The organism is Mycolicibacter sinensis (genome assembly GCF_001667375.1).
In the GTDB taxonomy this organism is placed as follows: domain Bacteria; phylum Actinomycetota; class Actinomycetes; order Mycobacteriales; family Mycobacteriaceae; genus Mycobacterium; species Mycobacterium sinense_A.
Genome location: NZ_LZIN01000075.1, coordinates 114,655 through 324,717, shown reverse-complemented (window position 1 = coordinate 324,717; position 210,063 = coordinate 114,655). Strand labels below are relative to the sequence as shown.

The window sequence follows — 210,063 nt, the reverse complement described above, 5'->3', positions numbered from 1 at the left end:
CCCCCCGGGGCGGGCACGCCGATACGCCTCAGGTGGAAGTCGATGTCGAGTTCGTCGTCCTCCACGAACCACGGCCGGTCCAGCCCCAGCCGGGCACCGCTGACCCGCCAGCGCAGCTGGGGCAGTTGCGGTAGCCGCTCGATCAGTAGTTGACGGACCAGCTCAAAGCTGTAGTTCGGTGCCTTGCTGGGATCCAGGATCGCCAGACCACCGATGTGCATGTGCCAGCCGGCCGTTTCGGCCGACCAGAACGCCGCGTCGACGCCCGAAAGTCGCTGCATCGCCCGAGACTAACCCCACAACGCTGGTCATCGGACCCGGATCGCCGGGAATCTAACCGTCGGCCGTCACGTGCTTGGCGTGCACCTCGTCGGCCGGGCGGGCTTCGGTCTGCTCCTTGGCCCAGCGGTAGTCGGGCTTGCCGGCCGGGGAGCGCTTGACCTCGTCGACGAACCACAGGCTGCGGGGCACCTTGTAGCCGGCGATCTCGGTGCGCGCGCAGGTGTTGATCTCCTCCAGGGTCGGCCGGGCATCCCCACGCGCCTGCACCACCGCGGCGACGTGCTGGCCGTAGCGGGCGTCGGGCACCCCGACCACCAGGGCGTCGAACACGTCCGGGTGTGTCTTGAGGGCGGCCTCGACCTCCTCGGGGTAGATCTTCTCGCCGCCGGAGTTGATCGACACCGAGCCGCGGCCGAGCATGGTTACGGTGCTGTCGGCCTCCACCTGTGCGAAGTCGCCCGGGATGGCGTAGCGCACCCCGTTGATGGTTTTGAAAGTCTCGGCGGTCTTCTTCTCGTCCTTGTAGTAACCGACCGGGATGTGGCCGCGCTTGGCGATGATGCCGCGCACCCCGGAGCCCGGCTGGACCTCGTTGCCGTCCTCGTCGAGCACCACGGTGGTCTTGTCGATGGTGACCCGCGGCCCGCCGGTGTGCGCCTCGCCCTTAGCGACGACGCTGGTGCCGCCGAAACCGGTCTCACTCGACCCGATCGAGTCGGTGATGATCCGGTTGGGCAGCAGCTCCAGCAGCTTCTCCTTGATGCTCGGGCTGAACAGCGCCGCGGTGGAGGCCAACAGGAACAGCGAGGACAGATCGTATTCTTCACCGGCGGCCTGCGCGGCCAGCAGCGCGTCCAGCAGCGGACGCGCCATCGCATCACCGGTGAAGAACAACAGGTTCACCTTGTGCTCGTGGATGGTGCGCCACACCGCGTCGGCGTCGAACTCCGGTGCCAGCACCACGGTTTGGCCGCTGAACAGCGACATCCAGGTCGCCGACTGGGTGGCGCCGTGGATCATCGGCGGGATCGGGTGACGGACCATCGGCGGGTTGGCCGCGGCCTGCTTGGCTAGGTCGTATTCGTCGGCGACCGGCTCACCGGTGGCGAAGTCGGTGCCGCCGAACAGCACCCGGTAGATGTCCTCGTGCCGCCACATCACGCCCTTGGGGAACCCGGTGGTGCCGCCGGTGTAGAGCAGGTAGATGTCGTCGGCGCTGCGCGGCCCGAAGTCCCGCTCGGGCGAACTCTGCGCCAGCGCCTGTTCGAACTCCACCCCGCCGTAACGCTGGAAGTCCCCGTCGCTGCCGTCCTCGACCACCAGGATGGTCTTGACCGCCGGCGTGTCGGGCAGCACGTTGGCGACCCGGTCGGCGTACTGGCGTTCGTGCACCAGCGCAACCATGTCGGAGTTGTCGAACAGATACCGCAGCTCGCCCTCGACGTAGCGGAAGTTGACGTTGACCAGGATGGCGCCGGCCTTGACGATGCCCAGCATCGCGACGACGATCTCGTTGCGGTTGCGGCAGTACAGGCCGACCTTGTCGTCCTTCTTGACGCCCTGGTCGATCAGGTAGTGGGCCAGCCGGTTGGCCTTCTCCTCCAGCTGCGCGTAGGTCAGCTGTTCGTCGCCACAGATCAGAGCCACCCGATCCGGCACGGCGTCGATGGCGTGTTCGGCGAGATCCGCGATGTTGAGAGCCATGCCACACAAACTAGAACGTGTTACATTTCGTTTTCAAGTCGAGGCCACCACCCGGAAAGGCGGACGCCGGTGAGCGAGTCGTCACAAGAGCCCCACGCCCTGGTTGAACAGCGCGGATACACGCTGATCGTCACGCTGAACCGGCCGGAGTCCCGCAACGCGCTGAGTGGCGAAATGCTGGCGATCATGGTCGAGGCGTGGGACCGGGTGGACAACGACGACGAGATCCGCTCGTGCATCCTGACCGGCGCCGGCGGCTACTTCTGTTCGGGAATGGACCTCAAGTCGGCCAACAAGAAGGCGCCCGGCGACTCCTTCAAGGACGGAAGCTACGACCCGTCGCGCATCGACGGCCTGCTCAAGGGCCGGCGGCTGACCAAGCCGCTGATCGCCGCGGTGGAGGGCCCGGCGATCGCCGGCGGCACCGAGATCCTGCAGGGCACCGACATCCGCATCGCCGGACAGAGCGCCAAGTTCGGCATCTCCGAGGCCAAGTGGAGCCTGTATCCGATGGGCGGCTCCGCGGTGCGGCTGGTCCGCCAGATTCCCTACACGATGGCGTGCGATCTGCTGTTCACCGGCCGGCACATCACCGCCGCCGAGGCCCTGGAGATGGGCCTGATCGGGCATGTGGTGCCGGACGGGGAGGCGCTGACCAAGGCGCTGGAGATCGCTGAGCAGATCAACAACAACGGTCCGCTGGCGGTGCAGGCGATGCTGCGCACCATTCACGAGACCGAGGGCATGCACGAGAACGACGCCTTCAAGCTCGACACCCAGATCGGGATCAAGGTGTTCTTGAGCGAGGACGCCAAGGAAGGGCCGCGCGCGTTCGCCGAGAAGCGCAAGCCGGAGTTCAAGAACCGCTGATGAAGATCGCGGTCACCGGCGGCACCGGCTACCTCGGCGCCCACACCGTCAAGACGCTGCTGGAAGCCGGGCATTCGGTGCGTCTGCTGGTCGCGCCGGGCTGCGGCTCCGAGCCCGTCATTCCGCGGTTGCGCGAGCTGGGCGCGCTGGAGGTGCTCGACGGCGACATCCGCGACGCCGACGTCGTCGGGCGGCTGTTGGACGGCTGCGACTCGGTGCTGCACGCCGCCGGGGTGGTCGGCACCAACGACCGCCTGGAAAAGCTGATGTGGGACATCAACGCTTACGCCACCGAAGCGATCCTGACCCGCGCGGTGGCCGCCGGCCTGGATCCGGTGGTGTCGGTCAGCAGCTACAGCGCGCTGTTTCCGCCGCCCGACGGTGTCATCGGCCCCGACTCGCCCACCGTGCCTGGGCGCAGCGCCTACGCCCGCACCAAGGCCTACGGCGAGCGGGTGGCCCGCCGGCTGCAAGACGAGGGTGCACCGGTGGTGGTCACCTACCCGTCCAGCGTGGTCGGACCAGCGTACTGGACCGCTCCCGGTGTCACCGAGCGGGGCTGGGCGCCGATCGTGCGCTATCGGGTGGCGCCGGTGGTGCGCGGCGGGATGGCGATGGTCGACGTCCGCGACATCGGTCTGGTGCACGAGGCGCTGATGCGGCCGGGCCGCGGCCCGCACCGCTACCTGTGCGGCGGGATCATGGTCGGCTTCGACGAGATGATCGCCGCGGTGGAGGTCGGTTTGGGCGCGTCGGTGCGTCGAATCCGGGTCGCGCCCAGTGTGTTCAAGAGCATCGGGCGGGTGTCAGATATGGCCAGCAAGCTGCTGCCGCTGCCCGAGTCGCTGAGTTACGAGGCGGCCTGGCTGTTGACCTCGGCCACCCCGACCGACGATTCGGCGACGTTGGCCGATTTGGGCCTGGCGTGGCGTTCGCCGGTGGACGCAATTGTGGAGTCGCTGCGGGCTCTCCTCCCCTCCTCGCCGAACGTGTAGCCACTGCGAAAATCCGGCCGGATTTTCGCAACCAGTACACGTTCGGCGCTTGTGTCAGTGCTCGTTGGCAGGCTTCCGCCATGGCGACACCGTTCCTGGGCAGCGAGGCCATCCGAAGCGGCCGGTTGACGCCGTACGCCTTGCGGAGCCGATTCGTCGCGATCCATCCGGACGTTTATGTTCCAGCCGGTACTCGACCCACCGCGGTATTGCGAGCCCAAGCCGCATGGCTGTGGTCGCGGCGACGCGGCGTCGTCGCGGGCCAGTCGGCCGCCGCGCTGCACGGCGCGAAATGGGTCGATGACCACGCACCGGCGGAGCTGCTCTACGACTGTCGCCGGCCACCCAAGCACATCCACTCCTGGTCGGACCGCGTCGGCGAAGACGAGGTGCAGGTGATCGGCGGCATACCGGCGACATCGCCGGCTCGCACCGCATTGGACCTGGCCTGCCGCTATCCCCAGGTCAAGGCCGTCGCGGCCATCGATGCCCTCGGGCAGGCCACCGACCTCAAGATCACCGACGTCGAGTTGCTGGCCGAACGCTACCGGGGACGCCGCGGGATCTGTGATGCCCGAATCGCGCTGCCGCTCGTCGACACCGGTTCTGACTCACCACGGGAATCCCGGCTGCGACTGTTTCTCATTCGATCCGGCTACCCGCCCCCGCAGACACAGATCCCGGTTTACGACGAATGGAACCAGCTTGTCGCGGTCCTAGACATGGGCTGGGAGGAGATCATGGTCGGCCTCGACTATGAAGGCGAACATCACCGCACCAATCCACGGCGCTTCAACCAAGACATCCGACGCCACGAGACGGTGACGGGGCTCGGCTGGATCGACCTGCGGATCACCCTTGAAGACACCGAAGGCGGCATCCTCGGCCGGGTCGCGGACGCCTGGGCGCGACGAGCGTGTACTCCCAGCGATTTTCGGGCGCGCTTTTCGCGCTGAGTACACGCTCGGCTACGCGAGCACCGGCTTGCTCGGCGTGAACACCACCGGCATAGATACCGGGCCGCTGACAAAGTTCGCCGGACGCAGCGGCACCTCGGCTCCCTCGGCCAGGCGCAGATCCGGCAGCCGCTGCAGCACCCGCTCGGTCATCAGCGAAAGCTCCAGCCTGGCCAGCTGGTTACCCATGCAGAAGTGGGTGCCGAAACCGAACGCGAGATGGCTGTTGGGGTTTCGCTGAATGTCGAACCGATCCGGCTCGTCGAACACCGCCTCGTCGAAGTTCGCCGATTCGAACAGCAGCATGATCTTCTCGCCCTGCTGCAGCTGGGTGCCGTAGAACTCGGTGTCGGCGGTCAACGTGCGGCACATGTTCTTCACCGGCGAGGTCCAGCGCAGCATCTCCTCGATGGCCCCAGGCAGCAGGCTCGAATCGGCACGCAGCATCTCCCACTGATCACGGTGGCGCAGCAGCTGTTCGGTTCCGCCGGACAGTGTGTGCCGGGTGGTCTCGTCGCCGCCGATCAGAATCAGCAGGGTCTCGAAGATGATCTCGTCATCGGACATCACCGCGCCGTCCACCTCGGCGTTGACCAGGACGGAGAACAGGTCGTCGGTGGGTTCGGTCCGGCGTTTGACGATGATGTCGCGGGTGAATTCGGTCCAGCCTGCGAACGCCTCCATGACGGCCTGGAACGTCGCCGATGCCGGATCAAGGTGTGAGCTCTGCCCCGCCACCAGGTCGTCGGACCACTTCAACAGCTTCGAGCGATCTTCGGGCAGGACGCCGAGCATGTCGCCGATCACCGCCATCGGGAGCGGCGCTGCGATATCGCGGACGAAGTCGCACTCACCCCGCTCGCAGACCGCGTCGATCAACCTGTCACAGAGTTCCCCGATGGACGGCAGCTGGGCATGCACCCGCTTGCGGGTGAAGCCGGCGTTGACCAATTTGCGGCGCACCAGGTGTTCCGGGTCGTCCATGTCGATCATGTAGGGCATGCCCGGCTGGTCGGGCCGGATGCCGCCGGTGCTGGAGAACAGCTCGGGGTTGCGCTCGGCGTCGATCACCGCGGCGTAGCTGGCCGCGGCGGCCTGCCCGTTGCGGTCCCGGAACACCGGCTCGTGCGCGCGCATCCACTTGTAGGCGGCGCGCGCTCCGCCGTCGGAGTAGAAGGTGCCGTCGGTCAGATCGACGTCAGGCTTGATCGTCGGCTTCACATCGGCCATTACCTCGGTCATCAGCGTCCTCCGGATTACAGTGGGCGTCATGGCTCTTTCGCAGCACACCATCGCTGGCACTGTGCTTACCATGCCCGTCCGCATCCGTCAGGCAGATGTGCATAGCGCGATGTTCTCGGTTCCGGCGGACGCCGCACAGGCGATGATCGACTACAGCGGCCTGCAGGTCTTCCAGCACCGGCCGGGGCGGGCCGTGGTCAACCTGATGCTGGCCCGCTACATCGACGGCGATCTCGGTAAGTACCACGAATTCGGCACCGCGGTGATGATCAACCCGCCGGGTTCGTCAGCCAGCGGTTGGCGTGCGCTGGGTTCTGCCGGCGCGTTCATCCACCACCTACCGGTGGATCAGGCATTCACCCTGGAGGCCGGACGGACCATCTGGGGTTTCCCGAAGATCATGGCGGACTTCACCGTTCGCGACGGAAAGCAGCTGGGTTTCGACGTCGCCGCCGACGGCCAACACATCGCCACCATGGAATTCGGGCGCGGTCTTCCGGTGCCGGGACTTTTCACCGCCCGGCCACGCACTCTGCGCGCCTACAGTCACCTCGACGGTGTCACTCGCGAGATTCCTTGGGAGATACGGATTTCCGGCGTTCGCGGGGCGTTGGGCGGTACGACGCTGCGGCTAGGCAGCCACCCGTACGCGCGCGAGCTGGCCGCGCTGGGCCTGCCGAAGCGGCCGATGATGTCGTCGACGGTCGGGCGGGTTGAGATGACGTTCGGGGATGCCGACGTGATCAACCGCTAGCGGAGTCTGTCGCCGGTGATCGGCGGCGGGGGCGGCGGCTCGGCAACGTCGAAGCCCTGTGCGGCAAGCCATTTGGGGGCGTCGTCGCTGCTGCCGGCGAAGTCGAGAAGCTGTTGGATAACCCTGACGATTTTCGCTACTGCGGCACGACTGGCCCCGGCGGCGTCGCTGTTGACTCGGTCTTTTATGGCATTGAGCTGGCTGAGCTTGTCGTCATCCGGTAAGGCGGAGGACGCTGCTTCGTTGCAGGCTTGATCCCCGGCTTCGCAGATTTCGGTTAGCCGTGTGCGTAGGTGGGTGACCGCGGCGGCGGCTGTCGTCCACGCATTCTTCTTGTCCGCGGCGCTCATGCGCGCCAATGTTTCTGACTCCAGCAATAGGTTCAGGCCGGCCATTGCCACGCCGCAGGGCGAACCGTCCGGGGCATTCATGCGACATGCCTCGCGACGGTGACCGCTTGATGCCAGGCCAGGTGATAGCGGGCGAGTTCTTCGCTTCCCTCGATCAGGGCGTCGATGGCCGCCAACAGCATCCAGTCAGCGACGTCCCGGGGCAGGTGGTGAGGGTAGGCCGACAGCACCTTGGTTGCGGTGTCGGTGACGACGTTGCGGAATCGTTCAATTTCGTTGTCGGCGACACCGGATCTGCGGGCCATCGCCCGCGCAACGGTCTGCACGATGCGCGGCAACCGGGTACTGGCTCCGGCGACGTCGATTAGGGTCGGCCCCAGTTCGTCGACCTGCTGGCCATAACGGGCGCGCTCCCCGGCGCCAGGAAGCGGATCGCCGGGGCCGGCTTCAGCTACATAGGTGTTGGGCTGATGTGTTGCGGTGGCGATGACCGCGCCAAGCAGATCAATAACGCTCAAGTCGTGACGGCGTTGGGCAGGAGCGAGCAGGGTGACTCCCGGCGGCAATAGAACCCCGGGCGGGACCCAGCCGCTGGCCAGATCGGTCACCAGCACGGTGGTGGTCTCGTCGTCGTGCAGCCCGGCAGCCCAGGCGAGGTTTGGTGCTTGACGCGCTACCGCATCGACCTTGCGCTGTAGGTCTTCCTGCTCGGCCATGCGTTTTGCGGCGGTGCCGGCTCCGGCCCCGACTGTTCCTCCGGCACCCATGCTGCCCGCTAGCGACGCACCCGACTGGCCGCCGGTCCCTGAGGCCGGCTTGCCGGGCGCGGGACGATCGGCCGAGGACGCAAGGGTGGTCCCGCCGGACGTCGGGGTCGTGGGACCGCCGGGGGAGGGCGATGACGTAGGCGCCGCCGGTCCGGCTGGAACTGCTGGCACAGCCGGGCTAGCGGCTGCCGCCGGGCGCAGATCTGCGCCGTAGCCGGGCAGCGGGCCCGACGGCGTTGCTGTTGGGCCGGGGCTGATCGGCGCTGATGGTACCGAGGTCGGCCCAGCTGTCACGGGAGCGGCTGCGGGTGCCGCTGCCGTCGCTCCCGTGGTCGAAGCCGCCGGGGCAACCTCCGGACCGGAGCCCGTCAGATTTCCCAGATTGCCGAGCATCCCGCCCGCCATGGGTGTCACCGATGGTGAGGGCGGCACCTGCGGACCTGACGACTGACCGAATCCACCGGTCCCGGTGCCCCCTTGTGCCCATGGTGGTGGACCGCCCGGCGCTCCCGGACCAGCCGGTCCGCCGGGTGTACCCGATGCGAATGCTTGGCTCAGACCGCCGCCCTGGAGGCCCTGCGGTGTAGCCCCGGGCCCACCACCACCGCCGCCGAGCGGCATCGAGGAGGTCAGGGGTGATGTACCGCCAAAGCCACCACCCGAACCGCCGCCACCGGATGCGCCCCAGCCGCCGCCCCCCGTGAACCCAGGGACACCGCCCGGCGACCCGCCCATATTTCCGCCGTTGCCGCCGCCGCCTGGCCCACCACCTGTCGCCCCACCACTGGTACCGCCGCCACTTGAACCACCACCCGTGGCGCCACCACTGATACCACTGCCACTCGAGCCGCCGCCCGCGCTAACGCCATTCAAACTGCCGCCTGTGGCGCCACCGCTGGTACTGGAACCGCCACCAGCCGTACTGGCGCCTGCGGTACCACTGCCACCACCGACCGTGTTGCCGCCGCTTGAACCGGTGCCGCCACCTGAGTTGTTTGCGCCTGCATTACCGGTGCCTATTCCACCGGTCCCGCCGCTCGTGATGGGGCCTGTAGTAACGCCCGTGTTGTCACCACCCGCTGCGCCACCGTCACCGCCGGCCCCGCCCCTCGTTGTTGTACCGATACCGCTGCTCGTGTTGCCGGCGCCCGCTGCGCCACCGTCGCCGCCGGTTCCGCCAGTGGTTGGAGATCCGCTGGCGCCACCCGCGCCTCCGTCAGCGCCGTTTCCGTTCGTTCCGGCGGTCACCGGGGTGCCGGTTTCGTTGCCGTACTGGCCGCCAGCACCACCGTCATGGCTTTGTGCCCTGGCCACCTCGTCTGGCGTTAACGGCTGTCGCGGCGGCGGGACATCGAGATCAGCGCCGTTGCCTTTCAGCCAATCGCGGGCGTCGGCGTCGACACCCGTTTCATCAAACATCTGCTGGGTGGCGTCAACTATTGAGGTGATCGTGGTCGCTGCAGCGTCGCGAGCCTGCGAGTTCGCTTTCCAGATCACGCCGTTAATCTCGCCGACTTTCATTAGCTCGTCTTCATTTTTTTTGAGAATTGTGTCGATTTCGTCGTTGCCTGCCTTCGCGATACTAGTTAGCCTGGCGCGCAGATCGTCTACGGCTTTGGCAACGCTCTTGTTCGCTTCACTCTTAGTACGGCAATGATTGGCTACATCGAGGAGGCGCTTTCTGCCGAGCCGCAGGCGCGTTAGCATGTCCTCAGCAGTGTGGCCGCTGTTCCGTTGGCCTAGCAACGTAATAAGATTGTTGATACCTCCAGCTTCACGCTGTTTAGCCTCCATATGACCAGACCAAAACCCGACGGCGGCGGCTGGACGGGTCGGCGGCGCAGGCCACCACAAACCGATCAGCATCCGTGTGAACGGCCCGGAGTCAGGAAGGTCAGTCACCGCACAATCCCTGCATGACGCTTCCCTTGGCGTTCGTGCCATCAACCGCCGCCTGGAAGCGCGGATCATCTCCGCCGCGACTGCCGAGCGCTGTTTCGTTCCGAAATGCAGCGGCCAGCGCCTGTGCAGCATCGCGATATTTAGCATCCAGTGCCGGGATTCCTGCCGCAATCTCAAGGATCGCCGCGCCGTTGGTCTCAGCAATCCGCGCCAGTGCCGCATTGTCGGTCGCGTGGCTCTCGACCCGTACAGCATAGACAGCCAACTCGTACTGCTCGCAAAGCTGCTTCTTCGCTTCAGCCTTCTGCGCGGAAGTATAGGTCGGAGTTGACCCGGGCCCGGACCGGGTCAGTGCCACGATCAATGCCGCCGCAGCAATGACTACGGCCACCGCGGCCAGTGTCGCGGTCAGCCAGTTGCGGGATCGGACTGGTGCGGGCGGTGCGGGCCAGGGTTGTGTCATGGTCACGTCACGGATCGTATCTCCGGGTGCCGATTCTTCGCTTACATCGTTGCTTCGCAGGGGAGGCCAAAGACGTCGATGTGCTGCACGCGCATCGGTGTCGCCAGCTCCCACCTGCCGCTCAGCAGCGGGCCGTCGTGCCAGACCTACGCACCAGATCACAGCGATCAAGCGTGTACACCAGTTTCCGGCGATTCCGCTGCGCTTTGCTCGCATGACCGAGGCCCCATCGCAGGTCAGCCCGGAAAGGCTGGCGGCGTCAGCGTCTCGATGTCAGGCGTTGGCCGCCGGATTTGCGGTCGCGCCACCGGCCGGGGTCGCCTCGAATTGGCAGTCCAGCGCGGCCGCGGTCAACAGAGCCGATAGGCGTGCTGGTAAGGCAATCACGGGTTCAGCGGCGCGAATGCGGGCCACCGCCACCAAGCTCACCGCCGCAGCCGCCGGTTACGAAGCGCACGAGACCGAAGCGGTTCACCGGTTTTCGCAGCTACCGCCGCGGGGGCCGGTGCTGGCCTGATGGCCGATCTGGCGGTGGCGGTGCCGAGCCTGTCGCAGGCGGAATTGGCCAGCCTCGAATGTCTGTGCCGCACAAGACGCTCCCTGCCCGACACCAACCTACAACCCCCCACCGACAAGTCAGCCTCTCTTACTTTTCATACAGAAATGAGCCGCCTGTCTGCCGAGCATCCACGTGCTCGGCAGCCAGAACCAGTGCCGCAAGCTCGCAGTCATGTGCCACCGTTTCGCTAGATGGGCTCGCCGGTGGTCGAGTACACCGTCCGTGCTTGCGAAGCTATCGACACCGACGCCCATCTCTGGGCCACGCCACGCGCAGTGCCAACGAAACAGTGCCCGCCCGCCCGGCGATGTCTCCTATCTGCTCGTCGCGCGGTCCCCGCCGCCGCTGCTTTATGATCCGTTCGAAGTCGTAATTGAGGTGGTGATCGGTGGCGTCGGCGGGGTCGCGGGTCGGTTCATGGTTCGGGCCGTACCGGCTGACCCAGCTGTTGGGCAGCGGCGGGTTCGGCGAGGTCTATGCCGCCCACGACGCCGACAAAGACCGCATGGTCGCCCTCAAACTCATGACCGCCGCCTACTCCGCCGACCCGATCTTTCGCCAACGCCTGTTCCGCGAAGCCAGCACCGCCGGACGCCTCAACGAACCCCATGTCGTACCCATCCACTCCTACGGCGAAATCGACGGCCAGCTCTACATCGACATGCGCCTAGTCGATGGCACCGACCTCCAAAAACTCCTCGCCCACACCGGCCCCCTGGACCCGAACCGGGCCGTGTGGATCATCCGCCAAATCGCCGCAGCACTCGACGCCGCCCACGCCGCCACCCTGGTGCACCGCGACGTCAAACCCGCCAACATCCTGCTCACCGGCGAAGACTTCGCCTACCTCGCCGACTTCGGCCTGGCCAACGCCGCCACCGACACCAAACTCACCAACACCGGCACCACCATCGGGACCATGGCCTACCTGGCCCCCGAACGCTTCACCCACTTGGCCACACCCGACCACCGCGCCGACATCTACGCCCTTACCTGCGTGCTCTACGAATGCCTCACCGGCACACCGCCCTACCAAGCCACCGACCTACCCGGGCTCATGGGCGCACACCTGAACGCCCCCATCCCCCAACCCAGCCACCACCGCGGCGTCCCTGCGGCCTTCGACGACGTCATCGCCCTCGGCATGGCCAAGGAACCCATCAACCGCTACCCCACCGCCGGCGCACTGGCCACCGCCGCCCGCTACGCGCTGACCACACCCAACCTCAACCCCTACCAGGCCAACACCCACACCGCACCAACCCACAGCAACCCCCACCAGGCCAACACCCAAGCCGCACCATCCGACGGCGCCATCCAAACCCATTGGTCCACACCAACACCAACACCAACTCGCCGCCCCAGCCGACGCGCCCTCATCACCACCGCCCTCACCGCCATCACCGCCATCATTGCCGTCACTGGAATCGTCACACTCACCCACCGACCGACCCACCCCAAAAACGCGACACACTCCCAAAACCAGCAATCCGGCCCCCACCAGATGGCGGCAGCACAACAAACACAGCTGCCATTCGAGTTCCTCACCCTGCTCGGCTTGACGGCGGACGAGGACGGCAACGTCTACGCCGTCGGCAGCCCGTGGAACACCATCACGGTGATGAAACTGGCGGCCGGATCCGCCACACCAACCGAACTGCCGTTTCAAGGCCTTGCCAGCGCGTCAGATATCACGGTCGATAGGTCGGGCGCCGTTTATGTCACCGATTTCAGAAACAAACGAGTCCGGAAGCTCTCCGCGGGGTCGAGCTCTCCGATCGACCTGCCATTCCCGGATCTGGTGAGCCCGCAGGGTGTGGCGGTAGACGCAGCGGGCAACGTATACGTCAGCGACCAGATCGAGTATGGCGACAACAGCATCTGGAGACTCGCTGCCGGATCGGATTCTCCCACCCGGCTGTCCTACTCCGTGCGCTACGGTTCCGCGCACTTGACGACGGATTCAGCGGGCAACCTTTACATCTGTGAGACAGGCCGGGTCACGAAATTGGCGCCGGAATCCGGCAAGGAGACCAGACTGCCGTTCGCCGATCTCAAGCGACCGGAAAGCGTCGCCATCGACAGTGCCAACAACATCTACGTCGCCGACTCGGGCGATAACACGGTAGTGAAGCTTCCCGCCGGCTCCACCAAATCGGTTGAAGTACCGTTCACCGGCCTCAAGTCCCCATCGATAGTTATGGTGGATGCGGCCGACAACATCTACGTCGCCGACGCTGGCCAGGTTCGCAACAGGGATGGCTACGAGGGCAGCGGCCGCGTCCTGAAACTGGCCGCGCAGTAAACCGTTGCGAGTGGAGTGATCTACGCCCCCCAGTTGAACTGCTCCAATGTCAGGTTCCACACGTAGCTGGAAGCAGCGCAATGCCGTTCCAGTGCCGGTTCTTCGCTTACATCATCGTTTCCGCGATGCGGTCATAGATTCGGACCACCGGTCGCCGTACTGCAGTTGGCCCGGCCACCCGCGGGACCGGCGACAAACACGCTCGGAGGCCACCGCGCAGGCTGAATTGACGCCGAAGACCCACCCTGTCAGGGTTATTGGCGACTGATCCGAGAGGGGTTCGAGGTGTTCGTCGACCCGGCGATGCTGCGTTCAGGAGCAGCGGATACGCGCGGAGCAAGCGAACACGCCCACGCCGGAGCGACCCGGCTGAACCGAACCGCCGTGACGGCAGGCATTTTCGGAGGCTTCGGCGCCGCGGACGTCTTCCACGGCGCGCTCTCCGCAGCCCACACCGAGCACATCACCACCCTCACCGGCCACCGGCAGACCCTGACCGACGTCGGCGATAAGGCCGACCGTGCCGCGCGCGAGTTCACCGCCATGGATCAGCACAACGCGGCCCAGCTTCGTGCGGTGCGGTGCAACTCCAGTACATAAACCTGGCGCTGCCGATCGAAACCGCCGGCGGTGACCCGTGGCAGGTCAACAACACCCTGCAAAGCGGCAACCCGGCCGTCATCGACGAGCTGGCGAGAGCCTTTCACGACGCAGGCGCATGCACCGCCGAATCCAGTGCCGCGTTCGCCCAAGCCCGCCAACGATTCCAGGCCGCTTGGAACCGGGAGAACGGCGAACACCCGATCAACGACTCGCGCGAAGTGCAGCGCGCCACCACCACCTTGCATCTGCAACAAACCCAACTCAGCGCGATCGGCACCGACCTGGAAACCATCGCCGCCGCACTGGCGCAGGCCCAGAAGTCCGCGGCCGCGAAGATCAAGGCGCTAGAGATCCAGCTTCAAGACATCGACAACCGCATCGGGATGTACCGGCAGGCGGACCTGGACATCTCCGAGTTAGAGCAGGTGGCAATCGATGACACTGCCGGCATCCTGCATCAGATCGAAAAGCTGCGCGACGACTACGCTGCAACCCTGCAAGCTTCGACGACCAAGCTGCTGTCCGATGGCTACGACCGGCCACCGCTGCACGGCCCCCTGAGCCCCGCCCCGACTGCGCCGGACGACCGATCCGCATTCGAGGATCTCATACGCGCCAACAACCAAGCAGTACTCGATGCGATGGCCCGGGTGCGAGCCGCACAAAAGGCGCTCGATGACGCCGCGGCGAAAGCCTATGCGCACGGCGCCGGCAGCGATGATGCCCAGGCCGCGATGACCCGGCTGCCGGCGTTGAAGAAAAATCTTGCCGATGCCCTCGATGACTTGGGCAAGATCCCCGACTACTCGGGCATCGATCCTGCCTCAGTGCACCTAGGTCCCGGCGGCGCAGTGTCGTTCGCCTACACGCTCGAGGGCCAGAAGATGGTGGTGACCGGCACCCTCAAGAATGGCACCGGCGAGATCTACGACCAGGGCGCCGGCGGCGGTAGTAGCGCCTACTTCACCTATCAGGACGGCAAGCTCGTCGCCTCCCGATTCCTCGACCCGGGCCGCGTCACCCCAGATGACGCGCTGCTGCAGAACGTCATCTTCACCGCGGTGGGCGCCGGACCCGCGGTCACCGCCGGCAAGGCCGGTGTCGAAGCCGGCTGGCAGGGCATGCGGGCTCTGTTCGCCCGCGAAGCCCTCGCGACCAGTGGCGGTAGCGCTGCCGGCCTGACCGCCGACAACGTGCTGCCGCGGGCAATCACCCAAGCCGAGATACGGGCTCAAACTGCCGCCGACGATCTCGGCATCCACCATCCTGGCGTGCACACCCCGGTCACCACCAGTGGCGATCACATCCCACCGTTAACGACCGCCGACCACGGCCCACCGGTGCTTGCCCACGAGCACGTCCCGCACAGCGGCCCACACGTGCCGGCACCAGCAGCCGAGGTACATCCACTACCTGCAGATTCGCCCTTATTCGACGGCCACCACCCCATCGAACCGGGACCACAATTCACCGACCCCGCCGGCCATCTGATCTACCCTAACGACAGCCTGGCCAGCAAGCCCTACGCAATACCAGGCAGCGTCATTCCCGACGCCGACTTGGCCGCGGGAACCGAACTCGGACGATTCGGGCATCCCGGTGGCGCCTACCTCGCCCCCGAAGGCACCCCGTTCGCCCAGCTGTCGCTACCGCCCAGCAGTGCCACTAAGCCCTATTACACATATGTCGTAAATGATCCGACAGCTCTTCCGCCCGGCTGGCATATCGAACAGTCCCGAGCAGCCCCGTGGTTCCACCAGCCCGGCGGGGGCATCCAATATCGGGTGATGGCACCGCCAGGGCAAGAAGCCTCGGTGGATGCATTGATTGAGTCAGGCTACCTGAAGGAGGTTCGGAGATGACAGACAAATTCGCTCGACTGTCTCGCGCGTGGACCGAGTGGGCTAATTTGGCGCGCTTGAGGGACGCTTCTGTATCGCTGGACAGCGCCAAAGCAGAGGCGACCTTCATAGCTGACGATGAATCATTCCATCTTCGTAGAGAAGGTGAATGGTGGGTGGTCGATAAAACAGATGATCGCGGCAAGCACTACACGGCTATCGCAAGATTTTCTGACTTCGAACTTCTAGAGAAGTACCTGGTCTGGCGGTGGAGTTCTACTGCACGTAGCGCATTCGCCCTAGAAAGCTTGGGCCCGCCCCTGTACAAGATGGGGTTCAGCCGTGACGTCACGGTAGCGCCAACCGAAGACGAATGGGAAACAGAGATCAAATCGCCTGCTGGGAGCGCTATTCTAGGGCAGCCGTACAGCACGATCTTCAGTCATTTGATGTCGAAATCCGTTGAGGAGATCGAAGAGATGGTCAGAGAAGGATTTCCGCGATAAATGCGACGTTGCCGGCCAGCAGCGTAGAAGGGCCCCCTAGATCTTCGCTCCCCGCCCCTCCCAGTACGGGTCCCGCAATTTCCGCTTGTACAGCTTGCCGTTGGGGTCGCGCGGCATCTCGACGATGTAGTCAATTGACTTGGGCAACTTGAACTTCGCCAGCCGCGCGCTCGCGTACTCCATGAGCTCGGCGGTCAGCGCGTCATCACCGACCACCCCCTCGGCGGGCTGCACGACGGCCTTGATCGACTCGCCCCAGTCCTCATCGGGCACCCCGAACACCGCGACGTCTAGCACCTTCGGGTGCATGATCAGCTCGTTCTCGATCTCGGCCGGGTAGACGTTGACCCCGCCGGAGATGATCATGTTGGTCTTGCGGTCCTGCAGGAACAGGTAGCCCTCTTCGTCGAGGTAGCCGACGTCGCCGACGGTGAACAGGTCACCGGCACGGTTCTCCTCGGTCTTCTTCTTGTCATTGTGGTAGGCGAAGCTGGATCCGCCCATCTGCATGTAGACGGTGCCGACCTCACCGGCCGGCAGTTCGTTGCCGTCGTCGTCGAGAACCTTGACCACCGAATACGGCCAGGCCTTGCCGACCGAACCGGGGTGGGCCAGCCACTCCTCGCCGCTGATCTTGGTGCCGCCGCCCTCGGTGGCAGCGTAGTACTCGGTGATCACCGGGCCCCACCAGTCCAGCATCTGCCGCTTGACCTCGGGCGGACACGGCGCCGCGCCGTGGATGACATTGCGCAGCGACGACACGTCGTAGCGCGCCCGCACCTCGGCCGGCAACGCCAGCAGCCGACGGAACTGGGTGGGCACCATGTGACTGTGGGTCACCCGATGCTCGGCGATCAGCGAAAGCATCTCCTCGGGGTCCCACTTGTCCATCAGCACCACCTTGTGGCCCAGCTGAATGGAGATGGCCGAAAAGTTCAGCACCGCAGTGTGATACAGCGGGGAGCCACAGATGTGCACGTGGTTGTCGAACGGCGCCAGGTCATACAGCGCGAAGAAGCCCGCGGAGGCCACCGGCACCGCGTCGGGGTCGGCTCCGGTCAGCGGACGCTTGACGCCCTTGGGCTTGCCGGTGGTGCCCGAGGTGTAGAGCATGGCCGCACCCATGGTGCGCACGTCGGGCCGGCCCTCTTCCCCCGCGCCCAGCTCCGAGAGCGCTGTGAAGCCGTCGATGTTGCCCACGGCGAAGCGGCGGTCGGCGGCCAGGCCGGCCTCGTCGGCGGCGATCTTCGACGCTTCGGCGAATCGCTCATGGGCGACAAGGGCTTTGGCGCCGCTGTCCGAGAGGATGTAACCGATCTCCGGGCCGGTCAGGTGCCAGTTGATCGCCACGATGTACAGCCCGGTCTGCATGGCGGCGAAGTACACCGCCAGTGTGTCGACGATGTTGGGCAGCACCATCACCAGCACGTCGCCGGGCTCTAAGCCCAGCGCCTGCAGGCCGCGGCCGTAGCGGTCGGCGCGCGCGGCCAGCTCACCGTAGGTCAGCTCACCGCCCAGGACGTCAACCACCGCGGCGGCGTCGGGGGTATCACGGGCGATGTTCCACAGGCCGGCTTCGCTCATCCGGCCAATCTAGAACGTGTTCTAGTCGACGTGCAAGGCGAGGTGCCGTTACGCGAATGTGCCGGCGCGGATCGCACGCAGCATGTGGTTGGTGGCCACGACGTGCAACCGGGTACCGATTACCAGCGCACGGTACGCGCGACCATGGAGCCCGGGAAACGCCGCGTAGCTGCGGGCCCGCACCAAAGTCCCGTCGCCGGGCGCGTCGGTGAGTTCGAAGACCAGCCGGTAGCGCGAGAACCGGTGTCGCCCAACCAGAATGATTCGCCGCGGCTCAACGCCCTCGGCGATCGCAAAGCCGGCGCGCGGTTCCGGGCCGAGCAGCACCAGCAGCGGATTGCGTTCGCCGTTGCGGAGCAACGACGTCGTGTACCGCTGCAGCGCGGCCCAGACCAGCTCTCGCGGAGCGTCGACGCGCACCACGTGCTCGTCGATATACGGCAGTTCGTCGACCACGCGAACCGGCCTCAGATCAGCGATGCCAGCTGTTGAACCTGGGCGGTGTCGCGCGCGGTGACCACCATCATCGTCACGCCGGCGGCTTCCCACACCTTGATCTGCTTACGGACGTAGTCGATGTCGCCGACGATCACGGCGTCGTCGACCAGCTCGTCGGGGATGATCTTGGCCGCTTGTTCTTTGCCGTCCTTTTGTCCACTGCGGAACAGCTTTGTCACGTCGTCGACGACCTCCGAATAGCCCATCCGGCGGTAGACCTCGGCGTGGAAGTTGGTGTCCTCCGACCCCATCCCGCCCATGTAGAGCGCCAGGTACGGCTTGATCCCGGCGAACGCCGCGGCGCGGTCCTCGGTGATGACCACCTGAGCGGTCGCGCAGATCTCGAAGTCCTCGCGGGTACGCCGCGCCCCGGGACGGGCGAAGCCCTCGTCGAGCCACTCGTTGTACATGCCGGCCAGCCGCGGGGCATAGAAGATCGGCAGCCAGCCGTCGGCGATCTCGGCGGCCAGCGCGATGTTCTTCGGGCCTTCCGCGCCCAGCATCACCGGGATGTCGGCGCGCCGCGGGTGGGTGATCGGCTTCAACGCCTTGCCCAGCCCGGTGGTGCCCTCGCCCGAAAGCGGCAGCGGGTAATGCGGGCCGGCGCTGGTCACCGGGGCCTCGCGGGCCCAGACCTGGCGCAGGATGTCGATGTATTCGCGGGTGCGGGCCAGCGGCTTGCCGAAGCGCTGGCCGTACCAACCCTCCACCACCTGCGGGCCGGAGACGCCGAGCCCGAGGATGTGCCGGCCGCCGGAGAGGTGATCCAGCGTCAACGCAGCCATCGCACACGCCGTCGGGGTGCGCGCCGACAGCTGCACCACCGAGGTGCCCAGCCGCACGCGGGAAGTCGACGAACCCCACCACGCTAGCGGCGTGTAGGCGTCCGAGCCCCAGGCCTCGGCGGTGAAAACAGCGTCGAAGCCGGCTTCCTCGGCCGCGCCCACGAGTTCGGCGTGGTTGGTCGGCGGCTGTGCGCCCCAATAGCCCAGCTGCAGTCCCAGCTTCATCCTTGGCTCCTTGCTCGCATGCTTGCCACCATTGTTAGAACCTGTTCTACTCGATGCCGTGACTGCCAGCCAAAGCCACCGCGCGCAGATCGATGAGCACGAGCCACCCCTTTCCGCGCCGCTGAAGTTGTCCTTCGACTACACACGTTCAGTCGGCCCCACCCTCGGCGCGTTCTTCACCGCTCTGCGTGAGCGCCGCATCGTCGGCGTCCGAGGTTCCGACGGTCGGGTGTACGTGCCGCCTGCCGAATACGACCCGGTCAGCTACGAACAGCTCACGGAGATCGTACCGGTGGCCAGTGTCGGCACCGTGATGTCGTGGACCTGGCAGTCGACGCCGCTGGAGGGCCAGCCGCTGCACACTGCGTTCGCCTGGGCGCTGATCAAGCTCGACGGCGCCGATGTGCCGTTGTTGCACGCGGTGGCGGCGGAAAGCCCCAAAGCGATCGGCACCGGCACCCGGGTGCACGTGCACTGGGCCGACGAGACCGTCGGAGCGATCACCGACATCGCCTACTTCGAGATCGGTGACGACGCCGAGCCGGTAACGCCGACCACCGACAACCGGGATCCGGTGACCATGGTCGTGATCCCGTCCAGCCTGGAAATCCAGCACACCGCCTCACTGCCGGAGAGCGCATACCTGCGCGCCCTGCAGGAAGGCAAGCTGCTCGGGGCGCGCACCGGCACCGAGGGCAAGCTGTACTTCCCGCCAAAAGAAGCCGATCCGGCCACCGGCCTGCCGTTGGACAACTTCGTCGAGCTGCCCGACACGGGCACGGTGACGACGTTCGCCATCATCAACATCCCGTTCGCCGGGCAACGCATCAAGCCGCCGTATGTGGCCGCCTATGTGCTGCTCGACGGTGCCGACATTCCGTTCCTGCACCTGGTATCTGACATCGACGCCCACGAGGTGCGGATGGGGATGCGGGTCGAGGCGGTGTGGAAGCCCCGCGAGGAGTGGGGCCTGGGCATCGACAACATCGAATACTTCCGGCCCACCGGCGAACCGGACGCCGACTACGACACCTACAAGCACCACCTGTGAGGGGCAGCATGACGCAACGCGATGTCGCGGTGGTGGGGTTCGCCCACGCCCCGCACGTTCGCCGCACCGACGGCACGACCAACGGCGTCGAGATGTTGATGCCGTGCTTCGCTCAGCTGTACGCCGAGCTGGGTATCGCTCAGACCGACATCGGCTTCTGGTGTTCCGGTTCGTCGGATTACCTTGCCGGACGAGCTTTCTCGTTCATCTCAGCGATCGACTCGATCGGCGCGGTTCCGCCGATCAACGAGTCGCATGTGGAGATGGACGGCGCCTGGGCACTGTATGAGGCCTACATCAAGGTGTTGACCGGCGAGGTCGACACCGCGCTAGCCTACGGCTTCGGCAAGTCCTCGGCCGGGCAGCTGCGCCGGATCCTCGCCTTGCAGACCGACCCCTACACCGTCGCTCCGCTGTGGCCCGACTCGGTCTCGATCGCCGGGCTGCAAGCCCGCCTCGGCCTCGACGGCGGCCAGTGGACCGCCGAGCAGATGGCCCGGGTGGCGCTGGATTCGTTCGCGGTCGCCGACCGGGTGGACTCGGTGGAGTCATCCACCAGTCTCGATGAACTGTTGGATCGCCCGTTCTTCGCCGAACCCCTGCGCCGGCACGACATCGCGCCGATCACCGACGGCGCCGCCGCGATCGTGCTGGCCTCCGGCGACAAGGCCCGAGAGCTGTGCGAAAACCCGGCCTGGATCACCGGTTTCGAGCACCGCATCGAGTCGCCGGTGCTGGGCAGCCGGGATCTGACCCGTTCGCCGTCGACCACCGTCTCGGCGCGCGCGGCCAGCGGCGACGACATGCCCGCGGTGGACGTCGCCGAGATCCATGCCCCGTTCACCCACCAGCACTTGATCCTGACCGAGGCGATGCGGCTGCCGTCGAGGACGAAGGTGAACCCGTCCGGCGGCGCCCTGGCGGCCAATCCGATGTTCGTCGCCGGTTTGGAGCGCATCGGCTTTGCCGCGCAGCACATCTTCAACGGTTCGGCAGGCCGGGTACTGGCCCACGCCACCAGCGGGCCTGCGCTGCAACAGAATCTGGTCACAGTGATGGAAGGACGCAACTGATGGCCCAACTCGCTGCGGTGCTGGGCACCGGGCAGACCAAGTATGTCGCCAAGCGCCAGGACGTGTCGATGAACGGTCTGGTGCGCGAGGCCATCGACCGCGCCCTGGCCGATTCCGGCTCGACGTTCGACGACATCGACGCGGTGGTGGTCGGCAAGGCACCGGACTTCTTCGAAGGCGTCATGATGCCCGAGTTGTTCATGGCCGACGCCGTAGGCGCCACCGGCAAGCCGCTGATCCGGGTGCACACCGCCGGTTCGGTGGGCGGCTCGACCGCGATCGTGGCGGCCAGCCTGGTCAAGTCCGGCAAGTACCGGCGGGTGCTGGCGATGGCCTGGGAGAAGCAGTCGGAGTCCAACGCCATGTGGGCGCTGAGCATTCCGGTGCCGTTCACCAAGCCGGTCGGCGCGGGCGCCGGCGGTTACTTCGCCCCGCATGTGCGCGCCTACATCCGTCGTTCCGGCGCGCCGACCGACATCGGCGCCATCGTCGCGGTCAAGGACCGGCTCAACGGCGCCCGCAACCCGCTCGCGCACCTGCACCAGCCCGACATCACCGTGGAGAAGGTGATGGCGTCTCAGATGCTGTGGGACCCAATCCGTTTCGACGAGACCTGCCCGTCGTCCGACGGTGCCTGCGCGATCGTGATCGGCGACGAAACCGCCGCACAAGCCCGAGTCGACGCGGGCCAGCCGGTGGCCTGGATTCACGCCACCGCGCTACGCACCGAACCGCTGGCCTACTCCGGCCGCGACCAGGTCAATCCGCAGGCGGGCCGCGACGCTGCGGCCGCGTTGTGGCGCGATGCCGGGATCACCAGCCCGATCGACGAGATCGACGCCGCGGAGATCTACGTTCCGTTCTCCTGGTTCGAGCCGATGTGGCTGGAGAACCTGGGATTTGCTGCGATCGGCGAGGGCTGGAAGCTCACCCAGGCCGGTGAGACCGCGATCGGCGGGAGGCTGCCGGTGAACCCGTCCGGCGGGGTGCTGTCCTCCAACCCGATCGGCGCGTCGGGAATGATCCGGTTCGCTGAGTCGGCGATCCAAGTGATGGGCAAGGCCGGTGACCACCAGGTTCCGAACGCCCGAAAAGCCTTGGGGCACGCCTACGGCGGCGGTTCGCAGTACTACTCGATGTGGGTCGTCAGCGCCGACAAGCCCGCCAAGTGAGAGGACTACCCACATGAACTCAGAGCACCCCGCCCACCTGGCCGGTAAGCGCTCCCGTGACGCGGTAGTCGCTCGCGACAAGGAAGCCTGGCTGGCGAACTTCGCCGACGACGCGATCGTGCAAGACCCGATCGGGCCGTCGCACTTCGATCCCGAGGGCAAAGGTCACCGCGGTCGTGACGAGATCTCGGCTTTCTGGGACAAGGCGATCGCCAGCACCGACAAGATCGAATTCAACTTCTCCGACACCTTCCAGTGCGGTGACGAGGAAGCCAACACCGGAAACATCACCATCACCATGGGCGGTCATCAGATCGTCACCGAGGGTGTGTTCACCTATCGGGCCAACGAGGCCGGTCAGCTCGTCGCGCTGCGCGCGTACTGGGAACTGGACCGGGCCGCCAAGACCGCCCGAAAAATCTAGAAATTCGGCTTTTCCGTAACAATCTGTCTTATTGACAGATGTGCGAGGCCCGGCTAGGTTCGCAGAACAGCCTGAATTAATGCTGTAGCACCTGCGGGGGTGGGGTTATGCGCCGTTATGGGGTCATCGTTTTCCTTGGAGCCGTCGCGGCGGCCCTTGCGGCCAGTTCCGCCGCGGCCGCCGACGCGATCGACGCCAGCTGGCCCTATGGCACCGGTGCCAGCATGGAGGCTCCCGGCTTCTATGACGTCCTGGGGTGGACCGACGGCGGGCGAGACCAATTCGGGCCCATCAGCAGCACGCATGGCGACTACACCGTCGCGCACTCCGTCGACGGACCCGACTGGTACACGGCCCACATCACCAATTTCGTCGTCCCCAGCTTCTACAGCAACGAGCACATCGAGGTCCTCAGCCTGCTCGACGATTCAGCCGGCTACCCCAGCGCGGGAACGGTTTTCGACACGACCAAGATGTTCGATTTCAACTTTCCCATCGGGGGCATGATGCACTTGTTCACCACCACCGTCATCGATGATCCGGAGCTGGGGTACGCCAGCCAATTCAGTATCACGCCCTTTTTCACCAACACGTTCCTGATCACCGACGGCGGCATGAAGGACTTCGTTACGACCTTGGGGGGGTCCTACACCCTGTTCGAGATCCCCTTCACCGACGCTTCCGGCGGGGCCGACGCATCCGATGACACGTTCACCCCACTGCTGGCCGAGTTCGCGGCTAGCGGGACTTAGCTCGACTCCACCGGCTCGAGCCCGTCGCGGTAGCGCTGCGCGAGGTCCTGGTAGTACTTCGGGTTCGCGTTGATCCACATCTCGGCGCCGGTCCCGGCGATCGGGCCCTTGACGACGGCGGGCGCACCGGCCACCAGGACTCCGTCGGGGATCTTGGTACCGGCCAGCACCGTGGCACCGGCCGCGATCAGACTGCGGCTGCCGATGACCGCACCGTCGAGCACGGTGGCGTGGTTGCCGATCAGTGCCTCGGCACCCACGTGCGCGCCGTGGATCAGGCACATGTGCGCCACCGTCGCACCGGGCCCGATGTCCACCGGCACACCCGGCGGCACATGCAGCACCGATCCGTCCTGCACGTTGGCGCCTTCGCGCACCACGATGGGGGCGTCGTCACCGCGCAGCACGGCGCCGAACCACACCGAGGCGCCGGCCTCGATGGTGACGTCGCCGATCAGCGTGGCGGTCGGGGCGACGAAGGCGGTGGGATCGATCCGCGGGGAACGGCCGTTGAAAGAGAAGAGCTGCATTGTCCAGATATACCCCAGGGCCGAAAGACCCCGAACCAGCAGGCTTTATTGCGCAACCGGGTGGAAAAACTGTAACGTGTTCTAGTTAGAAGCAACTGGTTGGAGGCAACAGGTGAGCACTGACAACGCCGACGTCGGCGTCCGCGAGATTGACACGGGGACACTGCCGGACCGCTACGCCCGGGGCTGGCACTGCCTGGGGCCGGTGAAGGAGTTCCAGGACGGCAAGCCGCATGCGATCCACGCGTTCGGCGCCAAGCTGGTGGTGTTCGGCGACTCCCACGGTGACCTGCACGTACTCGATGCCTACTGCCGGCACATGGGCGGCGACCTGAGCCGCGGCACTATCAAGGGCGACGAGGTCGCCTGCCCGTTCCACGACTGGCGCTGGGGCGGCGACGGCCGCTGCAAACTGGTTCCTTACTCCAAGCGGACCCCGCGGATGGCGCGCACCCGCTCTTTCCCGACCGACGTCCGCGGTGGGCTGCTGTTCATGTGGCACGACCCCGAGGGCAACCAGCCGCCGGACGAGGTGCGTATCCCCGAGATCCCGGAGTGGTCCAGCGGGGAGTGGACCGACTGGCGCTGGAATTCCATGCTGATTGACTCCAACTGCCGCGACATCATCGACAACGTCACCGACTTCGCGCACTTCTTCTACATCCACTATGGGCTGCCCACGTCCTTCAAGAACGTCTTCGAGGGCCACATCGCCTCGCAGTATTTGCACAATGTCGGACGCCCAGACGTCCCCGGTCTGGGCACCTCATACGGGGAATCAGAACTTGATTCGGAGGCGTCGTACTTCGGGCCGTCGTTCATGATCAACTGGCTGCACAACAGCTATGGCGGTTTCAAGGCCGAGTCGATCCTGATCAACTGCCACTACCCGGTGAGCCATGACCAGTTCCGGCTGATGTGGGGCGTCATCGTGCAGAAGCCCAAGGGTCTGGACGACGCGACCACCGAAAAGATCGCCGACGCCATGACGGAAGGCGTCAGCAAGGGCTTCCTGCAGGACGTCGAGATCTGGACGCACAAGAGCCGGATCGAGAACCCGCTGCTGGTCGAGGAGGACGGTGCGGTCTACCAGCTGCGCCGCTGGTACTCGCAGTTCTACGTCGACGTCGCCGACGTCGCCCCGGAGATGACGGATCGCTTCGAGATCGAGATCGACGCGACGGTCGCCAACGAGAAGTGGAACGCCGAGGTCGAAGCGAACCTGCGGGAGAAGGCCGAAGCAGACGAATCCGCCGAAACCGTTAAAGCCGAGTAGTCGAACGTCATGTCCCCGGAGGTTCCCGAGGTCCCCGGCGTCGACGACCTGGCTCGGTCGATGCTGGTGCTCTACGGCCCGCACGACGACCACGATGACGAGCCGGGCGCCGACGACTCCGGTCCCGACACCCGCTACGCGCGCCAACCACTTTTCCCGGTAGACCCCGCCCGGTACGAAGCGATACGTGCTGCGACCGAACGCGATTCCGAACGCTACCTGCGTTCGGGTCTGATGCCGGTTGAGTGCCGGCACTGCCGGGCCACCGTCGAGGTGAAGAAGCTGGGGCCCGGATACACCTCCGTGCAGTGGAATTCGGCATCGCTGAAGCAGTGCGCCTATTTCACCGCCGAGCGTGAAGCCGGCCACGACAGCAGCCGTAATCGCGGCTGTCCGAACCTGGCCAAGAGCATTCGGCACGCGGTCGCCGAAGGGCATCTGGAGGAGAGGTCCAGCGCCCCGCCGCCCGGCGACGGCCTCGACTAGGCTCCGCCAACCCTGGCGCGAGCGTGCGCAAACCCGGTGAATTCATCGGCGTGTCGGCCGGGGACCCGCACGCTCGCGGAGAAGGGCCACCCCAGCGCTCACAGGCCGGCGAAGCGCTCCTGCACCTGCTCGGTGGTCAGGCCGTAATCCTCCAGCGCGTAATGGTGTTTGGGCGCACGCGGTCCGGTCTTGCTGGCGGCGTAGTCGTCGGCCATCGCCTGACGTGCCTCATCCGACAACGGCAGGCCGAAGTGCTCGTAGATACCCGCCGCGGCGGCCACCGGATCGGCGACGAAGTCGTGGTAGTCGAGATCGCAGAACTGGGCCTGATCGTATTGGGCGCGCTGGGCGTTGAACAGTTCCAGCCCACGGGCCCACGTCTCCAACTCGTCGGCACCGATCTGCGCGCCGACAAAGGTGTTCGACTGGCCTTCGGTGGTGTGCTGGGCCAGCGAGCACATCGACGCCATGATCGTCTCGGCCGGGCGGTGGCACTGCACGATGAGCGCATCCGGGTAGACCGCCATGATCGCGTCCAGGGCGAACAGGTGACTGGGATTCTTGAGCACCCACCGCTTGCCCGGGTCGTTGAGCCCGATCAGTTGCAGGTTGCGGCGATGCCGCTGATACGACGGCACCCAATCCTGCTCGGAGAGCCAGCGCGAATAGCTCGGCAGGTGGGCCAGGGTTTCATAGGACACCGAGTGCAGCGACTGGCGCAGCAACTGCCAGCACTCCTCCAAGCCGTCGGCGGTCATGAAGTGCAGCCCGGTGTAGTCCGGGTTCTCTTCATGGTGCCGGGCGAACTGGGCCTGCATCTGCGCGAAGACCGGGTTGGCCTCCCAGGTCTCGCGGGGCGGGCGCGGCTGCGGGAACTCGGCCAGCCACATCTCCAGACCCTGATGGGCCGGGTCGGCGCCCAGCAGCCGGTGCAGCGCGGTGGTGCCGGTGCGGGGCAGTCCGGTAACGAAGATCGGCCGCTCGATGACGACGTCGGCATACTCGGGATGCTGCTTCCAGCCGGCCTGCGACAGCAGCCGGGCCACCAGCGCGCCGCGCAGGAAGAACCGGTTCATCTTGCTGCCCAGCTCGGTGAGATCGGCTTCGTTGCGGTAGGAGTCCAGCAGCACGCCGAGCGCTTCACGGTAGTTGTCGTCGTCCGGCCCGAAGTCGTCGAGGCCGACCATCTTGGTGGCCGAGGCGTGCAGGTCCTCGACGGTGCCGACATCGGTGCGCGCTATCATCAGTTGTGGTACTCCCCGCAGTTGACGTCGAGGACCTGGCCGCTGATGCCGCTGGCCAGGTCGCTGGCCAGAAACAGTACCGCCGAGGCCACCTCGTCCTCGGTGGGCAGGCGCTTCAGATCGGAGTTCGCCGCGGTGGCAGCGTAGATCTGTTCGACGGTGGTGCCGTACTTGCCGGCCTGGTGGGTGAAGTAACTCTGCAGTGTCTCGCCCCAGATGTAGCCGGGCGCAACGGAGTTGACCCTGATGCCCTGCTCTCCGAGTTCGGAGGCCAACGACTGCGACATCGCCAGCAGCGCGGCCTTGGCCATCTTGTAGGCCCCGTACTTGGGCTGCGAGTGCCGGATCACCATCGAGTTCAGGTTGACGATTGAGCCGTTGGCCTCGGCCAGGGCGGGCGTGAAGGCCTGGGTCAGGCGCAGCGCGCCGAGCCCGCTGAGTTCGATGGCATCCCGAATGTGCTGAAAGCTGGTCTGCGCCAGCGGCTTCATCGATGGCACGCGGAAGGCGTTGTTGATCAACACGTCGATGTGGTCGTACTCGGCGGTGGCGGCCTTCACCAGGTTGGCGACCTGATCATCGTCGGTGATGTCGGCCGGCACGGCTAGTGCACGCCGCCCGGTGGCGGTGACCTCTTTCGCCACCTCCTCGAGGCGATCCGCACTACGCGCGGCCAGCACCAGATCGGCGCCCTCGGCCGCGAATCGGTGCGCCAGGGTGCTACCGAGCCCCGGCCCGACCCCGCTGATCACCACGACTTTGCTCCTCAGCATTCCGGTCATCTTCACCCCAGCATTCTGTTAGCGATTTGCTGCTGCCGCTGCGCAATACGCGCGCGCCAAGCGTCTTGTGTGATCACGTTGTCGTCGCAGTAGGGCAGCGCCGACGACACCGAGTCGACATCGACGAGCTCGACAGTCGGCCCGTCTGCCTCGGTCAGCTGTCGCGACACCCGCTGCCACCGGAACTGCAGGAAACCGCGGCGGTGCCCACACGTCTCGACCCAGTTGGTGATCCCTGGATCGGTGTCGGAGACCACGATCCGGATCTTGCCGTCCGGATCCGCTTGCGCCTGCGTGCCGTTCAGCGACGTCTGGTGGTTGATGTAGTCCAGCGAGATGTACCAGAGGCTACCCAGCTGGAAGCCCAGGTACGGTGCGTCGGTCACCGGCAGTGTGATCACCAGTGCCTCGCCGGGCCGCAACTCGTAGTGCCCGGCCGACGAGTACTGGGTAGCCAGCCCGCCGGGGGTGAGCCGCGGCGCCACCATGGTGTTGACCGGAAGGTTGAGATAGAACCACTGCGGAAACGCCAACCAGGTCTTTATCCGGTTGATCAGTTGCTTTCCTGCCGCCGCATAGCGCTTCTCGATGAGTCTGCTGGTCAGCGGCGGAGGTGCGGTGCCCGCAGTGTCGGTCCGGGCGATCGAGAGCGTGCCACGCTGGGCGTCCCAGTCGTTGTAAACCTCGCGGATCACCAGTTGCGCCGGCGACTTCGGCTGGAAGCGCCAGGTGAAGCTGCCGTCGGCGGCGACATCAAGCTCGCGGTCATCGAACGCCGCCTCGCTGGCCGGCACGTTGTCGTCGGTGTATTCGCCGCCGAGCAGCTGGAAGCTCAGGTCAGTCGTGGTCCCGCGCCGGCCGCTGACCACATACTCGTTGCCGGGGCGCACCACAGTGCCGAAGTACAACGTGTCGGGGTTGTCCAGGCCCATTTTGGTGAACGGTCCAGTGCCCGACAGCAAGAACGGGTGATCGCGTTCGGAGTTGAACGCGGCGTGCACGCATGCCTCGATACCGCCGGCCAGGTACTGCAGGCCCTCCAGCAGGTCGGCTTCGGTCTCGATGTGCGGAGCGGCGGCAACCAGCTTCTCCGCCTCGGCGATCGCGGCCGAAAGGGGTTCGGAGTACATCGCTGCAGCACCTCGCAGATCATCTATTGGTTCACTATTGGACCGACTTGGTAGATATCTCGAACCGAGGTTAGACCGTCGGGGTAGCATGCTGCAATGCCGGCGCCCCGACAATCCCCGCCGACCGAGCGGGTGGTGAGTGTGCTGGACTTTTTGGCCCACCACCCGGACCAGCGCTTCGGCCTGTCCGAGCTGGCCCGCCGGACCGGCCTGTCCAAGCCGACCTGCCTGGGTATCGCGACCACCCTGACCGATGCGGGTTACCTGATCCGCGACGGCGCGGACAAGGCCTACCGGCTCGGGCCGAGGTTGATCTCCCTGGGCCGCGCCGCCCAGCAGTCGCTGCGAGTCGGCCCGGAGGCACGCGAGGAACTGCGCCGGCTCTCGCACGACTTCAACACCTCCGCGGCGCTGAGCGCGGTGGTCGAGGACCGGATCACGGTGCTGGAGTTGGTCGCGGCGCCGAACGCGCATCTGGGGGTGCAGGCCGGTCAGAGCTATCCGTTCGCCCCGCCGGTCGGATTGATGTTCGTGCTCTGGGACGACGCCGCCCTACAAGACTGGCTGGCCCGGCAACCCACCATCCCGCTGCGCTCCGAGAGCGAACGCCTCGAGCGCGTCGTCTCCGCCTGCCGCGCCGACGGTTACCTGGTGGAGCGGCTTACCCCGGGCGGGCAACGGCTCTACGCCCTGATGGCGGGCCTGTCCAGCGATCTGCCCGACGAGCTGCGGGCCCTACTGGGCGAGCTGGTGTCCGCGATCGGTGAGCGGGTGTACCTGCGCGACGAAAGCCGATCAGGGGGCACTCGTGAGCGCCATGACATCAGCGTGATCTCAGCGCCGGTCTACGACCATCACCAACGCCAGGCGATGGTGGTGTCGCTGCATGCTCAGCGGCCCCTGACCGACACCGAGATCACCAAGTGGGCCCGCGGCCTGCGCCGAACCGCCGACGCGCTCACCGCACAACTCGGCGGGGTCAAGCCGACGCTGAGTTCGGCGCCATGACTCTGCCCGTCGCCGACCAGTGGGAGCTGTCCGGGCTCGTGCACCGCTACGCCGGCTATGTCGATGCTCGCCGCTTCGACGAGGTGGCCGAATTGTTCACCCCTGACGCCGAACTGATCCTGCCGCAGCCGCCGGACCACCTGGAGCCGTGCGTGCGCCACAACGGCCACGCCGGCGTGCGGGCCGCGATGTCCGCGCTGGCCGGGGTGACCCGAACCCAGCACGGCATCGTCGGCGAGTTCTACACCGGCGCCGGCGATGTGGCGACCGGTGCCATCACCGGGGTGGCGCACCACTGGATCGCCCATGACGGCCAGTTCACCGATCACGTCTGGTATCTGCGCTACAGCGACGTCTACCGCCGCGGCGCCCAGGGCTGGCGGATCGCGGTGCGCACGCTGTCGATCGACGCGATCGAGTCCCGGCCGGCCCGAAAGGTGCGAACGTGATGGCACCCCAGATCTCGCTGCAGCTCAAGACTTTCACCGATGACCCCGGCCATGACTGGGGCGCCACCCTGGCGCTGGGCGCCGCGATGGACGCCGCCGGGGTGGACCGGGTCGTCGTCTCCGACCATGTGGTGTTCGGCGAGAACCCGGACGCCTACGCCGACCCCCGGCTGGGCGGGATCGCCGGCGGACGCCAGCCGACCGGTCCCGACGGCCAATGGCTGGACCCGCTGATCGTGCTGACCGCGCTGGCGGCGACCACCACCCGGATCCGGCTCGGCACCGCGGTCCTGCTGGCGGCGCTGCGCCGACCGGCGGTGTTGGCCAAGCAGTTGGCTACCCTGGATGTGCTGTCGGGCGGACGACTCGACCTCGGTGTGGGCGTCGGCTGGCAGCGTGAGGAGTACGAAGCCGTTGGGTTGCCGTTCGAGCGCCGCGGCCGACTGCTGGATCACACCCTGGAGGTGTGCCAGACACTCTGGACCGAGCAGCGCAGCAGCTACCACTCACCGGAGCTGTCCTTCGAGAACATCCATCAGATGCCTAAACCGACTCGGGCAGAGGGTGTTCCGATCTGGGTCAGCGGCACCGTCAACGACGCCGTAGCACGCCGGCTGACCCGGTTCGGCACCGGTTGGATTCCGTGGGGTCCCGCGATCCAGGATCCGGCCGGCGGCATTACCGAGATGAAGGACCGCATCGCCGGCCTCGGTGGCGACCCGAGCGGCTTGCAGGTGCTGGGCCACGCGAAGACCGTCAAACGTCCCGACGGTTTCCTCGATGCCGCGGCCACCGTGGCATCGGCGCCGGCACTGGTGGCCGCCGGCGTCACCGATGTGCGGGTCACCTGCTCGCTGCCGCGCGACGCCGACCGCGCCACCGAGGTGCTCAGCGAACTCGTCGAGGCGTTCCGCGCCGCAACCTAGGAGACATTGATGGAAAAGGTCGTGATCGTCGCCCGGACAGCCGATTTCAGCGAGGAATGGTGCCGCAAACTGCGCGGGCCGGTCGCCGCGGAGCTGCTGGATCTGGGACTTCCGGGAGTGGCGGTCAACGTGCGCGACGAACCGGTGCGCGATGCCATGATGACCCTGACGACACTGGACCCGCCGGCCGCCGCAGTCGTCAGCCTGTGGACCGAGCAGTATTACGGCACACAGGCCCGGGCCGCCATCGCGCTGATCGAGGCCGAATCAGACTCGGCGGCAGCGTATCTGGTGACCGAATCGACACCGATGGCACCGCCGGATCCCGATGACGGCGCGCGCACTCCGGGATTGGCCAACGTGGCACTGCTGCGCCGGCCCGCCGAGTTGGACCACGCCACCTGGCTGCACCGCTGGCACATCGACCACACCCAGGTGGCGATCGACACTCAGGCGACCTTCGGCTACACCCAGAACGTCGTGGTCCGCGCGCTCACCGAGGAGGCGCCGGCGATCGACGGCATCGTCGAGGAACTGTTCCCCGACGGCGCGGTGTCAGACCCCTACGTGTTCTACGGCGCGGCCGACGAGGCCGACCTCACCGACCGGGTTGGGCGCATGATCGCCAGCGTCAGCGCGTTCGGCGCGCACCAGAACATCGATACGGTGCCCACCAGCCGCTACCTGTTGCGGTCGCCGTTCACACGCACTGCTGCGACAAGGTGATCAGCGCGTCGCGCACGTGCGGGTGCCGTTCGAGATAGGACAGCACCGGGTTCGGAGCGCCCGGGTCTTCCTGCCGTCCCTTCTCGTCCAGCTCAGCCCGGACGTCCGGGTGCCGGTTCAGGTACGAGTCGATCGAGTTGCCGAACGTCTGGTCGCACTGTTGCGGCGCGGCGTTCGCTACCGGGGCCAGGATCAGCGCCGCACCCGCGAGGGCCACGGCGGTGGCTCGAATGATTGCGCTCATCACTCGACGGTACCCGCGTTGTCAGTTCACGCTGGCCAGCGCGAACGGCAGCACCTCCGGCGCACCGGCGGCGCGCAGCACCCGGGCCGCCATCGTCAGCGTCCACCCGCTGTCGGCGACGTCGTCGACCAGCAGCACCGGGCCGATACCCGCCGGCAGTTCGGCGGGCGGCTGCCAACAGCCGTGCAGGGCCGCGACCCGGTAGGCCGAGTTCGCCGCGGTGCTCGCCCGCCGCCCCGGTGCATAACGCAACGTGTCCAGGCGGGTCAGTCGGCCCAGCTCGGCCAACCGGTCCACCAGCGACTCGATCAGCTTCGGATGGGTGGCCGAATCCAGCCCGAGCACCGCCGTCGGCCTGCTCTTCCACTCCCAGCTCGCCAGCACCGCCACCGCCGCGCGAACCACCTCCTCGGGGACCTCCCGATCCGGCTCGTCCAGCAGCCGCCGCAGCCGGACACCCCAGCCCAGGTCGGTGAGGCGGCCGATCACCCGGCCCGGCGCCGGCCCGTCGGTGATCCGGCCGGACAGGTCGACCCCGAGTTTCGCCAGCCCGGACGGCCACTGGCGGCGCGGGGTCAGCTCCACGCCGGGACGCATCAGCCGCTCCCGGGTGGCCGCGGCGGCGGCCGCATCCACCTCCGCGTCGAACCGCGGCCCGGCGCAGTTGTCGCACCGCCCGCAGCGTTCCCCGGGGCGCAGTTGCGGGTCGTTGAGCTGGGCGCGCAGGAACGTCATCCGGCATTCGGCGGTGCTCTGATAATCGAGCATCGCCTGCTGTTCGGCCCGGCGCAGCTCGGCGAGGTTGCGGTAACGCTGCTCGTCGTAGTTCCACGGCTGCCCGGTACCCAGCCAGCCGCCCTTGACCCGGCGCACCGCTCCGTCGACGTCGAGGACCTTGAGCACCATCTCCAGTCGCGACCGATTCAAGTCGACCAGCGGTTCCAGCGCGGGTGTCGACTGGGGCCGTTCGCCGGAAAGCTCGCCGATCACCTTGCGTACCAACGCTTCCGGCGGGAACGCCAGCGACGCGAAGTAACGCCAGATGTCCTGATCCTCCGTGCCGGGCAGCAGGATGACCTCCGCGCTGGCCGTGGAGCGCCCCGCCCGTCCCACCTGCTGGTAGTAGGCGATCGGCGAGGACGGCGCACCCAGGTGGATGACGAACCCGAGGTCCGGCTTGTCGAAGCCCATCCCCAGCGCCGAGGTGGCGATCAGCGCTTTGACGCGGTTGGCCAGCAGGTCGGCCTCGAACTGCTCCCGGTCGGCCGCTTCGGTCGAACCGGTGTAGGCGGCCACCGCGAACCCCTGGGCACGCAGGTCGGCGGCGACATCGTGGGCCTGGGCCACCGTGAGCGTGTAGACGATCCCGGAACCTGGCAGTGCTTCCAGGTGCGCACCGATCCAGGCGGCCCGCTGCGCCGGACCACCGGCGTGCACCACCGACAGCCGCAGCGACTCGCGATCCAGGCCGCCCCGCAGCACCAGCGTGTCGCCACCACCCACCCCGAGTTGGCCGGCGACATCGTCGACCACCCGATCGTTGGCGGTCGCGGTGGTCGCCAACACCGGGATGTCGGCGCCCAGCTCGGCGATCAGGGTGCGGATGCGCCGGTAGTCCGGCCGGAAATCGTGACCCCAATCCGAGACGCAGTGCGCCTCGTCGACCACCACCAGCCCGGCCCGGGCCGCCAGCGCCGGCAGCACCTCATCGCGAAAGTCCGGGTTGTTGAGCCGCTCCGGGCTCACCAGCAGCACGTCGAGATCACCGGCGACCACCCTGGCCTGCACCTCGGCCCATTCGGTCACGTTGGCGGAGTTGATGGTGGCCGCATGCACCCCGGCCCGTTCCGCGGCGGCGACCTGGTTGCGCATCAACGCCAACAGGGGCGACACGATGACCGTCGGCCCCTGGCCACTCCGGCGCAGCAGCTTCGCCGCGATGAAGTACACCGCCGACTTGCCCCAGCCGGTGCGCTGCACGACCAGCGCACGACGACGCCCGACCACCAGCGCTTCGATCGCTGCCCACTGGTCGTCGCGCAGGCGCGCCTCGGGACCGGCCAGCTGCTCCAGGATCGCCTGGGCGTCGTCGCGTTGGGTAGTCACGGCCTCATCGTGCCCGAGGGAGCCGACAGCTACTCGGCGGCAGCGCGCTCCCGCTGGATTTCCAGGGCGATGTCGATGAGTTGGTCTTCCTGGCCGCCGATCAGCTTGCGCTGGCCGGCCCGGTGCAGCAGCTCATGGGCGGGCACGCCGTAGCGCTCACCCTGGCGTACCGCGTGCTTGAGGAAGCTGGAGTACACCCCGGAGTAGCCCATGATCAGCGCGTTGCGGTCCAGCACGCACTCAGCCGGCATAGCCGGGCGCACCACGTCCTCGGCGGCATCGGCGATGTCGAAGAAGTCGATGCCGGTCTTGATCCCGACCTTGTCGAACACCCCGATCAGCGCCTCCACCGGGGCGTTGCCCGCACCGGCGCCGAACCGACGCACCGAGCCGTCGATCTGCTTGGCCCCGGCACGCACCGCCTCCAACGAGTTGGCCACCCCCAACCCGAGATTCTCATGCCCGTGAAAGCCCACCTGGGCGTCCTCGCCCAGCTCGGCGACCAACGCGGCCACCCGATCACGCACCCCTTCGAGCACCAGCGCTCCGGCCGAATCCACCACGTACACGCATTGGCAGCCCGCATCGGCCATGATCCGGGCCTGGGCGGCCAGCTTCTCAGGGGACACGGTGTGGGCCATCATCAAAAACCCAACGGTCTCCAAGCCCAGTTCCCGGGCCAGCCCGAAGTGCTGGATCGACACGTCGGCCTCGGTGCAGTGCGTGGCGATCCGGCAGATCTGACCGCCGTTGCCCTGCGCGGTCTTCATGTCTTCCTTGGTGGCCACCCCGGGCAGCATCAAAAACGCGATCTTGGCGTCCTTGGCAGTAGCCGCCGCGAGCTTGATCAACTCCTGGTCCGGGGTCTTGGAAAACCCATAATTGAAACTCGACCCACCCAGCCCGTCGCCGTGGGTCACCTCGATCACCGGCACCCCGGCGGCATCGATCGCGGCGACGATCGCCGCGACCTCCTCAGGCGTGAACTGGTGACGCTTGTGATGGCTGCCGTCACGCAGGCTGGTGTCGGTGATCCGAACGTCCCAAATACCGGTCATTTCACGCCTCCAGCCTTTGCCGCCACCATCTCGCGGGCGATCTCCTCGCCCACCTTGGTCGCCGCCGCAGTCATGATGTCCAGGTTGCCCGCATACGGCGGCAGGTAATCACCGGCGCCCTCAACCTCGACGAACGTCGTCACCACCGCACGCCCACCCGAATTCAGCGACGGCTCGTCGAACTGCGGCTCGTTGAGCAACCGGTAACCCGGCACGTAGGTCTGCACCTGCTCGACCACGCTGAGGATCGACTTGGTGATCGCATCGCGGTCGACGTCCTCGGGAATCTGGCAGAAAATGGTGTCGCGCATGATCATCGGCGGATCAGCCGGATTCAAAATGATGATCGCCTTGCCCTTCTGCGCGCCACCGATGGTCTCCACCCCACGCGAAGTGGTCTTGGTGAACTCGTCGATATTGGCCCGCGTGCCCGGCCCCGCCGACACACTGGCCACACTGGCCACGATCTCCGCATACGGCACCACCCCGCCCTGCTCGGCCACGGCCCGGGTCACCGCGTACACGATCGGAATGGTGGCCTGCCCACCGCACGTGATCATGTTGACGTTCGGGGCATCCACATGCTCGTGCAGATTGGCCGGCGGGATCACCGCCGGGCCCACCGCGGCCGGAGTCAAGTCGATCGCCCGGATACCAGCCGCCTCGTACTTGGGCGCATACGCCTTGTGCACATAAGCGCTGGTGGCCTCGAAAACGAAATCCGGCAGCTCATCCTGGGCCAACAGCCAATCCGCCCCCTCGGCCGAGGTCTCCAGACCGAGCTTGCGCGCGCGGGCCAAACCCTCCGACTCCGGATCGATACCGATCATCCAGCGCGGCTCCAACCACTCCGAGCGCAGCAATTTGTACAGCAGGTCGGTGCTGATATTGCCCGACCCCACGATCGCGACTGACGCTTTGTCGGCCATGAGCGCTCCTCTATTCGAAAACCAGCCGGACCGAACCCAGTCCGGAGAAATCGGCGACGCAGTCGTCGCCGGCGTGCACGTCGATGGCCCGGGTGGCGGTACCGGGCAATACGATGTCGCCGGCCTGCAGCCGCACCCCGAAACTCTCCACCTTGCGGGCCAACCACGCCACCGCAGTGACCGGATTGCCCAACACCGCGTCACTGCGGCCCTCGGCAACCACCTCGCCGTTCTTGGTCAACGAGGCATCGATCCGCTTGATATCGATGTCGGCCGGCTTGACCCGCTGTTTGCCGAGGACGAACCCGGCCGAGGAGGCGTTGTCGGCGATGGTGTCGCAGAGCTTGATCTTCCAGTCGGTGATCCGGCTGTCGATCAACTCGATCGCCGGGGCGAACGCCTCGGTGGCGGCCAGGACGTGCTCCTCGGTGCAGTCCGCACCTGGCAGGTCCTCGGCGAGGATGAACGCCACCTCGACCTCGACCCGCGGGTACAGGTAGTTCGCCGCTTTGATCGGCTCGTCCTCGAACACCTGCATCTCGTTGAGCAGGTGCCCGTAGTCCGGCTCGTCGACGCCCATCATCTGCTGCATCGCCTCGCTGGACAGGCCGACCTTGTGTCCGACCACCCGGGCGCCCTCGGCGATCCGCTGGCGAATGTTGATCAGCTGGATCTCGTAAGCGTCGACCACATCGATGTCGGGATACGCCGCCGTCAGCGGGGAGATCGGGACCCGGCTGCGCTCCGCTTGCGCCAACTCGGCGGCGAGTTCGGCGCGGATCTGGGCGCTGAGCATCTTCGAAGAGTCCCCTCGGGTGTTGGGATGCGGGCATAACCGAGCCGCTGACCGAATTCTATAACGTGTTCTAACTTTCGGCTCGGGCGGTCCCGGGCGGGCCGGAGGCGACGAAGGGCCGGCGGCATGGCCGCCGCCGGCCCTTCGCCGAAGCGTGAACTAGGACTTGCCGGTGTAGTCGACCTGCCAGTGCTTGATCCCGTTGAGCCAGCCCGAGCGTAGCCGCTGCGGGCTTTCCAGCGGCTTGAGGTCGGGGATGTGGTCGGCGATGGCGTTGAAGATCAGACCGATCGTCATCCGGGCCAGGTGGGTGCCGATGCAGTAGTGCGCACCGGTGCCGCCGAAGCCGACGTGCGGGTTGGGGTCGCGCAGGATGTTGAACTGCTGCGGGTTGTCGAACACCTCGGGGTCGAAGTTGGCCGCGCGGTAGAACATCACCACCCGCTGGCCCTCCTTGATCAAGGTGCCGTTGAGCTCGTGGTCCCGGGTGGCGGTGCGCTGGAACGACGTCACCGGGGTGGCCCAGCGCACGACCTCGTCGGCGGTGGTCTCCGGGCGTTCCTTTTTGAACAGCTCCCACTGGTCGGGGTTCTCGGTGAAGGCCATCATGCCCTGGGTGATGGAATTACGGGTGGTCTCGCTGCCCGCCACCGCCAGCAGGATGATGAAGTAACCCAGCTCGTCGTCGTTGAGCTTCTCGCCGTCGATGTCGGCCTCGATCAGCGTGGTGACGATGTCCTTGCCGGGGTTCTGCCGCTTCATCTCGGCCAGCTGCAGGCCATAGGTGATGATCTCCAGCGCTGATGCCGCCGGGTCGTAGTGAGCGTATTCCGGGTCGTCGTACGAGGTCATCTGGTTGGTCCAGTTGAACAGCTTGCCGCGGTCCTCCTGCGGCACGCCCATCAGGCCGGCGATCGCCTGCAGCGGCAGCTCGGAGGCCACCTCCACCACGAAGTCACCGGATCCCTTGGCCAGCGCCTCCTTGGCGATGCCCTGCGCCCGCTGCTCCAGCTCGTCGTGCAGGGGCAGGATGTGGCGCGGGGTGAAGCCGCGCGAGATGATCCGGCGCTGGCGGGTGTGCCGCGGCGCGTCCTGGTTGAGCATGATGATCCGCTGCGCCTCGATCGCGTCGCGGGTGATGTCGTCGTTGAACCGCGGAATGGCGGTGTTGATCTCACTGGAGAACACGTCGTCGAGGCGGGAGACCTCTTTGACGTCCTCGTGGCGGGTGATCGCCCAGTAGCCGCCGTCGTTGAAGCCGCCGACACCGTCCGGCTGCTCGATCCACTTGATCGGCTCGCTCGTGCGCAGCGCCGCCAGTTCCTCATCCGGAATCCGCTCGGCGTAGATCTCCGGGTCGGTCGGGTCGAAACCCGCGGGAACATTGAAGGCGGAAGGGACAGTGGGGCTGGCCACGGCGAAGACTCCTAACTCAGGGCATGTGCAGCACGATGCATGCTCGTGCCAGTAAAACATGCCTTCGCTGCAGAAGAAAGGCGAGAACGCGTCCGCGCGCGGCGCAAAATTGAAACACGTTCTACCACGCCCGCAACTCCGCCTGACCTGGTCGGTCCCGGCGCCCTACCCGCAGGGTAGGAAGTAGTCGTCCGGGCGAGCGGGGTAACCATACCGCCAGCCAACTGGCGCCCGGGTGGGGCAATTCTATAACGTGTTCTACATGGCTGAGCAGGAGTACGACGTCGTCGTGGTCGGAAGCGGTGGCGCCGGGATGGTCGCCGCCCTCACCGCCGCCCACCGGGGACTGTCCACCATCGTCATCGAGAAAGCCGCCCACTACGGCGGTTCGACCGCCCGCTCCGGCGGCGGCGTGTGGATCCCCAACAACGAGGTACTCGCACGCGCGGGCGTAAAGGACACCCCCGAGGCCGCCCGCACCTACCTGCGCACGATCGTTGGCGACGTCGTTCCGGCCGAGAAGATCGACACCTACCTGCAGCGCGGTCCGGAGATGTTGTCGTTCGTGCTGAAGAACTCGCCGCTGAAGATGTGCTGGGTCCCCGGTTACGCCGACTACTACCCCGAGCAGCCGGGCGGCAAGCCCACCGGCCGCTCGATCGAGCCGAAGCCGTTCAACGCCAAGAAGCTCGGCGCGGACGCGGCCGGCCTGGAACCGGCCTACGGCAAGGTGCCGCTGAACGTCGTCGTCATGCAGCAGGACTACGTCCGACTCAACCAGCTCAAGCGCCACCCGCGCGGTGTGCTGCGCAGCCTGAAGGTCGGCGCCCGCACCATGTGGGCCCAGGCCACCGGCAAGAACCTGGTCGGGATGGGCCGCGCGCTGATCGCTCCGCTTCGGATCGCGCTGCGCAATGCCGGTGTGCCGGTCGAGCTGAACACCGCGCTGACCGACCTCTACGTCTCCGACGGCGTGGTCCGCGGCGTCTACGTCCGCGACAGCAATGCCTCGGAGGCCGTCGAGCCCCGGCTGATCCGGGCGCGGCGCGGGGTCATTCTGGCCAGCGGCGGATTCGAGCACAACGAGCAGATGCGGGTGAAGTACCAGCGCGCTCCAATCACCACCGAGTGGACGGTCGGCGCGAAGGCCAACACCGGCGAGGGCATCCTGGCCGGCGAAAAACTCGGTGCCGCACTGGACGTCATGGAGGACTCCTGGTGGGGCCCGACGGTGCCGCTGCCCGGAGCACCGTGGTTCGCGCTCTCGGAGCGCAACTCGCCCGGGTCGATCATCGTGAACATGGCCGGCAAGCGGTTTATGAACGAGTCGATGCCCTACGTGGAGGCCGTCCACCATATGTACGGCGGCGAATACGGGCAGGGTCCCGGCCCCGGCGAGAACATCCCGGCCTGGCTCGTGTTCGACCAGCGCTACCGCAACAACTTCATCTTTGCGGGCCTGCAGCCGGGCCAACGGATTCCGAAGAAGTGGCTGGAGTCCGGCGTGATCGTCTCGGCGGACACCCTGGAAGAACTGGCGACCAAGATGGGCGTGCCGGCAGCGGGGCTCAATGCGACCGTCGAGCGGTTCAACGAGTTCGCCCGCACCGGCGTCGACGAGGACTTCCACCGCGGTGAGAGCGCCTACGACCGCTACTACGGCGACCCGACCAATAAGCCGAACCCGAACCTGGGCCCGATCGCGCAGGGGCCGTTCTACGCGGCCAAAATGGTGCCCGGGGACCTGGGCACCAAGGGCGGGATCCGCACCGACGTGCGCGGTCGGGCGCTGCGCGACGACGACAGCGTCATCGAGGGCCTCTACGCCGCAGGCAATGTGAGCGCCCCGGTCATGGGCCACACCTACCCCGGGCCCGGCGGCACCATCGGACCCGCGATGACGTTCGGTTACCTGGCCGCTCTGGACATCGCCGACTCACCAGCCGAAAGGGCCTAGGACATGCCGATCGATCTCGATGTCGCACGGGGTGCGGAGTTCGGCCGGGTCGAGTTCTCCTGGACTGCGACCAATGTGCAGCTCTACAACCTGGCGCTGGGCGCCGGATCGGATCCGATGGATCCGCGTGAGCTGAGCTACGTCGTCGACGGCACCCCGCAGGTGTTGCCGACGTTCGGCTGCGTCGCGGCGTCGTTCAACGATGTCGACCCGCCCAAGGTCAGCTGGCCCGGCGTCGAGATCGACCTGGCCAAGATTCTGCATGCCTCCGAGAAGGTGATCGTTCCCGCGCCGCTACCGCCGTCCGGCAGCGCGCAGGCCGTCAGCCGGATCGTTGACGTCTGGGACAAGGGCAAGGCCGCCGTCGTCGTGCTCGAGACCACGGTCACCAGCACCGACGGCACGCCGCTGTGGACGCAGCAGCGGTCCATCTTCGCCCGCGGCGAGGGCGGCTTCGGCGGTGAGCGCGGCCCGGCCTCGGCTACCGAACGTCCCGACCGCGCACCGGATTTCGAAGTCGACATCGCGGTGGCACCGCAACAGGCACTGCTCTACCGGCTCTGCGGCGACCGCAATCCGCTGCATTCGGACCCTGGATTTGCGGCGGCTGCTGGATTCCCGCGGCCGATCCTGCACGGGCTGTGCACCTATGGCATGACCTGCAAGGCGGCCGTGGACACGGCATTGGACGGCGATGCGGGCGCGGTGCGTTCCTTCGGCGCGCGGTTCGCCGGCGTGGTCTTTCCCGGCGAGACGCTGCGGGCTCACCTGTGGAAAGAGGACGGCCGGTTGCTGGGCAACGTGGTGGCGCCCTCGCGTGACAACGCCGCGGTGCTGAGCGACGTGGAGCTGGTGACGGCCTAGCGACGCCGTTCGGCGGCGCCCTTCGTCGCCGGGCGTTATTGAAAACGATTGTCATCTCCGCTAACGTCTGTCGGGACCGCGTAACGCAACACGAAAAAGTTGCGTCGCGAACAGACAAGCGAGGACGACCCTTTGACGGCTGCGGTATGGATGGCGTCGCCACCGGAGGTGCACTCGGCGGCGCTGACCAGCGGCCCCGGACCCGGACCGCTGTTGGCGGCGGCCGGCGCATGGTCATCGCTGAGCCTGGAGTACACCGCGACCGCAGACGAGCTGCGCGCCTTGCTGGGGGCCACTCAGACGACGGCGTGGCAGGGGCCGAGTGCTGAACAGTATGTCGCCGCGCATGCTCCTTACCTGGGGTGGCTGTCGAAGGCCAGCGCCGACAGCGCCGCCCTGGCGGCGCAGCACGAGACGGTGGCCACCGCCTACGTCAGTGCGCTGGCGGCCATGCCCACGATGCCCGAGCTGGCCGCCAACCACACCACGCACGGCGTCCTGACCGCCACCAATTTCTTTGGCATCAACACGATTCCGATCGCACTCAATGAAGCCGACTACCTGCGGATGTGGATCCAGGCCGCGACCACAATGGCCACCTACGAAGCGGTCTCCGGGGCGGCGCTGGCCTCGGCTCCACAGCCCACTGCGGCACCACCGATCGTGCTCCATGACGAGTCCGACCACGGCGATCATGACCACGACCACGACGGCATCCACGACGGCGAGCTGGACCCGTCCGACCCGGAGTGGTGGCAAGATTTCTTTGGGGAGCTGGACGAATACGGCAACACCATCATCACGGACTTGCTGACCAATCCGGCGGCGCTGCTCAACGATCTCCCGTTGATAATGGCCGATCTGACCTTCCATGCCAGCCAAATCGCGTCGACACTGAGCCAGTTCGCTCCCGCGCTGCTGCAGCCGGCGCTGGGCCTGGTGTTCGCCAACCTGGGATGGGCGGCCGGCCTGGCCGGGCTAGCCGGAATTCAGCCGGCCCCGGCCGCCCCCGTCGCTGTGGATCCGATCTCCGAGGCACCTCCGGCGTTGCCGGCTGCAGGTGCCTCGTCGAGCACCCCGTCGGTTCCCGCCTCGACCACGGCGACGGTGCCGTCGTCCGCGTCGGTGCCGACGACCAGCGCGGCGCCCGCCGCGCCACCGCCTCCGGCTCCCCCGGCCGGCGCAAGCCCGGGATTCTTCCCGCCCTATGTGATCGGGCCTCCGGGTGCGGCCGACCGAATCCATGCCAAGGGCCGCGCCCAGGCCGTCAAGAAGGCGCCGAATCCGGATGCCGCCAGTGCGGCGGCTGCCGCGGCCGCGCAATATCGAGGTCGGGTCCGGACTCGCCGGCGCCGGCGTGCCCACGATGAGGCGAACGAGTTCGCCGACCTGGTGGCCACCAGCGCCTCGACCACCGGGGCCGGTGCCCTGGGTCTCGCCGGGGCGCAGGCCAAGGCGGATAGGGCTGCGGTGGGGCTGACGACCTTGGCCGCTGAAGGCTTCGGCGGCGGCCCGACGGTCCCGCTGCTACCCGAGAGCTGGAGCGGGGCCAGCGACGACCGTGCAGATCGGCCGAGCGTGAAGTTGGCTTCACGTTCGACCCCCCAGCGTGAAACTAACTTCACGCTCGGCGGGCACGGGCGGCACGCACGCGACGGATGACGTCGTCTTCCCGGTCGCCCGCCAGCACTCGGACGACGATCCATCCGCAGCGCTGAAGTCGCTCATGGCGCTTGGCGTCCTTGCGCCAGCGAATGGGATCCGTCCGATGCGAGTCCCCGTCGTACTCGGCGGCGACTTTCAGCTCCGGCCATCCCATATCCAGGAATGCGAACGGCTTCCAACCGCCGTCGTACACCGCGATCTGGGTCTGCGGCCGAGGCACCCCGGCCCGGATCAGGGTGACCCGCAGCCAGCTTTCCTTCGGCGACTCTGCGCCGGCGTCGACCAGGTCCAGCGACTCCCGTGCACGCACGATGCCGCGTCGTCCATCGCAACGATCCATAATCCGTTGGACATCAACATCTTTGAAGCGACTGGCGCGAGCCAGCGCGTCCAATCCCGCGACCGCTTCGACGGGCCGATACCAGCAGGCCAAATCCACGGCGGTGCGCGCCGGTGTGGTGACCGGAACTCCACCGATGACCTGGATCTCATCGGGCCGCAGCTCGTCGCCGCGGATCACCAGCCCGGGCAGACGGTGCCGGTTGTCGTGGATGAGTTCGGCGGGCCTGTCGGCGTCTACCCACTCACTGCCGTGCAGAGCCGACGCGGAGAAGCCGGCGACCACACCTTGCCGCTTTGACCAGAGCCACGCCGCTCTGGCCCGGTCTACCGCGCTGATCTCAACGTCCGTGTGCAGATAAACGTCACGAAACACCCGGACGTGGCCGGTGACCAGTTGTCCTGGTGTCACCAGTCCGGAGCCGATCGACTCGCTGCCGAGGAACGGATCTGCCATGACGGCAGCGTCGCACCCGGGCCGCCGGTCGTCATTTCACCTGCAGGAGTTATCCACACCCTGCCGAACGTGAAGGTAGCTTCACGCTCAACCCCCGAGTGTGAAGCCAACTTCACGTTCGGCGAGAAAGGGGGGGTCAGCCCAGGATCAGACCCGACGTCGGCACCCCGGTACCGGCGGTGACCAACACGTGCTCGACACCGTCGACCTGGTTGACCGAGGTGCCGCGCAGCTGGCGCACCCCTTCGGCGATGCCGTTCATCCCGTGAATGTAGGCCTCGCCGAGCTGCCCGCCGTGGGTGTTGATCGGCAGCCGGCCGCCCAGCTCGATCGCGCCACCCGCGATGAAGTCCTTGGCCTCGCCCTTACCGCAGAACCCCAACTCCTCCAGCTGGATCAGCGTGTAGGGGGTGAAGTGGTCATAGAGCACCGCGGTCTGAATGTCGGCCGGCGTCAGGCCGGATTGCGCCCACAGTTGCTTGCCCACCAGACCCATTTCGGGCAGCCCGAGCTCGTCCCGGTAGTAGGAGTACATGGTGAACTGGTCGGCCCCGGCGCCTTGAGCGGCCGCCTCGATGATCGCCGGACGGTGCTTGAGGTCGCGAGCCCGCTCCGGCGTGGTCACGACGATCGCCACCCCGCCGTCGCTCTCCTGACAGCAGTCCAGCAGCCGCAGCGGTTCGGCGATCCACCGCGAATTCTGGTGATCCTCGATGGTGATCGGCTTGCCGTAGAAGAACGCCTTGGGGTTGGTCGCCGCGTGCTTGCGATCAGCCACCGACACCACGCCGAAATCCGCACTGGTGGCGCCGTATTCGTGCATGTAGCGCTGAGCGATCATCGCCACCGACGCCGCCGGGGTGCTCAGGCCGTGCGGGTAGGACCAGCTGTACTCCACACCGCGGGAATCGGCGTTGACCGTCAAACCCGTCATCACCTGGCCGAACCGGAACTCCGAGCGCTCGTTGAAGGCCCGGTAGGCCACCACGACTTCGGCGACCCCGGTCGCCACCGCCATCGCCGCCTGCTGCACGGTCGCCGCGGCGGCGCCACCGCCGTAGCCGATCTGGGAGAAGAACTTCAACTCCCCGATCCCGGTGGCACGTGCGACGGCGGTCTCCAGGTTGGAGTCCATCGTGAAAGTGACCAGGCCGTCGACGTCGGAGGGCGTCAGCCCCGCGTCGTCGAGGGCGTCGAGAACCGCCTCGGCGGCCAGGCGCAGTTCGCTGCGCCCGGATTCCTTGGAGAAGTCGGTCGCCCCGATGCCGGCGATGGCAGCCTTACCGGACAACATCACGCCTCCCCGATGCTCAGTGTGGCCGTGGCGATGACATGGTCACCAAGGCTGTTGTTACCCACGACTTTCACCGTGATGAGGCCGTTTTCCACTGCGGTGACCTCACCGCTGAAGGTGACGGTGTCGTAGGCGTACCACGGCACGCCCAGCCGCAACCCGATCGAACGGATCACCGCATTGGATCCGGCCCAGTCGGTGAGGTAGCGCTGCACCAGGCCGGTGTCGGTGAGAATGTTGACGAAGATGTCCTTGGATCCCTTGGCCTGCGCCTTGTCCCGGTCGTGGTGCACGTCCTGGTAGTCGCGGGTGGCGATCGCCGTGGAGACGATGAACGTCGGGTCGCCGTAGATCTTCAGCTCGGGCAGCTTGGTGCCCACTTCCACGGTCGGAGCACTCATGCCCCGCCTCCTTCCACAGGCTCCCAGGCGTACAGGCTCCACGCCGGGCCGGCGTCGCTGGCAGGAAAGTCGAGAAACGTTGCGCGGACCGGCATCCCGATCTTCACCGCAGCGGCGTCGACGCCGCGCAGTTCACCGAGCATCCGCACGCCCTCTTCGAGCTCGACGAGCGCGATCACGAACGGCAAGCTGCGGCCGGGGACCTTGGGGGCATGGTGCACCACGTGGCTGAACACCGTTCCCTTGCCGCTGGAAACGACGTAGTCGGTGGTCTCGGACTTGTCCTTCCAGACCGCGGGCACCGGCGGATGCTGCAGGCTGCCGTCGGGGCGGCGCTGGATACGCAGCTCGTGGGCGGCCACCCCATCCCAGAAGTATTTGGAGTCCCTCGACCAGGAGGGGCGCATCATCTTGTCCGGGTCGAGATCCTCGGGCACCGCGGCTGAGGAGCGCGAGCTTTCCCTTTCGGCGGGCAGGAACTTGAGGATGCGCCAGTTCATGTCGGCGACATTTTCTTCCCCCACCCACCAACGAATCTTCTGGGTGATGAAGTAGCCCTCACCGAGGCCGGTGGACTTCGGGCCGACGATATCGGTCACCTCGGCGGTGACACTGACCTCTTCGCCGGGCCGCAGGTAGCGGTGGTAGGTCTGCTCACAGTTGGTGGCCACCACCCCGACGTAGCCTGCACCGTCGAACAATTCCATGACCTTGCCGAGCGGGTCGTCTGCGGGGCGTTCCCCACCCAGGCCCATCATCGTCCACACCTGGATCATCGCCGGCGGAGCGACGACACCCGGGTGACCGGCCGCACGCGCGGCGGCCTCGTCGGTGTAGATCGGGTTGGCATCACCGATCGCATCGACCCAGTGCCGGATCATCGGCTGGTTCACCGGATCCCGGCCGGTCCGCGGCTTGCTGCGGCCCGACGCCAGTATCTGCTCGATGCCGGAGGAAAGGTCGCTCATCTGTCTCCTCGACTCTTCGCGCAAGCGCTCATCGTGGCACCCGCGGAACCTTCAGACCCGAGGCGGCGATCATCTCGCGCATCACCTCGTTGACCCCACCGCCGAACGTGATGACCAGGTTGCGCTTGGTCTGCACATCCAGCCAGCGCAGCAGCGCCGCGGTGGCCGGGTCGGCCGGATTGCCGTAGCAGCCCACGATCTCCTCGGCCAACCGCCCGGCGTACTGAATCCGCTCGGTGCCAAAGACTTTGGTGGCCGCGGCGTCGGCTACGTCGATGATTTCGCCGGCCGCGGCGACCTGCCAGTTGAGCAGCTCGTTGATCCGGAACATGGCGTGGATCTCGCCGAGGCCGCGCTTGACCGCGTCATGGCTGATGGGGTTCACCCCGTCGCCGCCGGGCGTGGTGGCCCAGGCGTACACCTTGTCGTAGATGGCGCCGAACCGGCCGGCCGGACCCAGCATCACCCGCTCGTTGTTGAGCTGGGTGGTGATCAGCTTCCAGCCGCCGTTCTCCTCGCCCACCAGCATGTCGACGGGCACCCGAACGTCGTTGTAGTAGGTCGCGTTGGTGTGATGCGCACCGTCGGACAGGATCATCGGAGTCCAGGAGTACCCCGGGTCCTTGGTGTCGACGATCAGGATCGAAATCCCCTTGTGCTTCACCGCGGTCGGGTCGGTGCGCACCGCCAGCCAGATGTAGTCGGCATCGTGCGCGCCGGTGGTGAACACCTTCTGACCGTTCACGATGTAGTGGTCACCGTCTCGAACCGCGGTGGTGCGCAACGATGCCAGGTCGGTGCCCGCTTCAGGCTCGGTGTAGCCGATCGCGAAATGCACTTCGCCGGCCAGGATGTCCGGCAGGAATTTCTTCTTCTGCGCCTCGTTGCCGTACACCTGCAGGGTCGGTCCCACCGTCTGCAGCGTCACGGCGGGCAGCGGAATGTCTGCGCGCTGCGCCTCGTTGACGAAGATCTGCTGCTCGATCGGGCCGAAGCCCAGGCCGCCGAACTCCTTGGGCCAGCCCACGCCGAGTTTGCCGTCGCGGCCCATCCGGCGGATCACGGCACGGTAGGCCTCGTTGTGCCGGTCGGTGGCCATCGCCTTTTCCTCATCGGGCGTGATCAGGTTGGCGAAGTATTCCCGCAATTCGGCTTGCAGCTTGCGCTGCTCGGGGGTCAGATCGACGAACATGGCGCCCGCTGCTGCCGGCTGCTGACCCTCTCCCGGCTCCGCCGCGCTCGCGACCTCCACCCGGTCGAGACGGTGCGACCGTCCGCCCAGCAGGCGGTTCAGGTCCTTGATCGTGGAGTAGTAGCGGTCCATCGGGTAGTCGACATCCATACCCATCCCGCCGTGCAGGTGGTGGCAGAGTTGCATCACCGGGGGCGCCTGCGAGGTGATCCAGTATCCGAGCACCCCGAGGTCGTCGCTGGCGTCGAGGCCGTTGGCCAGCCGCCACACCACCGACGTCGCTGCCAGGGTGATGGTGCGCGAGACGATGTAGATCTCCGAGAGTTGCGCGGCGACCGTCTGGAACGTCGACAGCGGCCGGCCGAATTGCTCACGGCTGCCGACGTAGTCGGCGGTCAGCCGCAGCGCACCGGCCACCAGCCCCGAGGTATAGGCGCCGATCATGGCCAACGCCAAGTGGTTCATCTGGTGCACCGACGCCCCGTCCAGCACGGCGTCGGCCTCGGCGCCGTCGAAGACGACGACGTACTCGTCGCTGTGGTTGGCGGTCGGGGTCTTGGTCAGCTGTACTCCGGGCGCCTTCGGTGAGATCACCGCGACACCGGAATCAGCGGTGACCAGCATCCACTCGGCTTGCTCGGCGAAGGGCACACCGATCTTGGTGCCGGACAACCGGTTACCGGCCAGCGTGACTCCGGGCTGCTCCGGCAGCGCGGCGGTCGGCTCGTCGAGCGCTGCGGTCAGCACCGCCCCCTTGGCCACCCCGGCCAGGTAGCGGTCCTGCTGAGCCTCGGTGGCCAGCTCCAGTAGCGGCACCAGACCGAACCCGAGGGCGGCCAGTGCGGGGCTGATGGTCCCGTGCCGACCGATCTCGGTGAGCGCCGTGGCCACCTCCGACAGGCCGACACCGTCACCGCCGAGCCGCTCGGGCACCGCGAGGGCTGTCACGCCGCCGGCGACCAGCGCCTCCCAGCTGTTGTCCCGGTCGAGCACCGACGTGACGACGTCGGCGACTGCCTGCTGTTCCGGATCTGGACTGAAGTCCACCGAATCTCCTTAAAACTAGTGGCCCACCGGGCATTTGCCGGTGTAGTCCATCTGCCAATGCTTGATGCCGTTGAGCCATCCGGATCGCAGCCGTTCCGGGGAGGCCAGCGGCGCGAGGTCGGGCACGTGGTCGGCGACCGCGTTGAAGATCAGGTCGATCGTCAACCGGGCCAGGTGGGTGCCGATGCAGTAGTGCGCACCGGTGCCGCCGAACCCGACGTGCGGGTTCGGATCGCGCAGGATGTTGAAGCTGAACGGTTCGTCGAAGGCGTCCTCGTCGAAGTTGGCCGAGCGGTAGAACATCACCACCCGCTGGCCCTTTTTGATCTGGGCTCCGGACAATTCGTAGTCCTCCAGTGCGGTGCGCTGGAAGCAGATCACCGGGGAGGCCCACCGCACGATCTCGTCGGCGGTGGTCGCCGGGCGCTCCTTCTTGAACAACTCCCACTGTTCGGGGTGCTCGGAGAACGCAATCATGCCGTGGGTGATCGAGTTGCGAGTGGTCTCGTTGCCGGCCACCGCCAGCATCACCACGAAGAACCCGAACTCGTCGTCGGAGAGCTTCTCGCCGTCGATGTCGGCGTTGATCAGGGTGGTGACGATGTCTTCGCCGGGGTTCTCCGCCTTGTCGGCGGCCAGTTGCATGGCGTACTGGATCAACGCGAGCGAGGTGGCCTGCGGGTCGATGTCGGCGTATTCCGGGTCCTCGCTGCCGGTCATCTCGTTGGACCATTGGAACAACTTGTCCCGGTCCTCCTGCGGCACCCCGAGCAGTCCGGCGATCGCCTGCAGCGGCAATTCGCAGGAGACCTGCTCGACGAAGTCACCGCTGCCCGCCGCGGCGGCGTCCTTGACGATCGCCTGCGCCCGCTCGTGGAGTTCGTCGCGCAACCGTCCGATGGCCCGCGGGGTGAAGCCCCGCGAGATGATCCGGCGCAGCCGGGTGTGGTGCGGCGCGTCCATGTTCAGCATCACGAACCGCTGAACCTCGATGTTCTCGCGCTGCATGTCGTCGGGAAACCGTGGGATCACACAGTTTTCGTAGCTAGAGAAGACATCGCTGCGCAGCGACACCTCTTTGACGTCCTCCAGCTTGGTGACCGCCCAGTAACCGCCGTCGTGGAATCCGCCGCCCTTGCCCGGGGCTTGCTCGATCCAACACACGGGCGCCGTTTTGCGCAGCTGCGCGAACTCCTGCTCGGGGATGCCCTCGACGATGACGTCGGGGTTGAGGAAGTCGAATCCGGGGGGAAGGGTGGACATGACAGTTCTAGCCTCCATGTTCGTTCGTGGTTCAGGCGGACTTGCCGGTGTAGTCGACCTGCCAGTGCTTGATCCCGTTGAGCCAGCCCGAGCGCAGTCGTTCCGGGGCGCCCAGCGGCTTGAGGTCGGGGATGTGGTCGGCGATGGCGTTGAACATCAGGTTCACCGACATCCGGGCCAAGTGGGTGCCGATGCAGTAGTGCGCACCGGTGCCGCCGAAGCCGACGTGCGGGTTGGGGTCGCGCAGGATGTTGAACTGCTGCGGGTTGTCGAATACCTCGGGGTCGAAGTTGGCCGCGCGGTAGAACATCACCACCCGCTGGCCTTGCTTGATCTTCACCCCGGACAGCTCGTAGTCACGAGTTGCGGTGCGCTGGAACGACGTCACCGGCGTGGCCCAGCGCACCACCTCATCGGCAGTGGTCTCCGGGCGCTGGGACTTGAAAAGCTCCCACTGCTCCGGGAATTCGGTGAACGCCATCATGCCCTGGGTGATCGAGTTACGCGTCGTCTCGCTACCGGCGACCGCCAACAGAATGATGAAGAATCCCAGCTCGTCATCGTTGAGCTTCTCGCCGTCGATGTCGGCCTCGATCAGTGTGGTGACGATGTCATGACCGGGGTTTTGCCGCTTCATCTCGGCCAGCTGCAACCCGTAGGAGATGATCTCCATCGACGAGGTCTTCGGGTCGTAGTGGGCGTACTCGGGGTCGTCGTAGGACGTCATCTGGTTGGTCCAGTTGAACAGCTTGCCGCGATCCTCCTGGGGCACGCCCATCAGGCCGGCGATCGCCTGCAGCGGCAGCTCGGAGGCCACCTCGACCACGAAGTCACCGGTGCCCTTGGCCAGGGCCTCCTTGGCGATGCCCTGGGCGCGCTGCTGCAGCTCGTCGTGCAGCGGCAGGATGTGGCGCGGGGTGAAACCACGCGAGACGATCCGGCGCAGCCGGGTGTGCCGCGGGGCGTCCTGGTTGAGCATTAACAGCCGGCCGACGTCGATATTCTCCCGCTCGATGTCGTCGTTGTAGCGCGGGATGGCGCCGTTGATCTCGCTGGAGAAGACGTCGTCGAGCCGGGACACCTCTTTGACGTCGTGGTGGCTGGTGATCGCCCAGTAACCGCCGTCTTTGAATCCACCGCTCTTGTCGTCCGGCTGCTCGATCCAGGAGATCGGGGCGGCGGCCCGCATTTCGGCGAACTCCGCATCCGGGAGCCGTTCGGCGTAGATCTCCGGGTCGGTGAAGTCGAACCCCGGGGGCAGTTTGGTACTCGACATCGACGACTCCTAAATGCAACGCGTTCTAGTAGCAGTAAAACATGGCCTCACCATAGACCAAAGGCCTCTTCACATCGTCGCTTGTCAGACTAATGAAACGTGTTCTAGCCTGGCCGCATGGGTAATCCTGTCATCGTCGAAGCCACTCGTAGCCCCATCGGTAAACGTAACGGCTGGCTGTCCGGCCTGCACGCCACCGAACTGCTCGGGGCGGTGCAGAAGGCGCTGGTCACCAAAGCCGGGATCGAGCCGGGCAGCGTCGAGCAGGTCATCGGCGGCTGCGTCACCCAGTTTGGTGAGCAGGGCAACAACGTGACCCGGCAGTCCTGGCTGGTCGCCGGGCTGCCCGAGCAGGTCGGCGCCACCACGGTGGACTGCCAGTGCGGCAGCGCGCAGCAGGCCAACCATCTGATCGCCGGACTCATCGCCGCCGGCGCCATCGACGTCGGCATCGCCTGCGGCATCGAGGCGATGAGCCGGGTGGGCCTGGGCGAGAACGGCGGCGGTGCTCGCGCCGCATCTTGGGACATCGACCTGCCCAACCAGTTCGAGGCCGCCGAGCGGATCGCCAAGCGCCGGGGTATCACCCGGGCCGACGTCGACGCATTCGGGCTGCGCTCGCAGCAACGGGCCAAGCAGGCCTGGGCCGAGGGCCGGTTCGACCGAGAGATCTCCCCGATCCAGGCACCGGTGATCGACGAGAACAAGCAGCCCACGGCCGAGCTGAACATGGTCAGCCGCGATCAGGGCTTACGCGACACCACGGCCGAGGGTCTGGCCAAGCTGAACCCGGTGATCGAGGGCGGTATCCACACTGCCGGGACCAGCTCACAGATCTCCGACGGTGCCGCCGCGGTGCTCTGGATGGACGAAGACAAAGCGAAAGCCCTCGGCTTCAAGCCGCGGGCCCGCATCGTCAGCCAGGCCCTGGTGGGCGCCGAGACCTACTACCACCTCGACGGCCCGGTGCAGTCCACCGCGAAGGTGCTGGAGAAGGCCGGGATGAAGATGGGCGACATCGACCTGGTCGAGATCAACGAGGCGTTCGCCTCGGTGGTGCTGTCCTGGGCCGCGGTGCACAACCCGGACATGGATCGCGTCAACGTCAACGGCGGCGCAATCGCGCTGGGTCACCCGGTGGGTTCCACCGGCAGCCGGCTGATCACGACCGCGCTGCACGAGCTGGAGCGCACCGACTCCTCGACCGCGTTGATCACCATGTGCGCCGGCGGCGCGCTGTCCACCGGCACCATCATCGAGCGGATCTAGTGGTTGCGGTCGCAGAAGCGGACCGCATCGCGGCGGCCCAGGCCTACATCGACGCGCTGGTCAGCCACGACGCCTCGGCGGTCCGGTTCTCCCCCGATTGTGTCCGCATCGAAGTCGGACTCAAGACCGGGTTCTCCGGAAAACACTTGCGGCGCAGCCTGAATCGGGGGCCGCAGTTCCGGTTGATCTCGGCTGCCACCCTGCCGAAGTACAGCGTCGACGGCGATGAGGTGCGGGCGGTCTTTGACATCATCACCAAGCCATCGCTGTTCGGGCGGCGGGTCTGCGCCCACGTCGACGAGGTGTTCCGGATCCCGGCCGACAGCCCGGACGGCACCGCCACCATCCACCACATCCGGGCCGGGATCAAGCCGTTCATTCAACGATAGGGTGATGCCGTGGAGACGCCAGAGAAGCCGAAGTCACTTGACTCGCCGGTCACCGGCACCATCATCAAGTGGATGTCGCGGGCCAACACGCTTGCCTACAAGGCGACCGGCGGCCGGATCGGCGGCAAGTGGCGGCTGGGCGCCAAGCATTTCGGGGAGGTTCCCGAAGTCGGCATCCTCACCACCACCGGACGCAAGACCGGTCAGCCGCGTGAGTCCCCGTTGCTGTTCCTGCGCGAAGGCGACCGGGTGATCCTGGTGGCGTCCCAGGGCGGGCGCGCCACCAACCCGATGTGGTACCTGAATCTGAAGGCCAACCCGCAGGTGTCGTTCCGGATCCGCAACGAGGTGCTGACCCTGCGGGCCCGCGACGCCAGCGAGTCGGAGCGGGCCGCCTACTGGCCGAAGCTCGACGCGATGTACCCCGACTTCGCCAACTACCGCGCCTGGACCGACCGAGAGATCCCGATCGTCATCTGCGAGCCGTGACGGCGGCGGTGCTGCTCGCCGCCTGAAACGCCGAACGTGTAACCAGTGCGAAAAAGTCGCGAAAATCTCGCGCTCAGTACACGTTCGGCGTGAACGATTACGCCCCGTAGACCGGCACCGGCGTCCGCGCCTGGGCCAGCAGGTCGGCGACGACCGGGCCCAGCTCGGCGGGGTCCCAACGGTTGCCCTTGTCGATCTCTGGCCCGTGCGCCCAGCCCTCGGCGACGCGAATCTTGCCGCCCTCGACCTCGAAGACCTTGCCGGTGACGTCCTTGGATTCCACGCTGCCCAGCCACACCACCAGCGGGCTGACGTTCTCCGGAGCCATCGCGTCGAAGGCCTGGTCCTGGGTGTTCATCATGTCGGCGAACACGGTCTCGGTCATCCGGGTCCGCGCCGACGGGGCGATGGCGTTGGCAGTGACGCCGTAGCGGCCCATCTCAGCGGCGGCGACTAGGGTCAGCGCGGCGATGCCTGCCTTGGAGGCGCTGTAGGTGGCCTGCCCGACGCTGCCCTGCAGGCCGGCGCCCGAGCTGGTGTTGATGATCCGGGCGTCGACCGTTTCGCCGGCCTTGGACTTGGCCCGCCAGTACGCGGCGGCGTGCTTCATGGTGGCGAAGTGGCCCTTGAGATGCACCGCGGTGACGGCGTCGAATTCCTCTTCGGTGGCGTTGGCGAACATCCGGTCACGGACGATGCCGGCGTTGTTCACCAGCACGTCGAGCGTGCCGTAGGTGTCGACAGCCTGCTTGATGAGAGCCTCGGCCTGGCCCCAGTCGGCGACATTCGAGCCGTTGGCAATGGCTTCGCCGCCGGCGGCCTTAATCTCATCGACCACGGCCTGGGCAGCGCTGCCCCCGCCGGCCGGCGACCCGTCCAGACCGACGCCGATGTCGTTGACCACCACCCGGGCGCCCTCGGCGGCGAACGCCAACGCGTGCGCCCGCCCGATTCCGCCGCCGGCTCCGGTGACGATGACTACGCGGCCGTCGAGAAGTCCCATGTTGTTGTCTCTCCCTTACTTGTTGGCGCTCGAAACATCGAGGTAGACCGGCGGCTCGCCCCCGCCGTGGGTTTCCAGGCTCGCGCCGCTGATGTAGGACGCGGCATCGGATGCGAGAAAGGCTGCCGCCCAGCCGATGTCGGCGGGCTTGGCGAGCCGGCCCAGCGGCACGGTGGCCGAGATGGCGGCGATCGACTCGGCGTCGCCGTAGAACAGCTCGGATTGCTCGGTCTCGACCATGCCGACCACCACCGAGTTCACCCGCACCTTGGGCGCCCACTCGACGGCCAGGGTGGCGGTCAGGTTGTCCACCCCGGCCTTGGCGGCACTGTAGGCCGCGGAGCCCGGCGACGGGCGATGCCCGCTGACGCTGGTGATGTTGACGATCGACCCGCCGCTGTCCTGGGTCTGCATGACGGCGTTGGCGTGCCGGGCGACCTGCAGCGGCGCGATCAGGTTGAGCTCGATGATCTTGCGGCTGAAGTTGGCCGAGGCCTCGGCGGTCAGCGCGTGTGGTGAGCCGCCGGCATTGTTGACCACCACATCGAGCCGCCCGTGGCGGCCGACCACAGCGTCGATCAGTCCCTTGACCGCGTCGTCGTCGCGGACGTCGCAGGCGTGGAACTCATACGGCAGGCCGTCTACCGGTCGGCGGGCGCAGGTCACCACCGTTGCGCCCTGATCGGCGAAGACGGCGCTGATACCGGCGCCGACGCCGCGGACTCCGCCGGTCACCAACACCACCTTGCCGGTCAAGCCGAGATTGATCGCATCAGACACTGTGCTAGCGTACCAAGCAAGTGCTTGCTCAGGTCAACCCAGGGGAGTCTGCATGCCGATCACGTCCACCACCGTCGAACCCGGGATCGTCGCGGTCACCGTCGACTACCCCCCGGTCAACGCCCTGCCCTCGCGGGCCTGGTTCGAGCTGGGCGAGGTCATCACCGCGGCCGGCAACGACATGTCCACCCACGCGGTGATCCTGCGGGCCGAGGGCCGCGGCTTCAACGCCGGCGTCGACATCAAGGAGATGCAGAACACCGAGGGCTTCACCGCGCTCATCGACGCCAACCGGGGCTGCTTCGCCGCGTTCAAGGCGGTGTATGAGTGCGCGGTGCCGGTGATCGCCGCGGTCAACGGGTTCTGCGTCGGGGGCGGCATCGGCCTGGTCGGCAATGCCGACGTGATTGTGGCCTCCGACGACGCCAAGTTCGGCCTGCCCGAGGTGGAACGCGGCGCCCTCGGGGCGGCCACCCACCTGTCGCGGCTGGTCCCGCAGCACATGATGCGCCGGTTGTTCTACACCGCGGCCACCGTGGACGCCGCCACCTTGCACCGATACGGCTCGGTGCACGAGGTGGTGCCGCGCGCCGAGCTCGACGAGGCCGCGCTGCGGGTGGCCCGCGACATCGCCGCCAAGGACACCCGGGTGATCCGGGCCGCCAAGGAGGCGCTGAACCTCATTGACGTGCAGAAGGTCAACTCCAGCTACCGCATGGAGCAGGGCTTCACCTTCGAGCTCAACCTCGCCGGGGTCGCCGACGAGCACCGCGACGCGTTCGCCGGTACCGAGAAGGGCGCCAAGAAATGAGCAAGGTAACCACGCTTGACGACGCCGTCGCCGAGCTGCGCGACGGGATGACCATCGGCATCGGCGGCTGGGGTTCGCGCCGTAAGCCGATGGCGTTTGTGCGCGCCATCCTGCGTACCGATGTGAAGGACCTGACCGTGGTGACCTACGGCGGCCCGGACCTGGGGCTGCTGTGCTCGGCGGGCAAGGTGCGCCGGGCCTACTACGGATTCGTCTCGCTGGACTCCCCACCGTTCTACGACCCCTGGTTCGCCAAGGCCCGCACCACCGGTGCGATCGAGGCCCGCGAGATGGACGAGGGGATGCTGCGCTGCGGGCTGCAGGCTGCCGCGCAGCGGCTGCCGTTCCTGCCGATCCGGGCCGGGCTGGGCAGCTCGGTGCTCGACTTCTGGGAAGGTGAGCTCAAGACCGTCACCAGCCCGTACCCGACAGACGGCGCCCACGAGACACTGGTGGCGATGCCGGCGCTGAACCTCGACGCCGCGTTCGTGCACATGAACCTCGGCGATGAGCGCGGCAACGCCGCCTACACCGGGATCGACCCGTACTTCGATGACCTGTTTCTGATGTCGGCGCAGCGCCGCTTCCTGTCGGTGGAGAAGATCGTGCCCACCGAAGAGCTGATCGCGACCACCTCGCCGCAGACCCAGGTGATCAACCGGATGATGGTGGACAAGGTGGTGGAAGCCCCCGGTGGTGCTCACTTCACCATCGGCGCAGCCGATTACGGCCGCGACGAGAAGTTCCAGCGGCACTACGCCGAGGCCGCCAAGTCCGACGAGACCTGGGCGGAGTTCACCGCCACCTACTTGTCCGGCAGCGAAGACGACTACCAGGCTGCGGTGAAGAAGTTCGGAGCGGAGGCCCAAGCATGACCGACTCACCCACTCGCGCCGAGATCTGCGCGATCGCCTGCGCCGAGTTGTTCCGCGACGCCGGCGAGATCATGGCCTCACCCATGGCCACCGTGCCCTCGGTCGGCGCCCGGCTCGCCCGCCTCACCTTCTCTCCCGACCTGCTGATCACCGACGGGGAGGCCCGCATCCTGGCCGACACCCCGGCCATCGGCAAGGTCGGGGCGCTGGAAGGCTGGATGCCGTTCAACCGGGTCTTCGAAACCCTGTCGTGGGGCCGGCGCCATGTGGTCATGGGCGCCAACCAGATCGACCGCTACGGCAACCAGAACTTGTCGGCGTTCGGTCCGCTGCGGCAGCCCACCCGGCAGATGTTCGGGGTCCGCGGCGCCCCCGGCAACACCATCAACCACACCACCAGCTACTGGGTGGGCGCCCACTCGTCGCGGGTGTTCTGCGAGACCGTCGACGTGGTCTCCGGCATCGGCTACGACAAAGTCGACCCGGCCAACCCGGCGTTCCGGTTCTTCAACCTGGGCGGGGTGGTGACCAACCTCGGGGTGTTCGACTTCGGCGGGCCGGACCACCAGATGCGGGCGGTCTCGCTGCACCCGGGTGTGAGCGCCGAGGAAGTCGCCGACAACACCTCGTTCGAGGTGCACGGGCTGGCCGAGGCCGCTACCACCCGGCTGCCGGAGGTCGAGGAGCTGCGACTGATCCGCGAGGCCATCGACCCGAAATCGCTGCGGGACAAAGAGGTCAGGGCGTGAACCGGCTCAAGACCCCGCTGACCACACTGGTCGGCATCGAACACCCGGTGGTGCAGACCGGGATGGGCTGGGTGGCCGGCGCCCGGCTGGTTTCGGCCACCGCCAATGCCGGCGGGCTGGGCATTCTGGCCTCGGCGACCATGACCATCGACGAGCTGGCCACCGCGATTTCCAAGGTGAAGGCAGCCACCGACAAGCCGTTCGGGGTCAACATCCGCGCCGACGCCTCCGATGCCGGCGACCGGGTAGACCTGATGATCCGCGAGGGCGTGAAGGTCGCGTCGTTCGCATTGGCGCCCAAAGCCGAGCTGATCGCCAAGCTCAAAGAGGCCGGCTCAGTGGTGATCCCGTCGGTCGGCGCGGCCAAGCATGCCAAGAAGGTGGCGTCCTGGGGCGCCGACGCGGTGATCGTGCAGGGCGGCGAGGGCGGCGGGCACACCGGCCCGGTGGCCACCACCTTGCTGCTGCCTTCGGTGCTCGACGCGGTCGCCGGCACGGGTGTGCAGGTGATCGCCGCCGGCGGCTTCTTCGACGGCCGCGGTCTGGCTGCCGCGCTGTCCTACGGAGCGACCGGCGTCGCGATGGGCACCCGGTTCCTGCTGACTTCGGATTCGACCGTGCCGGATGCGGTCAAGCAGCGCTACCTGGGCGCCGGACTGGACGGCACCGTGGTCTCGACCCGGGTCGACGGCATGCCGCACCGGGTGCTGCGCACCGAACTGGTGAACAAGCTGGAAAGCGGCTCGCGGGCACGCGGTTTCAGCGCCGCGATCCGCAACGCGGCGAAGTTCAAGAAGATGTCGCAGATGAGCTGGCCGACCATGATTCAAGATGGCCTGGCGATGCGGCACGGCAAGGAGCTCACCTGGTCGCAGGTGCTGATGGCCGCCAACACCCCGATGCTGCTCAAAGCCGGTCTGGTGGAAGGCAACACCGAAGCCGGGGTGCTGGCCTCGGGTCAGGTGGCCGGCATCCTCGAAGACCTGCCGTCCTGCGCGGAGCTGATCACCTCGATCGTCGACGAGGCGATCGAGCACCTTCAGGCCGCGAACTCGCTCATCACCTAAGCCCGAGCCGGAATCTCACGCCGCGACACGGGTGCATGGTGAGATTCCGACTCGGCGCGGGGCTTAGGCCTCGACCACCATCAGGGTGTGCCCGGTCGGGTCCCGGAACCAAAACATCGGCGGAACCGGCTCGCCCATCCGGGCCACCTGTGCGTCGACGTCGATCCCGAGTTCGCGCATCGCGGCGTGGGTGGCGTCGATGTCGTCGGTGGTCAGCGTGATGCCTGTTTCTGTCGGCACCACCGGCACGCCCGCCTGCGGCGGCGCCAGCGCGATGCCGGTCGAGCCGGTGGGCGGGTAGACCTCGATCCACCGGTAGCCGCCGCCGAATTCGTCGTCGGTGCGCTTCTCGAAACCCAGCGACTCGTAGAAGGCAACCGCTTTGTCCTGCTCGGGCGTGGCCAGGCATACCAGGTTGATGGTCTTGATGCCGGTCTTGGTGAGCGTCATCATGCTCCTTTGTGTGTTGGGTTATTCGGTGCCGTATGCCCGGGCGATCTCCGGAGAGCTCGCCCAGCGACTGAAGGTGGGATACTGCGGCCAGCCATCCGGAGAGTCCTGCCAGACTTCCTGGCGGCCGTAGGGCAGGACGTCAAGAAGGCCGAAGATGTGGCCGAGCTGTTCACAGCCGCGGTGGTTCGTGTGCCAGGTGCGGTAGACCGTGTCACCGTGGCGCAGAAAGACATTCAGCGCGAACTGACCGCCCGGCGGGGCACCGACGTCGGCGCCGAATGGACTTTCGGCGCTGCTGTACCAGTCCATCCGGTTGCCCACCCGCCGCTTGTAGGCGATCGCTTCATCGATCGGGCCCTGGGTGACGATGACGAACCGCGCGTCGTAGTCGGCTAAAAACTCCAACCGGGTGAACTGCGAGGTGAACCCGGTACAGCCCGGACACTGCCACTCCTGGCCGGGAAACCACATGTGGTGGTAGACGATCAACTGCTGTCTGCCGTCGAACACATCGACCAGCCGCACCGGCCCGTGCTCCCCGTCGAGCACATAGTCGGCCATGGCGACCATCGGCAGCCGGCGGCGCTGCGCGGCGATCGCATCCAGTTCGCGGGTGGCCGCCTTCTCCCGGACCCGAAGGGCGTCCAACTCACGCTGCCACGTCGCCTGGTCGACCACCGCAGGCAGGCCCAACTTTGTCTCCATGAAAGAACCTCCCACTGCCATGTGTACGGCGTCTACATTGAGTATGTTGACACCGTACACTTCAGCTCGAGGGGGTTGTCAAGAGGTGGCGGGAGCAAAGAGTGGTTACCACCACGGCGATCTACGCGCCGCTCTGATCGAGGCCGGTCTACACCTCACCCGGAGCGGCGGCCCCGAGGCCTTGACCATCCGGGAAGCGACCCGGCGCGCCGGTGTCTCGCCCAATGCTGCATACCGCCACTTCGCCGACCGCGAGGCCTTGCTGGGGGCGGTGGCGATCGCAATCCAGGAGCGGATGGCCGCGCGGATGCTTGAACCCGGACGTCAACGCGGTTCGGCGCAGACCCGGGCGCGCAACCAGCTGCGCGCAGTGGGTCTGGGCTACATCGAGTTCGCGCTGGACGAGCCGGGATGGTTCGCCGTGGCGTTTTTCGGCGGAGGAGAGGCGAAGCTGGGACCGCCGCATGAATCCAGTTCCGATCTGACCGCACTGGGCGACGACCGGGTTCCGCCGCCGTTTCGCGCACTGGAGGACGCCCTGGATGCGATGACCGATGCCGGTGTGCTCCCACCGAGCCGGCGCGCCGGCGCGGAGTGGCCCTGCTGGTCGGCGGCACACGGATTCGCCGAACTGGCCCTGCGCGGGCCGCTGCAGCGCAGCAGCCGCCGCGAGCTGGAGACACTTGCCAGACGCACGGTCGACGACGTCATCGCCGGGCTGGTGGGTTAGGCGGTCCGGTTCAGCCGGAGGCGGTCGGCCGGTGGATGCCGTTGCCGACGGCGAGCACGAATGAGGTCAGGTCGCGGGTGAGGTCGTCGATCGAGCGCGGGGGATCGGTCTCGTACAGAAAATCCGCCACGGTCTCGAACAACCCCCCGACGGTGGCGACCGACATCGCCCGATAATCGATGTCCTCGCCCGGCCGCGCCTTGCTGCGCCAGAACGCCTCGATGAATCCGGCGGCCCACTTGCGGTGGGCCCGCCGCTGCGCTTCCACCCGCGGCGAGATGCCGGTGGATTCGCGGAACGTCACTACCGCCACCCGCGGGTCGTCGACCAGCGCATGGGCGAACGCGGCCGCAACCCGGCGCACGATGGCCTCCTCCGCCTCGTCGGGGTCGGTGCGCCGCAGCTCCGCATCGACTTGTCCCTCGAGGCGTTCCCCCATCTCAGCCATCAGCGCCAGATAGCAGTCTTCCTTGCTGTCGAACAGTTCGTAGAACGCCTTGTTACCGACATAGGCGGTCTGGCAGATCTGCTCGATCGAGGTGTTGACATAACCGTCCTGCGCAAACAGGTCAAACGCCGCAGCCAATATCTGCTCACGGCGCTGCGCACGCCGCTGTTCGGCGTCCAGCCCGCGAATCCTGCGCCCCTGGGGGGCCGGAGTCGTCATTATTCCGCCCATGGCGAAGTAGTTTAGCTGCCTAACCGTTCAATAATAGTCACGTTCGCCGTGCCGCCGCCCTCACACATTGTCTGCAACCCGTACCGGCCGCCGGTGCGCTCGAGTTCGTGCAGCATGGTGGTGAACAGTTTGGCGCCGGTGGCGCCCAGCGGGTGGCCCAGCGCGATCGCCCCGCCGTTGGGGTTGACCTTGGCCGGGTCGATCGGGAACTCCTTCATCCAGGCCTGCACCACCGGCGCGAATGCCTCGTTGATCTCGACCACATCGATGTCGTCGATGCTCAGCCCGGTCTTCTCCAACGCGTAGCGGGTGGCCGGGATCGGGCCGGTCAACATGAACACCGGGTCGTCGCCGCGGGCGCTGATGTGATGGATCCGCGCCCGCGGGGTCAGGTTGTGGTCGGAGACGGCCTGCTCGGAAGCCAGCAGCACCGCGCTGGCCCCATCGGAGATCTGGCTGGCCAGTGCGGCGGTGAGCCGGCCACCTTCGACCAGCGGCTTCAAGCCGGCCATCTTCTCGAGGGTGGATTCCCGCGGTCCCTCGTCGACGCGGAAGGCCGCACCATCGACATCGACCGGAATGATCTCCTTGTCGAAACGGCCCTCGCGGATGGCGGTGAATGCCCGTTCGTGGCTCTGCAGCGCGAAGCGTTCCATCTCCTCGCGGGACAGGTCCCACTTCTCGGCGATCATCTCGGCGCCACGGAACTGCGAGATCTCCTGGTCCCCATAGCGTTCCAGCCATTTCTTGGACTCGTTTGTCGGCGAGGTGAAGCCGAACTGCTCGCCGACGATCATCGCCGACGAGATCGGCACCCAACTCATGTTCTGCACGCCGCCGGCCAAGATCAGGTCCGCTGTGCGGGACATGATGGCCTGCGCGCCGAACGAGATCGCCTGCTGACTGGAACCGCACTGCCGGTCGACGGTGACGCCGGGGACCCCTTCGGGGTAGCCGGCGGCCAGCCACGCCAGCCGGCCGATGTTGCCGGCCTGGCCCCCGATCGCATCGACGCAGCCCACGATCACGTCGTCGACGGCCGCAGGGTCGACGCCGACTCGGTCGACGAGTCCGCGGAACGCCAACGCGCCCAGGTCTACCGGGTGCACACCGGCCAGCGACCCGTTGCGCTTGCCGACGGCGGTGCGGCCTGCGTCGATGACGTAAGCCTGTGAGATTTCAGCCATTTCGTTTTACTCCTTCACTGATCCCCCCCAGCACGATGGCGAGGTATTGTCTGCCGACCTGTTCGGCGGTGAGCGGTCCGCCCGGTTGATACCAGCGCACCGAAACCCAGGTGGTGTCGCGGATGAAACGGTAGACCAGATCGACGTCGAGGTCGGGACGGAAGCATCCCGCCTCGATGCCCTGCTGCAGCACGTCGATCCACATCTTGCGCTGCTGACGATTGCGTTCGTCGACGTAGCCGAAGCGATCCTGCGCCGACAGTCGCTTGGCTTCGTCCTGATAGATGACGACTTGGGCGTGCCGGTGCTCGATCGCATCGAACGATGCCAGGAACAGCCCTTTGAGGCGCGCCAGCGGATCGGCCTCGGTGTCGATGATCTGCTGGTAGCGCTCGAACAGCCAATCGAGGAAGTCGCGCAGCACCTCGTCGACCATCTCCTCCTTGGAGGAGAAATGGTGATACAGACTGCCGGACAGGATCCCGGCGGCGTCGGCGATGTCGCGCACGGTGGTGGCACGCAGGCCACGCTCGGCGATCATCGCCGCAGCCAGGTTCAAAAGTTCGTCACGGCGCGTCATGGCATCAGGCGCGCTGGCTGGAAACCGAGATGATTTCCCCGGTCAGGTAGCTGGAGTAGTCGCTGGCCAGGAAAGCGATGGTGGTGGCGATCTCCCACGGCTCGGCGGCCCGGCCGAACGCCTCGCCGTCGGCAAGCCGGTCCAGCAGTTCGGCCGAGCTGGTCTTCTCCAGGAACTTGTGCCGGGCGATGGACGGTGAGACAGCGTTGATCCGCACTCCGTACTCGACCGCCTCGATCGCGCTGCACCGCGTCAGGGCCATCACGCCGGCCTTGGCCGCCGCATAGTGCGACTGGGAATGCTGTGCGCGCCAACCCAATACACTGGCGTTGTTGACGATCACCCCGCCGTGCTCGACGTCGCGGAAGTAGCGCAACGCCGCCCGGGTCGCCCGCATCACCGAGTTGAGCGTCACGTTCAGGACGCGGTCCCACTCGTCGTCGGTCATGTCGATCACCGGGGTCTGCCCGCCCAGCCCGGCGTTGTTGACCAGCACATCGAGCCGGCCCATCTTCGCCACGGCGGCTTCGAAGAGCGCGTCGACCGCGGCGGTGGAGGTGACGTCGCAGACCACCGCCTCCACCCGGCCCAGTCCAAGGCCGGCCAATTCATCGCGGGTCTCGGAAAGCCGGCGCTCGTGGTAGTCGGAGACGACGACGTCGGCGCCTTCGAGCAGCGCACGCCGGGCGGTGGTGGAGCCGATCCCGGTGCCGGCGGCCGCGGTCACCAGCACCGTCTTGCCCGCCAATAGGCCGTGCCCGGCGATCTCTTCCGGCGCCTTGGACAGATCCGCAACCGAGCTCATCCCTTTACCTCCCGGGGTAGGCCGAGAACCCGCTCGGCAATGATGTTGCGCTGAATCTCGTTCGACCCGCCGTAGATGGTGTCCGAACGGGTGAACAGGTAGAGCCGCTGCCACTCGTCGAACTCGCCGTCGGCGAGCACCATCGAGTCGCGCCCGATCACATCCATGGCGAGCTCGCCCAGGTCGCGATGCCAGTTGGCCCACAACAGCTTCGACACGTTGTCTTGACCCGGCTGCTCGACATCCATGGTGGCCAGCGCGTAGGACCGCATGGCGCGCAAACCCACCCAGGCCCGGGTCAGCCGCTCCCGGATCAGCGGGTCTTCGGCGGCGCCGTTACGCTGCGCCAACTCGGCAAGCGCGGAAAGCTCACGCGCATAACGGATCTGCTGGCCCAGTGTGGACACGCCGCGCTCGAAGGTGAGGGTGCCCATCGCGACCTTCCAGCCGTCACCGGGCTCGCCGACCACCAGGTCGACGTCGGTGACCGCGTTGTCGAAGAACACCTCGTTGAACTCCGAGGTGCCGGTCAGCTGCACGATCGGGCGGATCTCCACGCCGGGCTGGTCCAGTGGCACCAGCAGATACGACAGTCCGTTGTGCCGCTTGGAGCCCTTTTCGGTGCGGGCCACCACAAAGCACCATTGCGACAGGTGCGCCAGTGAGGTCCACACCTTCTGGCCATTGATCACCCAGCGTTCGCCGTCCAGCGCCGCGGTGGTGGCCACATTGGCCAGGTCGCTGCCGGCGCCGGGCTCCGAGTAGCCCTGGCACCACAGCTCGGTGACGTTGCGGATGCCGGGCAGGAATCGCTGCTGCTGCTCGGGCGTGCCGAAGGCGATCAACGTCGGCCCGAGCAGCTCCTCACCGAGATGGTTGACCTTGTCGGGCGCGTCGGCGCGCGCGTATTCCTCGTAGAAGGCCACCCGGTGGGCCACCGACAGGCCGCGCCCACCGTGCTCCACCGGCCAGCCCAGGCAGGTCAGCCCGGCATCGGCCAGATGACGGTTCCACGCCATCCGCTCTTCGAAGGCCTCGTGTTCGCGCCCGGGGCCGCCGAGGCCTTTGAGCTTGGCGAACTCCCCAACCAGGTTGTCGTCCAGCCATGCGCGGACCTCAGCCCGGAACTCCTCGACTGCTTGCACCCCTGTAGGCTAACCTACCAAGCACTTGCTCGGCTACGAGCCGTCGAGCCCGAGGAGCCCGCGCCGGAGTTCCGGGACGGGAAGGAGCCGCGCCGATGAGTTGCGCCGGCGACGACGCGGTGGGGGCACCCCGGCGAGGGGGACGGAGGGATAAGGAGGAGTGGTGCCCATGAACACAGCACCGCAGACGACTCCTGCGGCCCTGGACCACATCGCGCGTGCACTCCCCGACCATGACGCACTGATCGCAGACGACACCCGGTTCACCTACGCCGAACTGCGCCGGCACGTGCGGCGCGCCGCCGCCGCGCTCATCGCGCACGGCGTGGCACCCGGCAACCGGGTCGCGCTGTGGTCGCCCAACACCTGGCATTGGGTCGTCGCCTGCCTGGGTACGCACTATGCCGGTGGCGTGCTGGTGCCGCTGAACACCCGCTACACCGCCTCGGAGGCCACCGACATCCTGGCCCGCAGCGACGCCAAGGTCCTGCTCGGGATGGGCCGCTTCCTCAAAGCCGACCGGCTCGCCGAACTCGACCGCGCAGCGTTGCCGGCGCTCGAGCACGTCGTCCGGATACCGATCGACGCGCAAGACGGGACCTGGGACGAGTTCATCGCCACCGGTTCCTCGATAACCGACGATGAGATCGACGCGCGGGCGGCGGCTGTCAGCCCCGACGATCTGTCCGACATCCTGTTCACCTCGGGCACCACCGGCCGCAGCAAAGGCGTGCTCTGTGCACACCGGCAGTCACTGGCCGGTCCGGCGGCGTGGGCGGCGTGCGGGCAGATGACCGCGCAGGACCGCTACCTGTGCATCAACCCGTTCTTCCACAACTTCGGCTACAAGGCCGGGATCCTGGCCTGCCTGCAGACCGGCGCCACCTTGATACCGCAGCTGACCTTCGACCCGGCCGGTGCGCTGCGCGCCATCGAGAAGCACCAGATCACCGTGCTGCCCGGCCCACCCACGATCTACCAGACCCTGCTAGACCACCCCGACCGCGACCGCCATGACCTGAGCTCGCTGCGGTTCGCGGTCACCGGGGCCGCCACGGTTCCGGTGGTGCTGATCGAGCGGATGCAGACCGAACTCGACATCGACATCGTGCTCACCGCCTACGGGCTGACCGAGTCCGGCGGGTTCGCCACCATGTGCCGCGCCGACGACGACGCCGTCACCGTCGCCACCACCTGCGGGCGCCCGATCGCCGACTTCGAGCTGCGCATCGGCGAATCTGGGGAAGTGCTGCTGCGCAGCGCCAACATCATGCTCGGCTACCTCGACGACGCAGAGGCCACCGCCGCGGCCATCGACGGCGACGGCTGGCTGCACACCGGCGACGTCGGCACCGTGGATGCGGCCGGGAACCTGCGGATCACCGATCGGCTCAAGGACATGTACATCTCCGGCGGCTTCAACGTCTACCCGGCCGAGATCGAGCAGGTGCTGGCCCGGCTCGAGGGGGTTGCCGATGTGGCGGTGATCGGGGTGCCCGATGAACGCCTCGGCGAAGTGGGCCGGGCGTTCATCGTGCGCCGGCCCGGGGCGGAGTTGGATGAGCAAAGCGTGATCGGCTACGCCCGTGAACATCTGGCGAATTTCAAGGCGCCGCGATCGGTGACCTTCGCCGACTCCCTGCCGCGTAATCCCGGTGGCAAGGTGGTCAAACATGAGTTGAGAGAGTGGACCTGAATGGACCTGAACTTCGATGACGAGACCGAAGCATTTCGCGCCGAGGTCCGCGACTTCCTGGCCGCGAATTCCGACAAGTTCCCGACTGAGTCCTACGACACCGCCGAGGGTTTCGAGCAGCACCGTCGTTGGGACAAGGTGCTTTACGACGCCGGCCTGTCGGTGATCGCCTGGCCGAAGAAATACGGCGGGCGCGACGCCAGCCTGCTGCAGTGGGTGGTGTACGAGGAGGAGTACTTCCGCGCCGGCGCACCGGGTCGGGCCAGCGCCAACGGCACCTCGATGCTGGCGCCGACACTGTTCGCACACGGCACCGAGGAACAGCTGGACCGGATTCTGCCGAAAATGGCGTCCGGCGAAGAGATCTGGGCGCAGGCCTGGTCGGAGCCGGAGTCCGGCAGCGACCTGGCGTCGCTGCGCTCGACGGCCACCAAGGTCGAGGGCGGCTGGAAGCTCAACGGGCAGAAGATCTGGAGTTCGCGCGCCCCGTTCGGTGAGCGCGGCTTCGGGCTGTTCCGCTCCGACCCGGAAGCGCAGCGCCATCACGGGCTGACCTACTTCATGTTCGACCTCAAAGCCGACGGGATCACCGTGCGCGCCATCGAGCAGCTCGGCGGGGAGACCGGTTTCGGCGAGATCTTCCTCGACGACGTGTTCGTGCCCGACAACGACGTGATCGGCGAACCGAACCAGGGCTGGCGCGCCGCGATGAGCACCTCGAGCAACGAGCGCGGCATGAGCCTGCGCAGCCCGGCCCGCTTCCTCGTGAGCGCCGAGAAACTGGCCGCGCTCTGGCGCGAGCACGGCAGCGACCCGGCGTTTACCGCTCCTGTCGCCGACGCCTGGATCAAGGCGCAGGCCTATCGATTGCAGACGTTCGGCACCGTGACCCGACTGGCCGCCGGCGGTGAGCTGGGCGCGGAGTCGTCGGTGACCAAGGTGTTCTGGTCCGACCTGGACGTCGCGCTGCACCAGACCGGCCTGGATATCCGCGGCGCCGACGGCGAGCTGGCCGACGCCTGGACCCACGGCTACCTGTTCGCACTCGGCGGCCCCATCTACGCCGGCACCAACGAGATTCAGCGCAATATCATCGCCGAGCGGCTGCTGGGCCTGCCCCGGGAGAAGAAGTGAAATTCGATCTAGACCAAGAACAGCGCGACTTCGCGGCCAGCATCGACGCCGCCCTCGGTGCGGCCGACGTGCCCGGCGCTATGCGCGCCTGGTCGACCGGTGACACGGCGGCCGGCAAGCGGGTGTGGAATCAGCTGTCCGAACTAGGCGTCACCGCCTTGACCGTGCCCGAGGAGTTCGACGGCATCGGCGCCCACCTGGTCGATCTGGTGCTGGCCATGGAAGCGCTGGGCCGCTGGTGCGTACCGGGGCCGGTGGTGGAATCCATTGCGGTGGCACCGGTGCTGCTGGCCGGCGCCCCCGATGCCGCTGAGCGGCTGGCACCATTGGCCGCCGGTGAGCTGATCGCCACCGTGGCGCTGCCGCCGCACACCCCGCGGGCCGTGGACGCCGAGGCCGCCGACCTCGTTCTGCTGGCCGAGGACGGCAAGGTCAACCAGGCCCAGGCCGGTACCCGCCACGCCTCCGTGGACCCCAGCCGCGGCGTCTTCGACGTCACCGCGACCGGCGAGTCGTGGGATGCCGACACCGCCCGCGCGTACGAGGTCGGGGCACTGGCCACCGCGGCACAGCTGATCGGCGCCGGGCAGGCCATGCTCAACACCGCCGTCGACTACGCCAAGCAGCGCACCCAGTTCGGCCGGGTGATCGGCGGCTACCAGGCGATCAAGCACAAGCTGGCCGACGTGCACATCGCGATCGAGCTGGCCCGCCCGCTGGTGTACGGGGCCGCCCTCTCGCTGGCTGATGACTCCCCCGACGCCGTCCGCGATGTCAGCGCGGCCAAGGTGGCCGCATCCGACGCCGCTCTGCTGGCCGCGCATTCGGCGCTGCAGACCCACGGCGCGATCGGCTTCACCAGCGAGTGCGACCTGTCGCTGTGGCTGTTGCGGGTGCAGGCTCTGCGCCCGGCCTGGGGTGATGCTACCGCCCATCGGCGGCGAGTGTTGGAGGCGATCTAAGTGGCCCACAACGAAGAACGCGACCTGCTGCGTCAGACCGTCGCCGCACTGGTCGACAAGCACGCCGGCCCCGAAGCGGTCCGGACCGCGATGGAGTCCGAACGCGGCTACGACGAGACGCTGTGGCAGCTGCTGTGCGAGCAGGTCGGTGCCGCCGCCCTGGTGGTGCCCGAAGAGCTCGGTGGGGCCGGAGGCCAGTTGGGCGATGCCGCAGTCGTTCTCGAGGAGCTCGGCAAGGCGCTGGTGCCCACGCCGCTGCTGGGCACCGTCCTGGCCGAGCTGGCACTGCTGGCCTCCGAGAAGCCGGACACCGAGGCCTTGGAGCAGCTGGCGGAAGGCAGCGCGATCGGGGCGGTCGTCTTCGGTGACGAATACGCCGTCAATGGTGATGTCGCCGATATCGTCGTCGGCACCGACGGCAGCCGGCTCACCCGCTGGACCGGCTTTCGCGCCGAGCCGGCGGTCACCATGGACCCCACCCGCCGACTGGGCCGGATCACCGCCGAGCAGACTCAGGACATCGGAACCGACCCCGGCATAGCCGACTACGCCGCGATCCTGCTGGCCGCCGAGCAGATCGGCGCGGCCAGCCGGTGTCTGGACTTGACCGTGCAATACACCAAGGACCGGGTGCAGTTCGGCCGACCGATCGGCAGCTTCCAGGCGCTAAAGCACCGGATGGCCGATCTGTATGTGGCGGTCTCGGCTGCTCGCGCCGTCGTCGAGGACGCCATCGCAGAAGCCGAAACCGCACCGTCGCCGTCGTCGGCCGCACTGGCCAGAGTCGTTGCCAGCGAGGCGTTCTCCAAGGTGGCCGGCGAGGCGGTGCAGTTGCACGGCGGCATCGCGATCACCTGGGAAAGCGATATCCAGCTGTATTTCAAACGTGCGCACGGTAGCTCGCAGCTGCTCGGCCGGCCCGCCGAGCACCTGCGCCGGTTAGAGGCCGAGGTGTTCTAGAACTCCCGTACGGTGGACACGTGTGTACCCGATTGGTTTACCTGGGGCCCAACGGCAACATCATCACCGGACGCTCGATGGACTGGAAGCTGGATCTGGCGACCAATCTCTGGGCGCTTCCGCGCGGAATGCGGCGGACCGGTCAGGCCGGGCCGAACTCCGTTGAGTGGACGGCGAAGTACGGCAGCGTGGTGGCCACCGGCTACGACATCTGCACCACCGACGGCCTGAATGAGGCCGGCCTGTCGGCCAACCTGCTGTGGCTGGCCGAATCGGAATACCCCTCCTACGACCACTCCCGGCCCGGGCTGTCGATCGCAGCCTGGGCACAGTATGTGCTGGACAACTTCGCCACTGTGGCCGAGGCCGTCGCCGCCTTGAGCGCCGAACCGTTCGTCGTGGTCACCGATGGCGTCCCCGGTGAGGACCGCCTGGCGACCCTGCACCTGTCGATGTCGGATGCCGACGGAGACAGCGCGATCGTGGAATACATTGGCGGCGAACAGGTCATCCACCACAGCCGCGACTATCAGGTGATGACGAATTCGCCGATCTTCGCTTCTCAGCTCGCGGTCAACGCCTACTGGGAGCAGCTCGGCGGCACCGTCATGCTGCCCGGAACCAACCGGGCGGCGGACCGGTTCGCGCGGGCCTCGTTCTACGTCAACGCCATCCCCAAGTCCGAGGATCCGAAGATCGCGCTGGCGTCGGTGCTCAGTGTGGTGCGCAACGTATCGGTGCCGTTCGGCATCTCCACTCCCGACGAGCCCAACATCTCCTCGACCCGCTGGCGCACCGTCGCCCACCACACCCGCTCGCTGTACTGCTTCGAATCCGCCCTGACGCCCAACGTGTTCTGGGTGGACCTGAAGAAGCTCGACTTCGCGCCGGGGGCCGCGGTGCGGAAACTCGACCTCGGTTCCGATGACAGCAACGTCTTCGCCGGTGAGACCTCAGCGGACTTCGTTGTCGCCGAACCGTTCTCCTTCCTCGGCATGAACACGTGAGGTCGGTTCGCCACGCTCGGCGACTGGCCGGCGCCGCGCTGTCGGTAGGTCTGGCTACCGTGATGCCGGCCGCACCGGCGGTCGCGGAACCGGTGCCCCAGTGGTCGGGACTGGACGCGCGCGCCTATGCCGGCAGCATCCCCGCCGCAGGGAGCCTGATCACCTCGGTACCGCTTGATCCAGTATTGTCGGTGACCGGCGCCGCCAACGCATTTCGCATCCTGTATGCCACCGTCGATCAGCACGATCGGCCCGCGGTGAGCACCGCGGCGGTGTTCGTGCCGCGCGGCGCGGCACCGGCCGGAGGCTGGCCGGTGATCGCCTGGGCGCACGGCACCGTCGGTCTCGGTGACGACTGCACGCCCTCGGCGCTGCCCCGCCGTCCGACGCCACCGGCGGCCATCAGCTACGCCTCCTACATTCTGGCCGCCCTGCGTGAGGCCCGCCCCGACCTGGGAATCGATCAGGTGTTGACCCCGCGGGGACGGGAGCTGGCCGACATGGCGCAGTACCTGTGTAAACCCGCGCTGGATCACCAGTCAGCCGGCGCAGCCGTCAACGACTTGTTCAGTGCCCCGATCGACACCCTGCCGAGCATCGCCAGCGTCCTGGAGGCGTTCATGGGCACTCCGGTCGACGGCTACGACCGGCCGATCTTCTTGGGCCAGGGCATGCTGGACACCGACGTGCCGCCGCTGTCCACCCAGACCCTCTACCAGCAACTGCTCGACCATCATCAGGACGTGGAGTTGCACCTGTACCCCGATCAGGACCATTCCGGCACCGTGATCGCCTCGATGCCCGACTCCACCCGCTTTTTGCACCGCGTCATGACGGAGGAAAGCCCATGACCGATCGTGTCGCGCTGCGCGCCGGCATCCCCCCGTTCCACGTGATGGATGTGTGGCTGGCCGCCGCGCAGCGCCAGCGCAGCCACGGCGACCTGGTGAACCTGTCCGCCGGGCAGCCCAGCGTCGGGGCGCCGGCACCGGTGCGCGCTGCTGCCGCCGAGGCTCTGCAGGCCAACCAGCTCGGCTACACCGTCGCGCTGGGTATCCCGGAGCTGCGCTCGGCCATCGCCGGCTCGTATCAGGATCGCTACGGCTTGACCGTCGACCCCGACGACGTGGTGGTGACCACCGGCTCGTCGGGCGGCTTCCTGCTGGCGTTTCTGGCCTGCTTCGACGTCGGGGACCGGGTGGCGATCGCCAGCCCCGGCTACCCGTGTTACCGCAACATTCTGACCGCGCTGGGGTGCGAGGTGGTCGAGATCCCGTGCGGGCCGGAGACCCGCTTCCAGCCCACCGCGGCGGCGCTGGCCGAGATCCCCGGGCCGCTGGCCGGGGTGATCGTAGCCAGCCCGGCCAACCCGACCGGGACTGTCCTGGAGCCGCAAGAGCTGGCCGCGATCGACCGCTGGTGCGACGACGCCGGTGTGCGGCTGATCAGCGACGAGGTCTACCACGGCCTGGTCTATGACGGCGCCCCGCAGACCAGCTGCGCCTGGCAGACCTCCCGCAACGCGGTGGTGGCCAACAGCTTCTCCAAGTACTTCGCGATGACCGGCTGGCGGCTGGGCTGGCTGCTGGTGCCGCCGGCGCTGCGGCGCGCGGTGGACCGGCTGACCGGCAACTTCACCATCTGCCCGCCGGTGTTGGCCCAGTACGCGGCGGTCGCGGCGTTCACAGCGGAGGCGATCGCCGAATCCGACGGCCACCTGCGCCACTACGCCGCCAACCGGGAGCTGCTGTTGGGCGGGCTGCGAGACCTGGGCATCGAGAAGCTGGCGCCGACCGACGGGGCGTTCTACGTCTACGCCGATGTCGGTCAGTACACCGACGACTCGCTGGCGTTCTGCGCGCGATTGCTCGCCGACACCGGTGTCGCGCTGGCGCCGGGGGTCGACTTCGACACCGAGCGCGGCAACACGTTCGTCCGGTTGTCGTTCGCCGGCCCGACCGCCGATATCTCCGAAGCGTTGCATCGAATCGGCGGGTGGCTGGCGCTCCGGTAGGTTTACTCACAAGCTCGACCGACCGAAGGGACCACAGCAATGCGCACAACCACGACTTCTCGCCTGGCGATCGGCGCGGCAGCCGTCGGCATCCTCGGCGCGGTGGCCGCCTCCACGACCGGAACCACCGCGCCAGCCGACGCCGCGCCGGCGCCCTGCACCGCTGCCGGCTTGAGCACCACCGCCAGCGGCGTGCTGAGCCAGGCCGGTGGCTTCCTCAACGACCACCCGGAGGCCAACGACGTGCTGACCGCCGCGGCCACCATGCCCGCGGACCAGGCCAAGTCCTCGGTGCAGGGCTACTTCATCGGCCACCTCGACCAGCTGTCGACCCTGCAGGGCATCGCCGCACCGCTGACCGACCTGAAGAACCAGTGCGGCATCGCGGTCTCCCCGACCCAGTTGGCCATGCTGCTGGAGACCGTCAGCAAGTAGATCCGCCATGGGCCTGGCGATCAGCGACCACGAACGGGCCGCGCTGGCCCAAGCCGCCGGCTTCGGCCTGTTCGCCGCGATCACCGGACGCCGGTCCCGGCGGTTCCCGGTCGGCGGCGCCATTCCGGCCGGCGCGCTGGCGTACACCAGCCGGCGGCCGGTGCAGCCGCTCTCGGAGGTGGAACGGGCGCTGCTGCTCTCACTGATGGCCGGGGTCACCGGCTGGCACGACGGCATCGCGCACCATCCCGGATACGCCCCGGCGCTGCCCAATTATCCCGGCAGCGCCACCGGCCGGGCAATGCCGTCGGCGGCGGGCTTTCACACCAGTCAGCTGTTCTTTACCGACGACACCGGCTGCTATCTGCTGCCCACCCGCGACCAGCAACCGCGGCAGCTCGACACCATCGAGGATTGGATCAGCCACACGGCGGATTCCTATGTGCGGCTGTCGGATTCTCGCTTGGAGCTGCCCGGCGAGGAGCCCTACATGGAGGGCCACAACACCTGGATCGGCAACCATCCGGGCAGCCTGCTGGCGTTCGCCGTGGCCGATCTGGCCGAGCATCTGCTGGAGAACCTGTGGTTCTTCGCGGCCAACGGCTACCGCATCACCGATGACATCAACGGACGTGATATCCCTGGCCTGCAAGCGTTTTCGCATTTGGCGCACGCGGATGATCCGATCCCGCTGTCGTTCGTGGAGCAGTACAGCCTGACCGAGGCCAGCGCCGAGCTGTCCATCGCCGCCCACAATGGGGCGCTGGGGTTGCAGGCGATGGGCTTGGGCGGCTGGATCTTCGACGGGCTGGACCGGGTGTCGGTGCTGCGCGCCCTGGGGTTCGTCGCCGATGACGACCCGCGCTGGCCGTTGCCGAATGTGACCGGGCTACCCGGCCATTTCGAGACACTGAGCCCGCCGCATGTGGCGTCGATGGCCGAAGGCGTGGCCAAGCTGGTGGCCCGAAAGTTCGGTCCCGGCGGACCGTCTCACGCCGACACCCCCGGTCCCTGGTCGGCAAGCCCGGCGGTGCGCGGCTCGGCGCTGCCGCCGGATGGTATCGCCGAGCTGGTCACGCTGCAGGCGTCATATATCTACGACACCTTCGGCAAGCTTCCCGGCACGGTGCCGACGGTGCACGTCTTGATGTATCTGCAGGCCCAGCACCTCGACACCGACTTCTACGACGAGTTCTACGGCCCCGGTGCCTATCTGCGCACCCACGCCGGGCACCAGCAGCGCTGGCACGGCTGATCCGCCATCCCGGCTTGCAGGTCGGGTTACTGATTCTGCCGCGCAGCTTCTCGGCGAGTAACCAAGCTCGCAAACGTGAGAACCCTAATCGAGGACTGTGATCTGGCCTGTATCGCCATTTACTTCGACCAGTTGCCCATCCCGAAGCACGCGCGAGGAAATTTCGGTCCCGACGACGGCTGGGATACCGAACTCTCGAGCTACGATCGCAGCGTGCGACATCATGCCGCCAATATCGGTGACTATGGCTGCGGCAGTGGCGAAAAACGGTGTCCACCCGGTGTCGGTCACCTTGGCCACCATGACTTCACCTGACTCGAGCTCATCATCTGGTGACCGCAGCACTCGCACCCGCCCGCGCACCACGCCCGAGACTGCGGGCACGCCAGAGATGACGGATTCCACACCTTCGGAACGTGATACCGCGGTCAGGTCCATCGGCTGGCTGAACCGCAGTGGCAGGTCGAACTTGGCGAGCCGCTCGTGCTCTTCGCGGCGCCGAGAAGTAATCGTCGCGAGTTCGGTGCCGCAACCAAATAGCTCGTCGTATCTGAGGTAGAAGACATCGAGACCTGACATGAGTAGACCGCGCTCCGTCAGCCGGCTACCCCATTCCCGCAGGGCCAATCTCAACTGATGCGTCAAGCGCATCACTGCGTCACGGCAGCGTTCACGCTGCCCCATCGTCAACCAGCTGAGTTTGGTCAATTGCCTGCCGAGGAAATCGAGCCTCGGGATATCGACCGGCACGGGTCTGGCGTCGGCGGCGCCGGCAATGGCCCGCAGGAGAAGAACGGGCTCGTCGGCGTATACGGCGTTGGCCAATTCGGTCTCGCCTGGACCGCGGTGTCCGGCAGCATCAAGCAACTGCTGCACCAGCTCGGCAAAGGGCGGGTCTCGGCGCTGCAACTCGTGCCAGCTGTCAGACCGAACGCTCGAAAGCACCGCAACGACTTCCGGCCGGTATCCGGACATAGCCGCCAACTCTCGGACACCACGCAGTAGGCGTGAACTTGCCAACCCCGGTGAGCTCTGTGTGCGCTGCGCCGCGGCCCCGGAGCCATACCGGCGTTCCAGCACGGAGGTCGGCGCGCTGACCAGGAAAGTGCACAACAAGCCGACCTTCCACCCGTCGATGCAATCACGCCATAGAGTATCGATTCGGACGCGTAGCCGCTCGTCGGTCAGATCGCCGAGTGATGTCTGCACAGAACAGATTTCATCTGCGCGCGTCTCGACGTCGCGAACGGCTGTCGAGACACCCAACAGACGAGGCCCGGCGACGGCAGCAAACTTCACGTATCGAGGTACATCGCGAAGACTGAATTTCGGGCGAACGTAACCGGCCGGATACGGCCGACCGTTGATCTGGTGCTCGAAGTCCTCTGCGGTCTGACCGGGAATCGCCGAGGCCATCTCCCGGAGCACACTGACATTTTGATAGAACCGGTGACCGAACACGCCCAGTTGCCTGCGCCGCACGTTGTCGCGCAATTGCTCGTTCAACGGGAGCAGCAACGCGACTTGGTCAGCACCGGTGAACAGCGCGTCGCCGATCAGTTGCAGCGACAACGGGGTCATCGGCCCCGGAAAGGCCTCGGCGAGGTTGGCGCAGGTCCACTCCGGATATCCGGGGTCGGCTTGTCGCGTGTCCAGCTCTCCCGACGGTTCGCCTGATATCACTTCGACGGAGCGACCTTCGGTGTCACCTTGCGCGGGCAGGAACGGACGCGCTCGATCCAATTTAGTCGGTCTGCGGATCTCCTTCATGCCGAGGACGAAGTGGCTGGTCGCATGCCGCCCTTGGTCCGCGATGGCCTCGGCAGAGGAGTACCCGAGTTGGAAACGGAATTCCTCCCTCAACCGAGTTGTATCGGCAATCGGCCAGTGGAGGAACATGTCGAACAGTTCCGGAGCCGACCGCGCTACCGGCGTCAACTTGCTGATTAGGCGTACAGCTGGCACCAAACCGCCGGGCGGCGTGGGAAACCCGGGCCGACGCGCCAGTTGAGCGACCTGACTCCAGGTGAGCACATCGTCAGCCGCCAGGTTGACTGCACCGACGGCGGCACTGTCACATGCATGGGCGAAGAACCGCCCTACATCGTCCTGGTGGATCATCTGAATCTTCGCACCACCGAGAGTGGGGATCATCAACTGCCGATAAACATTGGCTGGGGCATTGTGCGCTTCACGCCCGACGACCACCGTCGGGCGCACACGGACTGCCTCGACCCCCGACTCGACGACGCATCGCTCGGCTTTCGCTTTGTGCCATTCATACACCAAGCCGTGGGCAGGAGCTAGCTCCTCGTCCTCGTGCCACGGCTGCGGGTGATCTGCATGAGCACCGTAGGCGGTTACCGACGAAGAAAAGACCAAGCGCCGACAACCAGTATCGCCCATTGCGCGCAGCACATTTCGGGTTCCACCCATGTTGACCGGCTCGGCTTGTTCATGGGTGATCGATCCGCTGAGTGCCCACGCCAGGTGCACCACGGTGTCGCAGCCGCACATAGCCCGCCGGACCGACTCTCCGTCGGCGATGTCACCCGGCACGAACCGGGCACCCCTAGGCAGAGTGTCCGGTTCGTGGCGGGCAAAGACGACGACATCGTGGCCTGCGCGTACGAGCCACTTGGTGGTCGCGGCACCGAGAGCGCCGGTGCCCCCGGTGACCAACACACGACCATTCGAACTCACTAAATCTCCTGTAGCTCAGTCGTTTACTGCGCCATCAAAAGACGGGACCTTGCTCTCCCGGATCCGATCACCGAATGTCTCCAACCAACTGAAGCCCAACCGCACCTTGCGGTCGTCACCGACGCGGCGGGTGTGCCCGGCCTGCGCTCGGTAGCCGCCCCACCGGGCTGCCGTGAATTCGGAGAGTTTGCCCCCCTCTTCCAATTCGAAGGTCCACTCCTGGCCACTGGACATCTTCCATCGAGTGCGCTGCGCCCAATCGTCGTCACCGAGGTCGATGCCTCCGGTGACGCCGCTGTCCATCACGACGGCACCGTTCTGGTCCGCCACACCAGCGAAGTTGAAGCCCTCGCGGCCCAAACACAGGTGCCCCCATTCGATGGTCCCGTCGTCGTACTCGTTGGCGTACGCTTCCCAGCCCAGTTGCAGGTCCTTGAACACGCGGAATTCTTTCCAGTCGTAGCCGGCCGGCCAGTAAGAGTGGTCCCAGAACACAAACCCCTCGACATCGTCCCCCAGCACAGTGCCATTGACCTTGTACAACTCGCTGATATATAGGATCGGTTCGCGCTCGTCTGGCGCGTAGATCTGGACACCAGGACCGACGAGCGCTCCGTCGAGCGACAACAGGTCACCTTCGCTCCACTCGAACTTGCCGGGTGTGCCCTCAAAACGGAAGGCGCCGCCCGAGTCTCCCACCTTCTCCATCATCGCCCCGTGGAGCAGGATCCGATCATCGGAATACTCTCGTTTTACCTCACCCCGAACGGTTTTCGCAGAATCAGGTTCGATGGCCACAGAGCCGCCGCGGGCGTTCATCAGCCATAGCCCAGCAGTCATCGGACCAATGAACTTGCGCTCGAAGACGTGTAGCGTTCCGTCAGCTTCGCGCCATCCCCCGTAGAAGTAGACGACCTGCTCGGCAAGGCCGAACGGGGTGTTGTACGGGTGATGCACGCTTATGTCTGGTGTGTACGACGCCGTCAAGGCGCGGTGCTGAAACGATCCGATGTCTGATGCCATATTCCTTGTTCTTCCTAGCTCTTGGCTGATGAGTGCCTGATCCGCACGGCGCTGGCCACGGTCACCTCTTGGGATACCTCGCCGCGGCGTGCGCCGAGGTCAGCTTATTACCGACACATTGTGTTGGCAATAGCTGATCCGGCTAGTATTCCGCACAGCCCACTTCAGCACCGCATACGTAGAGGGATACCGATGCCCAAGCAGGCCGACGCCGCCGATCCGTCGGACTCCCCCGAATCCGACACGCCGCCGGGCGAACCGCGACGACGGCGACGGCCCGGTGGTGGACGCCGGCGCGACCCCGGCATTGACCTCCGGGTTCTCGTGGCGGCCCGCCAGACCTATGCCGAATTCGGCTGGTCGGGATTCCATTTCGATCGGGTCGCCAAAGCTGCGCAAGTGAGCCGTGATGTCATTTACCGGCGGCACTCGGACCGCGAAGCGCTTCTGCTCGATGCGCTCGCAGATGCAGTTCTTCCTGTCGTTGACGGTCGTGGCCCCGTGCGTGAGCAACTGATGCGGTACGCGCGTGATATCTACCGCTACTTCACTTCGGCCGAAGGTATCGCCAGTCTGCGCATCCACTTGGAAGCCCAGCAGTTTCCGCAGCTATACCACGCCTATCGGGAACGCGTCGTCGACCCGAATTTTGTCGTCAACGTGGCCGCGCTCGACGCCGCTGCACACCACGGCGGACTTCGCGAAACCGCCGACCCCGTGGCGGTTTTGGAAGCCATCGGCGGAGGCGTCCTCATACACGCACTCTTTAGCCAGCATGCCGGAGCCGCGCCCGAGGCCACGGCGCCGAGTGAAGACCAACTCGAGGCGACGCTGATGAACTTCGTCAACCTCGCACTCGACACCCCACGGACTTAGCGGGACCGGAGCCGCTCAAAGTCATTCGGCGTGATGCGTCGTCTCGATATAGCTAACTAGGTTACTATTTTGACCGCGCGATTCACCACACCGGCGGGTCGAAGTACAGACACAACAACCCGGAGGCCGACCGAGGTATGACAACGTACACGGGCAAGACCATGTTCATCTCGGGCGCCAGCCGGGGCATCGGTCTGGCCATCGCCAATCGGGTTGCAGCTGAGGGCGCCGATATCGCCCTGCTAGCGAAGACCGCCGATCCGCATCCCAAGCTTCCTCCTGGTTATCAGGCATCGTCGACGACCATGGCCGGGGCTTTCTGATGGGCGCGCGGGTCGCGGTGGTCACCGGCGCAGCAAGCGGCATCGGTCGCGTTGCGGCAACCCGGCTTGCCGCCGACGGCTGGGCCGTGGCAGCGGTCGACCTGCCCGGCGCCGCACTGGAGCGGGCTGCCAGTGAGCTCGGAGCCACCGCTTTCCCGTGTGATGTCTCCGATGCCGAGCAGGTATCGATGGCCGCCGATGCGGTGCGGGCCCGAGTCGGTGCGATCGATCGATTGGTCAATGCCGCCGGAATTGCGACTGCCGGCCGCATCGATGCACTTGCACCTGAACAATTCTCCCGCACCATGGCTATCAATTACTTGGGCACGGTGCACTGGGTGCAGGCGGTGCTGCCGGACATGCAACGCCAACGCCGCGGTGAAATCGGACTGATAGCGTCGATGGCGGGCTGGATGCCGTCGCCGCAGATGGGCGCCTACACCGCCACCAAATTCGCCGTAGTCGGCCTCGCCGAGACGTTGGCCATGGAACAACGGCATTCCGGTGTCATCGTCCGCTGCGTCTGTCCAATGGCGGTGAAAACGCCAATGCTCGATGACATTCTGGGCCAGGGCCGTCATGAACGCTTACGGCGGTTGGTGCCCCTCATCACCCCGGAGAAGGTGGTCGACGCACTGGACAAGTCACTGGCCAAACGCGGCGGGAAGGTGATGGTCTTGCCCGATCTGTCCAGTGCGCTGGCGTGGCGGGCGCGCCGATGGACCCCAGGCCTGCTAACCGCCGCGCTCAGTGTTACCGAAACTGCGTAACCAGAAATTCCACGTGACCCCTGGCGCTCTCGGCATGCGACGAATCGGTCCGTCCGCTGCAATCGACGATGGCTCATAGGTCAAAGCGGCGCGGCGTAGTCGGCGGGCCGCCGGCATACTTGCTCGCGGGTTCCGGCGAAGAACCCCGGTTCCCCGACGGCCTACAACGGGATCCGTTGTGGGCGAGGAGCCATTCGGTCAAGGATCGAGACGAACGCCGGCGAGCTGATGGGGCGGTAACTCTCGCACACGGTCGTGCCACGAACTGCCGGCTGTATCGCAAAGATCCAGCGGGTAGTGACTCCGCTGAAATTTCGCCGCGGGCGGCGATCAGCTTGTAACGTCTGCTGACAGCAGCGCATCCACCGAACCGACGCCCTCCTCGCGGAAACGCTCCATGAATGTTTCCCCCCAGGAGAAGGCTACTTTCACGTCTCGACCCTCGCCGTGGCGCATAATGTGGCCGGCCTGCGCACGATAGCCGCCCCAGCGCGCAGCGGAGAACTGCGACATCTGCCCCCCGGGCTCCAACTCGAATATCCAGGTCCGGCCGTCGTGTGCCTGGTAACCGATGCGCTGAGCCCAGTCCTCGGGATCGGGGTCGATTCCGCCGGCCGTGTTGACGTCCATGACCACCGGGCCGTGCTCGTCAGCGACGGCCACGAAATTGAAGCCCTGACGTCCGATGGCCACCTGACCCCATTCGACATGCCCGTCGTCGAATTCGGTCGCGAATGCCGACCAGGACAGCTGAATGCCGTTGAAGATCTGGTATTCCTTCCAGTCCCGGCCGTGCGGCCAGTAGCCGTGGTCCAGGAACACGAAACCATCGACGGCCTCACCGAGAACCGATCCCGTGACCTTGTACAGCTCACTTGTGTAGAAGAACGGCTCCTCGTGGTCGATCGAACCGATCTGAATTCCCGGCCCCACCAAAGTGCCGTCGAGATCGAGCACGGTTCCCTCACGCCAGCGCATGGCACCGGGTGTAAGCCGATAGTCGAGGCCCTCCTCAGGCGCACCACCAGCCTTGCCGAGCAGCGACCCATGCAAATGGTGCTGGGTGTCGGAGTACTCGCGCTTTACCTCACCGCGCACAGTCTGCAGCGACTCCGGCGCCAACGTGACCTTGCCCGACCTATTGGTCATCATCCACAGGCCCGCGGTCATTGGACCGCAGAACTTGCGCTCAACGATGTGCAAGGCGCCGGACTCGTCACGCCATCCGCCGTACAGGTACATCGACTCTTCGGTGAGGCCGAGGGGCCGTGCGGTGGGCAAGTGCATGGCGAGGTTCGGCTGGTAGCAGCTGACCGAGGTGGCGAAGTTGAGGTCGCCGACTGCGGGACCGGCTGTCATGGATTACTCCTATCGATGTGTGAATGATCAGTTATCAGAAGCGGTTTGCCACCCGACGTACTTGACGGTGGTGTATTCGAGGACGCCTTCCTGCCCGACCTCGCGGCCGATACCCGACTGCTTGTAACCGCCGAACGGCGCCTCATTGGACGACGCTGTCGCATTGACGCGCACTTGGCCCGCACGAATGCGGCCGGCCAGCTGCAGTCCGAGCGCGGTGTCCGCCGTCCAGACCGCACCGACCAACCCGTAGGGGCTGTCGTTGACGATCCGAACCCCCTCGTCGGGCTCACCGCTGTACCGAATGACCACGACCACCGGCCCGAAGATCTCCTCGCGAGCGACCGCCATATCGTTGGTCACATTGGTCAGAAGTGTTGGTTCCAGATAGAATCCGCCGTCCGGGACGCCTGCGGGGCGTCCGCCGCCGAACGCGATGCTGGCACCATCGGCGACAGCCTGGCGCACGGTGGCTTCGATGCGTTCCCTGGCCGCTGCGGAGATGACCGGTCCCATCAGGACCTCGGGATCGTCGGCCGGGCCGACCCGCACCCGCTGCAGCGCCGCAACCAGGGCCGCAACCACGCTGTCGTGCAGCGGGTCGGGCACTACGATCCGTGTCAGCAGACCGCAGCCCTGCCCAGCGAGGGTGACGAACCGCAGGACCGCCGCCACCAATGATGGAATATCCGCGTCGGGCAGGGCAAGCAGCGCGGACTTGCCGCCAAGCTCCAGCAGGGTGTGCTTGAATGTCGCGCCGGCCGACTGCGCGATCGCTCGGCCCACGGCGGACGACCCGGTGAACGCCACCATGTCGACCCGCGGATCGGCGACCATCGCCTGACCTACATCGGCGCCACCGGTGATCACGTTCAGCACGCCCGCGGGTACACCGGCCTGCACCGCCAGCTCACCGAGCAGCAGCGCACAGCTCGGCGCTTCCGGGGCGGGCTTGAGCACCATGGCGTTGCCGGTCGCCAGTGCCGGTCCGACCTTCCACAGGTTCAACAAGTGCGGTGCGTTCCACGGCGTGATCGCGGCCACCACGCCCCAGGGTTCGCGCACGACCCGTTGCCCGGTCGTCGGCGGGCCGGCCAACTGCGGCAGCTCTCGACCGAGTTCGACGCCCGCCCGCGCCACCATGTCGCGGTAGTGATCCATCGGCCTGGTCACCTGACCCGGGCCGGCGATCTTGCGGCAGGTGCCGACCTCGGTTTCCACGAATCGGGTGAAGTCGGCAGTATGGGCATCGACCAGATCGGCGAGGCGCTGCAATACCCGGCAACGATCCTGGGCCGGCAACTGCGACCAGCCGCCATTGTCGAAGGCCCGGCGAGCCGCGCCTAGTGCGGCATCCAGTTCGGTGAGCCCGCCCATCGGCACGGTGCGCACCACCGCACCGGTGGATGGGTCGACGATATCCGATTGCGCCCCAACCGAATCAACCAGCTCGCCGTCGATCAGCAGGCGGCTGCCGATGATCTCGGTCGAGCTCATCGAGGCGCTCCGGCGGGAAAGGCCACCGGCATGGTCTTCACGCCGCGCATCATCAACGGCCCGTGCGGTTGATAGTCGTAGCTGTCCGCCAACGCGACTCCGGGCAGGCGCTCCAGCAGCACTTCCAGCGCAATAGCCGCTTCCAGCCGCGCGAGCGACGAGCCGATGCAGAAGTGCTCGCCGAATCCGAAGGTCTGATGGGTCCGGTTTCGCGCCGCTGGGCGATCCATGTCCCATTCATAGGGGCGCTCCAGCCCCTCGATATCGCGGTTCGCGTGTCCAACAGCGTTGCACACCAAAGTTCCCGCCGGAATAGTTGCGCCGGCCAGTTCAGTGACGACGGCGGCTTTGCGCGGCACCCAGTACAGCGGCGGGTCGAAACGCAGCGTTTCCTCGACCACATTCGGTATCAGCGTCGGTTCGGCGATCAGGCGCTGCCACCGGGATGGCTCCGACAGCAGTTGATGCAGCATTGATCCGATCAGATTGGCGGTGGTGTCGGTCCCCGCGAGAATCAGCATGCGCACCAAGGCAACCAGCTCATCGGTCGTGAGGCGGTCTTCCCCGTCATGGACTTGGATGAGTTCACTGAGCAGATCCCCGCCCGGGGATTCGCGGCGTTCGTCGATGATGCCAAGCACATAAGCCCGCAAGTCCGGGTCCGATTCTGCATAACCGCTGGAACCCGGGCCGGCAGCGGTGATCGCGTCATCGGCCCACTGCACGAACTTTGAGCGGTCCCCCTCCGGGATACCGACCAGCTCCGCGATGACCATGGCCGGCAGCAGGAACGCGAATTCCTCACACAAGTCCGCAGTTCCACGCGTGATGAAGCCGTCGACGAGTTCGTGAGCGATGGCGTAAGTGGGCAATTCGAGCTTCTTCACCGCCCGTGGCGTGAACGCCTTGACCACCAGCTTGCGCATGCGCGTGTGCTCGTCACCGTCGAGATGGACGAGGCTGGGCTGGGTTCCGGGTTCCGGCGGGCGAAGTTCGTTGAGAAAGGACTCCGAGTCCCTGAACACTGCCGACACATTCTGGGCGCCGGTGATCACCAGCGCACCGCCGGGAGCCGTCAGAACCGGACAGCGCGCCGCGGCCTCGCGCAGCGGTGTATACGGGTCCAATACCGGTGTGAAAGGGTCGAATTGGGTCGTAGTGGTGACATTCTGCTCGGACATTGCTACCTCGCCTCTCGGACTGTGGTCATGGTCGATCATGAATGGTGATAGCCGACTCCGGACACGCCTCGGCGCCTGCGATGGCCTGCGCCGCCAGATCGGCGGTAATCTCAGCTACCGGCACCACGCAGTACCCTTCGTCGTCGGGCTGGTAGACATCCGGGCCCCAGGTGTAGCACTGTCCGTGGCCCATGCAGCGCTCGGGATTGACCGTCACCTTCATGGCGACACCGCTTCGGTTGCACCCACCCGCGCGCGCAGGTCAGCCTGAGTGGCTGGCGTGAATCCCCGTTTGGTGATCAGATCCACCGCGCGATCGACCATCTCGGCATTGGTGGCGTCAGGGTACGCCCACGGGCAGTCGCCGACACCGACGCGAATTCCCAGACCGCGGTCGAGCGCGCGTTCCCACAGCTGTTCGCAACGCTGCGCCGAACTCATCGCGTAGGGCACCACCACGGTCTCGTGGTCGATGCCCTGGGGAATGCGCGAGATCAGGAAATCGATGACGTCCGGATCGGGATCATTGTTGGACACCCAGCGGTCAGAGAAGAACAATTTGATGTTCAACGGTTGACGCAGAATGCCGATTCGCGCGGCCAGGGTCACCCACCTCATGTCCGCTGCGTTGAACACCGCGATATTCGGCACCAACCCGAGGTCGGCGAAGCGATCCAGCTCGGGCGGGTAGGGCGGATTCGAGTTATTCGGATCATCGGGACCGAAACTGACGACACCGAATCGGTTTTCGTCTTCCAGCCAAAGCACACGTTTGATGTGCTGCACCGGGTCAAACGGAGCCAGCAGCAGCTTGGTCCCTGCCGGCGGTCGCTCGGCCAGAGACCAGATGTGCTCGAGACTGCCGTGGTAGCTCGGGTATGCCAGCGGGTCGACCTCGCGCGCCGCGGAGGCGAGCACCGTGCGCGAGATCTCGTCATCAACCCAGGCTTGGGTCCCGTCGTCATTGCGGGCGTGGAAGTGCACCGCGGTGGCGCCGTGCCGGATGCACTCGACGATGTTGCGTGCGGTTTCCTCGGCACCGTAGGGAATGTTGGGGTTGTCGTCCTTGCTGACCACCTCGTTGACGCCGACCTCAAGGTAGACCTTGCCGTCATCGCGAAAACTCATGACGCTCCTTCGATCTGCCGCTCGATATGGTGAATCTCGTTGTAAGTTCGCAGTTTCCATTGCCCGTCGGGGGCAATCGTGATACGGGTGACCGAGCCGTAGCGCGGTTCGACCAAGGGTGCCTGCACGTCGCCGAGCGCCTTGGCCACACATGCGGCGATCACCCCGCCGTGGCAGAAGATCGCCGCCACACCCGACGGTGTTGCTCGCGCCACGCGTGCGACCGCGGCCGCGGCCACCCGTCGGAACTCGGCGTAGATCCGAGCCATCTCAGGATCTGCCAACGAATTTCGCCACACCTCGAGTCGTGGATCGGCCTCGGCGATCATGTCCTCGATCGGGACGTAGTAGTCGGCACCGTTGTCGAACTCGGCGAGGTCGTCATGGATGTCGACGGTGATCCCGAGCTTGTCGGCCGTTGGTGCCGCCGTCTGCTGAGCACGCGTCAAGTCGCTGCTGGCGATCACACTAACCGGCAGCAACTTCATCACCTCGGCCACCGCGCGGGCTTGCGCCAGCCCGCTCTCGCTGAGCTGCGGGTCCGGCCTGGTCACACCCTCGACCCGCAGCGGCAGCCCGTGACGTACCAGCGCGACGTCGATACCTTCACCGGCCGTGCTCATCGGCGCACCAATAGTGCCGCTCCGGCGGTCGGACCTCCGCCGACCCCGACCGCAACTGTGTCGGGCCGACCGGCTTGACGATCGCCGCCGCGGTCGGCCAGCTGCACACAGGCCTCGTGCAGCAGCCCACAGCCGTGCAGCCGTCCGCCGGAGAGCTGGCCGCCGCCGGTGTTCAGCGGCAGTGGCCCGTCCAGCGCGATCCTCTTGCCGCCTTCCAGGAAGGTCCCCCCCTCACCCTTGTCGCAGAAACCCAACGCTTCCAACCACATGAGCGGCAGGAACGAGAAGCCGTCGTACAGCTGCACCTGATCAATATCGGCCGGGGTCAGATCGCTGCGCTCCCACAGGTGCGCCGCGGCGTCCCAGGCGGCCATCTCGGTCATGTCCGGCCACTGATCCCACAGCGGTCGGTGCCGCATGGCCCAGCCGATGGATTCGATGCCGATCGACGGATGCGGACCGTCGTCGGCGGTAGCGATGTGGGACACCACGAAGGCCACCGATCCGTCGCACGGGGCGTCGCAGTCATACATGCCGAACGGCGTGCTGATCATCCGTGCCCCGAAGTAGTCCTCAAGAGTAATCGGGGTGCGGTAGACCGCGTTCGGATTGCGGCCGGCGTTACTTCGGTTATTGACCGCGATGGTACCCAGATGCTCACGAGTGGTGCCGAATTCGTGCATGTGACGCTGCGCGTACAGGGCAATCCAGTTCACCGGCGAGTGCGCGTCGAACGGGGCAAGCCAGCGCCGGAAGCCCGATACCGCGGCGTTGGCGTTGCCGGACAGCGCCGCGGCGCGGCCCGCGGCGCCCTGTGCCGATGCCTCACCAACGGTGCGATAGACCAGGACGTGCCGGGCCAGCCCGGTGGCCACGGCCAGGCATGCGGAGAAGAACCCGCCCAGCTGACCGCCTTCCGGGCCGCCGTATTTCCAGTTCGTGACCAGCCCGAGGGCAGCGTGCACGTCATCCGCACCGGGGCCGGCCAAGCCGGGGGTATCGAAGCCGCCGCCGGGGAACGTTGCCAGCCCGTCGATCTCATCGCGGGTCAGACCGGCGTCGGCGATTGCCGCCAGACAGGCGTCCACGGTGAGCGCCATCTCGCTGGCCGGCAGTCGGCGCCCCACCTGTGAAGATCCGAATCCGCGTATCACCGCTTGCTGTTCGGGGCGGGTCATCGCGGAACTCCCTCCGCTGCGGTGAAGAGCGGCGCGTACAGACCGTCGCCCAGAGGCTCGAACACCACCCGCACCCGCATGCCGACGGCCACCTGGTCGACCGGCATCGCGACCATACGGCTGACGAAACGCAGGCCCGATTGCTCGTCGAGTTCGACGACGATCACCGCGTAGGGCTCGATCAGGTGCGGCAGCCAGGGCTGGTGGTTGATGGTCGCCGAGTACACGGTGCCATACCCGCTGACCGCCTCGAAGTCCACCTCACGCGAGAGGCAGTGCGAGCAAACCGGATTCGGCGGATGCTGCCAGCGCCGGCAGCTGCCGCAGCGCTGCATGCGTAGTTGACCGTCCGCCCCCGAACGCCAGAACTCCATCTCGTCGGGCGTGGGTACCGGCTGCAGCAGCGGACCGACTCCGGTGCGGTGCTGGTTCTGATCTTCCGAACTCACCTGCCGATGATCCGTCCGGTCGATTCCCAGGCCTTGATCGCCGGTGGGAAGAACTCGTTGTACGAGTGGTAGACCACCGGCGTGCGAGTCTCCCCTGCACGCCGCAGGTAGCCCTCCGATGAGCGGTAGAAGTCGTGGCCGGAAGCCTGATCGGGCAGTTCGCCGTCGTCGACCGCGGACCACTCCCAGTCGGTGCCGTCGACCTCGTAGTACATGTGTTCCGGAAAGGTATCGGACTTGTACTTGATGTCGCGTGCCGCGACATCTGATGTGCAGTGCAGCACCTCGCCATCGCCGGTTGCGATCAGCGAGAAGTTGAATCCGTCGGCGCCGTAGCAGATGTGGCCCATCTCGATCGACCCGTCGGCGTACTCGGTACCGAACGGCGTCCAGGCCAGCTCGACGCCCTTGAAGAAGTCGCTGTTGCGCCAGGTGACACCGGGCGGAAGGTAGCACTGGTCCAGCCACAGGAAGCCTTCACCGGACTTACCGAAAGCGGTACCGGAAACCCGGTGCTGTAGTGAGGTGTAGAGCAGCGGGGTCGGGCCGCTGGGCACGTACACCTGCATGCCCGGACCGATCCGGCGGCCGCTGAACTGCAGCTCCTCTCCTTCGCGATAGCGCAGTTCGGTGCCGGTGCGCACCAATTCGAAGGGCTGACCGGTGGCGTAGCCGGATTCGGCCGGCTTGCTGGCCATCCGGTAGGTGTCGTCGTCGACGGTGGTAATGACCGGTCCCCGGAAGAACTCGCGACCTTCGGGCATGGCGACCTTTCGCAGAGCGCCATCCCGAGATTCGTTGCAGGTGAAGTGGAGTGTGCCCTCTAGGCCCAAGACGGTCCGGTAGGCGAAACACAGCTTGTCTTCTGCGTCACGGAAGTTCAGATAGAACCACGTGCATGACAAGGACAGCCCGAAGTAGGTGCGCGTCGGGTCAGCGTCGGCCGCGACGGGCTCAAAGGTGCCGACCAGGGTTCGATGACCGAATTCTCCTTTTTCTGACATGTTCTCGCTCCTCTCAGCTGACTTTGGCATTGATGACGCGAACTGTTCCGGCGGTACCGTCGACCTCGACCAACTGTCCGTCCCGCAATTGCCGGGTGGCGGTCATGGTGTTGACGACGGCGGGGATACCGAACTCGCGGGCTACGATCGCGGCGTGGGACATCGCGCCACCGACGTTGGTGACGATGGCCGCGGCACAGCCGAAGAATGGCGTCCAGCCGGTGTCGGTGACGTTGGTTACCAGCACCTCACCGGGTTCGAAGTCGTCGTCGGGATGCGCCAGGATGCGCACGATGCCCCGCGCGGTGCCGGGCGACACCGCCTGACCGGTAACCATCTCGGCGTCGTCGACCAGACCGGCATCGTCGGGTGCCCACGGCTGGGTGAAGTGCACCGGATAGTCGAGTTTCGCCAGCCGCTCACGCTCCTCGCGCCGGCGAGCCACTGTCTCCTTGGAACTTGCTGGTGGGTAATAGATTTCGTCAAGAGTCAGATAATGCACGTCGTCGGCCGAATCCAGGATGTCACGATTCACCAATCGGCGACCCCATTCCCTCAGTACCAAGCGCAACTCGTAGGTGACCTTCATACAGACATCGCGCCCGTTCTCCCGGCGCTCCATCGCACTGACCGCGACCCGAGTGAGTGCCCGACTCATCGGTGATCCAGACGTGACCTCCTCGGCAAGCGTCTCGGCCCCGCGGATGCTGCCCAGTACCGATCGCAGCAAGAGTTCGGGTGCATCGGCGTAGACTTCGTTGCTCAGTTCAGTCTCGCCCGGGCCGCGGTGCCCGCAGTCGGCCACCAGCCGGTCGAATTTCGTGGCGAATCCGGGTGCATCACTGCGGAGTTTGTCGAGCACCACCTCGCGTGGACTGTCGGCGATCAATCGGCGCAGACCGTCGTCCCGCGCCACCAGATCAGCGAGTTCCCGTACACCGCGCAGCAGTGCCGCACTCCGCAGATTCTGCGTTCCGGCACGCACATTCATAGCGGAACGTTCCCCGTAGCGCCGGGCGATCAGGTTCATCGGAAGGCTGACCATGAAAGTATTCATCAAGTTGATGTCCCAGGCACGTACCACCGTGTCGGACACCAACTCCAGACGCGACAGCAACAATTCATCGCTGATCGCGGTCAGATCCGGGCGGTCTGCGACAAGACGCTGCGCCCGCCGTTCCATGTCGGCGACTTCCCTGCCGAGACCGAGGATCTGCGGCCCACCCTTCACCGCAGCCTGCACACCGGCCAGTAGGTCGGCCCGGGACATCGGCGGCGCCTGGTAGCCCTCGGGCAGCGGGGTTCCGTTCATCTGCAGCTCGAAGCTCTCCGGCGTCTGCCCCGGGATGGCGCCTGCCAGCCGTTTCATCACCGTCATGTTGTTGTACAGCCGGTGGCCGATCGTCCCGACCTGCTTGGTGCTTACTGTGGCGATCAGATCGCGGTCCATCGGGAACAGGTGGTCGAGCATGTTGGCGCCGCTGAACAGAATTCGATTCGCCAGTCCGAGCGAGAACGGCGTCATCGGGCCGGGGAAGGCTTCCGAGAGATTGGCCGCACTCCACTCCGGCAGTTCGGGATCGCCGGTGACATTGTCGAATTCGCCGGTGTATTCCGGCGGCACGATGCGCGTCACACTGCCGCCGGCACCGCTGGTGTGGCGGGGATGCACGGCCGGCACCCCCAGGCGGAGCGGCTTGCGCACCGAGCGAGTCCCTACCGTCCACGTGCTCGACGACCAGTCGGTCATGTCGGCGACCGCATCGGCCGAGCTGTAGGCACAGCGGAACCGGAATTCTTCTCGCAACTTTCGGGTATCACCCAGCGGGTAGTGCAGGAACAAGTCGATGAGATCGGGTACCGAGCTGAAGTTTTCGGCCCGCCCGATCAGGCCGGCGAGCAATTGCGCGAACCGCGTGCCGGAGTTGATCACGGGCCGTCCGACGATGCGCGCCATCTCGGTGAAGGTCAGCGCGTCATCGGCATTGAGGTTCACCGTTCCGGTGGGTCCGCCCAAGGCGGCCAGCGCACAGAAGCGACCGACGTCGTCGACGTGCACCAGTTGCATGCGGGCATCCCGACCTGGTGTGACGACCACCGGATGGCGGAAGATGTTGGCTGGTGCGCTCCATGACGAGCGGCCGACGATCACGGTCGGACGCACGTTGACGGCCTCCACACCGGAATCGAGGATCATCTGCTCGGCGCGAACTTTGTTGTTCTCGTAGTGGAAAGAGGCCGCTGGGCGGGGTGTTTCGTCCTCAGTAAAGGGTTGCGGGTGGTCCGCATGTCCGCCGTAGACGGTAATCGAGGAGGCGAACACCATACGACGGCAGTCATGGTCGGCCATGGCCCGCAGCAGGTTTGTGGTGCCGCCGATGTCAATGCCTTCGGCGATCTCGGCGCTCTGCATGGCCGACACCGTCCAGGCGAAGTGCGCGATGGCATCGCAACCGGCAACCGCCCGCGAGACGCCTTCGGCGTCTTGGATGTCGGCAGCGACGTACTCCACCCCGGCGACGGGCACCGTGGGGGCGCGGCGCGCGAGGACCACGACGTCGGCACCCATGCGCTTGAGCCATTTGACGGTGGCGGCGCCGGCCGCCCCGGTGCCGCCCGTTACCAGAATTCGCCCTGACATATCACCTTCACACTCTCAGCTCAACGACGTAACTATAACCTGGTTATATTATTTTGGTGATGGTCTCGAGCATGCACCCCTAAATCAGCCCCCGTTGGGCGCATACGGCGCGACAGGAAGCCGCGTCGGTGAAGAGCTCGCCCGCCAGCCCCGCCGAGACTGCGCCGTTCACGTTCTCGTCCAGGTCGTCGAAGTACAGCAGCTCCTCCGCGCGGGATCCCATGCGTTCGGCGGTCAGCGCATAGATCGCCGGGTCGGGCTTGCGGAGCCCAACCTGGGACGAATCCACTACGGCGGTAAAGCTTTCCACCGGCAGCACACCGCTTCGCCACCACGAAGCGGCCTCTTTGGCGTTGTTGGTGAGCACCCCGACCTTGATCCCGCGGGCGGTCAGGTCACCGATCAGCGTCACCATCTCAGGTCGCACCCGCTGACCGGCCGCCAGGCAATCGGCCAGGTGCCGGATGTCAACGGCCACCCCCAGGCGCTCGGAGACGTCCCGACAAGCGAACTTGAGGAAATCGCGAATCGTGCGCAGCCCACATTCCACCTCGGCGAACACCGGCCCCCGCAGCTGATGGACAAAGGTGTCTGACGGAATGCCGAGTTCGCGGGCATACACCCGGCATGCCTCGAACGGATCCACCGTCAGCACCCCACCCATGTCGAAGACGACCGCGGAGATCCCGCCGGCCTCAGCGGGGGGCATTGGCCTGGGCGTGTTTTATGCGCTCTACGGCGCGCATCAGGTCGTCGGACCGTTGGCGTTCCGCCGCCAGGACGGCCGCCGCCGCGGCGTCGTCAGCCGCGCCGTCCAGCACCTCTTCGGCCTGTCGGATGCGCTCCCGGCAGGCTTCTATCTCGTCAACCAGCCGGTCGGATGCCTCCGCAACCGTCAGTAGGTCCTCGTCATCCCAGTCCGATGCCCCGAGCGACGCTTCGGGCGGAATGGGCTGCGGGGATTGACGATTCATTACTTCGCGTTCTCCACCCGCGGGAAGTTGAACAGCCGACGGGCGTTGAGCTCGACAATCTTGTGCGCGTCCTCGTCGGGTACCTTGGCGAAGACCTCCTGCGCGATCTTGCGACTGTTGGGCCAGTTGGAATCCGAGTGCGGGTAATCGCACTCCCACAGGATGTTGTCCAGGCCGACCTTGTCGCGTGCCTCCAGCCCGTGCCGATCGTCGATGAAGCACGAGTAGACGTGCTTGTAGTACAGCTCCGACGGCCGGTACTCCTGATTGACGTTCTGGTAGAAGCGATGCCGTTCCCACACGTAGTCGGCGCGCTCGAGCATGTAGGGCACCCAACCGATGCCGCCTTCGGACAACGCGACCTTGAGCTTGGGGTGACGGTGAAACACCGGCGAGAACAGCAGATCGGTCAACGCGGACATCGAGTTGGTGCCGAACAGCGTGATACTGACCGCCATGGGCCCTTCGGGCGAGGGCTTCGGAGACTGGCCCGAGGTGCCGAAGTGCATGGACAGCGGTAGGTCATATTCCTCGGCGACGCTGAACAGCGGATCCCAGTGATCGGTGTGGATCGACGGTAGTCCCAGCGGGTACGGGTTCTCCGGGAATGCGATGGTCCGGGCCCCCTTGGCGAAAGTCCGATGCACCTCGGCCAACGAGAGCTGCACATCCCACAAGGGCAAGATCACCAGCGGGATGTAGCGGTGCGGCGCCGCAGCACACCACTCATCGAGGATGAAGTCGTTGAACGCCTGCACGCTGGCCAGCGCCACATCGCGGTCCTCGCCCTCCAGGAACACGGTGCCGGCGAACCGCGGGAAGGACGGGAAGCACAACGCCGCCTCCACCCCGTCGAGGTCCATGTCGGCCAGCCGCTGCACCGGGTCGTAGCAGCCCGGCAGCATCTCGTCGAACCGTGACGGGTCGATGCCGTACTCCTCGGGCTTCTTGCCCGCGACGGCGTTCAGGCCGATCTGGGGGTAGGTCTTGCCCTGGTACTCCCAGACCTGACTCGGCGGCCCACCCTTGGAACGGGGCAGCTCAACGATCCGCGGGCCAAGCTCGGCGTACTTGGCCGGTAAGCGATCCGACCAGACCCTCGGATGCTCGATGAGGTGGTCATCGACGGAGATCAACTGCATGTGATCCTGCAGCGGCATGAAGGCTCCTAATATATAACCTGGTTAGTTGTTTCTAGTCTAGTATCGCATCGGCGCGCCCGGAAGGGCCACCCGGACGATCAACCCGCACGTCGTTCGAGCACGTGCACCGCGCAGGCACTGCCCAGGCCAAGGACGTGTGCCAAGCCGACGTTGGCGCCGTCGATCTGCCGATCACCGGCCTCACCGCGCAGGTGCGTGACTACCTCGAACACCCCGGCAATACCGGTGGCGCCCAGCGGATGCCCCTTCGACAACAACCCGCCGGAGATGTTGACAGGCGTCTTACCACCGCGCCACGGTGCCCCTGAATCCAGGAAGCTCGCCGCGCCACCCGGTTCGCACAGGCCCAGATTCTCGTAATGCACCAACTCCGCAGTGGCGAAGCAGTCATGCAGCTCGACCATGTCCAGTTCGTCAGGCCCGATGCCGGCAACCTCATAGGCCTGCCGCGCCGCGTTCCGGGTGACGGTGTCCACGTCCCACGATGCCTCGGCCTGCTCAACCCACGGATCGCTGACCAACACCGAGGCGCTGACCTTGACCGCGCGATCGCGCACGCCGGGGTCCAGCTTGCTCAGAGCGGCATCGGTGGCCAGTACCACGGCCGCGGCGCCGTCACCGGTGGGCGAACACATCAGGGCGGTGTTCGGATAGGCGATCACATCGCCACCGGCGATCTGCTCGAGGCTGAACTCCTTGCGGTACTGGGCCAGGGGATTCAGCGTGGAGTTCAGGTGATTCTTCTGCGCCACCTTATAGAAGTGCTCGACCGTGGCCTCGGAGTTGCGGGCCAGGTAGGCCACGCCCGCCTCGGCGAACACCGAGGGCATCAGAGCGCTGCCGATCACACCCTCGGGCTCGACGATGACGCCATCCCGGCCGCGCCGACTGAACTCAGATCCACGCGGCTCCTCGCCGGCGGCCAGCAGACCGCGCTTGCCGAGTTGTTCACACCCGATGGCCAGCGCCAGGTCGGCCTCGCCGGCACGCAGCGCGAGCAACGCCGTGCGCAGCGCCGTCGCGCCGGTCGCACACGCGTTGGACACGTTGTAGACCGGTGCGCCGGTCTGTCCGATCTGATGCATGATCCGCTGCCCTACTCCGGTAATCCCCTCGAAGACATTACCGACGGCAACCGTCTGCATTTGATGAATGGTGGTACCACTGTCGGCGAGCGCACTGCGAGCGGCGCTCGCTCCCAGGTCGACCAGGTCAGCATCAGGGAATCGCCCGAACTTGGTCATGGCTGCACCGACGATCCACACGGTGTCTGTCATTCTTTCTGCACCTCGAATTCATACGACACCGCTTTCACCCCGCGACTGTCGGTTCCGATCGATCTGGTGCGCATCGTCGCGCGCCGGCCGACCGCCGCCACCGGATCCTGGGCGGCACCGGTCAGGTTGGTCCGCACATGGCCACCACCGTCGAGTGCCACCACGCCGCTGACGAACGGCGTCTGCACGCCTTCTGGGGCGCGATGAACCACTGTTGCCGCTGTCACCACCCCGACGTCGCCGAGGTCGACGCGCTCGCCGAGTTCGGCTCCGCCGCAGCGTGAACACGCCGAACGGCGTAGCAGGTAGACGGCCCCGCAGTCGGCGCAGCGAAATCCCGCCAGATGAGGACGCTCGCCGAGCACCAGATAGTTGACGACGGGTATCACTTGATCGGTCATGCGGTGGGCCTTTCAGGTTCGGCGCTGGACTCGAGAAGGACCGTGGCCGAACCGGATACGGCCACCCCGCCGGTACCGCGCGAAATCGTCAGATCGATCTCGGCGGTGGCGCCGTCGTCGGTGGACGTCACCGCGGTCACAGTGCCCCGACACACCAGCTCGTCACCTGGCCAGACCTGCTCGGCGAACCGCACCGCGAGCCGCCGGACACTGGTGGGGCCGAGCAGGTCCACGCAGTAGGTGGCCAGATAGCCCGCTTGCAGCATTCCGACGCTGAATACTCCGGGCATTCCCGCCGATCGAGCGAATTCGAGATCGTGATGGATCGGGTTGAAGTCACCGCTGGCACCCTGGTAGCGAACGATGTCAGTGTGCGTCTGCGGCCCGAAACGTCGTTCGGGCAGTACCGACCCGGCGCTGAACCGAGCTGGCACGCTCATGACGCGGCCCGCTCGATCACGGTGGCGCGCCCCTCTGCGGCCACACTGCCGTCGGGTCGGGTGAACCGGGTGAGCACGACGATCACCGTCATCGCACCACCGCGACTGCTGCGCTTTTCGGTCACCGATTCCACCGAGGTCTCCGCGCGCAGGCAGTCTCCGGCCTGCGGTAGCGCCCCGATGAAGGTGTACTCCTGACCGCCCTGCAGTACCCGGCTGAGGTTCAGACCCAGCAGGGTTGACAGCGGTGGGTCATGCGGTTCCCAGTGCATGCTGGTGGCCATGAACGTCGGCGGGACCGGTGGGTTCGCGGTTTGGTAGGCGGGGTCGGTCGCACCGGTGGCTGCGGCGAACTCCCGGATCTTACCCCGCTCGATGGGCATGTCGTAGCTGAAAAGGACTGTACCGATCAACTTTTCAGCGGGGTGACTGGTCGATGCGCTCATCGGGCGGGCCGACGTCCGGTGATGTCGGCACCCGGCAGCGCCTTGTCCAACAGTCCGGGCATTTCCTGATCAAGCCGGGCCACCGTCCAGCGCTCGGTGCTGTGAATCTCCGGCCCGTAGGCCCAACCGTCGACCACCGCGATGGTGCCGCCGATCGCCGCCAGCACCCGTCCGGTCACCGTTCGGGCCGCAGGGCCGGCCAGCCACAGTACCAGCGGTGAGACGCCCTCCGGTGCCATGTCAGTCGACGCCGCCAGATCGTGCATGGCCGGAACATCGTCGGTCAACCGGGTCAGCGCCGTCGGTGCAACCGCGTTGACGGTGACGCCGTAGCGAGCCAATTCCATGGCGGTGATGACGGTGAATCCGGCGATCCCGGCTTTCGCCGAACCGTAGTTGCTTTGGCCTGGCGCGCCGAACAATCCCGATGGCGACGTGGTGTTGATGACGCGAGCGTCGACGGCAGCGCCGGCCTTGGATTGGTTACGCCAGTATTCGGCAGCATGACGGGTCGGGCAGAACGCGCCTTTGAGATGCACGGCGATCACCGCGTCCCAATCGGCTTCCGACATCGAGGTCAGCATGCGGTCACGCAGGATACCGGCGTTGTTGACCAGGACGTCGAGGCTGCCGAACTTGTCGATGGCGTGGTCGATCAGCGACTTCGCGCCGTCCCAGGTGCTGATGTCGTCGGTGTTGGCCGCGGCGCGCCCGCCGGCCGCGATGATCTCGTCGACCACCTGCTGGGCCGGACCGGTCGACCCCCCGCTGCCGTCACGGCTTCCGCCGAGATCGTTGACCACGACCGCGGCACCGGCCTGGGCGAAGGCGAGTGCGTGCGCACGGCCCAGACCATTGCCGGCCCCGGTTATGACGACGACGCGGTCAGTCAGATCGGACTGCACTGTCGGACTCCTTCGTTGTTCCAGAACCGATCATTGGGTTGCTGCGGTAGACGGTTCGAACTCTTCACGGACCTGTTTGCGTAGGATCTTCATGGCCGAGTTCCGTGGGATGGCATCGGTGAGCTGGATGCGGGCGGGCACCTTATAGCCCGGCAACCGACTACGGGTCCAAGCGATCAGTTCGTCGACGGAGACCTCGCCGGCGGTCACCACCACCGCGACGGGCACCTCTCCGAGTCGATCGTCGGCGACGCCGAAGACCACGGCCTCGCGCACCCGCGGGTGGGCTTCGAGGCAGTCCTCGAGTTCGGCCGGGAATATCTTGAAACCCCCCCGATTGATGACGTCGTCGGCGCGACCGTGAATCCAGACGAAGCCATCGGCGTCGACACTGCCCAGGTCGTTGGTGCGGACCCACTGCGCGTTGCCGCCGGAAGCCTGCGCCGAGCGGACCTGCAGGATGCCATGTTCACCGGCGTCGAGCCCCTCCCCGGTGTCCGGGTTGATCACCGAGATCTCGACGCCGGGATGGGCGCGACCGACACTGCCGCGCTTGGTGTCCTTCCACTGCTGCCAGTCCTTGAGCGACCAACCGGTGATACCGCCGGTGAATTCGGTGGCCCCGTAACTGAGCAGCACCGGGCAGCCGTAGGTCTCTTCGAACCGGGTGGCCAGGTCGGTCCCGGTCGGTGCCGCGCCGGCCCACACCGCTTTGAGGCTGGCCAGCTTGGCCGGCTCCACGCCGGCATCGAGCACCATGCGCAACGCGGCGGGAGGGAGCGACACCGACCGGGCCTGGTATTCGGCGACCGCCTCGGACCACGCCAACGGCTCGAACTTGTCCTGTAACAGGGCACGGCCGCCGCCGTTGAGCGCGGTGACGATCGCCCACAGTCCGCTGATGTTCGTCGATGGGAGGGAGATGATCTGCACGCCGCCGCCGCGAACACTACCGCTGCGCGCACTGCCCGTCATGTAGTGCTCCTGCGCACCGTTGAGCGCTTGCTCGATCTCGTTGTACCGCAACGGGACCCGCTTCGGCGGGCCAGTGGTGCCGCTGGTTGGCATGAGCACGGCCACACCATCGTCGATGACCGCGCATGGCGCATTGGTCCGCGGCGTCACCACGGTCGCCGCCGACTCCGCACCGCAGGGCACGTCGACCTGCACACCCAAAGCGCCACAGGTGGACACGGCCTTGACCAACTCCGGACGCGCCCAGTCCTCGCCGTCGGCCAACACGGCCGCCGGACGTAGGGCAAGCACGTCATCGCCGACGGCCCCGTCGGGCGTTAGCGGGTTGAGCACGATGAGCGGGCGTTCGGTGGCGAACACCACCGTCAGTGCGGCTACGAGTCCCGGGCGGTTGCGCATGAAGATGCCCACCGGGTCGCCTCGACCGACGCCGCTTTCGACGAGCAGGGCATCGATCGTCTGCGCAGCAGCGGCGAATTGGCTTCGGCTCCGCCACTCGCCGCGGTAGCACAGCAACGGCTCGTCACCCGCGGCATTCATCCGCCGCTGCATTGTTTCGATCAAATCCATCCAGACACCCTCACCGAACATGGCGTGCTACCAGTCGAACAAGCAGATTAATATAACCAGGTTAGCGTAACAAGATTTTATGGATCTTGGAAACTGTCCGCGAGTCGAAGTTCGGCGGACGGGTCGCAGCCCACCGCGACCGGCGAGCGGCCAGCTGGACAATTGACCTCGCTGACACCAAGAGGGTGACTGAAAACACTGCAGCGCAATGTTTTCAGGAGCAATGCACTACCGGGAGATACCGCGATTAGCAGTCGCGGCATCGCCCGGTGAGCACAACCTGCCAAGGGTGTCAGGTGATGGCGCCGTCGATCTTCATCTGCACCAGTTCGTCCCAGTCGTAGCCCGCATCGAGCAGCAGTCGATCGGTGTCAGCCCCCAGGCCCGGTGCCGCGACCGGCTGCGGCGCGGAGCCTTCGAACTGGATCGGCGCCATCGCCACCGAGACGGAGACATCATCGACGCGTCGTACGGCCCCCACGTAGCTGTTGGCGACCACCTGTGGATCGGCGGCGACTTCACGCGGAGTCTGCACCAGCGCCCAGACACCGCGCTGCCGCCCGAGCAGCTCGGACCATTGGGTCGCGGTACGTTGCGCGAACAGGGCGTCGAGCTCGGCGATGCAGGCGGCGTTGTTCTCGGCGCGGGCGGCGGAGTCATGGAACCGCGGGTCACTGGCCAGCTCCGGGCGGCCGGCCAGTTCGACCAGCGGCGCCCAGAACCGATCGGATTCGAGCATGACCAGGGCGATGTAACGGTCGTCCTTGGTGCGGTAGGTATTGCTGATCGGGTTGTGGGCCGATTGGTGATCACCACGGGGCATCGCGTCGATGCCATAACACGATGTCGCGGCGATGTGCGGGGCGGTCGCCCATACCGCGGCACCCAGCAGGCTGACATCAACGACCTGGGATTCACCGGTGCGCTCGCGGCCCAACAGCGCAGCGGCCACCCCACCGGCGGCATACAGACCCGATTGCAGGTCACCGAAGGCGGCACCGGGCATCGGGGGCGGATAGCGGCCGCCGGCCTCGGTGCTGACATGGCCTACCCCACCGCGCGACCAATAGGACGCCAGGTCGAATCCTCCGGTTCCGGATTCGGCGCCCTTGGGCCCCAGACCGCTCCCGCGCGCATAGACCAGCCGGGGGTTGACGGTCAGCAGCTCGTCGACGTCGATCCGCAGCTTCTTGCGCACCGGCTCGAGGTAATTGGTCAAAAACACGTCAGCGGTGGCCACCAACCGCAGCAGGGCTTCACGGCCCGACTCGGTGGTGAGATCAATACCGACGCTGGATTTGTTGCGGCTGAAGGTCTCGAACATGAACGGGACGGGTTGCTGCCCGGCGGACGCCAGCGATCCACTTACCAGTCCACGCATCGGATCGCCGTGCACCGGGTGCTCGATCTTGATGACCTCGGCCCCCCAATCCGCCAGTGCGACACCGGCGGACGGGATGAATCCCCACGTGGCGAGCTCGATGACACGGATGCCATCCATTACCCCGGGCATGCGCTGTTCTCCTCGCGTAGGTAGCGTAGCCATAATAGACTAACCACGTCATATAATTTGATGGGCAAGGTTGCCGTAATTGCGAGGAGAGATCTGCGATGGGGCGGGTTAGAGGGAAGACGGCACTGATCACCGGCGCCGCGCGAGGCCAAGGTCGGCACCACGCGATCCGGCTCGCCGAGGAGGGCGCCGATGTCATCCTGATCGATGTCTGCGCCGATATCCCCGGCGTCGGTTACCCGATGGCCACACCTCAAGACCTCGACGAGACGGTACGCCTGGTCGAGAAGTTCGAACGCCGGGCCGTACCGGTGATCGTGGATGTGCGCGACCGCTATTCGATGGACCAGGCCGTGCAGACAGCCGTCCAGACACTCGGTGGACTCGACGTCGTGGTCGCCAACGCGGGCATCTGTCCGATCGGTCCCGACTACCCGGTCACGGCGTTCGCGGACGCCGTCGATGTCGACCTAGTGGGAGTGCTGAACACCATTCACGTTGCACTACCGCTGATTTCGCAGGGTGGCTCGATCATAGCCACCGGATCGGTGGCGGCTATGCTGCCCAACGCCGTCAACAACCCCGGTAACGGCCCAGGCGGTGCAGGCTACGGCCTGGCCAAACAGTTCATCAGCGACTATGTGGTGGTCCTGGCCCGCCAACTCGCCCCGCAGGGCATCCGGGTCAACGCGGTGCACCCGACGAACTGCAACACCGACATGCTGCACAGCCCGCCGATGTACAGGGCGTTCCGCAAGGACCTGGCCGAGCCGACCCGGGCCGACGCCGAAGAGGCGTTCCCGCACATGCAGTCGATGCCCATCCCCTATGTCGAGCCCGACGACATAGCCAATGCTGTGGTGTTCCTGGCCTCGGACGAATCCCGTTATGTCACCGGACTTCAGCTGCCGGTCGACGGCGGGGCACTGCTCAAGTTCTGACGGGCCGTCCGCCCGGCTGGCTCGCCGAGGGCAACCTGACGACAAGGCTAGCCCGGCTGTGCCCAGCGCGGCGAACGCTTCTCGGCGAACGCGGCCAGGCCCTCGCGGCCTTCCTCTGACGCGAAGTACCGAGCCGATAGCTTTTCCAGTTCGGCCAGTTCGGTCTGCAGCGCCGCGATCGCACCATCGCTTCGCGACAGCCGCTTGGTGGCAGCCAAGGCCTGAGGCGCAGCCAGGTTGAATGCGTCGGTGTACCGGCGTAATTCGTCATCGAGTCGCTCAGGTTCGACAACGACGTCGACCAATCCGGCCTGATGCGCCCACTGCGCTGATACCGCTAGCCCAGTCAGATACAACTGGTGGATTGCCGCGCTCATCATCCGCGGACGCATTACTGCCGAGATCACCGCGGGCACCACTCCCAGGTGAACCTCAGTGCACGCGAAACTCACCGAACTGCTGGCGATCACGACATCGCAGGCCGCGGCCAGGCCCAGGCCCCCGGCCCGGGCCACGCCAGCGAGAACCGCGATCACCGGCTTGGGCGAGCGCCAAATGTCGACAAGGATCTGCGGCACAGTCGGGGTACCGGGCGCCGGCGGACCGTCACGGACCTCTTTGAGGTCGGCACCGGAACAGAACACGGTCCCGTTGTGGCTCAATACGATGCTGCGCACATCATCCGCGTCGATCGCATCCCGCAGCGCGGCATACAACTCGGTGCGCAGTTGTGTCGAGAGCGCATTACGGTTGGCCGGCGAGTCCAGCAGCAATCGGGCAACGCCGCCGCCGACGTCGACCTTGACCAGGCTCACGCGCCGCGTCCCGCTTCGGCCTCTCCGGCTCGGGTCCGGCCGGCCAACCCGATCAGGTCTTCGTGCAGTTCGAACCACACCGTGTGATAGCTGTCCAGGATGGGCTTGGACACGTAGTTGTTGTTGCCGGCCGCGACCGCGTCCGCGGCCTTGGCCAACCGAGCCCGATAGTGAGTCAACCGCGTTGCGGCACTGCAGATTCGATCGACCAGCGGCATCACCTGCCGATGCAGTCCGAGCAGCCGTCGCAGAACCTCTGCGTCGTATGCTGCGTCGGTGTGGTCGTTGGGCTGATCGGGGCCGCGAGTCTGCCAATCAGTGATGATCGCCTTGAGTTCGGTGTTGTGCTCGGTGAAGACCTCATAGATCTCCGCCACGGCCGCCGCGTCGGCTGCTTGGCATTCGGCGACCACCAGTTCGGTACAGCGTTCACGCCCCACCGGTGTGATGCGGTAACCCATTGGCGTGTTCTTGAACAACCCGCGTTCGGTATGGTCCTCCAATTGGGCCTGGACCTGCGCCGCGTCCGCGCCAAGGCTGTCGGCGATAGCATCGGCGGTTACGCGTCCCTTGATGGCAACGAGCCGCAGGATGGTCAGTTCGTCGATCATGATCAACTCTCCTTGCTCGAAGTGATACCGGCTGAGGCCGCGATGGCTTCACGATGGGCACCGGCGGAGCCCAACAGGGTGGCGTTCACCCGTGCGCGGCGCAGATACCAGTGCGCGGAGTGCTCCCAGGTGAAGCCGGTGCCACCGTGTATGTGGATAGCGGATTCGGCCGCCGAGGTCGCCGCGCGAGTGCCGACGACGAACGCCAACTCGGCGTCATCGATGCTGCGGGTGCTCACCGCCTGTTCCAGCACGCCCGCAGCCAGCTCGACATCGAGCAGGGTTTCGGCGAGTCGGTGTTTGATCGCCTGGAAGGACCCGATGGGTGCGCCGAATTGCGTTCGAGTCCTGGCATAGTCGACCGACATCTCCAGACAGGCTCGAGCCACGCCGAGTTGCTCGGCCGCCACCGCCAGCAGGGCACGCCGGTAGCCCGCCCGCACCGCAGCCGTTGCGTCGTCGGCGACCAGGCTGGCCGGCGCCCGGTCCAACTCCACGCACACCAGGCCGCGTTGCGGGTCCAATTCGTTGGCGGGCGTGACCCGCACATCGGCGATGTCGACCACCAGCAGTCCGACGGTCTCGCCGATGGCAGCCGCGATCAAGAGCTCTTCGACTGGAACGGGCGTGGTCAACGCCCACACCGAACCCTGCAGAAGGTACTGTCCCGTAATCGATTTAGCCGCGGCCACTGCGCCCGACGCCGCCTCGACGAGCCCGGCCAGAGCAACGGCATGGCGCTTTTCGGTCGCCGATGCCAGCAGGTCGGTCGCACCGGCCTCGGTCAGCAGCGTGGTGGCCAGCACCACCGCGGGCAGAAATGACGACGCCACGGGGTTGCGGCCGAGCTCTTCGCCGACAACGACCATTTCGCGCTCGGTCATGCCGAGCCCACCGTGTGCGGCGTCAATCAGCAGACCGGCAAGGTCTAGTTGGTCGACGACATCGTGGCCGCCACCGCGGGACAGGGCTTGCCGGGCGGCCCCGCGCAGGTCGTCGAGCAGGTCTGAGCTCATGCAACTCTCCTCCAACCGGTACCGTCGAAGAAAAGTATAACCAGGTTAACCCGAACAGTTAGAACGGGTTCAGCCGATCAGATCGAGCAATTCGCGCTGTCCCTGGTTCGACAACATCTTCTCGGTCGTCTGTTCCAGGTGACGCCGCCAAAGCGTTTCGGCGTCAGCAGCTTTGCCCTCTTCCACCAGCCGTACCAGCTTGCGATGCACCCGATGGGCGAGCTCGGAATCGGTGCGCTTTTGCGCATCGTCGGTGGCGTGCTGCCACACCGCCTGGGTGTGCGCCGTGGTGATCCCGGACATGATGTGCGCGAACAGCGCCAGGGTGTTGCTGCCCGATAGTTCCACCACCAGGGTGTGGAAATCTGCGTGAACCTTGCCCCACCGGCGAGCATCGCCGATATTTTCCGACTCCAGCTCAAGAGCCTCGTGCAGCCGCTGGATCGTGTTGGGAGTGGCGTTCTCGGCGAGTAGGCGGACCGCCGGTGGCTCGATGATCGAACGTGCGCGGAACACGTCGAAAACCGTGGTACGGCCGTATTGCAACAGCCCGCCGGCCTGTCGGGCCACCGGCTCCGGGCGGGGGGCATTGACCCGGGCGCCACCCTTGCTCCCCCGCCGGATGGTCAGCAACGACTCGGACTGCAGGATGCGAATCGCCTCCCGCAGCACCGGTCGCGAGACCCCGTACAGAGCGAGCAGTTGCGCCTCGTTGGGCAGGAAGTCACCGTCGCGGAATTCTCCGAGAATAATCTTGCGGCGGATGTTGTCTGCGACTAACTGACCCGCCGTCGGGTGCCTGATGGCCTCACTATCGGGATACACGGCAATGATTGTCGCATCTAAATAGGACTCCTGGTTAGTGGATACCGCTGTCAGTGTTTCGCGACCGCTCCAGCAACATCAGCAGCACCGGCAGCGGATGCTCGCTTGCCACCGCCCGCTGCCCGGCATCAACGGCGCCGAACAACGAGGTCGGATCACGGTGATCGACCACCGGCAGGGCGTTGGCCTGCACAGCACCGACCTGCCGTACCTCGACCGAGCAGCGCTCGCGCGCCCAGCTCAACAGCGCAGCCATATTCGGATCGGCGTCCTCCGACGGACTGGTCATCGGCAACAGGCCGGCGTAGATCTGGCCCGTCGATCCGTCGACGGTGACCACGCAACCGGCGAGGTCGGCCAAGGCTCCCTTGCCGCATCCCACCACGCAGGGGGTGTGCAATTCCCGGCTGACCACCGCAGCGTGCGAGGTCGACCCGCCCTGTTCGGTGATCACAGCTTTTGCGGCGATCATCCCGCCGACGTCGTCAGGGCTGGTCGTCACGCGTGCCAGCACCACGCTTTCCCCTTCATCAGCGGCATCCTCGGCAGTGTGACTGTCTGTCACCACCCGACCCGCACCGACACCGGGACAGGCCGGTAGTCCGCTCGCCAACACCGTGGCCCCGGCCAGCGCAGACGGCTCTATGACCGGCGTAAGCAGGGTCTCCAACTGAGCGGGCGTCACCCGCGACAGCGCCTCGTCGACGTCGATCAGACCCTCGCGCTGTAGCGCCACGGCGATCGAAACCGCTGCTTGCGCAGATCTTTTCGCCGCACGAGTCTGCAGCAGATACAGCGTGCCGGATTCGACGGTGAACTCGATGTCCTGCACATCGGCCCCGTCGTTCTCCAACCAGCGGGCCGCCTCCAGCAGTTGTCGATGGATATCCGGGTGGTTTTCGGCCAGTGCGGTCAACGGCATCGGATCGAACTTGCCGCTGACCACGTCCTCACCCTGACCCCGCGGCAGCCATTCGCCGTACGGCAGGTTCTCTCCGGTCAATGGGTTGCGGCTGAACAACACACCGGTGCCGGACTGTTCATCGAGATTGCCGAACACCATGGCCTGCACGGTCACCGAAGTGCCGGCCATCTTGCCTTCCAGGTCGTGGTGACGCCGATAGGCCACCGCACGCGGAGAGTTCCAGGACTCGAAGACTGCGGTGACCGCACCACGCAGCTGTTCCCATGGATCCGCGGGCACCACACCGCCCCGCGGATCGACGACCTGGCGGTACAACTCACGGAATCGAGCATGGGTGTCGGCGGCGAACTCGATGCCACATTTGGTCGCCAGCATCTGTTCGACCGCGTCGTTGATGCCGAGATTGAGCACTGTGTCCATCATCCCGGGCATGCTGGCCGGCGCACCGCTGCGCACCGACACCAGAAGCGGCACCGGTCCTTGCCCGAATGCGTGACCGGACTGCGCTTCCAGCCAGGACAAACCGTCGCGCACCTGCGGCCACAGCCGCTCCAACAAGGCCTCGGGCGCCTCGAAGTACTGCCGGCAGGCGTCTACGGTGACAGTGAAAGCCGGTGAGGTAGGCAGCCCGGCGGCGCGGATCTTCGACAGGCCATGGGCCTTGCCGCCGACCAACCGTCGCGAATAGATACGGCTGCCGTCGAGCCGCACCACCAACTGCCCCTCATCGAGGCGATCGACGACGGATTGGCCGTCCAGAGCGGACACCTGCAAACTCACTTTCGGCTCCTCGGTGCGACGTGATATCACTATCATATAACCAGGTTAGTAATTAGGTGCCAAATGGTGCCCCCCAGACTGTACGGAGTGTGATGGAGCCCCAACCCCCCTCACTCGATGCCTTTCGCCAACAGGCCACGGCTTTCCTCAACGCCCACGCCGAGCATCGGCCCGACGGCTTTCCCGATGCCATGTATGCGCAGTTCCGCTACCTGCGGGACCCTGAGCGTTTTCGCGCTGATTGCGTTGCCTGGCAACGGCTGCTCTTCGACAATGGATTCGCCGGCCTGACCTGGTCGCGTGAGGTCGGTGGCCAGGACCTGCCGTCGGCCTACGCCCTGGCCTGGGCAGACCTGGAGGCCGAGTACGAGGTTCCGCGTGGTCTGTTCGGCGTGACACTGGAGATGGTGGGTCCGACGCTGCTGGCGGTCGGCAATGACGAGCAGAAGAAGCACTGCGCGGCCATGCTGCGCGGTGACGAGGTGTGGTGCCAACTATTCAGCGAGCCCGGCGCCGGCAGCGATCTGGCCGCGGTGGCCACCAAGGCAGTACGCACCGAGACCGGCTGGCGGATCAACGGGCAGAAGGTGTGGACATCGGAGGCGCGGCACGCGCAGTACGGCTACCTGATCGCGCGCAGCGATCCGACCCAATTGCGTCACAAGGGACTGACCGCGTTCGTGGTGGACATGTCTACCCCGGGTATCGATGTGCGCCCCCTCAAGCAGATGACCGGCGGGGCCTCCTTCTCGGAGGTCTTTTTCGATGATGTGGATCTGCCCGCCGATGCTGTGCTCGGTGAGGTCGGCGGGGGTTGGGCCGTCGCCATGGCCACCCTGGGATTCGAGCGATTCTCCAGCTTCGGCCGATCATTGGGCCGCCTGGTGCGCCAGGCCGGCGAACTGGGTTGGGATGACAGGGTGGCCCGCGATGCCTTCATCGACGCAGTGATCGATCAGCGCGCGCTGGCCGCGTTCGAGGCCGGGATGCACCACCGCCTGGTGGCGGGTCAACCACCGGGGCCCGAGGCCGCGCTCGCCAAACTCGCAACCGGCAAGGTCGCCTCGCAGATTTCCGATGCGGTGGCCAAGCGACTGGGTAACGATCTGTCCAAGCCCGATCCCTGCCTCGACGACTGGCGATTGGTAGTGCTGTCGGCCCCCGCGTTTCACATCGCCGGCGGCACCGACGAGATCGTCAAGACCATAATCGCCGAGCGCGTGCTCGGACTCCCGAAAGGCTGATGATGACCAACAACGACGCGCCGCCGATCATCGATGCGTGGGTGCAGCCTTGGCTGCCGGACACGGTGGCCAAGATGCCCGAGCGAAACATGACCCTGGCCGACCGCATGCAGCACGGCGCCCGACTGCGGACCGGGATGCCGTTGGAGACCCTCATCGAGGAGATGGATGCCAACAACGTCAGCAAGGCGCTGTGTTCGGCGGGGCCGTTGATCCCCAACGACGACGTCATCGAGGCCGTGCGGCGCTACCCGGACCGGCTGATCGGCATCGCGAACGTCAACCCATGGTCGGTGGACGGCGTCATGACTGCGGTCCGCGAACTTCGCCGACTGGTGGGCGATTACGGTTTCAAGGGGCTCAAGCTCGAGCCGTTCATCCTGGACAAGATCCCCACTGAAGCGCAGTGGTATCCGCTGTACGCGGCCTGCACCGAACTGGACATAACAGTGCAGATCCAGGTTGGTGGCACCGGCCCGTCGACCTACACCTCCGAGACCGGCCGGCCGGGCCATATCGACCGGATCGCAATCGACTTCCCGGAGTTGCGCATCGTCGCCGGCCACATCGGCTGGCCATGGACCGAAGAGATGATCGCGGTTGCCGCCAAGCACCCGAATGTCTACATCGACACCAGCGCCCACCTGCCAAAGTACTACCCAGTGGCGTTCGTGCACTTCCTGCGTACCTATGGCCGGCGTAAGTGCATCTGGGCCAGCGACTGGCCGATCTTGACTTTCGAGGCAGCGCTGGACGGTCTGGATGCGCTGGACCTGAAACCGGAGGTGCGCCGACTGTTCCTGCGCGACAACGTGGTGGAGGCGTTCGCACTACGGGAGTGACGGGCTTGCATTAACGCACATTCTTTTATATAACCAGGTTAGTAGATTCGGAGGAAGCGTGCCCGTTCTCGCCACCGAGGTGAACCCGTCGAGCGAGCCCCACCGCAGGGCACGCTCGCGCATGGCGGCACTGCTCGCCGAGGTAGACGGTCTACACGGCAAGGTTGCCGAGGGCGGCTCGGCCGCGTCGGTGCAACGCCACCGCGAACGTGGAAAACTTCCGGTACGCGAACGCCTTTCGTTGCTCGCGGACCGCCACGGCTTCATCATGGAGCTCTCACCGCTGGCCGGTTGGGGTACCACCGATCCGCTCGGCGGTGGCCTGGTCACCGCCGTCACCGAGATCCACGGGCGTGCGGTCATGGTGATCGCCAACGATCCGACCGTGCGCGGCGGTTCGCTGTCACCGACCTCGATCGCCCGCACCCTGCGCGCCATGGACATCGCCGAGACCAACCGGTTGCCGGTGGTCACCCTGGTCGAATCGGGCGGCGCCGACCTGGAAAAGCAAGCCGACATATTCGTCCCCGGCGGCGAGCAGTTCCGCCGGCTCACCGAGTTGTCGGCCGCCGGCATTCCGACGGTGTCAGTTGTTTTCGGCTCGTCTACCGCCGGCGGCGCCTACCTGCCCGGCATGAGTGACTACACCATCTTCGTCAAGGACCGCGGCTACGCCTTCCTCGGTGGTCCCCCGCTGGTCAAGATGGCGATCGATGAGGATGTCACCGAGCATGAGCTCGGTGGAGCCGACATGCACGCACGAGTGTCCGGGTTGGCAGACTACCTGGCCGCCGATGAACCCGACGCCCTCCGTCAGGCCCGATCCGTGATCTTCCGCTTTGGCCTTGCTGATCCGGTCCCCGGCGGGCCGGCACCGGTACACGACCCCGACGAACTGCTGGGCATCGTGCCCGAGGATCCCAAGACGCCGTTCGATATTCGCGAGGTGATCGGCCGGATTGTCGACGGTTCGCAGTTCGACGAGTTCAAACCGCTCTACGGACCGAACTTGGTGACTGGGTGGGCGGAGCTGAGCGGCATGCCGATCGGCGTGCTGGCCAACAACGGCATCCTGTTCTCCCCCGAATCGCAGAAGGGCGCGCAGTTCATCGAGCTGTGCAACCAGATTGGGACACCAATCCTGTTTATACAGAACATCACCGGGTTCATGGTGGGTAGCGCGGCCGAGAAAGGTGGGATCATCAAGGACGGCGCCAAGCTCATCAACGCGGTGTCCAACTCCCAGGTTCCGCACGTGACGTTGATGGTCGGGGTCAGCTATGGCGCGGGCAACTACGCCATGGCCGGTCGCGCGTACCGTCCGCGGTTGGTACTGACCTGGCCGACTCATCGCATCGCGGTGATGGGCGGACGCCAGCTCGCGGGGGTCATGTCCATCGTGCGCAAACGTTCGGCGCAGTCGCGCAACATCGAGTTCGACCACACTGCTGATGAGACGCAGCGCGCCGAGGACGAAGCCCGCATCGAGGCCGAGTCCACCGCGCTGTACGCGACCGGCCGCGTCTGGGACGACGGCATCATCGACCCGCGACACAGCCGCGCCGCACTGACCGTCGCGTTCGGCATCTCACGCGATACCCCACGTCCAGGCTCGCGCCAGCGGGCCGGCTTCGGCATCTTCCGTTTCTAACAAGGGATTTTCGTGCATCGACTGTTGATCGCCAACCGCGCCGAGGTTGCCAGCCGGGTGGCCCGTGCCGCACGTACCCGCGGTATTCAGACCGTGGGGCTGTACTCCGACCCCGACGCGACACTGCCCTACCTCGACGATGTCGATGAGGCCGTGTCACTGCCCGGTGTATCGGCGACCGACACCTACCTGAACATCGTGGCGGTACTCGACGCCGCACGCCGGACCAACTGCGACGCGATCCACCCCGGATACGGGTTCCTGGCCGAGAGCGCCGAGTTCGCCAATGCCGTCACCACCGCGGGCCTGACCTTCGTCGGCCCGTCAGCGGAATGTGTTGCGGCCATGGGCTCCAAGGTGCAGGCTAAGCAGTTGGCGCGGAAGGCTTCCGTCCCGGTGCTGCCTGATGCGGTGATCACCGACGCCACCGTCGACCTGGCAGAACTGGGCAGGCAGGTCGGTTATCCGCTGCTGGTCAAGGCGAGCGCCGGAGGCGGCGGCCGCGGTATCCGACTGGTCGAATCCGCCGATGAACTCGCCGCCGCGGTTACCTCGGCGCAGCGCGAGGCCCGGACATCGTTCGGCGACGAGACGGTCTTCTTGGAACGGTTCCTGGCCGGCCCTCGCCACATCGAGATCCAGGTCTTCGGCGACACACACGGCAACGTCGTCCATCTCGGTGACCGTGAGTGTTCGGTGCAGCGCCGCCACCAGAAGCTCCTGGAAGAATGCCCCGCGTCGCTGGTCGAGGCCGGGCTGCGCGCGGCGATGGCCGAAGCTGCCGTGCGGCTTGCCGCCGAGATCGGTTATGTCGGCGCTGGCACATGCGAGTTCCTCGTCCAGGGCGACGAGTACTTCTTCCTCGAGATGAACACCCGACTACAGGTCGAGCACACAGTGACCGAGCAGGTCACCGGGCTCGATCTGGTCGCACTGCAAATCGATGTCGCCTCCGGCGCACCGTTGCCGATCACCCAGTGCGATGTCACCTTCACCGGCCATGCCATCCAGGCGCGGGTATGCGCCGAGAATCCGCACGCCGGCTGGCTCCCCAGCACCGGCCCTATTCACCGGTACTGGCATCCGGCCGACGACGGGGTGCGCTATGAGGACGGCGTCGCCTCGGGCAGCACCATCAGCCCGCATTACGACTCGATGATCACCAAGGTCATCGCCACCGGCGGTACCCGCATCGATGCCATCAACACATTGCATGCCGCGCTGACCGGACTGCAGTTACACGGACCGGCCACCAATGTTGTCGCCCTGCGCTCGATCCTGGCCGACCCCGACTACCGCAGCGGCCAGGTGACGGTCAATTGGCTTGAACAGCGACCCGATCTGGTGGTAGCCCCACCGCTTCCACCGCACGCGTTGGCCACAGCCGTGATCGCCTCGATCGCCGGCGAATCCGACCGGTTCGCGCTGCCCGCGGCCTGGTCGAATACCGCCCGCCCACCGGTGCAATTGACCGTCACCGACGATCACGGCGCCAGCTACCAGGTGGACTACCGCCCGCCCGCGCGCGGCGGCGAAGCGTTCGGACTGTTCCGCATCGACGGCGTCCAGCACACCGTGCGGGCGCTGTCCGGTGATGGTGCGCGCCATCGTGTCGAGGTCGACGGCATTGCCCGCAATCAGTCGGTGCGCACCGATGGCGATGTCGACTGTGATGCGCAGACCCGGGTCTGGGTCAACGGAACCGACGGGCAGAGCTCGTTCACTGTGGCTCCCCGGTTCACCGAATCGAATATCGACGCCATCGCCGGCGGCCCCACTTCACCCATGCCCGGCACCGTGTTGTCGGTACATGTGACTGCCGGACAGGAAGTTTCGGCGGGTGACCGATTAGTCGTCGTGGAGGCGATGAAGATGGAACACGTGATCCGCGCCTCCGCGGATTCGGTGGTCACCGGTGTGCTGGTCGAGACGGGGCAATCGGTCACCGCCGGCCGGATCCTGGTCGAGCTCGAGGAGCGGACGTGAGTTCCGCCAAAGCCGACCGCCCGGTCCGGATCGCCAACTGTTCCGGCTTCTTCGGCGACCGCCTCGCCGCGGCCGCACAGTTGCTCAACAGCGGCGAGCCGATTGATGTGCTGACTGGCGACTGGCTCGCCGAGCTTACGATGTCGATCCTGGCCAAGAACCGCGGCCGGGGCCGCGCTGGTTACGCCGGGACCTTCATCGCCCAGATGAATCAAGTACTGGGAACCTGCCTGCAGCGCGGCATCAAGGTGGTGTCCAATGCCGGCGGTATCGACCCGCAGGGCTGCGCCGACCAGGTGCGGGCCGTCGCCGGGCGACTGGGTATGCCGATCTCGGTGGCCGTGGTCGACGGCGACGACCTGACCGATCGGATCGACGAATTACGTTCCGCCGGTGAGCTTCTACGTCACCTGGATACGCGTGATCCCTGGAGGGGCGATACCGGTGATGTGGTGGCGGCCAACGCCTATCTGGGGGGGCATGCGATCACCGCCGGACTGGCCGCGGGCGCCGACGTGGTGATCACCGGTCGGGTCGCCGACGCCGCGGTGGTCACCGGAGCGGCGGCCTGGTGGCACGGATGGTCTCCCGATGATGTCGACGCCCTGGCGGGGGCGACCGTCGCCGGTCACGCGATCGAATGCGGCACCCAGGTGACCGGCGGAAACCTGGCGTTCTTCACCGAGGTTGCCGACCTGACCGAGCCGGGCTTCCCGATCGCCGAGATCGCGCATAACGGCAGCAGTGTCATCACCAAGGCGGCGAACACCGGCGGAACCGTGTCGGTGGATTCAGTGTCGGCGCAGTTGCTTTACGAGATCGCCGGACCGCGTTATCCGGTGCCTGATGTGGTAGCGCGTTTCGACAGTGTGCGACTTCACCAGCTCGGCCGGGACCGCGTCCAGATCTCGACCGTGCGAGGCGAGCCCGCCCCCTCGCATGCAAAAGCGCTGTTGACCTTTCCCGGCGGCTATCGCAACGCCATGACCCTGGCGATCACCGGCACCGGCAGGCGAGCCAAGGCCGAGCTCGGCGAGCGTGCCGTCTGGGCACAGATCCCGGGTGGCCGAGAGCGTTTCGCCGAATCATTGGTCGAGGTCGTCGGGGCAAGCCTGGACTCAGAGGCCCCCGATGATCAGAGCTATCTGCGCATCTCGGTTGCCGATCCGGACGCGGACGCAGTCGGCCGTGAATTCTCCTCGGCGGTGGTGGCCACCGCACTGGGCAGTTATCCGGGTCTGTATCTGACCACGCCGCCGGGCGCTGCCAGTGAGTTCATGGTGGGCTGGCCCACACTGATCGACGTGGCCCGGTTGGATCCGCGTGCCCAGCTCGACGGTAAGACCCTCACGGTGGCCAAACCGGTCACCGTCGCACCGCTGATCGCCGATACGCCACGCACCCCCTGCGCCACGGACATCGCCGACACCGAGCTCGTAGAGATCACCATCGGGGACTACCTGGGAGCGCGCTCGGGCGACAAAGGCGGTAACGCCAACCTCGGACTGTGGGTGCGCGAGAAACGTCTCCTGCCGCTGCTCGACCACTTGACCGATCCGGTCCGGCTGCCCCAGATGTTCAAGGAGTTCGGGCGCCACCAGATCCGGGTGTTCCCGCTGCCGAACCTGCTCGCCGTCAACATCGTGGTGGTGGGCTTGCTGGGCAACGGGGTGGCCGCCTCCCTACGGGAGGATCCGCAGGCCAAGAGCCTCGGCGAACGCTTCCGCGCGGCCCGCACATCGGTGCCTGCCGCGCTCCTACCCGACCTGACCCATATGGAGAACTGATGCAATTCACCGACGAACACGATCTCTTTCGCGCCAGCGTTCGCGAGATGCTGGCCAAGACCGTCGAACCGCACTACGAGGAATGGGAGCTGCACGGCCAATTCCCGGCCCACGAACTCTTCCCCGAGTTCGCCAAACTGGGGTTGCTGGGCCTGGAATACGACCCGGCCTACGGCGGGGAGGGCGCCGATCACTGGTTCTCGGTGATCGCCTGCGAGGAATTCGGCCGGCTCTCCGGCAACGGCATCCCGATGGCCTACAACGTGCAGGCGAACATGGCCACGCCGTCGTTGCACGCGCACGGCAGCGACGAACTTAAGCGTGAGTTCCTGGCCCCAGCGATCGCCGGCGAACTAATCGCTTCGATCGCGGTGACCGAACCCGACGCCGGCTCCGATGTCGCGGGCATTCGCACCAAGGCCGCTCGTGACGGTGATGATTGGGTGATCACCGGCGCCAAGACCTACATCACCAACGGTGTGCAGGGCGACTGGCTGTGTCTGCTGGCGCGCACGTCCGATGAGGGCGGCTACCGCGGGATGAGTCAGATCATCGTCCCAAACGACACCCCCGGCCTCACCGTCAGCCGCTCCCTGAAGAAACTCGGTAACTGGTGCTCGGACACCGCCGAACTCACCTTCGACAAGGTCCGGGTGCCGGTACGCAACACGATCGGTGAGATCGGGCGCGGCTTCCAGCAGCAGATGGAACAATTCCAGACCGAACGCATCAGCGCTGTCTACCAAGCGGTCGGGCAGATGCAGACCGCGATCGAGCAGACCGTGGACTACCTGCAGGACCGCCCGGCGTTCGGCGGCAAGCTGATCGACAACCAATATCTGCAATACAACCTCGCGGAGCTGGCCTGCGAGGTTGACGCACTCAAGCAATACGCATACTCATGCGCCGAGCTCATCGTCGCCGGTGCGGATGTCACCCGCCGGACCAGCAGTGCAAAATTATTGGCTGGAAAGCTCATTCGCCGTGTGGCCGACACCTGCCTGCAGTACCACGGCGGCATGGGATACATGGCAGAGACCTGGACATCTCGGTTCTTCCGTGATTCGCGACTGCTGTCGATCGGCGGCGGCGCCGACGAGGTCATGCTGCGCGTACTGGCCCGCGATGTCACCAGCAAGCAGTTCTTCACCTGAAGACGAGAATTTCGACAAGAAAGTAGGCCAACGATGACTACGACCGAGACCGAACGCGTATGGCTAGAGAAGGATCATGAAAGCCACGTCGCGCGGATCACCATCTCCAACCCGGAGAAGAAGAACGCTATGGCGCCCGAAGACTGCGAGCTGATGGGTCGCCTGCTCGATGACGTCGGCGACGACGACGCCATCAAGGTCGTGATCCTCCGCGGCGAGGGTGGGGTGTTCACCACCGGTGTCGACCTCAACCGCGCCTATGGCTGGTACAGCACCCCGGGAGATGACCGTCGGCCGAGCCAGCGGCGCCGACTGACGGTCGACCGCAAGGGCCAGCGGATGTTCCACGAGTTCATTGGTTTTCCGAAGGTGACCATCGTGCAGCTCGAGTCGTACGCCCTGGGATTGGGTTTCGAGCTGGCGCTGTCGGCCGACCTGGTCGTCGCATCTCGCCAGGCCAGGATCGGTATGCCCGCGGCACGCTTCCTGGGCCCGGTGCTCGGCAACGTCGCGCTGTTCCTGCATCGGCTCGGACCCGTCGTCATGCGCGACCTCATGCTGACCGGCCGGATGGCCCCCGCCGAGGAATTCGAGTCGATGAAGCTGTTCACGCGATTTGTCGACGAATCCGATGTGGCCGCCGAGACCGAGGCGCTGGCCGCCCAGGTCGCCAAGATGCCGGCCGACGGCATCACCATCGCCAAGGAGGCTTACCGTCTGGTGGAGGCAAGCTCGGCGCTGGCCCTGGAGGAGACCACCGCCTACCTGTTCCACAGCTACGGCACCAACCTGCGGTTCGAGCCCGACGAGTTCAACTTCGTCAAGGAACGTAAGAAGAGCGGTACCAGCGAAGCATTCAAGAAGCGCGACGAGCACTTCGGATCCGGGAGCACAGCACAATGAGCCAGCAGTCGTACACCCGCACTCTGCCGGACAAGGTCTTCGTCATCGGCGGTAGCCGCGGCATCGGACGATCCACCGTAGTGCAGCTGACCGCGGCCGGCATCCGCTGCGCCATCGGATACCTCGAGAACGACGCTGCCGCCAAGGAAACACAGGCCCACGCCCGCGCCACCGGCGGTCCCGAGCCGGTACTGGTGCGCGGCGACCTGGGCACCGACGCCGCCGGCTTCGTCAGCGCCGCAATCGAGGCTCTCGGCGGCCTGGGCGGGCTGGTCACCACCGCGGTACCGATCATCGCCGGACGCACCCTGAAAGTCACCCGCGAGGAATACGACCGCGTCTTCGACGTCCAGGTGTGGGGTTTGTGGGAGGCCATCCGCACCGCGCTGCCCGAATTGGAGAAGGTCGGCGGCTCGGTCGTCGCGGTCAGCAGCCTGGGCGCCAACCACTACGCCCGGTACTACGGGGCCATCGGTCCCGCCAAGGCGGCAATGGAGAATCTGGTGCGCTACTTCGGCGCCGAGCTGGGACCCAAAGGTGTTCGTGTCAACGGTATCTCACCGTCGCTGGTTGACAACCCCGGTCACGGCGGCGAGGACATCATCGCCGGTGTGGCCGATATGCAGGCGGCGGTGGCGCAGAAGACACCGCTACGACGGTTGGGCCACCCCGACGAATTGGCCTCGGTCATCGTGTCGCTGTTGTCCAGTGACTTCCAGTTCGTCACCGGCCTGACCATCCCGGTCGACGGCGGTTACAGCCTGCTGGCCTGAACGCCGGCAGCCAGGAAAGGTACTCATCCTCATGCGCTTCCGTCTTGACCAAGCCGAATCACGGCGACGCGACTCATTGCGCTCGCACATTGATGAATTCAGCGCCGACGATATGGCGGCGATGCATGCCGAGATGACCGCCCTGGAAAGCGACCGCCAGGCGCCGACCGTGTTCCACCCATGGCTGGTCCGCCAGGACGTCATCGGGCTGGGCTGGCCGCAGCCCCACGGCCGGCCCGCCACCCAGACCGAACGTTTCGTGGCTCACGAGGAAATGGATTCGGCCGGATTGCCCACCTACGGCCTGGAACAGGCCGAGGCCGTCGGCTGGATGTTGGCTACTTTCGGGCCCGATGAACTTGCCGCCGAACATCTACCGCACATCCTGGATGCGTCGTGGAGTTATGCCGGCGGTTACAGCGAACCCGAAGCCGGCAGCGACATGCTGGCGCTGCGCACCAAGGCCGCCCGGAACGAGGACGGTGATTTCGTGGTCAGCGGGCAGAAGATGTGGACTTCCGGCGCGCACCTGGCCGACTGGATCTTCACCCTGGTACGCACCGATCCGAATGGCTCCCGGCACAAGGGGCTGTCGCTGCTGATGATCGATGCGCACGCTCCCGGGGTGACCATCCAGCCGGTGCGGGTGATGGGCGGCTGGCGGGTCAACGCCTGCTTCTTCGACGACGTGACGGTGCCGGCCGGCAACCTCATCGGCACCGAGGGCGAAGCCTGGTCAATGATGTCGCGGGCACTGGACATGGAACGCTCGATGAGCTTCGGCGGGCGCGAGGCTCGGTTGTTGCTGGCGCGTTATCTGCACCGCATCGGTGAGCGATGCATCGAACTGGACGAGGCGAAGTATCGTCAAATCGGCGAGTTCATCATGGAACTGCAGGCCGAGCGGCTACTGGGCCAGCAGGTGGTGGCCTTGGGCGATCGCGGTGAATCTGCCAGCGGTGAAGCTTCGATGAGCAAGCTGCACGGGCCGGCCGTGGCGCAGCGGGTGGCGCAGTGGCTGGTCGATGAGCTGGGGCCGGATGCCTATACCGTTGACAGCGGCGACCGGTTGGCCGAGGACGCTGAGCACTTTCTGCGAGCGGCCACCGTGCTGTCGATCATCGGCGGTACCAGCGAGATCCAACGAAACATCATCGCCCAGCGCTGGCTGGGCCTGCCAAGGGGCTAAGCCATGGATCTCGGACTGCGCGGCAAGGTAGCTCTGGTTCTCGGTGCAACCCAGGGCATGGGACGGGCCACGGCCCTGCGACTGGCCGCCGAAGGTGTGCATCTGATCGTGTGCTCGCGCGGACATACCGAGGGCGATGAGCACTACCGCTATGCCGCCAAGCCCGCTCTGGAGGCCGTGGCGGCCGATGCCCGCAGCGCCGGTGCGGCATCGGCGGCGGCCATCGCCGCCGATCTGACCGAGGCCGGTCAGGCGGAGCAACTGATCGCGGCGGTGGCTGCCAAGCACGGCCGGCTCGATATCCTGGTCAACACCGTCGGGCTGTGCGAACTCGGAGAATCGGTCACCGAGCCCGACGACTGGTGGGACCGGTCGTATCAGTCGGTGCTGATGACCTCGGTGCGCGCCTGCCGGGCCGGAGTGCCGCTGATGCTGGGCTCGGGCGGCGGAGCCATCGTGACCACCTCGGCCATGTCGATGCGCCACTTCGTCCCGCGGATCGCGCACTATTCGGCACAGAAGGCCGCCCTAGCGCATTTCACCAAAAATCTTGCCCGGGAATATGGTCCGCAGGGCATCCGGGCGAATGCAGTGTTGCCGGGCATGATCGTCAACGAGCAGATCGTCGAGAAGCGCCGCCGGTGGATGGCTGAAACGGGTGGCAGTGAAGACGACTACTTCGCCGACGCCAACGCACGCTGGCATCAGGCCACCTGGGGAACCCGACTCGGGGTGCCGGACGATATCGCCGACGCGATCGCCTTCCTGGTGTCCGATCGCGCGAGTTACGTCAACGGTGTACTGCTCAATGTCGACGGTGGGTCCGAGTACCTCTGACGGGGTGGCCGGCGCCGGTCACCCAATCTGGCTTGTATCTCTTCTAATGCCCCTCCCACTGTGGCCCGGGACCGGGTGGGAGACCGCCGGACGTGCTTGGCGCACGATGACTCTCCCGCCCCTCGAGTTCGCGCCCTCCGACCGGCTGGGGCGGCCCTAAGATGCGTGAACTCTGCATCAAACCAACATGATTGGCGATGAAGAACCTCCATGGACATAGTCGGTGCGCGGCATTCCGCTGGGCTGCGGGGTCCAATCGAGCCCCAGGTTGCGCGACGACTGGGGCCACGTCGCAGCGCATGCAACACCGCAATCAGCGTTACTCCTTATTTACTAACCTGGTTAGTATGATTACGGTGGAATTCCTGCAACCCAAGGATGTTGCCTCGATGGGTGTATCGATACTCGACGACCTGACCGCCGAACAAGCGATTCTCGACGACCTTGTCCACAGCCTCGACGAAGCGCGGTGGGTGACTCCCACGCCGGCTGAGGGCTGGAGTGTTCGCGACCAGATCGCTCACTTGGCAATGTTCGATGACGTTGCGACAACGTCACTGACGGGTGGAGGCGAGGCGCGCTTCGCCGAGATCCTCGCTGCAGTGAACTCCGGTGACACCGGATTCATCGATACTCCAGCTGGCGACCGGCCGGGCGCCGAAGTCCTGTCGGCATGGCGGCAGGCTCGCGATGGGGCGGCGGTAGCCTTCCGACGAATCGATCCCACTACGCGGGTGCCGTGGGGGCCGAACCTGATGTCGGCTGTCAGCTTGTGCACAGCACGACTCATGGAGACCTGGGCACACGGGCTCGACTGCTTCGCGGCGCTGGGTGTGCAGCCCGTCGATACGAACAGGCTTCGCCACGTCTGTCACATCACCTATCGAGCGATACCATATGCCTTGTTGCGATCCGGCGTTGCGAAGCCGGCCGCGATCGACGATCTTGTGGTCGAGGTCTCCTCACCCGAGGGAGCCATCTGGCGTTTCGGGCGGTGGGGTGCACCCAATCGGATCGATGGGACCGCATCCGAGTTCGCGCGGGTCGGTGTCAGGCGGATGCGGCTGGAGGAATCCGCCCTCCGAGCGCAGGGACCTCTTGCCGAGGTGGCCCTGCGAAACCTCAAGGCATATCTCTGACAGAGCCCCGCCTCAGCCCGTGGCCACGGCGTTGGTCCCTTGGCTGCGGCCGGCCGGCCTTAAGGCAGGCTGTTGCACGGACTCGCGCTCTTAGCATCGATCCACTGACAAATCGGGGATTGGGGGTGTTGCTATCAGGGAAGTGCCCTCTGACCTGGGATGGTTTGTGTTTCTTACGCAGCAACTATCCGAGTTCGGAAAGGCACTTCCAGTGCAAATTCCCATAGCTTTGCCGCAGGATCGGCGGTGTTCGAAGACCACGATCTCGTGTCGCGCGCTGGGCTGGTGGTGGTGCTGGTGCTGACACTGGCCGGCAGCAGCGGCCCGCCTGGACTGCTGGCGGCCAAGGTTGTCAAAGGTTCATACCGCCAAGCCGAAGATCAGCATCCGGACCGGTGCACCGGTAATCGCCGGAGCCCGGTCGCGGGCCGGGCGAGCCAACTCCGCCCGCATCATCGCCCAGGCCGTTGCCGGCGCCCATGAGGGCGGGGTCACCGGTCAGATTATGATGCGTGGCGATTCGGACTATGGGCAGACGAATCATCAGTGGATCGAGGCTAGCCCACCGAGGAACATTCCTCCTCGACGATGAACAGACGCATCGCGTCGCGGTCGATGAACTCGGCCTCGTCCCGAGCGAGTACCTGCCCCTCGTCGCTCGCTGACCACGCCACCGTCGCCTCGAGGTCCGCCATGTTGTCGAACCAGAATTCTGTCACGGCGTCATACTCTGGTTCCGGGCCGCCAGGAAACTGGCTCAGATAATTGCGTACGTATTTACGCAGCAGCGGCGAAACACTATGCGCGAGCGGCACGTGCCCGGATTCGTAGCGGTCTTTGAACTGCTCGGGCGTAAGATCAGCACGCCTGCGGACAAATAGGATGAGCTTAGCGGTCATTGGACGGCCTGCTTTCTGATCTCAGTGTTGGGGGATTCCGCCGCCTGGCGGCAGGTGCAGGGTGTTTCCTCGCATGACCGCCAACGCCACGCACTGCGGCAGCTCGACATTCAAGGGAGCTCCTTCCAGCTCGAACGCCACGGCCTGGCAACGACACGAAATGGGCTGCATGGATGGTCACCCGGTGGCGAGCTCGATATCGCACAAGTCGCTGTCGTCGGCACGGGCCAGCTCCGCCTCGACCCGCACGCCACACTCCGGACAAAAAAATTCGCGCAGGCTCATTCGAGCGGCCATCTGCGGGTACGGCGACACATAGTCAGCGCCTAGCTTGTCGCCCGGAGTGTCCCGTCGGACAAGGAGTTCCTTGTAGGAGTCCGCGCGTCCAAGATCGGCGCCGCACCGGCACGACCACGCACCCGCTGTGTGGCGTAGCGCATCACCCACCCGGCCGATGTCGGCGACGTCATCGACCGGGAAATCGCGTCGGGGCGCATACCCGAGACGGGTCTCCCGGATGCTCGCACGCTTCTTCGCCGTCGCCGCGGCGTCGGGCATCCCTGCGGAGTCAAAGACCACGCCGTACGTCGACTCCGCGGTCTCCAACAAGCAAGCCCCCTGTGCAAGGTCGTCGGCGACCCGGTCCGGGGCGCGTAGCAGCGGATCGCCATACCCCGGAGCGACCGGATTGGTCATCGTCCACACGTCGCCTTCGGTCATCGGCGGGTGGCTGCCCCCGCTGAAGGGCAGCGGGGTCTCCACACCATCGAGCTCCGAAAAATCCTGCGGGATCCGTCCTGCTGCGAGAACAGCGTCGACGCGCGCGCCGGTCTTGACGCGCATCCCTCCGAAGGATCCCGGGTTTGCGCCCCACATGCCTTGTGCTTTCGGAATCGATTCATTCTTGTAGAGCGAGAGGACGGCGGCATCGGCTCCGTGCATCATGTAGGCCACCTCCACACCGCGCCCCCCGCGGAACCGGCCGGCGCCGGCGGCGCCACCGGATACCAGACGCCGGTACAGCGCCACGACCGGACTTCCTTGCTCGTTATGTTCGACGTTGGCCCCGATGCCTTCAGGTATCCAAAAGTGCCCGCCGGCGTCGACACCGTCCTCCTGGTCACGCGCGCCGAGCGCTCCGATCATGCCGTCGGCATCGAACATCGTGAATGGGCCGTTGGCCCGCGTGACGCCCGAGCAGATCGCCCCGTAGAAGTTGGTTGTGTTGGGTCCGAGGGCCCGCTTGCGAATTTCCGTTGTGCCGCAAGACATCATCTTTGCGACCGCAACCGCCGCGGCGTTGATGTTCAACATCGCGTTGCGTGAACCGACCGGGCCCACGGCCGCGGGAAACTCGGCGCAATTGAGCAGTCCGGGTTGAAGTTCGAAGTCGACATTGGAGTACACACCCCCGTAACAACCCGACAGATCGGAGACGAGGTTCGCCGTGATCGCGGCGAGCACCGCACCCGAGAAAGCTCCGAATCCACAGTTCAGCGACCCGGCCTGCGGATCGGTGTCGCGATTGTCAATCCGCAGCCGCCCGCCCTCTTTGGTGATGCCGACCTGAATACGAAAGATGCCATCGTCGCCTGGCCGACAGGTCTCGGCGTAGACCCGATGCACCCAACGACCGTCAGGAATCTGAGCCAGCCGCTCCTCGAAACACTCTCGGGCCGCGGCCATCGTGCCTCGCATCACCGCTTTGACTGCTCCGGCACCGTACTTGTCGATCAGGGCACTGAGTTGGTCGCGGGCTCGGCCGCAGGCGGCGATGCTGGCACGCAGATCCATACCCACCATGGGGGACAAGCGGCTGGATCGGGCGAAAAGGTCGACGACATCGTCGCGAATCCGCCTGTCAGACATGACCATGGTCGGGGGCAGGCAGATGCCCTCATGGTAGATGTCGGCGGCAGACTCGTCGGTGCTCCCCAACTTGATACCGCCGAGATCGAGGTGGTGCATGGTATTCGTCACCCACCCGAACAGCCGGCCATCAACGAACACCGGCGCGGCGATACACGTGTCGGGCTGGTGCGGCGAGCCTACGTATGGGTCGTTGCAGATGAACATGTCGCCGTCGCGGATCCCGGGATTGGCTGCGCGGTGCTCCAGTGTCCACTTGGCGATCAGCGAGCTCGCCGTGGCGAAATACTGCAGGCCGGGACCCATGAAAGGCACATCACCGTCTTCGGTGAGCAACGTGGTTTGCATGTCTCGGGTGATCATCACCGCCGGCGAGATCGCTAACCGGCACAGCAGCGATGCGTGTTCGAAGTTCAGCTGAAGCAGTGAATACCGGATGACTTCATATGTGACCGGATCAAGATCTTCGGCCACCTCCTGGTGCAGCAAGAGATCTGAGGCAATGTTTAGGCGAGCTCCTGGAATATAGGGGCGGACCACCCCGTCCCAGTACGGGGCTTGTGACGCCGACTGAATCGCTTGAGCATCCGAGCTCACTTCGCCTCCAAAGGCCGTAGTAGTAGATTGCCCAACGTGTCACGGGTCAACCGCTGCCCGGACGGCACCGAAACCGAGGTGTGCGGCAGTTGCACGATCGCGGGACCGTCGACGTGGCTGTCCGCAGCCAAATCACTGCCATCCCAGAGGAAGGTCGTCACCCAAGCCATCTGGTCGGGCCAGAACACTTCCTTTGTACTGCGGTGGCTGCGGGTCGACCCGCCCGATTTCGGCTGAGGACGTGCCCCGGAAGCTACCCGTGCGCGAACGCGGAGGGCGAAGGTCTCGGTTCCGTGGAACATCGAGGCTGCACCGGAGCCATAGTGCTGAGAGTAGGCGTCGGTGAAGCGAGACGGCAGCTCCGCCGTCCAGTTCTTGGCGTCACCCTCGGGCAGTGGCAGCCGGATGCTGTACGCATATTGCCCGGCGTAACGCAGCAGGGCGAAGCGGTCAAGCAATACCTGCTCGGAGTCGAAGCCGGCCTCTACCAGCGCTTTGGATGCCGTCGCTTCCAGTTGGTACAGCAGGCGATCGAACTCTTCGTGATCGAACGGCGCGGGCAGCAGGCATTCGGTGTCGAAATAGCGGAACACATCCGTCGATGCAATCCCGTACGCGGACAGCGCTGAGGCGCCATTGCCCAATGGGACCAGAACGCCGGCGGCCTGAAGGTCGGCTGCGAACCCCCAAGCATGCACTGGGCCGGCGCCCCCGAACGCATAGATCATGAACTCGCGCGGATCCAGTCCCTGCTCGACGGTGCGCTGCCGGATCAACGTCGCGGCGTTGTGGTTGTTGATGCGCAGAATGCCGGCGGCGGTCTCCTCGGCCGAAAGACCCATCCGGGAACCCAACTCAGCTAACGCTGCGCGCGCTGCATCGATGTCCAATGACATGGTGCCGCCCAGGAAGCCGCTCGGATCCAGTAGCCCGAGCACCAGATCGGCGTCGGTCACCGTCGGCTGCGTACCGCCCCTGCCGTAGCAGACCGGACCAGGGCTACTGCCGGCTGAAGATGGGCCGACCCGCAACGATCCGGTGTAGGGATCGATCCACGCCAGAGAACCGCCACCACAGGCGATCGAGCGCACATCGAGAGCCGGCGAGCGATACGTGTACTGGTCGATCACGCGCGCTTCCGCGAGCACCGGTTCACCGCGCACAACCAATCCGACGTCGAAGCTGGTGCCGCCCATGTCGGTCGCTACCACATTGGGCTGGTCGAGAGTTGCCGCCAGACTGGCCGCGGCGGCCAAACCCCCGGTCGGACCAGAATCAAGTGTTGCGAGCGGCACATCGGCCGCCGTGGTCACCGGAACCACGCCGCCATGCGACTGCATGATGAGGAGCTCGTTGCACAGGCCACGGCTGCGCAGCTGGTTCGCCATCTTGGTCATATACGTGCGGCTCACCGGGCCGATGTAACCATTGAGTACCGCTGCGACAGTCCGCTCGAATTCGCCGAGCCGCGGCGAAACCTCTGATGACAGGCTGAGGAACAATTCCGGTCGGATCGAGCGGGCTAGCGCTGCCAGCTGCTGCTCGTGCACGGGATTCTTGAACGACCACAACAAGCTGATCGCTAAGGCATCGATCGGCTGCGTTTCAAGAAATTCAGCCAGCTGAGCGCGAGCACGTCGCAGGTCCAGCTCGACCAATACCTCACCGTGGCGGTCGACGCGTTCATCGACCTCCAGCACGGCGGTGGGTGCGACGAGCGACTCGGGCTTCTTGGTCGCTTGCACGTCGAAAACACGGTCGATCGGTAACCCCGCGACCCTGCCGGCGCCACGCATGATTCGAAGGTTGTCGCAGTGACCATGCGTAGTGATCAGGCCGACGCGGGTGCCCTTGCGCTCGACGACGAGATTGGTGCCGATGGTGGTGCCATGGCTGAACCTGTCCGTTGCCCGTAACAGGGTCTCGACGTCACGCCCAAGGTTCGCAGCCAGCAATGTCACGGCTTCCATCACGCCCTCGGCGGGGTTGGTGTCATGGGTGGAGAGGGTTTTCGCCTGTGCGAACCGTCCGTCCCCGGTCAAGGCGATGCCGTCGGTGAATGTTCCACCGATATCGACGCCGATCTTCACTGAATCTGCGTGCATCAGTCCCTCGTCTCAGGTCGCGGTGACTCAGAGCGGTCTCGCTCGCTCAGTCGGATCGACATCGTCGGATCATGGCTGGCTCGAAGCTCGGCTTTGGGAACCTTGCCCATCGCCGTCCGGGGTAGCGGATCTCCTCGAAACTCATACCACCGCGGTCGCTTATAAGGGGCGAGTCGTTCGAGACACCATGCATCGAGTTCCTCAGCCTCAACTGGGTGTTCCATCACCACAACTGCCTTGACAGCCTCGCCCCACCGCTCGTCGGGGACTCCGAAGACGGCCACTTCGCTGACCCGGGGATGATTCAACAACGCCTGCTCCACCTCGATGGTGTAGACATTCTCGCCACCTGGCTTGACCATCTCCTTGGAGCGGCCGACAAAATAGAGGTAGCCCTCCTCGTCGTAGCGCATGAGATCGCCTGTGCGAAGCCATCCGTCGCGTGTTGCCGCTGCCGTCTCCGCCGGCAGATTCCAGTAGCCGTCCATCGTGCTGGTGCCCCGCAAGGCCAACTCCCCCACTGCACCGACCTCGACCTGCGCACCGTCGCCATCCAGCAGGACCGCATCGACCAGCGGCAACGGACGTCCAACGGTGCCGGGGCGGCTGATCTCGTCGTCATGCGTGCTGCGAGTCGAGTAGCCGCCCGCTTCAGTACTGCCGTAGATACCACCGAATTCGACCGACGGAAGCATCGTGGACAAGCGCTGCAGTGTGTCGGCTTTCTCCATACCCGCACCACCGAGGACCATGCGCAGCCTGGCACCGGATTCGGCGGCTCCGGGGTGCCCCAGAGCGGTGGCCAAGCCGGTGGGAAATGCAGCCACCGTCACCCCGTGCTCACGGCAGCTCGCCCAGATGTCTTCGGCGGCCGGCGATGCCGGCAGGACGATTGTGCCGCCCACGGCGAAGGCTGTCAGAGCTTGACCAAGTCCCGAAACATGGAACAACGGGGTGGCGATGGTGACTACGTCGTGGTCGCGAAAGCCAAAACCCATTATCTGGTTCGAAACAGCCGCCAGCCAAGCAGATTGAGACAGCAGACAACCCTTGGGCCTGCCGGTGGTTCCCGAGGTGTAGAGCTGGGTCAGTATCGAGCAGGCATCGGCTCGAGGCACAGCCGTCTCGCGCACGTGGTGATCAGCAAGCTCAGTCAGCCCGGCGCCGGTCTGCCAGACGGTGCGTTCGAACAAACCGGCATCGGTCGCCAGGGCAGCCAAGGCCGGATCGACCACCGCGAATCGCGAATCAGCATCCTCGACTTGAAATCTGATCTCGGCGGCGATCAGGCGCACGTTGATCGGCACCAGGGTGGCACCAATTCTCGAGCATGCAAGCAGGACCTGAAGATACTGCGCGGAGTTGTTCGCCAGCAGCGTGATCCGATCTCCGGAGACGACGCCGGCATGCCTGAACCCGGCCGCTAACCCGTCTACTCGGCGGTCCATCTCCCGGTAGGTGACCGCCCTGACGGAGTCGCGGATGGCGATGCGATCAGGGACGCGGCGTGCTTGTTTGCCCACTAGGTCGGCAACGACCAACTCCGCGGAGACCATCGGCCCGTCCCTCCTGTCCACTGGGGACCCAGATCAACCTCTACCAATTAAGACAACTAGGTTATAGCATTGTCTCGTACTTGCGGAAAGGGCAAACCCATGGAGAGGTTCGTTGGAACGGCCCCAGAGGCCGCGTCATGAAGCCGCTTTTCGGCAGTGTCAGCCGACGAAGCACAGCACCCCCCGAGGTCATCTGGGAGTTGCTCACCGACGTCACCCGGATGGGCGAGTGGAGCCCGGAGTGTACCGGCGGCCAATGGCTCGACGGCGCGAGTCAGGCGGTTGTCGGCGCGCGGTTCCGCGGATCGAATCGGTGGGGTCCGATGGTATGGACCACGATATGTCAGATTGAAAAGGCCGATAAGCCATCTCATTTCGCATACGGGGCGCGTCATTCGAGCGGCGCGCTTACGCGGTGGAGCTACGAGCTGAGCCGTGAGGGGATCGGAACACTGCTCACTGAACGATTCCAAACCGTCGGTACACCGACCGCCGTGCTCCTCATCGACCGGCTACTTCGGCGCCCCCGCAAACTGGCCTACGGTATGACTGAGACGCTGTCGCGGCTCAGCGCAGCGGCCGAACGCAGATCCACATAAGTCGAATGACGGGGTTACCGCTCCAGACGCCGAATAGGCGCGCACGGTCAGGCGCAGCCCTGCGCATGGTTATCGGTTGCGTAGGAAGTTACCCGCTAGGTAGGCCACGTAACCGATCGCTCCGGCGATCGCGATCGTTCGCGTACGGCCGATTGCGACTCCTGCGCCCAGCGTGGTTTCAATGTAGCCGTTGATATAGATGTGCTTTCGGGAGTCGCCCCCGAATACCGACTCAATCATCCGCTCGAACAGCTGCGGGGCGACGAAGTGCGCCAAACCCGCACCAGCAAGTCCCAATCCGGCCAACTGTGCTCGCCGCGATTGCTTTTCCCCAGACACCACACGCGCGTCGGGGGTCTCCCAAAGTCTGTGTCGGTTTGGTTTCATACTGCTCCTCCGAGACATGTCGTCACGGGCCGCTTCCGGCGACTCGGCCTTGCCGGTCCGTGCATACGACGTGGCGCCGTGGCGATCAGCGGGCCACCCCGCCGGTTGAAACACCGGCGCAGATCAATCCGCTAACAACCTTCACCAAGCAAGTTATATTTTTGATACCCAGGTTATATCATTGTACGAGTTAGGGCGCGGTGCAGTGCATGTCATACGGGCGGCGGGGCGCTACTGACGCACCGACCGTCTCGGCGACTCCGTCAGCCGGTCGGCCAGGACAGCCGTGAATAGTCCGCGTCAAATCGATGAAAGGGCGATCGTGACGACAGAAGATGCGGCATCCGCCGGCGTCCACCCCACGGTCGAGGCGGCGCTGAGCGGACTGGCGATGCCGCTGCAGAGCGTAATCGAGACGCAGCGGGTGATCCGGCGCCTGCACCCGGACCCGGTGGATGATGCCGTGCTTCATCGTGTCCTCGAACTCGCGACGAAAGCCCCCAATGGGGGCAACGAGCAGAAGGCTGCCTTCGTCGTCGTCAAAGATGCCTCGGTGCGAGCGGAGTTGGCGCGACTGAACCGCAGCGGCTTTCCAATCATGTCGCTGTACTACCGTCGGCGGCTGCGCACCGACGCGGCGTGGGCCCGCACCTGGAAGGCTATCGAGTGGCAGCGCGACCATTTCCACGAAATACCTGTGGTCATCGTGGCGTGTTGGACGGGTCGAATCCCGCCTCGGCCGATCATGTTCAACTCCGCGCCGTACGCGTCGGTATATCCGGCGATGCAGAATTTGTTGCTGGCGGCACGTGCGGTAGGCCTGGGCGCAGGCTTCATCTCGCTGCCCCTGTGGCGTCTCGGCAAGTTGCGCCGTGTCCTCGGCCTGCCCCGCAGCGTCACACCGGTGGGGGTGATCCCGCTCGGCTGGCCACGCGGCAAATATGGACCGAACAACCGGCGACCGGTGGGTGAGGTGGCCCACTTCGACCACTGGGGAAATCAACCGTGGCGGAGTTAGCTTGGTTAGCTCAAATCGTCTGACGCACCGTCAACGCGCCTGACGGCGACGCGGGTGTCGTTGAAACCGGACATGTACGACAACGGGTCTTCGTGGCGGGCTGGTGTCAATAGGTTCCTGTTGACCCCAACAACATCCGGCGCCTGACCCGACACTGGGTCGAATACCCGCGAGCCCCAGCCGTGCTCGATGATTACTGTGCCCGGGCGCGGATTCGCGGATACGACCGCACGGAGGTCGATGTTCGCCGTCGGCGAGCTGATGCGGACCATGTCGCCGGTGCTGATGCCCAGCTCGACGGCATCGTCCAGGTGTATTTCGACACCGTTGCCATCAATCAGCCGGCGAATACTCGGCAAGTCATTGAGATGCGAGTTCATCGACTCCAGCCGACGACGATTGCCGAGGAAGAACGGGAACTCACCATCGTTTACGTCGACATGCGCCACCGCCTGGCGACGCGCTTCGTCCAGAAAACGCTGTGGCGCCAGGCGGATTCGCTGGCCGGGGGTTTTGAGCATGCTGCGTGCATACCCGAACTCGCGCGGCCCCAGCACGATGCCGTGCGGATTTGCCTTGACCTCGTCCCAGGTGGTGCGGTTGCCACCCTCCACCGCCTCACGCCATCGGTCTTCGAAGTCCGCCGGCTGGTCACGGACATACCCGGCGAGTCCCAGCGTCGCGCCCAATTCCTGGTAAAACGCCCACTCCTCGCGTACCGTCACCGGTGGCGGCAACGCCATCGGAGTGAACTGAACGAATGGCAGTTCGTTAAACGTGGCGAACAGAGGGTCCACCAGCTCGTCACGCTCGAGCCAGTGCGTGCCCGGGATGAGCCAGTCGGCGTGCCGGTGGCTCTCACGCTGCACCATGTCCACGCACACTAACAAGTCAAGGTCGGCCAACGCGCGGTCGAGGTTCGCGCCGTCCGGCCCGGCCACGACCGGATTGCCGTGCTCAACGAACAGGGCCCGGATCTGGCCGGGACCCGGTGTGAGGATCTCGGCCGGCAAGTCTGCCAGAGGATGACATCCTCCGATGGCTGGTCGACCAGTCAGCCGCGCTCGAGGCTCCTTCTCCGGGGCGTACTCGCTCAACTCAACCGGCGCGAAGCCGCGCTGGAAGTACCGTCCTCCCGGCCGATCCCAATTGCCCGTAATGACGCCGAGAACTTCCGTGAGCCACAGCGCGAGGGTTCCTCGGGTCGTCTGTGACGGTCCAGTACGAGCTAGGGCGATCGCCGTCTCCGCAGCGCCGAACCGTCTCCCTGCGTCTTCGATGACGGCTTGCGCCACGCCGCTACGCCGAGTCAGCACGCCCCAATCCACCTCGGCCGCAAGGGTGCGCAGGTCGTCTTCTCCCGATTCCGCGGAGCAGGCCGCCGCGTCCTCCAGCCGCTCGTCGAAGATCGTCTTCACCATGCCCAGCAGCAGCGCCCAATCCTCACCAGGCCGCACGCGCAGATGCATGGTGGCTCGGGCGGCGGTAGGCGTGCGGTAAGGATCCACGACCAGAAGATCCGCGCCTGCATCGACCCGGTCAAGAATGCGCCGCCATCCGTTGGGCACGGACGACGCCCAGTTCATCTTGCTCTCCGCAGGATTGGCGCCGACGAGCAGGAGACAATCACATGCGTCCACGTCCGGTATCAGGGGTAGCAGCGTCACACCGTACATTTCGCCGCATGTCACCGTCTTCGCGTTGGTGTCCACGGACGCCCAGTTGAACAGGTTCGAAGAACCGAGGGCCATCATGAATCGCAGCAACCCACCGAGTGCACTGGGGTGAAATCCTGCGGGGTTGCCGTAAAAGCAGCCAACGGAGTCCGCGCCACCGTCTCCGACGATGCGCGCAAGCCTGGTCGCGATGTCGTCGTATGCCTCGCCGTAGGTCGCCGGCAGGTACGTGTCACCGCAGCGGCGCATCGGGGTCGTGATGCGTCTAGGGTGGTGTACGAGTTCACCCGCGGCACGGCCTTTCACGCAGAAGTCACGCCAACTCAGCGGATGCTCCTTGTCGGGCCCAATGCGCTTGATGCGACCACCCTCGATGGTGACTGTGAGCCCGCATTTCTGTTGGCAGATCCGGCACGTAGTGTGCACCTCGGCCACCTGGCACCCCTCATCGACGTGAATGTGTGGTGTTCGATCACTCGGCCCGGGCGAGGCTAATTACCCAACCTGGTTAACTATATCTATAGTTCGAGGCGCGTCTTGTCAAGAGAACGGATCGAAACCCACCCCGCGACGCACATGCGGTGGCTAAGTAGTACTTCGCCGGGTTGGGAGTGTGCCGTGACACAGGGGCGGGTGCCGATCCGAATGGGTCAGTGCGCGTTGGAGTTTGCATACGATGCCGTATTCGCTCCCCACACGACTGGTGCGGTGCGCGGTAGCGCGGGGTCGCCAGGCGTCCACGCCCGGCGTGGGGCAATGTTGCAGGCTCGGCGACGGCGGGTTAGGCGGTGGTGTGACCGAATCCGGCGTGGACGGCCACCACCGGCGGGATGCGGTCTTAGGAGAACAACTCGTCGATCGCCCGAGTACTGGCGCGCTACGCATGGCGAAGAGTGCCCGTCCTTGACGAATCCGGTGTCATCGATCTCCCACGCATCCGGGCCTGTCAGAGCACGCGCCTTACGCAACAGGGTCTTGCGGACTGGGCCGACTGTGCCTTCCCCATAGTTATCGCCGGATAGGAAACTGAAAACTGTTGCAGTACAATGGCATAGCAAAGTACCTCAAGCGTTCTGAGTTGTTGATTCGCAGCTCTCATCAGGGTTGGCTACGCCATCTCCACCTGCTGCTGAGATAGTTTTGGCCGTCGGTGACGGTGGCACCACTGTTGAAATTTGCTGATCACCTGGAGATCCATCGGAGCACGTTACGCAAGAGGCGCAACCCCGGGGAATGTCAGAATCACGCAATCGCCCCCGATCCGTACCTCGGCTTCCGACGTACCGTCACGCCCGGGCATTGTCACACGCCGCGCGAGTCAGCCCGCCTCGATGGCCCAACGCGGCAATGCGAATCCCCGATCGATCTGCCATAGCAATCTGATCGCGTGTCGCCGAGTCGGCCATTGCCGCGGTTTCCAGGCACGTATCCGACGGGAATACCGTCTCGGGGATACGTCAACGGTGTACTGCTCAATGTCGATGGAGGTTCCGAGTACCTCTGATGCGGGGCTGGCTGTCAGATTCGTCGAGAAGTGCCCCGGGGCACATCCCAGCGCCATACACCGACTATCGCGCACTTCCTGTACTCATCTATCTGACCCGGGTAACCGTGCCGCGAGTTCCGTCCACCTCGACCAGATCCCCGTCGTGCAGATCGGACGTTGCGCTGGTGGTGCCCACCACACAGGGCACGCCGAATTCCCGCGCCACGATCGCCGCGTGCGAGTGCAGACCACCGACGTCGGTGACCACCGCAGCGACGCACCCGAACAGTGGTGTCCAACCCACGTCGGTGACCCGGACCACCAGGATGGTGTCGGGCTCGAACTCGTCGATCTCGTCGAGAGTCGCCACCACACGGACCGGCCCGCGCACGACGCCCGGCGAGGCGCCTACGCCCTGCAGGACATCGCCACATTCGGCGGCAACCGAATTCAGCGGTTCCCAGTGCCGGGTGAACATCGGCGGTAGGTGCAGTGCGGACAGGCGAGCCCGCTCAGCCCGGCGGTCGGCGATCCGTTCGGCGAACAGTCTGGGAGCCGCGATCTCCTCGGGAGTCAGATAGAACACATCGCCGATCTCCGCAAACACCCCCGCGTCGACCTGCCGGCGTCCCACCTCGCGAAGAGCGCGCCGCAACAGATGGGTGCTGCGCATGGCAACATCCTTGGAACGCTCGCGGCGGCGCACTGCGGCATTGAGCGCGCCGACTGCGCGTTTCGACGCGCCGGACAGTGCCGGCGTCGCCGCCGCACTGACGGGGGGAACGTCGAGTGCCATCCGGACCACGTCGATCAGCTGAGCCGGACGATCGCCGTACATCGAGTTGGCGAGCTCGGTTTCACCGGGTCCTCGATGGCCGGCCTCGGCGATCAACTTCCAGAACGCCCTGGCGAACATCGGATCGACATCATCGAGCCGCTTGATGAGGTCATCTGACGGTTCGTCACGCAGCAACCTCGCGGCACGTGGCTGTGCCCGCGCTAGATCGACCAGGTGACGTACGCCGGCAAGCAGCGAGGCACTGGCCAAGCCCGTTGTCCCGCCGCGCATTGCATCCAGGCCAAGATCGGGTGCAACTTTGCGGACCAGCGCCTGTGCTGCCGAGGCGACGAGGTTGGTCATCGTGCTGTACGCCCAGGAGTCGAGCGTCAGTTCACGTATCGAATCGACCAGCGTCAACAACGCATTGCCGTTCAGCACCGGCAGGTCCGCACAGACATTCATGACGCTCAGCCGCTCGTCGACGGCAGCGATTCGGCGTCCGCTGCCTGCCATGCGCATGACCGCGTTGGGAAAGCCCAATGCCGAGCGTAGAGAGGTCAGCATCGACACGCGCTCCTTGGATGCCTCCGGAACGTGAGCAATGCCAAGGATGTGCTCGTCTACCTCCCGAGCATTGGTGCCCGGCATCGCCGCCGCCATGGCGTGTACCACCGAGAGGTTGGTGTACAACCGATGCCCGACCGAGGCGATGCTCAACGTGCGTTGGGCGGCGATGACATCGGCGTCACGCATCCCGAGCACTTCGACCTGGATGGCACCCGCCAACCGCAACGCGTCGCGGCCGACCAGCAGTGACATCGGGGTGAGGGTGCCGCCGAATGCCTCCCCCACGTTCGCCGTCGTCAATGTCGGATAGCGATCATCGATGTAGTCGTCGAATTCACCGCGCAGCCCGGCCGGCGCCGGGTCGATGCGATGTTCTTGCGGCGGAAGGTGGTCGCGCGTCCACTGATGGTCAGGCACGGGAGTACGCCATGGGGTGGGAATCCTCGCGGTTCCGAGATAGGTCACCGCCCGAACGCCGGCCCGCGCGTCGGCCAACGCCGACCGCGAGTCATACACCGGCGTGTAGCCCCACTCACTGGCCATCCGCGTGGTGTCGAGCGTCGGCATATAGCGGAAACCATCGAGGTCCGCCGGACTGAGTTCGAGCAGATCCGCCCGCCACGCTGCTCCGGCCCCCGAGCGCAGCACCGAAAACGGGAGCCGGATCAATGGCTTACCGAGGACCTCCGCGATCTCGTCGATACTGATACCGGTGTCCAGGGGCCCGACATTGACGATGCCGGTGCGGTCCCCGAGCGCGGCTTGGGAGTGGAACCGTCCGACGTCGTCAGTGTGCAGAAACTGCCAAGGTCGCATCTCACCGGTCGGTGCAACCAGCAGTGGGTGGGCTAGGAACCGGAACTCGTAATTGTCCATGTCCCGACCGGCCACCACGCAGGTGCGGGTGATCACCGACGGAATGCCGGATTGTGCGATGAGCTCCTCACACTGTGCCTTATGGCGCGCGTACAGCACGTCCGGGTGCGGCCGCAGCGGGTGCCTTTCGGGAATGACATCCGGGTTGTCCGGCCAGGGGCCGTAGGCCAATGTCGAAGAAGTGAAGACCAGGTGATTGGCACCCGTGGATTCCATGGCACGCAGTACGTTTCGCATTCCACCGAGGTTGATGTCCTCCACGCCCGTCGCCGAGCGCAACGGTGCGAGCAGGAAGGCCAGGTGCACCACGCGCTCACAGCCCTGCATGGCTCCCTCAACGGCCCCGGCATCCCGGATATCGCCGCTGATGGAGACCACCCCCGGAATGTCGACGGTTCGGCGCGCCAGGGCCACCACATCGGCCCCCTGGCGCACCAGGTCACGGCAGATGACCCGACCGAAGACCCCACTGGCCCCGGTGACAAGTATTCGCATGAAAATTCCTCTGAATGCGTGGTTCGATATGGGTATCAGACCCGGGCGGGGAAGACTTCCTGCCAGGCCCAGTGCCGCTTGAGTTTCCGGGTCTCGCCAATCCGCCGGATGACGCCGGTGTGACCCGACCATCCCGGACGGGCGGCCGAGAAATCGAGCATCTTGCCGTTGGGGTCGGTGACGAATTCCCAAGGCTGGCCGTCGCCGACATCGAAGGTGATCCGGTCGACGAACTCCTCGTCGCGCCACTCGATCTTCTCCTGCACCGAAGGCGAATTCACCAGCACCGAGTTGGCCGAGGATACCGCGACAAACCGGAAGCGGTCGGCACCGATGCTCATGTGGCCCCACTCGATCGAGCCGTCCTCGTACTCATTGGCGAAAACATTCCACCCGCCCTGCAGACGCATCCAGATGGCACTGTTGTTCCAGCCGACACCGTTGGGCAGGTAGCTGTGATCGACCGCGAAGAAGCCGATGACCCGCTTACCGAGCATCGTGCCCTCCGCCAGATACGGCGTCGACGTGTAGAAGCACGCACCCGACTCACCGAGTTCTCCGCCTTCGCCCTCCGCGGTACGCCAGGGCACGTAGACTTGGAAGCCGGGGGCAGCCAGTGTTCCGCTGATTGCCAACAGAGCATCCTCCGAGCCCTGCTCCCGCCACAGGAAATCCTGATCCCCTAGTTGCACTTCGAAATTCGCGCCACGCGACGAGCCACCCGCGAATGTCTCCCGGCCGTCGACGTAGCCGCGTTCGACCTTGCACCCCTTGGCGCCCTGGGCACTGGTCGCGTGCACGCGCAGGCCGGTGTCTTCGGCCGCCATGATCGAAATGTCGCGGGTGGTATAGGTGATGGCTTTACGGATGAAAGCGAATTCCTCATTTTCTTCGGTGCGCATGATCCCGTAGAAGTAGGTGCCCTCCAGCGGCAGGCCGAAGTACGACTTGTGCAACAGGTGCTGGTCAGCTTCCGGACGGAAGAAGCCGACCAGTGGCTGGTGATCGAAATCTGCACGACGGGGGAAGTCTTGCGTCATCGGCGACGTCCTCTTACGGGACTGGGAACGCTCCGCGGCCCAGTCAGAATATTTAACTACATTGATTGCAGTTAATTGGTTGTCCTGAAGCTACACCGCAATCCAGCAAGCAGCAAGAGGGCCTCAGTCGGCCTCGAGTAGCCTTCCGTCCAAAAGGAAGTCGACAAGCCGACGAGCCTCGGTCCCGGCGTCGGTCAACCGCTCCGGGAACGACATGTGGGTATAGATGCCCTGAAGCATGGTCGCGCCGGTCAAACTGCGCAGGAACTCGGTCGACGCGACATCGGCACGCCACTCCCCTCGCGCCACTCCACGTTCGAGTACCTCGGTAGCGCTCCGCAGCCGAACGGTGTTGATCTTCTCCCATTCCCGCCGCAAGACTTGGTCGTCGCGACTGTCGAGCACGATCCGGAACGTCGCCATGCCGTGCACGCTGGAGAAGCCTTCGAGCATCTGCCGAGTCACAGAGACCAGCTGATCGCGCGCGCTGCCCTCGTCGGCCACCTCGAGACCGGCATCGAAGGACCGAACGGCGGCCAGCAGCAAGGCTTCCTTTGTGGGCCAACGCGCATACACCGCAGGTCGACTGCAGCCGGCGGTCTTGGCTACCAGATCGACGGTGAAGCCGGCCTTGCCGTGCGCGGCGTACACGCGCAAAGCGGCGTCCAGAACCCTCGCGTCCATGTCGGGATCACGCGGTCGGCCCCGACCTGCGCTTGACGTCCGACGTACCGTCACGCCGGAATTGTTCCATGCCGCTTCGAGTCAGCGCGTCTCCCGGGCCCAACGCGGGAGCGCGAATCCACGATTGAACTGCCACACGTCAGGGACTTCCGAACGGGACGCCGGGTCGGCCAATGTTCGAGCCAGGGCGCCCAATGTCGGCATCGGGTCGGCCATTGCCGCGGTCCAGGCACGAATCCGACGGGAATACAGTTGGCAATCCGCCTCAACGGTGAACCCGTAGCCGCCCAATGCTTGGTGCACCGTGCTGGCAGCCTGGCGCGAGGACGACCGCGCCTTGGCCGCCGCCATCGCAGCTGCAAACAACGGGACCGCGCCATCACAATCGGCTAGATAGGCGGCATGCCGGGTCAGCAGATCAGCAGCTTGTACCGCGGTCGCGGCCTCGGCAAGCGGATGAGCCACCCCCTGGAAGCTGCCGATCGGGACACCGAACTGGCGCCGTTGGGACACATAACCCACGCCGTAATGGATCAGCGCCTGCGCAGCCCCGACCAACTGCGCAGCTTCGAGCAGGAACCCCCAGGAGCGCACGGCATCGAGGTCCCCGTCCACCTCTGCACCGGCGATCTCACCGACCATCACCACGAGTTCTCCGCCGGCGCTGCGCCGCACGGCGTTCGACGCCTCGCCGATGGCGATCCGCGCTCCGGCGGCCACCGCGATTCGCGGTAAGCCGGCCGGAACCGTCGTCCGATCAACGCCATTGGCCACATCAACTTCGCCGAGCACCACCCGCGCCGGCGTCGACGAGACGAATGAGATCGGAGCAAGCCGGGCACCGAGGCATACCGACGCCCGGGTCAACAGGTAGGACTCGGCGGGCAACTCCCGCAACCCGAACTCCCGCAATGCCTTATCGAGTTCATCGCGACGTTCGGTCGACTCGGACCCGTCGGATTCCATCGCCCTGAGCGCATCGGGCGAGCAGTACTTGACCAGGATGCCGTCCAGTGCATCCGCGAGTTCCTCGGCCTCTTCCGGCCAACGTTCATCGAACAACGCTCACTCCGACCCGCTAAACGAACAATTAAACAACCAGGTTATAGTATTTCTGTGCAGCATGACGCCACGGCACCCTCCCCCGCCGGACTCGACGAACTCGACATCGACCTGTCCGAGACCGATGCCGGCTTCGGCGCGGAATGGTCGAGCTGGCTGGACGCCAATCTCCCGGCCATTCATGCCGATTACGCGACCGCGACGTCCGCTGCCGACAAACACGCTGTGGCCCGCAAGTGGCAGGCGCGAATGTCGGAGGGGCGCTGGGCAGCCATCCACTGGCCCCCGGAGTTCGGTGGCCGCTCGGCCACCGCGCGACAGCAACTGCTCTTCTACCTGCTTTCGGCCGAACGGCGGGTACCACCGTTGGCCGGCCGCATCGGTCTCAACCTCTGCGGCCCCACCCTGATTGCTCACGGCACTCCTGAACAGCAGCAGCGATTCCTGCCCCCGATGCTCGACGGCAGCGAAGTATGGTGTCAAGGATTCTCCGAGCCCGATGCGGGCTCGGACCTGGCCTCGCTACGCACCCGCGGCGAGGTCGATGGCGATGAACTGGTGGTCTCCGGTCAGAAGATCTGGACCTCCGGCGCCCAGGTCGCTGACTGGATGTTCGCGCTGGTGCGCACCGATCCCAACGCCCCCAAACGCGAGGGCATCAGCTTCGTTCTGGTACCGATGCGCACCGCCGGTGTCGACGTGCGACCGATCCGCCAGATCTCCGGCGATGCCGAGTTCAACGAGGTGTTCCTGGACGAGGTCCGGGTACCGCTGACCAACGTTGTCGGCCGACTGAACGACGGCTGGAACGTCACCCGCACCACGCTGGCCAACGAACGGGCGATCTTGTTCATGGGCCAGCAGATGGCGCTGACCGCCACGCTGCGCAAGGCGATTTCGATGGCCAAGACGCCCGACCCGTTCGGTGTGCGTGCCGCCGACGACCCGCATCTGCGTGACCGCCTCGCCCAGGGATGGATCGACGTCGAACTGGTGCGGCTCAACGGCATGCGCAACCTGGCCAAGGTGTTGACCGGCCGCGAGCCCGGGCCCGAAGGCTCGATGTCGAAGCTATTCGGCCAGCACGTCGAGCAGCATCTACATGAGCTCGCCCTCGACTTGGGCGGCGAATTCGCCATCCTCGACCGCGGTGCCGACGATGCGCCTAACAAGGGCAAGTGGGCGCTCGGCTGGCTACGCACCCGCGCGTCCACCATCGGCGGTGGCACCTCCGAAATACAACGCAACGTGCTGGCAGAGCGCATTCTGGGCCAGCCCCGAGACCCTTGGGCCGATGCATAGATGAAGTTTGAGTTCACCGACGAACACGAGGCCTTGCGCAGCCTGCTGGGAGATGTGTGCTCCCAGGAAAGCAACGCCCGCAGCGTCTATGATGCCGACGCCACCATCGACACCCGACTCTGGGACGCCCTGGGCACCTCCGGGCTCCTAGGAGTCGGGGCGCCGGAGGCCTACGACGGCGGCGGGGCCGGCCCGGTCGAGCAGGTAATGATCGCCGAGGAGCTAGGGCGCGTTGCCGGAGCGGTCCCCTTCAGCGAGCACACCGCAGCCACGGACATCATCGCGCGGCTGGGCTCCGAGGATCAATGCAAGCGTCTGTTGATCCCGCTCTACCGGGCCGGACAGGTCGCCGGGATCGTGCTACCCACCACGGCGAATCTGGCAGCGATCAGTGCCCGGCCCGATAGCGAAGGATGGCGGATCGATGGCCGGCTACCCCTGATCCCGAATGCCGCCGCGGCGACCGTGCTGGTGGTCCCGGCGGTCATCGACGATCAAGTGCGCTGGTTGGTAACCACTGCCGCACAGATCATCGCAGTGGCCACCGTCGACCGCACCCGACCCGCCGCTGCCGCCGAGTTCTCCGGCACCGCAGCAGAATTGCTCGCCGCCGACCGAAACCCGGATCGCCCGACCGAACTGCTGTGGACCCTCGCAGCCGCCGAAGCTGTCGGCGCGGCATCCACGGCGCTGGATACCACCGCAAGGTACACCACCGAGCGCCGGCAGTTCGGGCTGCCGATCGGCACCTTCCAGGCGGTCAAACATCGACTGGCAGATATGCTGGTGGCCGTGGAGAATTCCCGGTCTGCGGTCTACGCCGCCGCCTGGGCACTGGCCGAGGACGGACGTGCCGGCCGGACCGCGTCGCTGGCGCAGGCGGTGGCGACCGAGTCCGCTATCGACGTGGTCAGCAATGCGGTTCAGCTACACGGTGGCATCGGTGTGACCTGGGAGTGCGATCTGCATCTGTATCTGCGCCGAGCCAAGGCCCTGGAGGTGACCTACGGTTCGCCCGCACAGCACCGGGCGCGCATCGCCGACAGCCTGCTCGACGTTTGATGAGCTGATTAACGCAATACCGTTGCAAAAAACATGTATTAGACGTGTCGGCGTCAGCCGAAGATGGTGTTCAGTTCAGCGATCGTCGCCGCGGGATCCTGATGGTGAATACTGCGGATACCGAGCGTGCGAGCGGGAGCCAGGTTGGCCTCGGAATCGTCGACGAACACGCACTCTTGCGCAGGCCTACCGCACCGTTCCAGAGCAAGCGCGTAGATGCGCGGATCCGGCTTGCGGAGACCGACGACCGACGAGATAACCGTATCCGTGAACTTCGGGAGCAGCGCCCACGGATACCGATCCAGCGGCCCAAAGGAATTACTGAACAAGACGGTGGGTACACCGTTGTCGATCAGGTCTGCCACGGCGGCCAGCATCGTCTTATCGATATCGAATGACGTCTTTTGCAGTTCGCGCACCCAAGCCAGGCCGTCGACCGGGTCGTTCGCGTGCTCAGTGAGGATCGGGGTGATCACGCGGGCGAACTCGACATCGTCGAGCACTCCCAGCTCGAGTTGCGAGAAGGGGCCGGCTGGATCGCCCATTTGGCAGGCCGACAGGAATCCGTCGAGTTTGACGCCGAACAGCGCACAGACATTGGCTAAGGCGGCGGGTACCGGGGATGTAAGCACCCCGCCATAGTCGATCAACAGCGCCGGTACACCGTCACCCGAATCCGACACATCACCCCCCCATCAGGCAGCTGTAGGACCCTCGTTGAGTTCTCGCGTCAATTCTCGGCGCAGGATCTTGCCGGTCGGCGACACCGGAAGTTCGTCGCGGAACACCACACGGTCGGGGGTTCGTGACCCGCGCAGCCGGGAACGCACCCAGTCGCGCAGATCCTCGACGTCCGGCTCGCTGTTCGGTTCGGTCACCACCACGGCCACGATGATCTGTCCCCATTCGGGATCGTCGGCACCCACCACCGCGACCTGGTGGACCGACGGATGTTCTACCAGGACGTCCTCTAGTTCGGCGGGAGCAATATTCTCCCCTCCCCGGATGATGGTGTCATCGCTGCGCCCGTGGACAAACAGGTATCCATCCTCGTCGATGGTCGCGAGATCCTTAGTGGGAAACCATCCTTCTGCATCCAACACCGAGCCGATCTCGGCGTAGCGACCCGACACCTGCGAACCGCGCAGGTACAGCTCACCGGTACCCCCGGCGGTCAGTACCCGCCCTCGTTCGTCGCGAATCTGCACCTCGATACCCGGAACCGGTCGTCCCACCGATCCGAGTCGGCGCGCAGCGTCCTCGTCATCGTCGTCGAGTGCGGCCCAATGGTCCTCGGGCGTCAGGACAGCCACCGTCGAACTGGTTTCGGTCAGGCCGTAGGCGTTGACGAACCCTACATGGGGCAACAGTGCCAATGCCTTTCGCACTAGGGGTAGCGGAACCCGCGAGCCGCCATAGGCAAGTGTGCGCAGCGAACTCAGCGGCGCCGGCCTCCGCTCCAGCACCGAAACAATACGGTCGAGCATCGTCGGTACCACCGTCGCCGACGTCACCCGCTCGGCGTCGATCAGCGCAATCCACGCGGTTGGATCGAACGTTGGCAGGTAGACCAATCGCCGTCCGGCATACAGGCTCGACAAGACCGCTCCGACACCTGCGATGTGATAGGGCGGCACGCACACCAGTGCCGCGTCTTGAGCTTCCGCCGAACCGAATTCGACAGTTCCGGTGACATAGCTGAACAGGTTGTCGTGGGAAAGTTCGACCGCCTTGGGCCGGGCGGTGGTCCCCGAGGTGAAGAGGATGACCGCCATATCATCGCTGCCGGCGACCGCGTCCATCTGCTCAGCCGCCGCAGCTCGGCGCAGGAACTCGGCACTGTCAAGGACCTCTACCGCAGAATCTGCATCAACCGCATCGCGGTACTGCGGGTCGGTGACCACCAGCGGCGCGGGCAATCGGGCTAACAGGGAGTTGAGGCCGTCGGCGCCCAGTCGATAGTTCAACGGACAGAACGGAACCGCCGCACGTGCAGCTGAGAACAAGAGCGCCGGCAGCAAGGCTCCGCCGAGCCCAACATAGACCAGTGTGCGGGCAGCACTTGCGGTGATCACTCCGGCTCCACCACCGGCCAGACCACTGAGGTGGCCGACCGACCACCGATGCTGCCCGTCAACGACGGCAACCCGATCGGCATCACCCGAGGCCATTTCCAGCAGAACTGAGAGAGTCAACCGTCCAACCTTTCACGCACGCGCAGCACTCCGGCATCAGCGCGTTGATCCGTCAATTGCCTCGCAGCGTCAGTCGCTGGCCGGCAACGGTGCCGCTGTCTTCAGCGTCATCGCGGTCACGCCGACGGCTAGTGTTCCGAGACCGGCGCGAGTCACCAGTACTTCAGCACCTGACGAATCGACGTAGCGTTTTCCCATCAGGGCACCCGACGACCAGTCGGGGTGCGGTGTCAACCCATCGGCATGAGCCGACCCGATGGGCACCATGGGGTGCCCGCCGGCACGCAGTTCGTCGAGGCTGTCAGCTGGTTTGACCACGATAACCTGCGTGTCGCAGACCTGACTTTCGAGTCGTGTGCCGCCCTTGATCACGGGCATTGCCTCCTCATGCTCATGCGTCTACCGTCCCCGAGGGGCGCGACATCCTTTCAATAGTACAACCTGGTTATATTGATAGCCCATCGGATGTCCACGATTCTCGCCCGGGACGCGCACGGCCGGTGTTTCTGCAGCTGCGGGAATAGCTCCGGGGCACGCTCAATACGGTTGACGCCCACAACTATCGGTGCGCCATCCGGCGACACCGCAGGTTACTCAACGAAGGGCCTCACCGCTGCATGTGCGGTCTCGTTGTGTGTGAGGAGTTCCGTCCGGCGCGGTCTGAACCCGCGCAAAAGATCCGTACTACGAATCCCTACGGCTCGCCGGCAGTCCGTCGGTAATAGCATCGGGTAAAGACGTCAGGAGAGCTGCCGGCAGCATGCCCGACGCATAACTCCTGCTCAACACCGGGATGAAGATGAGTCAGACTACCAACGCGGTCGCGGGCCGGCCGCGAGATCCGATGCTTGAACAGCGGGTACGCGACGCCGCGGTACAGCTCTATGGTCGGGTCGGCTGGGCAGGTTTCAGCATCGATGCGGTCGCCCGGGAAGCTCGCGTCGGCAAGTCATCGATCTATCTGCGCTGGTCGGACAACACCGCCTTGCTCTTGGACACGCTCCAGGCACGAATCGAGGTGCCATACGACGTCGACACCGGTTCGGTGCGCGGTGATCTCCTGGCCATTGCCGGCAGCATCTTCGAGTTGTTGACGGGGGACGCGGGGGACGCGCTGCTGCGGCTGTCCGCGGAGGGGCGACTGGTCCCCGAACTCGCACCGCGCTGGGAAGACTTCATGACTGGCAATGTGACGGCGATGCGCAACATCACCCGTCGGGCGATTGCACGCAACGATCTGCCGGCGGGCACCCCCATGACGCTATTCCTCGACGCGCTGTTCGGCGGCCTGTTGATGCATTGCCTGGCTACGCCACCGTCGCGGATGGCCAAGCTGGCCAAGGAATCCGACAGCTACACCGAAGGCCTGGTCGACCTGGTGTTGACGGCCGTCACTCGGCGGCAATAAGCGCTGAGTATTTCTCGACGAGCTCGCGCTTGTAGAGCTTGCCGGTATCGCTACGCGGCAACTGCGCCTCGAAGGCCAACGAGCGTGGACATTTATAGTGCGCCAATCGATCCCGAAGCCAAGCGATCAGCTCATCGGCGAACTCAGTCGTGGCATCCACCGGGTCCACGGTCTGCACCGCGGCATGCACCGACTGGCCCATCTCGGCATCGGGGATCCCGAAGACCGCAGCATCTAGCACCTTTGGATGGGTGATCAGTATGTTTTCGGCTTCCTGCGGATAGATGTTGACTCCGCCGGAGATGATCATGTGGTGACGACGGTCGGTGAGAAACAGATAGCCGTCCTCGTCCACATAGCCCACGTCCCCGACCGTGGCCCAGCCGTCACGGTTGCGTGACGCCGCGGTCTTGGCCTCGTCATTGAGGTAGCTGAACGTCATGCCGTCACCGAAGTAGATCTCCCCCGCCTCGCCAGGTGGAAGTTCTCGGCCGTCGTCACCAACGATGTGCGGAACCCCGACCAGCGGCCTGCCCACCGAACCCGGGTGCGCCAGCCACTCTTCGGCAGTGATGTACGTGCTGCCCGCGCCTTCTGAGGATGCGTAGAACTCATCGAGAATCGGCCCCCACCAGTCGATCATCTGCTGTTTGATACCCACCGGACAGGGGGCCGCCGCATGTACCACGCGAAGCAGACTGGACAGGTCGTATGAACTGCGCACGTAATCAGGCAGTTTCAGCATGCGCACGAACATAGCGGGCACGAACTGACCATGCGTAACCCGGTATTGCTCAATCGCGGCAAGTGCTCCTTCGGCATCGAACGTCTCCATGACCACGGTGGTGGCACCCATCGCCTGAGCCGACATAGACCAGTAGGCGGGAGCTGTGTGGTACACCGGCGCAGGGTTTAAATACACCGAATCCCGACCGATGCCGAGCCTGTCGAACATCGGTGTCAGCAGCATCGGCGCGTCCGCCGGGGTGAGGCCGCTGAGCTGGCGGATAATCCCCTTAGGTTTCCCGGTGGTGCCCGACGAGTACTGCAGCAAGTCACCTTCACGCTCATCGGGCACCGGCGTCTCGGGATGATCGACTACGCATTCCGGATAACGTCGCCAACCTTGGATTTCAGCATCAGCGATCATGCGCAACGCGGGCATTCGAGAGCCCAAATGTGTGTCGATCCCACGGCAGAGGTCGACGGTAGCCCGCGCTCCGAACACCGCAGCGGCTCCGCTGTTCGACACGATGTAGGAAGACTCAGCGGCCGTGAGATGAGTGTTCACGACGACGTAGTACAGGCCGGTTCGGCGCGCAGCCCACATCACTGCGTGAATGTGCTCGTTGTTGTCCATCACGACCGCGATCACGTCGCCCTCGCGTAGACCTGCCTTCCGAAAATGGTGGGCCAGTCGGTTCGCACGGACCTCCAACTCGGCGAAGCTCACGGTCGTCCCGGACGGATGCAGGACGAGGGCGGACTTTTGCGAATCTCTGAACTGACGTATCTGCACCGGTTCTCCCACATCGTCGTCGTGTGCGGTGCTTACCTCACCGATTCACGTGAAAGGCGGCGTGACTGAATGGATCACGTTAATTATGATTATATAGCTTGATCTGCCACATACACCCACATTGGCAACGCCGACGCCGATACCGATTCGCGCACCAACAAACGCAAGCCCCGCACGCGCTGAGGGGCGCTGCGGGATGCCCGGCACCCCGCAGCCATCTGCTCAGATCTGCAACGGGGGAATACCGTTGCGGGGAATGGTGATCACGACATCTCCGGACTCGTCGGGAACCAGGCGACCGGTATCGGTGAAGATGATCAGGGCGTCATCGGTGATGGCGAAGTTCTGATAAAAAGCCGGGTCGAGGCCGTCCTTCGGTGAGAGCTTGTAGTGCCGGGCCAGTTGCTGACCTTCTATATCTGCCGCTGCATAGGGGTAGATCGCCTCGAGCGGTTTGGAATCGGGTGCAAACAGGTCGCGAAAGCCCACCGCGCGGTTCTTGTTGTGGGCGAAGGTGAAGGTTTTGTATCGCGAACGCGGAACGACAGAATCGACATCCAGTCGGGTGAAGATCTTCAGCACGGTGGATTCGGTGCCCTGCCACGGTTCTCCGTAGGCCTGCGCACCGGGGAACCGCTGCCCCAGGCTCGGTACCACGCGCAACGGTTGGCCCGATTTGTAGTCCTCCACACCGACGGACATCTGATACGGCAGGTTCTTCGCGCCCGGTGCCTCCGCCGCGGCGACAAATGTCTTATGCAGTTGATGGACGTAGTCGGCGAGAGCCTGCCCATCGGGGTAGTCGACCCCGAATCTCATGTCGATGCTATACGCGTCGGTGTCCGCGCTGACATGACATATGGTGCCGGCCTGGATGTTGCCCCCCAGCTGGCGGCAGGCATCGACGGCAGGGCCACCCAGTGCCGGAGGGTCGGCCGAACCGATTGCCGACACCCCGAAGATGGCAACGGCGGCGACTGCCGCAGTGACGCCGCAGGCCCGCAATGTCGCGACCATACGCATGCTCGACTGACTCCTTCTCCGAGTTTATCGCCGCGCTAGCCGCTGGCCACGATGGCGCTGGTAGCGATGAAGCTTCTGGGCGGGGTCGACGGTGAGCCCTGCCTGCCGTCGTCACTGATCGCGCTCATGCCGTACTTGGTGTACGAGCAGTCGCCGAACACCTCGAACGACAGGCCTTGCAGGACCGTGGCCTTGACGGCCTTGTCCTCGTGGCTCCCCGGCCCACCGGTCTGATCGTCGGCATAGCCGGACAACATTCGCGCCTTGAGCGTCTTGTAGTCCGCCTTACGCAGCACTGCCATCACCGTCGCGTCCTCGGTGGGCAGAAACCTCCCGGTATGCGTGACCCACCCGTGCACCTCCTTCGCCGTCTTATCGGTGATCTCAGTCAGCTTGGGATCAAGCTGCAGGGGCGGACAGCCGGCCTCGCTGCGAGCCGCATCGAGCGCCGCCTTCAGTACATCGGCAGTATCCGCGTAGGCCGTCGGTACGCTGCAGAACACCGCCACCATAGCCACCCCCATGACGCCGACGGTCACCCCGCGGGACCCCGGCGCCCGCGTGCCTCGCCTGTTGAACATTCGATGCCTCTGCCGTTACTACTTCTGACCGACCACTGAGCCGATGCCACCGACTTCACTGATCTGCCAGTCTTGGTTGCTGTCGATGGTCACGCTGTAGGTCGCGGTGGACTGCAGGCCCTCGGGCGCCTGCATGGTCTTGGTGTTCACGCCCACGAAGGTGTCGACGACGTATGCGCCGTTGTCGGTGGAGCGCACCTTGGCCACCAACGGCGTGGCTGTGGAGTGCCACTGCAGCGGGACCAACAGCTGCTCCATCGACTTGCCGGCGTCGGTGAGCTTGTCGCGCAGTTCCGGGGTCGTGTTGGCGACGAGATTCTCCTTCCACCTCTCCAGGTCCTTGAAGTCGATCCGGGCCGCCTTGACTGCGTAGTCGAGGGCTATCTGCTCGGCGCGATGATCGTTGGCGGTCTTCTGTTCCGATGCCGTCACCTTGGCCTTCTCCCCCAGATAAAGCCAGGTCAGAATGCCGATCACCGCCACCGCCGCCACGGCCAGCACCCAGGAGACGAGGGTTCGTACCGAGACCGAAATCTGGCGACCAACGCCCGTTTTCGGCTCCGGTACCGATGATCCTGCCGGTTCGGCCGTCTCGGTGTCCCCGCTGGTGGCGCTGTCGTTCTGGTCGGCAGCGCCGTTCTGGTCAGAGATGGCACCCACCTCCTCGTCTGTCGTACTGGCCCTCGTGGTCAGCATGGTCGATACCTCTTGCCTATCCTGCCGGAACCGCAACATGCAGGTCGATGGATCCGTCTTCCGGAACGGTCGCCTGCAGGTTCTTCATGATTTGTGTGCTGTCGATGTTGCGCAATGCGTTCGCGATCAACTTCAGGTTTCCCGACGTCGCGGTGCCCAAGAACTTCAGGTCAGCGCCACGGTCATCGAGGAACTTCTGAAGGCGGCCGAGCAGTGCACTGAAGGTCAGGGTGTCGGTCGGTAGCAAGAACAGCCCGGCCATCCACACGTCATTCCACGGCAGGGCGATGGCGGGCCCGATGTCCTTGATCGGCGGTGCGCTGGCGGTCAGCGCCGGTCCGACGAAGCCCGCGTTACGCAATAGGGTCTGCAGGTTTCCGAGCAGCTTTTGCCCGGTCCCCTGGAAATCCGCTGTGGTGTTACGCAGCACCAGGCTTGAGTGAGCAAGGTTGGGCAACACTACATCCGGGTCCGGTAGGCCGGCGTCGGCCTCGTCGACCACGCGGCTCAACTGTTCGGGATCGAGCTCGTTGAGCACCCGCACCACGCTGGTACCTAGCTCGGAGATCGACGGTGGTTGTCTCACATCGCGTGGCGCGATCTTTTGTCCGTCGCGTAGCACCGGGCCGCCGCTGCTGCGCGGCTCCAGCTCGATGTACGACTCACCGAGTGCCGACAAGTTATCCAACCGGACGGTGCTATCCGTCGGGATCTTGTGTGCGCCATCGACATAGAAATGGATCGTGGCGTGAGAGGTTGTGGTGTCGATGCCGGTCACCTTGCCTACCGGAACGCCGCGCAACAGCACGTTGGATTCGACCACGATGTTGTTGATCTCAGGTACGTCCATGGACAGGTTGGTCCGATGCTCGGGGGGACGGACTGTGATGCCCAACGAGCCGACGTACATGACGAAGCCCAGCACCATCACCAGGAAAATGACGAACGAGCCAAGGGCAACGCCAGTCTTCAGCCTCATTGCATCGCTCCGATCATGCGCAGCACGTCCTGGAGGTTGTTGGTCAGATCACGGCCGTCCGTGTCGACAACCGAGGTGATGTTGATGGCCGGGTATTTCTCGTTCGGCAGGATCTGGTCGTTGACCAGACGCTCCCACTTGTGCACCTCTTCCTCAAAGACCCACTTGCCTTTTTGCATCGCCGACACCGCGGCGACGGCCGAGGCCAGCGTCGGCACTAACCAGTAGCCGTTGTAGTAGATGCTGCCGATTGTGGGCATGAGTGGTGCCATGAAGTGCGTGAGCACGAAGAAATGCGCGAAACTTTTGACGCCTAATGGGGTGAACCATGTTTCGAAGTTACTGGTGTTCTCGGCCATCAGAGCTGCCGACTTGGCGAAGCCGTCCAGCCACAGGTCGACATCGTCGATGTTGTCTGCTAGGTCATCGAGGTCGGTGGCCACCCGGGCGGCCATCGCACGGATCTCAGGACGCGGCGGGGTGATCCTGTTGATCTTGATCACCGTGTCCTGTGCTCGCTGGATCGACCCGCTACCGACAAAGTTAGCCATGCTGGCCATGGTGTCTTCCAATTGCGGTGGAGACGTTGTCTGGGACAGGGGAACTCGTTCACCCGGACGGAGCTGGTGCCCCGATGACGCGGCATCGGTGTTGCGCTCCAATGCCACATAGGTGTCCCCGAGAACAGTAGCCTGCTGCAACACCGCGTGAATGTCCGACGGTACGACGACACCATCGTCGATGCGCAAGGCAACCGCCACACCGCTGGCCTCCAGCGCAATGTCGCGGACCGATCCGACCCGGGTGCCATCCATCACAACCTTGGCGCGGTCGGGCAGATTGAGCACGTTGGCGAACTCCAGAACAATCTCGTAACCGCCGGTGGCATTGGTGCCGGGCACGGGAAGCGAATCCACGCTCAGAATGTTCGTCCCAGCGCACGACGACAGCGGCAGCATCAACCCGCTGAGGACCGCGACTGTGGCTAACCGAATGCGATGCTTCATCGGCGGGAGGCCTCCAGCAGTACGTATTGCAGAAGGGCGACGTCTACCGCATAGGGCTGTCCATTGACATCGGCACAGCTGCCCGGCATCGACTGATTCATCATTCCGCAAGTCACCAAACCGTCCGGGGTGTGTACCCGGTAAATCGGTGGTCGCCAACGTAGGGTGTTGAACTGCTTGTTGTTCAGCTCGTAGGAGAACGTATTGATGAAGCGCGGCACCGGATTCAGTAAATTGACAATGCCTTTGTAATGCGGGCTCAGGTGGCGGATGGAATCCGACACGATGTCCAGGGTCAGCTGGATGTCGTCGCCGAGTTGAGTCTCGATATCGACTACCACCCCGACCATCGGATGAATCACGCTGGCCAATCCATCGACCCCACCCACAGCCTTGACCAGCTCCGGAGCAACCACCGGAGTGTCAAGCAAGATCTCCTTGGCTGGAGAGCGGTTTCGCTCCAACATCGAGGTCAGCTCGGTGACATTGCGGACGATCTGACCGATGTCGGCGATGGCCTGGTCGGGGCTGTCCAGCAGCGCCGAAGCGTTGGTCAGCAGACGGTTCAGCTTGGGCCCGTTGTCCTTGGCTGACTCGTCGAAACCGCGCAGCGCATCCTTGAGGTTGTCCGAGCCTGCGGGGCTGATGCCGTTGACGAAATTGGTCGCCGAACCGATCACCTGGGAGATGCTCAATGGGGTCATCGTTCGCTCACGGACGATGCAGTTGCCCGGCTGCAGTAGCGGACCCGACTGATAGTTGCCGACCAGTTCCAGGGAGCGGTCGGCCAGGATCGACGTCGATCGGGTAACCGCCTTGACATCGCTTGGTAGCGGACGGTTTTCGGTGATCGTGAAGTCAATCTTGACATCGGTGCTGCCTGGGGTAATGCGGTCGATGGTACCGATCTTGTACCCCATCTGGGTCACCCAGTTACCGACGTACAACCCAATGCTGTCGGACATATGCGCACAGAATTGCTGGGTCACCGCCGTTTGTTGCGCATCGGCCCGTCCGACACAAGAAGTAGCACTCAGCGCAACCGCCACTGCCGCAAAGCCGCCGAGGATCCGCAGGGGGAGGTGAGAAGCAGTCATCATCAGCACGGGCTCCCATGAACCGGAATGCAGATATCGGTGGCCAGCAGCTCGGGCCGGGTAAAGTTGTTCTGCTTGTCCAGCGCCACTTCCATCCGATCGTGGATACGCTGCAACCAGCGGACGGCCGCACCATGACGCACCTCGATGGTGCGAAAATCGCCTAGTATATTGCGGATCCGATCCAGGAAGTCGTCGCGGTGTGCGAAGTAATCATCGAGCAGCGGACTCAGGATCCAGCCGACACCGCCCAACCGGGTCAGTCCATCGCTGAATGCCTTGCCGTACAGGACCAGTGTCTGCTCCAGGATCGAGATGCGGCGCAGGTATTCCTCCATCTTGCCGCTGTATTTGGCTAGCCGATCGATGTATTCGTCGGACAGATCCAGGATTTTGGTGATCTGGCCGCGCTGCCGAGTCAATGTATCGACCACGCTGTTGCCTGCGTCCAGAATCGCACCGACGGTCTGGGTGTTGGTCCCGGTCAGTGCGGTCTGTAGTTGATCGATGGACTCCTTGATCGGACGGGTCGACACGCCTTCGGTGATCTTGGTGGAGTCGGTCAGGATCTGCATCAGGTTATAGGGCATGGTGACACGCTCTTTGGGAATCGGTTTGCTGCCCAGAGGTTTACGTCCCATCGGAATAACGGTGACGTAGTAGCCGCCGACGACGGTGAGCATCCGGACCTGGATCTGCGACTGATCACCGACGAAGGCCTTCTTGTTGACGCTGGCCCGCACCCGGATCTGATCGGTTTCGAGGGCCAAGTCTTTGACCGTGCCCACCACGACGCCGGCTACCCGCACGGTATCTCCGACGCGCAGCGAGGCGGCATCATCTGTGTAGAAGGAGAATAGGGTCTCACCCGGCGGCTTGATGTAGAGCATCGCCGTCACCACACCGATGGCGGTGATCAAAGCCAACGCCGCAATACCCCAGAACCGCTGGGCTCGTATCGAACTCACTTCTTGCATAGCACTATCCGTTGTCCATTGAGCAGAACGTCGACTGCCTCGGGAAGTTGGGGGCGTCCCTTCGAGCACGGCACCGGTCCGCCGTTCTCGGGTGGCGGAGGAATGTTCTCCCAGATCACCGGCGTCCGCTTGAATGCCTCGATGGCGTCATAGGTGTTGGTTAACGCCTGATCCAATGCCCTCGAGGGCTCCATGCCGGGCCGCAGGCCCAAGGCGGCCAACAGGCGGATAACCGTGTCGTTGAAGTCTTGACCGGCGATCTGCGACTTGCGGAATTCGTCGGCCATCGAAACCGCTTGGTTGATGGGTAGTTCGATCTCGTCGAGCATCTGTGCCAGATACTCCGAGCGCCCCTTGACGCCGTCGGCCAGGGTGTTGAGGTTGTGCACCAGCGTAGCCACGACGTCCTGCCGGTTGGCGACGAACCGGGTCAGCTTGTGGATGCTCTCCAGCATCGGCTCCAGGCCGCCGTCGTCACCCTGCAGGAAGGCGACGGTGTTGTCGGTGAAAGTGTTGATCTCTTCAGGACTCAAAGCGGCCAGCACCGGTTGCAGACCGTTGAATAAGACCGTGATGTCAAACGACGGCTGGGTCATCTCGGTCGGCACATCGGTCACCTTCGTGGCGCCGAGGAGGTCGCCTTCGGCAGGATTCTGGACGTCGACGTAACGCAAGCCGGTTAGCGCCTGGTACTTCACCGCCAGACGGGTGCCGGGCACGATGGTGAAGCGGTTGTCCAGCGTGAAGGTCAGCTCGGCGACGCTACTCCCGTCGTCGTTGCGCTGCAGGTCGATGCTGTCCACCTTGCCGACGCGGACGCCACGGACCCGTACGTCGGCGCCGTCGGCCAACCCGGATACGTCGGTAAACGCCGCGTGGTAGGTGGATGTCGGCGCTTGCACCGGTTGCCGGATGGCATTGGCGATGATGACCAGCAGCAGCACGCTGAGGACGCTGACCAGGGCAAATCGCCACAGTGCGGAGATCGGCTTCATGACGGCTGTCCAGTCCGTGCGGGGTGCTGCTCAGCTGGTAACGGCTCGCTGGGCTGGGCCTCGCTCGGAGCCGGCACCAGCAGCGGAGGGGGTTGAGCGGACCCGGGCTCCCCCGGTCCATATCCGAGCGGTGCCGCAATACCGGGGAGTCGATCCAGCACGATCCGCACCTGCAGCGAGTGCTGGTCAGGCGAGCTGCCATAGATGCGCTCGAACCGTCCGCGCAGATCCATCACCGTCTCGGCGAAGTCCTCCGGGCTGAAGATCTCCGGCACCGTATCGACCAACCCGCGGATGCTCTCGACCAGCGGGAACAGGTCATCGACGTGCGAGGACTCCAACTTGCCGATCTTGCCGAACAGGTCGGTACGGGCCTTGTCCATCAGCGGCACAACCTGCCGATCGAAGAACACGTCATTGTCCCGATTAGCCAGCCAGAATCGATCACTGGCGTCGTATCGCTGCTTCTGCTTGTCGTCCACGATCTTGTAATACTTCGACTTCTCCTTGATGCGCTGCGAAGTCTCGGGGTTGTGGCCGGTTCCGTAATAGGTATTGATCATGACGTCGGCCGAACTCGTAGCGGCATCGATGACCGAAGGCAAAGCGCTGCTGATCCCAGCTGTATTCTCCAGCAACTGAGCAGTACTGACGGTTTGCACCTTCGCCAAGGCACTACCCACAATCAGCGCGGTCTCCAACAATGGGTTGAGCCCATCGACATATCGCGTGGCCCGTTCGAATACCCGGATCAGGCGCTCGTCGAAGACCCCGTTGGTCAGCGCACCCAAGCGGTACAGCAGCGCCTGCAGGCTGAAGTTGCCCTCCGGGGTGATGTCCAGCTGCATGCCGCTGCGCAATGGCCGGCCGCCTTCGCCGGGCGTCAGGTTGATACCGGTGATGCCAAAGTAGTTCGCCGCGCGGTAGTCAATCTGCATGGTATCGGTCAGCCCGCGCGTGGGGCCCGATTGCAGAGCGGCTTCCATCCGGACTCCGCCGCCGGCGATGCTGGCGATGGACGTAACCTCGCCGACCTTGACGCCGTGCATGATGACGGGCGTCTCGGCCTGCACCCCCTGTCCGACGTACGGGGCTTCGATGACCACGGCAAGGGTCTCCGCCGCACTGCCTCCCGACGGTTTGAATGTCGCATAGACAGTGGACGCGATGACGACGCATGCGACGGCGATCAGACCGACCCGTTCGAGGATGCGGGCTTCGTGTTGCTCAGACGCGTGAAGGATCGTCATGGTCGTCTATCCCTTGAAGAGGAAGGTCGGCTTGAAACCCCACATCATGATGGTCATGATCAGGTCAAGGGTCATCACGGTCACCAGGCTTGCGCGCACCGCACGTCCCGATGCCTCACCGACTCCCACCGGCCCTCCCGACGCGAAATAGCCGTAATAGCAATGGATCATGGTCACCGCGAAGGCAAACACCGCGGCCTTTATCGTCGAGTACGTCAGATCCAGCGGAGACAGGAACTGAACGAAGTAGTGGTTGTACGTGCCGCCCGGTGCGTGATAGAGCCCCTGGATCATGAAATTCGAGATGAAGAAGCTCGTCAGCATGGCCAAGGCATAACCGGGGACCACGATCAGCATGCAGCCGATGAGCCGAGTGCCGACCACATACGGAATCGGCCGCAGACCCATCACCTCGGTGGCGTCGATCTCTTCGGCGATACGCATCGAGCCGATCTCGGCGGTCATGCGGGTGCCGCATTGCGCGGCGAAGGCGATGCCGGCGACCAGCGGACCCATCTCACGGACGTTTGCCAGCCCGCCGACGATGCCCGACAATGCGCCGAAGCCGATCATGTTCAGCGTCGACCAGGCCTCGATGGCGACCATGCTTCCGATCGCCAAACCCAGCACCACCAGCACACTGATCACACCGCCGTCGACCAGTAGTGAACCGCGCCCCCAGGCGAGGTTGACCATCCGATCCAGCGTCTCCCGGCGGTACTTGCGAACGGTTAGCGGTAGCAGATAGACGGTCTGCGCAATGAAGATCACCCACCGCCCTGCGGTCCGGAAGAACTGGCGAAACGGTGCGGTGATCCGCACCCAAACTTTGTCGCCGAAGCGCGAGGGGACACCTACTAGGGAACCCATATCAGGCCACCTGCATGGGGAAGAACATGGTCTCGATCTGGGTGATCGCCAGGTTCGCTATGAAAATGCCTACGACGTTGAGCACGACCGCGGCGTTCACCGCATCGGCCACACCGCGGGGGCCGCCTTTGGCCTCGACGCCGCGGAGGGAGGACACGATCCCGACAATCGCGGCGAACACCACCGCTTTGCCGAGCGCGAACCAGACGTCGACCATCTTGGCGAATGAACCGAAGGACATCCAGTAGGTTCCGGGCGCCACGTCGCTGACGGCCAAGGACAGAATGAAGGAGGCAGTCACTGCCGAGGCGATGATGATGCCGCAGAGCACCGGCGCAAGCACTATGAGCGCGAGGAACCGCGGGACCACCAGATGCCGGGTCGGGTTCACCCCGATGACCCTCAGGGCGTCGAGTTCTTCGCGAATCGCCCGGGCACCCAGATCGGAGGCGATCGCCGACGCCGCGGCGCCCCCCATCAGCAGACCAGCGGTGATCGGTGCGCCCTGCCGAACAATGCCGACACCACTGGCGGCGCCCACCAGGGTGTTCGCACCTACCTGATTAATTAGCCCCGAAACCTGAACGGCCACAAGCGCACCGATCGGAACAGCCATCAGAATCGCGGGCAGGGCAGTGACCTTGTAGAGCGTCCAGGCCTGAGTGATGAGCTCGCCGAGCGGTAGCCGACCGGAGACGGCGTCGGAAACGCTGAATCGGATGACGTCGAAGAACATCCTGACGGCGCGGCCGACGGTCTCTGCCGACTGGACCGGCCGCTGGGCAAATGCCCTGACCGGTTTGGTCAGGCTCCGGCGCGCCTTGCTGGCCGGCTTGATTTTGTTGGACTTGCCGACCTTGTGGATCGCAGGCGCCTGGCGCGGCGCCTGACCGAGGTCAGGGAGGTCGCGTAGATCTGTGGTCACGATGCCACCCCCCATCGGCGGCAGGCTGGGCCGCGCCGCGGCGCCGACACTGCGGGGCACGGCAGCAGGAGACCTACTGCGCTAGTCGGCCCGGCAAGTCGCAGGGCGGCAAACTCGAGATCGATCAACGTCCACCCTCACGCAGAAGACAGCAACTCCCGGTCACTATGGCCGAAGCAACCCGTCCGCAGGGCTGATTCGGCCATACGCCGCCAGAACCCGCACCACATCCCACCGTCGTTACCTCCATCGCGTGGCCACTCGGCTATCCCACAGTTGCGTGCCGCGCAAACCGCGCCGCGACGTTGTGAGCAATCACACTAACCAGGTAACCTAAATTCGTCAACGGAGCGCAGATTGGTTCCCGGCGAAGCGCACGTCGGCCGGAAGGAGCGTCATGTTCACAGACCGGGCCGGGGATTCCCGGTCGCCAACTCAGCTCACTCGATCGTCGTATCGTAATCAGGATCATACTAAATAAATTATCTAGATCCGTAAAACAAAACGCGACGCCGCGCGACCGCGCCGCCGTGGCTGAGAGGACACCGATTTGAGAACGCAGATCCCCGCTTGGCCGAGCGGCAGAAAAACCCAATCCGAAGATAGCTCAAGGGCATACCGGTATATATTGCCGTCCATGACTCGCACGCGAGCAGGCCTGATCGCCGTCATCGGCGGCGCGGTTTCGTTGCTGTTCGCCGTCTCGGCTCCCGCTGATCCGGCTACCGACTTCCTGAGCATGTTGCGCGAAAGAGGCTACGACCCAGGATGGACGACCTACGACGAAGAGATGACGCTGATCAACGCCTCGACGGCGTGCAACCTCATACACTACGACTACACGCCCGAGCAAGCCCGCGACTATCTGCGCCACCAATACCCCGATGTCGCGCCGGCTCAATTGGCCGTGCTCGTCAGCGTTGCTCAGCAGACGCTGTGCGGGCCCCAGTTCGCCCCGATCGAACCCGCTTGGTGAACGCGGTCGTCAGCCACCGAACAGCGAACGTATTCAAGGAGACTCCGATGCATGCCTACCTAGGTGCCACCGCCGCGCTGATGGCCATGGCCGGCGGGTTGTGCACCCCGGCAACCGCAGCGGCGGTCGGCAACGACTTCGCCATCAATGGGACCTTCGCCGCGGTATCCGATGGCCAATTCGCCACCACCGACTATGCATTCCACGGCGAGCAGACCGTGCGCAGCACCTGGACCATCGAGTCCGCCTGCACCAAGGACCGGGTATGCGGCGGCCAGGTGACCAGCGACGCAGGGTGGAGCGCATTGGCACGATCGGTCGATGGGCGTATCTGGAAGGTCGAGCGCGATCTGCCCGGTTGGCAGATCTGCCCGGACGGCAGCACCTCCCCCGGTCACCAGACCTTCACCTTCTATCCGTCAGATTCCAACGGCGTCACCAAGATTGGGTCCCCCTACCTGGAGGGCAGAGATAAGACGACGGGCGTCAGCGGAGCATGTGGGACATTCAAGTTCCTCACCGTTGTGATGCCGTTCCGGCTGGACAGAATAGGTTGATCCCGATGCCTAAGACAGATATAACGCAGACCTCGCGCGCCTGGATCCGTAAGAGCGCCGCCGCATTCGGCGGTCTCGGCGTGTTGGTGTCGTGTGTGCTCACATTGGCCGAGCCGGCCACCGCCAGCCCCGATGACCCACCCGTGCCACCGATGCCGGAAATTATTGTCACGTCGACCAATTGGGCTCCGACGGTGCGGCTACCTTACGACAAGATTGCCAATCACGTGACGCCGGCCGACATCACCGCCATGGGTGAGATGTGCCAGTGGTTCAACGCGCAATACCGCGACCTGGTACGCCAGATCGACCAGTTCGGCTTCAACCTGATACATGCGAGCAACGACTGGACGCACGGACAGATCCAGGCCCAGGCCGACGCAGTGGCCGCCAATATCGACCGCACCGAGGATTTCCTGGCCCCACGTGCACAGGCTCTGACCCAGACACAGGACTTCGCCGGAGACCAGTACTTCCCGGTATACCAAGGTGAGGCGTTCTACCGACTCTGGCAACATCTCTCAAATGTCGGCGTGGGCATCAAAGCCCGCAATACGGCGTGGGTCAACGGTTATGCTTCCGAACGGGTGAAGCACTGGGGAAGCAAGATCCACCGCTCCCACGCATGCGACTGATCCGGCCCGGTAGGGTCAGTCCTCGTCGACCTGCTCGAGCAGCGTGGCGTAGTCCGCCAACACATCCAGAAGTCTGTATTGCGGGGCAGTCAAACTCGGCCGATCCGACCGAATAGCCGAGGCAACCGCCACAGCATCGGCAGCATGCGATCCGCCGTCATACGGCCCCCCAGGTGTTGAACCGCTGGATGTCCTCGTAAGGCAGTCCGATCATCTCAGTGATGATGCAGACCGGGAACAACAGCGTGAACTCGCGGAACAGATCACCTGTACCCTTACGCTGAAACCGGTCGATCAGTCCGTGAACCGCGGGATGAATCGCTGTCTGCTGCCAGCGAGCCAGCGACGTCGCCGGAGACCTGGCGCATGGTGATCGACAGGACCGTGGATACCTACGGCCAGCTGAACGTGCCGGTGAATAACGCAGGCATCGAGTCGATCTCGACAGCCGAGGAGACCACCGACGAGGAGTCGGACGCCTACCCACCCTGCAGATCCATGTACGCCAACTCACCGCCGCCGGCACTCACCGAGCGGGCACGATGTTCACCACCGTCCTGCTACCGACGCGAACTGCTACCGTCGCACCGCCGTTCTCGTCACTGGTAAATGCGATGCACTGTCCATCGACCCACGCCTCATAGCGAGACTTCGGACGCAACCGGGCTAGCCGCAACGGAGCATCCGCCACCGATGCAGTGGAATTCCCCCTCAGTACCAAACGCAGATCGTCGCCATCGCTGACCGCGTACGCGACCATCACCTGCTCGAACGCGACGTGTTGCAGAATCGGCCCGGTGCGCGCGGATTCGGGCGCGGGTTGGGTGATGAGCCGTGTCCAATCACCCCGCTGAGTCAGCAACCCCTGGGCCACGAGCGCATTGGCGAACGTCGAGCCATTGGCGTATCGGCGCATACCATCCTGCGCGACAGGCTCGTTGTAGGCGTCCAGCGCCTGGTGAGCAGCATCGGCGATCTGCTGGTCACCGAATTCGCGCGCCGCAAACAAAATGACACCACGGGCGTACATGCCGGTACTCCGGTAATTGCCGGAATCCAGCATGAACGGCTTGGCTAGGTACGCCTCGAGTCCGCCGTTGTGGATATCGAGCACCTCCCGGCAGGCGATGGCCCACAGCGTGCGCGCGACCTCCGGGTAGACCGGCGCGATCCATCCAGCGGCCTGGAAGTACATGACCTCGCCGCCGAACGGGATCGAAATGCCGGTGTAGTCCGATCGGAATGGAATGAGTTCCCCGCCGGGAGTCATGAGTTCTTCACGCATCCCCCGCAGGAACGGTTCGCGCAACGCGTCCAGATAGCGGGTACCGAACGCGGCGTCATACGACGCCACGCTGTTGAGTCCGTAGATGTTGCAGGCCGAGTAGGTCCAGTTCGGCTCGCAGGCGAACACCGTCTGCGGCGATCGCCCGAAGTTCCACATCAGCGACGCGTTGAACGAATGAGCATCGTGGCGATAGGTCTTCTTCGGATCGCCCAGACCGAATTCGAGCGCGCCCGCACGTGCGAACCGGTCACTACTCGTGTTCGCGCTGTAGGTGTTCAGACAGATACCCGACCAACCGGTCAACATGATGTTCTCGAAGCCGGCCGGATCGTAATGGGTGCTCAGTCGTCCCCACAGCCGCTCCAACCGCCAGTACTTCCAGACCTTCGGCACGGTCAACTTCTCGATCAGCTGTTCCTGGGCCACAGACAGATAACCGTGGAAGTTCGGTGTGTAGTGCCGTTGCACCTGCGCCAGCGCGTATTGGACATGATTGATCTGGTAGCGCAACGCCGAGGGCTGGAACTGCTCAATGATGTCGAATCCGTTGAACTGGTTGACCGGCTGCAAGCCTAGGCTCAGCAGCCACTTCACGTGGCCCAGCTGGATTTCGTCGAGTTCGCGCGGCGCGGGGTCCTCGGGCAGCAGCCGTCGCTGCAAGGCGTCAAGGTCGGCGGGCAGATAGCTCGCACGTTCGGCACGTAGCCGTGCGCTGCGCCGTACCGCGAGAACACGCCGGACGATCGCCAAGACGACGATGACTCCGACGATCACCAACGCCACACCCATCGCACCGAGAAGCGGCGCAGGTTGTGGGTGAGCGGGCGCCAGGCCCCCGGCGACTGCCACCGCACCGAGCCAGGCGACGACGGGTGCCACCACATTGCCGGTGGCGAACCACGCTATGCAGGCGACCGCGAATACGAGCACAGAAATCGTGATTCCAAGCAACGTCCAGCTGCCGAAGACCAGGAATCCGGCTCCGGGGAATAGCAGGCCGAGGCCCGCGGCCTGCCATGCCGTCGACAAGCCGAAAAGTGTCGGCAGCACGCCGATCACGGCTATCAGCAGATAACCGGTCGCACTGCGACGCAGTCTCCGTGACGCCACCGGACCGTTGAATTTCGAGCGGCGGGGCAGGTCGGTCGAGTCGGTGCCCGATTCCCGCGTTGCGTTGTCGAGCAGAGTACTCATCGTGGGCCACCTTGTGTCGCAGGGAGGGGGGAACTGGCGGTCGGGAACAACACGGTGCGGTTGGCGCCGACCAACCCGTGGCGGTGCAGCCACTCGTTGATCCGGGTGAACAGGGCTGCGATCAGCAGACAGCACGCCATGGGCTACCGGCGTCCCTTCGCCCGTTTTGCAACGCGGCGAGTGGCGCCGCGCCGCTCCCAGGCAAGGTAGGTCTTCAGACAGCGGGTCAGGGCCCGAGGATATGGCGGAGTGATCAGTCGGGCGAAGCTGAACGGCAGCTTGCTCGTCGTCACGGTGCGCTGATGGGTGAACGTGTCGAAACCCGTCTTGCCGTGGTACGCACCCGATCCGCTATGTCCGACACCACCGAACGGGGCGGCCATCACCGCACAGTGCAGGGCGAAATCGTTGACCGATACGCCACCGCTGAAGGTGCGCTCGCGGAATTCCTCAAAGCCCCGGCCTTGCGGACCGAACCAGTAGGCCGCCAAGGGCGCGGGCCGCGCCGCGACGTAATTGCACACCTGCGACAGGTCGTCGTACGGCAGGACCGAGAGAACCGGGCCGAAGACTTCCTCATGTGCCAGGCGCATGTCGTCGGTGACACCGAGCGCGATCATCGGGGGGATGCGCCGTTGCCCACGATCCGGCGGGGTTCCGGTGTCGCGGATGGTGGCACCGAGGCGGCGGGCGTCCTCGATCAGCGCGATGACCCTGTCGAAATTCTTGTCATCGACAATGCTGACCATGCCGGCCTCGCCCTCGGTCGAGGCGGCCAGCCGGCCCTGTTCGATGGCGGCGTTCACGAATTGGTTGACGTAAGCACGCGGCACGAAAGCGTAGTCGGGGCACAGGCAGATCTGCCCACCGTTGGCAACTCGGGCGGCCATCACCCGCCGGGCCATCTCGGTGATGTCCGCATCCGCGGCGATCACGGCCGGGTTCTTACCCCCGAGCTCCAGGGTGACCGGCACCAGGTTCATTCCCGCCGTCGCAGCCACCAAGGCGCCGACGCCAGGTGATCCGGTGAAGAACAAATGATCGAAAGGCAAGGCGCTGAATGCCGCTCCGACATCGGCGCCGCCGGTGACCACGGTCAGTTCGGTTGGATCGAAGTACTCGGCGACCTTGGCGGCGAAAAGCTCGGCGGTGCGCGAGGTCACCTCGGAGAATTTGATCATCACCCGGTTGCCGGCGGCGAATGCCGACGCGGCGGGCTGCACCACCAGGCCGATGGGGAAATTCCACGGGCCGATGACCCCGACCACGCCGAGGGGCTTCTTCTCAACCACGGTGGGCATACCCATCAGTGCGCCGGAGCGAATGCGCTCGGGTCGCATCCATTTCTCGACATTGCGACGAGTCGCGCTGATATCGGGCAGGATTCCGGCCATCTCGGACAGCAGGTTGACCCCGTAGGGACGGTTTCCGAAGTCGGCGTGCAGCGCCGCGGCGAACTCGTCGGCGTTCTCGGTGAGCAGCAGGATCAGCCGGTCGATGCGATCGCGTCGGATGTCGACCGGCGGTGTTCCCGCCGTGAGGAAATCGGCGCGCTGTGCATCCAATAGTGCCCGCAATCGGGTGGCGGGGCCGGCGGCAGCCAACTCTGCCGTGTGCTGAACATCAGTGGACATGGGGCTCCATTCGAAATGCAGGTGATTTCGCCAGGCGTTTCATGAGGGGCAGCGTGACCACGGCGCAGGTGATGAGCATCAGCACGCCGCCGAGGCGTTGGTCGGTAGCGGCAGACAAGCCCAGCGGATTGACCTGGTGGGTATGGGATGCGGGCACGATGATCGCAGCCAGGCCCAGGATCGCCGCAACCTCCTGGCCGATGGTCAGGGCCGCGCGGCGCAGCGCCAGCGGAACACTGCCGGCGGTGAGCAGGATCGCCGACCAATAGCCCACGCCGATCACCACCGCCGCCGTAATCAGCCACCCGGGGACAGCGGTCAGCGCGGCGGCACGCCCGTGGATGGCGGGAAGATGCAGGACGATCAGGAGGGTCGAATTGGCGAGGACCGCGGCGATGACGCCCGCCATCCAGCCGGACGATCGCCCGGCCTGCTGATCAGTCCGTCCCCGCACCCCAGCGACGATCAGCAACGGAGCGGCCACCAAGACCACCTCCACGATCGCCATCGCGATCAGGTGAGACTGCAACGCGAGGGTCCGGACGGGTTCGGATGCCACAACGGCGATCAGACCCCCGGGGGCAGCGAAGGCAAACACTCGGTTACGGAAGATCTTCCAGCCCAGCGACAAAGCTGCGGTGAGAGCCGCGATCGTGAAAAAACTCACGCTCCAGTGGATCGGCATCGAACTGTCGTGCATACCGGGCTCGTGCTGGTGGTGATGAGCCGGCATCGAGGTCGCATTGGCGCGCAGCAGCACCGCGCCCACTGCCACCGCGACGGCCAGTTCGGCGACAGTCGCCAACCACAGGCCCGGCGACAGTCGAATGCCGCCCGGTGCGGTGGTTGAGCCCTCGACCATCGAGGTCATGGGTTCCGTACCAGGGTGGGCAGACGCTTCTGCGACACCACCCGGGCCATCAGCGCCGCCAATGTCGATCCCTTACCCACCAGTGCATGGACCTTGCCCTTGGCCAGGGCATCGTAGCCACCGCGAGCCACCTCGGCCGGCGAACCGGCCTTGTTTTTTTCGAACATGTTGTGCAGAAGGGATTTACCGCTGAAGGTGTCGATACCGCCGGCCTCGGCAAACTTGGTCTGGGTGGCCCCCGGCGTCAGACACGTCACAGTGACGCCGAATGGTCTTAATTCAGCGGCCAGCGCGTAAGTGAAGGTATTGACGTAGGACTTGGTGCCGCAGTACGACGCCATCCGTGTCGAGGGCACCATGCCGGCGGTCGACCCCACGTTGAGGATGGCGCCGCGGCGACGGGCCTTCATCTCCTGGCCGAACAACATCGAGGTCATGGTCAGCGTGACCACGTTGAGTTCCAGCATGTTCGCCACCCGAGCGGGTTCCAGGTCCACCGCATCGCCGAAACATGCGAAGCCGGCGTTGTTGATCAAGGTGTCGGGGAACCAGTCGTGTTCGTGGGACCAATGCAGCAGCGCCTCGGCGGCATCCGGCTTGGCCAGGTCCATCTGCAGCGTCTCCAACCGATCGGCGGCGAAGCCGAAGTCCTTGGACAGCTGGTCGAGTTCGGATCGCACCAGGCTGACCGCCAGCACCCGCGAGCCGTCCTGCAGGTACAGCTTGGTGAATTCCTTGCCGATGCCCGATCCGGCGCCGGTCACGATGACTTTCTTCATTCCCTGCATCCTGTTCTTGTCGATGATTCGCGGTAGATTTGCAGGCCGGTCAGGCCGCCGGCATGAGCGAGACCTCGGTGCGGTCACACAGGTCGACCTCCAGGTGGATACGCCCCTGGTTGTCGGCGATCGCTTCGTCTTCGACGGCGCCGTGCAGCAGGTAGCGGCCGAAGGGCTGCAAACGCCGAACACCGATGCCCACTCGTGCTGCACCGGCCCCGGGACGTAGCACCACCCTGAGATCGGCGCCGTCGGTGCGGGCCGACGCGACCAGGACCTCGGGGTAAACGACATCGTCGAGTATCGGTCCGGTCAGCGTCGCTACGCCAGGTCCGTCGGAGATCAGTGCGCGCTGTCCGCCAGGGGGATTGAATCGCGCCAGGGCAAGCATCGCGTTCATGTTGGTCGACAACGCGGTGTACCAACGAGCTCCACCGGATTCGATGGGCGGCGCCTGCCGGTCCAGGGACGCGGACAACTCAACGAAAAGGCCGGTGTCCCCCATCTCGGCCGCAGCCCACATAACCGGGGCGAAGGCGCCTAACGGAGTCTTGCGGTAGTTCCCGGTATCGATGGCATCCCAGCCGCGTAGCGCGATGACCGGCTCGGCGCCGCTGGTGTCGATGAACTCGCGGCGAGCAATCGTCCAACAACGTTGCGCCAGGTCGGGATCAAAGGCGTGCAACATCGAAGCGAGACCGCAGTCGGCAATAGTGGAAGTGAGCATAGGAATGGTCACGCCCAAGCGTGAGGAACGGATCGCGGTGACGCGGCCGTCGGGGGTGATGAATTCATCGTGCAGCCGGCGCCGGAATGCCTCGCCGATCGATTCGATGAACCGGGTGCCATGCAGGCGATCGGACATCATCAGGGTGCTGATCGCAGGCATGTTGCAAGCGCTGTAGATCCAGTTCGGTTCACACGGGAACAGCGTCATGCCCGAGCGCTGCATGTTGGCATGTATGGACTCGCTGACCATGTCATGGGTATAGGGCCAGGTGCGCTTGCCAAGCCGGAACGGCAGCGCACCGCTGCGGCGGTAGCGGTTGTCACCGGTATTAGATTCGTAGGCGCCCAGCATCATCCCGAGGTACCCCGACAGCATGATGTTGTCGCGTTTCATCGGATCCCAGTCCAAGCTGAGGTTGCCCCATGTCTGTTCGAAGGCCCAATAGCGCCATGCCGCCGGCAGGGTGAGTTTGTCGATCAGATTACGTTGTGCGGCTGACAGGTACCCATGGAACGACGGCGTGAAATGCAGCTGTGCCGTCGCCAGGGCGTACTGCATGAAATTGAGCTGGTAGCGCATAGCCGCAGTCTGGAATTGGTCGATCCGGTCAAAGCCCTCGAAGCGTTCCAGCGGCTGCAGCGCTCGATCGAGCAGTGAGCGGGCGACCGCGAGGTCGGTCTCCGACAATTCCTGCGCACCGACGCCTTTCGGCTGTGGATCCAGACGTACCGCCCTTGCCAGGTACTCGGCGCGGGCACGACCTCGGCCCTGCGCGGCCCGGAAGGCGCGACGCCTGGCCACAACACCAGCCCCGACCGTTCCCATGAGCACGGCAGGGATCGCCGGTAGCGCACCGTTCCAGATCCGCGTGCCCCCGGCGGCCTGTTTCCGGGCATTCATCGCGGCGGCCAGCCACACCAGTATCGGCGCGACGATGTTGCCGCTGCCAAACCAGGCGACCATGGATGCGAGGAAGCTGGCGATTGTGGCCATGAACCGCAGCGGCTTCCGGGTGTAGAGGTAGCCCGCACCGGGCGCCATTGCGCCGAGAGCCAATGCCCGCACTCCCGGGCGGTTGCTCACTGCCGCCGTCAGCGTTGCCGCGACCGCGATAGCCCCCATGAGCGATCCGCTGCGCCGCAACAATCGTCGAACGGCGGGGCCATTGGGTTGTTCCGGAACGTCGAGCGAATAGCCGATGCCGACCGCCTCTTCGGCTTCCACGGTGGAACCGCTCATCTGCTACCTCTCCGATTGAGTGCCGGGCCTGGCCGACCAGGTGGCTACCGTGACCGGCGTGGGCGCTCCCGGGTTGCGCCGGAGCCGACGGAACACGGCTCCGAAGACTGCGGCGACGAGCACACAACACGCCATCGACGACACCCATCCCGATTGTTCTTCAGTCGAATTCGTACTCATCGCGTCGCGCGACGCGGTGGGCGAGGCGTCGCGACGTAAGCCGAAGCTTAATACCGCCGTCGTCCGTCGGCAATAGTCAGATTGCGCGGAGTTTTTCCCCGGCCCGACTTAGACTCGAGCGGACGAAAGGATGTCGAGTGGCAGATGGCGGAGTCGGGCCGATGACACGGACGCAGAGCCGACCGCGCACGCGCAAGCCCGGTGCAGGCCGGCGGCGCGATCCCGCCATCGATGAGAGGATCCGACACTCGGCCCGCGCGCTCTATGCCCGAGAAGGCTGGGCCGGATTCCATTTCGAGGGTGTGGCCCGAGCCGCCGGGGTCAGCAAAGATGCCGTGTACCGGCGCTTCCCGGATGCCAAAGCCCTTTTGCTCGAGGCACTCTCGGCCCAGCCTGTCCCCCTGCTGTCCACCGACCCGCCCATCGAAAAGGCGTTGATCTCCTTCGCCTGCGATGCGTTCGCGTACTTCGCCACCGGCGATGGACTGGCGAATCTACGGGTGCATATCGACGGCGTGCAGCATCCGGACATCCTGCAGGAATATCGAAGCCGGGTGGTCCAGCCGCAGATCGAGCACGCAATCGCTGTACTTGAAGAAGCTCAGCACGACGGGCAATTGCACCCTGACGCCTCCCCCGCAGCGGTGATCGAGTCACTGGGAGGGGTGATCATGGTGCACGCCCTGGCCACGACGCCCCAACTCACCGCGGCCGGCGGTCCCGATGCGGCTACGACAGCGCTGATCACGGTGTTCGTCCAACAGATCCTGCACGGTCGGGTCACCGCACAGCCGTCGCATTGAGTGCCCCCGGCGTTGACGCTCGGCAGTTCCCAAGATCGCGATGACCTGGCAGACATCTAATCACGTTCTTTATATATATTCTTCAGATATTGGACAGGGCATCGACGGCTTTCGACGGACTTGCCATCTCCAGAGCGGCAGCCATCGCGCGAAGGAGACGCCACAATGCCGGAAACCGACACCATAGACCCGCAGGACGGGGTACTCACCAGGCGATGTGACCTGGGTACGTGGAGAGGTGGTCGACACGCAGCAGGTCAAGGGGCGCAACGAAGTTCACCTGCCGGTGTGATGCGAGAACCAGCGCGGCGAGACGAACACTCAGGGCCACTGCGGTCGTGCTGCTGCCGGCCCGCGAGGCGCCGGTCGCCCTGCCCACTCCGCCCGACATCGACGGCATGGTCGCTCACGAGCTGAATCGCTTCAGCATCGGCAAGTAATCGGATTTAACGATTCTCCACATTCGATTCATACCCGACCATCCCCAACGAACAGGATCTGCAGACATGGCGGCATCGGACAGGTCTACAACAGCGGACCAATCTTCACAATGGTCGAACTTGCCTGAACCGACGTGGTACCGGAACATCGACACTAACGTGGTCTGCGTCTTAATTAATACGGGTAAACGCTGGACCCCACGCTGGCGTCGAAGTCAGGCTACGGCGCCGCCGGTGAGCGGTACCCGCGCGCGCCTGTCTCAACCGAGCGCTGCGACGAACTCCAGGATGTGTTCAGCCGGTATTCGCCAACACGGATCCAGCATCATGTCGTGACACAGGCCGTCTAGCAGCAGCGCCAGCACCCGGTAGGCCCGAGCGGTGGTCTGCAGACTGCGCACCCCGAAGAGCGCGTCGTCGCGCGAGCCGATCACCAGCATCGGTGGAAGCTCTTGTGGCACTGAGGAAAATTCCTTGAGCAGATCGCACACCGCCCGCAGCGATTCGGGCCCCAACCGCTGAGCGTGCGCGTGCGCGTCAGCGGTACTGAGCCGACCGCTGAAGAACGGGGTGTTGTTGACCTGATCGGCCGTGCCCCCGCGCCCCGCCATGATACGCAGGGCGTTGAGCATCGCGGTGGGTCGGTTTCCCCGGATTACGTCGAGGAACCTGCGGCCGCCCAGGCCACCCGCCGTCGCCGAGGCGAACAGCACTGCGGCGCGCACCGTCTCGGCCCGCGTCGCCAGATAACGCTGGACGACGGCACCACCCATGGAGTGGCCGACTACCACCGGCTTACGACCTAATGTATCGACCACGTCTGCGACGTCCTCGACGAAGTCATCCAGCCCGATCCGGTGTAGTCGATCGCCCCCCGAACTGGCACCGTGCCCGCGCAGGCTCAGCGCGATGACGTGGTGACCGTATCGAGCGAAGAACGAGACATACCGCTGCCAGCACCATGCGTCGTGGCACACCCCGTGGACCAGAAGGATCGGTACTGCAGCATCTTTCGGCCCGCTGCGGACGATCTCCAGTTGTTTATCTGCGAAGCGCCAAATCTCGGCCTCCGGCAGCGGCTCGGCCACCTTCTAGACGACCTCGACGACCATCGCCGCACCCATACCACCGCCGGGACACATCGACAGCACGCCGATGCCGCCGCCGCGGCGCCGTTGACGCCGGAGGATTTTCCGGCAGTCACCGTGAAGCCCTCGATCTCCGGGTGCAGCACCTTCAGACCGGACAAGGTCTCCATCGAGCTGCCGCGGCGCGGACGCTCGTCCCGTAGCGGGCGCTGTCGCCGCCTTCTCACAGGCTCTCCGCGAGGGCCAGGTCCCCGAAATCGGCGGGCGCCAGCCCGGCGCGTCCGACGGTCGCCACGACGACCGGTTGGGCCAGTTCGATCGCCGGCCCATTGGCCAAGGCGCCTCGGCGTGATGTCCCGATCGCGGTGCGCGCCGCCGAGACCATCGACCCTTGCTGCTTGCCATGCCTGTCCCAGCTGATGGTCGGGTAATTGACTAGGTGGACTCGGCAGGCGCTTCAAGCACTCCGGCATCGATGAGTTCGTTGATCTCTGTATCCGACAGCCCGAGCAGCTTGCCGGCGAGTTCGCGGGTATCGGCGGCCATCGCCGGCGCGGGACGAAGCTCCGGCTCGGGGATGTGTTCGAACAACGCGGGCCCCAGGAATGCCTCCAACGGCTCGTCATAGCCCGGCTGTGCCAGTTCACCCAGCCTGCCACGCGCCGCCACTTGTGGGTCGGTGAGGAGATCCTTGACGTGCGCCGCCGCGCCCGCGGCTACCCCCGCCGCCTGAAGACGATCCTGCGCTTCGCGTGGCGTCAGCGCGGCGGTCCACTCCTGTACTGCCGCGTCGAGTGTGGCTCGATGCGCTATCCGGCCCGTGGCGCTCGCATAATTGGGATTGTCGGCCAGATCGCTGCGGCCGATAGCGTTGGCCAGGTTAGCCCAATCGTCGTCACCGTCGACGCTTACCGCGCAATAGGAATCCTCGCCCACGCAGGAATAAATCCCTGAGGGCGCGTCGAATTCGCCACCGTTTCCCTTGGCGACCAAGCTACCCGGCTGTAGCGATTCCCGGAGATACTCGGTAGCCAGCTGGCTGAAGACGGTTTCCATCTGGGCCAGGTTGATCCGCCGCCCCACACCTGTGCGTTCCCGCTCGATCAACGCCGCGATCACCGCGGCGGTGCCGACTCGGCCGGCCGCATGGTCCGGATACACCGTCTGATCGTCACCGAAGCCGTCCTCCGCGTCGGGATGCCGCCACAGCGCGGTCAGACCGACGGTGGCGCGTACCAAGGGGCCGTAACCCATCCGCTTCGACCACGAACCGGTGTGGCCAAGTGCGCTGCTCTCAACCACGATGATCCTTGGGTTGATCGCCTTGAGCTCGTCGTAACCCAGCCCCAACGATTCCAACGTGCCTGGCTTGAAGTTGGTCAACACCACGTCGGAGTCCGCAACCAACCGCCCGAACAGTTCCTTGCCCGCTTCGCTGCGCAGATTCAGCCCAAAGCTACGTTTGCCTCGGTTACCCAGCGAGAACGAGTAGCTGACTTTGGTGGGCGCGTCGGCCTGCCGCGCGCCGTCGATGAACGCCCGGTTCTCCACCTTAATGACTTCGGCGCCCTGATCTGCCAGTGCGCGACCAGTTTCCGCGCCGACCACGATGACACCCAGGTCGAGCACCCGCACGCCCGTCAGCGGCCGAGCCGGCACCTGTCGGTGCGCGGTAGGTGCGCGCTCGGCCACCTCGGCCAGGACCTCGTCCGTGTGTTCACCGAGCTCGGGGGCCCGGTGCCGGAATCCGGCGCGCACCCCGTCGAACTCCAGGTACCCGTTCGGGATCGTCGCCTGCACCCCTGGTGCGATCTCGGCGTCCACGAATGCATTTCGTTCCCGCACATGGTCGCTGGTCAGGATTTCCTCGGCGGTGTTCAGTGGGCCGACTGCGATGCCGAGTTCTGATCCGCGCGAGACGATCTCAGCACGAGTCTTGTCGGCAAAAAACTCCACTAGTGCCGGCTGGATCTTGGCTGCCCAATTCATGAACCGGCCGAGCAGGTTCTCCAGTGCCGGGTCTGACAGCTCCTCGGGCTCGCCCATCCAGGTGAACAATGCCCGCCACTGCTTGGCCGAGGCAACAAACATGCGGATATGTCCGTCCGCGCAGGGCAGGATCGGATACATCATCCGGACATCCGGGCGCCCCGGCGGCATGTTGATCATCGGCTGGCCCATGGTCGCCGTCCCGGCCATACCGAACCCAGGATCGAGATCCTGCACTACCAGGTCGAACAACGAAACATCCAGATAGTCACCACCGGCACCGCGTTGGGCTCGGAAGTAGGCGAGCAGCGCCGCGTAGGCGACGCCGACTGCTGCTGTCTGGGTGGCCAGTCGTCCGGGCGGGAGGAGCGGTTCACGCCCCGGTGCGCCCGATCGGGTCAGCAGTGACGACATCGCCACGAACACTGCTTCACTCGACTTGTAGTCGCGATACGGTCCGGTTTGCCCAAAATCACTCACTGATACGACGACAAGATTCGGGTTGCGCCGACGCATGATGTGCTGCCCAACACCGAGTTCGGTGAGCCGACCGACGCGCTGGGACTCCAGAAAGATATCGGCGCTGTCGGTGAGCGTCAGCAGTTGAGAGCGTCCGGCGTCGGTGTCCACGTCGATGGCCACCCCCCGTTTGTTTGCGTGCCCGGTGGCAAATCCCAGCCCGTGGCCGTCGTGCCGGGGCTGCGCCCGCCGGCTGTTGGCGCCTTCCGGCGGTTCGACCAGAACAACATCCGCACCGAGATCGGCAAGAAAGCGGCCGGCGAAACCAGCGGGGCCGTCTGTGAAGTCGACCACCCGAACACCGCCCAGCGGGAGTGAAACATCAGGGCGTGAGTTAGTGAGCATATTCGCGCATCCTCTCCCGAGCCCCTTAACGGGGCAGTCCTAAACCGCGCGCGATCAGGCCGCGCTGAACATCGTTGGTACCGCCGCCGACCACGTACATGATCGACTGGCGGAGACCATATTCGAAGGCTCCGCCGCCGGGAACCTCGCTTGCACCGTCACCGCTCAGCGCGGCGTTCGGACCGCAGATTGCCAGCGTGGCCTCACCGAAGTCTTCTGACAGATCACCGCCCATCACTCCCGCCATCGCGGCATCGAACATTGCCCCGATGTCAGTCGAGCTGGCCTGCACCGCCGCGTTGACCAGGGCGCGGGTGGCCTGCACGCGCACTGCGAGATCTGTGATCATGGCTCTCCTCGCCGATCCGCGCGGACCGGCGAACGATTCGGGCTCCTTGTCGATGAAGTCGAGTAAATCATCGAGCTGGCGGTGCAGCGCGGCGGCGATGTTGCCCATTGTGATCCGTTCTCCGGCGAGGGCGTCCACAATGACCGCCCATCCCCCGTCTACGTCACCAACGCGTGTCGAATCCGGGATGCGGACGTCGTCATAGAACACCGTGCACGACACCTCACCAGACAGCGCTGTGTGCTGCTGAATGGTGATGCCCGGCGTGTGGATCGAGAACAGGAACACCGTGATGCCCGCATGCCGGGGCGTGGCATCCGGATCGGTGCGCGCAGCCAGCCACACCCAGTCAGACATTTGCGCGGTGGTGGTCCACAGCTTCTGCCCGTTGATCACCCAGCTGTCGCCGTCGCGGACCGCACTGGTACGCAACGACGCCAGATCCGAACCGGCTTCTGGCTCGGAGTAGCCCAGGCAGAAGTTCATCTCACCGGCCCGGATGATTGGCAGGAACTGCTGCTTTTGTTCCTCGGTACCGTGCCGCAGGATCGACGAACCGAGGAGCATGACCGAGCCGAGTGCCTTGGTCGCGCCGACGCGGTGGTAGGTGGTCTCCTCGTTGAGCACCACCTGTTCGGCCAATGAGGCGCTGCGTCCGCCGTATTGCTCGGGCCAGCCGAATCCGAACCAGCCCTTCTCCGCCATCGCCCTAGTGACCTTCTTATCGGTATGCATTTGTGTCGGCGCGCCGTCATGAGCCCCTTGCTCAACAAGGAACTCGCGATACTCCTTGCGGAACGCCTCACCTACCGCTCCGAGATCGGCGGACGGCAGGCGGGCCCGGGTTTCCACCAGTGCATCGCCAACTGTTCCCCGCGCGAGCTCGACCGTGGAAAGCAAGGTGATGTCACTGTGTACGCGACGGAACAACCAGGGTGCGGGGTGTTCGTTGAAGTAGCCGATCGCGGCCAGCGTGTGGTGAGCGCCCAGTTGCACCTTCGGTGCTATCGCCGCGATATGGCTGACGGCAATTTCTGCCGTCAGCAGAGCGTCATCCCGACCGTGTTCGAGTGCTGATACCGCATCGGTCAGCAGCAGACTCGCTGACCTGATTTCTATGGCGCACTGCGCTGTCCGTTGTTGGACCGCACCGAAACTGCCGATAGCCTTGCCGAATTGACGCCGGGTCTTCGCGTGTTCGATCGCCATCTCGTGGGAATACTCGGCTGCTGCCAGCGCTCGTGCAGCTTTTCCGACTCGAGTCAGCACCAGTACTCGGTCAGCTTGGGTCCGGGTGATCTCGCGCTCCGCGAGGGTGCTTCCCAGCGTGATGCGGCTCCACGACGGAATGGCCAGGCCCGCCAGCGGTTCCGTACTCGCGATAGCGACCACCCGCGCCACGCCGCCGTTCTTCGGCACCACCAGCACATGGGTGGCAGCGCCACCCTCATCGACCGGCGACGCGTCGTCGCCGGTCACGACCACGCGCATGTCACCGGAACCGATCCCGATGTCTCCGAAAAGCTCTGCGGTACCGTAGCCATCCATCAGCGGGAGCGGACACGCCGCGCGGCCCAGCCGTCGGGATGCGACAACAGCCAGACCGAGAGCCTCGGCGTCCACCAGTTCGAACCAGCCCTGTTCGGCGGCGGCCGTCCAGAGTTTCCCGACGTCGCCATGCTCGGCCGCAGTGGCGTCACCCCAGGCCTTGGAGATCAGGCCCGCAACCGAATCGTCGAAAGCCGCCACTTCCGGATTGGCTTGGCTGCTCATCGGTTCTTCCATTCCGGCGGGCGCTTCATCGCGAACGCCGTCATGCCTTCAATCGCGTCCGCACTGGTCATGAGCTCATCGATGACGTCGCTGGGAACTGTCACCGCGTCCACGGTGTCCGGAATGCCCTGTGTCTGCGCCATCACTTTGAGTGATAGGCGTACCGATGTCGGCGAGCCATTGAGAATGTCGGCGGCCAATTCGCGCGCAGCCGCCAACGCCTGGCCCTCGGGAGCGATCCGGTTGACTACGCCCAGTTCACGGGCCTCCTCGGCGCCGATTCGTCGACCGGTGAGGATCAGCTCGTTAGCGACCTTCTGTGGGATTGCGCGCGGCAGCCGAACCAGACCACCGGCGCCGGCGAAGAGACCAACCTTGACCTCGCTCAGCGCGAATTTGGCAGACTCGTCAGCCACCACCAGATGACATGCCAGCGCGATCTCGAAGCCCCCGCCCATCGCGAAGCCGTTCACCGCCGCGATGACCGGCTTGTGCATATCGCGCCGGCTGGTCAGCCCACCGAAGCCGCTGAGCGGTACGTACATCGGCTTGCCGCTGGCTCCGTAGATCAGATCGTTGCCGGCGCAGAACGCCTTGGCGCCCTCACCAGTGATGATAGCCACCCACAGCTCACGATCGGCGAAAAAGGCGTCGAAGATGCTCTCCAGTTCTTCGTGGGCGGGCGGATGCAAGCAGTTGCGTACGTCCGGCCGGTTGATGCTGACTTCGAGCAGATGCCCGTCGCGATGGACCTTGACGAACTCGTACTCATGGCGCAACGCCGGGGCTTGCCTCGGGAACAGCTGTGCGGCAACCTCGTCCGATTGGGTCACCCGGTTGCCATAGCCGAAGGGGCTGACATAGATGCGCTTACCGACCGGGTTGTCGGCATTCTCCAACAGGTACATCAGATCCTCGTCGCCGGGTGCGACCTGCGCCAGGAAGCGCCCGCCACCGTCTTCCAGGCGTCCGATGACGATGCCGGTCTTCTCGCCGCCACGGCCGTAGACGATCGTGTATGTCTCGACCGTGGCCCATCCGCTGGGGTGTTCGACATGTTCCGGGCCGTCCAAGGCATCGACCTGCCGCTGCAATTGTGTGCTGTCGTCCGGCCTGAGTTCAGTGGGCTCGGTGCTGTAGATGCCGACCGAGGTCTTCGACATGGCGCCACCGTTGGCCGAAACCAATGCAAAGCTGCCCGGTCGGGACCGCACCCGGTCCACCGCCTCGGCGATGGCGTGCATCGAGTAGTTGTTGCCCGCTCCGCCGAAGAATGGCAGACCTCCGGTGAGGGTCAAGCCACGAGGGTCATCTGCCGAAAGACCCAATGTGTCGGTGATATTCGAGACGGCGATCGGGAAGCACGAGTAGAAGTCGAAGAATTGGATCTCATCGATATCCAGTCCGGCAACGTCCAGCGCGTGCCGGACGGCAGTCACCGCTGACGGTGCCGAGCCGAGATCCTGGCGGTCGAACAGGCTTCGCTCCCGCAAATCCGCCTGGCCATGCAGGAACACCCATTTGCGTTCATCGATACCGAGCTTCTGGGCCACGCCGACCGACGCCAACAACACCGCAGCGCCCTGGTTGACCTGGTCACGTGCCACGAGGAAACGCGGGTACGGTTCAGCGATCATCCGGTTGCGTTCGGTGACCGTGACCAATTCTTCGGCGTCATATTCCTCTGAAGATGCCGAAAACTGATTTTTAGCAGCTACTTTGGTAAATGGCGCGAATAACGCGCCCATCGACGCCAGGTAATTTTCTCTGCCTTGTGCGCGAGCGGCCCGCCGGGCATTCTCCAGCAGGGAGTACTGGGCAGGTGCCGTTGTCAGATCGTGGGCGGCCTGCTCCATGGTGGTGAGGCCGAACAGACCGAACCCACGATCTTCGAAAACACAGTACGGATCAGCAGGGTCGTCAGAGAAATCTGGTCTACTGTCCCCCTTGGCGAGGTGGCGGATGGTCGAGATCGCCTCGGCCCCGGCCAATAGCACCATATTTGCCCCACCTGAATGGATCTCACGCGCGAACTCCGTGGCCAGCTGTTGGGGCGACTGTCCCCCGGCCACCTCCAGGATCGCGCGTTTCGGATTGGCACCAAGCCGATTCGCCACCGAAAGGGGATATTTTGTCGACTTTCCCAAGGGGGCGGGAGCGCCGGGCGTCGAGTCTTCGAACTGCCGTGTGCAGGCGACGATGTCGATCGCGGCGGTGAGCGCCGGCCCGTCGATCCCGGTGTCAAGCAACGCAACCCGGGCGGCCTTGACTGCCAAGTCGATGGGCGACAAGCCTTCGTAATCAGCATCGTCGATGCGTTCGGCGGCTTGGCCCACCCCGATGATAATCGGGGTGCTTGGAGCTACTGGAGCTTCCGGATCTGCCATATCAGTTGTCCGCCAGAGATTTTGCGATGCTTTCAGCGGCGTCAATGTAGTCCTCGATCATTTCGCGGACCACTTCACGAGCCGGCTTGACCTTGTTCATCAGCCCGACGCCCTGCCCCACCCAATAGGTCGCCAGTTCCTGGGCGCCCTTGTTGCCGTTCTCGGCGAGCACATCGATACGGCGCAGCACGTTGTCGGACAGCACTGCCTGCAACGGCATGGGAAGCGAACCCGGCCCGTCCGCGCCCGGCTCCCAGGCATCGGTCCACGCAGACTTGAGCTGTCTCGAGTATTTTCCGGTCCGCCCCTTGGACCGGACGGTGTCACGCGAGTTCGCGGCAAGCATCTTCTGAACGGTGTAGGGCGCAGTCTCGGCCTCTTCGGTGGTCAACCACACCGATCCAGTCCATGCCCCGGCAGCGCCCAGCGCGATAGAGGCCGCGACCTGCCTGCCGGTGACGATGCCACCCGCGGCGAGGACCGGCACATCTCGGATCGCTTTGATCGCCTCTTTGACCTCAGGCACCAGGACCATGGTGGTGACCTCGCCGCAGTGCCCTCCCGCCTCGGTCCCCTGGACGACCAAGACATCGACCCCGGCTTGCACCTGCTTGATCGCGTGTTCCTTGGCGCCGACCAACGCGGCCACCGGAACAGCCTCGGCCTTCGCTCGATCGATCATGAACTGCGGCGGTACACCGAGCGCATTGGCGATCAACTTGATCGGGTGGCGGAATGACACCTCCAGTAACTTTTCGCCGATGGAGTCCGACAGGGTCTGCATCATCTGGAACGGGCGCTCGCCGATCTCATCCATGCTGACGCCATGCTCGCCCAGCAGTTCGACGACGTAGTCGCGGTGGGCGTCCGGAACCATCTCCAGCAGTTGATCAGAGGTCAGTTCCAGGCCTTTGCCTTCGAACTTCTCCGGGCACACGATGTCCACACCGTAGGGTTTGCCCCCGACGTGCTCGTCGATCCACGTGAGCTCGTGCTCCAGTTGCTCGGGGCTGTGAGACGACGCTCCCAGGACACCGAATCCCCCTGCATTGGTTACCGCGGCGACGACATCCCGGCAGTGACTGAACGCCAACACCGGGAATTCGATACCGAACATCTCGCAGATCTGGGTCTTCACTGCCGTTCCCACTTCCGTGTCTATTACCGACGCCTATCGTCCGTTATGCAGACCTTAGGGGCTGCCGGTTGATTAGGCAAGCTCTCTACTGGTTGGGGGTTAACTCTCGTTGATCGTCAACGCGGCGGCCGGGCAGAACTCCGCGCCCATGCGAACCGCACGCTCCCTACCGGGAGGCACAACCCGGTCCGAGCCGATCGAGCTGAAGCCATCCTCATCTAGGGTGAAGAAGCCCGGCGTCGTCGCGTCACACATCCCGTGACCCTCGCAGCGTCCGCTATCGACGCTAACCTTCATTGTTTCCAGCCTTTCTCGGAATTTCATGAGTTCAACGGCAGGTGGTCAGCAGCAGCGCACCGGCCAGGTAGCCGCCGCCCGCCGCCACCACCGCGACCTCGGGTGCTACAGCGACCTGCCGATCTCCACCGGCGCCACGAAGCTGTACACACGCCTCATGCAGATGCCCGAATCCGTGTAACCGTCCGGCCGACAGCCGGCCACCCCCGGTGTTGAGCGGCAACTCGCCGGAACGGGAGATTCTCGCTCCGCCACAGACGAATTCGCCGGATTCGCCCCTACCACAGAGGCCAAGCGCTTCGAGCCAGATGAGAGTAAGAATGGTGAATCCGTCGTAGAGCTGAGCTATGTTGACGTCGCTCGGTGTCAGATCTGTAGTGCGCCACAATGACTCCGCGGCGTCATGAGCCGCCATCGAGGTCAAGTCCTGGTATTGATCCCAATACGGCCTGCCGTGCAAAGCGGCAGATCAGCAGTTCCCCGATGGCACCGCCCGTCCAGAACGCGGTGTTGCCCGGATCGAGCGCCGGTAGCGGTGCTTTGGCATCGGGCATCACCGTTCTGCCTCAGCTACGGCCGTCGTTGAATGCGTCAATCCAACCGAACGACGCCACCACCGAACGCTTTTCATTGGCTCGGGTGGCGCACAGCCAGACCCAGGCGCACCAGGATCGGGAGCACCCCGGTGCCGCCAGCAATCCATTTCAGCCGCCACGCCGCATTCGTTCTTGCGCTCGGCCCGCACAATCCGGCTCTCGCCAAGAAGGCTTCTGGCCGGATGCCGTGCCATTGACGCGGCGCTCCGGGACCCAACCGGATGCTCACCGGACGGAGGGGGAAGCGGCGAGAACTCTCACGTCGATGGCATCGTAGTCTCGTGTGATCCATCGTTCGGCACGAGCGAGGTCGTCGGCGGCACATCCCGGAGGGCGGTCACCGACGCATCATTGGCTAATACAGCAAATCGATGACGTGATCCTGTTTTTGCGTCTTTGCCACGTAGCGGCGCACGCTGTTCATGTGCTCGAGCCAGGCCGACTCGGCGGCCTCACTGTCACGGGCCCGGATGAGTTCGACCACCTTCTCGTAGCCACGAAGAGCGCGGCGGTTCGCTCGGCGCACTTCGTCGCTATCCGGCCCGATCTCAACAAGCGACTTTGCGAGTTCGCGCTCGATTATCACCGACAGCATCCCAATGACCGCAGTCAACGTGTGGTTTCCCGAGAGTTCAACCAACCTGACATAGAAACGCACGCCGGCCTTGCCGAACTCCCTGGGGTCATCGATCACCGACCTGAGTGTGTCCAGTTCCGCATCGAGGCGCTTGATAACGGTCTTCGTGGCGGATTCCGCGAGCCGACGTACCGCGGGGGGTTCGATGGTCAGACGAGCGTCCCACACATCACCGATGGTTGTCCCCGACAGCATCAGGATCATTCCGAACAGGTCGGCTACCGCGTCTGGCCCGGGCAGCGTCACGCGCGCTCCGCCTGGCGGACCACGGCGGATGGTCACGAGCGAGTCGCCTTCGAGCAGACGGAACGCCTCGCGGAGCGTGGGACGCGAAACGCCGAACCTCTCAATAAGTTCCGCTTCAGTCGGGAGCCAATCCCCATCAACCAGCTCGCCACGGGCAATCATGCGGCGTATCTGCGCCGCGATCTGATCGGACATCTTCATCGGTCGAACACGCGCGTGTGTACCGGTCAGGCCGCCCAAACCCCGATCAGCCACGCAATCCTTCTCCCATTTGGAGCCGCCCAAACATCGGAGTGCATATATTACATGAAGTATCTAGCTTAACTAGGTTGGGCGAACCCGAAACGCGCCGACGCGATCGCGCGAGCGACGGATCACGCCGCACTGCTGCGCCCCACGGCGACAAGCGGCGGTGACTACAGCCAGGTGTCGTCGGTGGTGGCGGTGAGGAACGCCTCCAGGTCGTCGCGCCACTGGGCCGGCGTGGTCTTCTCCGGCTCGATGCCGGTGTAGTCGCCGCGGTAGAACAGCAGCGGCCGGGGCTTGACCTCGGGCACATCGGAAAGCGATTGCACCGCACCGAAAACCACGAAGTGGTCGCCGCCGTCGTGCACCGAGGCCACCGTGCAGTCGATGTGGGCCAGTGACCGGGCCAGGATCGGCGAGCCCAGCGGCGAGGGTTTCCAGTCCACCCCGGCGAACTTGTCCGGTTCCCGCGAGCCGAACCGGGCGCAGATGTCCTTCTGCTCTTCGGCCAGGATGTTGACGCAGAAGCGTCCGCTGGCCTCGATGGCCTGCCAGGACCGCGACATCTTCGTCGGGCAGAACAGCACCAGCGGCGGGTCCAGCGACAGCGCCGCGAACGACTGGCAGGCGAACCCCACCGGCACGTCGTCGTGGACGGTGGTGATGATGGTGATCCCCGTACAGAACTGACCGAGTACGTTGCGGAACGCGCGCGGGTCGATCGGAAGGTCGTCTTTCGTCGATTCGGAGCTCACTGCTACGACTCGATGCCCACCGTGAAGTCATGCCCCCACAGGCTGACCGCGGTGCTCTCCCGGGCCACCCAGTCGTCGTCGTCGACTTCCAGCCCTTCGCAACCGAATTCGATCTGAAATCCGCTGGGCGACTTCATGTAGAACGACAGCATCTTGTCGTTGACGTGCCGGCCCAGGGTGGCGGCCATCGGCACCTTGCGGCGGTAGGCCCGGTCCAGGCAGAGCCCGACGTCGTCGGCCTCCCCCACCTCGACCATCAGGTGCACGATGCCGGTCGGGGTGGGCATCGGCAGGAACGCCAGGCTGTGGTGGCGCGGGTTGCAGCCGAAGAACCGCAGCCACGCCGGGTCGCCGTCGGCCGGGCGGCCCACCATCTGCGGGGGCAGCCGCATCGAGTCACGCAGCCGGAAGCCCAGCACGTCGCGGTAGAAGTGCAGCGCCTCGGCGTCGTCCTTGGTCGACAGCACCACATGGCCCAGGCCCTGTTCCTCGGTGACGAACCGGTGCCCGTAGGGGCTGACCACCCGACGGTGCTGCAGAGCCACACCATGGAAGGCCTCCAGCGTGTTCCCGGAGGGGTCGTCGAAGGTGATCATCTCGACGACGCTGCGCTCAGCCAGTTCGGCTGCGGTGCCCTCTTTGTAGGGCGTGCCCTCGGCCTCCAGGCGCTGCCGGATCTCCTGCAGCCCCGCGGCGTTGGCGCACTCCCAGCCGGACGACAGCAGCCGGTCGGTGTCGCCGGGCACGACCACCAGCCGGGCGGGGAAGTCGTCCATCCGCAGGTACAGCGCACCCTCGGTGGGGCCGTCGCCCTCGACCATGCCGAGAACCTTGAGGCCGAACTCTCGCCAGGCCGCCATGTCGGTGGCCTGAATCCGCAGATATCCCAACGAACGGATACTCATCGGTGGCTCCCTCCAGATCAGACCATTGTGTCGCCGGGCGGCAACCCGAACTCGTGGTTGCCGAAGATCAGGTATGCCCGCTCCGGGTCGTTGGCCGCGTGCACCCGACCGGCGTGTGCGTCACGCCAGAACCGCTGCACCGGAGCGTCGTTGGACAGCGCGGTGGCGCCGGCCGCCTCGAACAGCCGGTCGATGGAGGCGATGGCCCGGCCGGTGGCACGTACCTGGTCGCGCCGCGCGCGGGCGCGCAGGTCGAACGGGATCTCCTGGCCGGCCGCCAGCAGGGCGTACTCGTCGGCGACGTTGCCGATCAGCTGCCGCCAACCGGCGTCGATGTCACTGGCCGCCTCTGCGATCCGCACCTTGGCGAACGGGTCGTCCTTGGCCTTCTCGCCGGCGAACGCCGCCCGCACCCGCTTGCCCTGGTGGTCGACGTGGGCCTGGTAGGCGCCGTAGGCCATGCCCATGATGGGGGCCGAGATCGTGGTGGGGTGCATGGTGCCCCACGGCATCTTGTAGACCGGCGCGGTGTTGGTCTCATAACCGCCGGCGGTCTGGTCATTCATCGCCTTGTAGGACAAGAAGCGGTGCCGCGGCACGAAGACGTCCTTGACCACGACGGTGTTGCTGCCGGTGCCGCGCAGGCCGACCACGTGCCAGACGTCGTCGATGGTGTACTCGCTGCGCGGGATCAGGAAGCTGCCGAAGTCCACCGGCTTGCCGTCCTTGATGACCGGGCCACCCAGGAACGCCCAGGTGGCGTGGTCACAGCCCGACGACCAGTTCCAGGCGCCGTTGACGATGTAACCGTCGGCGTTCTCGGTGACCACGCCGGCGCCCATCGGGGCGTAGGAGGACGACACCCGCACGTTGGTGTCCTCGCCCCACACCTCTTCCTGGGCCTGCTGGTCGAACAGCGCCAGGTGCCAGTTGTGCACGCCGATGATCGAGGCCACCCAGCCCGTGGAGCCACACGCGCTGGCGATGCGGCGAACCGCCTCGTAGAACACCGCGGGGTCGCACTGCAGGCCGCCCCACTGCTCGGGCTGCAACAGCGTGAAGAAGCCGATCTCCTCGAGCGCCTTGATGCTGGCGTCGGGAATCTTGCGCAGGTCCTCGGTTTCCTGGGCGCGTTCGCGCAACTGCGGAAGCAGGTCGTCGATGGCGGTGAGCACCGACTGCGCGTCACGCTGCTGAATGGACGTCACTAGATTGCCTCCCAGAAGTGAGCAGGTTAGCGGCCCGTTTTTTCAACCAGCCTAGAGTGAGATTAGAACACGTTCCGATTTGTGTCGAGCGGGGTGTTCCTGCGGCTGGTAGCGATCCCGGACTGATTTTCTGTAACCTGTTCTAGTTATGACCGACGATGAAGGGCGGGCCGTGGCGGAGACCATTCCGGACGAACCACTGGGTAGTCACGTCCTGGAATTGCAGATCACCGAAGTCGTCGCCGAGACCGACGACGCGTGTTCGCTGGTGTTCGGGGTGCCCGACGGGCCCGACGATCCGGAGATCCCCGCGGCCCGGCTGAAGTACTCGCCCGGGCAGTTCCTGACGCTGCGGATTCCCAGCGAGCGCACCGGCTCGGTGGCCCGGTGCTACTCGCTGTGCAGTTCCCCGTTCACCGACGACTCGCTGACCGTGACCGTCAAGCGGACCGCGGACGGCTACGCGTCGAACTGGCTGTGCGACCACGCCAAGCCCGGGATGCGGGTGCACGTGCTGGCGCCGTCGGGCACCTTCGTGCCCAAGTCGCTGGACACCGACTTCCTGCTGCTGGCCGCCGGCAGCGGCATCACCCCGATGATGGCGATCTGCAAATCGGCGCTGTCGCAGGGCAGCGGCAAGGTGACGTTGATCTACGCCAACCGCGACGAACGGTCGGTGATCTTCGGCGCCGCGCTGCGCGAGCTGGCCGTCAAGTACCCCGATCGGCTGACCGTCGTGCACTGGCTGGAGTCGCTGCAGGGCTTGCCCAGTGCCGCCGCACTGGCCCAGCTGGCCGGCCCCTACACCGACCGCCAAGCCTTCATCTGCGGCCCGGGCCCGTTCATGCAGGCGTCGCGGGACGCCCTGGAGGCGTTGAAAGTCCCCGCCGAGCAGGTTCATCTCGAGGTGTTCAAGTCGCTGGACAGTGACCCGTTCGCCGCGGTCACCATTGCCGACGCGCCCGAAGGGGACGAGGAGGCCGCCCCGCCGGCCACCGTCACCGTCGAGCTGGACGGCGAGACCCATGAGGTGGCATGGCCGCGCCATGTCAAGCTGCTGGACCTGCTGCTCGACAAGGGCCTCGACGCCCCGTTCTCCTGCCGGGAGGGTCACTGCGGCGCCTGCGCCTGCGTCCTGAAGAACGGCAAGGTCAGCATGGAGGTCAACGATGTGCTCGAGCCCCAAGACCTCGCCGAGGGGCTGATCCTGGCCTGCCAGGCCCATCCCGAGACGGATTCGGTGGAAGTAACCTACGACGAGTGATCTCGGGTCTAGGTTGGTGCGACATGAAGCGGTTGCTGATAGTGCCGGCGGCGTTGACGCTGCTGGCCGCGCTGGTCCCGCCCGCGATCTCCTCGGCGGCAAGTGACACCAAGACCAGTCTGATGCCGGTCAACGAGTTCGATCAGCTGCAGACCCACAGTTGGGTCGACTGCGCCGCCCCGCCGCTGTGTCGGTTCACCGTCGGGGTGCGGCTGCAGACTCCGGAGGGCCTGACCGGCTTCCCGCCCGACCTGTGGGCCCGTCAAAGCACCGAGATCCGCTCCTCGAAGCGGACGGCATATCTTGACGTGCACACCGACGGCGGCGAGGGCTGGTTCAAGGACCGCGGCGGCCCGGGAACCAAGGTGTTCAAGGACGGCACCGGTGCGGTGATCCAATCAATGTATTACGGCGAAGGCCCGCCGGAGAAATACCAGACCAACGGCAGCATCGACGTTTTGGAGTACTCCACCGGCCGGCCCAAGACCGACGCCAACGTGATCGTGTGCACCCACATCCAGGTGGTCTACAGCGGGGTCAACCTGCACACGCCGGCCACCTGCGCCCAGACGGTGTTCTAGCCGGGTTTACGCGGGTTCGTCCGGGGCTACCCGCCGAACGTGTACGCAGTGCGAGATTTTCGCGAAAATTCGCACTGGTTGCACGCTCGCCGAGAAACCAACGACGGGAGAAGCGAGATGTCGGCCGGCGATGACTTCAAGGTAGGGGACGCCGTTTACTTCAACTACCGGTCGGCAAGAGACCTCGAAGGCCGCGTCGTGGGTGTGGCGAAGAAGGGGAAGACTTCGGCGACCACCACCTACGAGGTGATGCCGTTCAAGAAGCACATCCACCCGGGTGAGAAGGTCCCGATTCACCGCACCGGAGCCCATCTACGGCACCGCAGCACCTGAGGTCGGTCGGGCCCTCACGCCGTCTGCAGCACCGCGACCGAGTGGCCCGGCAGCCGGGTGGTGTCGCTCTCGAACGTTGGTACTCCCCAGGCCAGTAGCAGCTCCCCGCGCACCGGCACAACTACCGCATCCTCGTTCAGGTTGCCGACGACCACGATTCGGCCGCGGCGCATGGCGACCCAACGCTGATCCTCGTCATAGTCGACCTCCAAGTGGCTCAGCCAGGGATCGGCCAGCTCGGCGTGCGTGCGCAGCCTGATCAGTGCTTTGTAGAAGTCGAGCAGGTGCGCATGGCCTTGCCCGCCGACCTCGTCCCAGTCCAGCTTGGAGCGCTGGAAGGTTTCCGGGTCCTGCGGGTCCGGGATCTCCTCGGCTTCCCAGCCGTGCTCGGCGAACTCGGCTTTGCGGCCTTCGGCGGTGGCGCGGGCCACCTGCGGGTCCTCATGCGAGGTGAAGAACTGGAACGGAGTCAGGGCGCCCCATTCTTCGCCCATGAAAAGCATTGCGGTGTACGGGGAAAGGAGTGCGAGTGCGGCTTTGACCGCGAGCTGTCCGGCGGCCAGGTTCTGCGACGGTCGGTCACCGAGTGCCCGGTTGCCGATCTGATCATGGGTGCAGGTGTAGGCCAGCAGCCGGGTAGCCGGAATCCGCGAGACGGGCAGCGGCCGACCGTGCCGCCGGCGGCGAAACGACGAATATGTGCCGGCGTGGAAAAAGCCGTGCCGCAACGTGGTTGCCAGCGTGGCGAGGCTGCCGAAGTCGGCGTAGTAGCCTTGGCGCTCCCCGGAGACCGCGGTGTGGATGGCGTGATGGATGTCGTCGTCCCATTGCGCGGTGATCCCGTAGCCGCCGTCTTCGCGACGGGAGATGGTCCGGGGGTCGTTGCGGTCGCTTTCGGCGATCAGCGCCAGCGGACGGCCCAATTGCGCAGCAAGCGATTCGGTTTCAGCGGCCAGCTCTTCGAGGATATGGATCGCGGTGGTGTCCACCAGCGCGTGCACCGCATCCAGTCGCAGCCCGTCGGCGTGGAAGACCCGCATCCAGCGCAGCGCGCAGTCGATGATGTAGCGGCGTACTTCGTCGGAGTCGCCGCCGTCGATGTTGATGGCGTCGCCCCACGGGTTGCGTGCCGCCGACAGGTACGGCCCGAAACGGGGCAGGTAATTGCCGGACGGACCGAGGTGGTTGAAAACGGCGTCGATCAGCACACCCAGGCCGCGACCGTGACAGGCGTCGACGAAGCGCGCCAAGCCATCCGGGCCGCCGTAGGGCTCATGCACCGCGTACCACAGCACACCGTCGTATCCCCAGCCGTGCGTTCCGGAGAAGGCATTGACCGGCATCAGTTCGACGAAGTCGACGCCGAGATCGACCAGGTGATCCAGTTTCTCGATGGCCGAATCGAAGGTGCCCGCCGGGGTGAATGTGCCGATATGCAGCTCGTAGATCACCGCACCTTCGACGCTTCGTCCGGCCCAGTGGTCGTCGGCCCAAGTCGGGCCGGCCTCATCCCACAACGCCGAGCGGGCGTGCACACCGTCGGGTTGGCGCGCGGACCGCGGATCCGGCAGGACCTGCGGGTCGTCGTCGATCAGATACCCGTAGCGGGCGTCAGGCGGCGCCTGCACACTCGTCTGCCACCAGCCGCCCTCGGCCTTGGTCATCGGGTGGGTCACCCCGTCGATATCGAGGGCGACGACGGCGGGGTTGGGCGCCCAGACCGCGAAGTCAGCCATCGACCCGCTCCAACAGCGCGACCGGGAGCTCGGAGAACACTTCGCCGGCCGGGGCCGGCCCGCGGTGCCGGGAGCCGGAGAGGGCGTCGGCCCACGTGCCGGGTGGCAGCGCAATGTCGGTGTCGCGCCATCGGTCCTCGCCCAGGCGCACCGTCCAACGGCTGACCGCCACCACTACGTCCACGCCCCGGCGAAACGCAACGATGTGTTCGGCGGCCGGGCCCGACGCCAGCACGGGGTAATAGCCGCCGTACAGGAAGGTGTCGGGACGCGCTCGCCGCGTTCGCAGCGCCGCGGCGACCACCCGCATTTTCGGGTGGTGCAACGCCTTGAGCGCCTCGCGGCGCACGGTGTAGTCGACTTCGCGCCGGTTGTCCGGGTCGACCAGGCTGTCGTCGTAGAGTTCGGTGCCCTGGTACACATCCGGAACGCCGGGAACGGTCAACGCCAACAGCTTCTGGCCCAGGATGTCGGTGTCGATGTGCGGACCAAGTTCGGCGACGAGCTCGGTCAGCTGCTGCGCGATGGGCCCGTCCAGCACATCGTCGAGCCAGCGGTGCAGCGCGTCCTCGAACTCGGTGTCGGGGTCGTGCCATGAGGTGAGCCGGGCCGCCTCGCGAGCGGCCTTTTCGGCGTAGGCATGCAGTCGCTCGCGCAGCGTGGTGCTCACCTGGCCGTCGACCGGCCATACCCCGAAAATGTTCTGCCACAGGAAGAGCCCGGTCGCCAGGTCCGGCGAGGGGACACCGGCCTCCCAACGGGCGACGAATTCGGCCCACAGCGACGGCACCTGCGACAGCACGCCGATGCGGGCCCGCACGTCCTCGCCGCGTTTGGTGTCGTGGGTGGACAGGGTGGTCATCGTATGCGGCCAGCGCCGCGCCCGGGTAGCGGCCCGATCATGAAACTCGGCCGCCCCCACCCCGAAACACTGTGGGTCGCCGCCGACTTCGTTGAGCGAGACCAATCGCGCGTCGCGGTAGAACAGGCAGTCTTCGATCGCCTTGGCCGTCACTGCCCCGCACAATTGTTGCAACCGGACCGCGCATTCCCCGCCGCCGGCGATCGCGGCCGCGACCAGTTGAAGCGCTTCGCCGAGTTCCGGCCGCTGCGACTGTGTTTCGGCCAGCGCCACCGACAGTCTCACCGCCAGGCCCGGGTAGTCACTGCGGTAAACACCGACCTGACCGAGCAGCGCCACGAGGGCATCAGCCAGCAGCAGATGGTCGACGCCGATGGTGCTCACCACGCAACGGCGCAACCGCGCCAGCTCGCTACCCAGTGTCGCCGACGCCGCGAACTCCTTCTGTTCGGCCACCAACGTCGGCATCGCGCGGTAATCGACGCCGGCGGTTTCGAACAGCTCGGTCAAGGCCGGCTCACCGTTGGGGTCGATGAACAGCCCGCCGATCTCCCGCAGTACGTCGTAGCCGGTGGAGCCGGCTACCGGCAGGGTCGGTTCCAGCGATTCGTCCATGGCCAGAATCTTTTCCACCACGATCCAGGCGTCCGGTCCCACCAGCGCGCGCAGCCATTGCAGGTAGCCCCCCGGATCCGAAAGGCCGTCCGGGTGATCGACCCGCACGCCGTCGACGAGTCCGGCGTCGAACCAGCGGGACAGCTCGGCGTGCCAGGCATCGAACACCGTCCGTTCCTCTTGGCGCAGGCCCGCCAGCGACGTGATCGAAAAGAAGCGCCGGTATCCGCAGGTGCCGTTGCGCCACCCGACCAGTCGATAGTGCTGGCGGTCGTGGACCTGCGCCCCGCTGCCGGCGCCGGTTCCGTCGGCGATCGGAAAAACCAGATCGCCCAATCGCAGCACCTCGCCGTCGACGGCCAGGTCGGCGACGTCGGCGTCGGACCCCAGTACCGGCAGGATAATTCGACCGTCACCGAGCTCCCAGTCGATGTCGAAAAACGCAGCATACGGCGAGGATCGGCCGTGCCTCAGCACGTCCCACCACCACGGGTTCTGCTCCGGTTTTGCCACGCCGACGTGATTGGGCACGATGTCGACGATCAGACCTATTCCGCGAGCCTGCGCTGCCGCCGAGAGCCGGGCCAGACCCTGCGGCCCGCCCAATTCGGCAGACACCGTGGTCGGATCCACGACGTCGTAACCGTGCGCCGATCCGCCCACCGGGGTCATGATCGGTGAGAGATACAGGTGCGATACACCGAGTTCGTCGAAGTAGTCCAGGAGCTGCTCGGCTTCGGCGAAGGTGAACGCGAAACCGCTTTCACCGCCATGCAGCTGCAAGCGGTAGGTGGACAGCACCGGGCGCGCCATCGCCTCAGCGCACTTTCCGCATGACCAGCAGCGAACGCCCCGCAACGGGCATCTCGTTCCCGGCCTGCACCTCGCGAGGGGCTTCCGGCTCCGTCGGCTCCGCGGTGTCCAGCTCGACGGTCCACTCTTGGCCGTAATCAGCACCGGGAACGGCGAATTCGACCGCATCTTCGTGCGCGTTGAAGCACAGCAGGAACGAGTCATCCACCACCCGCTCGCCACGGGCGTCCGGCTCGCGGATCCCGTCACCGTTGAGGAAGACCATGATGCATTTGTCGAAGCCGCTGTCCCAATCGTCTTGGCTCATCGCCTGACCGGCGGGGGTGAACCAGGCGATGTCACCGATCTCGTCACCGTGGCGCACCGGACGGCCTTCGAAGAACCGGCGACGGCGAAACACCGGGTGGTCTTTGCGAAGCTGCGTCACCCGGCGGGTGAAGGCCAGCAGGTCGGCACTCTTCTCGGCCAGCGACCAATCCATCCAGGCGAGTTCGTTGTCCTGGCAGTAGACGTTGTTGTTGCCGTGCTGCGTGCGGCCCATTTCGTCACCGTGCGCGATCATCGGTGTGCCTTGGGACAGCATCAGGGTGGCCATGATGTTGCGCATCTGCCGAGCCCGTAGTGCCAGAACGGCCGGGTCGTCGGTGGGGCCTTCGACGCCGCAGTTCCACGACCGGTTGTGGCTCTCGCCGTCGGTGTTGTCGTCGTGGTTGGCCTCGTTGTGTTTTTCGTTGTAGGACACCAGATCGTGCAGGGTGAACCCGTCGTGGGCGACGACGAAGTTGATGCTGGCGCCGGGCCGGCGTCCGGTGGCTTCGTAGAGGTCCGACGAACCGGTGAGCCGGGAGGCGAACTCCCCCAGTGTCTCCGGTTCGCCGCGCCAGTAATCACGCACGGTATCCCGGTACTTTCCGTTCCATTCGGTCCACAGGCCGGGAAAGTTGCCGACCTGGTATCCGCCTTCACCGACGTCCCACGGCTCGGCGATCAGCTTGACCTGGCTGACCACCGGGTCCTGCTGGATCAGGTCGAAGAACGCCGAAAGGCGGTCGACGTCATAGAACTCGCGAGCCAAGGTCGATGCCAGGTCGAAGCGGAACCCGTCGACGTGCATCTCGGTCACCCAGTACCGCAGTGAATCCATGATCAGCTGCAGCGCATGCGGGTGACGCGCGTTGAGGCTGTTTCCCGTTCCGGTGTAATCCATATACATGCTGCGGTCGTCGTCGACGAGCCGGTAGTAGGCGGCGTTGTCGATTCCGCGGAAGTTGATGGTGGGGCCCATGTGGTTGCCTTCGGCGGTGTGGTTGTAGACCACATCGAGGATCACCTCGATGCCGGCCTCGTGGAAGGTGCGCACCATCGTCTTGAATTCCGCGACCGCCGCGCCGGGCTGCCGGTTCGCCGCGTACTGGCTGTGCGGGGCGAAGAACCCGAAGGTGTTGTAGCCCCAGTAGTTTCGCAGACCCAGCTGCAGCAGACGGTCGTCGTGCATGAACTGGTGCACCGGCATCAGCTCGATCGCCGTGACGTTGAGTGCCTGCAGGTGGTCGACGACGGCCGGGTGCGCCAATCCCGCGTAGGTACCGCGCAACTCCTCCGGAATGCCCGGATGGGTTTGCGTCATGCCCTTCACATGGGTCTCGTAGATGATCGTTTCGTGGTAGGGGGTGTTGGGCGGCCGATCGGACGCCCAATCGAAGTAGGGGTTGATCACCACGCTGGTCATGGTGTGCCCCAGCGAGTCGACCCTCGGCAGGGTCTCGGCCTGCGGCGCCTCGCCACCGGCGGCCATGTCGTAGGAGAACAGCGGCTGACCGAAGTCGAAGTCGCCGGCGAACGCCCGGCCGTAGGGGTCGAGCAGCAGCTTGCTGGAGTCGCAGCGGTGCCCGGCCGGCGGGTCGAAAGGCCCGTGCACCCGGAAGCCGTAATGCTGTCCCGGCGCCACCGTCGGCAGGTAGGCGTGCCAGACGTAGCCATCCACCTCGTCGAGTGGGATGCAGGTCTGCTCACCGTGCTCGTCGATCAGGCACAGATCGACCCGCTCGGCGATCTCGGAGAACAGGGCGAAGTTGGTTCCCCCGCCGTCGTAGGCGGCTCCCAGCGGGGCGCTGCTGCCCGGCCAGGTGGTCTGCAACACCGGCGGGTTCTCCTGCGAATCTCCGACAGCAGCGGCCTCGTTCGCCGGATTTCGGGTAGCGCCCATATTCACCCAATCTCGTCAAGACTTTCGGTACTTCAACGCCGCGACGCGCCCAGCCCGGTGTGGCTACCCGCCTGTCGAGCGGTCAAACTATGCCCAGCTACGACAGTACGGTCAGATGTACCCGCCCGGCGGCCGCTGTTGAAAGTCCCCCGACCCGGGTATAAGCGTTGTCGTGGTCTCTGATGACCTGCGTCGTCTGGCAGCGGCCCACGGCGTAGCCACCGCCTATCGCAACGAGCGGCGCGAGCTGGTGCAGGTTGATGCCGACGTCGTCACCCGGGTGCTTCGGCTGCTCGACGTCGAGGCCGGCAGCGAAACCGACTGCCGTCATGAGTTGGCCCGACTGGACGAACGCGACCGTGCGGGGCTGTCGCCACCCACGGTGGCAGTGCGGGTGACCGGGCGTCCGCAGCCGTTGTCCGGCGCCGTTGCGCTAATCGACGAAGACGGCGTCCGCAGCGTGGTGCGCAACGAACTGCCCGCCGATCTGGCGCCGGGCTGGTATGACGTTGCGCTGCGCACCGGCCAGCAGGTCACGCTGGTGGCAGCTCCGGCCCAGGTGCCGCAGGCCCCGGCAACGTGGGGATGGATGCTGCAGTTGTACGCACTGCGGTCCGCCCGCTCGTGGGGCATCGGCGATCTGTCCGACCTGCGGGATTGGGTCACGTGGACCGCCGCCGAACACGGCGCTGGAGCGGTGCTGCTCAACCCGCTGCACGCGCCGGGGCCGACGCATCCGGTGCAGCCGTCGCCATATACGCCGTCGAGCCGGCGATTCGCCAACCCGCTGGCACTGTGCATCGGTGACCTCGACGGCTATCGGCGCGCCGACCCGGCCACCCGGGCCGAGATCGATGCGCTGCGGGTCGCTGCGGACACCGCGCGCATCGACTACGACCTGGTTTGGTCGGCTAAACGCGCAGCCCTGGAGTTGATCTGGCGTGCCGCGGGCCGCCCATCCGGGCTGGACGAGGGGCCAGACAGCGGTGCGTTGCGGGACTGGGCGACCTACTGTGCGCTGGCCGAACGCCATGGCGCTCGGTGGACGACATGGCCGGCGCCGCTGCACGACGCGGCCGGGAGCGCCGTTGCCGCGGCGCGAACCGAGCTCGCTCCGCGGGTAGCGTTTCATGCCTGGGTTCAGCAACGCTGCGCCGAACAGCTGCGCACCGTGCAGCAGGCCGCACACGACGCGGGCATGGCGGTGGGGGTGCTGCACGACCTGGCCGTCGGCGTCGACGGCGAGGGCGCCGACGCTTGGGCGCTGGCCGACGTGCTGGCCGTTGAGGCCAGTGTCGGCGCGCCCCCCGATACGTTCAGCCCTCGTGGACAGGACTGGTCTCTACCGCCCTGGCGGCCGGACCGCTTGGCGGACACCGGCTACAAGGCGGTACGCGACATGCTGCGGGCCGTCCTGGCCCACGCGGACGGTGTGCGCATCGATCACGTCGCCGGCTTGTGGCGGCTGTGGTGGATCCCGCCAGGCGAGGGCCCTGATCGCGGCACCTACGTCTACTACGACGCCGATGTCATGCTCGCGGTGCTGGCGCTGGAGGCGCATCGCGCCCACGCCGTGGTCATCGGCGAGGACCTGGGCACCGTCGAACCGGAGGTCACCCGCGCCCTGGCCGACAACGAGATGCTGGGCTGCGCGGTGTCCTGGTTCACCCGGGACGAAGCGGCGCCCAGCCAGCCCCTGCTCCCGCCGCCGGCGTGGCCTTCGCGAGCGGCTGCCAGCATTTCCACCCACGATCTGCCCACGGCAGCTGGATTCTTCCGCGGCGAACACGTACGGGCACGCGCCAAGCTGGGTCTGCTCGACGACGTGGCCGCCGCACAAGGCGCCGCCGAGCAGGAGCGAGCCGAATGGCTGGCCCTGCTGCGTTCAGAAGGTTTTCTCGAGCAGGACGACAGGGCCGTGGAAGAGCCGCAGATCATCGACGCCCTGCACCGCTTCTTGGCGGCCACGCCAAGCCGGCTGAAACTGGTCTCCCCATACGACGTGCTGGCCGAACCCCGTCAGCCCAACCTGCCGGGCACCGTCGACGAATATCCGAACTGGCGGCTGCCGCTGCGCGAGCCTCTTGAGCAGCTGCGCACCGACCCGAGAATCGCCCGCACCGCGGCGATGTTCTCGGCCGGCGAAGGCCGCAATGACGCATCCGGCAAGTAATCGTGTCCCGAATCGGGTACATGTCGAAACATGACCGCCGACGTTGACGACGAGTTTGGTCAAGACCTCCCAGACCCCACAGCCGGTAGCCACGTCGAAGACGGCGTAGTCGAACATCCCACCGCCGACGACTTCGGCGATGCCGTGGCCCCGCCGGCCGATCCCGTCTGGTTCAAGCGTGCGGTGTTCTACGAGGTGCTGGTCCGGGCGTTCTACGACTCCAACGGGGACGGCGTCGGTGACCTGCGCGGCCTGACCGAGCGCCTGGACTACCTGCAGTGGCTCGGAGTCGATTGCCTGTGGCTGCCACCGTTCTACGATTCGCCGCTGCGCGACGGCGGCTATGACATCCGGGACTTCTACAAGGTATTGCCCGAGTTCGGCACGGTCGATGATTTCGTCGAACTGATCGACGCCGCCCACCGGCGCGGCATCCGGATCATCACCGATCTGGTGATGAACCACACCTCGGACAGCCATCCGTGGTTTCAGCAGTCGCGTCACGACCCCGACGGTCCCTACGGCGACTACTACGTGTGGAGCGACACCAGCGAGCGCTACGCCGACGCCCGGATCATCTTCGTCGACACCGAGGAGTCCAACTGGACGTTCGACGCGGTGCGCAAGCAGTTCTATTGGCATCGGTTCTTCTCCCACCAGCCCGATTTGAACTATGACAATCCGGCGGTCCAGGACGCGATGCTCGACGTGCTTCGGTTCTGGTTGAACCTCGGCATCGACGGTTTTCGGCTGGATGCGGTGCCCTACCTGTTCGAGCGAGAAGGAACCAACTGCGAAAACCTGCCTGAGACACACGATTTCCTCAAACGCTGCCGCAAGGTGGTCGACGACGAGTTCCCGGGCAGGGTGCTGCTGGCCGAGGCCAACCAATGGCCGAGCGACGTGGTCGAGTATTTCGGTGATCCCGCGACCGGCGGCGACGAGTGCCACATGGCATTCCATTTCCCCTTGATGCCACGCATTTTCATGGCGGTACGCCGCGAGTCGCGCTTCCCCATCTCGGAGATCATGGCGCAGACGCCGCCGATCCCCCACCTGGCGCAGTGGGGCATCTTTTTGCGCAACCACGACGAGCTGACCCTGGAGATGGTCACCGACGACGAGCGCGATTACATGTACGCCGAGTACGCGAAAGATCCGCGTATGAAGGCGAATGTGGGGATCCGGCGCCGGCTGGCCCCGCTGCTGGACAAGGACCGCAACCAGATCGAGTTGTTCACCGCACTGTTGCTGTCGTTACCCGGTTCGCCCATCCTCTACTACGGTGACGAGATCGGTATGGGCGACATCATCTGGCTGGGTGATCGCGACGCGGTGCGCACCCCGATGCAGTGGACACCCGACCGCAACGCCGGTTTCTCCACCGCGAACCCCGGCCGCCTCTACCTGCCTCCCATTCAAGACGCGGTCTACGGCCATCAGTCGGTCAACGTCGAATCACAACGCGACACATCGACGTCGTTGCTCAACTGGACCCGCACCATGCTCGCCGTTCGGCGCCGGTACGACGCATTCGCGCTCGGCGAGTTCCGCGAATTGGGCGGATCCAACCCCTCGGTGCTGGCGTACGTGCGGGAGCTCGCCGGCGATGACGGGGCTACAGTTCTGTGCGTCAACAACCTGTCGCGGTTTCCCCAGCCGATCGAGCTGAATCTGCAGCACTGGGACGGCCACACGCCGGTGGAACTGACCGGATCCGTGGAGTTTCCCCGGATCGGAAAACTCCCGTATCTACTCACCCTGCCCGGATACGGCTTCTACTGGTTTCAACTATGCGAGCCGTGCGAGCCGAAGGAGGACATGTCATGACTGGTGGCAGCGGCGAACCAGCGGACCTGCCGTGGGCGGAGTGGCTGGCGACCCGACGCTGGTACGCGGGGCGTAACCGAGAGCTGGCCGGCGCGGACCCCGTCCTGACGGTGACGCTGGAAGACGGACTGGATCTGGTGTTAATCGACGTCGCCTACACCGAAGGCGCCCCCGAGCGCTACCAGGTGATCGTCAGCTGGGATGTCGAGCTGCCTCCGGAGTACGCGCAGATCGCGATGATCGGAACCGATCGTGGGCGCACCGCCTATGACGCGCTGTATGACGCTGCGGCCACCCGGACCTTGTTGGCGCTGATCGATTCATCTGCTCAGCGTGGCGACGTCACGTTCACACCGGAGGCCGGGGTGGCGCTGCCGGCCGGGGCGGGCGCTCGGGTATCGGAAGCCGAGCAGAGCAACACCAGCGTGATCGTCGAGGAGGAGGCGGTCCTCAAGGTGTTCCGCCGGCTGAAGGAGGGCATCAATCCCGACATCGAGTTGAACGCTGCGCTCGGTCAGGCCGCCAACCCCCACGTGCCGCGGTTGCTGGGCTCTTACCAGATCGAGTTGCCCGGCGATTCCGAGCCCTGCGCGTTGGGCATGGTCAGCGAATACGCGGTGAACTCGGCCGAGGGGTGGGCGATGGCTACCGCCAGCGTGCGCGATCTGTTCGCCGAAGCCGATCTGTACGCCTACGAAGTAGGTGGCGACTTCGCCGGCGAGTCCTACCGGCTCGGTGAGGCGGTCGCGTCGGTGCACCGCACGCTTGCCGAGAGCTTGGGAACCTCGGAAGCGGACTTTCCGGCGCAGGCGCTGCTGTCACGGTTGTCGGCGACAGCGGCGACCGTGCCGGAGATCCGTCCGCACGTCGCTGCCATCCAACAGCGCTTCGGCGAGCTGACCGGAGAGAAGATCACGGTCCAACGAGTCCACGGCGACCTGCATCTGGGGCAGGTGCTGCGTACTCCGAACGGTTGGCTGCTGATCGATTTCGAAGGTGAACCGGGCGCACCGCTGTCGGAGCGCCGCCGGCCCGATTCGCCACTGCGGGATGTCGCAGGTGTGCTGCGGTCCTACGAGTACGCCGCGTACGGCAAGTTGGCCGACCTGTCCCGTGATGGACAGGACCGGCAACTGGCCACCCGCGCCCGGGAATGGCTGGACCGCTGTCAGAGCGCCTTCTGCGACGGCTATGCCGCAGAATCGGGCGCCGACCCGCGTGAGTCGGTGGCGCTATTGGCCGCCTACGAAATCGACAAGGCGGTCTATGAGGCCGGCTATGAAGCCCGGCACCGGCCGGCCTGGCTGCCGATTCCGCTGCGGGCGCTGACCCGGTTCACCGCGGCGTGATCGCGAGCGCGGCGGAGCCGGGCGAAGCGGGTCACGCCATCAGCCCGGCGTGATCAGCCCGGCGTGATCTCCCCTCCCGCTTCGGGCTCCAGCCACAGCGCCGACAGCGGGGGGAGCACCAGCACCGCGGAGGCCGGCCGACCGTGGCGGGGCTCGTCGACGGCGTCCACCCCACCGAGGTTGCCGGCACCGCCGCCGCAGTAGTCGACGGCATCGGTGTTGAGTAGCTCGCGCCACCGGCCGACGAATGGCAGGCCGAGGTGGTAGCCGGTGTGCGCCACCCCGGAGAAGTTGAACACCGCGGCCACCACCGAGTCGTCCGCCCCGTAACGCAGGAAGCTCAGCACGTTGTTGGCGGAGTCGTTAGCATCGATCCAGGAATAGCCGGCCGGGCTGATGTCTTGGCTCCACAGTGCGGGGCGTTCGCGGTAGATGGCGTTGAGATCGCGTGTCAGGCGGAGGATTCCGGCCGAGAATCCGGCTGCCTCCCGTTCTGGGTCGAGTTGGAACCAGTCCAATCCGCGCTCCTCGGACCATTCGGCGCGCTGGCCGAACTCCTGGCCCATGAACAGCAGCTGCTTGCCGGGGTGGGCCCACTGGTAGGCCAGCAGACTGCGGACCCCGGCGGCCTTGGCGTGATCGTCGCCGGGCATGCGGCTCCACAGCGTGCCCTTGCCGTGTACCACTTCGTCGTGGCTGATGGGCAGCACGAAGTTCTCGCTGTAGGCGTAGAGCATCGAAAAGGTCATCTCGTGGTGATGGAAGGAGCGGTGCACCGGGTCGTGGCCGAGATAGGCGAGCGTGTCGTGCATCCAGCCCATGTTCCATTTCATCGAAAAACCCAGCCCGCCAAGGGCGGTCGGTCTTGACACCCCCGGCCACGAGGTTGATTCCTCGGCAATGGTCGCGATGCCGGGCGCCGACTTGTGCGCCGTCGCGTTCATCTCCTGCAGGAACTGCACCGCTTCCAGATTCTCCCGGCCGCCGTAGACGTTGGGCGTCCAGCCGCCCTCTGGCCGCGAGTAGTCCAGATAGAGCATCGACGCCACCGCATCGACGCGTAGCCCGTCGATGTGGAACTCGCTCAGCCAATACAGCGCGTTGGCGACCAGGAAGTTGCGGACCTCCGGGCGGCCGAAGTCGAACACGTAGGTGCCCCAGTCGAGTTGCTCACCCCGATGCGGATCGGCATGCTCGTACAGCGGGGTGCCGTCGAACCGGCCCAGCGCCCAGGCGTCTTTCGGGAAGTGCGCCGGTACCCAGTCCACGATGACGCCGATACCGGCGCGATGCAGCGCGTCGACCAGCGCGCGGAATTCGTCCGGCGTGCCGAACCGGGCAGTCGGGGCGTAGTAGGAGGTGACCTGGTAGCCCCATGATCCGCCGAACGGATGCTCAGCGACCGGAAGCAGTTCGATATGGGTAAAGCCCTGTTGCACAACGTAATCCGTAAGCTCAGTGGCGAGCTGTCGATAGCTCAGGCCGGGACGCCAGGACCCGAGGTGTACTTCGTAGACGCTCATCGCTTCGAATGCCGGATTTCCGGTGGCGCGCCGGCTCATCCACTCGTCGTCGCTCCAGGTATAACGGCTGGTCGTGACCCGGGAGGCGGTCTGCGGGGGCGTTTCGGCGGCGAACGCCATCGGGTCGGCCCGCTCGGTGACGACGTCGTCGGCGCCGTGAACCCGGAACTTGTATAGGCCGCCGACCGGGAAGCCGGGCCAGAACAGTTCCCACACACCGGAAGAGCCCAACACTCGCATCGGCGCACCGATACCGTCCCAGCCGGTGACGTCACTGATCAGAGCGACTCCCTTGGCGTTAGGTGCCCACACCGCGAACGACACCCCGGTGACCGTTCCGTCCGGCGTGGTGAACGTGCGGGGATGGGCGCCGAGCACCTCCCACAGCCGTTCGTGCCGGCCTTCGGCGAACAGGTGCAGGTCGATCTCACCCAGCGTCGGCAGGAAACGATAGCCGTCGGCGACGATCTGGGGCTCCGCTGCGTCCGGGTAGTCGAACTGCAGCCGATAGTCGATCAGGTCGGCGAACGGCAATGTCGCGGCGAACAGCCCGTTGCCCAGGTGTTGCATCGGCACCCGGTCGCCGCCCACCAGCACCGCGGCAGCGGCCGCGCCCGGCCGCAGCGTCCGGATCACGGTGCGTTCGCCGTCGTCGTGGGCGCCGAGGATCGCGTGCGGATCATGGTGCGCGCCGGACACCAAGCGGTCGACGTCCTCGGGCGCCACCGCCAGTCCCGGCCTGGGCGTGGGTTTGCTGCGGGTCATCGGGTTCTCACCTCCGATGTAACCGTGCCCGCGCGTCGGTGTTGATCACGGGCATATTGACGATATGGGCGACCGCTCGGCTCGGCTCGAGTCGGACGTAATTGTCCTGCCCCCACTGGTATTCCTCCCCGCTGATCTCGTCGCGTACCCAGAACCGTTCGTAAGGCTCCATCCCCAGCGCCGCCATGTCCAGCGACAACGTCGCCTCCTCAACCGAAAACGCGTTCAACGTCACCACCACCAGCACCGTGTCTCCGCTGACCGGGTCGAACTTGCTGTAGGCCAGCAGCGCGTCGTTGTCGACGTGATGAAAATGCAGGGTGCGCAGTTGCGCCAGAGCGGGGTGGCGCCGGCGAATGGCGTTGAGGCGTGCGATGAACGGCTCCAACGACCTGCCCTCTCGCACCGCGGTGGCGAAGTCGCGCGGACGCAGTTCGTACTTCTCCGAGTGCAGGTATTCTTCGCTGCCTTCGTGCAGTGCCTGGTGCTCGAACAACTCGTAGCCGGAATACATTCCCCATGAGGGGCCCATCGTGGCGGCCAGCACCGCCCGGATCGCGAACATGCCGGGGCCGTGATGCTGCAGGCTGGCATGCAGGATGTCCGGCGTGTTGACGAACAGATTCGGGCGGCGGAAGTCGGCGATCTCGGCGATCTCTTCGCCGAACTCCACCAGCTCGGACTTCGAGGTGCGCCAGGTGAAGTAGGTGTAGGACTGGGTGAAGCCGAGCTTGGCCAGGCCGAACTGGCGTACCGGCGGAGTGAACGCCTCGGACAAGAACAACACATCGGGATCGGCGGATTTGATCTGCGCGATCAGCCAGGCCCAGAAGCCCGGCGGTTTGGTGTGCGGGTTATCGACCCGAAACACCTTGACGCCGTGGTCGATCCAGTGCTGCACCACGCGAAGTACCTCGGCAGACAACCCGGCGGGATCGTTGTCGAAGTTCAACGGATAGATGTCCTGGTATTTCTTCGGCGGGTTCTCCGCGTAGGCGATCGTGCCGTCCGGTAGCTCGGTGAACCACTGCCGGTGCTCACGTGCCCAGGGGTGATCGGGCGCGCACTGCAACGCCAGATCCAGGGCGACCTCCAAACCGAGCTCGCCGGCGCGGGCGACGAAACGGTCGAAATCCTCCAGCGTCCCCAGGTCGGGATGCACCGCGTCGTGGCCGCCCTCGTCGCTGCCGATCGCCCACGGCGACCCGACGTCACCCGGTTCGGCCACAGCGCTGTTGTTCCGGCCCTTGCGGTGCACCTTCCCGATCGGGTGGATCGGCGGCAGATACACCACGTCGAATCCCATCTCGGCGATGCGCGGTAGCTCCGACGACGCGGTGGCCAGCGTGCCGTGCACCGGCTCGCCCGCGGAATCCCATCCGCCGGTGGACCGCGGAAACATCTCGTACCAGGCGCTGAACCGGGCCAGCGGCCGATCCACCCACACTTGATACTGCTGTCCCCGAGTGCAGTGGTCCCGCAGTGGGTAGCAGCTGAGCAGTTCGGACACCTGATCCGACAACGCCGGCGCCGTCCGGGTCACCGGGTCTCCCGGCTCGCGCAATGCGGCAGCAGCGGCCCGCAGGGGCTCCCGCTGCCTGCGCGGCACCCCGGCGGCGGCACGGTCGAACAGCTCGGCGCCGATCAGCAGATCGTTGGACAGCTCGGCCTCGCCCTGACCCACGTCCAGTTTCGCGACCACCGCATCACGCCAGGTGCCGATGGAATCGGTCCAGCCGTCGACCCGGAACGCCCACAACCCGACCTGGTCCGGGACGAACTGGCCATGAAAGACGTACGGCTGCGCACCGGCGCTCATCGGCAGCAGCAACGGCTTGCCCCGAGAAGACGCGGCAACGCCCTTCTGCTCGTCGGCCTGCGTGCCCGGCGGTTCAGCGAGCCTCGACGAAGGAGAGGCGAGACTGGGACCGCCGCTTGAACCCGGCGGTTCAGCGAGCCTCGACGAAGGAGAGGCGAGACTGGGACCGCCGGATGAGCCGGTCGGTCGCGGGTAACCGGGCCCGAGGTAGCGCACCACCAGTGTCGCCGCGACCACCTCGTGTCCCTCGCGCCAGACGCTGGCGGCGACCGGCACTACCTCTCCGACCACCGCCTTGGCGGGCTGCCTGCCACAGGACACACTCGGCGTAACGCCATCGACCTCGATTCGGCCCGGCACCCACTACTCCGTTCGTCGGCTGCGATTCCGACAGTGGGTACCCGCGCCGAGCGGAAGCTACCCGCGCGGCAGCCCCAGCAGCCGCTCAGCGGCCAGAGTCAGCAGGATCTGCTCGGTGCCACCGGCTATAGACAGGCAGCGGGTGTTGAGGAAGTCATGCACCTCACGTCCGGCCACGGCGCCGGCCCCTTCGGTCAGATCCATCCGGTACTCGGCCAGGTCTTGGCGATAGCGCACCCCGATCAGCTTGCGCACCGAGGACTCCGAGCCGGGGTCCTGGCCGCCGACGGCGAGCTGGGCAATGCGTTGATCCAGCAGTGCGCCCGCCTGTGCGGCGATGATCAGCCGGGCCAACCGGTCGGCGGTGGCAGTGTCGGGTTCCCGATCGGCCAGGGTTTTCAGCAGTTCTTCCATCGGGTTGCCCAACGCGGTGCCACCGGCGATCGCGACCCGCTCGTTGGCCAGCGTGGTGCGGGCCAGTCGCCAGCCATCGTTGACGCCGCCGACCACCAGCTCGTCCGCGACGAAGACGTCGTCGAGGAACACCTCGTTGAACAGGGCCTCGCCGGTGATCTCCCGCAGCGGCCGGATGTCGATGCCCTCGGCGGCCATGTCGACCAGGAAGTAGGTGATGCCTTTATGTTTGGGCGCGTCGGCATCCGTTCTGGCCAGACAGACACCCCACTGCGAATCGTGCGCCCGTGAGGTCCACACCTTCTGCCCGGTCAGCCGCCAGCCGCCGTCGACCTTGACCGCCTTGGTGCGCAGCGCCGCCAGGTCCGAACCGGCGCCGGGCTCGGAGAACAGCTGGCACCAGAACACCTCGCCGGTCAGGGTGGGCGGGATGAAACGCTCGATCTGCTCAGGCGTGCCGTGCTCGAGAATGGTCGGCGCCGCCCACCAGCCCACCACCAGGTCCGGGCGTGCGACACCCGCCGCGGCGAGTTCCTGGTCGATCACCAGCTGCTCGGCGGGACCGGCCGCCCGCCCGTACGGCGCCGGCCAGTGCGGTGCCAGCAGGCCCGAGGAGGCCAACGCGGCCTGGCGCTGCTCGTCGGGCAGCGCGGCGATCCGGGCCGCCTCGGCGGCGATCTCGGGCCGGACGTCGGCGGTCTCACCGAGGTCGACCTCCAGCCGGCGCCGCACCCCGGCCCGGGTCAGCGCGGCGGTGCGGCGCAGCCAGCGCTCCGATCCGCCCAGCGCCTGACCGATGCCGTAGGCCCGGCGCAGGTACAGGTGCGCGTCGTGCTCCCAGGTGATACCGATGCCGCCGAGCACCTGGATGCAATCCTTGGCGTTGGCCTTGGCGGCGTCGATGCAGATGGCGGCGGCTACCGCGGCCGCGATCGCGAACTGCTGCTCATCGGGGTCGGATGCGGCGCGAGCCACATCGGCGGCCGCCACCGCAGCCTGGTCGGCCCGGCACAGCATCTCCGCGCACAGGTGTTTGACGGCTTGGAAGCTGCCGATCGGCTTGCCGAACTGCTCGCGAACCTTCGCGTACTCGACGGCGGTGTCCAGGGCCCAGCGGGCGACGCCGGCGGCCTCGGCGGAGAGCACCGTGACCACCAGGCTCTGCACCCGGCTACCGGCCTCGAGCACGACCGCGGGCGCGGCGGTCAACGTCACCTTCGCCAGCGGCCGGGAGAAATCGGTGGCGGCGAGCGGCTCGACGGTCACCCCGTCCGCGCGGGCGTCCACCAGAATCCAGTCCTCACCGGCCGGCAGCACCAGCAGCCCGTCGGCGGTCGCGCCCAGCACCCGCTCGGCGGTGCCGGACACCTGCGACGTCGCGGCGTCGAGCTGCAGATCGGCGTCGATCGCGACCCCGGCGACACGTTCACCGTTCGCGAGGGCCTCGGTCAGCTGCGGCTCGGTGACCACCAAAGTGGCCAGCGCCGTGGTCGCGACCGGACCGGGAACCAGTGCCTTGGCGGCCTCGTCGACCATCGCGCACAGGTCTTCGAGCCGCCCGCCGGCGCCGCCGCACTCCTCGGATACGGCCACCCCGAACAGGCCCAGGTCGACCAGGCGGGCGAAAACCGGCCGCCAGGCATCGGTTTGGCCCAGTTCGACCGCACGGATCGCCTCGGCGGTGCCTACTGCGGCGGCCCAGTCGCGGACCAGCTCACGAGCGGCGAGCTGTTCGTCGTTGATGGTCACGGACACGCTGGGCTCCTCCGGGTGGTCTCGGTGTTGAACTTCGGCGAGTGCGGAAGTCCACCTCGCTCACTAGAACGTGTTCTAATAGTGCCAGCGTCCGAGCGTCAAGTCGAACCGTTGTGGCAGGACACATCGCGTCCCGTCGGGGTTGGGAGCGCGAGATTCAGCTACGTGATGCGTATCGTTACTGGCGAGTAGGCCGACTGAAGGAGCTGCCCCCCACATGTCGTCACCAGCCGACAGCAATCCGGCTCGCGGATCGCGGACCCAGCCGCGCGAGGTCACCAGCGTGGCTGTGCTGACCGAGTCCGACCTCGGCTCCGAGGCGCAGCGGGAACGCCGCAAGCGCATCCTGGATGCGACGCTGGCGATCGCCTCCAAAGGCGGCTACGACGCGGTGCAGATGCGTGCGGTGGCCGACCGGGCCGACGTGGCCGTGGGCACCTTGTACCGGTATTTCCCGTCGAAGGTACACCTGCTGGTCTCGGCGATGGGCCGCGAGATCGCCCGCGTCGAGACCAAGACCGATCCGGCCACCTACGCCGAAATGACCCGGCACCAGCGACTCAACCTGGTGGTCAACAAGCTCAACCGCGCCATGCAGCGCAACCCGCTGCTGACCGAGGCCATGACCCGGGCCTACGTCTTCGCCGACGCTTCGGCGGCCGGTGAGGTCGACCACGTCCAGAAGCTGATCGACTCGATGTTCGCCGGGGCGATGAGCGACGGCGAGCCGACCGAGGAGCAGTACCACATCTCCCGGGTGATCTCGGATGTGTGGTTGTCCAACCTGCTCGCCTGGCTGACCCGGCGAGCGTCGGCCACCGACTTCAGCACGCGGCTGGACCTGGCGGTCCGGCTGCTGATCGGCGACGACGACCGCCCCAAGGTCTGACCCGACTCCCCCGATGCGCCTCAAGCCCGGCCGCCCCGACCTCGGCGGGTATGCGCACCGGTTCACCGTCCCGGCCGCGGCGCCGGACGCGCCGTTGTCGGTGACGTGGCTCGGCGTGACCAGCATGCTGATCGACGACGGGTCGTCGGCGCTGATGACCGACGGCTACTTCTCGCGCCCAAGTCTGACGCGGGTGGCGCTGCGCAAGGTTGCGCCGTCGGCCGCTCGCATCGACGGCTGCCTGGCCCGGGCCGGCGCGCGCGAGCTGGCCGCGGTGATCCCGCTGCACACCCATATTGATCACGCGCTGGACTGCGCGGCGGTAGCCGAACGCACCGGCGCGGCACTGGCGGGCGGTGAATCGGCGGCCAATATCGGCCGCGGCCAAGGGCTTTCGGGCGACCACTTGATCGTCGCCGTACCCGGGACACCCATCACGCTGGGCGCCTACGACGTCACTCTTCTCGAATCGCGGCACTGCCCGCCGGACCGCTTCCCCGGTGTCATCACCACCGCGGTGGTTCCGCCGGTCAAGGCATCGGCCTACAGGTGTGGCGAGGCATGGTCGGCGCTGGTGACCCACCGGCCCTCGGGGCGGGGGCTGCTGATCGTCGGCAGCGCCGGGTTCGTCCCGGGTGCGCTGGACGGGCATCGCGCCGACGTCGCCTATCTGGGTGTGGGCCAGCTGGGTGTGCAACCGCGGCAATACCTGACCGACTACTGGTCGGAGACGGTGCGCGCCATCGGCGCGAAGACCGTCGTGTTGACCCATTGGGACGATTTCTTCCGCCCGTTGTCGAAACCATTGCGCGCCTTGCCGTATGCCGTCGACGACCTGAATGTGACGATGCGGATCTTCAGCGAGCTCGCCGACACCGACGGAGTGGGCCTGCACTTGCCGACGGTGTGGCGGCGCGAAGACCCGTGGACCTGAAGCCGGCTCTTGCGCTGGTAATGCTCGCCGTGGTGCTGGGCTTCGCGGTCGCCCGGCCGCGGGGCTGGCCGGAGGTGTTCGCGGCGGTTCCGGCCGCTGCCGTCCTGGTCGCCACTGGAGCTATCTCGGTGCACGACGCTGCCGCCGAGGCCGCCACCCTGCTGCGTGTCGTCGCGTTCCTGGGTGCGGTGCTGGTGCTGGCGCAGCTCTGCGACGACGAAGGCCTGTTCGAGGCCGCCGGCGCGGCGATGGCTCGGGCCGATGTCGGGCCGCCGCAGCATCTGCTGCGCCGGGTCTTCGTCATCGCGGCCTGCCTGACCGCGGTATTGAGCCTGGATGCGACGGTGGTGCTGCTGACCCCGGTGGTGCTGATGATGGCCCGCCGCCGTCGGGCACCGCTGCGCCCGCACGCCTACGCGACCGCGCATCTGGCCAACACTGCATCACTGCTGCTGCCGGTGTCCAACCTGACCAACCTGCTGGCGCTCCAGGCGGCCGGCCTGTCCTTCGCGAGGTTCACCGCGCTGATGGCGGCGCCGTGGCTGGCCGCGACGGCAGTGGTCTACCTGATCTTTCGGTGGTTCTTCCGCGTCGACCTGCGCGCGACCCCGGAGCACCTGCAGGCCGGCCCTCCTCCGCCGGTGCCGGTGTTCGCGCTGGCGGTGGTGGCCCTCACGCTGGCCGGCTTCGTGCTCGCAGAGACGTTCGGTGTCGCTCCGGCATGGGCGGCGGTCGCTGGCGCCACCGTGCTGGCCGTACGCGGTCTGGCGCTGCGGCGCAGCACTCCGGCCGGCATCCTGCGGGCCGCCAACGTCGGTTTTCTGGTGTTCGTGCTGGCACTGGGGGTGGTGGTGCGCGCGGTCGTCGACAACGGGCTGGGCGACCGGATGAGCGCGGTGCTGCCGACGGGTACGGGGCTGACGGCGCTGCTGGGTATCGCGGCGGTGGCCGCGGTGCTGGCCAACGTGGTCAACAATCTGCCGGCGACGCTGGTGCTGGCGCCGCTGGTGGCGCCGGCCGGCCCGGTGGCGGTGCTGGCTGTGCTGATCGGGGTCAACATCGGACCCAACCTGACCTACGCCGGCTCGCTGTCGAACCTGTTGTGGCGCCGGGTGCTGCGCCGCTATGGCGTTCCGGCCGGTGTCGGCGAGTACACCCGGCTGGGATTGTGCACAGTGCCGCCGACCCTGCTGGCGGCGGTACTGGCGCTGTGGGCCGGCGCCCGGCTGCTGGGCGTTTAGCGGGTCACCGCCACCGGATCAGCGGTGATACGCCGGCGGCAGCGGCATCCCCAGCTCGGCCATCACGGTGCGGGCGCGCTGCGGATAGTCGGTGATGAGTCCGTCCACGCCGGCGGCGATCTGCTCGCGCATCGCAGTGGCGTCGTTGACCGTCCACGGAATGACCTTGAGTCCGGCGCGGTGCGCTCGGTCGACAAATGCCCGATCCACCACCGAGTAGTGCGGAGAGACGGTGTCGGCGCCGGCTGCGGCCGCACCGGCGATCGGGTCCGGCCCGCTTTCCCACAGTGCGACAAGGGGAATGGCCGGCTCGACGGCGCGCACCAACGGCAGGGTGCGCCAGTCGAAGCTCTGTATCTCCACGGCGTCCAGCTTGCCGGCGGCCCGCACCGCCGCCAGGGTCACCTCGACGATCTGCTGCGGATCTTCTGCGTCGACTTTGGTCTCGATATTGTAGCGCACATCTGCGTGATACGAGTCGGCCAGCGCGAACACCTCCGGCAGCGTCGCGATCACGTTGCCGGGCGGCACTTCCGCCTCGGGGAACTCCGGCAGCGGCTGACCGCAGTCCAGCGTGTAAACCTGTGCCACGGTGAGCTCAGCCACCCGCTTGCCCACATACGGGTACTGCGGGTCGCCGGCAACGGCCGGGCCGGTATCGGCGCACTTGGACGGCTCGATCACCGGATCGTGCCAGACCAACGGTTGCGCATCCCGGGTCAAGACGATATCCAATTCCAGTGTGCTGACCCCTGTTTCGATCGCCTTGGCGAAGCCGTGCAGCGATCCCTCGGTGGTCTCGCCTCGCCCACCACGATGCGCCTGCAGATCGAAACTCGGCGGTTGCCCGGCGGCAAACGGCGCGGCCGGGATCGCCGGTGCGGCAAATAGCGCCGAGCAGACGCAGAGTCGCACCCAGTTGTCCAGATTGATGCGATTCGCTGTCTGCTGGCGGCGCGAACGTTCCGCGGCGCGGCGGATCACCGCCGCTGGCGGGCGATTTCGGCCAGCACCACCCCGGCGGCCACCGACGCGTTCAGCGACTCGGTGGGCCCGGCCATCGGAATCGACACGATGGCATCGCAGTTCTGCCGGACCAGCCGGGACAGGCCCTTGCCCTCGGAGCCGACGACCAGCACCATCGGGCCGGCGCCGTCTAAGTCGTCGACCACGGTGTCGCCGCCGGCATCCAGTCCGACCACCTGCAGGCCGCGATCGGCCCACGCCTTCAGGGTCTGGTTCAGGTTGGACGCGCGCGCGACCGGGACCCGCGCTGCAGCACCGGCACTGGTTCGCCAGGCCACCGCGGTGACCGACGCCGAGCGACGCTGCGGGATGACCACGCCGTGCCCGCCGAATGCCGCCACCGAGCGCACGATGGCGCCGAGGTTGCGCGGATCGGAGATGTTGTCCAACGCGACCAGCAGCGCGGGCGCGACGTCTTGGCGCGCGGCGGCGAGCAGGTCGTCGGGATGGGCGTACTGGTACGGCGGAACCTGCAAGGCGATGCCCTGATGCAGACCGTTGGTGGTCATCTTGTCCAGGTCCGAGCGGGGGACCTCCAGGATCGGCAATCCGGAATCGGCTGCCCGGGTGACTGATTCGGTCAACCGCTCGTCGGCTTCGGCGCCGAGCGCCACATACAGCGCGGTGGCCGGGATACCGGCCCGCAGGCATTCCAGCACCGGGTTGCGGCCCAGCACGGTCTCGCTCTCGTCGCTGCGCTTGGCGGTCCGGTAGGCCCGCTGCTTGGCGGCGCGCTTGGCGGCTTTGGCGGCCGGGTGGTACTCCCGCTGGTGGGCGGGCGGGGTGGCGCCGCGGCCCTCGAGCCCGCGGCGGCGCTGACCGCCGGAGCCGACGGTGGGACCCTTCTTGGTCCCGGGTTTGCGCACCGCGCCCTTGCGCTTGGAATTGCCCGCCATCTAGCCCGCCCCGTCCAGCAACAGCGACCACTGCGGGCCGTCGCCGGTATCGGTGACGTCGATGCCGGCATCCTTGAGCCTGCCGCGGATCTCGTCGGCCAGCTGCCAATCCCGCTCGGCGCGAGCGGTTTCCCGGCGTTGCAGCTCGGCGCGCACCAGCACGTCGACCGCCGCCAGCGCCGCCGAGGTCTCGTCGCGCGACTCCCAGCGTTCGTCGAGCGGGTCACAGCCGAGCACGCCCATCATCGCCCGGATCGCGCCGGCAGCCGCCAGCGCACCCTCATGGTCACCGGCGTCCAACGCGCGGTTGCCCTCCGCACGGGTGCGGTGCACTTCGGCCAGCGCGATCGGCACCGACAGGTCGTCGTCGAGTGCGGCGGCAAACCGGTCCGTCCAGCAGCCGGGAAGCACTGCGCCCACCCGACTGCGCACCCGGTGCAGGAAATCCTCGATGCCGACATAGGCGTTGACGGCGTCGCGCAGGGCCGCCTCGGAGAACTCCAGCATGGAGCGGTAGTGCGCGCTGCCCAGGTAATAGCGCAGTTCGGCAGGCCGGACCCGTTGCAGCACCGCCGACATCGACAGCACGTTGCCCAGCGACTTGCTCATCTTCTCGCCGCCGAGGGTGACCCAGCCGTTGTGCAGCCAGTAGTTGGCGAACCCGTCACCGGCGGCCCGGCTCTGGGCGATCTCGTTCTCGTGGTGCGGGAAGATGAGATCCATTCCGCCGCAGTGAATGTCGAACTCAGGGCCGAGGTAGGACCGGGCCATCGCCGAACACTCCAGATGCCAGCCCGGGCGGCCGGGCCCCCACGGCGTCGGCCAGCTGGGTTCGCCGGGCTTGGCGCCCTTCCAGAGCGTGAAGTCTCGCGGGTCGCGTTTTCCGGTGGCCAGGCCCTCGCCCTGGTGCACGTCGTCGATCTTGTGGCCGGACAACTGGCCGTAATCGGGGTAACTGAGTACGTCGAAGTAGACGTCTCCGCCGCCGGCGTAGGCGTGGCCGGAGGCGATCAACCGCTCGATCAGCTCGACCATCTGGGTGATGTGGCCGGTGGCGCGCGGCTCGGCCGAGGGCGGCAACACGCCCAGCGCCTCATAGGCGGCGGTGAATTCCCGCTCGTAGGTGGCGGCCCACTCCCACCAGGGACGGCCCGCCGCCGCGGCCTTGTTGAGGATCTTGTCGTCGATGTCGGTCACGTTGCGCACGAAGGCGACGTCATAGCCGCGCGCGGTCAGCCATCGGCGCAGCACATCGAACGCGACACCACTGCGGACGTGGCCGATGTGCGGCGGGGCCTGCACCGTTGCACCGCACAGATAGATCGACGCGTGACCGGGCCGCAGCGGAACGAAGTCACGAACGGCGCCGGTTGCCGTGTCGTGCAGCCGTAGGCCAGGGCGATCGGTCACGACGGGCCAGCTTACCGGGCCGGAAGGGCGCCACCGTCGCGCCCGCTGCCCGCGATCGCCGAACCCCTTCCTATCAGGCAATTACCAGGAACGGGCACCACTTGCCACATGTGTGGACAGGCGGTCACCGGTGGCATATATTGCGGCAGTGAGCAGACTTCTGGCGGCGGCCTCCGGAGCGTTCTTGGCTGCGGCCACAATCGCATCGGCAGGGATGGCATATGCCGATGAACCAAACGATCAGAGCGGGCAGGTGTCGACGCAGTCGGCGCCCGGCGCAAACCTGGCCGGCGCGGTACAGCCGACCGATCATGGCGCGGCCGGCCCCGCCGATGCCGGGACGCTCGGTCCAATCGGCGACAACGCGGCACACTCGCCCGCGGCAAATCCGGCCGGCAACGCTGCGGGGAACCCGGCCCACGACGGCACGGTGCGGCCGGAAGACGAGGCGGCGCACCCGGCCGACGACGGTATGGCGGCCGCTCCTGCTGCGGGCGGAATGAACAACATGGGTGCCTCCATCGGCAGCTCGATGGCGATGATGGCCCCGATGATGGCGATGTACGTGCCGATGTTGGGTGCACCGTTGCTGATGTCGGGCCTGGGCAGTCTCGGTGCCGCTCCGTCTACCGGCGTGGACGCCGCTACCGCCGCTTCGGCTGCGGCCTCGGACCTCGCCGGTTCGGCCGCGGCGACCGACGTTTTGGGTGCGGCATCCCCGGTTGCCGCCGACCTGTCTAACCTCGACTTCACCCCGGCGCTGGACCCCAACCTCCTTTCGGACGCCCTCGGCGGTGTCGGTGCCGACGCCGCCAACGGAGTTGCCGAGGCAGCCGGCAGTTCTGTCGCCGATGCCGCTGGCCAGGCCGCCATCGATGCGACCACCAACATCGCTGGCGAACTGCCGGGTATCGCCGCGGACACCAGCGGCGACCTCGCCAGCACCGGCGTGGGCGTCGGTACCGAGGTCGCCTGTGGTGTAGTCGGCCTCATCTTCGGCGCCTGCTGACCCCCGCCCGGCGAGTTACCCCGGCACCACCAGCGCGGTAGCGACTGCGGCCAGGCCCTCGCCCCGGCCGGTCAGCCCCAGCCCGTCGGTGGTCGTCGCTGACACCGACACCGGTGCATCCAGCAGATCGGACAGCAGCTGCTGCGCCTCGGCGCGGCGCGGTCCGACCTTCGGCCGGTTCCCGATAACCTGCACCGCGGCATTGCCGACCGTGAAGCCGGCCTCGCCGAGCAGACTGCATACCTGGCCGAGCATCACAGCACCGGTTACTTGTGCCCAGCGTGGATCGTCGACGCCGAAAACCGCGCCGAGGTCCCCCAACCCTGCCGCCGACAACAGCGCGTCACACAGCGCGTGTACGGCGACATCGCCATCGGAGTGGCCGGCGCAACCGTCGGCGTCGGGGAACAGCAACCCCAGCAGCCAGCAGGGCCGCCCCGGCTCGATCGGATGCACATCGGTGCCCAATCCGACGCGGGGCAGCACGCTCACCGGCGCACCACCGCCTCGGCGAGCAGCGCGTCCAGTTTGGTGGTGATCTTGAAGGCCAGCGGGTCGCCCTCCACGATCTGGACCTGGCCGCCGATGTGCTCGACCATCGAGGCGTCGTCGGTGAACTGTGTACCGGCCCCGGCCTGCTGATAGGCGCGCAACAGCAGTTCGGCGGCGAACCCCTGCGGTGTCTGGACCGCTCGCAGCCCGTCTCGCTCCGGCGTACCCAGCACCATCCCGTTGGCGTCGACCGCCTTGATGGTGTCAGAGACCGGCAGGGCGGGCACCACCGCGCGGTGCCCGGCGCGCAACGCCGCGACCACCCGGACCACCAGGTCCGGCGGGGTCAACGGACGTGCGGCGTCGTGGACCAAAACGAAATCGGGTTCTCCGGCGCTCTCCAGCGCGAGCCGGACCGAGTCGACGCGGCTCGCCCCGCCGGCGACAACGCTGGCCGCCCCGCCGAGGATCAGTTTGGCCTCATCGGTGCGATCCGGTGGGACCGCGACGACCACCTGGTCGATGACGCCGGACTCCCGCAGGCCCGCCACGGCACGCTCGACCAGCGTCTGCCCGCCAAGCAGAAAGAACGCTTTGGGGACGCCAGCGCCCAGCCGCACACCAGAACCCGCAGCCGGAACCACGGCTACTGTGCTTGCCACCGAAAACCCCGGCGGTTCAGGACGCCGCGGCGAGCACCTCGTCGAGGATGATCTCCGCCTTGGCGTCGTCGGTGTTCTCGGCCAATGCCAGCTCACCGACCAGAATCTGACGGGCCTTGGCCAACATCCGCTTCTCGCCGGCGGACAGGCCGCGCTCCTGGTCGCGGCGCCAGAGGTCACGAACGACTTCAGCTACCTTGTGCACGTCGCC

The 210,063-nt window shown here is 65.8% G+C and carries 188 protein-coding genes and 6 pseudogenes (1 of these 194 only partly in view); 75 read left to right on the top strand and 119 right to left on the bottom strand.

Annotated features, from left to right (window positions below; translation table 11 throughout):
- The coding region (locus A5771_RS16420) for a wax ester/triacylglycerol synthase family O-acyltransferase (RefSeq protein ID WP_234783075.1) at positions 1-281 on the bottom strand (281 nt) is incomplete at its 3' end.
- Positions 282-333: 52 nt separating this feature from the next.
- Entirely contained in the window at positions 334-1,986 is a 1,653-nt protein-coding gene (locus A5771_RS16415) for an acyl-CoA synthetase (protein WP_064856215.1), read from the bottom strand.
- A gap of 69 nt (positions 1,987-2,055) precedes the next feature.
- Here A5771_RS16415 and A5771_RS16410 point away from each other — a divergent pair, with 69 nt between their 5' ends.
- The 3 genes from A5771_RS16410 (at position 2,056) to A5771_RS16400 (ending at position 4,807) form a co-directional block, all read left to right on the top strand.
- The gene (locus tag A5771_RS16410) at positions 2,056-2,856 is read left to right on the top strand and encodes a crotonase/enoyl-CoA hydratase family protein (protein ID WP_064856214.1); all 801 of its coding nucleotides are present in this window, start codon (positions 2,056-2,058) and stop codon (positions 2,854-2,856) included.
- On the top strand, positions 2,856-3,851 hold the full coding sequence (locus A5771_RS16405) for an NAD-dependent epimerase/dehydratase family protein (RefSeq protein ID WP_064856213.1): 996 nt from the start codon (positions 2,856-2,858) through the stop codon (positions 3,849-3,851). Before A5771_RS16410 ends, A5771_RS16405 begins: the two co-directional genes overlap by 1 nt.
- Before the next feature lie 80 nt (positions 3,852-3,931).
- Complete coding sequence (locus A5771_RS16400; RefSeq protein WP_064856212.1) at positions 3,932-4,807, top strand: hypothetical protein; 876 nt, start codon at positions 3,932-3,934, stop codon at positions 4,805-4,807.
- Positions 4,808-4,819: 12 nt separating this feature from the next.
- On the opposite strand, the gene A5771_RS16395 is transcribed toward A5771_RS16400, so the two are convergent.
- Positions 4,820-6,049, bottom strand: a complete 1,230-nt coding sequence (locus A5771_RS16395) for a cytochrome P450 (RefSeq protein ID WP_109401163.1) — start codon at positions 6,047-6,049, stop codon at positions 4,820-4,822.
- Positions 6,050-6,077: 28 nt separating this feature from the next.
- On the opposite strand from A5771_RS16395, the gene A5771_RS16390 reads away from it, so the two are divergent.
- Positions 6,078-6,803, top strand: coding sequence for an acetoacetate decarboxylase family protein (locus tag A5771_RS16390; RefSeq protein WP_165606115.1), 726 nt, complete (start codon positions 6,078-6,080; stop codon positions 6,801-6,803).
- On the opposite strand, the gene A5771_RS16385 is transcribed toward A5771_RS16390, so the two are convergent.
- The 3 genes from A5771_RS16385 to A5771_RS16375 all read right to left on the bottom strand — a co-directional run bounded on the left by A5771_RS16385 (position 6,800) and on the right by A5771_RS16375 (position 10,285).
- The gene (locus A5771_RS16385; RefSeq protein ID WP_131808927.1) at positions 6,800-7,234 is read right to left on the bottom strand and encodes a hypothetical protein; all 435 of its coding nucleotides are present in this window, start codon (positions 7,232-7,234) and stop codon (positions 6,800-6,802) included. The two genes, A5771_RS16390 and A5771_RS16385, sit on opposite strands and share 4 nt — an antisense overlap.
- Positions 7,231-7,920, bottom strand: a complete 690-nt coding sequence (locus A5771_RS24110) for a DUF5631 domain-containing protein (protein WP_064856209.1) — start codon at positions 7,918-7,920, stop codon at positions 7,231-7,233. Before A5771_RS24110 ends, A5771_RS16385 begins: the two co-directional genes overlap by 4 nt.
- Before the next feature lie 1,894 nt (positions 7,921-9,814).
- Complete coding sequence (locus tag A5771_RS16375; protein ID WP_064856256.1) at positions 9,815-10,285, bottom strand: hypothetical protein; 471 nt, start codon at positions 10,283-10,285, stop codon at positions 9,815-9,817.
- Positions 10,286-10,499: 214 nt separating this feature from the next.
- On the opposite strand from A5771_RS16375, the gene A5771_RS23105 reads away from it, so the two are divergent.
- From A5771_RS23105 to A5771_RS23100, 5 genes are all read left to right on the top strand, one after another.
- Positions 10,500-10,802, top strand: a complete 303-nt coding sequence (locus A5771_RS23105) for a hypothetical protein (RefSeq protein WP_131808926.1) — start codon at positions 10,500-10,502, stop codon at positions 10,800-10,802.
- Between the two features lie 430 nt (positions 10,803-11,232).
- Positions 11,233-13,149 (top strand): serine/threonine-protein kinase, encoded by a 1,917-nt coding sequence (locus A5771_RS16370; protein WP_064856208.1) that lies wholly within the window; start codon positions 11,233-11,235, stop codon positions 13,147-13,149.
- 285 nt (positions 13,150-13,434) lie between these two features.
- On the top strand, positions 13,435-13,749 hold the full coding sequence (locus A5771_RS16365) for a DUF2563 family protein (RefSeq protein WP_064856207.1): 315 nt from the start codon (positions 13,435-13,437) through the stop codon (positions 13,747-13,749).
- Entirely contained in the window at positions 13,731-15,614 is a 1,884-nt protein-coding gene (locus A5771_RS16360) for a TNT domain-containing protein (protein WP_064856206.1), read from the top strand. Before A5771_RS16365 ends, A5771_RS16360 begins: the two co-directional genes overlap by 19 nt.
- A complete protein-coding gene (locus tag A5771_RS23100; RefSeq protein WP_131808925.1) occupies positions 15,611-16,099 on the top strand; it encodes a hypothetical protein in 489 nt (162 codons plus the stop codon). The genes A5771_RS16360 and A5771_RS23100 overlap by 4 nt, the downstream gene beginning before the upstream one ends.
- 36 nt (positions 16,100-16,135) lie before the next feature.
- On the opposite strand, the gene A5771_RS16355 is transcribed toward A5771_RS23100, so the two are convergent.
- Genes A5771_RS16355 through A5771_RS16345 form a run of 3 tightly spaced genes read right to left on the bottom strand, consistent with a single transcriptional unit; the run spans position 16,136 to position 19,191 of the window.
- Complete coding sequence (locus tag A5771_RS16355; RefSeq protein ID WP_064856205.1) at positions 16,136-17,683, bottom strand: acyl-CoA synthetase; 1,548 nt, start codon at positions 17,681-17,683, stop codon at positions 16,136-16,138.
- A gap of 48 nt (positions 17,684-17,731) precedes the next feature.
- Positions 17,732-18,139, bottom strand: a complete 408-nt coding sequence (locus tag A5771_RS16350) for a hypothetical protein (RefSeq protein ID WP_064856204.1) — start codon at positions 18,137-18,139, stop codon at positions 17,732-17,734.
- 11 nt (positions 18,140-18,150) lie between these two features.
- On the bottom strand, positions 18,151-19,191 hold the full coding sequence (locus tag A5771_RS16345) for an LLM class F420-dependent oxidoreductase (protein ID WP_064856203.1): 1,041 nt from the start codon (positions 19,189-19,191) through the stop codon (positions 18,151-18,153).
- Between the two features lie 58 nt (positions 19,192-19,249).
- Here A5771_RS16345 and A5771_RS16340 point away from each other — a divergent pair, with 58 nt between their 5' ends.
- The 5 genes from A5771_RS16340 (at position 19,250) to A5771_RS16320 (ending at position 23,663) form a co-directional block, all read left to right on the top strand.
- Positions 19,250-20,242 (top strand): Zn-ribbon domain-containing OB-fold protein, encoded by a 993-nt coding sequence (locus A5771_RS16340; RefSeq protein WP_064856202.1) that lies wholly within the window; start codon positions 19,250-19,252, stop codon positions 20,240-20,242.
- Between the two features lie 8 nt (positions 20,243-20,250).
- Positions 20,251-21,315, top strand: a complete 1,065-nt coding sequence (locus tag A5771_RS16335; RefSeq protein ID WP_064856201.1) for a thiolase domain-containing protein — start codon at positions 20,251-20,253, stop codon at positions 21,313-21,315.
- Positions 21,315-22,487, top strand: coding sequence for a thiolase domain-containing protein (locus tag A5771_RS16330; RefSeq protein WP_064856200.1), 1,173 nt, complete (start codon positions 21,315-21,317; stop codon positions 22,485-22,487). The genes A5771_RS16335 and A5771_RS16330 overlap by 1 nt, the downstream gene beginning before the upstream one ends.
- A gap of 13 nt (positions 22,488-22,500) precedes the next feature.
- The gene (locus tag A5771_RS16325) at positions 22,501-22,911 is read left to right on the top strand and encodes a nuclear transport factor 2 family protein (RefSeq protein WP_064856199.1); all 411 of its coding nucleotides are present in this window, start codon (positions 22,501-22,503) and stop codon (positions 22,909-22,911) included.
- A 107-nt stretch (positions 22,912-23,018) separates the two neighbouring features.
- Entirely contained in the window at positions 23,019-23,663 is a 645-nt protein-coding gene (locus A5771_RS16320; RefSeq protein WP_064856198.1) for a hypothetical protein, read from the top strand.
- Here A5771_RS16320 and A5771_RS16315 read toward each other — a convergent pair.
- Positions 23,660-24,193, bottom strand: coding sequence for a gamma carbonic anhydrase family protein (locus A5771_RS16315; RefSeq protein ID WP_064856197.1), 534 nt, complete (start codon positions 24,191-24,193; stop codon positions 23,660-23,662). The two genes, A5771_RS16320 and A5771_RS16315, sit on opposite strands and share 4 nt — an antisense overlap.
- 112 nt (positions 24,194-24,305) lie before the next feature.
- Between A5771_RS16315 and A5771_RS16310 the strand changes: the two genes are divergently transcribed.
- Positions 24,306-25,469 (top strand): Rieske 2Fe-2S domain-containing protein, encoded by a 1,164-nt coding sequence (locus A5771_RS16310; protein ID WP_064856196.1) that lies wholly within the window; start codon positions 24,306-24,308, stop codon positions 25,467-25,469.
- Between the two features lie 9 nt (positions 25,470-25,478).
- Positions 25,479-25,955 (top strand): hypothetical protein, encoded by a 477-nt coding sequence (locus tag A5771_RS16305; RefSeq protein WP_064856195.1) that lies wholly within the window; start codon positions 25,479-25,481, stop codon positions 25,953-25,955.
- Positions 25,956-26,053: 98 nt separating this feature from the next.
- Here A5771_RS16305 and A5771_RS16300 read toward each other — a convergent pair whose 3' ends face one another.
- From A5771_RS16300 to A5771_RS16290, 3 genes are read right to left on the bottom strand one after another with little or no spacing between them, the layout of a single operon-like run.
- Positions 26,054-27,199 (bottom strand): sulfotransferase family protein, encoded by a 1,146-nt coding sequence (locus tag A5771_RS16300; protein WP_064856194.1) that lies wholly within the window; start codon positions 27,197-27,199, stop codon positions 26,054-26,056.
- Positions 27,199-27,981 (bottom strand): SDR family oxidoreductase, encoded by a 783-nt coding sequence (locus A5771_RS16295; protein WP_064856255.1) that lies wholly within the window; start codon positions 27,979-27,981, stop codon positions 27,199-27,201. Before A5771_RS16295 ends, A5771_RS16300 begins: the two co-directional genes overlap by 1 nt.
- A gap of 2 nt (positions 27,982-27,983) precedes the next feature.
- A complete protein-coding gene (locus A5771_RS16290) occupies positions 27,984-29,111 on the bottom strand; it encodes a hypothetical protein (protein ID WP_064856193.1) in 1,128 nt (375 codons plus the stop codon).
- A gap of 96 nt (positions 29,112-29,207) precedes the next feature.
- Between A5771_RS16290 and A5771_RS16285 the strand changes: the two genes are divergently transcribed.
- From A5771_RS16285 to A5771_RS16270, 4 genes are read left to right on the top strand one after another with little or no spacing between them, the layout of a single operon-like run.
- Positions 29,208-30,119 carry an IclR family transcriptional regulator gene (locus A5771_RS16285; protein WP_064856192.1) on the top strand — a complete coding sequence of 304 codons (912 nt, stop codon included), beginning with the start codon at positions 29,208-29,210 and terminating at the stop codon, positions 30,117-30,119.
- Positions 30,116-30,568, top strand: a complete 453-nt coding sequence (locus A5771_RS16280; RefSeq protein WP_064856191.1) for a nuclear transport factor 2 family protein — start codon at positions 30,116-30,118, stop codon at positions 30,566-30,568. The genes A5771_RS16285 and A5771_RS16280 overlap by 4 nt, the downstream gene beginning before the upstream one ends.
- Positions 30,568-31,494: a TIGR03619 family F420-dependent LLM class oxidoreductase gene (locus A5771_RS16275; RefSeq protein ID WP_082947266.1), complete on the top strand. Its 927-nt coding sequence runs from the start codon at positions 30,568-30,570 to the stop codon at positions 31,492-31,494. Before A5771_RS16280 ends, A5771_RS16275 begins: the two co-directional genes overlap by 1 nt.
- Before the next feature lie 9 nt (positions 31,495-31,503).
- The gene (locus A5771_RS16270) at positions 31,504-32,220 is read left to right on the top strand and encodes an EthD domain-containing protein (protein WP_064856189.1); all 717 of its coding nucleotides are present in this window, start codon (positions 31,504-31,506) and stop codon (positions 32,218-32,220) included.
- Here the strand turns inward: A5771_RS16270 and A5771_RS16265 are convergent.
- From A5771_RS16265 to A5771_RS16240, 6 genes are all read right to left on the bottom strand, one after another.
- The gene (locus A5771_RS16265) at positions 32,195-32,464 is read right to left on the bottom strand and encodes a hypothetical protein (RefSeq protein ID WP_064856188.1); all 270 of its coding nucleotides are present in this window, start codon (positions 32,462-32,464) and stop codon (positions 32,195-32,197) included. The genes A5771_RS16270 and A5771_RS16265 overlap by 26 nt on opposite strands.
- Positions 32,465-32,485: 21 nt before the next feature.
- Positions 32,486-34,570, bottom strand: coding sequence for a RecQ family ATP-dependent DNA helicase (locus A5771_RS16260; RefSeq protein WP_064856187.1), 2,085 nt, complete (start codon positions 34,568-34,570; stop codon positions 32,486-32,488).
- 29 nt (positions 34,571-34,599) lie between these two features.
- On the bottom strand, positions 34,600-35,628 hold the full coding sequence (dmpG, locus tag A5771_RS16255; protein ID WP_064856186.1) for a 4-hydroxy-2-oxovalerate aldolase: 1,029 nt from the start codon (positions 35,626-35,628) through the stop codon (positions 34,600-34,602).
- Complete coding sequence (locus A5771_RS16250) at positions 35,625-36,557, bottom strand: acetaldehyde dehydrogenase (acetylating) (RefSeq protein WP_064856185.1); 933 nt, start codon at positions 36,555-36,557, stop codon at positions 35,625-35,627. Before A5771_RS16250 ends, dmpG begins: the two co-directional genes overlap by 4 nt.
- A gap of 10 nt (positions 36,558-36,567) precedes the next feature.
- Positions 36,568-37,353, bottom strand: a complete 786-nt coding sequence (locus A5771_RS16245; protein ID WP_064856184.1) for a 2-keto-4-pentenoate hydratase — start codon at positions 37,351-37,353, stop codon at positions 36,568-36,570.
- Positions 37,354-37,512: 159 nt separating this feature from the next.
- On the bottom strand, positions 37,513-38,769 hold the full coding sequence (locus A5771_RS16240) for a cytochrome P450 (RefSeq protein ID WP_064856183.1): 1,257 nt from the start codon (positions 38,767-38,769) through the stop codon (positions 37,513-37,515).
- Positions 38,770-39,031: 262 nt separating this feature from the next.
- On the opposite strand from A5771_RS16240, the gene kstD reads away from it, so the two are divergent.
- The 3 genes from kstD to A5771_RS16225 all read left to right on the top strand — a co-directional run bounded on the left by kstD (position 39,032) and on the right by A5771_RS16225 (position 43,252).
- Positions 39,032-40,726 (top strand): 3-oxosteroid 1-dehydrogenase, encoded by a 1,695-nt coding sequence (kstD, locus tag A5771_RS16235; protein ID WP_064856254.1) that lies wholly within the window; start codon positions 39,032-39,034, stop codon positions 40,724-40,726.
- A gap of 3 nt (positions 40,727-40,729) precedes the next feature.
- Positions 40,730-41,590: a MaoC/PaaZ C-terminal domain-containing protein gene (locus tag A5771_RS16230; protein ID WP_064856182.1), complete on the top strand. Its 861-nt coding sequence runs from the start codon at positions 40,730-40,732 to the stop codon at positions 41,588-41,590.
- 150 nt (positions 41,591-41,740) lie between these two features.
- Positions 41,741-43,252 (top strand): PPE domain-containing protein, encoded by a 1,512-nt coding sequence (locus A5771_RS16225; RefSeq protein WP_064856181.1) that lies wholly within the window; start codon positions 41,741-41,743, stop codon positions 43,250-43,252.
- Here A5771_RS16225 and A5771_RS16220 read toward each other — a convergent pair.
- The 8 genes and pseudogenes from A5771_RS16220 to A5771_RS16190 form a co-directional block, all read right to left on the bottom strand.
- Positions 43,212-44,051, bottom strand: a complete 840-nt coding sequence (locus tag A5771_RS16220) for a hypothetical protein (RefSeq protein WP_064856180.1) — start codon at positions 44,049-44,051, stop codon at positions 43,212-43,214. The genes A5771_RS16225 and A5771_RS16220 overlap by 41 nt on opposite strands.
- Before the next feature lie 136 nt (positions 44,052-44,187).
- Complete coding sequence (locus tag A5771_RS16215) at positions 44,188-45,345, bottom strand: lipid-transfer protein (protein ID WP_064856179.1); 1,158 nt, start codon at positions 45,343-45,345, stop codon at positions 44,188-44,190.
- Entirely contained in the window at positions 45,345-45,746 is a 402-nt protein-coding gene (locus tag A5771_RS16210; protein ID WP_064856178.1) for a MaoC family dehydratase, read from the bottom strand. The genes A5771_RS16215 and A5771_RS16210 overlap by 1 nt, the downstream gene beginning before the upstream one ends.
- A complete protein-coding gene (locus A5771_RS16205) occupies positions 45,743-46,714 on the bottom strand; it encodes a bifunctional MaoC family dehydratase N-terminal/OB-fold nucleic acid binding domain-containing protein (RefSeq protein WP_064856177.1) in 972 nt (323 codons plus the stop codon). The genes A5771_RS16210 and A5771_RS16205 overlap by 4 nt, the downstream gene beginning before the upstream one ends.
- 28 nt (positions 46,715-46,742) lie before the next feature.
- Positions 46,743-47,906, bottom strand: a complete 1,164-nt coding sequence (gene fadE29 / locus A5771_RS24105) for an acyl-CoA dehydrogenase FadE29 (RefSeq protein ID WP_234783082.1) — start codon at positions 47,904-47,906, stop codon at positions 46,743-46,745.
- A 93-nt stretch (positions 47,907-47,999) separates the two neighbouring features.
- A pseudogene (locus A5771_RS24100) lies at positions 48,000-48,899 on the bottom strand (acyl-CoA dehydrogenase family protein); the annotation flags it as partial.
- Positions 48,900-48,968: 69 nt separating this feature from the next.
- Complete coding sequence (locus A5771_RS16195) at positions 48,969-50,216, bottom strand: cytochrome P450 (RefSeq protein WP_064856175.1); 1,248 nt, start codon at positions 50,214-50,216, stop codon at positions 48,969-48,971.
- A 31-nt stretch (positions 50,217-50,247) separates the two neighbouring features.
- Complete coding sequence (locus A5771_RS16190; RefSeq protein ID WP_064856174.1) at positions 50,248-51,492, bottom strand: cytochrome P450; 1,245 nt, start codon at positions 51,490-51,492, stop codon at positions 50,248-50,250.
- Between the two features lie 117 nt (positions 51,493-51,609).
- Here A5771_RS16190 and A5771_RS16185 point away from each other — a divergent pair, with 117 nt between their 5' ends.
- Genes A5771_RS16185 through A5771_RS16175 form a run of 3 tightly spaced genes read left to right on the top strand, consistent with a single transcriptional unit; the run spans position 51,610 to position 53,639 of the window.
- Positions 51,610-52,761, top strand: a complete 1,152-nt coding sequence (locus tag A5771_RS16185) for a steroid 3-ketoacyl-CoA thiolase (protein ID WP_064856173.1) — start codon at positions 51,610-51,612, stop codon at positions 52,759-52,761.
- The gene (locus tag A5771_RS16180) at positions 52,761-53,150 is read left to right on the top strand and encodes a hypothetical protein (protein WP_064856172.1); all 390 of its coding nucleotides are present in this window, start codon (positions 52,761-52,763) and stop codon (positions 53,148-53,150) included. The genes A5771_RS16185 and A5771_RS16180 overlap by 1 nt, the downstream gene beginning before the upstream one ends.
- Before the next feature lie 9 nt (positions 53,151-53,159).
- A complete protein-coding gene (locus A5771_RS16175) occupies positions 53,160-53,639 on the top strand; it encodes a nitroreductase family deazaflavin-dependent oxidoreductase (protein WP_064856171.1) in 480 nt (159 codons plus the stop codon).
- Between the two features lie 97 nt (positions 53,640-53,736).
- On the opposite strand, the gene A5771_RS16170 is transcribed toward A5771_RS16175, so the two are convergent.
- The gene (locus tag A5771_RS16170; RefSeq protein ID WP_064856170.1) at positions 53,737-54,642 is read right to left on the bottom strand and encodes an SDR family oxidoreductase; all 906 of its coding nucleotides are present in this window, start codon (positions 54,640-54,642) and stop codon (positions 53,737-53,739) included.
- Positions 54,643-54,657: 15 nt separating this feature from the next.
- Positions 54,658-55,422, bottom strand: coding sequence for an SDR family oxidoreductase (locus A5771_RS16165; RefSeq protein ID WP_064856169.1), 765 nt, complete (start codon positions 55,420-55,422; stop codon positions 54,658-54,660).
- A gap of 52 nt (positions 55,423-55,474) precedes the next feature.
- Here A5771_RS16165 and echA20 point away from each other — a divergent pair, with 52 nt between their 5' ends.
- From echA20 to ipdC, 4 genes are read left to right on the top strand one after another with little or no spacing between them, the layout of a single operon-like run.
- Positions 55,475-56,233 carry a (7aS)-7a-methyl-1,5-dioxo-2,3,5,6,7,7a-hexahydro-1H-indene-carboxyl-CoA hydrolase gene (gene echA20, locus A5771_RS16160; protein WP_064856168.1) on the top strand — a complete coding sequence of 253 codons (759 nt, stop codon included), beginning with the start codon at positions 55,475-55,477 and terminating at the stop codon, positions 56,231-56,233.
- Positions 56,230-57,108 carry a cholesterol ring-cleaving hydrolase subunit IpdA gene (gene ipdA, locus A5771_RS16155; RefSeq protein WP_064856167.1) on the top strand — a complete coding sequence of 293 codons (879 nt, stop codon included), beginning with the start codon at positions 56,230-56,232 and terminating at the stop codon, positions 57,106-57,108. The genes echA20 and ipdA overlap by 4 nt, the downstream gene beginning before the upstream one ends.
- The gene (gene ipdB, locus A5771_RS16150; RefSeq protein ID WP_064856166.1) at positions 57,105-57,857 is read left to right on the top strand and encodes a cholesterol ring-cleaving hydrolase subunit IpdB; all 753 of its coding nucleotides are present in this window, start codon (positions 57,105-57,107) and stop codon (positions 57,855-57,857) included. Before ipdA ends, ipdB begins: the two co-directional genes overlap by 4 nt.
- Entirely contained in the window at positions 57,854-58,924 is a 1,071-nt protein-coding gene (gene ipdC / locus A5771_RS16145) for a (3aS,4S,5R,7aS)-5-hydroxy-7a-methyl-1-oxo-octahydro-1H-indene-4-carboxyl-CoA dehydrogenase (protein WP_064856165.1), read from the top strand. Before ipdB ends, ipdC begins: the two co-directional genes overlap by 4 nt.
- Positions 58,925-58,987: 63 nt before the next feature.
- On the opposite strand, the gene A5771_RS16140 is transcribed toward ipdC, so the two are convergent.
- Positions 58,988-59,377, bottom strand: a complete 390-nt coding sequence (locus tag A5771_RS16140; protein WP_064856164.1) for a VOC family protein — start codon at positions 59,375-59,377, stop codon at positions 58,988-58,990.
- A gap of 18 nt (positions 59,378-59,395) precedes the next feature.
- The gene (locus A5771_RS16135; RefSeq protein ID WP_064856253.1) at positions 59,396-60,082 is read right to left on the bottom strand and encodes a DUF899 domain-containing protein; all 687 of its coding nucleotides are present in this window, start codon (positions 60,080-60,082) and stop codon (positions 59,396-59,398) included.
- A gap of 85 nt (positions 60,083-60,167) precedes the next feature.
- Between A5771_RS16135 and A5771_RS16130 the strand changes: the two genes are divergently transcribed.
- On the top strand, positions 60,168-60,812 hold the full coding sequence (locus A5771_RS16130; RefSeq protein WP_064856163.1) for a TetR/AcrR family transcriptional regulator: 645 nt from the start codon (positions 60,168-60,170) through the stop codon (positions 60,810-60,812).
- Between the two features lie 10 nt (positions 60,813-60,822).
- Here A5771_RS16130 and A5771_RS16125 read toward each other — a convergent pair whose 3' ends face one another.
- From A5771_RS16125 to ipdE1, 5 genes are read right to left on the bottom strand one after another with little or no spacing between them, the layout of a single operon-like run.
- Positions 60,823-61,491 carry a TetR/AcrR family transcriptional regulator gene (locus tag A5771_RS16125; RefSeq protein ID WP_064856162.1) on the bottom strand — a complete coding sequence of 223 codons (669 nt, stop codon included), beginning with the start codon at positions 61,489-61,491 and terminating at the stop codon, positions 60,823-60,825.
- A gap of 11 nt (positions 61,492-61,502) precedes the next feature.
- A complete protein-coding gene (fadA6, locus tag A5771_RS16120; protein WP_064856252.1) occupies positions 61,503-62,669 on the bottom strand; it encodes a steroid 3-ketoacyl-CoA thiolase FadA6 in 1,167 nt (388 codons plus the stop codon).
- Between the two features lies 1 nt (position 62,670).
- Positions 62,671-63,258: a TetR family transcriptional regulator KstR2 gene (gene kstR2 / locus A5771_RS16115; RefSeq protein WP_064856161.1), complete on the bottom strand. Its 588-nt coding sequence runs from the start codon at positions 63,256-63,258 to the stop codon at positions 62,671-62,673.
- A gap of 4 nt (positions 63,259-63,262) precedes the next feature.
- Positions 63,263-64,063: a (5R,7aS)-5-hydroxy-7a-methyl-1-oxo-2,3,5,6,7,7a-hexahydro-1H-indene-carboxyl-CoA reductase gene (gene ipdF / locus A5771_RS16110; RefSeq protein ID WP_064856160.1), complete on the bottom strand. Its 801-nt coding sequence runs from the start codon at positions 64,061-64,063 to the stop codon at positions 63,263-63,265.
- Complete coding sequence (gene ipdE1 / locus A5771_RS16105) at positions 64,060-65,208, bottom strand: acyl-CoA dehydrogenase IpdE1 (protein ID WP_064856159.1); 1,149 nt, start codon at positions 65,206-65,208, stop codon at positions 64,060-64,062. The genes ipdF and ipdE1 overlap by 4 nt, the downstream gene beginning before the upstream one ends.
- Positions 65,209-65,377: 169 nt before the next feature.
- Here ipdE1 and fadD3 point away from each other — a divergent pair, with 169 nt between their 5' ends.
- From fadD3 to A5771_RS16060, 9 genes are all read left to right on the top strand, one after another.
- Positions 65,378-66,904 (top strand): 3-((3aS,4S,7aS)-7a-methyl-1,5-dioxo-octahydro-1H-inden-4-yl)propanoate--CoA ligase FadD3, encoded by a 1,527-nt coding sequence (gene fadD3, locus A5771_RS16100; protein ID WP_064856158.1) that lies wholly within the window; start codon positions 65,378-65,380, stop codon positions 66,902-66,904.
- Complete coding sequence (locus A5771_RS16095; RefSeq protein ID WP_064856157.1) at positions 66,905-68,038, top strand: acyl-CoA dehydrogenase family protein; 1,134 nt, start codon at positions 66,905-66,907, stop codon at positions 68,036-68,038. It begins immediately after the preceding gene.
- Complete coding sequence (locus tag A5771_RS16090; RefSeq protein WP_064856156.1) at positions 68,035-69,000, top strand: acyl-CoA dehydrogenase family protein; 966 nt, start codon at positions 68,035-68,037, stop codon at positions 68,998-69,000. The genes A5771_RS16095 and A5771_RS16090 overlap by 4 nt, the downstream gene beginning before the upstream one ends.
- The gene (ipdE2, locus tag A5771_RS16085; RefSeq protein WP_064856155.1) at positions 69,001-69,960 is read left to right on the top strand and encodes an acyl-CoA dehydrogenase IpdE2; all 960 of its coding nucleotides are present in this window, start codon (positions 69,001-69,003) and stop codon (positions 69,958-69,960) included.
- 20 nt (positions 69,961-69,980) lie between these two features.
- Positions 69,981-70,967 (top strand): linear amide C-N hydrolase, encoded by a 987-nt coding sequence (locus A5771_RS16080; protein WP_064856154.1) that lies wholly within the window; start codon positions 69,981-69,983, stop codon positions 70,965-70,967.
- A 62-nt stretch (positions 70,968-71,029) separates the two neighbouring features.
- On the top strand, positions 71,030-71,818 hold the full coding sequence (locus A5771_RS16075; protein WP_064856153.1) for an alpha/beta hydrolase family protein: 789 nt from the start codon (positions 71,030-71,032) through the stop codon (positions 71,816-71,818).
- A complete protein-coding gene (locus A5771_RS16070) occupies positions 71,815-72,981 on the top strand; it encodes a pyridoxal phosphate-dependent aminotransferase (RefSeq protein ID WP_064856152.1) in 1,167 nt (388 codons plus the stop codon). The genes A5771_RS16075 and A5771_RS16070 overlap by 4 nt, the downstream gene beginning before the upstream one ends.
- Before the next feature lie 39 nt (positions 72,982-73,020).
- On the top strand, positions 73,021-73,416 hold the full coding sequence (locus A5771_RS16065; RefSeq protein WP_064856151.1) for a heme-binding protein: 396 nt from the start codon (positions 73,021-73,023) through the stop codon (positions 73,414-73,416).
- Between the two features lie 7 nt (positions 73,417-73,423).
- A complete protein-coding gene (locus tag A5771_RS16060) occupies positions 73,424-74,671 on the top strand; it encodes a hypothetical protein (RefSeq protein ID WP_064856150.1) in 1,248 nt (415 codons plus the stop codon).
- An 84-nt stretch (positions 74,672-74,755) separates the two neighbouring features.
- Here A5771_RS16060 and A5771_RS16055 read toward each other — a convergent pair whose 3' ends face one another.
- Together A5771_RS16055 and A5771_RS16050 are read right to left on the bottom strand one after the other, a co-directional pair.
- Complete coding sequence (locus A5771_RS16055) at positions 74,756-77,356, bottom strand: NAD-dependent epimerase/dehydratase family protein (RefSeq protein ID WP_234783081.1); 2,601 nt, start codon at positions 77,354-77,356, stop codon at positions 74,756-74,758.
- A 33-nt stretch (positions 77,357-77,389) separates the two neighbouring features.
- Entirely contained in the window at positions 77,390-78,397 is a 1,008-nt protein-coding gene (locus A5771_RS16050) for a hypothetical protein (RefSeq protein WP_064856148.1), read from the bottom strand.
- 192 nt (positions 78,398-78,589) lie between these two features.
- On the opposite strand from A5771_RS16050, the gene A5771_RS16045 reads away from it, so the two are divergent.
- From A5771_RS16045 to A5771_RS16035, 3 genes and pseudogenes are all read left to right on the top strand, one after another.
- Positions 78,590-79,273 (top strand): TetR-like C-terminal domain-containing protein, encoded by a 684-nt coding sequence (locus A5771_RS16045; protein WP_064856147.1) that lies wholly within the window; start codon positions 78,590-78,592, stop codon positions 79,271-79,273.
- Between the two features lie 137 nt (positions 79,274-79,410).
- Positions 79,411-79,551, top strand: a pseudogene (locus A5771_RS16040) (SDR family NAD(P)-dependent oxidoreductase); the annotation flags it as partial.
- 44 nt (positions 79,552-79,595) lie between these two features.
- Entirely contained in the window at positions 79,596-80,366 is a 771-nt protein-coding gene (locus A5771_RS16035) for an SDR family NAD(P)-dependent oxidoreductase (protein ID WP_013830656.1), read from the top strand.
- Between the two features lie 330 nt (positions 80,367-80,696).
- Here A5771_RS16035 and A5771_RS16030 read toward each other — a convergent pair whose 3' ends face one another.
- The 20 genes from A5771_RS16030 to A5771_RS15935 form a co-directional block, all read right to left on the bottom strand.
- Positions 80,697-81,725: a hypothetical protein gene (locus A5771_RS16030; RefSeq protein ID WP_064856146.1), complete on the bottom strand. Its 1,029-nt coding sequence runs from the start codon at positions 81,723-81,725 to the stop codon at positions 80,697-80,699.
- Between the two features lie 27 nt (positions 81,726-81,752).
- Positions 81,753-83,222 (bottom strand): aldehyde dehydrogenase family protein, encoded by a 1,470-nt coding sequence (locus tag A5771_RS16025; protein WP_064856145.1) that lies wholly within the window; start codon positions 83,220-83,222, stop codon positions 81,753-81,755.
- The gene (locus A5771_RS16020; RefSeq protein ID WP_064856144.1) at positions 83,219-84,403 is read right to left on the bottom strand and encodes a cytochrome P450; all 1,185 of its coding nucleotides are present in this window, start codon (positions 84,401-84,403) and stop codon (positions 83,219-83,221) included. The genes A5771_RS16025 and A5771_RS16020 overlap by 4 nt, the downstream gene beginning before the upstream one ends.
- A gap of 25 nt (positions 84,404-84,428) precedes the next feature.
- Positions 84,429-84,626, bottom strand: a complete 198-nt coding sequence (locus tag A5771_RS23430) for a ferredoxin (protein WP_064856143.1) — start codon at positions 84,624-84,626, stop codon at positions 84,429-84,431.
- Positions 84,623-85,531 (bottom strand): 3-keto-5-aminohexanoate cleavage protein, encoded by a 909-nt coding sequence (locus A5771_RS16010; protein WP_064856142.1) that lies wholly within the window; start codon positions 85,529-85,531, stop codon positions 84,623-84,625. Before A5771_RS16010 ends, A5771_RS23430 begins: the two co-directional genes overlap by 4 nt.
- On the bottom strand, positions 85,528-86,154 hold the full coding sequence (locus A5771_RS16005) for a histidine phosphatase family protein (protein ID WP_064856141.1): 627 nt from the start codon (positions 86,152-86,154) through the stop codon (positions 85,528-85,530). Before A5771_RS16005 ends, A5771_RS16010 begins: the two co-directional genes overlap by 4 nt.
- Positions 86,151-87,332 carry a thiolase family protein gene (locus tag A5771_RS16000; RefSeq protein WP_064856140.1) on the bottom strand — a complete coding sequence of 394 codons (1,182 nt, stop codon included), beginning with the start codon at positions 87,330-87,332 and terminating at the stop codon, positions 86,151-86,153. The genes A5771_RS16005 and A5771_RS16000 overlap by 4 nt, the downstream gene beginning before the upstream one ends.
- Positions 87,329-87,781, bottom strand: a complete 453-nt coding sequence (locus A5771_RS15995; RefSeq protein WP_207545463.1) for a Zn-ribbon domain-containing OB-fold protein — start codon at positions 87,779-87,781, stop codon at positions 87,329-87,331. The genes A5771_RS16000 and A5771_RS15995 overlap by 4 nt, the downstream gene beginning before the upstream one ends.
- On the bottom strand, positions 87,778-88,785 hold the full coding sequence (locus A5771_RS15990; protein ID WP_064856139.1) for a hypothetical protein: 1,008 nt from the start codon (positions 88,783-88,785) through the stop codon (positions 87,778-87,780). Before A5771_RS15990 ends, A5771_RS15995 begins: the two co-directional genes overlap by 4 nt.
- Positions 88,786-88,798: 13 nt before the next feature.
- Entirely contained in the window at positions 88,799-91,426 is a 2,628-nt protein-coding gene (locus A5771_RS15985; protein ID WP_064856138.1) for an NAD-dependent epimerase/dehydratase family protein, read from the bottom strand.
- Between the two features lie 79 nt (positions 91,427-91,505).
- On the bottom strand, positions 91,506-92,135 hold the full coding sequence (locus tag A5771_RS15980; RefSeq protein ID WP_013830667.1) for an HAD family hydrolase: 630 nt from the start codon (positions 92,133-92,135) through the stop codon (positions 91,506-91,508).
- Positions 92,122-92,400 (bottom strand): hypothetical protein, encoded by a 279-nt coding sequence (locus tag A5771_RS15975; protein ID WP_041318868.1) that lies wholly within the window; start codon positions 92,398-92,400, stop codon positions 92,122-92,124. The genes A5771_RS15980 and A5771_RS15975 overlap by 14 nt, the downstream gene beginning before the upstream one ends.
- Positions 92,400-93,560, bottom strand: a complete 1,161-nt coding sequence (locus tag A5771_RS15970; RefSeq protein WP_013830669.1) for an amidohydrolase family protein — start codon at positions 93,558-93,560, stop codon at positions 92,400-92,402. The genes A5771_RS15975 and A5771_RS15970 overlap by 1 nt, the downstream gene beginning before the upstream one ends.
- Before the next feature lie 80 nt (positions 93,561-93,640).
- Entirely contained in the window at positions 93,641-94,840 is a 1,200-nt protein-coding gene (locus A5771_RS15965) for a thiolase C-terminal domain-containing protein (protein WP_064856137.1), read from the bottom strand.
- Positions 94,837-95,241 carry a Zn-ribbon domain-containing OB-fold protein gene (locus A5771_RS15960; protein WP_064856136.1) on the bottom strand — a complete coding sequence of 135 codons (405 nt, stop codon included), beginning with the start codon at positions 95,239-95,241 and terminating at the stop codon, positions 94,837-94,839. The genes A5771_RS15965 and A5771_RS15960 overlap by 4 nt, the downstream gene beginning before the upstream one ends.
- Entirely contained in the window at positions 95,238-95,681 is a 444-nt protein-coding gene (locus tag A5771_RS15955) for a MaoC/PaaZ C-terminal domain-containing protein (protein WP_013830673.1), read from the bottom strand. The genes A5771_RS15960 and A5771_RS15955 overlap by 4 nt, the downstream gene beginning before the upstream one ends.
- Complete coding sequence (locus tag A5771_RS15950) at positions 95,678-96,127, bottom strand: FAS1-like dehydratase domain-containing protein (protein ID WP_064856135.1); 450 nt, start codon at positions 96,125-96,127, stop codon at positions 95,678-95,680. Before A5771_RS15950 ends, A5771_RS15955 begins: the two co-directional genes overlap by 4 nt.
- The gene (locus A5771_RS15945) at positions 96,124-97,032 is read right to left on the bottom strand and encodes an SDR family oxidoreductase (RefSeq protein WP_013830675.1); all 909 of its coding nucleotides are present in this window, start codon (positions 97,030-97,032) and stop codon (positions 96,124-96,126) included. The genes A5771_RS15950 and A5771_RS15945 overlap by 4 nt, the downstream gene beginning before the upstream one ends.
- A 30-nt stretch (positions 97,033-97,062) precedes the next feature.
- Complete coding sequence (locus tag A5771_RS15940) at positions 97,063-98,577, bottom strand: class I adenylate-forming enzyme family protein (protein WP_064856250.1); 1,515 nt, start codon at positions 98,575-98,577, stop codon at positions 97,063-97,065.
- Between the two features lie 292 nt (positions 98,578-98,869).
- The gene (locus A5771_RS15935; RefSeq protein ID WP_064856134.1) at positions 98,870-100,090 is read right to left on the bottom strand and encodes a CaiB/BaiF CoA transferase family protein; all 1,221 of its coding nucleotides are present in this window, start codon (positions 100,088-100,090) and stop codon (positions 98,870-98,872) included.
- A 98-nt stretch (positions 100,091-100,188) separates the two neighbouring features.
- Here A5771_RS15935 and A5771_RS15930 point away from each other — a divergent pair, with 98 nt between their 5' ends.
- Complete coding sequence (locus tag A5771_RS15930; RefSeq protein WP_064856133.1) at positions 100,189-101,031, top strand: mycofactocin-coupled SDR family oxidoreductase; 843 nt, start codon at positions 100,189-100,191, stop codon at positions 101,029-101,031.
- A 47-nt stretch (positions 101,032-101,078) separates the two neighbouring features.
- Here the strand turns inward: A5771_RS15930 and A5771_RS15925 are convergent, their stop codons facing one another.
- The 5 genes from A5771_RS15925 to A5771_RS15905 form a co-directional block, all read right to left on the bottom strand.
- Complete coding sequence (locus A5771_RS15925) at positions 101,079-101,846, bottom strand: enoyl-CoA hydratase-related protein (protein WP_064856132.1); 768 nt, start codon at positions 101,844-101,846, stop codon at positions 101,079-101,081.
- The gene (locus tag A5771_RS15920) at positions 101,843-102,457 is read right to left on the bottom strand and encodes a hypothetical protein (RefSeq protein ID WP_013830680.1); all 615 of its coding nucleotides are present in this window, start codon (positions 102,455-102,457) and stop codon (positions 101,843-101,845) included. Before A5771_RS15920 ends, A5771_RS15925 begins: the two co-directional genes overlap by 4 nt.
- A 2-nt stretch (positions 102,458-102,459) precedes the next feature.
- Entirely contained in the window at positions 102,460-103,473 is a 1,014-nt protein-coding gene (locus tag A5771_RS15915; RefSeq protein WP_064856131.1) for an acyl-CoA dehydrogenase family protein, read from the bottom strand.
- 69 nt (positions 103,474-103,542) lie between these two features.
- Positions 103,543-104,298, bottom strand: coding sequence for a FadR/GntR family transcriptional regulator (locus A5771_RS15910; RefSeq protein WP_082947260.1), 756 nt, complete (start codon positions 104,296-104,298; stop codon positions 103,543-103,545).
- A 34-nt stretch (positions 104,299-104,332) separates the two neighbouring features.
- A complete protein-coding gene (locus tag A5771_RS15905) occupies positions 104,333-105,937 on the bottom strand; it encodes a pyruvate, phosphate dikinase (protein WP_082947278.1) in 1,605 nt (534 codons plus the stop codon).
- 158 nt (positions 105,938-106,095) lie between these two features.
- Here A5771_RS15905 and A5771_RS15900 point away from each other — a divergent pair, with 158 nt between their 5' ends.
- The 12 genes and pseudogenes from A5771_RS15900 to A5771_RS24095 all read left to right on the top strand — a co-directional run.
- Positions 106,096-107,247, top strand: coding sequence for an acyl-CoA dehydrogenase family protein (locus tag A5771_RS15900; protein WP_064856129.1), 1,152 nt, complete (start codon positions 106,096-106,098; stop codon positions 107,245-107,247).
- The gene (locus A5771_RS15895) at positions 107,247-108,089 is read left to right on the top strand and encodes an amidohydrolase family protein (protein ID WP_064856128.1); all 843 of its coding nucleotides are present in this window, start codon (positions 107,247-107,249) and stop codon (positions 108,087-108,089) included. The genes A5771_RS15900 and A5771_RS15895 overlap by 1 nt, the downstream gene beginning before the upstream one ends.
- A 58-nt stretch (positions 108,090-108,147) precedes the next feature.
- Positions 108,148-109,740, top strand: coding sequence for an acyl-CoA carboxylase subunit beta (locus tag A5771_RS15890; RefSeq protein ID WP_234783072.1), 1,593 nt, complete (start codon positions 108,148-108,150; stop codon positions 109,738-109,740).
- A gap of 12 nt (positions 109,741-109,752) precedes the next feature.
- Positions 109,753-111,726, top strand: a complete 1,974-nt coding sequence (locus A5771_RS15885; protein WP_013830687.1) for an acetyl/propionyl/methylcrotonyl-CoA carboxylase subunit alpha — start codon at positions 109,753-109,755, stop codon at positions 111,724-111,726.
- Entirely contained in the window at positions 111,723-113,513 is a 1,791-nt protein-coding gene (locus A5771_RS15880; protein ID WP_064856127.1) for an acyclic terpene utilization AtuA family protein, read from the top strand. The genes A5771_RS15885 and A5771_RS15880 overlap by 4 nt, the downstream gene beginning before the upstream one ends.
- The gene (locus tag A5771_RS15875) at positions 113,513-114,667 is read left to right on the top strand and encodes an acyl-CoA dehydrogenase family protein (RefSeq protein WP_013830689.1); all 1,155 of its coding nucleotides are present in this window, start codon (positions 113,513-113,515) and stop codon (positions 114,665-114,667) included. The genes A5771_RS15880 and A5771_RS15875 overlap by 1 nt, the downstream gene beginning before the upstream one ends.
- A gap of 33 nt (positions 114,668-114,700) precedes the next feature.
- Entirely contained in the window at positions 114,701-115,570 is an 870-nt protein-coding gene (locus A5771_RS15870; RefSeq protein WP_013830690.1) for an enoyl-CoA hydratase/isomerase family protein, read from the top strand.
- Positions 115,567-116,343, top strand: a complete 777-nt coding sequence (locus A5771_RS15865) for an SDR family oxidoreductase (RefSeq protein ID WP_064856126.1) — start codon at positions 115,567-115,569, stop codon at positions 116,341-116,343. The genes A5771_RS15870 and A5771_RS15865 overlap by 4 nt, the downstream gene beginning before the upstream one ends.
- A gap of 31 nt (positions 116,344-116,374) precedes the next feature.
- Positions 116,375-117,532, top strand: a complete 1,158-nt coding sequence (locus A5771_RS15860; RefSeq protein WP_234783071.1) for an acyl-CoA dehydrogenase family protein — start codon at positions 116,375-116,377, stop codon at positions 117,530-117,532.
- A 3-nt stretch (positions 117,533-117,535) separates the two neighbouring features.
- A complete protein-coding gene (locus tag A5771_RS15855) occupies positions 117,536-118,369 on the top strand; it encodes an SDR family NAD(P)-dependent oxidoreductase (protein ID WP_064856125.1) in 834 nt (277 codons plus the stop codon).
- Between the two features lie 347 nt (positions 118,370-118,716).
- On the top strand, positions 118,717-119,508 hold the full coding sequence (locus A5771_RS15850; protein ID WP_165606129.1) for a maleylpyruvate isomerase family mycothiol-dependent enzyme: 792 nt from the start codon (positions 118,717-118,719) through the stop codon (positions 119,506-119,508).
- A gap of 379 nt (positions 119,509-119,887) precedes the next feature.
- Positions 119,888-120,046, top strand: a pseudogene (locus A5771_RS24095) (IS1380 family transposase); the annotation flags it as partial.
- A gap of 19 nt (positions 120,047-120,065) precedes the next feature.
- On the opposite strand, the gene A5771_RS15840 reads toward A5771_RS24095, so the two are convergent.
- The 4 genes from A5771_RS15840 to A5771_RS15825 all read right to left on the bottom strand — a co-directional run bounded on the left by A5771_RS15840 (position 120,066) and on the right by A5771_RS15825 (position 126,534).
- Positions 120,066-120,407, bottom strand: a complete 342-nt coding sequence (locus tag A5771_RS15840) for an EthD domain-containing protein (RefSeq protein ID WP_064856123.1) — start codon at positions 120,405-120,407, stop codon at positions 120,066-120,068.
- Positions 120,408-120,584: 177 nt separating this feature from the next.
- Positions 120,585-122,765, bottom strand: coding sequence for a hydantoinase B/oxoprolinase family protein (locus A5771_RS15835; protein ID WP_064856122.1), 2,181 nt, complete (start codon positions 122,763-122,765; stop codon positions 120,585-120,587).
- A gap of 104 nt (positions 122,766-122,869) precedes the next feature.
- The gene (locus A5771_RS15830) at positions 122,870-124,963 is read right to left on the bottom strand and encodes a hydantoinase/oxoprolinase family protein (RefSeq protein WP_165606131.1); all 2,094 of its coding nucleotides are present in this window, start codon (positions 124,961-124,963) and stop codon (positions 122,870-122,872) included.
- A gap of 14 nt (positions 124,964-124,977) precedes the next feature.
- On the bottom strand, positions 124,978-126,534 hold the full coding sequence (locus A5771_RS15825) for a class I adenylate-forming enzyme family protein (RefSeq protein WP_064856120.1): 1,557 nt from the start codon (positions 126,532-126,534) through the stop codon (positions 124,978-124,980).
- A gap of 137 nt (positions 126,535-126,671) precedes the next feature.
- Between A5771_RS15825 and A5771_RS24670 the strand changes: the two genes are divergently transcribed.
- Complete coding sequence (locus A5771_RS24670; protein WP_082947257.1) at positions 126,672-127,133, top strand: SRPBCC family protein; 462 nt, start codon at positions 126,672-126,674, stop codon at positions 127,131-127,133.
- A 673-nt stretch (positions 127,134-127,806) separates the two neighbouring features.
- Complete coding sequence (locus tag A5771_RS15815) at positions 127,807-128,538, top strand: nitroreductase family protein (RefSeq protein ID WP_342707873.1); 732 nt, start codon at positions 127,807-127,809, stop codon at positions 128,536-128,538.
- Positions 128,539-128,543: 5 nt separating this feature from the next.
- On the opposite strand, the gene A5771_RS15810 is transcribed toward A5771_RS15815, so the two are convergent.
- The 6 genes and pseudogenes from A5771_RS15810 to A5771_RS15790 all read right to left on the bottom strand — a co-directional run bounded on the left by A5771_RS15810 (position 128,544) and on the right by A5771_RS15790 (position 137,205).
- A complete protein-coding gene (locus A5771_RS15810; RefSeq protein ID WP_064856119.1) occupies positions 128,544-130,649 on the bottom strand; it encodes a molybdopterin-containing oxidoreductase family protein in 2,106 nt (701 codons plus the stop codon).
- 425 nt (positions 130,650-131,074) lie between these two features.
- Positions 131,075-131,206: pseudogene (locus A5771_RS24665) on the bottom strand (transposase); the annotation flags it as partial.
- 600 nt (positions 131,207-131,806) lie between these two features.
- Positions 131,807-134,419: a PEP-utilizing enzyme gene (locus A5771_RS15805; protein WP_013830696.1), complete on the bottom strand. Its 2,613-nt coding sequence runs from the start codon at positions 134,417-134,419 to the stop codon at positions 131,807-131,809.
- Positions 134,420-134,454: 35 nt separating this feature from the next.
- Complete coding sequence (locus tag A5771_RS15800) at positions 134,455-135,459, bottom strand: hypothetical protein (protein WP_013830697.1); 1,005 nt, start codon at positions 135,457-135,459, stop codon at positions 134,455-134,457.
- A gap of 123 nt (positions 135,460-135,582) precedes the next feature.
- Positions 135,583-136,143, bottom strand: coding sequence for a TetR/AcrR family transcriptional regulator (locus tag A5771_RS15795; RefSeq protein WP_049792945.1), 561 nt, complete (start codon positions 136,141-136,143; stop codon positions 135,583-135,585).
- Between the two features lie 81 nt (positions 136,144-136,224).
- Positions 136,225-137,205 carry an acyl-CoA dehydrogenase family protein gene (locus A5771_RS15790; protein WP_013830699.1) on the bottom strand — a complete coding sequence of 327 codons (981 nt, stop codon included), beginning with the start codon at positions 137,203-137,205 and terminating at the stop codon, positions 136,225-136,227.
- Positions 137,206-137,259: 54 nt separating this feature from the next.
- On the opposite strand from A5771_RS15790, the gene A5771_RS15785 reads away from it, so the two are divergent.
- Both A5771_RS15785 and A5771_RS15780 read left to right on the top strand, forming a co-directional pair.
- On the top strand, positions 137,260-138,507 hold the full coding sequence (locus A5771_RS15785) for an acyl-CoA dehydrogenase family protein (RefSeq protein WP_082947256.1): 1,248 nt from the start codon (positions 137,260-137,262) through the stop codon (positions 138,505-138,507).
- On the top strand, positions 138,508-139,569 hold the full coding sequence (locus A5771_RS15780; protein WP_064856118.1) for an acyl-CoA dehydrogenase family protein: 1,062 nt from the start codon (positions 138,508-138,510) through the stop codon (positions 139,567-139,569).
- A gap of 53 nt (positions 139,570-139,622) precedes the next feature.
- Here A5771_RS15780 and A5771_RS15775 read toward each other — a convergent pair whose 3' ends face one another.
- The 3 genes from A5771_RS15775 to A5771_RS15765 form a co-directional block, all read right to left on the bottom strand.
- Positions 139,623-140,252, bottom strand: a complete 630-nt coding sequence (locus A5771_RS15775) for an HAD family hydrolase (protein WP_064856117.1) — start codon at positions 140,250-140,252, stop codon at positions 139,623-139,625.
- A gap of 12 nt (positions 140,253-140,264) precedes the next feature.
- Positions 140,265-141,764 (bottom strand): class I adenylate-forming enzyme family protein, encoded by a 1,500-nt coding sequence (locus A5771_RS15770; protein ID WP_064856116.1) that lies wholly within the window; start codon positions 141,762-141,764, stop codon positions 140,265-140,267.
- A 69-nt stretch (positions 141,765-141,833) separates the two neighbouring features.
- Positions 141,834-142,136 carry a hypothetical protein gene (locus A5771_RS15765; protein ID WP_064856243.1) on the bottom strand — a complete coding sequence of 101 codons (303 nt, stop codon included), beginning with the start codon at positions 142,134-142,136 and terminating at the stop codon, positions 141,834-141,836.
- Between the two features lie 427 nt (positions 142,137-142,563).
- Between A5771_RS15765 and A5771_RS15760 the strand changes: the two genes are divergently transcribed.
- The gene (locus A5771_RS15760) at positions 142,564-143,172 is read left to right on the top strand and encodes a TetR/AcrR family transcriptional regulator (RefSeq protein WP_064856242.1); all 609 of its coding nucleotides are present in this window, start codon (positions 142,564-142,566) and stop codon (positions 143,170-143,172) included.
- Here the strand turns inward: A5771_RS15760 and fadD4 are convergent.
- The 12 genes from fadD4 to A5771_RS15700 all read right to left on the bottom strand — a co-directional run bounded on the left by fadD4 (position 143,156) and on the right by A5771_RS15700 (position 155,091).
- The gene (gene fadD4 / locus A5771_RS15755; protein WP_064856241.1) at positions 143,156-144,691 is read right to left on the bottom strand and encodes a fatty-acid--CoA ligase FadD4; all 1,536 of its coding nucleotides are present in this window, start codon (positions 144,689-144,691) and stop codon (positions 143,156-143,158) included. The two genes, A5771_RS15760 and fadD4, sit on opposite strands and share 17 nt — an antisense overlap.
- 222 nt (positions 144,692-144,913) lie before the next feature.
- Positions 144,914-145,714 carry an RsiV family protein gene (locus tag A5771_RS15750; protein WP_082947254.1) on the bottom strand — a complete coding sequence of 267 codons (801 nt, stop codon included), beginning with the start codon at positions 145,712-145,714 and terminating at the stop codon, positions 144,914-144,916.
- Between the two features lie 35 nt (positions 145,715-145,749).
- Entirely contained in the window at positions 145,750-146,253 is a 504-nt protein-coding gene (locus A5771_RS15745) for a hypothetical protein (protein ID WP_064856114.1), read from the bottom strand.
- A gap of 60 nt (positions 146,254-146,313) precedes the next feature.
- Complete coding sequence (locus A5771_RS15740; RefSeq protein ID WP_234783069.1) at positions 146,314-146,991, bottom strand: hypothetical protein; 678 nt, start codon at positions 146,989-146,991, stop codon at positions 146,314-146,316.
- Between the two features lie 16 nt (positions 146,992-147,007).
- Positions 147,008-147,970 carry an MlaD family protein gene (locus A5771_RS15735; RefSeq protein WP_064856113.1) on the bottom strand — a complete coding sequence of 321 codons (963 nt, stop codon included), beginning with the start codon at positions 147,968-147,970 and terminating at the stop codon, positions 147,008-147,010.
- Positions 147,967-148,929: an MlaD family protein gene (locus A5771_RS15730; protein WP_428844415.1), complete on the bottom strand. Its 963-nt coding sequence runs from the start codon at positions 148,927-148,929 to the stop codon at positions 147,967-147,969. Before A5771_RS15730 ends, A5771_RS15735 begins: the two co-directional genes overlap by 4 nt.
- A gap of 44 nt (positions 148,930-148,973) precedes the next feature.
- Positions 148,974-150,077 carry an MlaD family protein gene (locus A5771_RS15725; RefSeq protein WP_234783080.1) on the bottom strand — a complete coding sequence of 368 codons (1,104 nt, stop codon included), beginning with the start codon at positions 150,075-150,077 and terminating at the stop codon, positions 148,974-148,976.
- Positions 150,077-151,051 carry an MlaD family protein gene (locus A5771_RS15720; protein WP_064856111.1) on the bottom strand — a complete coding sequence of 325 codons (975 nt, stop codon included), beginning with the start codon at positions 151,049-151,051 and terminating at the stop codon, positions 150,077-150,079. Before A5771_RS15720 ends, A5771_RS15725 begins: the two co-directional genes overlap by 1 nt.
- Positions 151,039-152,046, bottom strand: a complete 1,008-nt coding sequence (locus A5771_RS15715) for an MlaD family protein (RefSeq protein WP_064856110.1) — start codon at positions 152,044-152,046, stop codon at positions 151,039-151,041. Before A5771_RS15715 ends, A5771_RS15720 begins: the two co-directional genes overlap by 13 nt.
- Positions 152,043-153,296 carry an MlaD family protein gene (locus A5771_RS15710; protein ID WP_064856109.1) on the bottom strand — a complete coding sequence of 418 codons (1,254 nt, stop codon included), beginning with the start codon at positions 153,294-153,296 and terminating at the stop codon, positions 152,043-152,045. The genes A5771_RS15715 and A5771_RS15710 overlap by 4 nt, the downstream gene beginning before the upstream one ends.
- A 6-nt stretch (positions 153,297-153,302) precedes the next feature.
- Positions 153,303-154,166, bottom strand: coding sequence for an MlaE family ABC transporter permease (locus A5771_RS15705; RefSeq protein ID WP_234783068.1), 864 nt, complete (start codon positions 154,164-154,166; stop codon positions 153,303-153,305).
- 1 nt (position 154,167) lies between these two features.
- Positions 154,168-155,091: an ABC transporter permease gene (locus A5771_RS15700; RefSeq protein WP_109401172.1), complete on the bottom strand. Its 924-nt coding sequence runs from the start codon at positions 155,089-155,091 to the stop codon at positions 154,168-154,170.
- A 637-nt stretch (positions 155,092-155,728) separates the two neighbouring features.
- On the opposite strand from A5771_RS15700, the gene A5771_RS15695 reads away from it, so the two are divergent.
- The 3 genes from A5771_RS15695 to A5771_RS15685 are packed head-to-tail and all read left to right on the top strand — an operon-like array spanning position 155,729 to position 157,259.
- Positions 155,729-156,067: a DUF732 domain-containing protein gene (locus tag A5771_RS15695; RefSeq protein ID WP_064856108.1), complete on the top strand. Its 339-nt coding sequence runs from the start codon at positions 155,729-155,731 to the stop codon at positions 156,065-156,067.
- Between the two features lie 47 nt (positions 156,068-156,114).
- Entirely contained in the window at positions 156,115-156,624 is a 510-nt protein-coding gene (locus A5771_RS15690) for a hypothetical protein (RefSeq protein WP_064856236.1), read from the top strand.
- A gap of 5 nt (positions 156,625-156,629) precedes the next feature.
- Positions 156,630-157,259: a hypothetical protein gene (locus A5771_RS15685; RefSeq protein ID WP_234783067.1), complete on the top strand. Its 630-nt coding sequence runs from the start codon at positions 156,630-156,632 to the stop codon at positions 157,257-157,259.
- A 526-nt stretch (positions 157,260-157,785) separates the two neighbouring features.
- Here the strand turns inward: A5771_RS15685 and A5771_RS15680 are convergent.
- The 5 genes from A5771_RS15680 to A5771_RS23425 all read right to left on the bottom strand — a co-directional run bounded on the left by A5771_RS15680 (position 157,786) and on the right by A5771_RS23425 (position 164,994).
- On the bottom strand, positions 157,786-159,741 hold the full coding sequence (locus tag A5771_RS15680) for a hypothetical protein (RefSeq protein ID WP_064856107.1): 1,956 nt from the start codon (positions 159,739-159,741) through the stop codon (positions 157,786-157,788).
- 143 nt (positions 159,742-159,884) lie between these two features.
- On the bottom strand, positions 159,885-161,375 hold the full coding sequence (locus A5771_RS15675) for an aldehyde dehydrogenase family protein (protein ID WP_064856106.1): 1,491 nt from the start codon (positions 161,373-161,375) through the stop codon (positions 159,885-159,887).
- A complete protein-coding gene (locus tag A5771_RS15670; RefSeq protein WP_064856105.1) occupies positions 161,365-162,246 on the bottom strand; it encodes a hypothetical protein in 882 nt (293 codons plus the stop codon). The genes A5771_RS15675 and A5771_RS15670 overlap by 11 nt, the downstream gene beginning before the upstream one ends.
- Complete coding sequence (locus A5771_RS15665) at positions 162,243-163,025, bottom strand: SDR family NAD(P)-dependent oxidoreductase (RefSeq protein ID WP_064856104.1); 783 nt, start codon at positions 163,023-163,025, stop codon at positions 162,243-162,245. Before A5771_RS15665 ends, A5771_RS15670 begins: the two co-directional genes overlap by 4 nt.
- Before the next feature lie 49 nt (positions 163,026-163,074).
- A complete protein-coding gene (locus A5771_RS23425) occupies positions 163,075-164,994 on the bottom strand; it encodes a hypothetical protein (RefSeq protein WP_064856103.1) in 1,920 nt (639 codons plus the stop codon).
- Between the two features lie 317 nt (positions 164,995-165,311).
- Between A5771_RS23425 and A5771_RS15655 the strand changes: the two genes are divergently transcribed.
- Positions 165,312-165,977 (top strand): TetR/AcrR family transcriptional regulator, encoded by a 666-nt coding sequence (locus tag A5771_RS15655; protein WP_131808924.1) that lies wholly within the window; start codon positions 165,312-165,314, stop codon positions 165,975-165,977.
- 700 nt (positions 165,978-166,677) lie between these two features.
- On the opposite strand, the gene A5771_RS15650 is transcribed toward A5771_RS15655, so the two are convergent.
- From A5771_RS15650 to hsaA, 14 genes and pseudogenes are all read right to left on the bottom strand, one after another.
- On the bottom strand, positions 166,678-167,505 hold the full coding sequence (locus A5771_RS15650; protein ID WP_082947250.1) for an alpha/beta hydrolase: 828 nt from the start codon (positions 167,503-167,505) through the stop codon (positions 166,678-166,680).
- A gap of 65 nt (positions 167,506-167,570) precedes the next feature.
- Positions 167,571-167,702, bottom strand: a pseudogene (locus tag A5771_RS24080) (acetyl-CoA C-acyltransferase); the annotation flags it as partial.
- A gap of 26 nt (positions 167,703-167,728) precedes the next feature.
- Positions 167,729-167,890 carry a hypothetical protein gene (locus A5771_RS24075; RefSeq protein WP_234783066.1) on the bottom strand — a complete coding sequence of 54 codons (162 nt, stop codon included), beginning with the start codon at positions 167,888-167,890 and terminating at the stop codon, positions 167,729-167,731.
- 50 nt (positions 167,891-167,940) lie between these two features.
- Positions 167,941-170,358: a CaiB/BaiF CoA transferase family protein gene (locus A5771_RS15645; RefSeq protein WP_064856101.1), complete on the bottom strand. Its 2,418-nt coding sequence runs from the start codon at positions 170,356-170,358 to the stop codon at positions 167,941-167,943.
- 25 nt (positions 170,359-170,383) lie between these two features.
- Positions 170,384-172,480 carry an acyl-CoA dehydrogenase family protein gene (locus A5771_RS15640; RefSeq protein WP_064856233.1) on the bottom strand — a complete coding sequence of 699 codons (2,097 nt, stop codon included), beginning with the start codon at positions 172,478-172,480 and terminating at the stop codon, positions 170,384-170,386.
- Positions 172,477-174,867: an acetyl-CoA acetyltransferase gene (locus A5771_RS15635; protein ID WP_064856100.1), complete on the bottom strand. Its 2,391-nt coding sequence runs from the start codon at positions 174,865-174,867 to the stop codon at positions 172,477-172,479. The genes A5771_RS15640 and A5771_RS15635 overlap by 4 nt, the downstream gene beginning before the upstream one ends.
- Position 174,868: 1 nt before the next feature.
- Complete coding sequence (locus tag A5771_RS15630) at positions 174,869-176,005, bottom strand: NAD(P)H-dependent flavin oxidoreductase (RefSeq protein ID WP_064856099.1); 1,137 nt, start codon at positions 176,003-176,005, stop codon at positions 174,869-174,871.
- Between the two features lie 99 nt (positions 176,006-176,104).
- Positions 176,105-176,302: a ferredoxin gene (locus A5771_RS15625; protein ID WP_064856232.1), complete on the bottom strand. Its 198-nt coding sequence runs from the start codon at positions 176,300-176,302 to the stop codon at positions 176,105-176,107.
- Positions 176,303-176,333: 31 nt separating this feature from the next.
- Positions 176,334-176,717 (bottom strand): annotated as a pseudogene (locus A5771_RS15620) (thiolase C-terminal domain-containing protein); the annotation flags it as partial.
- Complete coding sequence (locus tag A5771_RS23610; RefSeq protein ID WP_207545459.1) at positions 176,704-176,856, bottom strand: hypothetical protein; 153 nt, start codon at positions 176,854-176,856, stop codon at positions 176,704-176,706. The gene A5771_RS23610 and the pseudogene A5771_RS15620, both read right to left, overlap by 14 nt.
- Positions 176,857-177,253: 397 nt before the next feature.
- The gene (locus A5771_RS15615; protein ID WP_234783065.1) at positions 177,254-178,036 is read right to left on the bottom strand and encodes a FadR/GntR family transcriptional regulator; all 783 of its coding nucleotides are present in this window, start codon (positions 178,034-178,036) and stop codon (positions 177,254-177,256) included.
- A 161-nt stretch (positions 178,037-178,197) separates the two neighbouring features.
- Positions 178,198-178,749 (bottom strand): 3-hydroxy-9,10-secoandrosta-1,3,5(10)-triene-9,17-dione monooxygenase reductase subunit, encoded by a 552-nt coding sequence (gene hsaB / locus A5771_RS15610; protein WP_193374489.1) that lies wholly within the window; start codon positions 178,747-178,749, stop codon positions 178,198-178,200.
- A gap of 35 nt (positions 178,750-178,784) precedes the next feature.
- Positions 178,785-179,687 (bottom strand): iron-dependent extradiol dioxygenase HsaC, encoded by a 903-nt coding sequence (hsaC, locus tag A5771_RS15605; protein WP_064856097.1) that lies wholly within the window; start codon positions 179,685-179,687, stop codon positions 178,785-178,787.
- Between the two features lie 17 nt (positions 179,688-179,704).
- Positions 179,705-180,895: a 3-hydroxy-9,10-secoandrosta-1,3,5(10)-triene-9,17-dione monooxygenase oxygenase subunit gene (hsaA, locus tag A5771_RS15600; protein WP_064856096.1), complete on the bottom strand. Its 1,191-nt coding sequence runs from the start codon at positions 180,893-180,895 to the stop codon at positions 179,705-179,707.
- Positions 180,896-181,067: 172 nt separating this feature from the next.
- Between hsaA and A5771_RS15595 the strand changes: the two genes are divergently transcribed.
- From A5771_RS15595 to A5771_RS15585, 3 genes are all read left to right on the top strand, one after another.
- Entirely contained in the window at positions 181,068-182,159 is a 1,092-nt protein-coding gene (locus A5771_RS15595) for a ferredoxin--NADP reductase (RefSeq protein WP_109401171.1), read from the top strand.
- Between the two features lie 23 nt (positions 182,160-182,182).
- The gene (locus tag A5771_RS15590) at positions 182,183-182,740 is read left to right on the top strand and encodes a hypothetical protein (protein WP_064856094.1); all 558 of its coding nucleotides are present in this window, start codon (positions 182,183-182,185) and stop codon (positions 182,738-182,740) included.
- 117 nt (positions 182,741-182,857) lie between these two features.
- Complete coding sequence (locus A5771_RS15585) at positions 182,858-183,073, top strand: hypothetical protein (protein ID WP_064856093.1); 216 nt, start codon at positions 182,858-182,860, stop codon at positions 183,071-183,073.
- Positions 183,074-183,087: 14 nt separating this feature from the next.
- Here A5771_RS15585 and treZ read toward each other — a convergent pair whose 3' ends face one another.
- From treZ to glgX, 3 genes are read right to left on the bottom strand one after another with little or no spacing between them, the layout of a single operon-like run.
- Positions 183,088-184,809 carry a malto-oligosyltrehalose trehalohydrolase gene (treZ, locus tag A5771_RS15580; RefSeq protein WP_064856092.1) on the bottom strand — a complete coding sequence of 574 codons (1,722 nt, stop codon included), beginning with the start codon at positions 184,807-184,809 and terminating at the stop codon, positions 183,088-183,090.
- Complete coding sequence (gene treY, locus A5771_RS15575; protein WP_064856091.1) at positions 184,802-187,099, bottom strand: malto-oligosyltrehalose synthase; 2,298 nt, start codon at positions 187,097-187,099, stop codon at positions 184,802-184,804. The genes treZ and treY overlap by 8 nt, the downstream gene beginning before the upstream one ends.
- A gap of 4 nt (positions 187,100-187,103) precedes the next feature.
- Positions 187,104-189,305, bottom strand: a complete 2,202-nt coding sequence (glgX, locus tag A5771_RS15570) for a glycogen debranching protein GlgX (protein WP_064856090.1) — start codon at positions 189,303-189,305, stop codon at positions 187,104-187,106.
- 172 nt (positions 189,306-189,477) lie between these two features.
- Between glgX and malQ the strand changes: the two genes are divergently transcribed.
- Genes malQ through A5771_RS15555 form a run of 3 tightly spaced genes read left to right on the top strand, consistent with a single transcriptional unit; the run spans position 189,478 to position 194,657 of the window.
- Positions 189,478-191,478 (top strand): 4-alpha-glucanotransferase, encoded by a 2,001-nt coding sequence (malQ, locus tag A5771_RS15565; protein WP_064856089.1) that lies wholly within the window; start codon positions 189,478-189,480, stop codon positions 191,476-191,478.
- Between the two features lie 30 nt (positions 191,479-191,508).
- The gene (gene treS, locus A5771_RS15560; protein ID WP_064856088.1) at positions 191,509-193,308 is read left to right on the top strand and encodes a maltose alpha-D-glucosyltransferase; all 1,800 of its coding nucleotides are present in this window, start codon (positions 191,509-191,511) and stop codon (positions 193,306-193,308) included.
- Positions 193,305-194,657 (top strand): maltokinase N-terminal cap-like domain-containing protein, encoded by a 1,353-nt coding sequence (locus A5771_RS15555; RefSeq protein WP_064856087.1) that lies wholly within the window; start codon positions 193,305-193,307, stop codon positions 194,655-194,657. Before treS ends, A5771_RS15555 begins: the two co-directional genes overlap by 4 nt.
- 53 nt (positions 194,658-194,710) lie before the next feature.
- Here A5771_RS15555 and glgB read toward each other — a convergent pair whose 3' ends face one another.
- From glgB to A5771_RS15540, 3 genes are read right to left on the bottom strand one after another with little or no spacing between them, the layout of a single operon-like run.
- On the bottom strand, positions 194,711-196,945 hold the full coding sequence (gene glgB, locus A5771_RS15550; RefSeq protein WP_064856086.1) for a 1,4-alpha-glucan branching protein GlgB: 2,235 nt from the start codon (positions 196,943-196,945) through the stop codon (positions 194,711-194,713).
- 7 nt (positions 196,946-196,952) lie between these two features.
- Positions 196,953-199,124 carry an alpha-1,4-glucan--maltose-1-phosphate maltosyltransferase gene (locus A5771_RS15545; protein WP_064856085.1) on the bottom strand — a complete coding sequence of 724 codons (2,172 nt, stop codon included), beginning with the start codon at positions 199,122-199,124 and terminating at the stop codon, positions 196,953-196,955.
- A 57-nt stretch (positions 199,125-199,181) separates the two neighbouring features.
- Entirely contained in the window at positions 199,182-201,293 is a 2,112-nt protein-coding gene (locus A5771_RS15540; protein ID WP_064856084.1) for an acyl-CoA dehydrogenase, read from the bottom strand.
- A 217-nt stretch (positions 201,294-201,510) separates the two neighbouring features.
- Here A5771_RS15540 and kstR point away from each other — a divergent pair, with 217 nt between their 5' ends.
- Genes kstR through A5771_RS15525 form a run of 3 tightly spaced genes read left to right on the top strand, consistent with a single transcriptional unit; the run spans position 201,511 to position 204,357 of the window.
- Positions 201,511-202,182: a cholesterol catabolism transcriptional regulator KstR gene (gene kstR, locus A5771_RS15535; RefSeq protein ID WP_064856083.1), complete on the top strand. Its 672-nt coding sequence runs from the start codon at positions 201,511-201,513 to the stop codon at positions 202,180-202,182.
- A 13-nt stretch (positions 202,183-202,195) separates the two neighbouring features.
- The gene (locus tag A5771_RS15530; RefSeq protein WP_064856082.1) at positions 202,196-203,116 is read left to right on the top strand and encodes an MBL fold metallo-hydrolase; all 921 of its coding nucleotides are present in this window, start codon (positions 202,196-202,198) and stop codon (positions 203,114-203,116) included.
- On the top strand, positions 203,113-204,357 hold the full coding sequence (locus tag A5771_RS15525; RefSeq protein ID WP_109401170.1) for an SLC13 family permease: 1,245 nt from the start codon (positions 203,113-203,115) through the stop codon (positions 204,355-204,357). The genes A5771_RS15530 and A5771_RS15525 overlap by 4 nt, the downstream gene beginning before the upstream one ends.
- Positions 204,358-204,375: 18 nt before the next feature.
- On the opposite strand, the gene A5771_RS15520 is transcribed toward A5771_RS15525, so the two are convergent.
- The 3 genes from A5771_RS15520 to cysS form a co-directional block, all read right to left on the bottom strand.
- Positions 204,376-205,272, bottom strand: a complete 897-nt coding sequence (locus A5771_RS15520) for a glycerophosphodiester phosphodiesterase family protein (RefSeq protein WP_064856230.1) — start codon at positions 205,270-205,272, stop codon at positions 204,376-204,378.
- Between the two features lie 65 nt (positions 205,273-205,337).
- Positions 205,338-206,279: a 23S rRNA (guanosine(2251)-2'-O)-methyltransferase RlmB gene (rlmB, locus tag A5771_RS15515; protein ID WP_064856081.1), complete on the bottom strand. Its 942-nt coding sequence runs from the start codon at positions 206,277-206,279 to the stop codon at positions 205,338-205,340.
- Positions 206,280-207,689 carry a cysteine--tRNA ligase gene (gene cysS / locus A5771_RS15510; protein ID WP_064856080.1) on the bottom strand — a complete coding sequence of 470 codons (1,410 nt, stop codon included), beginning with the start codon at positions 207,687-207,689 and terminating at the stop codon, positions 206,280-206,282.
- A 148-nt stretch (positions 207,690-207,837) separates the two neighbouring features.
- Between cysS and A5771_RS15505 the strand changes: the two genes are divergently transcribed.
- Complete coding sequence (locus tag A5771_RS15505; RefSeq protein WP_131808923.1) at positions 207,838-208,698, top strand: hypothetical protein; 861 nt, start codon at positions 207,838-207,840, stop codon at positions 208,696-208,698.
- 15 nt (positions 208,699-208,713) lie between these two features.
- Here A5771_RS15505 and ispF read toward each other — a convergent pair whose 3' ends face one another.
- The 3 genes in view from ispF to carD are tightly spaced (at most 16 nt apart) and all read right to left on the bottom strand, a layout consistent with a single transcriptional unit that may run on beyond the window.
- Complete coding sequence (ispF, locus tag A5771_RS15500; protein ID WP_064856078.1) at positions 208,714-209,190, bottom strand: 2-C-methyl-D-erythritol 2,4-cyclodiphosphate synthase; 477 nt, start codon at positions 209,188-209,190, stop codon at positions 208,714-208,716.
- Positions 209,187-209,852: a 2-C-methyl-D-erythritol 4-phosphate cytidylyltransferase gene (gene ispD / locus A5771_RS15495; protein ID WP_064856077.1), complete on the bottom strand. Its 666-nt coding sequence runs from the start codon at positions 209,850-209,852 to the stop codon at positions 209,187-209,189. The genes ispF and ispD overlap by 4 nt, the downstream gene beginning before the upstream one ends.
- A gap of 16 nt (positions 209,853-209,868) precedes the next feature.
- Positions 209,869-210,063: the end of an RNA polymerase-binding transcription factor CarD gene (carD, locus tag A5771_RS15490; RefSeq protein WP_046316144.1), read on the bottom strand. It continues 294 nt past the right edge of the window; only the last 195 of its 489 coding nucleotides appear in the window; its start codon lies beyond the right edge, outside the window; the stop codon is at positions 209,869-209,871.

What these genes read in the sequence shown, in the direction of transcription:
- A5771_RS16415 (WP_064856215.1), bottom strand. Translation starts at nt 1,986, where the DNA reads ATGGCTCTCAACATCGCGGATCTCGCCGAACACGCCATCGACGCCGTG.
- A5771_RS16405 (WP_064856213.1), top strand. Translation starts at nt 2,856, where the DNA reads ATGAAGATCGCGGTCACCGGCGGCACCGGCTACCTCGGCGCCCACACC.
- A5771_RS16400 (WP_064856212.1), top strand. Translation starts at nt 3,932, where the DNA reads ATGGCGACACCGTTCCTGGGCAGCGAGGCCATCCGAAGCGGCCGGTTG.
- A5771_RS16395 (WP_109401163.1), bottom strand. Translation starts at nt 6,049, where the DNA reads ATGACCGAGGTAATGGCCGATGTGAAGCCGACGATCAAGCCTGACGTC.
- A5771_RS16390 (WP_165606115.1), top strand. Translation starts at nt 6,078, where the DNA reads ATGGCTCTTTCGCAGCACACCATCGCTGGCACTGTGCTTACCATGCCC.
- A5771_RS16385 (WP_131808927.1), bottom strand. Translation starts at nt 7,234, where the DNA reads ATGAATGCCCCGGACGGTTCGCCCTGCGGCGTGGCAATGGCCGGCCTG.
- A5771_RS24110 (WP_064856209.1), bottom strand. Translation starts at nt 7,920, where the DNA reads ATGGGTGCCGGAGGAACAGTCGGGGCCGGAGCCGGCACCGCCGCAAAA.
- A5771_RS16375 (WP_064856256.1), bottom strand. Translation starts at nt 10,285, where the DNA reads ATGACACAACCCTGGCCCGCACCGCCCGCACCAGTCCGATCCCGCAAC.
- A5771_RS23105 (WP_131808926.1), top strand. Translation starts at nt 10,500, where the DNA reads ATGACCGAGGCCCCATCGCAGGTCAGCCCGGAAAGGCTGGCGGCGTCA.
- A5771_RS23100 (WP_131808925.1), top strand. Translation starts at nt 15,611, where the DNA reads ATGACAGACAAATTCGCTCGACTGTCTCGCGCGTGGACCGAGTGGGCT.
- A5771_RS16355 (WP_064856205.1), bottom strand. Translation starts at nt 17,683, where the DNA reads ATGAGCGAAGCCGGCCTGTGGAACATCGCCCGTGATACCCCCGACGCC.
- A5771_RS16345 (WP_064856203.1), bottom strand. Translation starts at nt 19,191, where the DNA reads ATGAAGCTGGGACTGCAGCTGGGCTATTGGGGCGCACAGCCGCCGACC.
- A5771_RS16335 (WP_064856201.1), top strand. Translation starts at nt 20,251, where the DNA reads ATGACGCAACGCGATGTCGCGGTGGTGGGGTTCGCCCACGCCCCGCAC.
- A5771_RS16330 (WP_064856200.1), top strand. Translation starts at nt 21,315, where the DNA reads ATGGCCCAACTCGCTGCGGTGCTGGGCACCGGGCAGACCAAGTATGTC.
- A5771_RS16325 (WP_064856199.1), top strand. Translation starts at nt 22,501, where the DNA reads ATGAACTCAGAGCACCCCGCCCACCTGGCCGGTAAGCGCTCCCGTGAC.
- A5771_RS16320 (WP_064856198.1), top strand. Translation starts at nt 23,019, where the DNA reads ATGCGCCGTTATGGGGTCATCGTTTTCCTTGGAGCCGTCGCGGCGGCC.
- A5771_RS16315 (WP_064856197.1), bottom strand. Translation starts at nt 24,193, where the DNA reads ATGCAGCTCTTCTCTTTCAACGGCCGTTCCCCGCGGATCGATCCCACC.
- A5771_RS16305 (WP_064856195.1), top strand. Translation starts at nt 25,479, where the DNA reads ATGTCCCCGGAGGTTCCCGAGGTCCCCGGCGTCGACGACCTGGCTCGG.
- A5771_RS16300 (WP_064856194.1), bottom strand. Translation starts at nt 27,199, where the DNA reads ATGATAGCGCGCACCGATGTCGGCACCGTCGAGGACCTGCACGCCTCG.
- A5771_RS16295 (WP_064856255.1), bottom strand. Translation starts at nt 27,981, where the DNA reads ATGACCGGAATGCTGAGGAGCAAAGTCGTGGTGATCAGCGGGGTCGGG.
- A5771_RS16290 (WP_064856193.1), bottom strand. Translation starts at nt 29,111, where the DNA reads ATGTACTCCGAACCCCTTTCGGCCGCGATCGCCGAGGCGGAGAAGCTG.
- A5771_RS16285 (WP_064856192.1), top strand. Translation starts at nt 29,208, where the DNA reads ATGCCGGCGCCCCGACAATCCCCGCCGACCGAGCGGGTGGTGAGTGTG.
- A5771_RS16280 (WP_064856191.1), top strand. Translation starts at nt 30,116, where the DNA reads ATGACTCTGCCCGTCGCCGACCAGTGGGAGCTGTCCGGGCTCGTGCAC.
- A5771_RS16275 (WP_082947266.1), top strand. Translation starts at nt 30,568, where the DNA reads ATGGCACCCCAGATCTCGCTGCAGCTCAAGACTTTCACCGATGACCCC.
- A5771_RS16270 (WP_064856189.1), top strand. Translation starts at nt 31,504, where the DNA reads ATGGAAAAGGTCGTGATCGTCGCCCGGACAGCCGATTTCAGCGAGGAA.
- A5771_RS16265 (WP_064856188.1), bottom strand. Translation starts at nt 32,464, where the DNA reads ATGAGCGCAATCATTCGAGCCACCGCCGTGGCCCTCGCGGGTGCGGCG.
- dmpG (WP_064856186.1), bottom strand. Translation starts at nt 35,628, where the DNA reads ATGACCGGTATTTGGGACGTTCGGATCACCGACACCAGCCTGCGTGAC.
- A5771_RS16250 (WP_064856185.1), bottom strand. Translation starts at nt 36,557, where the DNA reads ATGGCCGACAAAGCGTCAGTCGCGATCGTGGGGTCGGGCAATATCAGC.
- A5771_RS16245 (WP_064856184.1), bottom strand. Translation starts at nt 37,353, where the DNA reads ATGCTCAGCGCCCAGATCCGCGCCGAACTCGCCGCCGAGTTGGCGCAA.
- kstD (WP_064856254.1), top strand. Translation starts at nt 39,032, where the DNA reads ATGGCTGAGCAGGAGTACGACGTCGTCGTGGTCGGAAGCGGTGGCGCC.
- A5771_RS16230 (WP_064856182.1), top strand. Translation starts at nt 40,730, where the DNA reads ATGCCGATCGATCTCGATGTCGCACGGGGTGCGGAGTTCGGCCGGGTC.
- A5771_RS16225 (WP_064856181.1), top strand. Translation starts at nt 41,741, where the DNA reads ATGGCGTCGCCACCGGAGGTGCACTCGGCGGCGCTGACCAGCGGCCCC.
- A5771_RS16220 (WP_064856180.1), bottom strand. Translation starts at nt 44,051, where the DNA reads ATGGCAGATCCGTTCCTCGGCAGCGAGTCGATCGGCTCCGGACTGGTG.
- A5771_RS16215 (WP_064856179.1), bottom strand. Translation starts at nt 45,345, where the DNA reads ATGTTGTCCGGTAAGGCTGCCATCGCCGGCATCGGGGCGACCGACTTC.
- A5771_RS16210 (WP_064856178.1), bottom strand. Translation starts at nt 45,746, where the DNA reads ATGAGTGCTCCGACCGTGGAAGTGGGCACCAAGCTGCCCGAGCTGAAG.
- A5771_RS16205 (WP_064856177.1), bottom strand. Translation starts at nt 46,714, where the DNA reads ATGAGCGACCTTTCCTCCGGCATCGAGCAGATACTGGCGTCGGGCCGC.
- fadE29 (WP_234783082.1), bottom strand. Translation starts at nt 47,906, where the DNA reads ATGTTCGTCGATCTGACCCCCGAGCAGCGCAAGCTGCAAGCCGAATTG.
- A5771_RS16195 (WP_064856175.1), bottom strand. Translation starts at nt 50,216, where the DNA reads ATGTCCACCCTTCCCCCCGGATTCGACTTCCTCAACCCCGACGTCATC.
- A5771_RS16190 (WP_064856174.1), bottom strand. Translation starts at nt 51,492, where the DNA reads ATGTCGAGTACCAAACTGCCCCCGGGGTTCGACTTCACCGACCCGGAG.
- A5771_RS16185 (WP_064856173.1), top strand. Translation starts at nt 51,610, where the DNA reads ATGGGTAATCCTGTCATCGTCGAAGCCACTCGTAGCCCCATCGGTAAA.
- A5771_RS16170 (WP_064856170.1), bottom strand. Translation starts at nt 54,642, where the DNA reads ATGGGACTTCTCGACGGCCGCGTAGTCATCGTCACCGGAGCCGGCGGC.
- echA20 (WP_064856168.1), top strand. Translation starts at nt 55,475, where the DNA reads ATGCCGATCACGTCCACCACCGTCGAACCCGGGATCGTCGCGGTCACC.
- ipdA (WP_064856167.1), top strand. Translation starts at nt 56,230, where the DNA reads ATGAGCAAGGTAACCACGCTTGACGACGCCGTCGCCGAGCTGCGCGAC.
- ipdB (WP_064856166.1), top strand. Translation starts at nt 57,105, where the DNA reads ATGACCGACTCACCCACTCGCGCCGAGATCTGCGCGATCGCCTGCGCC.
- A5771_RS16140 (WP_064856164.1), bottom strand. Translation starts at nt 59,377, where the DNA reads ATGATGACGCTCACCAAGACCGGCATCAAGACCATCAACCTGGTATGC.
- A5771_RS16135 (WP_064856253.1), bottom strand. Translation starts at nt 60,082, where the DNA reads ATGGAGACAAAGTTGGGCCTGCCTGCGGTGGTCGACCAGGCGACGTGG.
- A5771_RS16125 (WP_064856162.1), bottom strand. Translation starts at nt 61,491, where the DNA reads ATGGGCGGAATAATGACGACTCCGGCCCCCCAGGGGCGCAGGATTCGC.
- kstR2 (WP_064856161.1), bottom strand. Translation starts at nt 63,258, where the DNA reads ATGACGCGCCGTGACGAACTTTTGAACCTGGCTGCGGCGATGATCGCC.
- ipdF (WP_064856160.1), bottom strand. Translation starts at nt 64,063, where the DNA reads ATGAGCTCGGTTGCGGATCTGTCCAAGGCGCCGGAAGAGATCGCCGGG.
- fadD3 (WP_064856158.1), top strand. Translation starts at nt 65,378, where the DNA reads ATGAACACAGCACCGCAGACGACTCCTGCGGCCCTGGACCACATCGCG.
- A5771_RS16095 (WP_064856157.1), top strand. Translation starts at nt 66,905, where the DNA reads ATGGACCTGAACTTCGATGACGAGACCGAAGCATTTCGCGCCGAGGTC.
- A5771_RS16075 (WP_064856153.1), top strand. Translation starts at nt 71,030, where the DNA reads ATGCCGGCCGCACCGGCGGTCGCGGAACCGGTGCCCCAGTGGTCGGGA.
- A5771_RS16070 (WP_064856152.1), top strand. Translation starts at nt 71,815, where the DNA reads ATGACCGATCGTGTCGCGCTGCGCGCCGGCATCCCCCCGTTCCACGTG.
- A5771_RS16065 (WP_064856151.1), top strand. Translation starts at nt 73,021, where the DNA reads ATGCGCACAACCACGACTTCTCGCCTGGCGATCGGCGCGGCAGCCGTC.
- A5771_RS16060 (WP_064856150.1), top strand. Translation starts at nt 73,424, where the DNA reads ATGGGCCTGGCGATCAGCGACCACGAACGGGCCGCGCTGGCCCAAGCC.
- A5771_RS16050 (WP_064856148.1), bottom strand. Translation starts at nt 78,397, where the DNA reads ATGGCATCAGACATCGGATCGTTTCAGCACCGCGCCTTGACGGCGTCG.
- A5771_RS16045 (WP_064856147.1), top strand. Translation starts at nt 78,590, where the DNA reads ATGCCCAAGCAGGCCGACGCCGCCGATCCGTCGGACTCCCCCGAATCC.
- A5771_RS16035 (WP_013830656.1), top strand. Translation starts at nt 79,596, where the DNA reads ATGGGCGCGCGGGTCGCGGTGGTCACCGGCGCAGCAAGCGGCATCGGT.
- A5771_RS16030 (WP_064856146.1), bottom strand. Translation starts at nt 81,725, where the DNA reads ATGACAGCCGGTCCCGCAGTCGGCGACCTCAACTTCGCCACCTCGGTC.
- A5771_RS16025 (WP_064856145.1), bottom strand. Translation starts at nt 83,222, where the DNA reads ATGAGCTCGACCGAGATCATCGGCAGCCGCCTGCTGATCGACGGCGAG.
- A5771_RS16020 (WP_064856144.1), bottom strand. Translation starts at nt 84,403, where the DNA reads ATGTCCGAGCAGAATGTCACCACTACGACCCAATTCGACCCTTTCACA.
- A5771_RS23430 (WP_064856143.1), bottom strand. Translation starts at nt 84,626, where the DNA reads ATGAAGGTGACGGTCAATCCCGAGCGCTGCATGGGCCACGGACAGTGC.
- A5771_RS16010 (WP_064856142.1), bottom strand. Translation starts at nt 85,531, where the DNA reads ATGAGTTTTCGCGATGACGGCAAGGTCTACCTTGAGGTCGGCGTCAAC.
- A5771_RS16005 (WP_064856141.1), bottom strand. Translation starts at nt 86,154, where the DNA reads ATGAGCACGGCCGGTGAAGGTATCGACGTCGCGCTGGTACGTCACGGG.
- A5771_RS16000 (WP_064856140.1), bottom strand. Translation starts at nt 87,332, where the DNA reads ATGACCCGCCCCGAACAGCAAGCGGTGATACGCGGATTCGGATCTTCA.
- A5771_RS15990 (WP_064856139.1), bottom strand. Translation starts at nt 88,785, where the DNA reads ATGTCAGAAAAAGGAGAATTCGGTCATCGAACCCTGGTCGGCACCTTT.
- A5771_RS15985 (WP_064856138.1), bottom strand. Translation starts at nt 91,426, where the DNA reads ATGTCAGGGCGAATTCTGGTAACGGGCGGCACCGGGGCGGCCGGCGCC.
- A5771_RS15980 (WP_013830667.1), bottom strand. Translation starts at nt 92,135, where the DNA reads ATGCCCCCCGCTGAGGCCGGCGGGATCTCCGCGGTCGTCTTCGACATG.
- A5771_RS15975 (WP_041318868.1), bottom strand. Translation starts at nt 92,400, where the DNA reads ATGAATCGTCAATCCCCGCAGCCCATTCCGCCCGAAGCGTCGCTCGGG.
- A5771_RS15970 (WP_013830669.1), bottom strand. Translation starts at nt 93,560, where the DNA reads ATGCCGCTGCAGGATCACATGCAGTTGATCTCCGTCGATGACCACCTC.
- A5771_RS15965 (WP_064856137.1), bottom strand. Translation starts at nt 94,840, where the DNA reads ATGACAGACACCGTGTGGATCGTCGGTGCAGCCATGACCAAGTTCGGG.
- A5771_RS15960 (WP_064856136.1), bottom strand. Translation starts at nt 95,241, where the DNA reads ATGACCGATCAAGTGATACCCGTCGTCAACTATCTGGTGCTCGGCGAG.
- A5771_RS15955 (WP_013830673.1), bottom strand. Translation starts at nt 95,681, where the DNA reads ATGAGCGTGCCAGCTCGGTTCAGCGCCGGGTCGGTACTGCCCGAACGA.
- A5771_RS15950 (WP_064856135.1), bottom strand. Translation starts at nt 96,127, where the DNA reads ATGAGCGCATCGACCAGTCACCCCGCTGAAAAGTTGATCGGTACAGTC.
- A5771_RS15940 (WP_064856250.1), bottom strand. Translation starts at nt 98,577, where the DNA reads ATGGATTTGATCGAAACAATGCAGCGGCGGATGAATGCCGCGGGTGAC.
- A5771_RS15935 (WP_064856134.1), bottom strand. Translation starts at nt 100,090, where the DNA reads ATGCCCGGGGTAATGGATGGCATCCGTGTCATCGAGCTCGCCACGTGG.
- A5771_RS15930 (WP_064856133.1), top strand. Translation starts at nt 100,189, where the DNA reads ATGGGGCGGGTTAGAGGGAAGACGGCACTGATCACCGGCGCCGCGCGA.
- A5771_RS15920 (WP_013830680.1), bottom strand. Translation starts at nt 102,457, where the DNA reads ATGATCGACGAACTGACCATCCTGCGGCTCGTTGCCATCAAGGGACGC.
- A5771_RS15915 (WP_064856131.1), bottom strand. Translation starts at nt 103,473, where the DNA reads ATGAGCTCAGACCTGCTCGACGACCTGCGCGGGGCCGCCCGGCAAGCC.
- A5771_RS15900 (WP_064856129.1), top strand. Translation starts at nt 106,096, where the DNA reads ATGGAGCCCCAACCCCCCTCACTCGATGCCTTTCGCCAACAGGCCACG.
- A5771_RS15895 (WP_064856128.1), top strand. Translation starts at nt 107,247, where the DNA reads ATGATGACCAACAACGACGCGCCGCCGATCATCGATGCGTGGGTGCAG.
- A5771_RS15875 (WP_013830689.1), top strand. Translation starts at nt 113,513, where the DNA reads ATGCAATTCACCGACGAACACGATCTCTTTCGCGCCAGCGTTCGCGAG.
- A5771_RS15870 (WP_013830690.1), top strand. Translation starts at nt 114,701, where the DNA reads ATGACTACGACCGAGACCGAACGCGTATGGCTAGAGAAGGATCATGAA.
- A5771_RS15865 (WP_064856126.1), top strand. Translation starts at nt 115,567, where the DNA reads ATGAGCCAGCAGTCGTACACCCGCACTCTGCCGGACAAGGTCTTCGTC.
- A5771_RS15860 (WP_234783071.1), top strand. Translation starts at nt 116,375, where the DNA reads ATGCGCTTCCGTCTTGACCAAGCCGAATCACGGCGACGCGACTCATTG.
- A5771_RS15855 (WP_064856125.1), top strand. Translation starts at nt 117,536, where the DNA reads ATGGATCTCGGACTGCGCGGCAAGGTAGCTCTGGTTCTCGGTGCAACC.
- A5771_RS15850 (WP_165606129.1), top strand. Translation starts at nt 118,717, where the DNA reads ATGATTACGGTGGAATTCCTGCAACCCAAGGATGTTGCCTCGATGGGT.
- A5771_RS15840 (WP_064856123.1), bottom strand. Translation starts at nt 120,407, where the DNA reads ATGACCGCTAAGCTCATCCTATTTGTCCGCAGGCGTGCTGATCTTACG.
- A5771_RS15825 (WP_064856120.1), bottom strand. Translation starts at nt 126,534, where the DNA reads ATGGTCTCCGCGGAGTTGGTCGTTGCCGACCTAGTGGGCAAACAAGCA.
- A5771_RS24670 (WP_082947257.1), top strand. Translation starts at nt 126,672, where the DNA reads ATGAAGCCGCTTTTCGGCAGTGTCAGCCGACGAAGCACAGCACCCCCC.
- A5771_RS15805 (WP_013830696.1), bottom strand. Translation starts at nt 134,419, where the DNA reads ATGCGAATACTTGTCACCGGGGCCAGTGGGGTCTTCGGTCGGGTCATC.
- A5771_RS15800 (WP_013830697.1), bottom strand. Translation starts at nt 135,459, where the DNA reads ATGACGCAAGACTTCCCCCGTCGTGCAGATTTCGATCACCAGCCACTG.
- A5771_RS15795 (WP_049792945.1), bottom strand. Translation starts at nt 136,143, where the DNA reads ATGGACGCGAGGGTTCTGGACGCCGCTTTGCGCGTGTACGCCGCGCAC.
- A5771_RS15780 (WP_064856118.1), top strand. Translation starts at nt 138,508, where the DNA reads ATGAAGTTTGAGTTCACCGACGAACACGAGGCCTTGCGCAGCCTGCTG.
- A5771_RS15760 (WP_064856242.1), top strand. Translation starts at nt 142,564, where the DNA reads ATGAGTCAGACTACCAACGCGGTCGCGGGCCGGCCGCGAGATCCGATG.
- A5771_RS15750 (WP_082947254.1), bottom strand. Translation starts at nt 145,714, where the DNA reads ATGCGTATGGTCGCGACATTGCGGGCCTGCGGCGTCACTGCGGCAGTC.
- A5771_RS15740 (WP_234783069.1), bottom strand. Translation starts at nt 146,991, where the DNA reads ATGCTGACCACGAGGGCCAGTACGACAGACGAGGAGGTGGGTGCCATC.
- A5771_RS15735 (WP_064856113.1), bottom strand. Translation starts at nt 147,970, where the DNA reads ATGAGGCTGAAGACTGGCGTTGCCCTTGGCTCGTTCGTCATTTTCCTG.
- A5771_RS15730 (WP_428844415.1), bottom strand. Translation starts at nt 148,929, where the DNA reads ATGCTGCCGCTGTCGTCGTGCGCTGGGACGAACATTCTGAGCGTGGAT.
- A5771_RS15725 (WP_234783080.1), bottom strand. Translation starts at nt 150,077, where the DNA reads ATGATGACTGCTTCTCACCTCCCCCTGCGGATCCTCGGCGGCTTTGCG.
- A5771_RS15720 (WP_064856111.1), bottom strand. Translation starts at nt 151,051, where the DNA reads ATGCAAGAAGTGAGTTCGATACGAGCCCAGCGGTTCTGGGGTATTGCG.
- A5771_RS15715 (WP_064856110.1), bottom strand. Translation starts at nt 152,046, where the DNA reads ATGAAGCCGATCTCCGCACTGTGGCGATTTGCCCTGGTCAGCGTCCTC.
- A5771_RS15710 (WP_064856109.1), bottom strand. Translation starts at nt 153,296, where the DNA reads ATGACGATCCTTCACGCGTCTGAGCAACACGAAGCCCGCATCCTCGAA.
- A5771_RS15705 (WP_234783068.1), bottom strand. Translation starts at nt 154,166, where the DNA reads ATGGGTTCCCTAGTAGGTGTCCCCTCGCGCTTCGGCGACAAAGTTTGG.
- A5771_RS15695 (WP_064856108.1), top strand. Translation starts at nt 155,729, where the DNA reads ATGACTCGCACGCGAGCAGGCCTGATCGCCGTCATCGGCGGCGCGGTT.
- A5771_RS15690 (WP_064856236.1), top strand. Translation starts at nt 156,115, where the DNA reads ATGCATGCCTACCTAGGTGCCACCGCCGCGCTGATGGCCATGGCCGGC.
- A5771_RS15685 (WP_234783067.1), top strand. Translation starts at nt 156,630, where the DNA reads ATGCCTAAGACAGATATAACGCAGACCTCGCGCGCCTGGATCCGTAAG.
- A5771_RS15680 (WP_064856107.1), bottom strand. Translation starts at nt 159,741, where the DNA reads ATGAGTACTCTGCTCGACAACGCAACGCGGGAATCGGGCACCGACTCG.
- A5771_RS15675 (WP_064856106.1), bottom strand. Translation starts at nt 161,375, where the DNA reads ATGTCCACTGATGTTCAGCACACGGCAGAGTTGGCTGCCGCCGGCCCC.
- A5771_RS15670 (WP_064856105.1), bottom strand. Translation starts at nt 162,246, where the DNA reads ATGACCTCGATGGTCGAGGGCTCAACCACCGCACCGGGCGGCATTCGA.
- A5771_RS15665 (WP_064856104.1), bottom strand. Translation starts at nt 163,025, where the DNA reads ATGAAGAAAGTCATCGTGACCGGCGCCGGATCGGGCATCGGCAAGGAA.
- A5771_RS23425 (WP_064856103.1), bottom strand. Translation starts at nt 164,994, where the DNA reads ATGAGCGGTTCCACCGTGGAAGCCGAAGAGGCGGTCGGCATCGGCTAT.
- A5771_RS24075 (WP_234783066.1), bottom strand. Translation starts at nt 167,890, where the DNA reads ATGGTCTCGGCGGCGCGCACCGCGATCGGGACATCACGCCGAGGCGCC.
- A5771_RS15645 (WP_064856101.1), bottom strand. Translation starts at nt 170,358, where the DNA reads ATGCTCACTAACTCACGCCCTGATGTTTCACTCCCGCTGGGCGGTGTT.
- A5771_RS15640 (WP_064856233.1), bottom strand. Translation starts at nt 172,480, where the DNA reads ATGAGCAGCCAAGCCAATCCGGAAGTGGCGGCTTTCGACGATTCGGTT.
- A5771_RS15635 (WP_064856100.1), bottom strand. Translation starts at nt 174,867, where the DNA reads ATGGCAGATCCGGAAGCTCCAGTAGCTCCAAGCACCCCGATTATCATC.
- A5771_RS15625 (WP_064856232.1), bottom strand. Translation starts at nt 176,302, where the DNA reads ATGAAGGTTAGCGTCGATAGCGGACGCTGCGAGGGTCACGGGATGTGT.
- A5771_RS23610 (WP_207545459.1), bottom strand. Translation starts at nt 176,856, where the DNA reads ATGCCCGATGCCAAAGCACCGCTACCGGCGCTCGATCCGGGCAACACC.
- hsaC (WP_064856097.1), bottom strand. Translation starts at nt 179,687, where the DNA reads ATGAGTATCCGTTCGTTGGGATATCTGCGGATTCAGGCCACCGACATG.
- A5771_RS15590 (WP_064856094.1), top strand. Translation starts at nt 182,183, where the DNA reads ATGAAGCGGTTGCTGATAGTGCCGGCGGCGTTGACGCTGCTGGCCGCG.
- A5771_RS15585 (WP_064856093.1), top strand. Translation starts at nt 182,858, where the DNA reads ATGTCGGCCGGCGATGACTTCAAGGTAGGGGACGCCGTTTACTTCAAC.
- treZ (WP_064856092.1), bottom strand. Translation starts at nt 184,809, where the DNA reads ATGGCTGACTTCGCGGTCTGGGCGCCCAACCCCGCCGTCGTCGCCCTC.
- treY (WP_064856091.1), bottom strand. Translation starts at nt 187,099, where the DNA reads ATGGCGCGCCCGGTGCTGTCCACCTACCGCTTGCAGCTGCATGGCGGT.
- glgX (WP_064856090.1), bottom strand. Translation starts at nt 189,305, where the DNA reads ATGGGCGCTACCCGAAATCCGGCGAACGAGGCCGCTGCTGTCGGAGAT.
- treS (WP_064856088.1), top strand. Translation starts at nt 191,509, where the DNA reads ATGACCGCCGACGTTGACGACGAGTTTGGTCAAGACCTCCCAGACCCC.
- A5771_RS15555 (WP_064856087.1), top strand. Translation starts at nt 193,305, where the DNA reads ATGACTGGTGGCAGCGGCGAACCAGCGGACCTGCCGTGGGCGGAGTGG.
- glgB (WP_064856086.1), bottom strand. Translation starts at nt 196,945, where the DNA reads ATGACCCGCAGCAAACCCACGCCCAGGCCGGGACTGGCGGTGGCGCCC.
- kstR (WP_064856083.1), top strand. Translation starts at nt 201,511, where the DNA reads ATGTCGTCACCAGCCGACAGCAATCCGGCTCGCGGATCGCGGACCCAG.
- A5771_RS15530 (WP_064856082.1), top strand. Translation starts at nt 202,196, where the DNA reads ATGCGCCTCAAGCCCGGCCGCCCCGACCTCGGCGGGTATGCGCACCGG.
- rlmB (WP_064856081.1), bottom strand. Translation starts at nt 206,279, where the DNA reads ATGGCGGGCAATTCCAAGCGCAAGGGCGCGGTGCGCAAACCCGGGACC.